Genomic DNA, 217975 nt, shown 5'->3' on the forward strand with positions numbered 1-217975 from the left:
CGCGCGCCTCCGGTCGGGCTACGCCCGCCCTCCGCCGCACGCAGCGCAAGGCCATCTTCAACAAACCAGCATCATATTATCCGAAAAGGGGGTCCCTCTTCGACGCCGATCGGGGGTCCCTTTTGAACGCCGTTTGACACCCCGCGACCTCACCATCACCCCAACCGGCAGCGTTGACGAGATTCGCCGGGATCGACGCATTGACGCTGTCGGTCTCGATCGTACGGATCAGGTTGCCGCTTGCATCATATTCATATTGCAGCACCTGCGACACACCGCCCTTCGTCGCGGGCGGGCTCATCAGCTGCACAAGCTGCTTCTTGTTGTCGTACCAGAGCCGCGTGACCTGATCGTTGGGACCGGTCACGCTCGCGACGTTCACGCCATAGCCGATGCGGGTAACCCGCACGTCGCCTGCGGCCACAATCTGCGTCAGGGTCGTGACGCGGCCCGATGCGTCATAGGCGATGGCAAGGCTGGACCCATCGGTCTGGGTGATCGATGCAACGCGCTTGCTCGACCCGTCATAGGTGTATGTGGTGACATAGGTCCTGCCATCGGCGACGCTGTTGTCCTCGGGACTGAGATCGACCGTCACCTGGACCAACCGGTTCTGCCCGTCATAGGCATAGCGCGTGCGCGTCAGCGTCTTGGGCGTGCCACTCGCAAGATCGGTATAACCGGTAACGATCTGGCTGACATTCTCGCCCGACCAGATATAGTCCTGATACTCACCATTGCTGGTGGTCGCGCGCGACAGCCGCCAGCTGCCATTGTGCATGTGATAGCTGAACGAAAGACTATTCCCGTCGGTATCAGTGGTGTTGATCAGCACACCGCCAATGTCATAGACTTCGCTCGCCTGCGTATCGCCGTCGGTCCAGATCCAGTGACCGACGTTGACGATCTTGTCGTGTGCACCCGCGCCATCGGTCGCGCGATAATAGCCGAGGCCCACATCATAAGTGTAAGTGATGACCGATCCGTCCTCGCCGACCCGATCCACCGTCGCACCCGCGGTGTTCGCCACCCCGGTCCAGTTCGCAAGCCGCCGCTGCGATCCGAAGCGCCACTGGTCGCCATTGTCGTCGCTGACCTGTGCCAGGCTATTGTAGGTCCGTGATACCGCCGAATCCGGCCCGCGTCCGACCAGAAAGTCATCCTGCTGCGTAATCAGCAGATTGCCCGTCGCCGCATTGACCGACACGCCCTCGCCGCTGCGCCCCTGCACCGCAGAACCCAGCACGCCCGAGCCGCCCAGCGTCGCACCCGAACCCCGCGCAAAACCCGCTCCCGAACCCACGAATATCGATACCATCGAAACACCCCGAACATGCTTGCAGCAGGGCGGATCAATCAAAAGCCAACTCCACTCGCCGGCTCCATCCGCCCCTCAAAGTGTCATTCCGACGAAAAAGAATATTGTTTAGCTCAATCCAAAAACTCGGCTCAGAAAATGAACGCAACTCCCGCGCATCGGCTAGGATGGCGTCAATGACTTCCGAAAAGAAAATCGCCAACTTATGAAGGCTCGGGAGGAACTTGCCGCGGCCCATCTGAACGAACGCGGAGAAGCGAGCGCCGACCCTTTCGGCTGTCCTCATAACAAGTTTCGTGCCAACTCTGGCACGGCACACCCCAACTAAATCACGCTTTTCTGCGGAAGTGTTGGCGCGCCCGGCAGGATTCGAACCTGCGACCACCCGCTTAGAAGGCGGGTGCTCTATCCAGCTGAGCTACGGGCGCATGCACAAGGCTGTGGGCAGCGCGAATAGCGCGGTTTGCGAATGCTGCAAAGCGCGTTAAGCAGCGATCGCAATGTCCGACATCCCACCCCCGTCCGATCGGCCGACGCATGTCAGCGCGTCCGCCGTCCGCCACTTTCGCTACTACGACCTGATCATGGCCGCCTTCGTCGCGATCCTGTTGCTCAGCAACATCATCGGCGCGTCGAAGCCCAGCTATATTGTCCTGCCTAGCGGTGAGCATTGGGCCTTCGGTGCGGGCGTACTGTTCTTTCCGATCAGCTATATCATCGGCGACGTCCTGACCGAGGTCTATGGCTATGCGCGCGCGCGGCGCGTCATCTGGACCGGCTTCGCGGCTCTCGCCTTCATGGCGTTCATGGCGTGGGTGGTCGTGTTGCTGCCACCCGCGGAAGGGTGGCCGGGGCAGGAAAGCTATGAATTTGTGTTCGGCAACAGTTGGCGGATCGTCATCGCGTCGATGACCGCCTTCTGCGTCGGTGAGTTCGCCAACTCATATGTCCTGGCGCGGATGAAACTGTGGACCGGCGGACGGATGCTGTGGATGCGCACGATCGGATCGACGGTGGTCGGCCAGGGTCTCGACAGCCTGATCTTCTATCCGCTCGCCTTCTATGGATTGGCCGGATGGCCGCCCGAACAGTTGATGCAGGTCGTTCTGTCGCAATGGGCGATCAAGACCGGGTGGGAAGCCGCGCTGACCCCTGCAACCTATGTGGTGGTGGGCGCGTTGAAACGGCGCGAAGGTGTCGACGTGTTCGACGAAGATACCGATTTCAACCCGTTCGGCGCCAAGGTTTGACCCTTCATGACTTTGATCGAATTGGCTTCGTTGTTCGAGGCCCGAAAAGTCTCGGTCATCGACGCCACCGGCCTCGATAAGGACGCCCTGCATATCTATTTCGGACTGGCGCTCTTTCTGTCGGTCCGCATGATCTGGCGCTGGCGCGGCGGTTGGTTTGCGGCCTGGCTCGCGGTGCTGGCGATGGCCTGCGGCGGCGAGTGGCTCGACATGGCGGCCGAATTCAGCAACGCCGCGATCCAGCCCGACGCGGCGCACTGGCACGATATCTGGAATACGATGTTCTGGCCGACGGTTCTGCTGTTGGTCGGACGATGGCTCCAACCGGGAAGGACGATCGCCGACGAGGCGATCGAAAAGATTTCAGGCAAGAACGCCGAGTGCCGCCTCGAACAGGCGTAGTCCGTCGGTGCCGCCGTGCGCGCGGTCGATCGCCCGCTCGGGATGCGGCATCATGCCCAGAACGTTTCCGGCGCCGTTGAGTACGCCGGCGATGGCGCGCGCCGATCCATTCACGCTGTCGGCATAACGGAACGCGACACGCCCTTCCCCCTCGATCCGGTCGAGCGTGTCGGCGTCGGCGAAATAATTGCCGTCATGATGCGCGACCGGGATGCTGATCCTCTCGTCGGCCGCATAGCCCGCGGTGAAGAGCGACTGGCTGTTCTCCACGGTCAGCGGCACGCTGCGGCAGACGAAATTGAGCCCCGCATTGCGCATCAGCGCGCCGGGCAGAAGCTGGGCCTCGGTCAACACCTGAAAGCCGTTGCACACCCCAAGGACCGGTACCCCGCGACCCGCCGCATCGGCTACCGCGCGCAGGATCGGTGAGCGCGCCGCCATCGCGCCCGAACGAAGATAATCGCCATAGGAAAAGCCGCCGGGCAGCGCGATGAAGTCGACGCCGTCGGGCAGCACGGTCTCGCGGTGCCAGACCATCGCGGGCGCCCTGCCCGTGACCTGTTCGAGCGCGACAGCCATGTCGCGGTCGCAGTTGGAGCCGGGAAAGACGATGACGGCGGTCTTCATGGCTCTGTCTCCCTGGGTTACGCGCGTTCGATGCGGTAGTTTTCGATCACGGTATTCGCGAGCAGCTTTGCGCACATCGCGTCGAGATCGGCATCGCTCGTGCCATCGGCAACGTCGAGTTCGATGAAGCGCCCGGCGCGAACGTCGGCGACGCCGTCGAACCCCAACCCTTCGAGCGCATGGTGGATAGCCTTGCCCTGCGGGTCGAGAACGCCCGGCTTGAGCGTCACATAGACATTCACTTTCATCGGGGCGGACCTTTTGCGCTGGGCGCCGGAAAACCGGCGAAGAGGATGGGCGCGCCTATGCCCGCGAATCACTTTTCGGGCAAGGCCCGGCGCGCCGAAAATGCCGCTCTTCAGATTGCGAACCAGTCGCATCTTTCCAGTTGCGAATCCCTCGCACTATCCCTAAATCAACCTTGTTGAGAGGGATTCGCACATGGTCGTCTGTGTCTGCAACGCAATAAGAGAACGCGATCTTCGCGATGTCGCGAAGGGCGGCCAATTGCGGTGTGCCAAGGCCGCCTATGCGCAATTGGGTCGCAAACCCAAGTGCGGCCAGTGCCTGTCATTCGCTCGCAATATCATCAGCGACGTCGCCGCGACCGCCTGATTTTTCTCGGATTTCCGCCATTTTTGACCTTGGCCTGAGGGGCCTGGGGCCTGTATAATGCGCGCGACATATTTCCAGAGAAAACGACAGGACAGACCATCATGAAGGGCGACGAAAAAGTCATCGACTATCTGAACGAGGCTCTCAAGAACGAGCTGACCGCGATCAACCAATATTGGCTGCACTACCGCATGCTCGACAATTGGGGCGTTGCACGCCTCGCGCATTTCGAGCGCGAAGAGTCGATCGACGAGATGAAGCACGCCGACAAGCTCGCGGATCGCATTCTCTTCCTTGGGGGCCTGCCGAACTTCCAGTTGCTGGGTCGCCTGCGCGTCGGTGAAACCGTCGAGGAAATCCTGAAAGCCGATCTCGCGATCGAGGAAGAGGCAATTCCGCTGCTCCGCGACGCCATCGCGCATAGCGAAAGCGTGCGTGACTATGTCAGCCGCGACCTGTTCTCCGACATCCTCGAAAGCGAGGAGCACCATGTCGACGAACTCGAAAAGCAGTTCGAGATGATCGAGCGCATGGGAATCGAGAATTACATCCAGCTCCAGTCGAAGCCGGTCAGCGAAGATTGACGATGGAGTCGAAGGCGGAGGGGGGCTTCGTCCACGGCCTAAACCGCTGAATTCAGGGGCACCTTCGGGTGCCTCTTTTTTTGCTTGTATTTGCGAATAATTCGCAATAGCACAGTCAGGCAGTCCCCTCCTGCCGGCCGCTGCACCTTCTAGCTGCACCAAAGCGGCCGGCATCTTTTTCAGGCCCCGGAGCGGGATATGCGCGAGAAGGCTGGCACGGGCGAGCCGATGTGGGAGGCTTCATGCAGAGCAGCGAACTCGTCCGCCGATTCACCGAGCAGCCGCTGGTTCGCGACTTGCCGGTCGACGCGGCGCAGGCGATCCTCGCGCTCAGATACTGCATTCTTTGCCGCCGCAGCGAACGCGACCCGATGCCCGAACTCGAACGGCGATGGGGCAATATCCTCGCGGCGCGGCGTTATCGCCTGGTGGTCGAGGCGATCGGCCATGTCTGGCCGGACCCTTTTGCGGTCGCACCGCCCTGCTGCCCGCGGGTCAGCTTCGACGAGGCGCTGCTCGCCGCCATGGTCCGCGCCGCAAGCGCCGGCGACCGCGTCCATTTCGATTGCCTGACCGCCGAGATGCTGGGAAGCGACGCACGCGCCATGCTGTTCACCGCGATCGAGAATTTCGTGCGGGCGCGGGCGCCGGGGCGCGTCGGCGGGCTCTGAACGCGCTTATCCGGTCACGCCGGACGTGATCCGGAATACGCCATGCGGTCGCTGCGCGACGAAAACGCCGGCTACTTCCCCGCCTTGTCGCTGACCGCCTTGATCACCAGCGCCTTGTCGTCGACAAGGTAACGCTTGGCCAGCGTCTGCAACTGGGCGGCGGTCACGCCTTCGACGATGGCCAGGCTCTTGCGGCTGCGGTCGAGCCGATCGGCCCGGCTCGTCGCTTCGGCGACATAGGGCAACCAATAGCTGTTCTCGCGGCGCGCCTTGGTCATCGCCTCGATCAGCGGCTTGCGGGCGCGATCGATCAGGTCGGCATCGACGGGCGCATCGCGCAGTTCCTTCGCGATGGCGAAGATCGCGCTGCGCGTCGTCGCAATATCCTTGAAATCGACATTGCTCGCCGCGAACAGGTGGCCATAGCCCGGAAATTCGTCAGACAGGCTGGCGCCCGCGCCGGGGCTGTAACTTTCGCCCAGCTTCTCGCGCAATTCCTCGGTCAGCTTGAGCTGCATCACCCGGGACAACAGGTTGAGCTGCATCGCCTCGGTCAGGTCGCTGTCATCGCGCGCCGGCCAATAGACGCGCACCTCGGCCTGCTCGGCCGGACCCTTGTGGATCAGCGTCCGCTCGCTGCGGTTGGTGGCGTAGGCGCGGATACGCGCCGCATCGCGCGGGTCGAACGCCGCACGGCGCTCGGGCAGCGCCCCGAAGGTCGCGGCAATCGCGTCGATCGCGGCCTGCTCGTCGATATCGCCGACGACGCCGATCTCGATGGCGCCATGTTCGAAACTGTCGGTGATCGCGGGTTTGAGCTGGGCCCAGTCGAGCGCCATCATCTTTTCGAGCGGCGGCGTCTGCGTGCGCGGGTCGTCGTTCGCAAGGATACCGCCGGCATCGCGGCCCAGCACGGCGGCCGGCGTCGCGTCGTTGGCGGCATATTGCTGCGGCAGTGCACGGCGCAGCAGCGCCAGACCGTCGGCGCGATACCCCGGATGGGTCAGATAGGCCGCCATCAGCTTTGCCTGCAGCGCAAAATCCTCGGGCGAGGTCAACGCGCTACCGCCGAACGCATCGGTTCCCGACCCCAAGACCGGACTGACCGTCTTGCCCGCGAGGATGGTTCGCAAATCGTCGAAGCTGTGCGCCTCGAGCCCACCCACCAGAAGCGATCCGGCAAGCGCGACGCGCGTCGGATCCTCCCGCGTCGCGAGGAGATTGCCGCCATCGACGCGCAGCGACAGATAGACGCGATCCTTCTGGAAATCGGTGGTCTTGATATTCAGCATTACATTGTTTGCGAAACGGATGCGGCGGATGCCGAGATCGTCGATCCGGGTATCGCTGACGATCTTTCCGGGCGTCCCGAAATTGTCATAAGCGAAGGCCGCGCTTTGCGCTTGCGTCGGTGCGGCGACGGCAACCTGCTGCGACGCCTTGAGTGCCGCCAGGATTGCATCGGTGCCACCCTCGATCGGCGCCTTCGCGGTAACGCGCGCGGTCGGCGCGCCAAAGCCCTCCATCCGTTTACGGAAGGCGGCCGTGACCGCCGCCGCATCGAGACCGGGCGCTGCCGCCTCGAACAGGGCTTGCCCGGTTTCGGGGCGGGTAAACACGTAATCGCCGTCGGCAGCATCGACCAACGCATCGGCCAGGCTGTCGCTTCGCCGCGTTGTCACACCCGAAACGGCGTTCTTGAACGCCGTCCGGCGGTTCGCGATCTGCTCGTCGACCTCCGCCTGCGTGAAGCCATGTTCGACGGCGCGGCGCGTTTCCTGTTCGACCAGCGCGAGCGCAGCCTTCCAGGCCCCCTCTTTTGCGACAGCGCCGACGGTGATCTGGTCGAAGACCTTCCAGCCCTCGGCGTCGCTGAAATAGCCTGCAAGGATCGGCGAATCCTCCTGAAGCGCGACCTTCGCCAGGCGGCGACCGACGATCGCCTCGCCGACCTCCTCGGCAAGATTTCGCGCGCGCTTCGCTTTCGTATCGGGCTCGATCACCCACGGCTTGAAGGCGGCAATGGTCACCGAATCCTGAATCGCCGGATCGATGAAATCGTCGGCCGCCGCGGAACGCTTGTAATCGAGATTGCCGATATCGGGATCGGCGCCGGCGGGGCCGCGACCTTTCCAGTCGCCGAACCGTGCCTTGATCTTCGCCTCGATGGCCGCCGGGTCAAAATCTCCCACCATCACCAGCGTCGCGCGCTCGGGCCGATAATAACGATCGTAAAGATCGCGGAGGCGCGATGCCGGTGCGGTCTTGATCACCTCTTCCGTACCGACGGGAATGCGGCTCGCGACCTTCATTCCCTGCATCTGGAAGTCGAGCTGATCGATCAGGCTGCGGAGCTGGTAGGTATCGCGCGCCCGGCGCTCGGACAGGATGATGCCGCGTTCGCGATCGACCGCCGCGGGGTCGATCGTCAACTCGCCGGCGGTTTCGCGCATCAGCATCAGCCCGGTGTCGATCAGGTCGTCCGATGCGTTCGGCAGATCGAGCTTGTACACGGTCTGGTCGAATCCGGTCGACGCATTGGTATCGGCGCCAAAGGCCAACCCCTTGCGTTCCAGCAGCTTGACCATCTCTCCCTCAGGCACGTGGGTCGAACCGTTGAACGCCATATGCTCCAGGAAATGCGCGAGGCCGCGCTGGTCGTCGGCTTCGGCGAAGCTTCCGACATCGAACCGCATCCTCAGGATCACGCTGTCCTTCGGCGTGCTGTTCTTCAGCAGCGCATATTTCATCCCGTTGGGCAGGATACCGAAGACGATGTTCGGATCGACCGCCACGTCGCTGGCGGCGAAGTTCCAGGCTTTGGCCGCGTCGGATTGCGGATTCACCGGCGCGGTGGCGGCGGGCTTCGCGACTTCCCTGGCAAGGGCCGGCACCGAGCAGACGGCAAGGAGAGCAAGGGACGACAGCACGATCGAAGCGCGCCGGAACAGCTTGGTTTTCATGGGAAAGGGTTTGGCGACCGCCCTGCGGACCGTCAAGCCGCAGGCAATCTATCCCGCAAGGCTTTCGACAGACGACATGCCGGCGCGATCAACGGCCTTCGCCGCATAAAGCGCGCGGTCGGCCGTTTCGAACAATTTTCGGCTCGTGGTGCCGGACTTGGGCCATGTCGCAACGCCGATGCTGGCGCCAACCCGGATCAGCCGCCCTTCGATGCGATGGGGTGCGGCGAGCGCCGCAAGAATGTGGTCGGCAAGCGAGGTCGACAAAAGCGGCGACCCCGGCGGCGCGAGGATCGCGAATTCGTCACCCCCCTGCCGCGCGACCATCGCGTTAGGGCCGCACGCACGCACCAGCCGGCCGGCAATCGCGCAAAGCAGCGCGTCGCCCGCGGCATGGCCGTGACGGTCGTTGACCGGCTTGAAGCCGTCGAGGTCGAGCAGCGCGATGACAAAGACCGTGTCGCCGTCGGCCTTCGCGATCTCCTCGTCGAGCCTCAGATCGAAGGCGCGGCGGTTCGGCAGGCCCGTCAGCGCATCGCTGTGCGCCAGCTCGCGCATCTGGCGCTGGAGCTGGAGCAGGTCGACCAACTGGCCATGCTGTTGAATCACCATGCGCAGCAGGAACAGCGTGGCCAGAACCAGGCTTGCGCCAGCGGCAAATTCGGCCGCGATGCCCGACGTCAGCATCAGCAACGAAATCGGGACCAGCCCGATCCCCAGATTGACGAACGTCGCAAAGCGGATCGACGACAGGCAATAGGCGGTCGCAAGCGATCCCATGGCCATGATCATTGCATAATAGCTGTGCGAAGCGGGCGGAGCGGCGATCCAGTTGACGACGGTCCACAGGCTGCACATCGCGCCCATCACGCCCGATAACAGGGTCGCTTCGACGATCATGCGCCGCGCGCGCCGCGGGCTCATCCGGCGGCCGCGATTGTGCAGCAGGAACAGGAAACCGCCTATGCCGACGACCGCCAGGATGACGGGAAAGCCGATGCGCACGACCGGATGAACGCCAGCGGCGCCCGCATAGATGGCGGTCGGCGTAGTCGCCGCCAGCAGCAGAAAAAGCGCAGGCGTCAGCGTCTCGATACGTTGCGCGCGGATCATCGCGACATCGTCGCGAATGTCTTTCGGCACCGGCGGGAACACCCGCGTGCGCAACCAGTGATAGACCCCCGTCATGACGTGGGGCTAGCAAAGTACCGTAAATCAAGGCTTAAGGATATGCCGGGCGCGGACGCCCCGATCCGTCAGCTCTTTTTCTTGCGATGGCTTTCGAGGTCCAGAACGGCATTGTCGCCGCCTTCGGGAAGCAGGCCGAGCCGGCGCGCGACTTCCTGATAGGCTTCGACCTCGCCGCCAAGGTCGCGGCGGAAGCGATCCTTGTCGAGCTTTTCCCCCGACACCATGTCCCACAGACGACAGCCATCGGGGCTGATCTCGTCGGCCAGGATGATCCGGCTGAAATCGCCTTCGTAAAGCCGGCCGAACTCCAGCTTGAAGTCGACCAGGCGGATACCGACGGCGGCGAACATGCCCGACATGAAGTCGTTGATGCGGATCGCCATGTCCTGAATATCGTGAAGCTCGTCCTGGCTGCACCAGTTGAAACAGGCGATATGCTCTTCGGCGACCAGCGGATCGCCCAGCGCGTCATCCTTGTAGCAATATTCGATCAGCGTGCGGGGAAGCTGCGTCCCCTCTTCGATCCCGAGGCGCTTCGACAACGTACCCGCAGCGACATTGCGCACGATCACTTCGATCGGCACGATCTCCACCTGCCGGATCAGCTGCTCGCGCATGTTCAGCCGGCGGATGAAGTGCGTCGGAACGCCGATATTGCCGAGCAGCGTGAAGACATGCTCCGAAATCCGGTTGTTGAGCACGCCCTTGCCATTGATCGTGCCGCGCTTCTGCGCATTGAACGCCGTCGCGTCGTCCTTGAAATATTGGATCAGCGTGCCGGGTTCAGGACCCTCGTAAAGAATCTTCGCTTTGCCTTCGTAGATCTGGCGGCGACGGGCCATGGGCGCTTACTTTCTGTCGGGACCAAATGAATGACCCCGGCAACTAGCGACTCAGAATGAGGCGCGGCGCCGGGGCGATGCGGCGGCCTATAGCGGCAAAGCGAGGGCGCGTCATCCCCGGCATCGCAAGCAATCCTTCCGGCCGCGAAGCGGCCGCGACGCGGGGACGCGACGCGCGGGCGGCAAGGTGGATGACGCAACGCCGCCCCTCCGTCGCCGCCTCGATCCCCACGCCCGCGCACGGAGGCTATCTTTACGCTTACGTAAACTAGAGCTTGCCTTCGCACCCGTCGCTTGCGACCATGGCCGTAACGGCAAGGAGAGTTAAGATGAGCTTCGACCAGATTCGCCTCGACAAGCATGAGGGTATCGCGCTGCTGACATTGCACCGGCCCGATCGGATGAACGCCTTTACCGCCGAAATGATGGCCGAGATCATCGCCGCGCTCGACGACTGCGACGCCGACGACAGCGTTCGGGCGGTGATCTTCACCGGATCGGGCGAGAAGGCCTATTGCGCGGGCGCGGACCTGGGATCGGGCGCATCGACGTTCGACTATGACAAACGCAGCGACAAGCTCGCCCAGTTGCCCGACGGCCTCTCGAAAAGCCCCGTCGCCGACGACGGCACGATCAACTGGTCGCACCCGCTGGTGCAGGACGGCGGCGGGCGCGTCTCGATGCGCATCTTCGCTTCGAAAAAGCCGGTGCTCGGCGCCATCAACGGCGCGGCGGTCGGGATCGGCGCGACGATGACCCTGCCGATGGACGCCCGCCTCGCCAGCGAGACGGCACGCTATGGCTTCGTCTTCGCGCGTCGCGGCATCGTGCCCGAAGCGGCGTCGAGCTGGTTCCTCCCCCGCCTCGTCGGCATCGCGAACGCGGTCGATCTTTGTTATTCGGGGCGGTTGATCTCCGCCGCCGAAGCGCATGAAAAAGGCCTCGTTCAGTCGGTTCACGCACCGGGCGCACTGATCGACGCGGCGATCGCGAAGGCGCACGAGATGACCGCCGACAGCGCCCCCGTCTCGGTCGCGCTGACGCGCCACATGCTCTGGCGGATGATGGGCGCACCGCATCCGATCCACGCGCACCGCTGGGACAGCCGCGTGATCTTCTCGCGCGGACGGAGCCCCGATGCCGCCGAGGGAGTGACAAGCTTTCTGGAGAAGCGCCCGCCCAATTTCACCGCGAGCGTCGCGAACGACTATCCCTGGTTCGAGGAATTCGAAGACACCCCACCCTATAGCTGAGCGGCCGGAGCCCGGGCGCTGACCCTAGACCGCGTCATATCTCCGCCGCCCGCGCGCCGCGGTCATGCGGTGCGAATTCGTCAGCTTGAGGTCGTGGGTGCGTACCGATGCGACGCTGTGCCAATCCGCCGTCACCTTTTCAGGTGTCAGCGCGACGGTCGCGTAGCCACGATCCCGCGTGTTCGCCCAGCGCAGTTGCGGTGACGAGGCGCGGAGCGCAGAAACCCGCGTGTCGTCGGAAATGCCCGGCGTATAGGCCTCGAAACCCGGCGAGGTGATGCTCTGCCCCGCGACCTCGATCCCCGCGGGCCGGCCGTCGTGCGTGAGGTCGAACGCCCAGGCGTTGTGGCTGTCGCCCGACAAGGTGACCAGATCGGCGTCGGCACGCTGGGCGGCAGCGAGCAACCGGTCGCGCGCCGCCGGATAGCCGTCCCAGCTATCCATGTTGAGCGGCAGCCCCGCCTTGGCGGCCAACTGCGCGACCTCGACACGGCGCTTTACATAATCGGGCTGATCGGCGCCGAACCAGGTCCGCGATTCGGGCGGGGTGAACAGCGACCCCATCACGATCTGCTGCGCGCAGACCTGCCAGCGCGTTCCCGCCTTCACCGAATCGGCAAAGCCGCCGAACAGCCATTGTTCCTGGTCGGCACCCATCAACTGGCGTGCGGGGTCGCGATAGTCGGTTTCGGCGAACTGCCGGAGCGTCGCCGCGACGTCGCTTTTCCCCTTCAATATGTCGCCAAGCTCGAAGGGCTTGTCGCGCGCGGTAACGCGGGTTTCGGGGAGGAAGATCGTCGCCAGATCGCCAACCTCATATTGCCGCCAGCGCGTGTCGGCGACCGGCATCCACTCGCCGTGCGCTCGTTCCGCCGCCGCTGCGCGGTCGATCCAGCGACCCTCGCCCTCCTCCTCATTATGATTCTCGGCACCGCCCTTCCAGACGTCGTTCGCAAACTCATGATCGTCCCACTGCGCGATCATCGGAAAAAGCTGATGCAGCCGCTGCAAATCGGGGTCGGCGCGGTACGAGGCGTAGCGCAGCCGATAGTCGGCAAGGGCGATGATCTCGGTCGTTGGCTGAACCAGCCGCCCGGGGACGGCATCCTTGACCGTGGGATAATCGCCGGCCTTATATTCATACAGGTAATCGCCGACGTGGACGCACAGGTCGATGTCGCCGCGCGCCGCCGCATGGCCATATGCGTTGAACCAGCCGAAAGGCATGTTGGCGCACGAAAAAAGCGCAAGATTGAACGCGCCGGTCGGACCCTGCGGCAAAGTGCGCGTGCGCCCGACCGGCGACCGCGTGCCGTCGGGCGCGACAAAGCGATAGTAATACCAGCGCCCGGGCTGCAGGCCCTCGACCGCGAACTTCGCCGTATGGTCCTTGTCGCCCGTTGCCGTCACATTGCCTCCGCCAACAACGCGCGCGAAATCGGATGTTTCGGATAATTCGACGGTCAGCCGCGTGTCCGAGGGGGCGGCATAGCGCGTCCAGAGCAGGATGCTGTTCGGCCCCGGCTCGCCGCTTGCGACGCCGTGGGTAAAGCCCTGCGCCGCCATCGCCTTTGCCGCCCCCGGCAGCGCGAGCGCCGCCAGCCCCGCGGTGCCGAGCTTGATAAGCACGCGGCGATCAAGTTCGCCCCAGAGCTGGTGCATGGCATTCCTCCCTTTCGCCGGATCTTTGCCCGGCCGTTGTTACCGCCCGGCGTCTACCCGCTGACGCCCAGCGCAAGCAGCAGCAGCATGAACATGATCACCGAAAACAGGCTGAAAAGCAGGAGCACGCTCGCGCGGACAAGCGACCCGAACCGCGACGAGCGATAGGCGCCGCGCAGCTGCCGGTACATGTGAAAGGGCACATAGAATATCGCAAAAAGGGTCGCGAGTTCGCCGAAGATGGTCAAATTCAGTAACCGCACCACCACGAACAGAAGCAGCATGAAACTGATCGAATAGGTAACGAAGACGAAATGGTCATAGGTGTGGAAACGCCGGCTGAACGGATAGAGCAGCCACATGAAGGGCAGCGATAACGGGATCAGCGCCCATGCGAATTTATAGGCGTTCGCCTGCAATTTATAGAGGATCAGGGCAGGATTCGCGAACGCCTTCGCAAGCCCGTGGTCGATGAAGGGAACACCCGTGTTGATCCTGTTCTGCGAAATGAAATCGGCGCTGGTGGACAATTGATCCTTGGGGTTGTCGAGTACGGGCGGTCCGGCCGCCCGGTCGGCCGCGCGCTCGTCCTTGCTGCGCGCGCGCGAGACGCCCAGATATTCGGCGCTTTTCTGAAGCGTGTCGCGCTCGTCCAGCAACAGCCGGCGGCTGGCCGCGGGCAAATCCTTCTTCGCAAGCGCGGCATCGACCCTGTCGACTTCCGCCTGCATGCTGTCCTTGATCGCCGCTGTGCGCGTCTGTTCGGCGGCAGCCTTGTTCAACTCCTCGCCGAATCCACCGCCGCTGCCGACCATGGCCAGAACGGCATAGGTCAAAAATACCGCGAACAGGAACAGCGCCAGCGGCGAGATAAAGCTGGCGCGTTCGCCATGGATATAACGGCGCGTCAGGTCGCCGGGCCGCCAGGCCAGCATCGGCAGCGTGTTCCAGAGCTTGCCCTCGAAATGGAAGATCGCGTGGACAAGATCATGTCCGATCGCGCCGAAGCTGCGGTGAACATCGACTCGCTGTCCGCAACGGTGACAATGCGACCCGACCAGACTTGTGCCGCAATTGAGACAGCGCGTTCCGCCATGGCCGCCCGCGCCGCCGTGTTTCGGCTCGACCGCCGCGCCCGCAAGCCCCGCCGTGACCGCCGCCCCGATGCTTTCGATGTCCCCGCTCATCCGCCCTGACTAATGGGCCGCGCCGCGCCGCGCAACGGGGCTTTCACGCGCAAAGCAAAGCGTGATAGGGGCAGGCCATGAAAGCCGAAACTCTCGCCGCGCCGCGCCTTATCGACGCCGATGCGCTGATCGCCGACATGGGCGCGCGCGCGCGCGCCGCGGCGAAACGGCTCGCGGTTGCGACGACGGCCGAAAAGGCTGCGGCACTCAAGGCAGCGGCGGCGCGACTGCGGGCTCGGGCAACGGACATACTGGACGCCAATGCACGCGACATGGAGGCCGGGCAGGAAAGCGGGCTGACCTCGGCGATGCTCGATCGGCTGCGGCTCGACGAAGACCGGCTGAGCGCGATCGCGGACGCCGTCGATGCCGTTGCAGGACTCCCCGATCCCGTGGGTGCCGTCATCGACCACGCGGCGCGCCCGAACGGTATCGAACTCAGCCGCGTGCGCGTGCCGCTCGGCGTCATCGGCATCATTTATGAAAGCCGGCCGAACGTCACCGCCGACGCGGCGGCGCTGGGGGTGATGTCGGGGAATGCCGTCATTCTGCGCGGCGGCAGCGAAGCCGTCCGCTCGAACCATGCGATCCATGCCGCCTTCGCCGAGGGCCTTGCCGATGCGGGACTGCCCGCCGATGCGGCGCAGCTCGTCCCGTCGCAGGACCGGGCCGCCGTCGGCGCGCTGCTCCGCGCGCAGGGCTTGGTCGACATCATCATCCCGCGTGGCGGCAAGGGGCTCGTCGCGCGCGTGCAGGACGAGGCGCGCGTGCCCGTCCTCGCGCATCTCGACGGGATCAACCATCTCTATATCGACGGCGCCGCCGATCCCGCAAAGGCGCTGGCCCTCGCGGTCAACGCGAAGATGCGCCGCACGGGCGTCTGCGGCGCCACGGAAACGATCCTGATCGACCGCGCCTATGCGGCGCCGCTCGCGATCGTCGACGCGCTGATCAAGGCGGGCTGCGAAGTGCGCGGTGACAAGGGCGTCGCGTCGCTGAGCCCGCATGTCGAACCGGCAAGCGCGAACGACTGGGATTGCGAATATCTCGATGCGATCGTCTCGATCGCGCTGGTGGACGGCTTGACCGGTGCGCTCGCGCACATCGACGCGCATTCCAGCCGACATACCGACGCGATCGTCACCGAGGATGCCGCCGCCGCCGAACGCTTCCTCGCCGAGGTCGACAGCGCAATCGTGATGCACAACGCCTCGACGCAGTTTGCCGACGGCGGCGAATTCGGCCTCGGCGCGGAGATCGGCATCGCAACCGGCCGCCTCCACGCGCGCGGCCCGGTCGCGCTCGAAGGGCTCACCACTTACAAGTGGCTCGTGCGCGGCTCGGGGCAGGTCCGACCCTGACCCGGAAAATCCCTACCGGCCTCCTCGGCGGCAGCTTCAATCCCGCGCATGGCGGACATCGCGCGATCAGTCTCAACGCGATCGAGGCGCTGGGCCTCGACGAGCTATGGTGGCTGGTGTCGCCCGGCAATCCGCTGAAGCCCAAGGCAGGCATGGCTTCGCTCCCGGCACGGCTTGGGTCGGCGCAGCGTATGGCGCGCCGCTCGCCGATCCGCGCGACCGCGATCGAGGCCGAACTGGGCACGCGCTACACCGTCGACACGCTCAAAAAGCTCGTCCGACGCTACCCCAACCGCCGCTTCATCTGGATCATGGGCGCCGACAATCTGGTCCAGTTGCCCGAATGGCGCGACTGGCGGGGAATCGCGCGGTTGATGCCGATTGCGGTTATCGCGCGTCCGGGTTATAATGGTAGGACCCACGCCGCCCAGGCGATGGGTTGGCTTCGGCGCTACGTCCGGCCCGCGGACCAGAAACTTCACTGGACGGACTGGAGACCGCCTGCCCTCGTGTTCCTGCGTTTTTCGCCCGATGTGCGATCCGCAACTGCAATACGGCAGGCCAACCCCCGCTGGTTCGAACGCTATGCAGGCCGCGCGCAGCGCGACCCGCTGACGCATTCGCGGCTGGCGACGGATGAAAGGAATGAAACCACTTGATAGCCGCCAGTAAGGGGACCGCGCCCGGCGCCGCACCCGCACATGACAGCGTGGAGGCCCTCCACGCGCTGATCCTCCACCAGCTTGACGAGGATCAGGCCCAGGAAACCATCTCCATCCCGCTTGCCGGCAAGAGCAGCATCGCCGATCACATGGTGATCGCGAGCGGCCGGTCGACGCGCCATGTCTCGGCGATCGCCGACAAGCTGGCGCAGCGGATCAAGCAGGAAGCGGGCCGCAGCGTTCGCGTCGAAGGCCTGCCCAACGCCGACTGGGTCCTCCTCGATGCGGGCGACGTCATCGTTCACCTGTTCCGTCCGGAGGTTCGCAGCTTCTACAACCTCGAACGCATGTGGTCGTTCGGAGACGCTCCGCCGGTCGCAGCGGCAAATTGACGGCGTCGTCCGGTTCGGACTAACGTCCGGACAGACGCGGCGTCAGACCGCTTCTGCCAGGAACGAACGGGGCGTCATGTTGCTGCACATCATCGCACGCGGGCGCATCGGACGCGGGCCCGAGGCTGAACTGGTCGAACGCTATATGAAGCGCGTGACCTGGGCACAGAAGATTTCCGAACTTCCCGACACCGGCGGACGCGCGCCTGTCGCCGCGGAGCATAGCCGGACCGTCCTGCTCGACGAAGGCGGCGAGCAGCTTTCCTCTCTCGAATTTGCAAAACTGCTTGAAAAATGGCGCGATGGCGGGGTGCGCGAGGCCCGTTTCTGTCTCGGCGCCGCCGACGGCTTCACGCCGGGAGAACGCGAAGGCGCCGACCGGATCATCGCCTTCGGACGTGCCACCTGGCCGCACCTGATGGCACGCGCGATGCTCGCCGAACAGTTGTGGCGCGCAACGAGCATCATCGCGAACCATCCCTATCATCGCGAGGGGCGTCAGTGAGACGCTGGGCCGCCGCTTTGATCCTCGGCCTCGCCGTCGCCGGGGGCGCCTATGCCGCCGCGCAAAGCGACGTCTTCGACGCAGACGCGATTGCCAGTCGCGAACGCCAGCAGCTTCTCGCCGCCAAGCAGCAATCCGCCGACGCGCTGGCGCGCAGCACCGCGCTCGAGGCGCAGGCAACCGCGGCGCGCGACGAAGCCGACCGGCTCAAGAAGCGGAGCGCGGCGCTCGCAGCGCGCATTCAGTCGGCCGAAGCCGACATCAACGCCGGCGAGGCGCGCGTCGCACTCGTCACCCGGCGCCTCAAGGAACAGGAAGCGCGGCTGGCCGAACAGCAGCAGCCGCTGCTCGAACTCACAGCGGCGCTCCAACAGCTCAGCCGCCAGCCGCCAGTCAGCGTCCTTGCGCAGCCAGGATCGCTGACCGACATGGTCCACGCCCGCGCCGTGATCGACGCGGCGATGCCCGTGATTGCGAAGCGCACCGAGGGGGTGCGGCGCGAACTGGCCCAGTTGCGCGCCACGCGCCGACAACAGGCGATCGCGCTGAAGGCCCTCGCGTCGAGCAAGGCGCAACTCGCGCAGCGCCGCGATGCGCTGACCCGCCTCGAAAACGAGGGGCGCCTGCGGTCGCGCGAACTTCTGAGCAGCGCGCAGCTCGAATCGGACCGCGCGCTGGGCCTCGGCGAAAAGGCTCGCGACATCGTCGAACTGATGGACACGCTGGAGACTGACAGCGCAACGCGCGGCGAACTCGCGCAGCTTGCCGGACCCGTCCAGCGCCCGCGCGATCCGTCCAGCGCGGCGATGCAGGCGCCGCCGCCGCCGGCCCCCGAAGCCGAACTCGCGCGCGGCGCCTATCGCCTCCCCGTCGTCGGGCGCATCGTCGCGGGGCTGGGCGAGGTCAATGACAGCGGGGTCCGGTCGCGCGGCATCACGATCGCGGCACGGCCGGGCGGCCAGGTTGTGGCTCCCGCACCAGGCCGTGTCAGCTTCGCCGGCGACTATCGCGGCTATGGCAAGATATTGATCATCGACCACGGCGGCGGCTGGACCTCACTCGTCACGGGATTGATCGGTCTCTCGGTCAGCGTCGGCGACACGCTAGACGCCGGAACGCCGATCGGGCGCGCCGGGTCCGACGACAGCCGGATCACCGTGGAGTTGCGCCGCGCGGGACGACCCGTCGATATCGCCCGAATGCTGGGTTAATCGCCACTTCACGCGATGTTCCGTATCGGGATGGATGCTTGACGCCCTTCGAAATCCGTAGGACGATGGCGCGCCGGGGATTATAAGGCAGGTTCATCCTGCGCGAGTGAAAGACGACCATGACCGAATCGACCAAGAGCCTTCCCTCCCCGAAGCGCCGCTTCGCCCTGTGGCAGGGTGCCGCCGCGCTTTCGACGCTGGCGCTCGTCCCGCTGGCGACCGGCGCGATGGCGACCGTCGATGCATCGACGCAGGAAGAAATCTCGCGCTTCATGGACGTCTTTCTCGAAGTCAAATCCAACTATGTCGAACCCGTCAGCGACGACAAGCTGATCGAGGGCGCGATCAACGGGATGCTCGCCAGCCTCGACCCGCATTCGGGCTATCTCGACGCGCGCGACTATTCGAACCTCCGTACCCAGACCGACGGCGAATATGGCGGCCTCGGCTTGTCGGTGACGATGGAGGACGGCGTGGTCAAGGTGATCGCGCCGACCGCCGACACGCCCGCCGACCGCGCGGGCATCAAGGCGGGCGACTATATCACGCACATCAACAAGGAACTGATCTTCGGCCTGTCGCTCGATGAAGCGGTCGAACAGATGCGCGGCCGTCCGGGCACCCAGATCGAGGTAACGGTCGTGCGCGAAGGGCAGGACAAGCCCATCGAAATGACGCTGACCCGCGAAATCATCGACGTGAAGCCGGTGAAGTGGGAAGTGAAGGACGACGTCGGCGTTCTGACGATCACCAGCTTCTCCGCCGACGCGACGCGCGACCTCAAATCGGCGATGGTCTCGGTCGAAAAGTCGCTGGGCCATCGTCCGCGCGGCTGGGTGCTCGACCTGCGATCGAACCCCGGCGGCCTGCTCGACGAAGCGGTCGGCGTCAGCGACCTGTTCCTCGATCGCGGCGAAATCGTCTCGCAGCGCGGCCGCAAGAAGGGCGACATCGAACGCTATTTCGCCGAATCGGGCGACCTGGCCAGCGGCGCTCCGGTAATCGTACTGATCGACGCGGGATCGGCCTCGGCCTCCGAAATCGTCGCGGGCGCGCTGCAGGATCAGCACCGGGCCGTCATCATGGGCGAACGCAGCTTCGGCAAGGGGTCGGTCCAGACCGTCCTGCCATTGACCGACACCACCGCGCTTCGCCTCACGACGGCGCGATACTATACGCCGTCGGGCCGCAGCGTGCAGGAAGGCGGCATCGAACCCGACATCCGCGTGCCGCAGCTATCCGACCCCGACTACAAGAATCGCCCGCGTTTCCGCGAAAGCGATCTGCGCCGTCACCTCGTCAACGAAAAGAAGGTCGACAACAGCCTGCTCGAAAAGGACGAAAAGGATGATCCGCGCTTTACCGCGAGTGCCGCCGACCTCAAGGCGAAGGGTATCGACGACTATCAGCTCTATTACGCTCTGCAGACGATCGGACGGATCGGCCCGACGGGAGCAAGGATGGCGCAGGGCGGCAAGCCGCCGGTGAAACCGGCCGCAAAGCCGACCGGGCGCAATTGACGTTTCCCTTCGATCGGACGTCCCGGCGAAAATAGAGATTTGCCGCGACGTCGCGATGAAAGGGCGGGAGCCCGTCCCTCGCCCGGATGACAATGTTTCAAGGTAGATCCAGATGCTTCGATCCCGTCTCGCCGCGCCGCTCGTCGCGCTTGCCGCTCCGCTTCTTCTTTATGGCGGTGCGCTGGTGTCTCAGTTCGGCTTTGGACTGCATCCGTGCGAAATGTGTTACTGGCAGCGCTGGCCGCATCAGGCGGCGATCGTTCTGGCGGCCCTCGCATTGCTGCTGCGTGCCAACGACAAGGCGATGCGCGGACTGACCGTGCTTGCCGCCATCGCCATTGCGATCAGCGGCGGTATCGGCATCTTTCACGCCGGGGTCGAATATGGCTTTTGGGAAGGCCTGACGACGTGCAGCACGACGCAGTCCGGCCCGATCTCGCTCGAACAGATCATGGCGACCCCGATTATCCGCTGCGACGTGCCGCAGTGGCAGTTTTTGGGTATTTCGCTCGCAGGATTCAACGCGATCTTCTCGCTTGCCGCCGCCGCGCTCGTCTTGACCTTGCTGCGCCGCCGGCCCACATCGACAATATGAGCAAGGGCGACAAAAACGCTTCGATGATCCGCGTCGATCAGGCTGGCGAATATGGCGCGACGCGCATCTATGCCGGCCAGCTTGCGGTGATGGGCGACCGGCATCCGATGGCGCGCGAGATCGCCCATATGGCCGAACAGGAAGAACGACACCGCAAGTTCTTCGACAAGATGGTCGCCCGCCGCAGCGTCCGCCCCACCGCGCTGCAACCGGTCTGGAATGTCGCGGGCTTCGCGCTCGGCGCGGTAACCGCCGCGATGGGGCCGCGCGCCGCCATGGCCTGCACCGCCGCGGTCGAGACCGAGATCGACCGCCATTACCGGCATCAGCTCGACCAGCTTGGCGACAGCGACCCCGAACTAAGCGCGGCGGTCGAAGATTTCCGCGCCGAAGAGCTGGAGCATAAGGAAGCGGCGCTGGCCGCGGGTGCCGAAAGCGCGCCGGGCTATCCGCTGCTCAGCTTCGCCATCCGCGCTGGCTGCCGTGCAGCCATCGCGCTGTCGAAGCGTCTCTGATAAGGGTACGCTTCTCGGGCCGTTCGACATGGACGGACATGCTTTCGTTCATCGATCATGCAGAGAGCGGATGCCATCTGGCAGCCATAGGACAAAGGATAGAATGATGACCCGCCTGCCGCTTGCCGCGCTTTTCCTCGCCAGCAGCTTTGCCGCGCTCCCCGCCACTGCGCAGGACGCGGACACGTCCAACGCCGAGAGGATCAACCAGGTCATCGTGTACGGGAGCGACAAGTGCGAACAATCGAGCCCCGACGAGATCGTCGTCTGTAATCGACTGCCCGAACAGGACCGTTATCGCGTGCCGCAGATGTTCCGCGGCGGCGACCCGCTCGACCCGCGCAACCAGGCATGGCTCAACCGCGTGACCGCGATGGAGCGCGTCGGGCGCTTCGGCACCGACAGCTGTTCGCCGGTCGGGCTTGGCGGCTTCACCGGCTGCACGCAGCAACTGGTTGCCGGCGCCAAGGCCGAACAGAAGGCCGCCGACAAGACCGACTGGCAGGCCATGATCGCCGATGAACGCGCCAAGCGCCTCGCGGGAATCGACGCCGCCTCCGACGAGGTGGAAGCGGCTGTGGTTGCCGAGGAGAAGGCGCTCGCGGAGCGGCAGAAGGCAGCCGAAGAACTTGAACGCCAGGCGAGCGGTCAGGCACCGGCCCGCGCGACGCCGGACGTCGATGCAGGCGAGCTCCCGGTTCCACCGAAGAGCTGACGCTCCCGATCATACTGAAGAACGAAGCGCAGCGATCCGGAGCATCGCTGCGCTCGCATAACCATCAGTTCAGCAGATACTGCTTCCAGAAAAGCAGCGACGCCCAGAAATTATAGTCGGCGTTTTCCTTCTTGGCGAAGCCATGCCCCTCGTTCGTTCCGACGAGGTGCCAGGCCGTGCCGCCGTTCCCCCGCACCGCGGCGACGATCTGGTCGGCTTCCGATTTCGGAACACGCGGGTCGTTCGCGCCGGTGACGACGAACAATGGTTTTCTGATATCGGCGACACGAGTGAGCGGCGATATTTCCATGAGCTTCTTGCGCTGTTCGGGCACGCGCTCGTCGCCATATTCGACGCGGCGCAGGTCGCGGCGATATTCCTGGGTATTCTCAAGGAACGTGACGAAGTTCGAGATCGCGACCACGCACAGGTTCGCGCGCAACTTGTCCGCATAATGTGTCGCGGCGGCATAGCACATATACCCGCCGTAGCTGCCGCCCGTCAGCCCGAAACGCGATGAATCGAGACTTTTGTCCTTGCCCAGAAGGTCGAGGAAGGCGCCCATATCCTTGACGCTGTCCTCGCGTTTGAACGGGCCGTTGTCGAGGCTGACGAACGTCTTGCCATAACCGGTCGAGCCGCGGACGTTCGGATAAAAGAGCGCGACCCCCATTTCGTTGAGCAGATAATTGCTGCGGCCGAGGAAGCCAGGCCGCGACTGGCCTTCAGGGCCGCCATGGATGTTCATGATCAGCGGGCGCTTGCCGGGAAACTTCGTGGCGTCGGGGCGATAGAGAAAGCCGGATACTTCAAGCCCGTCGAAACTCTTCACCTTGACCAGCTCCGGCTCGATATTCTTCAGCGGGTCGAGCCCGCCGGTCTCGCTTTGCGTCCAGCGGGTCACCTTCAGCGTCGCCGGATCGACGCTGTAGACGTCCGCCGCGCTGCGCGCCGAGGTAAAACTGAACCCGACTTCGCCCCATGGCGCGATCTGGACACCGCCGATGATGCCCGCCGGCAGATCGACCGTGCGGGCAGTTCCGCTTTTCGGGTCGAGCAGCCGCAGTTTCGACATGCCCGCTTCGTTGACCACATAGGCAATGAAGCTTCCGTCGTCGGCGATATCGAAATTGTCGACGTCCCACTTCTCCGCCGGTCCCTTCGGCGTGAACTTTCCGTTGGCAGGATCGAGGGTGCCGAGCCGCTGGAAGTCCGATCCTTCGTCGCTGGTCATCCAGATCGTCCCGTCGGGGGCGAACTCGGCGCCGCCCTGCGCCGCGACCTTCCTGTGATCGCCGATCGGCGTCAGCGCGCCGGTTGCCATGTCGAGCCGGAAGAGGTCGGCCTTTTGTACCGAGACATATTGCGAGACGATCGCCCAGCTCTTGTCCGGCGCGAAGTCGTTGACCGCCCAGCCGCCCCCTTGAACCTGCGCTATCATGCGGCTCGAGCCCGGGTCGCGCGGATCCATGACATAGATATCGCTATCGCGACCGTTGCGGCGGGTGGAGGTATAGGCGACGAGCGCGCCGTCCTTGCTCCACGCATTGAAGCCATTGCGGCTCTTCCCGTCGGTGAGCAGGTCGAGGCGGCCGTCCTTCAGCGCATAGATCTGGTAAAACTCATTGCCCCCGACATCCTTCTGAACAAGCATGACGTCGGCCGTCTTCGGCGACCAGGCGCCCGATCCGACCGGCTCCGCCTCGAAGGTCATCTGGCGCCGGTCGCCCATCGGCATCGCCACACGATGGATCTGGGTGGTGTTGCCAAAGCGTGTCGCGATCAGCATCGAATGATCGACAGGATTCCAGCCGACGAAGCCGGCCCCGCGATTTTCCATATACGGCCGTGTAGCCGCCGTCAGTTCGGCGGGCACCTCGGGCACGCCATCGGCGATGAGCGCCGCCGGCTTGGGCTCGACCAGGGGCTTCGCGCCCTCCTGGGACAGAGCCGGCGCGATCGGCAGGGCAAGGGCGGCCAGAAAGGCAAGATGACGCATCGATGATTTCCCCGGTTGCTTGGTATCTGTTCGGCGCAGGCTAGACGTCATGAACCTGCGCCTTGGATACAAGTCGACCAACGACAGCCTCTGCTCGACCACTGACCGCCATATTGAACCAATTTGACAGCGAATGTCGCCGGTTTCGTAACTATTTCGGCACCCCGACCCGGTTTCGTTGCGAATCCGCGATGAATCGAATGCAAAAATTAACGAATCGCTGGCAGAGTGTCTTGACTTGGGAATTTTTGAGGCAAATCGTGCGGTTTCTGGGAATCGCCGGCCGGGGAGGCTGAAAACATGGCATCGACGTTCGGACCGCGCCTCTGGCGCCGATCGACTGCAAGCGTCCCCGCAGCCCGCAGCCTGGGTCGCCGGATGACATGGCACGCTGCCGCCGCGCTCCTCGCTTTCGCTGTCCTGCAGGTCTGGCTTGTCACAAGCGCCGTTGCGGCTGGCGCTCCGTCGGCGTTGATCGTTGTCGCACTGGTCATGCTGCTCGCGCTGGGGCTTCCCGCCGCGCGGATGACCGAACGCCGCTGGTATCATCTCAGCCGCCAGGCGCTCGCAAGCCGAGGACTGCACGCACGTTTCCGCCGCGACCTTCGCCGCCTCTGGGTCGCTGCGCTGACCCTGCCCTTTCTGTGGGTCAGCGGCGCGATGGCGGCCACCGACGCGATCGCGGCCATCGCCAACTGATCCGACTTAGATTTTGACGCTGGCGCGCTCGCCGTATAGGGCGCGCCCATGCTGACCGTTGCCGAAGCCCTCGATCGCGCACAGATGCTGTGCGACGCCGCGACCAAAGCCGGCGCCGACGCCGCCGACGCGCTCTATTATTGCAATGCCGCCACGTCGGTCTCGATGCGCCTCGGCGCGCTCGAGGATGTCGAGCGTTCGGAGGGGCAGGATATTTCGCTGCGCGTCTTCGTCGGACAGCGCAGCGCCAGCGTCTCGACCGCCGATATGGACGCGGGCGAACTGGCGAAACTGGTCAGCCGCTGCGTCGCGATGGCGCGCGAAGCGCCCGAGGATCCCTACGCGGGTCTTGCGCCCGAAGACCGGCTGTTCAGGGGCGTCGCCCCCGATTTCGATCTCGATGACGGCAGCGAAGCCGATCCGCAGGCCCTGCGCGCGGCCGCGCTCGCCGTTGAAGAAGCCGCGCGCGCAGTCGATGGCGTCACCAACAGCGAAGGCGGCAGCGCGAGCCACAGCCGGACACGCTTCGCTCTCGCGACCAGCCACGGTTTTCTCGGCGGCTACGGGTCCAGCGGGCACAGCCTGTCGGCAAGTGTGATCGCGGGCGAAGGAGCGGGGATGCAGCGCGACTATGGCTGGCACAGCGCGCATCATCTGTCGGATCTCGAAAGCGTCGCGGCGATCGGTACGCGCGCGGGCACTCGCGCCGTCGCACGCCTGAATCCCGGCAAGGCCCCCGTCGGCAAGGTTCCGGTGCTGTTCGATCCGCGCGTCAGCGGCGGCATCGTCGGCCACCTGCTGGCCGCAATCGCCGGCCCCGCGATCGCCCGCGGCACCAGCTTCCTGCTCGGCAAGGAAGAGCAGGCGCTGTTCGACAGCAGCATCCTGATCCACGACGATCCGCACCGTCCGCGCGGCTTGCGCAGCCGAGCGTTCGATGGCGAGGGGTTGCCGACGGCGCCGCGCGACATCGTCACGGGCGGCAAGATCACCGGCTGGCTGCTCGACACGGCCTCGGCGAAACAGCTCGGTCTCCAGCCCACCGGCCATGCGAGCCGCGGCGGCGGCGCGGCGGGCGTGACCGCGAGCAATCTGCATCTCGCAGCCGGGGCGCAAAGCCCCGAAGCGCTGATGGCCGACATCGGGGAAGGCGTCTATCTCACCGAACTGATCGGTCATGGGGTCAATCCGGTCACCGGCGATTACAGCCGCGGCGCGTCGGGTTTCCTGATCCGCGATGGTCGGATCGCGGGACCGATCGCCGAGTTCACCGTCGCGGGCAACCTGATCGACATGTTCGCGGCACTCATTCCCGCGGATGACCTCGTTTTCCGTCACGCGGTCAACGCACCCACGATCCGCATCGACGGCATGACCGTCGCCAGCGGATAGACAAAGATGCCGGGTCGCAACCTCGAAGCCGTGATCGCCGCCACCCGCGAGGTTGGGGACATGGCGATGGCGCGCTGGCGCGGCGAAGGGCGACCCGTCGACGTCTGGAACAAATCGCACGACAATCCGGTCAGCGACGTCGATCTCGCGGTCGATGCGCGGCTGAAGGCGATACTCGGCGCGATGGTGCCCGAGGCCGGCTGGCTTTCCGAAGAGACCGCGGACAATGCGGATCGCCTGTCGTGTCGCGCCATGTGGTGCGTCGATCCGATCGACGGCACGCGCGACTTCATTCGCGGCCGGCCCGGCTGGTGCGTGTCGGTTGCGCTGGTCGTCGACGGCCAGCCCGACCTTGGCGTCCTCTATGCGCCCGCGCTCGACGAACTGTGGGTGGCGCAACGCGGCAAGGGCGCTCTGCTCAATGGCGAGGTGCTGCAGGCCAGCCAGCGCATGACGTTCGACGGTTCCCGCGTTCCGGCCGACAGCCTGCCCAAGATCGACCGTGACCTCATCTGCGTCACCAAACCGAACAGCATCGCGCTGCGCATGGCGCTGGTCGCGGACGATCGTGCCGATCTGGTGGCGACGCTGCGCTGGGGATTCGAATGGGATGTCGCCGCGGCGGCGCTTATCGCGGCGGAGGCCGGCGCGATCGTGACCGACGCCTTCGGCCAGCCGCTGGCATTCAACACCCCGCGCGCGCAGGCATTCGGGGTCATCGCCTGCGCACCGGGAATCCACCAGGCGGTCGTCGATCGCCTGCGCGATCGCGCGGTCGCACTCACCTCGCAGTCATAACGATCTTCGCTGCCGCGCAGCGATGGCAACGGCACGATCGCAATCACGCCAGAGGCCTCTTCGTCGGCGCACGGCACCCGCCCCTTCCCCCGGCTTCGCCACCGGGCGAACCGGGCGCGACCAGCCGCACTTCCCTTGACTTTATACGCGACTCACCTTAGTTGCGCATCCATTCCGACAGCCTGACCGGACGGCGAAGCGCATCCGCGCATTCGTGGTCCGTTTTTTGCGTTGGAAATCAGACGCTTTGAGATGGGGTCGATTGCCAGCGACCCTGTGGAGCAGGAGAAAGAATAAATGGCACGTATCGCGGGCGTCAATCTGCCCACCAACAAGCGCGTTATCATTGCGCTCACCTACATCCACGGTATCGGCCGCAAGACCGCCGTCGACATCGCCGACAAGCTGGGCATCGACCACAGCCGCCGCATTCAGGACCTGTCGGACGCCGAAGTCCTGCAGATCCGCGAAACGCTCGACGCCGATCACACGGTCGAGGGCGATCTTCGCCGCAACACGGCGATGAACATCAAGCGCCTGATGGACCTCGCCTGCTATCGCGGCCTGCGTCATCGCAAGGGCCTTCCCGTCCGCGGCCAGCGCACGCACACCAACGCGCGCACCCGCAAGGGCAAGGCGAAGCCGATCGCCGGCAAGAAGAAGTAAGCCGGTTTTTCGCGCCGGCGGCCGCCTTCTGGCTGCGCCCCGGCCCGCTTTACGGATTTAGGTAGGATACAGCACAATGGCTCGTGAACCGCAGCGCCTTCGTCGGCGCGAACGCAAGAACATCTCGTCGGGTGTGGCTCATGTCAACGCGACCTTCAACAACACCATGATCACCATCACCGACGCGCAGGGCAACGCCATTGCCTGGTCGAGCGCCGGCATGATGGGCTTCAAGGGCAGCCGCAAATCGACTCCCTATGCAGCGCAGGTCTGCGCGGAAGACGCCGGCAAGAAGGCCGCCGAACATGGCGTCCGCACGCTCGAGGTCGAGGTCAAGGGCCCCGGCGCCGGTCGTGAATCGGCGCTGCGCGCGCTGCAGGCCGTCGGGTTCCACATCACGTCGATCCGCGATGTGACGCCGATCCCGCATAATGGTGTCCGCCCGGCCAAGCGCCGCCGCGTCTGACGCCTTTTCGGGCGCACCCCGCCGGGGCCCGCCCGTACCAAATCTCTCGCTGGACCGGCAGTCGACCCCTGCCTGTCCCGCCCAAAGCAAAGGGAAGTCCATGACTGTCAATATCCGGAACTGGCAGGAATTGAAGAAGCCCAGCAACCTGGAAATCAAGGCTGGCGGCGACGGCAAGCGCAAGGCGACCTTCGTCGCCGAACCGCTTGAGCGCGGCTTCGGCCTGACGCTCGGCAACGCGCTGCGCCGCGTTCTGCTGTCGTCGCTCCAGGGTGCGGCGATCACGTCGATCAAGATCGAGAACGTCCTGCACGAGTTCTCGAGCCTGGCCGGCGTGCGGGAAGATGTCACCGACATCGTCCTCAACGTAAAGCAGGTCGCTCTCAAGATGGAAGGCGAAGGCCCGAAGCGGCTCCAGCTTTCGGCCACCGGTCCCGCGACCGTCAAGGCCGGAGACATCATGGTGTCGGGCGACATCAAGGTGATGAACCCGAACCACGTCATCTGCCATCTCGACGACGGCGCGACGCTGAACATGGAACTCGTTGCCGACACCGGCAAGGGTTATGTTCCCGCGACCGCGAACCGTCCCGCCGACGCGCCGATCGGCCTGATCCCGGTCGACTCGCTCTTCTCGCCCGTTCGCCAGGTCGCCTACAAGGTCGACAATGCGCGCATCGGCCAGGAACTGGACTTCGACAAGCTGAGCCTGACCGTCGAGACCGACGGTACGGTCACCCCGGAAGACGCCGTCGCTTACGCCGCGCGCATCCTCCAGGACCAGCTTCAGGTCTTCGTCCACTTCGAAGAGGCGATGAACGACAGCGGCCTCATCGGCATGGCGGCACCGTCGACCACCGCCGATGAATCGGACGTCAACCAGCTCAACCGCTTCCTCCTCAAGAAGGTCGACGAGCTGGAACTGTCGGTCCGCAGCGCGAACTGCCTCAAGAACGACAATATCATCTACATCGGCGACCTGGTCCAGAAGACCGAGGCCGAAATGCTCCGCACGCCGAATTTCGGCCGCAAGTCCTTGAACGAAATCAAGGAAGTGCTGTCGTCGATGGGCCTGCGCCTGGGCATGGACATCCCCGGCTGGCCGCCGGAGAATATCGAGGAAATGGCCAAGAAGCTCGAACAGGAACTTCTCGGTTAATTCCAGACTGTGCCCCGGCGAAAGCCGGGGTCCGGTTGCAACGGGAATGGGTTGCCCCGCAAGCGACCTGGTCTGGGCTACCTCACACGGGCCCTTAACGAACGAAGGAATGGATTATGCGTCATAAATCGGGTGGCCGGAAGCTTCAGCGCACCAGCGCGCATCGCATCGCGATGTTCCGCAACATGTCGGCCTCGCTCATCAAGCATGAGCAGATCACGACGACCGTCGCCAAGGCGAAGGAACTGCGTCCCTACATCGAAAAGCTGATCACGCTCGCCAAGCGTGGCGGCCTTGCCAATCGCCGTCTCGCGCAGAGCCGCCTGATGGACGATACCCAGCTCAAGAAGCTGTTCGATGTTCTCGCCGAACGCTACAAGGACCGCAACGGCGGCTACACGCGCATCATCAAGGCGGGCATCCGCGCTTCGGACGCCGCTCCGATCGCCATCATCGAATTCGTCGACCGCGACGTTGACGCCAAGGGCCAGGATTCGGGTCCGGTGCTCAGCGACGAGGAACTGGAAGCCGCGTAAGCCGCGTTTTCAGCGACACGAAAAGGGGCGGCCTCCGAAAGGATGGCCGCCCTTTTTCGTTCGACGGGACGGAAACTGGCGCTCAGGCGCAGGAAACGGCGACCCTGGCCTTGCGGCGATTGGCGCGCATGGCGCCACCAACGAACCCAAAGCCCGCCAGCATCAGGGCCCAGGTCTGCGGCTCAGGAACCGCCGAGGTGACGGTGGCGCGGATGATCATGTCATCATAATCCTTGTCCGCATTCTTTGCTTCGTCGTCGTAGGCGAAATAGAAGGTCGAGACCCCCGTGCCGCTCAGTTGGTCGCGCGTCAGGAAAATCCCGAAGCCGTTTTGCCCCACGGTTGCCGACTTGCCCCCGATGCTCGAAAAATTCAGCAATCCGGCAAGGCTTCCGGCGTTGAAGCTTCTGCTGCCGAGCAGGATAGGCGCTGCGAAATTATTCTGGAAGCTGCCGCTCTCGGTCGTCGTCAATATCGGTGAAGACACGGTCGAGAATGTATCGTTGAGGCTGCTTTCCGAACCCATGAGATGGAAAGTGATAATCGAATTCGCGTCGAGAACGATCGACGCGCCCGTCGTATCATATTTCGTCAGTCCCAGCGCGGCGATCTGCGTCTTGAAATTGTTATTGTCCGCAATCGAGGTCGTGTTGTCAAAACTGATGACCGCTGCAGCTTGCGCGGATGCGGGTATTACCAGACCTGTCAGGACCAGTGCGGCAAAAAGCGGCTTCATTTCTTCAATCCCCCAAGTCCGGTAACAGAATCGGGCTATCCGACTCCATCTTCAGACTCTTGTGGTTAGCATTGGGGAAACCACAAAAGTAGACCGCGACCGGAACTGTCCCGACTTGATACATAGATAGTTGGGGACGAATATTCGGTGGATTCTATTTCGTCTTTACGGAGGCATCGCCCCTTCACGATCACTGGCGATGAGCATCGCGTGCGGCCCGCCCCGAAAACTGGCAGCAGCGTCCCGCGCCAGCAATGCTGCGTCCGACGCAACCCGATCGACCGCTCCCGACCATCGACACCGGTCGCGCTTGACAGATCATCGGTTTAGTCGGATATTTCTGTTATGACAGAAATTATCGAAATTGAGTCGAAACTGTCCCCGGCGGCGACCGAGTTCATTCTGCACTGGGGCAATCTCGGCAGTCAGTGGGGCGTCAACCGGTCGGTGGCGCAGATTCACGCCCTGCTCTTCATATCTGACCGCGCGCGACATGCCGAGGAGATCGCCGATTTGCTCGGGCTCGCGCGTTCGAACGTGTCCAATTCGATCAAGGAGTTGCTGGCCTGGCGGCTGATCGATCGCGTCCCGCTGCTTGGCGACCGACGCGACCATTTCACGGCCGAGAAGGATATCTGGGAAATGGTCACGCGCATCGCCGCGGGCCGCAAGGCCCGCGAAGTCGATCCCGCCGAATCGGCCCTGAAAGCATGCGTCGCGCGCGCCGCGGGCGACCCCGACCTCAGCGCCGGCGCGAAAGCGCGCCTGTCCGACATGCTCGATTTCGTCACGACGATGAGCCGCTGGCACGACGAGATGCTGAACGTGCCCAAGCCGGCATTGATGCGGCTGATCAAACTCGGCGCCGGGGTGACAAAGCTGATCAACTGGCGCCCCGGCAAGGGCAAGAACGCCGGATAGGGGACGGGTGATGCAGGGAGGGTTACAGCGGCAGGTCCAGAAGCGCCGCCCCGCACCGGACGGCGGCGGCGAGGCCGTCTATGACTATCGTTTCCGTCACCTTGTACCCGCGGGCGATTGGGATGCGCTTCCCGGTGACGTCCGTCGCCGCTTCTCCAAACGCCTCTCCGGTCAGCGTGTCACGTCCTATCGGGGCGAGATCGTCTGGACTCGCCTGTCGCGGGCGGGGTGGCTGCTCGCGCAGATATGCCGCGCGATCGGTGCGCCGCTTCCGACGAAGGCGAGCGGCGCCGCACCCGCCGCCGTCGTCGTATCGGAAGATCGGGGGAGTGGCGGCCAGATATGGACGCGCCTCTACGGACGTCCGCACGGCCACCCGCAGGTGATCCACAGCGCGAAACGCTTCGCCGGACCGACGGGGCTTGAGGAGCATATCGGCGGCGGTTTCGGCATGGCATTGATCGTCCGGGCGGAGGCCGATGCGCTGATCTTCACATCGGACCATTATTTCTGGCGGATTGCAGGCGTCCGGCTTCGCATTCCCCGCTGGCTCGCGCCGGGCGAAACCTTGGTGGCGCACCGGTATCTCGGTAGCGGCCGCTTCGCCTTCGACCTCAAGGTCAGCCATCCGCTGCTGGGCGAACTCCTCGACCAGCATGCGCTATTCCGCGATGACTGACGGCCCGATCATCCTGTTCGACGCCGAATGCATCCTCTGCTCGGCGAACGCCCACTTCGTTCTGAAACACGACCGGGCGGCGTCGTTTAGGCTTGCCTCGATCCAAAGCGCAGCGGGAGCCGATATCTGCCGTCGCAACGGCATCGACCCGCACGACCCAGCCAGCCTGCTGGTTGTCGATGGCACGCGGATCCACCGTGACAGCGATGGCGTGCTTTTTATCTATGAAAGGCTCGGCTGGCCATGGCGGCTCGTGACCGTCTGCCGCCTTGCGCCCGTCGCCCTCCGCGATCCGGTCTATCGATGGATCGCGCGCCACCGTTACCGCCTCTTCGGAAAGCGATCGACCTGCTGGGTCGCGCCGCCCGAATATCGCGGCCGTATCCTTTGATCCCAAACGAGCGAAGAAACCCATGCGCATCCTGATACTCGGCGGCTACGGCGTTTTCGGCGGCCGCCTCGTGGAACTCCTGGCCGATTGCGGCGATCTCGAACTGGTGATTTGCGGCCGCGACCTTCGGCGCGCCGAAGCATTTTGCGCCGCTTATGCCGGGCGAGCCCGCGTCCGGCCCGCCGCGCTGGATCGCCGCGCGATCGGCGAGGGGCTCGCTGCCCACCAACCCGACCTCCTGGTCGATGCGTCGGGCCCCTTTCAGGATTATGGAGCGGATCGCTATGGCGTCGTCGAAGCGTGCCTCGCGGCGAAGGTCGATTATCTCGATTTCGCCGATGCCGCGGACTTTGTTTTCGGTATCGATCGTTTCGATGCACGGGCAAAAGCCGTCGGCACATTCGTCCTGTCGGGGGTCAGCAGCTTTCCCGCGCTGACGGGGGCAGTCCTGGACAGGATGACCCAATCGATGGACATCCGGGTTGTCGAAGGCGGCATCGCCCCGTCTCCCTTCGCGGGGATAGGTCTGAATGTCATGCGCGCCGTGGTCGGCTATGCCGGTGCACCGGTAAAACTGCGCCGCAACGGTATGGAAGGCCATGGCACCGGCCTCGCCGAGAGCATGCGTTTCACCGTCGCGGTGCCGGGCCGCCTGCCTCTGCGGAACATCCACTTCTCGCTCGTCGACGTGCCCGACCTGCAAGTGCTGCCGCCCGAATACCCCGGTTTGACCGATATCTGGATGGGTGCCGGCCCCGTTCCGGAAATCCTGCACCGCATCCTCAATCTGCTCGCGATGGCGCGCGCGACGTTTCGCCTCCCCTCGCTCGAACCCTTCTCACGTCTTTTCTATATCGTCCTGAACTGGATGCGCTTCGGCGAGCATCGCGGCGGAATGTTCATTCGTGCGCGCGGACTCGCCGAGGGGGTAGAGGTCGAGCGGAGCTGGCACCTCCTGGCCGAGGGGGACGATGGCCCGTATATTCCGTCGATGGCGGTCGAGGGCATCGTCCGCAAGCTCCTTGCCGGCACGCGCCCGGAACCCGGGGCGCGGTCGGCGACCCGGGCGCTGAGCCTGGCTGATTACGACGCACTGTTCGCCAATCGGTCGATCCATACCGGCTTTCGGGAAGCCTGTCCGGGGGCGCCGCTCTATCGGCGCATCCTGGGTTCCGCTTTCGACCAGCTTCCGCCGCGCGTCGCAGAACTGCATTCCAGCGCCGAGGAAAGAAGCTGGAGCGGAGAGGCTGCGGTAGAGCGTGGCCGGGGATTGCTCGCGCGCCTCGCCGCCGCGATCGTCGGCTTTCCCAGGGCGGGCGCGTCGATACCGGTCACTGTCACTTTTGCCGCCGAGCAGGGCGGAGAACGCTGGACCCGCGATTTCGGTGGCAGGAGATTCTCGTCGCTGCAATCGGCCGGGACGGGCCGCAACGATTATCTGCTTGTCGAACGCTTCGGGCCCGCCGCGTTCGCCATGGCGCTCGTCGTCACGAACGGGCGGCTCAATCTCGTGCCTCGGCGATGGACGCTGTTCGGCCTTCCCATGCCCCGGTTTCTGATGCCGAACGGTCCAGGCTTCGAAGCGGACCAAGAAGGAAAATTCCATTTCAACGTCCGCATTTCGGCTCCGGTCGTCGGCTTGATCGTCGCCTATCGCGGGACGCTTGCGCCGGTGGATTCCGCCTGATCGATGCCAAAAGCCGCTTGCCCCGGCCTGTGCCATCCTTACATTGGGGCGCACGAATATTTCTTCCCCGGACGATGAGGATCGCCTTGCCATGCCCCCCAAGACTCTTCGCGCGCCGCTTGCGCTGGCCCTGCTGATGATCGCGCCCGCAACGGCCCACGCGGCCGACGCCGCCGCTTCGGCGCCCGCCCCGGCGCTGGTCTATCCCGCGACCGAGCGTGGCAACACCATCGATCCGCAATTCGGTGTCGACGTCGCGGATCCCTATCGCTGGCTCGAGGACGACGTCCGCGTCAATCCCAAGGTCGCCGCCTGGGTTGCCGACCAGAACAAGGTCACCGACGCCTATCTGGCGACACTGCCGGGGCGCGAAGCCTTTCGCAAGCGGATGACCGAACTTTACAATTACGAACGCTTCGGTCTGCCGCGCAAGGCGGGGACCCGCTATTTCTACACACGCAACGATGGATTGCAGCCACAGGCGGTGCTGTACGTCCGCGAGGGGCTGTACGGCGAAGGCCGCGTGCTGATCGACCCGAACGGCTGGGCCAGGGATGGTGCAACCGCACTGGGCGAATGGAACCCGTCCGAAGACGGCAAATATCTTCTCTATTCGGTGCAGGACGGCGGCACCGACTGGCGCATTGTCCGCGTCAAGGACGTCGCCAGCGGTCAGGACATCAGCGACGAAATCCGCTGGGTCAAATTCTCCTCGCTCGACTGGGCCAAGGACGGCAGCGGCTTTTATTACTCGCGCTTTCCCGAACCGAAGGAGGGGCAGGCCTTCCAGTCGCTCAACGAAAATCACGCGGTCTATTTCCACAAGCTCGGTACGCCCCAGACCGCCGACGTGCTGATCCACGCGACCCCGGACAAGCCAAAGCTCAACCATGCGGCGGTCGTCACCGACGACGGCAAATATCTTCTCGTCGTGTCGTCCGAGGGGACCGACGAACGCTTCGGCCTGACGCTTCATCCCTTGAAGGGAGGCAAGGCGATCCCGCTGGTCGACGATTATGCGAACAACTGGGAATATGTGACCAACGAGGGGACGCGCTTCACCTTCGTCACCAACAAGGGCGCGCCGCGCCAGCGGATCGTCTCGTTCGATATCAAAAAGCCTTCGGCGTTGACCGAGGTCGTCGGTGAGAATGAGGCAACGCTGGTCGGCGCCTCGCGCGTCGGCAACCGCCTCATCCTGTCCTACCTCGGCGATGCGAAGTCGGAAGCGCGGATGGTCGCCCTCGACGGCAAGCCGATCGCCAACATCAAGCTGGCCGACATCGGCTCGGCGACGGGCTTCGGCGGCAAATCGGCCGATCCCGAAACCTTCTACAGCTTTGCGAGCTATGCCACGCCGACGACGATCTACCGCCTCGACACGGTGACCGGGAAAAGCGAAATCTTCGCACAGCCGAAGCTGACGTTCGATCCCAGGCAGTTTTCGGTCGAACAGCGCTTCTTCAAGTCGAAGGACGGCACCGAGGTGCCGATGTTCGTGGTGATGAAAAAGGGGCTCGACCGCAGCAAGGGCTCGCCCACACTGCTCTATGGCTATGGCGGCTTCAACCTGTCGCAGGTTCCCGGATTCTCGCCGACCAAGCTCGCCTGGGTCGACAAGGGCGGCATCTTCGTGGTCGCGAACATCCGCGGCGGCGGCGAATATGGCAAGGCGTGGCACGACGCCGGACGGCTCGACAAGAAACAGAATGTCTTCGACGATTTCATCGCGGCCGGGGAATATCTGATGGCCGAGGGCATCACCGGGAAGGGCCAGCTCGCAATCGAGGGCGGCTCGAACGGCGGCCTGCTTGTCGGCGCCGTCGTCAACCAGCGGCCCGACCTGTTCGCCGCCGCCCTGCCGGCGGTCGGGGTGATGGACATGCTGCGCTTCGACCGCTTCACCGCGGGCCGCTATTGGGTCGACGATTATGGCTATCCGTCGAAGGAGGCCGACTTCAGGTCGCTTCTCGCTTACTCGCCCTATCATAATATCCGGGGCGGGAAGGCTTACCCGGCCGTGCTGGTGACGACTGCCGACACCGACGACCGTGTGGTTCCGGGGCATAGCTTCAAATACACCGCCGAACTGCAGCACGCCGATGTCGGTTCGAAACCGCATCTGATCCGCATCGAAACGCGCGCCGGCCATGGCTCGGGCAAGCCGACCGACAAGATCATCGCCGAAGCCGCCGACAAATATGCCTTTGCGGCCAAATGGACCGGCCTCAGCGTCGAATAGGCCGCCGGATCGCCATCGCCGCCATCGCCCTTCTTGGGCTGGCGGTGGTGGTCTGGTCGGTCCTGCCGAACGGCAAATTGGCGCGGATCGAACGACGCGCTGCCTGTTACGATCCCGCCGCGCTGCCCAAGGTCGAGACGCTGGCTGACGGACGCAAGGCGATCCGCCTTCGCGTCCTGCTGTGGAATGTCGAAGGACTGCCATGGCCGGTCCGAACTGGACGCGAGGCCCGTCTCGCGCGGATCGCCGACTGGATCGCCGCACGCCGGGCCGAGGGGAATGGTCCCGACATATTGATCCTGCACAAGGCCTTCATTCCCGAAGCTTCGCGCACTTCGCTCGCCGGCAACTATCGATCGATCATGCCCGGTCCCGACCGCGACATGGCCCGGGTGACGCCCGCTGCCACAGCGCCGGAGGGCTTCCTTGGCAGCGCCCATTGGTGGAAGGGCGAAGCGGTCGGCAAGTGGCTCGACAGCGGCCTGTATATCGCAACCGACCTTCCCGTCGTGGCTGCGCGCGTGGAAGCGTTCGGCCACGACAGTTGCGGCGGTTACGATTGTCTGGCGAACAAGGGCGGGCTGGCATTGCGCATTGCGCTCCCCGGCGCGCCCGAGCCGCTGATTCTGTTCAACACGCATCGCAACTCGCGCGAACCGGCGGGCGTCCCGATCGCGCGGGCGGAGACCGCCCACCTGTTGCAGACCCGCGAGAACGACCGGATGCTGGCCGATTTCGATATCGGCAATCGGCCGGCGATGATCGCGGCAGGCGATTTCAACAACTATCGCGCGGGCGACCGCAGTGGCCGCTTCGCAAGCGATCCCGCCTTTCGGCTCGCCGGCAAGGCCGCCGGCTTTGCCGCACGCGCCGCGCCGATGACCGACCCCGCAGCCTGGCGACAGGCCTATGATCTCCTCGGCTATCGCAGCGGCGATCGGCTTGACGTCGCGCCCGTGTCGGTCGCAACCCTGTTCGACGGCAAAAATGGCCCTCGCCTTTCGGATCATGACGCCCAATATGTGGTCTTCCGGATCAGTTGGCCGAACGGCGCGCAGCCGATGCCCAACCCGGTCCCGCCTTGCCATATTTGAGGAAGATGATGTCCTACGCCTTCGCCTTTTCCGCTACCGACGCCGCCACGCTTTGGGCCGAAGCCGCCGACGCCGCTGCCGCCCTCGTCGCGGGCGAGCCCGATGGCATCGCCAACATGGCCAATCTTTCGGCCCTGATCTGGCAGGCGATCCCCGACCTCAACTGGGCCGGCTTCTATCGCTTCGACGGCACCGAACTCGTTCTCGGCCCCTTTCAGGGCAAGGCTGCGTGCATCCGCATTCCGCTCGACAAGGGGGTGTGCGGCGCGGCGGCCCGCCTCCGCGAAACCCAGCGGGTCGAGGACGTCTTCGCCTTCCCCGGGCATATCGCCTGCGATGCGGCAAGCCGCAGCGAACTTGTGGTCCCGATCGTCGTGGACGGCCGGTTGATCGGGGTGCTCGACCTCGACAGCCCCTCGCCGGGACGATTCTCCGCCGAGGATCAGCGCGGCGCCGAAGCGCTTGTCGCGCGCACGGCCACTGCGCTGGTCGGCTGACCCAAATTGGGACGTGAATCTCAGGGTTAACGGATTCGCGGGAATCGGTTCGATTTGCTAACACGCTGTTAACCAATCGCCAGTCGCCGTAACTGGGGCGACCGGCCGGATAACAGGGAGTTAAGCCATGCGCACCATCTTGCTTCTCGGCGTGGCCGCGGGAACGCTGCTGCTGGCAGGTCGCGCGTCGAGCGCCGAAATGCCCATCATCGCCGCGCCGACCGACCTGGCCGGCAACGCGGCCTTCGGTCATGACCCGGAACCGAAACTCGAATATGGCGCGCCGACGGCGCCCGACGTCCGCGTCTATACCGGGTCGCCCGACCGCGTGCCGAGCGAAGTCGAATATCGCCAGGTCAATGGCACCTATGATGCCGAAGGCCGCTGGAGCGGCACCTGGAACGGCACATATGAGGGCCCCGACGGTCGCCGCTACGACGGCACGTACGAAGGCACGGTCGAACGGACCGGTGCGGGATATCCGCCGCCACCCGAATATGATCCGCGTCACGGCGGCCCCGACCCGCGCGATGCCGATATGGCACGGCGCTGCGGCAACGGCGGCAAGATCGGCGGCGCCGTCATCGGCGGTATCGTGGGCGGAGTCGTCGGCAACCGCGTCGCCGGGCACGGCGATCGCACCGCCGGCACCTTGATCGGCGGCGGCGTCGGCGCACTTGCCGGCTCGGCGATCGGCAACGAAGCCGACAGGAAGAAATGCGAAGACTGGTGGGCAAGCCGCGGCGGCTACTACCAGGGTTATGGCTATCCGGGCACGACCGTCTATCAACAGGGCGGCACAAGCTATTCGGGTTACGGATATGGCTATTATACGCCGGGCGTTGTCGTCGTCACGACGATCACCAACGGCGCGCCGGTCGTGACCGAGACGGTCGAGACCAGCACCCGGACCTATTATGAAAACGCGCCGGTGCGGAAACGCTATGTCGCGAAGAAGAAGTGGAAGCCCCGGCCCAAGCCGCGCTGCGCCTGCTGATTTACCCGGTAAGGTCTGGTCACCTGTATCCGGTCCCAAAGGCCCGTCGTCCTTAACGGATGGCGGGCCTTTCGTTTCATCGTGCGCCGATACCGGTTCAGCGGCGCGAAAGCATGACACGCCTAACAAAGGTCTATTGCGGGCCGGACCGTCCTTTGCCCGCCTCGGGGAGTGTCCCTTCGATGCGCAGATTCACAAGCTTCGCGACCGCGACCGCAATCGTCCTGACGTCGGTCGCCGCCGTCCCTGCGGAAGCGCGCGGCCGGTACGGCGGCTGGGGTTACCGCGACCGTGACCATATCAGCACCGGCGAAGTTATCGGCGGGCTTCTCATTCTCGGCACGATCGCCGCGATCGCCAGTTCGGCGAGCAAGGACTCCGCCAACCGACGGGCAGAGCGTCGCAACGACCGCTATGACCCGCCTTATCGCGAACCGCGTCAGGACACGCCAAACTACGACCCGCGCGGCGACGAAGGCGAACCCTATGGCGCTGGAGCAACCGAGGTACGCCCCTATGGCGCGGGCGAAGCCGAAGCCCGCGCAGCCGATGCATGCAGTTGGGCCGTCGAGGGCGAGATGGGCGACGACGCCCGTGTCGACAGCATCACCGAAACGCGCCCCAACAACGGCGGCTGGTACGTCACGGGAACCGCCTCGCGGACGGGCAGCGACGTGCGCAGCTTCGGTTGCAGCTACAAGAGCGGCCGCGTGATCGACGTGCGCTTCGATTGACCCGATTCTCCCTGTCGCACAGCGGCAGGAACGACGCCTTTGGCGCCACGCGACGGAGGGGCCCTTGCACAGCGCAAGCGGCCCCTTCCCCCTTTGTCGTCCGGCCCGCAGAGGGGCGATTTCATTTATGAACCCCAGCAAAACCGAGGCTGAACCTCAGATAAGCGGGGGGTTCAGGGCCGCGTCACAGCCGAATCGGTAAAAGGGTCTCAACAGGCAGCAAAGGGTGCCGCCTGCGCGAATTGGAGACCGAACCATGGCTATGAAAGCTTCCTTGACCAAGGCCGCGATTGGTGCGGCCACCGCTGGCGCGATGCTCGTGAGCGCCGCCCCCGCCGCCGCGCGCGATCGGAACGACCGCGATGGCATCAGCGCGGGCGAAATCATCGCCGGCGCTGTCGTGATCGGCGGCCTCGCCGCAATCCTGTCGGCCGACAACGACCGTGATCGCTATGACCGCTACGACAACCGCTATCGCGACGATTATCGCGGCGACTATCGTGGTGGCGGTCGATATGACGACGCCCGCTACGGTTACGGCTATGACTATAACCGCTACGGCAACAGCCGCAGCGCCGTCAGCCAGTGCGTTAACGCGGTGGAGCGCGGCACGACCCGCTATGGTCGCACCGACGTCACGCAGGTCACCAGCATCGACCGCAAGCGCGACGGCTATCGCGTCAAGGGCCGCGTTGTCGTCCGCGACGGCTACGGCGGTCGCTGGGGGCGCGGCGGTTCGTACGACCAGGGCAAGTTCAGCTGCGACGTCCGCTACGGCCGGGTGCAGGATATCGACTACTCGGGCCTGCGCTGAATCCCGACCGGCTGATCCGGAACCCATGGCCCGCCGCGTGGCACCCCACGCGGCGGGCCTCTTGCGCGCGGCCCCTTGCACCGACGCGAGGGGCGTCGCATGAAGCCGCATGATCAAACATTGCCTGCTCGCCGCGCTGCTGATCGCCGCGCCCGCCGCCGCTCATGCCAAGGACGAAACGCCCGCCGCCGACCCGGCCCGACTCAAGGCGCTCGTCGAAAAGCTCGTCTCTTTCGGAACCCGGCACACGCTCTCATCGACGACCGATCCGAAGCGCGGCATCGGCGCCGCGCGCAACTGGGGCGCCGGTGAATTCGAACGGTTGTCAAAGGCTTGCGGCGGCTGTCTGACGGTCGAACGGATCAGCGACCGGTTCGAGGGCCCCCGCGCGCCTGACGGCGTGATCGTTGAAAATATTCTGGGCATTCAGAAAGGCAGCGACCCCGATCGCGTGATCATCATCGCCGGCCATATCGACAGCCGCGTGACCGACCCGATGAATACCACCGCCGATGCACCGGGCGCCAACGATGACGGATCGGGTACCGCGCTGGTCCTCGAAGCCGCCCGCCTGCTGTCGAAGGACAGGCATCGCGCGACGATCGTCTATGCCCTGCTCTCGGGCGAGGAACAGGGCCTCTGGGGCGGCAAGCTGATCGCGCGCCACGCAAAGGACAAGGGTTGGCAGGTCGTCGCCATGCTCAACAACGACATCGTCGGCGGCACCCACGGCACCGACGGGACCATCGTCGACAACCGCGTCCGTGTGTTCAGCGAGGGCATCAGGGCATCCGAAGATCTGGCCGGCCAGCTCGCACGACGGGGGATCGGGGGCGAAGATGATGGCCCGTCGCGCGCGCTTGCCAAGGCCGCTATCCGCGCCGGAATGCTGCATCCCGCGATCGGTCTCGAAGTGCTTGCCGTGCGCCGGCCCGACCGTTTCCGCCGCGGCGGCGATCATCTTCCCTCGCTGGAACTCGGCTATCCCGCAATCCGCTTCACCGTCGGGATCGAGGATTATGATCATCAGCATCAGGATCTGCGCATCGAAAACGGCCGCAAATACGGCGACACGGTCGACGAGATGGACTTTCCCTACCTCTCGCGCGTGACCGCGCTCAATGTCGCCCTGGTTCGCGAACTCGCCGATGCCCCCCCGGCGCCCGCCCATGTCAGCATCGACGGCGCGGTCAGCTCGAACACGACGGTCCGCTGGACGCCGGTCGAGGGTGCCGCCGCCTATCGCATCTACTGGCGCCGTGCCGACCGCAACGATTGGACCGACAGCCAGCTCGTCTCATCTGACTCCAGATCGGAGAGAATGTTGCCCGGCGTGATCGTGGATGACAATTTCTTTGGCGTTTCAGCGGTTTCCGCGACCGGTGAGGAAAGCATCGTCGCATTTGGCGGCCTTCCCGCCGCTCGATAACTATCAAAGACGGCAAACGAAAATTTACCTTCGCGCGGTATGGCATCGATGGGACCAAAATGACCGCCTGGCGTGGGTGACCGGGCGGAGAGAATGTTGGTCGCCCATGCCGAATCCCGAGGCTGCAGCCTCACCATTGCCGGACGAAAAGCGCCAGCCGCGACAGTCGCGACTGGTCAAGGCTTCGCTCGGCTGTCAACGACTTGGCCGGTTTGACGTGACGATCCGCAACGTGTCTGAAACTGGCATCGGCGGCCAGTGCCCACATATCCTGAACATTGGCGAACGCATGACGGTCTTCCTGCCCGGGCATGAACCGATGCTCGGCACCGTACGCTGGGTGGTCGACAAGCGATTCGGTGTCGAAACCGACAAGCCGGTCGAAACCATGCGGCTCCGCGCATCGCACGGCGACGATCTGCGCACCGTCGATAGTGTCGCCGATTTCCAGATCGTCCCCGCACCGAAAGTCGATACATGGCGCCCGGGATTGACGCGCGCGACCACCGTCCCCGACCATTTCGGGCGAAAACGTTAGGCAGGAAACAAGAGCGAACGCATGTCGCCATTGCCATTTCCGAGTTGGCGGTTCAGCGTCGCGACATGGGTGTTCAAAAGGGCGAAAGCGGACCGCACAGCGCAATCCTGAGCGCGTCGGCTGCGGCAATTGTCGACTGGCTGGCGGAGGTCGGAACACGATGGGGCTTCCCCGCCGATGCCTGTCGCGTTCACGGCCTCCTGTACCTCGTCGCGAAACCGCTCTTCGCCGATGTCCTGAGCCGCGAGTTGTCGTTGACGCCGGAGGCGACGAGAGGCGCGCTCGTCTGGCTGGCCGGTGAAGATCTGGTGACGGAGGGCCGCGAAGGCTGGACGACCCAGGCGGACCCATGGATCCTGATGATGCAAACGCTCGAGAAACGGCGCCAGCGGGAACTGCCGTCGGCGCTGGCCGTTCTCGGTCCCTGGCGCCATCCAACGGACGTGGATGACCCGGCAGTCGGGCGCCAGGCGAAGCGCCTGCTCGATCTGGTCGAGGACCTGGCGGCGATCGACGCCGGAACCCGACGTCTTTCGAACCACACGCTGCGGCGTATGGTCGGTATCGGCGGACGCGCGGCGCGCCTTCTCGGCGCCACCGGACGCAGCAGGGGAAAGTCATGAGCGAAGCGGGCGGTGCCGCAGCCGGCGCCTTCAAGGTAAATTCGCTGTCGGGGCTCGATCGGGCCGATGCGGTCGAAGGCCGCGTATTATGGGACGGAAACCGCTCGATCTGGAACATGGCCATGCTGGTCACCGCGCTGGTGCTCGGTCCCATGACTTTCGGCTGGAGTGCGCTTGCCGTGTTTCTCCTGACCTCGGCCGTGACCCTGTGTGCCGGCCATTCGGTCGGCTTTCACCGGCGGCTGATCCACCGCAGCTTTGATTGTCCGAAGTGGCTTGAACGGATCCTGGTCTTCCTTGGTACGGCGGTCGGCATGGGCGGGCCGATCTGGACGATCCGCTTGCACGACAGTCGCGACTGGGCCCAGCGCCAACCCGACTGCCACTGGTTCCTCCGCCATGCCAGGCCGCTCTTGATCGATGGGTTCTATTATCTCAATTTCCGGCTTCAACTCGCGCAGCCGCCGGGCTTCGACTCCGGCCCCGGTATCGCGGACGATCGCTTTTACCGCTTTCTCGACCGCTACTGGATGCTGCCCCAGGTTCCGATCGCGCTGATCCTGTACTGGGCGGGGGGCTGGCCCTGGGTCATCTGGGGCGTGCCGGTGCGCGTTGCCGCCTGCACGACCATGCACTGGTTCATTTCCTATTTCGCTCATACGCGCGGCTCGCAGGACTGGGCCGTCGATGGCGCGGTCATCCAGGCATATAATGTGCCGATCATGGCCATCCCGACGATGGGCGAAAGCTGGCACAGCAACCATCACGCCTTCCCGAGTTCGGCGCGCCATGGCCTCTATCCGGGACAGATCGACCTCGGCTACCGTTTCATCCAGCTTCTGGCCCTGATGAGACTGGCGTCGAACATCAAGCTGCCGGCCAATCTGCCGGCGAGGCCGGGCATCACCCCGCTGACCGCCAGAGCGCTCAGCGTCGCATCCGATCGTCAGGCGAATATCCGGGCGCATGATGACCGCCGAGCCTGATCCGCTCGACGTTCTGCGCGAGGCGAATGGCCTCGAACGCGCCGATGCGTCGCACTGGACGTTTCGCCTCGGGCCGCTGCGGCCCCGTCTGCCCAATTTCGCATGGCGGAAGGCGGCAATCGACGCCCACGACCGCCACCATCTCATCACCGGCTACCCGCTCACGCTTGCCGGCGAAATACAACTCGCCGCCTGGGAATGGGGGGCGGGTCGCTATCCCGACTGGCGCGCCACCCTGTTTTGCTCGCCGCTGATCCTTGCCGGGATCATCGCCATGCCCCGCCGCACCCGGCGGGCCTATGAAGCGGGAAAGCGCAGCGAAAGCCTGTATCCGAAACGCCAGCCGTCCTGAACGCCAAAAGAAAACCGGCGCGGATCGCTCCGCGCCGGTATCCCCCGTCAAAACTCTTGGCGTGCAGCGGCTCAGGCGACCCGGCGCACTTCATTGCCTTCTTCGTCGATGTCCCGCAGGACATAACCGCGGCCCCAGACCGTCTCGATATAGTTTTCGCCGCCACAGGCGAGCGCCAGCTTCTTGCGCAGCTTGCAGATGAAGACGTCGATGATCTTGAGCTCGGGCTCGTCCATGCCGCCGTACAGGTGGTTGAGGAACATTTCCTTGGTCAGCGTGGTGCCCTTGCGGAGCGAAAGCAGTTCGAGCATCTGATATTCCTTGCCGGTCAGATGCACGCGGACGCTGTCGACTTCGACCGTCTTGGTATCCAGATTGACCGCCAGCTTGCCCGTCTTGATGACGCTTTGGCTGTGGCCCTTCGAACGGCGGACGACCGCATGGATGCGGGCGACCAGTTCGTCGCGATGGAAAGGCTTGGTGACATAATCGTCGGCACCGAAGCCGAACGAACGCACCTTCGAATCCATTTCGGAAACGCCCGACAGAATCAGCACCGGCGTCTGCACCTTCGCGGTGCGCAGCTTTTTCAGCACGTCATAGCCATGCATGTCAGGCAGGTTCAGGTCGAGCAGAATGATATCGTAATCATACAGCTTGCCGAGGTCCAAGCCTTCCTCACCCAGGTCGGTGGTATAGACGTTGAAGCCTTCGGTCGTGAGCATCGTATCGATCGCCTTGGCGGTCGTCGGCTCGTCCTCGATCAGCAGTACGCGCATTGGGCACCCCTTACTCCATCCCTTTCGGGACTGTTTCCCACGATGATCCCGCAACCCGTCTGCTGGCCATCATGCTGCCACCGACGTCCCCCGTTGCAGGACTGCCGGAACATTAACCATGAAAGCAATGAAGGGAAAAGGTTAATTTTGATTTAACCCGCGGGAATCCACGAGTCGCGGCCAATATGTCACAGCCGATTTACAGGCCTTGGGCGTTTCACATCGCCAGGAACTGCTCGTGCGCAAGCGTGCAGGACGGCTTCAGCGTTTCGACCAGATGGTCCGACAGCGCGCGCACGCGCGCGGGACGCAGGCGCGAAGGCGGCGACAGCAGGTGCAGATAGGCCTGCGGCCGCGACCAGTCGGTCAGGATGCGGACGAGCGCCCCCGACTTCAGTTCCTCGGCGGCAATGAAGTCGGGAAGCAAGGCGATCCCTCCCCCCGCGACGAGCAGCGGAACGACGATGTCGCCATTGTTCGCGAACAACGGTCCGGTCGGCAGCACCGTGGCCTCTTCACCCTCGCGCTGGAAGTGGAGCGGGGTTGCGCGCTGCCGGTGCCCATAGCCGATCAGCCGATGGCCGGAGAGGTCGAGCGGATGCCTCGGGGTTCCATGTTTCGCCAGATAGGCGGGGCTGGCAAGCATCGACGCGGCGACGGGCGCGATCGTCCGCGCGAGCAGGCTGGAATCGGCCAGCGGCGAGATCCGGAGCGTCAGGTCGATCCCCTCGGCGACCGGGTCGTTGCGCGCGTCGCTCAGCAGGACGTCGATCTCGACCGCCGGATGCTGGTCGAGGAAAGCGGCGAGCGGCGGGCCGAGCACCTTGATCCCAAAGCTCATCGGCGCCGCGAGACGGATCGGCCCCGCAAGGTCAAGCCGGTCGCCGCGCGCGGCTTCGGTCGCCGCGGTCGCCGCCGCGACCATTGCCCGCGCCTCGTCGATCAGCCCGGTCCCCGCGGTCGATACCGCTACCACGCGCGAGCTGCGATGGAGCAAGGTGATGCCAAGCGACGCCTCGAGCCGGGTTACCGCCTTCGACACACTCGCCTTCGACAGGCCGAGGGCGGCCGCAGCGGCGGTAAAGCTGCCGCCGTCGGCGACGGCCACGAAACAGGCCCAGCCTTCATAATCGGGAAGCGCCACAAATACCCTCCAAACGGAAACAATGGTTTTCCATCTACGCTATTTCAGAAACGATCCCAATGCCTATCTTGCCCTCAACAGACGCGCCGCCCGGCACCGATGCCCAAAGAGGGTGGCGCCAGATGAAAGGACAAGCCCGATGATCGATATTCGCAAGTTCGACACGCTGGGCCACGCCAACCACGGCTGGCTCGACGCCCGTCATCACTTTTCGTTCGCCAACTATTACGACGAAGGCCGAATGGGCTGGGGCGCGCTGCGCGTCTGGAACGACGACGCCATCGCGGCGCAGTCGGGCTTCCCGCCGCACCCGCATCGCGACATGGAAATCATCACCTACGTCCGCTCCGGCGCGATCACGCACCGCGATTCGATGGGCAACACCGGCCGCACGGCAGCGGGCGATGTGCAGGTGATGAGCGCCGGAACCGGCGTGACGCACAGCGAATTCAATCTGGAGGGCGAGGAAACCACGCTCTTCCAGATCTGGATCATGCCCGACCGCGATGGCGGCAACCCCGGCTGGGGCGCCCGCCAGTTCCCGAAGGCGGATCGTTCTGGCCAGTTCGTCACGCTGGCCAGCGGTATCGAGGGCGATGAAGCCCTGCCGATCCGCGCCAACGCCCGTGTGGCGGCGGCAACGGTCAACGCCGGCGAGAGCGTCTCCTACGACCTCGAGGGCGGTCGCCACGCCTACCTCGTCGCCGCCAAGGGCAGAATCCGCGTCAACGGACAGGATGCCGACCCCCGCGACGGCATCGCGCTCCGCGATGTCGGCACGATCGAGGTCGAAGCGCTCGACGACGCCGAACTGGTGCTGGTCGACAGCCTCTGACGAAGCCCCCCGGGCCGCCGCCTGTCCCCTCCCTTTGGCGGCGGCCCACCCCCATTTTTACCCAAGACTGGAAGGATGAAGTTGATGGCTAAGGTTCTGGTGCTCTATTATTCGAGCTATGGTCATATCGAGCAGATGGCCGATGCCGTTGCCGATGGCGCGCGCGCCGCGGGCGCGGAGGTCGATATCCGCCGGGTCGCCGAAACCGCGCCTGCAGCGGTCGTCCAGGCTGCCGGGTTCAAGACCGACACCGCGCATCCCGTGCTTGCCGATCCCAACGAACTCGCGAACTACGACGCGATCGTCGTCGGCACGCCGACGCGCTTTGGTCGAATGTCCAGCCAGATGGCCAGTTTCTGGGACACCGCCGGCGGCGTCTGGGCGCAAGGCAAGCTGAACGGCAAGGTCGGCGCAGCCTTCGCCTCGACCGCTTCGCAGCACGGCGGACAGGAAACCACCCTGTTCTCGGTCCTGACCAATCTCCTGCACTTCGGCATGACGATTGTCGGACTCGACTATGGCTACGCCGGCCAGATGGGCGTCGATGAGGTCAAGGGCGGAGCGCCTTATGGCGCAACGACGCTTGCCGACGGCAACGGCTCGCGCCAGCCGAGCGAAGCCGATCTCGGCGGCGCTCGCTATCTGGGCGAGCGCGTCGCCCGGACCGCGGCGAAACTGATCGCCTGATGTCGGCGCGCCGCCTCCCGAGCCTGTTCCTCTCGCACGGCTCACCGATGATGGCGCTAGAACCCAGCCCGGCGCGGGATTTCCTTGCCGGGCTGGGCGCCCAACTCCCGCGTCCGCGCGCGATCCTGATCGTGTCCGCGCATCATGATGCGGCGTTCGAAGGCGGCCGCGCGACCGTAACCGCGTCGGCCGCGCCGCCCACGATCCACGACTTTGGCGGCTTTCCCGACGAACTGTTCGCGATGCGCTACCCCGCGCCGGGCGATCCGGCGCTCGCCCGCCGCATCGCCGATCGGCTCGCCGACCACGGCCTGACGGTGGCGATCGACCCCGACCGGGGCCTCGACCATGGCGCTTGGGTGCCGCTCTCGGTCATCTACCCCGATGCCGACCTTCCGGTTGTCCAGCTTTCGATCGCGTCCAACGCATCGCCGGAATGGCACTACGCGCTTGGGCAAGCGCTCGCCCCGCTGCGCGACGAAGGCGTGTTGATCATCGGATCGGGCAGCATCACCCACAATCTGCGCGCTTTCTTCACGACCTGCCCGCCCATCGCGGCGCCGGCCCCCGCCTGGGTCAGCGATTTCACCGCATGGATCGCGGACCGCATGGAGGTTAACGCGATCGACGATGTGCTCCACGCCGTCGATCGCGCCCCTCATGGACGCGACAATCATCCGACCCCCGATCATATCCTGCCCCTGTTCGTCGCAATGGGCGCGGGGGCGGACGGCGAAAGCCTGCGCGCCCGGCGACTTCACGCCAGCACCACCTATGCCGTGCTCGCGATGGACGTTTACGCTTTCGGCGAAGAGGCCCCCGCCCTATAGCGCGGCGATGCTCCTTTCAGACCGCATCCTTTTTCTCGACGGCGAGGCCATCGTCCTCGACAAGCCCGAAGGCCTTCCCGTCGATCCGCCGCGCGACGGCAGCCTCAGCCTCGAGAATCATCTCGATTCGCTGAAGTTCGGTTTCAAGCGCTGGCCGCTGGCTGTCCACCGGCTCGACCGCGACACATCGGGTTGCCTGCTGCTCGCCCGCAACCCCAAGGCGCACGGACGCTTCACCCGCGCCTTCGAGGATCGCGAGGTCGAAAAGCAATATCTCGCGATCCTCGATGGCGTGCCGGGAACCGCCAGCGGCACGGTCGATCTGCCGCTTTCGAAGGTTTCGACTGCCGAACAGGGCTGGCGCATGGTCGGCGACCCGAAAGGCAAACCATCGATCTCGCATTGGGAAACCTTGGCGGTCGTCGATGGCCGCGCGCTCCTTCGCTTCCGCCCCGAAACCGGCCGAACGCACCAGTTGCGCGTCCACGCGCTCGAAGGCCTCGGTTTTCCGATCGTCGGCGACCCCGTTTACGGCACGGGGCGCGCGAAAGATCGCACGATGCTTCACGCTGAACGGCTCGTCGTAAAACGTGACGTCAAGCCGTCAATAATTGCCGAGGCGCCCTTCCCCGATCGCTTCGCCGCGCTCGGCTTTTCCGCTCCGGAAGGCGCGTCGCCAACCCGTGGCTGACATCCCCGAAAGTGCGATCACGGAGAAATTTCTCGCCGGATCGGGACCGGGCGGCCAGAATGTCAACAAGGTCGCAACCGCGTGCCAGCTCCGCGTCGATGTCTTCGCGCTGGGCCTCGCGCCCGACGCCTATCGACGGCTCAAGACGCTGGCGGGCAGCAGGATGACCGCCGCCGGCGAACTCGTCATCCTCGCGCGCAGCTTCCGCACACAGGAAGCCAATCGCGCCGACGCGCGGGCGCGGCTGAACGAGCTTGTCGATGCCGCCCTCATCCGGCCCGAGAAGCGCATCAAGACCAAACCGAGCAAGGCCGCGAAAGCGAAGCGCGTCGATACCAAGAAAGCGCGCAGTTCGGTCAAGGCCGGCCGCGGCCGCGTGCGCCTCGACTAGGGTCAGGACCCCAGGCATGCAGCTCTACCGGCTCGACGCCAGCGCAGCGCAGATCTCCGTCGCTTTCGGCGTCGACACGGGTGACGACCCCTGGACGGGCGGCTATGTCGTTCCCGCCCGGCCAGCGCCCGTCATCGCCCCCGACAGCCGCGGCGGGCCGCGCCGCTACCTGCGCCCGAAACTGTGGGGCGTGCCCCCGCCGCCGCAGGGAACGCAGCCCGTCGCGACGGTGCGCAACCTCGCCAGTCCGTTCTGGATCGGGACACTTCGCCATCCCGAGCTTCGCTGCCTGATCCCCGCGACAAGCTTTGCCTTATGGTCGGGAGCGGCCGGCACGAAGCGCCAGCACTGGGCCTCGGTGACCGGCCGCCCGATCTTCGCGTTCGCCGGAATCCAACGCCAGAACGAAGACTGGCCGGGCTTTGCGATACTCACCACCGACCCCAACAATATCCTCGATCGCCACGGGGTGACGGCGATGCCCGTGATCCTGCAACCGGAGGATCATGAGCACTGGCTGACCGCCGAATGGCGCGACGCCTCCCGATTGGCGGCCGCCTATCCGGGACATCTGATGACCGTCGGCGACACGCCACCCCTGATCTGAAATTTCACCATATTTCTTCACTTTGCGATAACCAGCACCGCGCTAAATCCAGCGAATCGATGGACGGGGCGGGATTTGCGAACAGTGCAGATGAGGACGAAACCCACGACGCAAGGACGGCGCTCCGAACGCGCCGCCGTGCAGGCCCGCGCGCGTTTCCGCGAGCCGGGACTCAATCCGTTCGATGTCGATCTGTTCGACCTGTCGTCGACCGGCTTCCGCATGGTGACGTCTTTCCGGCCCGACATCGGCAAGCATATCTGGGTAAACCTGCCCGGGTTGCAACCGCTCGAAGCCGTCGTCCGCCGCGCCGAAGGCAACAACTATGGCTGCGAGTTCGTCTATCCGCTCCACCCCTCGGTGGCCGCGCACTTGCAGGTCAAGCTGCGGCAGGAAGCCCTGACACGCTGACCTTCGCTGCCCCCGCGCATGGCGGTGGCCCGATCAAACCTGCGGCGATTCCGACTTCTTCAGGATATGCTTCCATTCGTCGGGGGTGACGCGCCCGACCGACAGGCGCGACTGACGGATCAGATCCATGTCGGACAGCACCGGATCGGCCTTGATCGCCGCCAGCGTCACGGGATGCTTCAGGACCCGCACCGGCGCAACGCGCACCACGACCCATGGCGACCCCTCATCGGCGGTCGGGTCGGGAAAGCTCGCCTCGGTGATCCGCATGATCCCCACGCATTCCTTGCCGATATTGCTGTGATAGAACAGCGCCTCGTCGCCGACCTTCATCGCCATCATGTTGAGCTTGGCGGTATGATTGCGCACGCCGTCCCAGATACCGCTGCCGTCCTTGACGAGTTGCTCCCACGCATAAGCGTCGGGTTCGGATTTCATCAGCCAATATTGCTTGCTCATGGCGCGAGGCTTAGCCGAGCGCGCTGCGCGACGGAACCGCCTTTTTCCCTTTAAAGGCTCCGCGGCAACGCCTAAATCGTGACTCATCCGCGCCAGCCGGGCGCCGCCCCTGAACATATGGACAATATTCGCATGACTGCTGCCGTTCCCGTTATTTCGATGTCGCTTCCCGCCGACCAATTCGCGCATGATTTCGGCGCTTCGTTCGAACGCTTCGGCTTTGCGATGATCACCGACCATGGCATCGACCCCGCGCTGATCGACGACGCCTGGGCGAAAGCGAAGGCCTTCTTCGCGCTGCCCGAGGCAACAAAGCGGGCCTATCACATCACGGGCGGCGGCGGCGCGCGCGGCTATACCCCCTTCGGGACCGAGATTGCGAAGGGCGCCAAGGAAGTCGACCTCAAGGAATTCTGGCACGTCGGCCGCGACCTGCCCGCCGGCCACCATCTTGCCGCGCAGCAGCCGAACAATGTCTGGCCCGCCGAAGTCGCCGGCTTCCGCGCCGTCTACGACCGGCTCTTCGCCGAATTCGACCGCGTCGGAGGCCGCCTGCTGTCGGGCATCGCCCGCTACCTCGGCCTTGCGCCCGATTTCTTCGACGACACCGTCGCGGACGGCAACAGCGTGATGCGTCTGCTCCACTATCCGCCCGTCGCCGCCCCCGCAAAGGGCATCCGGGCCGAAGCGCATGAGGATATCAACACGATCACCCTGCTGCTCGGTGCCGAAGAGGCCGGGCTCGAAATCCTCGACAAGGACGGAAGCTGGCTTCCGGTCTCGCCCCCGCCGGGCGCGATGGCGGTCAACGTCGGCGACATGCTGCAGCGGCTGACCAACAACCGCCTGCCCTCGACCACCCACCGCGTCCGCAACCCCGACGAAGGCCGCGCCAGCGTCGCGCGCTATTCGATGCCCTTCTTCCTGCATTTCCGTTCGGACTATCCGATCGAAACGCTGGAAAATTGCGTCGATGCGTCGCACCCGAATCTCTACCCGACACCGATCACCGCCGACGACTATCTGCAGGAGCGGCTACGCGAGATCGGGCTCAAGAAGTAGGGCAGACAACATAGATGCCGCAGCGATGCCACCACGTGGCGATCAACACTTGATGGATAACACAATCTTAGTAATGGGCGCCCATTGATACGTGATCGGAAGGACGCAAGAATGCTGGCTACCATTGGTTACGAGCGCTCATCGCTAGCCGATTTCGTCGCGACACTGGTCCATAGCGAGATCGAAATCCTTATCGACATCCGTGACCGAGCCCAGTCACGGATGCGCGGTTTTTCTAAATCTGCCCTTTCGGAAGCGCTAAAAGAAGCAGGAATTGGCTATGTCCATTTTCGACAGCTCGGCGACCCAAAGGAAGGGCGCGATGCTGCCAGGCAGGGAAGATACGACCTGTTCCGTGAGATTTTCCGTGAAGTTATGTCAACTGCTAGTGCAAAAAATGCCCTTTCAGAGGTACAAGATTTAGCTGCTAACAAAAAAATCTGCTTGATGTGCTATGAGCGCGACTACAATCAGTGTCATCGAAAAATTGTTTCTGAACATATCGAACGCATGTTATCCTGTAAGGCAACACACTTAGGGGTGCAGAGCGGGATTGCCAATGAACGGACAGCCGGACGAGTGCTTTATACTGATAAAAGCGCAACCTCATCGGTCTAGCAAATACTTTGAAACTGTCTGTTGTGCAGGCGTAGGCCGAGACAACAAGTGGCGCCGTCAATATCCTGTGCCGTTTCGGATATTACAGGATTCTCAGAAATTCGGACGCTGGAGTTGGATAACGTACCGGTTCGTAAAATCTGATGGTGATCCACGAATTGAAAGTCAAAAGGTAATACCTGAGAGCCTCGTCGTCGGGGACAAGATTCGTTCATCAGAACGCTCTAATTTTCTTCAGCCGTTGATCCGCGCGTCATTTGCTGACGCCGATTCGAGACGAGAATCTCTCTGCTTGATCCGCCCCTTGGATCTGGAATTGACGGCCATAGAAAAATCAGACGAAGAAATTCGATCCGAGGAACAAAAGCATCAAATTCTCGCTGATCAGCTTTCTATGTTCGACAAGACAGCCGAACCAATGAAAACATGCGCGATGCGCTTTGTCGTCAACTGGAAAGACCAAGACGGGAAACCCCGGTCTCATGAGTGCGACGATTGGGAAACTTCAGCGGCCTACAATCGCTTCGAGCGAGATTATGGCCGAACACAGGCCATTGAAATTCTGAAGAGAAAATATGAAGAAGAGTATTTCAAAGCTGGGCTAGCTCTCGGATTTAGCACCCACAGCCGCAGGAATGCTGAGTTTGGTTCTCAGAACCAATGGTTGCTAGTCGGCCTTATCCGGCTCGATCAAAGCAATCAGACCTCCTTCCTACTGTAGCAAATCGCTTTAACGCTCCGCCCAGAAATCGAACACCGCCTGCTGCTGTTCGCGGATGAAGCGCGCGGCCGCCGCGCCTTCCCACGGGCCATCATAGCCGAGCAACAACGCCGTTCCGCCGACCCACCAGCCCTGCCCGGGCAGGCGGTCGCTCTCGCGCACCAGCAGCACCGCAAGATCGGGCTGGCCATCCAGCGCGCATAGCCGATCGACCTCCGCCAGCGTCTTGCACACCGCGCGCATCTTCGGGCGCGTGAAACGAAACCCCAGGTCGCCGAGCAGTTCGGAATAACTGACGCTACGCCCTTCGCGCGCCGCTGCCGTCAGGATGGCCCGGATACGCGGCGCATCGCCAAGCGCCGATGCGTCGGCCGGGCGCGCCTCGCTCCCTAAACCCTGATCTTTGGCGGCCATGGAATGAAACCCGAGGTGCGCTGGACATAGGCGGCATAATCGGGCCGCGTCTTGTGCAGCCCCTTTTCGAGCAGCGCCTTGCCCGACCATTTCGTCAGCGTGAAGGTCAGAAAGAGCGGCCCGATCACGCTCGCGAGCGCGATCCACGGCCCGATGTCGGCGGCGATCAGCCACAGGCCCCACCAGGTCAGCGCGTCGCCGAAATAATTGGGATGCCGCGTGTAACGCCACAATCCCGTGTCGAGCACCTTGCCCTTGTTCGCCGGATCCTTGCGGAAACGATCGAGCTGCGCATCACCGATCGTCTCGAAACCGATCCCAACCAACCCCGCAACCATCCCGATCCAGCCGATAACGCCGACAGTGGGCGGCGGAAACGCCCCCGCCATGCGGATCAGCGAGGTCGCGCCGGCCCAATTCGCCGCGCTTGCCCCTATGCCGATCTGCGCCGGCAGGCTGGTGATGAACAGCAGCGGAGCCTGCGTCAGGAAGACGGTGAGCAGCGCCACCTTCGCCCAGCTCCATTTCTTCGTCTCCATCTGCCGCGCAATGATCTTTGCGTAGCGCGGATCTTCGCCGTGCGATCGCCAGCGGATGAACAGATGGATCGCGAGACGCAATCCCCATAGGGTCGTCAGCCCCAGCAGCAAGCGGCCGTGAGGGCCCTCGACCCCGACCTGCCATGCGCTCCCCCATGCGAGCAGGACCATGCCAAAGGCCCAGAAAGCGTCGATGAACGACACGCCGCGCATCGCGACGGCGATCCACCACAGGATCAGGATCACCGCGAGCAGGCCGGCAAAATTGATGCCCAGCAGCGTCAGCGCTTCGCTCATCCGCGTGCTCCTTCATCTTCCGTGCCGACGATGTCGTCGATCGAGCTTACCGCACGCTCGGGGAATTTGGGAATGCAGCTTTTATAGGTCTCCAGCACCTTCATCATGTCGGCTCGGAAATCGCCGGTCGGCCAGATCAGCGGGCCAAGACCGCCCGTTTTTCGGCCATAATCCATGAAACCGACGACCATCGGAACCTTCGCCGCAATCGCGATCTGGTAAAAGCCCGTCCGCCATTTCTTCGCCTTGCCGCGCGTCCCTTCGGGTGCGACGGTCAGCATGAACTCGGCGCGGCGCGCAAACTCGTCCACCATCTGCTGCACGACATTGCTGGCATTGCGGCGATCGACGGGGATGCCGCCCATCTGCTTCATGAAGCCACCGATCGGCCACCGGAACAGCGACAGCTTGCCCATGAAATGCGCGCGAACCTTCAGGTCGGCAGTCAGCCCGAGGAAATTGACGAAGTCCCAATTGCTGGTGTGCGGCGCCGCAATCAGGATGAAGCGCCGCGGTTCGGGCACATCCCCCACCGCTTTCCAGCCGCGCATCCGGTACATTAGCAGCAGCAGCCACTTCACCGCTCGCGCTATAGGCCCCGGCGGATCGTCTTCGATACCCGTCACGCATTCTCCCCTTCCACCGCATCGATTGCGCGAAAGCGCCGCCGCGCGCAAGCAGCTTGCAGGCGGCAACGGTTTCTGCTCCGATCGCGACGTTGAAAGGGAGACGCGCATGAAGAACTGGACCACGTTGCTGGGCTCGGCACTGCTCGCTACGACCCCGGCAGCTGCGCAGGATGCGCCGCGCGCCGACCAGCTCGCCTTTCGCGATCTTTACAAGGAGCTGGTCGAAACCAACACGACGCTTTCGTCGGGAAGTTGCACGCTGGCGGCAGAACGTATGGCGGCGCGGATGAAAGCCGCAGGTTTCCCCGACGGCCGGTTGACGCTGTTTGCGACGCCCGACCATCCGAAAGAAGGCGGGCTCGTCGCCATTTATCCGGGAACATCCAAAACCGCGAAGCCGATCCTGCTGATCGCGCATATCGACGTCGTCGAGGCTAAGCGCGAGGATTGGGAGCGCGACCCGTTCAGGATGGTCGAGGAAAACGGCTATTTCTATGGTCGCGGCACGCTCGACGACAAGGCGCAGGCGGCGGTCTGGGTCGATGCACTGATCCGCTTCCAGAAGGAAGGCTACAAGCCCAAACGCACGATCAAGCTCGCGCTTACCTGCGGCGAAGAGACCAACGGCGCGTTCAACGGCGCCGAATGGCTCGCCGCGAACAAGCGTGACCTGATCGACGCCGAATTCGCGCTCAACGAAGGCGGCGGCGGCGACAGTGACGGCAAGGGCACGGTGATCGGCCAGTCCGTGCAGGTAGGCGAAAAGACTTTCGCGAATTTCCGCCTCGAAACCCGCAACCCCGGCGGACACAGTTCGGTGCCGGTGCGCGACAATGCAATCTACCAGCTTGCCCGCGCGCTCACGAAAATCGACGAACATGAATTTCCGGTCGAAATGACCGACACGACGCGGCGTTTCTTCGCCGAAGCCGGCGCGGCACGCAACGACGATATCGGAAAGGCGATGGTCGCTTTGGCAAAGGACAATGGCGACAAGGCGGCCGAGGCGATCGTCAATGGCGACCGCTTCCTCCACGGTAACCTCCGCACGACCTGCGTTGCCACGTTGCTCGATGGCGGTCATGCACCCAACGCGCTGCCCCAGCGCGCCGGGGCGAACGTCAATTGCCGCATCTTCCCCGGCCACAGCATCGAGAGCATTCGCGACGAGCTGGCAAAGGTGATCGGGGACCCCGGCGTCACCGTGACCCAGCTCCCGCCAAAGCGTCCCGCTCCACCCGCGCCGCCGCTCGACCCCCGGATCATCGGCCCGATGGAAAGGCTCGTCGCCAAATATTGGCCGGGCCTGAAAGTCATCCCGTCGATGGCGAACGGCTATACCGACGCAACCTTCCTCGGCGCGGCGGGCATCCCGACCTATGGTATTCCCGGCATCTGGGGCGATCCCGACGGCAACGGCGTCCACGGGCTCAATGAGCGCGCCGAAGTGAAGGCGGTCTATGTCGGGCGCGACTTCATGTTCGACCTGGTCAAGGCCTACGCCGACAAACCCTAGCGCAAGAGCTGGTGGCCCGGGGGCAGGGCCCTAGCCCCTGCGCGCCAGTCGATGCACCGGCCCGAACTGCGCGACCGCCGCGCCGATAAACGGTAGTACGACAAGCCACAGCCGCACGCCGGTCACGCCGGCAGGGCTGGCGATGCTGATCGCCGCCGTTGCGGCAAGTCCGATACTGATCAGAATCAACCCCACGACAAGCCGCCAGTGCGGCGTTTCCATATCGGTCTTGCCGTCGGCGCGCTCATATCGCGCGAACAACAGGATAAGCGGCACGAGCGCCGCGATGTACAGCGCGAACCAGATCGGACGCGCGAGCCACCAGGCCGGCGCGCCGGGCGCGACGTCAAGCCCGACTCCGCCGAACAGCCACGCCGCGACCATCACCAGCACGAATGCGGTAAGGTGCCAGAGATAGATCGTCATGATCATTCCGTTGACCAGTACCACTGCCGTCCAGCGTGCGAGATTGCCCAGCACCCGCCGCCCCGCCGGTTCGAGCGCAAGGGCGAAACCGCTCTGCGCCACGCCGAGCGCCAGCAGCGCCAGCGTCGGCGGCATCGAGTTGCTCAGATCAGAACCGGGAACGCCGATCATCGCCACCGGATAGGGACCGAACCCGACGAGCAAAGCCAGCACGGCCAGTCCGCCAACGCCCCATGACAACGCCTTCCCGGGCGCCAGCCGCCCCTCGCTCCAGGCAAAGCCAAGCTGGTGGATCGCCAGCCAGACGAAGGCGAAATTGAGGAAATTGACATAAGGGACATCGAAACGCAGCGACGCGACGTCGATGGCGACCGCCCCCGCGACGAACGCCCAGAACGAACCGAATCCCCACCGTTTCCACGCGCGCCACGTCCATGGCACCAGCGCGGCGACCATCAGATATACCGACAGGAACCACACCGGAATCAACGCGAGCTGTGCCGCCATGGCGACGATGCCGCGCTCGATCCCCATCATGGTTCCAAACATCGCGACAAGGGTCCAGATCAGGAACAGAGGCAAAACCGGGTTGATCAGCCGCTGCAACCGTCCGCTGTACCAGCCCGCATAGCTCCCTCCCTTTCGCAAGGTCGCCGCCCACGACATGCCGTTCGAAAAGCCGCCGACAAGGAAGAAGATGGGCATCACCTGAAACCCCCAGGTCAGCCATTGCGTCCATGGCAGGATGCCGAGCAGGTGCCCGCCCTCGACCGCGCCATCCTTCATATAGGGGGCGGCGACCAGCCAGTGACCGACGACGACCGCGAGAATTGACAGCGCGCGAAGGAAATCGACGTAGCGATTGCGCTCCGGCGGCGCCGCCTCGGCTATCGCCCGCGCGCGCGACCAGAGAGTTTTGCGAACCGCGCCGGTCGTTTCCGTCAAGATATTGCCCCTCTCCAATCAGGCTTTCCAAGCTAGGGCCAGGACCCTAGGGCGACATCTCCGCAACGCAAGCCTTTGCCTTGGCGCGCGAGCCTTGCTATCGGCGCGGAGCAATGGCGAGTACCACCGAAGACACCCCCCCTTCCGTTCCCGGCATGATCGACGCCCCGTTCGACAGCGCGCTGTCCGAACGCTACCTCGTCTATGCCCTGTCGACGATTACCGCACGCTCGCTGCCGGACCTGCGCGACGGGCTGAAACCCGTGCACCGCCGCCTGCTCTGGGCGATGCGTGCGATGCGGCTCGACCCGTCGCAGGGGTACAAGAAATCGGCGCGCGTTGTCGGCGACGTGATCGGCAAATTCCATCCGCACGGCGACACCGCGGTCTATGACGCGATGGTCCGCCTCGCGCAGGATTTCTCGCTGCGCTATCCGCTGGTCGACGGACAGGGCAATTTCGGCAATATCGACGGCGATAACGCCGCGGCCTATCGCTACACCGAAGCGCGGCTGACGCGGGTCGCGATCGACCTGATGCAGGGGCTCGACGAAGGCACGGTCGATTTCAAGCCGACTTATAACGGCGAAGACGAAGAGCCCGAGATCATGCCCGGCCTCTTTCCGAACTTGCTCGCCAACGGCGCAAGCGGGATCGCGGTCGGGATGGCGACGAACATTCCGCCGCACAATGCCGCCGAAGTGATCGACGCCGCGCTGTTGCTGATCGAAAATCCGAAGGCGGAACTTCACGAACTTCTCGCACGTGTCAAAGGTCCGGACTTTCCTACCGGCGGCATCATCGTCGATAGCCCCGAAACGATCGCCCACGCCTATGAAACCGGGCGCGGCGGCTTTCGCGTCCGGGCGCGTTTTTCGACGGGCCGGAATGCCGATGGCGGCTGGGAAGAGACGGGGATCGAAAAGCAGGCGGGCGGCACCTGGCAACTCGTCATCAGCGAAATTCCGTACGGAGTCGCGAAGGGCAAGCTGATCGAACAGATCGCGCAGCTGATCGCCGACAAGAAACTGCCGATCCTCGAGGATATCCGCGACGAAAGCGCCGAAGACTTGCGCATCGTCATCGTTCCCAAGAGCCGGAACGTCGATCCCGATATCCTGAAGGAAAGCCTCTATCGGCTGACGGAGCTCGAGAATCGGTTCGCGCTCAACCTCAACGTCCTCGACGCGACGCGCACGCCAAAGGTGATGGGGCTGCACCAGTTGCTCACCGAATGGCTGGACCATCAGATCGTCGTGCTGATCCGCCGTTCGAAACACCGCATCGCAAAGATCGACGACCGGCTCGAACTCGTTGCCGGCTACCTCATCGCCTTCCTCAATCTGGACCGGATCATCGAGATCATCCGGACCGAGGACGAACCCAAGGCCGTCATGATGGCCGAATTCTCCCTCACCGACCGGCAGGCGGAAGCGATCCTCAACATGCGATTGCGATCCTTGCGCAAGCTGGAAGAGATGGAGCTCAAGCGCGAGCAGGCCGACCTCAGCGCCGAACGCGAAGACCTGGTCAAGCTGGTCGAGAGTCCGGCACGCCAGCGGACCCGGCTGAAGCGCGACCTCGGCGCGCTGCGCGCCGTCTATGGTCCCGAGACCGCGCTCGGCGCCCGCCGGACGACGCTTGCCGAGGCCGCTCCGGCGCGCGATATTCCGCTCGATGCGATGATCGAGAAGGAGCCGGTCACCGTCATCCTGTCGAAACGCGGCTGGATCCGGGCACAGCGCGGGCATGTCGCTGCCGACCAATGGGGCGAGTTCAAGTTCAAGGAAGGCGACGAGCTGCTGTTCGCCGCGCACGCGCAAACGACGGACAAATTGCTGATCGCCGCAAGCGACGGGCGTTTCTATACGGTTGGCGCCGACAAACTGCCCGGCGGGCGCGGCTTCGGCGAACCGCTTCGGCTGGTCGTCGATATCGATCCCGACGCCCGCATCGTCGCCATGCTGCCGGCGAGCGCCGAAGGTCGCCTGTTGCTCGCCTCGACCAGCGGCCATGGCTTTATCGTCCAGATGGGCGACGTGATCGCCGAAACGCGCAAGGGGCGCAATGTCGTCAACCTCAAGCCCAAGGCGCAGCTAAGCGTCGTGCATCCGATTACCGCCGACGACGACAGTATCGCGGTGGTCGGCGAGAACCGAAAACTGGTCGTCTTCCCGATCGCAGAGGTGCCGGTCATGGGACGCGGACAGGGCGTGATGCTCCAACGGTACCGCGACGGCGGCCTGTCCGACGCGGTCAGCTTTGTTTTTGCCGAGGGGCTCAGCTGGGCGATGGGTGGCGACACCGGCCGCACGCGCACCGAAACCGACGTCGGTCCGTGGCGCGTCGCGCGCGGTGCATCGGGCCGGATGCCGCCGACGGGCTTTCCCCGGAACAATCGCTTCAACTGATCGCATTCGGATGTTGCCGTAAATAGCTTATTTACCCCCCGCCTCTAGGTCAGGGGCAATGGGGAAAGGTCGCACAAAACCCTCTATTATGCCTATCGATCGAACCGGCGAAGACCGGCCATCTCTGTTTGTCGGCTGGATCGACGCGCTTCCGGTTCCGGCGGCGCTGATCCGACCCCTTTCGCGTGGCAATTTCAGCCTCCATGCCAGCAACGCCGCATTCGACCGCCTGGGCCTTTCGCCTGCCGGCGTCGATGCACCGTTCGAACTTCGCCGCGCGATCGAACGCGCCACCCAGAATGACGGGGGCATCCAGGAATTTTCGTGCCGGCTGGGCATCGGGGTCGCGGCCCGCGACCTGCGCGGGTCGATCGGCCCGCTGTCCGAAGAAAGCGGCGACACGTCGCTGTTTCTCCTCACCCTGATCGATCGCACACAGGAAATGATGACCGAGCGCAACCTGCGCCGCGAACTTGTGTCCGACAGCCTGACCGGTCTCCCCAACCGCGCCGGCTTCGAAGAGCTGGTCGAAAAGCGGAGCGACACGGAGGGTGCGGGCGACCATGCGATCCTGCTGCTCGACCTGGCGCGCTTTTCGCGGATCAACCAGCATATCGGCCCGATGGCAGGCGACGAGTTGATCATCACCGTCGCGCGCCGCCTCAAATCAAGCCTGCGCAGCGGCGACATTCTCGCACGCACCGGCGGCGACGAATTCGCGATCTCGTCGCGTGTCGCAGGCGGCAAGGCCGACGTCCGCGAAATGGCGCGGCGCATCCGCGGCTGCTTCGACCATCCATTCCGGATCGGCGAGTTGAAGGTCAGCGTCGATTGCGCGCTGGGCTGTGCGATCCAGCCCACGACTGACACCGATATCGCCGATCAGATCCGCCATGCGCAGATCGCCCTGAAGCGGGCCAAACGCACCGATCGGATCGAAATCTACGAACCCGAAGCGGCGCTGCTTTCGGACAACCGTTTCGGCCTCGAAACCGAACTGCGCAACGCGATCGAACATGACGGCCTGCACCTCGACTTTCAGCCGCTGATCGAACTCGCCACCGGCACCGTTGCCGGTTTCGAGGCGCTTGCCCGCTGGAACACCGGGGCGGGACATTCGGTCTCGCCGACCGAATTCATCCCCGTCGCCGAGGATTCGGGGCTGATCGTTCCGCTCGGCCAGTGGGCGATCACCAAAGCCGCGGAGACGCTGGCCGATTGGGACCGCAAGAATGCGGGACAATCGGTCGATTGCTATATCTCGGTCAACGTCTCCGCGATCCAGCTTGTCCGCGACGATGTCGCCGCGGTCGTCCGCGACGCCCTCGCGGCCAGTGACGTCGGCGGTGAACGCCTGATGATCGAGCTGACCGAAAGCGCGATCATCGGCGACCCCGACCTGGCGCTTTCGGTGCTGAGCGAACTCAAGGCGTTGAACGCGCGGGTCGCGATGGACGATTTCGGAACCGGCTATTCCAATCTTGCCTATCTGCAGCGGCTGCCGCTCGATGTGCTCAAGATCGACCGCAGCTTCGTCGACCATATGGTCGAGGACCGCGACAAGGCGGCGATCGTTCGGACGATCCAGAGCCTGGCCGAGGTACTGGGAATGCGGACGACGGCAGAGGGGGTCGAGACCGCCGACCAGGCTCGGTTGCTGTCGGCGCTCGGCTGCGATTTCGGGCAGGGTTTCCTGTTCGCCCGGCCGATGGATAGCGCCGCCGCGCTTGCGTACTGGCGTCAGTCGCTGCTCCGCCCGATCATCTGATCGACGAGTTCCAGCGCACGCGGCCTGTCGGGGAAATCCTCCTCGACCCAGGCCTTCTCTACCGATTTCAGAATGCGCGCGACATCGGGTCCGGCGCTGACTCCGTGCATGATCACGTCGCGCCCCTTGACGGGAAGGACGGGAACCGCCCAGTTTTCCAACGTCCGAATCGCCGTGCTGGCCGACGCCGTGTCGCCGACGAGCAGGCGGACATCGCGCGCGGTTTCCAGCCCGACGGCATAGGCGAATTGCCGCACCGGCATCTCGGTCGTGCCGCGATGGGCGGCCAGCGCCGCCAGATGCTTGCGCTGTCGGGTCGAAAAGCGCAGCCGGCTCGCGACCTGATCGGCCATGGCGGCATCGGCCGGCAAAAGCGCCGAAAGCCGACGCAGCGGCGCCGGCGCGACCCCCGAAGCCGCTTCATTGGCAAGCAGCCGGTCGAGGGCGGCGGCGAAATCGGGCGCCAGTTCGGGCAGGATTACCTCGAAGATTCCATCACTTGCCATCTGCGCAACGATCGGCCGCGGATCGGCGAGCGACAGGATCTTGAGCAATTCATCGGCCACGCGCTCCCGCGACAGGCTTTTCAGCGACTGGCGCGCGGCAATGACTGCGGCATGGCTGACGGGTTCCAGATCGCCCCGGCCAAAGCGCGCCGCGAAGCGATAGAAGCGCAGGATGCGCAGATGATCCTCTGCGATGCGGGTCACGGCATCGCCGATGAAACGTATGCAACCCGCCTCCAGATCGGCGATGCCGCCGAACCAGTCGTCGACCCGGCCGCTGTCGGGGTCGCAATACAGCGCATTGATCGTGAAGTCGCGGCGGGCCGCATCCTCGCGCCAGTCCCCGGCAAAAGCGATCGTTGCGCGGCGGCCGTCGGTCTCGACGTCCCGGCGAAGCGTCGTGATTTCGTAGTGCTCGCCGCTCGCGATCGCGGTCACCGTTCCGTGCGCGATACCCGTGGGGATGACCTTGATATCGGCGGCCTCGAGCCGCTGCGTCACTTCCTGCGGCAGCAGCGGCGTCGCAAGGTCGATGTCGGTGACCGGCAGGCCGAGCAGCGTATCGCGCACCGCTCCTCCGACGACCCTGACGTCGCCCCCGTCGGCGCGCAGCGACGCGACGATGCGGCGCAGGCCGGCCGCCGTTCGCCATCCGGTGCCGGGAAGCGTGATCACCGGTGCCAGCCCGCGGGAAGTCGCCGCGCCAGGTTGATGATGATGTCCGCCGTCACGCCCCATATCCGCCGTCCCCGCCACGTCATGTCATAATAGCGGCGGTCCTGCCCCTGCCAATGCGCGTGATGTCGCTCATAATTCAGGGGATCGAACAAGGTGTCGAGCGGCACTTCGAACCACGCCTCGACTTCGTCCGGATTCGGATCGAGCGGAAGGTCGGGCGGGATCACGGCAAGCACCGGGGTGATGTGATAGCCGCTGCCCGATCGATAGGGTGTTGTCGTGCCGGCCACGGTGACGTCGCGGCGATGCAGCCCGATCTCTTCCTCGGCCTCGCGAAGCGCCGCATCGATCGCGTCGCGGTCCCCCGGGTCGATCTTGCCGCCGGGAAAGGCAACCTGTCCGGCGTGGCTGCGCAGCCATTGCGGACGCTGCGTCAGGATTACCCCGGGTTCGGGACGATCGGTAAGGGCGATCAGCACGGCGGCGTCGCGGAGCGGCTCACCATGCAGAAGATAGGATTCGTCCGATCCGGCGTCGGGGAGCAAATTGTCGAGCGCCGCGCGCAACTTCTCCGACAGCATCAGCCACCCACCAGCGGGAAGCGTATGCCGTTCGACCAGATGGCGGGGGCCTCGCCGTCCGCCGCGCCTGCCGAGGCGGACTCCGCCAGCGCCATCTCGGCGATCTCGTAATAGAGCGCGCGGTCGATCCGCGCCTCGAGACCGTTGCCGATCGCGCCGCGAACGTGAAGGCGCGGGTCGGGGTTGTCGATATCCCTGCCAAAGCGCAACGGATGGTCGGCGCCTGCCATCACCAGATCGTCGGTGTCGAGACGAAAGACGAGCCGACGCGCCTGCCCCACGCCCTCGCTCTTCATCTCGACCGCGCGAAAGGGAGTGTCCTCGACGGCGATCGTCAGCTTCTCGGCCGGGGTGACCAGAACATGGCGGCCATCCGCCTCGCGCCGCAGGATCGTCGAGAATAGCTTTACCATCGCGGGGCGGTTTATGCGGCCGCCTTCATGATACCAGCTTCCGTCGGCGCGAATCTCCATCGCGCTGTCGCCTTCGCGCTCAGGATGCCAGCTATCGACCGGCGGCAGCTTGCGCGCCGCAAGAAGCTCCGCGGCCTCGGCCAGCGAAAGCCGCGCGAAGTCTTTGGGAAGCGAAGGCGCCGGCGTGACCATCCCCCCGACATAGGATCGTAAGCGGTGGGCGCAAGCAAAGACGTCGCCTCCGCTCCGGGAGGAAGGGAGCGACCGATATCAGCGCGGTCCGATCATCCCCGCACCGCGCGGCAGCGCGTGCCCGTTCACCGCCCGCGCAAGCAGGCGGCGCTTCTCATAGGGACCGGGCAGATCCCATTCGCCCGTCGCGTCGGCGGTGAAATCGAAGAAGCGGCCATAATATTCGGGATCGCCGATCATCATCAGCGAGCTGTCGGCAGCGGTTTCGGCCGCATCGAGCATCCGCTGCATCAGGACGCGGCCATGCCCGCCGCGCTGGACGTCCGGCCGCACGGCGACGGGCCCGACCATGACGAGCGGCGTCGCCACGCCGTCCTCATTCCGATGAGCGACCGGCCAGCATTGGATCGTCCCGGTCAGGATGCCGCCGTCGACCAGCGCAAAACTCAGCGCCGCGACGACTTCCATCCCGTCGCGGATGCGATAGGCGGTTCGTCCAAAGCGATCCGTCCCGAACGCCGCGTCGAGCAGAGCCTCGACCGCCTGTGGTTCGATATCGGACAATGGAAGTAACTCGACCAACGCGCACCCTTTCGCTAATGCGGCGGCGCTTTAGGGACCGGGGCCTTGCTTGCAAAGCCCCGACGGACAGGATTTTCGCGTGACCGACACATTGTGGCTCGAAGTCGATGGCCTGACCGTCGACATATTGACCGGCATCTATTCCGAAGAAACGCACCTGCCGCAGCCGCTGCGCATCTCGGTACGCGCCAAGCTGACGATGGCTGATCATTATGATCCGACCACCCCGCTCAGCCGCTCGAAAAACTATATGCACCTCAAATTCGCGGCGACCGAAGGCATCCCCAAGGACGTTCATTTCGTGCTGATCGAAAGCGTCGCCGACCATATCATCGACACGCTCTTCCTTCAGGACGAGAAGGTCGAGGAGGTCGAGGTGAAGATCGTCAAGCTTGCGATCGCCGAGGAGGGCGAGGAGATCGGGATCACCATGCGGCGGGTGAGGAAGTGACGCAGAAGCTCGCTCTCGTCACGGGCGGGCTGCACCGCGTCGGCGCCGCGATTTCGGCGCGGCTCGCGCGCGAGGGCTATGCGCTGGCGCTGCACAAGCGAAGCGCCGCGGAAGCCGATCCGGTGCTGGCAGAAGCGATTGCGGAGACGGGCGTTCGGGCGCACCGCTTCGCCGCCGACCTTGCCGACCCGGCCGCCGTCGAAGCGCTGATTCCCGCGGTCGCGGAAAAATTCGGCCGCGTCCCGGATCTTCTGGTGAACAACGCGGCGCTGTTCGCCGAGGGCGAATGGCCGGACCTGTCGGCCGCCGCGCTCGCGACGATGATGCAGGTCAATCACCACGCGCCGGTGATGCTCGCCAAAGCACTTGTTGCGGCAAGCGAGGGCCGACGACCCGCGATCGTCAACATCGTCGATCAGCGCGTCGTTCATCCGGTTCCCGACCAGATCGCCTATAGCCTGTCGAAGTCGGCGCTGTGGCAAGCGACGGCGACGCTGGCCGTCGCTTTCGGCGGTCGCGCGCGCGTCAATGCCGTGGCGCCGGGCCTGACGATGGCGACCGACGATTATTCGGCGGCGCAGGTCGACCGGCTGGCGAAACGCATGCCGCTCGGCGCGCTGCCGACGCCGGCACAGATAGCCGACGCGGTCGCCTGGCTCGCTCGCGCCGAGGCCGTGACGGGGCAAACGATCTTCGTCGATGGCGGCGCCCATCTGGCGCCGCTGGGTCGCGATTTCGTCGCGCTCGACCGGGACTAGCTGGTCGAAAGCCCGATACCGACCCTTCCCGGCGGAGAGGGTCAATCATCGACATCAGTGAATGTGCACAGCCTTGGTCACAAGGTATCCGTCGAGCCCTTCGGGCCCGCTCTCGCTGCCGAAACCCGATTCCTTGATCCCGCCGAACGGCGCATCGAGGGCGGAAACGACGAAGCTGTTGACCCCGACCATCCCGCTTTCGATCGTGTCCACGATCCGGTTGATGCGGCGACCGTTCTCGGTGAAAGCGAAGGCCGCGAGGCCATAAGGTAGCCGGTTCGCCTGCTGGAGCGCCTCGTCCTCGCTGCCGAACGGGCGGATCAGCGCCATCGGGCCGAAAGGTTCATTGTTCATCGCATCGGCCTCGATCGGAACGTCAGCGATCGCGGTCGGCTGGAAGAAATAGCCGTTGCCCGTCGCCTCGCCGCCCGCGATCACGCGCGCACCCTTTGCCTTGGCGTCGGCGACCAGCGCCTCCAGCGCCGGAACGCGGCGTGCGTTGGCAAGCGGGCCCATCTGCGTGTCGGCGTCGAGGCCGCTGCCGATCTTCACCTTCGCCGTGCGCTCCGCAAAGCCCTTCACAAAGGCATCATAGATACCCTGCTGCACATAGAAGCGCGTAGGCGAGATGCACACCTGCCCGGCATTGCGGAACTTCTGCCACACCACCTTGTCGAGCGTCGCTTCGAGGTCGCAATCGTCGAAGATCAGCACCGGAGCATGGCCGCCCAGCTCCATCGTGATCCGCTTTACGCCATCGGCGGCGAGCTTCATCAGATGCTTGCCGACTGCCGTCGATCCCGTGAAGCTGACCTTTCGGATGACCGGGCTTGCCAGCAGGTGCCGGCTGATCTTGTCGGGGTCGCCATAGACGAGCTGAACGACGTCGCCGGGAATGCCGGCGTCGGCGATGCAACGCATGACCGCACTGGTGCAGCCCGGCGTTTCCTCGGGGGCTTTTGCGATCACGACGCAGCCCGCGGCAAGCGCCGGGGCGATCTTCTTGACCATCAGATTGACCGGGAAATTCCACGGGCTGAAGCCCGCAACCGGGCCCACCGGATGTTTGGTGACCATCGCGCGCTGGCCGACCGGGCGCTGAAGGACCCGGCCCTCGATCCGCTTTCCCTGCTCGGCGAAATAGGCGAACAATCCCGCCGCCGACAACACTTCGCCGCGCGCCTCGGCAATCGGCTTGCCCTGTTCGAGCGTCATCAGTGTCGCGATGTGGTCGGCGCGCTCGCGGATCAGCCCCGCGGCCTTGTGCATCAGCGCCGCGCGCTCGTCGGGCGTCTTCGCCCGCCACACCGGCCATCCGCGCTCCGCCGCCGCGAGCGCTTCGTCAAGGTCGGCCGTGGTGGCGACGGGCAGTCCCGCGATCGTGCCCGCCGTCGCCGGATTGAACACCGGCCGTTCGTCGCGCCCCTCCCCGCTCCGCCAGGCACCGTCGATGAAGAGCTGGAGGTCGGCGTCGTAGGTCGCGGTCATGTGGGGCTCCGTTCTGAGTAATCATCGTTGCGAGGAGCGAAGCGACGAAGCGATCGCCAGCTATCGGGATCGCATGAGGCCGGTGGCTGGTGATTGCTTCGCTTCGCTCGCAATGGCGAGCGCGATATAGGAACGCTTCAGCGATAGTTAAAGCTGATACTAATCCGTTCGCCCTTCCCCGCGTTGGGCATGACTTCATGCCGCAGCCAGCTCTCCCACAGGAAGACGCGACCGGCGGCAGGCTCGGCATAAATGAAGGGCAGCAGGTGCTCGGGCGCGTCCTCGCTGCGTCCCGGTGCCGCCATCAGCATCGGCAGCCGCGGATCCTCCAGCTTCAGCGCACCCGATCCCGGCGGGACGACGACATAGAAGGTCCCCGATACGATGCTGTGCGGGTGAATATGTCCGCTGTGCGTCCCGCCGGGTTTCAGGATGTTGACCCACAGGCTGTCGAGCTTCAGCGGTTTCGCAAGGTCGAAATGACAGGCCCTGGCAAAGGCCTTCACTTCCTTGTCGAGCAGGCGTTTCAGGTCATGGAACGCGGGATCGCGCTCGGGCAGGTCGCCGAGGCTGGCATAACTGGTATAGCCTTTGTAGCCATGATCGCGGCTCCACGCCCTTCCCGCGCGATCTTCTTCGGCGAACAGGCGGCAACTGGCCTCCAGCTCTTCAAGCAGATCGGGAGTGCCAACGTCGGCTTCGTAAAAATGGGTGGCGAAGAGCGTACGAACGGGCATGATGGGCGCAAAGCATAGGACAGGCGGAAGAGCAAGGGAGAGGATATGGCCGAGTTTGAACTGATCGCCGACGGGTTGCGGTTTCCCGAGGCGCCGGTCGTGATGGAGGACGGCAGCGTCATCGTCGTCGAGATCGAGCAGGGCCGGATAACCCGCTGCTGGCCCGGCGGCCGCAAAGAGGTTGTCGCGACACCCGGCGGTGGCCCCAACGGCCTGGCGATCGGCCCCGACGGCAAGCTTTACTGCTGCAACAACGGCGGGTTCCACTATGTCGAATCGAACGGCTATCTCGCCCCGCATGGCATCGCGGCGGATTATTCGGGCGGACGGATCGAACGCATCGATCTGGCCACCGGCGAGATCGAAACGCTGTACAAATCGGGCGACCATGGGGTGATCCTGCGCGGCCCGAACGACATCATGTTCGACGCGCACGGCGGCTTCTGGTTCACCGATCACGGCAAGGTCGATTATGCGAAGCGCGCGCACGACATCGTCGGCATCTTCTATGCCAAGGCCGATGGCAGCTTCATCGAGGAGGTGATCTTCCCGTCGAACAATCCGAACGGGGTTGGCCTGTCGCCCGACGGCAACACGCTTTATGCCGCCGAAACTTACACCTGCCGTCTGATGAAGTTCAACATCGTGGCCCCCGGCAAGGTCGCGCCCGATGCGGGCCCCGGTGGTCCCGGCATCCCGCTCTATCGCCCGGCGGGCTATAAATTCTTCGACAGCCTCGCGATGGAAGCCAACGGCAACATCTGCGTCGCGACGATCGGCGAATGCGGGATCAGCGTCATCTCGCCCACGGGCGACCTTGTCGAATTCGTCGCGACCGACGATATCTTCACGACCAACATCGCGTTCGGCGGCCCGGACATGCAGGACGCCTATCTGACGCTGTCGGGCACCGGCCGGCTGGTCAAGACGCGCTGGAACCGACCGGGGTTGAAACTGCAATATTAGGGTCAGGATCCCAGGGGAACTATGCACGAAGAAACGCACGCCGTTACGCGGATCGGCTGGCTGCGCGCCGCGATCCTGGGCGCCAACGATGGAATCGTCTCGACCGCCAGCCTGATCGCGGGCGTCGCGGCCGCCGGGGCGACGCAATCGTCGATCCTCGTCACCGGCACCGCGGGCCTCGTCGCCGGGGCGATGTCGATGGCGGCGGGCGAATATGTCTCGGTGAGTTCGCAGGGCGACGCCGAAAAGGCCGACGTCGAGCTGGAAAAACGGCACCTCGCCGCCGACCCGGAGTTCGAGCTGGAGGAGCTCACCCAAATCTACCAGCAGCGCGGCCTCGACCGCAGCCTTGCCGAGCGGGTCGCGGTAGAATTGACGGCACATAATGCACTCGACACCCATTTGCGAGACGAACTGGGCATGACGGACGAAATGGCGGCGCGACCGGTACAGGCGGCGGTGGCCTCTGCCGCCAGCTTCTCGGTCGGTGCCGCCCTTCCCCTCGCAACGGTCTTCATCGATCAGGGTGCATCGCTACCCTGGACGGTATCCGGCGCATCGCTGATTTTCCTCGCGCTGCTTGGGGCCCTCGGCGCGCGCGCGGGGAAGGCGCCGATGCTGCGGCCGGTGGCTCGTGTAACCTTCTGGGGTGCGATGGCCATGGCCGCGACGATCGCCATCGGTTCGCTGTTCGGCGCTGCCGCCTAGCGCCGTTCCAGCCATTCACGGAGCGCGACCGCATTGTTCCGTGCCATATTCTTCGCGGCATAGAGCAACGTCACCGGCCCGGCCTGTATCGCCGCTTCGAGCACGAAAAGCGCCGCCGCCCTATCCTCGCTCTCTGCGTCGAGTTCCGCGAAATAGTCCAGCCGGAACGCATCCCAGGCTTCGTCCGAATCCGCTGTTTCGCCGTGGAAGCGCTTGCGCAGCGCATCACTGGGCGCGAGCGGCTTCAGCCATGCGGCCAGTTCCGCCTTGTCCTTCGCAATGCCGCGCGGCCACAACCGATCGACCAGGAAGCGCGCACCGTCACCTGCCTCCGGCGCGTCATAGATCCGCTTTACCGCGATTGTCAGTGCCCTCGTCATCTGCAAGACTATCGGCCATCCCGTATCGACGGGCAAGACTATCGGAGGGGTCCGGATATGAATTGGGCGATTAACATCGACCGCGACGACGTCACGCAAGCCGAGCTGGTCGCCGATCCGCCCGCGTCGCTGGCGTCCGGGCAGGTCCGCGTGACCCTCGACAGCTATGCGATGACCGCGAACAACATCACCTATGCGGTGTTCGGCAAGCCCGCCGGCCTGTTCGGCAACGATCAGGGCTATTGGGACTTCTTTGCCGAGCCGTGCACGCCCGGCCGCCTGCCCGTCTGGGGCTTTGCCACCGTCGCCGAAAGCGCCGCCGACGGCATCGCGCCCGGCGATCGCTTCTATGGTTATTTCCCGATGGCGAGCGAGGCGATCCTGACTGCGGGACACGTCGGCGCCGGGGGCTTCACCGACGTCACGCCGCGCCGCACTACGTTGCCGCCGATCTATAACCAGTATCAGCGGATCGAAGCGCTGCCCGATTACCGTGCCGCCGACCATGATTACTGGCCGGTCTTCCGCCCGCTCTTCCTCACCGGCTGGCTGATCGCGGACCAGTTCGAGGACGAGGGAGATTATGGCGTCCAGCAGATCCTGATCGCCAGTGCATCGAGCAAGACCGCGATAGGGCTCGGCTTTTCGCTCGCACAACGCGCCAGCCGCCCCGAAACCATCGGGCTGACCAGCGCCGCCAATGTCGACGCACTGGCCGCGCAGGGGATTTACGATCGCGTGATCGCCTATGACCAGATCATGACGCTCAACGCCGCGACGCCTGCCGCGCTGGTCGACATGGCGGGCAACGGAGCGGTCACGCGCGTCGTCCACAGCCATTTCGGCAACCAGCTCAAGGCGTCGATCATCGTCGGGAAGTCTCACTGGGACGCTCAGGGAGATGCCGGGGCGCTGCCCGGCCCCGAACGGCAGGGTTTCTTTGCCCCCGGCCGCAGCCAGAAACGCATCGCCGACTGGGGCGGTGCAGCTTTCGGCAAAAAGATCGCCGAAGCATGGCTCGCCTTCATGGACGTCGTCCCCCGCCTCGCCCATATCGACAAACGCAGCGGCGGAGAGGCCGCCATCGATGCCTATAAGGAAATGCTGTCGGGTCGCGCCGATCCCAGAGCGGGGATCATCGTCGAACCCTGACCAACCCCGAAAGAATATCCGATGCTTCGTTCGCTTTCCCTTGCCGTCGCGGCCGCGCTGCTTCTGCCCGTCGCGAGCCATGCCGAACCCACGCCTGCAAAGGCGCCGCGCAAGCTTGATCTCGCCGATCGGGTAGCGGGCACCTATAAGGGCGCGGTTGCGTCCGACGCGCGCGGATCGTCGAGGGATAACGTCACGATCACCGTCACCCGCGTCGGGGCGAACAAGGTCGAGATCCGGTCCGACTATGCCCGCATCCCGACGGTCACCATCGCGCTTGAAAAGGCAATGGATGCGATCCTCGCGGCGAACGGCCCCTACACCTTCCTGCTCGATACGGTGCGCTCGCCGGACCGGCTCGACCTCAGCATCGACGACGCCAGCTGGTATGGCACGCGCGTGAAATAACGCGGCCCGCGCCTTCGCGTTTGACGTTAACGTCAATCTGCGCTCTAGCCGCGCCATGTCTCGCTACACCCACGTCATATTCGACTTTGGCGGCGTCATCACCGCCTCCCCCTTTGAAGCCTTCAACCGGCTGGAGGACGAACGTGGCCTGCCGCGCGATTTCGTACGGCGCGTGAACGCGGCCAACCCCGACGACAACGCCTGGGCCAAGTTCGAGCGAGCCGAAATCGACGCCGCGACCTTCGATACTCTGTTCGCGGCCGAAGCGCGCGCGCTGGGGCATGATCTGGCAGGCGAGGCTGTCCTCGCCGTCATCGCGGGCGCCGTCCGGCCGGCCATGGTCGCGGCGCTCGACACGCTGAAGGCCAAAGGGTTCGGCATCGCCTGCATCACCAACAACGTGCCGGGAGGCAAGATGGGCATCCAGGGCGCGGGCATGACCCGCAGCGCCGAGGCCGCAGTCGAGGTTGCAAGTATCATGGCACGGTTCGACCATGTCATTGAATCGAGCAAGGCTGGCGTGCGCAAGCCCGACCCGCGCATCTATCTGATGATGTGCGAAGCGCTGGGCGTCGAACCCGCCGCCTGCATCTATCTCGACGACCTCGGCATCAACTGCAAACCCGCAAGCCAGCTTGGGATGCACGCGATCAAGGTGACAAGCGGCGAGCAGGCGCTCGCCGACCTGTCCGACGCACTGGGTATTTCGTTGCCCTAATGCGCCAGCAACAGCGGTATCCGGCCGCTGGTCAAAAGATATTGGGTCACCCCGCCAAAGATCGTCTCGCGGAGGCGGCTGCGGCCAAAGGCGCCCATCACGATCAGCCCGGCGCCCATCGCGAGCGCTTCCTTTTCCAGGCGTTCCTCGACCGTATCGCCGCCGCGATCGACCGTCTTCAGCTCGGCGTGGATTTCATGGCGCGACAGATAGCGCAGCGCATCGGTGGCCGGAAAATCGCCGTCATCGCCGCCGACGGACACCAGCACGACTTGCCGGCCGCCCAGCAGCGGAAGGGCTGCGCGCAAAGCGTGCGCCGCCTGGGAACTACCGTTCCAGGCGACCATCGCCGGCGTCTCGCAATCGAGCGACCCGGTGCCGCGCGGCAGCGCCAGAACGGGCGCGGCGGCCGTGACCGCAAGGTCGCCGGCCAGCATCGGTAACGCATTGCCCCGCGGCCCGTCCTTCGCGGCGGGCAGGCTGACCACTGCCAGATCGGCGAAGGTCGCCGCTCCCGCGAGCGCGCCGACGATGTCGCCGTCGGCCATCGCGATGTCCCACGGCGCATCCTCGTTCGCGAGTCGTTTGGCCAGCCGGCTTTCGAGCGCGATATCGTCGGCCTGCGCCGCAGCCAGCGCTTCGGCGGCAAAATAGGTGCCGCCGAACGGATCGAAGCTGACGAACTGTTGCAACGGCGTCGCGATCAGCAGCGTCATATGCCCCTGAAAGCGGCGCGCCAGGTCGAGCGCGACCTGCAATCTGTCCTCACAGGCGGAATCATTGTCGGCATGAACCAGTATCGTGCGCATGGAGAGCCTCCTTTTGTTGTCCAATAAGGAAGACCATGCGCCGCGCCGCGCGGCGATTCATTGACCGGCGTCAATAGCCGGCGCGATGCGCAGGCGCGCCGCCTGCTCGAAAATCCGGACCAGCACCGGCTCGGTATCGGCGACCCGCATCGCGACGTGGAATTCAACGGGTGCCGGCGGCGGCATCCCGGCAAGCGCGACCAGCGCCCCGCGCGCGACCTCGCCGCGCACCATCGGTTCCGGGAAAATCCCGACCCCGCCGTCCGCGAGCGCGATGTCGATCATCATCCGGGCATTGTTGCAAAGGTTCAGCGATCGCGGCGCGATTCGCGAAGCGTCGATCGCGTCGCGCATCCGGCCGTGGATCGGCGAATGGCTGGCAAGCGACCAGACCGGCACCGGCGGTGCCTCGCCGTCCGCGCCGAACGCCGCGGCGACCGCCGGGCTGGCGAGCCAGACGAGTGCGACCTTGCCGATCGGGCGCGACGTCAGCGCCGGGTGCGCGACCGGCCCCGCGGCGAACGCCATGTCGGTGCGGCCGGTGAGCAACTGCTGGATCAGGTTCGCGGTCAGGTCGATCTCGATCTCCAGCCCGACCCCCGGCATTTCCTCCTTCAGCGCGGCGACGAACGGCGGCAGGCAGCTCGCCGCCGCAATCTCGCCGGCGCCGATGCGCACCACGCCGCTCGCCTCGGCAAAGCCGCCGCTCCCCAGCAGCGCCCGCTCCATGTCGCGAAGCAGCGGCGCGCAGTCGCGCACCAGCTTGCGACCCGCCGGGGTCAGCGACATCGCCCGTCCGTCGCGGCGGAAAAGCGCCGACCCCAGCCGCTGCTCCAGCTCGCGCATCCGGGCCGAAACCGCCGGCTGGGTAGTATTGAGCCGCTCCGCCGCCGCCGAGAAAGTACCGAGCCGATCAATCCAGAGCAGCGTTTCGAGATGATAAAAGGCGATGCGATTGATCGACATTGTTTATCAATACCCTAAAAACACTATGATTAGAATTGATATGTCAGATGCGCCAATGTCGCGCTCGATCACCCAACAAGGAGGCTGTTTCATGGGGAACAAGCGCTATTCCGACGCCGCTGCCGCACTCGAAGGACTGCTGTTCGACGGCATGCAGATCTGCGCCGGAGGTTTTGGCCTGTGTGGCATTCCGGAGCGGCTGATCGACGCGATCCGCGATGCAGGGACATGCAATCTGACGATCGCCAGCAACAATGCAGGCATCGACGGCGAAGGGCTCGGCAAGCTGCTCCGCACGCAGCAGGTCAAGAAGATGATCTCCTCCTATGTTGGCGAGAACAAGGAATTCGAACGTCAGTATCTGGCGGGCGAACTCGAGGTCGAATTCTGCCCGCAGGGCACGCTCGCCGAACGCTGCCGTGCCGGCGGCGCGGGCATTCCCGGCTTCTACACCAAGACCGGCGTCGGCACGCTGGTCGCCGAAGGCAAGGAAGTGAAGAATTTCGACGGACAGAATTATATCCTGGAACGCGGCATCTTTGCCGACCTTGCGATCATCAAGGGCTGGAAGGCCGACGAAAGCGGCAATTTGATCTTCCGCAAGACCGCGCGCAACTTCAACCAGCCGATGGCGACCGCGGCGAAGATCTGCGTCGCCGAGGTCGAGGAAATCGTACCGACCGGCAGCCTCGACCCCGACAGCATCCACCTGCCCGGCATCTATGTGAAGCGGATGATCGTCGGCGCGCCGTATGAAAAGAAGATCGAGTTCCGTACTGTGCGCCCGCGGGAGGCCGCGTGATGCGTAGCCTTGCCCTGACCAGCGCGCTGCTCCTCGCGGGCTGCGCCAGCGCACCCGCTCAAGTCGCGACTGCGCCCACGCCTCCGCCGCCCGCCACCGGGCCGGCAACGCCGGCGGAATCCGCCAAGCCGCCGACGCCGTTGCAATATCTCTATGGATCGCCCGAAGCCGCGGTCGCGGTGCGCGCGACCAATGCGCGGATCGCCGACTATGGCGTGTGGCGGATCAAGCAGCGTCCGAAGGACAGCGTCGTCCTCGCGGCCGGTGCAACGATGGACGCACCGCAGTTCGAACCCTGCGGCAACAAGCCCTTCGCCGCGGTGTTCGATGCCGACGAAACGCTCATCTGGAATCTCGGTCCGATGCGCTACTTCGCGCAGCAGGGTACGGCGTTCGACGTCGCGGTCTGGGATCAGTGGGAAAAAACCGGCGCGGGCAAGGCGATCGCGATGCCCGGCACGGTCGAGATGGTGAACGCCCTGCGGGCCGCCGGTATCACCGTCATCGCCAACACCAACCGCAGCGCCGCCAATGCCACCGGCAGCGAAGATACGCTGCGCGCCGCCGGGCTGGGCGAATTCAAGCATGGCGAGACGCTCTTCCTGATGGGCGACGATGCCGGCGGGTCTAGCAAGGATCCGCGCCGTTCGGCGATTGCGTCGAAATATTGCGTGATCATCCTCGGCGGCGACCAGCTCGGCGATTTCAGCCAGCAGTTCAACGAAAAGGGGCTACCCCCCGCGACCCGCATGGCGCTGGCGACCGGCCCCGGCGCGGCCGCACTCTGGGACAAGGGCTGGTTCCTTTTCCCCAATCCCGTCTACGGCCCGTGGGACAAGCTGGGCTGGAACGACGCCTTCCCCTCCGACAAGCAATGGGAGCCGAAATAATGGCCGAGGATAGCAAGGGCTGGACCCGCGACGACATGGCGGCGCGCGCCGCGAAGGAATTGCAGGACGGCTATTACGTCAATCTGGGAATCGGTATTCCGACGCTGGTCGCGAACCATATTCCCGCCGGGATGACGGTCACGCTCCAGTCGGAAAACGGCATGCTCGGCATCGGCCCCTTCCCCTATGAGGGCGACGAGGACGCCGACCTGATCAACGCGGGCAAGCAGACGATCAGCGAGCTGCCGCAGTCGGCCTATTTCAGTTCATCGGACAGTTTTGCGATGATCCGCGGCGGCCATATCGACCTCACCGTCCTTGGCGCGATGGAGATCGCCGAGAATGGCGACATCGCCAACTGGATGATCCCGGGCAAGATGATCAAGGGCATGGGCGGCGCGATGGACCTTGTCGCCGGGGTCAAGAAGATCATCGTGGTGATGGAACATAACGCCAAGGACGGCAGCCCCAAGTTCATCCCGGCGTGCACGCTTCCCCTCACCGGCAAGAATGTCGTCGACATGATCGTCACCGACCTCGCCGTGTTCAAGCGCGAGAACCATGACAGCCCATTCCGGCTGATCGAACTCGCTCCGGGCGTGACGGCGGACGAAGTCGCCGCTAAGACAACCGCCAAATATGAGGTCGCCATCTAGTCACGGGTTCATGAAGCGGTTTTTTGTTGTTCTTCTCGCGGTCGCTGCGCTCGTTGCGGCTGGTTGGTTCGGTGTTCGCGCGCTTGGCGGCGACCATCCGCTCGCGAGCGTCGCGATTCCGTTCAAGGCGGCCGAAAACCTGCCCGACACGCCCGGCGAATGGCACGGGCGGATCGACTATCGCGCGCTCGACGGGCAACTCGCCGCGTTGACGCAGCGGCCCGAGATGGCGGGTCTGGCGGTTGCGGTCGTCGAAGACGGCAAGCTGACCTTCGTGCGCACCTATGGCGTCGCCGATGCCGCGACCGGCGCACCGGTCACGCTGCAGACACTGTTCCGCTGGGCTTCGGTTTCGAAGACCGCGACCGGCGCGCTCGCGGGGGCGCTGGCGAACGACGGCGCGATCGATCTCGACCGCCCGGTCGCCGACTGGCGTACCTCGCTGCGTCTCCCCGGCGGTGCCGAGACGCGGATCAGCGTGGCCGACCTGCTGTCGCAGCGCACCGGCCTCACCAAAAACGCCTATGACGAGAAGCTGGAGGAGGGGCAGAGTCCCGCACTGCTGCGTTCGATGCTCTTCGCTGCGCCGCTGCAATGCGAACCCGGCACCTGCCACACCTATCAGAATGTGGCCTTCGACGCCGCGAGCGAAATATTGGGCGAAGCCGCCAACGAAGGCTTCGCCAATGCGGTCGAGAGTCGCTTCTTCCGTCCACTCGGCATGGTCAGCGCCGGCTATGGCATGGAAAGGCTGACAGGCGCGAAGGACTGGGCGCGGCCGCACCGCAGCGGCACGCAGGTCCGCCCGGTCAAAGAAGCTTATTGGCGCGTTCCCGCCGCTGCCGGGGTTGAAAGCGATATCGTCGATTTCGCCAAATGGATGCAGGCAATGATGGGGAAACGATCCGACGTGCTGCCCGACAAGGTGCTGCAGATCGCCCATCGTCCGCGTGTCGGCACCGGCCGCATCTATGGCGGCACGCTGCGGCAGGCGAACAGCGATGCGGCTTACGGCCTCGGCTGGCGCAGCTTCATCTATGACGGCCGCCGGCTCGAAGGCCATTCGGGAGCGGTCTCGGGCTACCGCGCGACGATGATCTTCGAGCCCGCGACGCGGACGGGCGTCGTCGCGATGTGGAACAGCGACTGGGGCTTCCCTTTCCGCATCCCGTTCGCGGCGATCGATAGCTATCACAAGCGCGCCGATGCGAACTGGCTGGACCTCAGCGAACTGCCGCCCGCGACCGGCGGGGCGGCGAGAGCGGCTCCCTCGACAGTGAGTTTGAAAGAGTAACGCCCCTTGCCGCACAATCCGCGGCCTGTGTATCAGGCCTGCGCCGGGTCAGAGGAGAATCGGACATGCGTGTGCTGCTGACCGGATCGTCGGGCTGGCTTGGACGCTATCTCGCGCCGCTGCTTGCTGAAAACGGCCATCACGTAACCGGTCTCGACGTCGTGCCGGGCGTGCATACGCGGGTGATCGGTACCGTCGCCGACCGCGCGCTGGTCGATCGGACGATGGGCGAGCACGGAATCGAGGCGGTCATTCATGGCGGTGCGCTGCACAAGCCCGACATCGTCCGCTATCAACGGCAGGCCTTTGTCGATGTCAATGTGTCCGGCACCCTGAACCTGATCGAGGCGGCGGTCGCGGCAGGGAACGACCGCTTTCTTTTTACCTCGACCACCTCGCTGATGGTGCGCGCCGATGTTCGTGCGGGCGCGGGCGAGGCCGGCGCGTGGTGGATGGACGAGGATTTCGGTCCGATCGAACCGCGCAACATCTATGGCATTACCAAGCTCGCGGCCGAGCAAGCCTGCAAGCTGGTCCACCGCGAGCATGGGATCAATATCGCGATCCTGCGTACCGGGCGTTTCTTTCCCGAAGATGACGACACACATGCCGTGCCGAGTGGGCCGAATCTCAAGGCCAACGAACTGCTCAACCGGCGCCTGACGGTCGAGGATGCCGCAGCCGCGCATCTTGCCGCGCTCGAAGCCGCGCCGGAGATCGGCTGCGACACCTTCATCCTCTCCGCCCCGCCGCCGTTCGCGCGCGAGGAGTCCGAAGAGCTGGCCCGCGATGCGCGCGCGGTGATCGCGCGCCATCATCCCGATGCGGCCGAGCTTTATGCCGCCGAGGGTTGGGTGCTGCCGGAGATCATCGACCGCGTCTATGATCCCTCGCGCGCCGAGCGGCGGCTTGGCTGGCGCGCACAGACCGACTTCGGCAGCGTGCTCGCCGCACTCCGCGAGGGCCGCACGCTGCCCTTTGCGCATGACCCCGATTACACCTCCCCCATCGCCCGTCAGGAGCGCGAAGCATGTATGTGCTGATCACCGCCAACCGCAATTATTCGAGCTGGTCGCTGCGCCCATGGGTGCTGATGCAGGGCTTGGGCATCGCGTTCGAAGACCGGCTGGAGCCCTTCACCGGACCCGTGAACTATGGCGCTTTCCGAAGCTTCTCCCCGACCGGGCAAGTGCCGGCGCTGCTCCACGACGGGCGCACGATCCATGACTCGCTCGGCATCGCACTCTATCTCGCCGATCGGCACGACGGCGTATGGCCCGCCGATCCCGACGCGCGGGCATGGGCGCAATACGCCGTTGCCGAGATGCACAGCGGCTTTTCGGCGCTGCGTAACGATTGCACGATGAACGTCGGGGTGCGCGTGACGCCGAAGCCGATGTCCGACGCGCTGCGCTCGAACGTCGCGCGCATCCGCGAGCTGTTCGAGGAAGGTCTGGCGAAGTTCGGCGGGCCATGGCTCGCGGGCGCCGACTTCTCTGCTGCCGACGCCTTCTTCGCGCCGGTCGCCTTCCGCATCCGCACCTATGGCCTCGACGTGGGCGCCGGCCAGGCATGGGTCGATCATATGCTGGCGCATCCCGCGATGCTCGAATGGGAACGGCAGGCGCTGCTCGAGGAATGGCGCGAGGAAAGCCATGAGGCCGAACTGGCAGCCACCGGCGTGATCACCGCCGACTATCGGACGGCCTAATCGGCGAGCGCCTCGCGCACCACGGCGATCCCCGCCTCGCGCTGCGCCTTCAGTTCGGCTTTCAACGTCGCGGGATCGCGCGCGAACACGAAGCCGAAGCTCACCCCGCCCTCCTTGCCGATCGTCGCGTGGTGGAGCTTATGCGCCTGTACCAGCCGCTTCGCATAGCCGCGCCGCGGCACCCAGCGGAAATAGCGCTGGTGAACCAGCCCGTCATGGACCAGCGTATAGATAATCCCGTAAATGAGGATACCGAACCCGATCCAGGTTCCCGGTTCCCACACCGCGCTCCCCAGGATCATCGGGCTGCCCAGCGCAAACATCGAAATGCTCATCGCGGCGCCGACGATGGCGAAGAGATCATTCTTCTCCAGCAGCTTGTCGTGCGGTTCATGGTGGTCGCGATGCCAGGCCCAGCCAAAGCCGTGCATGATATATCTGTGGCTCGCCCAGGCGACGCCCTCCATCGCCACGATGGTGCCAAGCACGAGAACGATGATGGCGGGCATCGACATCGGGCAATCATAGGCTTGTCGACGACATGATGCTACATCGCCGACATCCCGGCGAAAAATCGCCGGAAAGGCGCGCGACCAAAAATTGCGTTTTTGATCGCCACTCGCTTGCAAAGTTATGCGGGCGGCGTAAGTGAACCGCATGACTCGCCCCCGCACCCTCTATGAGAAAATCTGGGACGCGCATGTCGTCGAACAGCGCCCCGATGGTACCTGCCTGATCTTCATCGACCGTCATCTTGTCCATGAAGTCACCAGCCCGCAGGCGTTCGCCGGACTACGGGCCAACGGCCGCACGGTACGCCGCCCCGACCTGACGCTCGCGGTGCCCGACCACAACCTGCCGACCACGGCGCGCAAGGATGCACGTGGGAACATCCTGCCGATCGCCGATGCCGAAAGCGCCGCCCAGCTCGCAACGCTGGAAACGAACGCCAGCGAGTTCGGCGTCCGCTATATCGACGCCGTCGCGCCCGAACAGGGGATCGTCCATGTCGTGGGTCCCGAGCAGGGCTTTTCGCTGCCCGGCACGACGATCGTCTGCGGCGACAGCCACACCGCCTGCCATGGCGGCATCGGCGCGCTGGCCTTCGGCATCGGGACGAGCGAGGTCGAACATGTGCTGGCGACGCAGACGCTGCTGCTGCAACCCGCCAAGACGATGGAAGTGCGCGTCGAGGGCGCCGTGGGTCCGGGCGTCACCGCAAAGGACATCATCCTCCACATCACCGGCACGATCGGTGCCGCTGGCGGCACCGGCCATGTCATCGAATATACGGGCAGCGCCATTCGTGCGCTGTCGGTCGAAGGCCGCCTGACCGTCAGCAACATGGCGATCGAGGGCGGCGCGCGCGCCGGGCTGATCGCGCCCGATGAGGTGACGTTCGCTTACCTCAAGGACCGCCCCTACGCGCCCAAGGGTGCCTACTGGGATGCGGCGGTCGAATATTGGAAGAGCCTCGCGACGGATCCGGGCGCGACCTATGACAAGGTCGTGATTATCGACGCCGCCGACATCGCGCCGAGCGTGACCTGGGGCACCAGCCCCGAGGACGTCGTGCCGATCACCGGCGTGGTCCCCGACCCGGCGAGCTTCGCCGATCCGTCGAAGCAGGCCGCCGCCGCCAAGAGCCTTGCCTATATGGGTCTGGAGCCGGGCACGCGGATGCAGGACGTGCCGGTCGAGAATATCTTCATCGGTAGCTGCACCAACAGCCGGATCGAAGACATGCGCGCCGCCGCCGCGATCGTCAAAGGACGCAAGAAGGCCGCCAACGTCAAATGGGCGATCGTCGTCCCCGGATCGGGCCTCGTGAAAGCACAGGCCGAAGCCGAAGGGCTCGACCGCATTTTCACCGATGCAGGGCTGGAGTGGCGCGAGCCGGGCTGTTCGGCGTGCCTCGCGATGAATCCCGACAAGGTGCCGGCGGGCGAGCGATGTGCTTCGACCAGCAATCGCAATTTCGTCGGTCGTCAGGGACCGGGCAGCCGCACGCACCTCGTCAGCCCCGCTATGGCGGCGGCGGCCGCTGTGACGGGCAAGCTCACCGACGTGCGGGAGCTGATGGCATGACACCGATCGAAAAGGTCGAAGGCCGCGCCATTCCGTTCGGGCTCAAGAATGTCGATACCGACGTCATCATCCCCGCCCACTGGTTGAAGACCACGACACGCGACGGAATGGGCAAGGGGGCGTTCGAAACGCTGCGCGCCGATCCCGACAATCTGTTCGACAGCCCGCAGTTCAAGGGAGCGCCCATCCTGATCGCCGGTGACAATTTCGGCTGCGGGTCAAGCCGCGAGCATGCGGCCTGGGCGCTGGGCGACCTCGGCATTCGGGTCGTTATCGCGCCCAGCTATTCCGATATTTTTTCGGGCAATGCGGTCAAGAACGGCATCCTGCCCGTCGTCCTGCCGCAAGCGGCGATCGACCGGCTGATGGAAGTCGCTCAAACCGATCCGGTGCATGTCGATCTCGACACCCAGACGGTCACGACGCCTTTTCAGGATCGCTTTGCCTTCGAGATCGATCCGTTCCGCAAGATGTGCCTGCTTGGCGGACTCGACGAAATCTCGCTCACCGAAAAGAGTGCCGCCGCGATCGGCGCCTATGAGCAGACGCTCGATGCCGATCGCCCCTGGCTGCGTCCGACTGCGACCCGGACCTGATCGAACACCCCATAAGGAGAAGATGATGAAGGCTCTCTTGTCGACCGCAACCGGCGGCCCCGAAACGCTGACCCTTGGCGAACTGCCGCGCCCGAGCGCCGGCAAGGGGCAGATCGTGATCGATGTGAAGGCCTGCGCGGTCAACTTCCCCGACGTGCTGATCATCGAGGACAAATACCAGTTCCGCCCCGAACGCCCCTTCGCGCCCGGCGGCGAGGTTGCAGGCCTGGTCGCCGAGGTCGGCGAGGGCGTCACCGAATTCAAGGTCGGCGACCGTGTCATCGCCGGCTGCGGCAATGGCGGCATGTCGGAGGCGGTCGCGGTGAGCGTCCACAACGTCTATCATCTGCCCGAAGGATATGATTTCGCAGCGGGCGCGTCGCTGCTGATGACTTATGGCACGAGCATCCACGCGCTGCTCGATCGCGGCCACATCAAGGAAGGCGACACGCTGCTCGTCCTCGGCGCCTCGGGCGGCGTCGGCATTGCGGCGGTTGAGCTCGGCAAGGCCTTCGGCGCGCGTGTCGTCGCCGGGGTATCGGGCGAAGCCAAGGCCGATATCGCCCGCCAGGCCGGGGCCGACGAGGTCGTCGTCTATGGCTATCAGCCGTTCGACAAGGATGCGTCGAAGGCCCTTGCCGAAAAGTTCAAGGCGGCCGTCGGCCCCAACGGGGCCAACGTCATCTATGACGCCGTCGGCGGAGACTATGCCGAACCCGCGCTGCGTTCGATCGCGTGGGAAGGCCGCTACCTCGTCGTCGGTTTCCCCGCCGGCATTCCGCGGCTGCCGCTCAACCTGACGCTGCTCAAGAGCTGCGACGTCGCGGGCGTGTTCTGGGGGGCTTTCGTCATGCGCGAACCGGCGCGCAACCGCGCCAATATCGCGCGCCTGTTCCAGCTTTGGGAACAGGGCAAGATCAAGCCGCGCGTCACCGAGAGTTTCGCACTCGCCGACGGCGGCAAGGCGATCGCCAAGCTCGCCGATCGAAGCGCGGTCGGCAAACTGGTGGTCACGATCTGAAATATCGCCCCGATCCCGCGCTGACTGCGGCGCTGCGCGGACGGGCAGCGTCCGGACGGCTGGAGGTCCGCGTCGTACCCGGCGCGAGCCGTGACGAAATCCGCATCGTCGATGACATTGTCCAGCTTCGCGTCACTGCGCCGCCCGCCGACGGTGCCGCGAATGCGGCGGTGATCGCGCTGCTCGCCGCGGCTCTGGACCGGCCCCGGCGCGAGTTGACGCTGCTCCGCGGCGCAACGGCCCGAGTCAAGCTGATCGCGATCGCGCCCGGCTGAAACCGATGTCCGATTATTCGGTTAACCCTTTATCAGTTCATCACCATTATGGTGGGAACAGGACTATTGGGACCATAAGGTATCAGCGATGGCAAATCGCCGCTCGACCGACGATGCGCAACAAGCCGCGAGTCTCGCGAACATTTCGCGTACCCGCCGTGCGCAGCTCGTCGCCGAGTTCGAAGGCGAGCTGGGCATCGACCACAAGGCCCGCGCCCTTGCCGCCTATGAAGCCAAACGCTGGGAAGTGATCAAGACGATCATCGTGTGGACGATCGCGTTCATGTTCTTCGCCATCGCCTGCCACCGCCTGTGGATCATGGGCCAGGACGTCGATGAACCCTTCACCGATCTCAATCCGATCCAGAGCATCTTCGGCAGCGAATAGAAGCCGGCGCGCAGCCGGCCCGCCGGCGATCCGAAGAAGCCCTAGTAAACGCGAGCCTTCGGCTTGATATACTCCGCATCGTCCGACAGCGTGTATTCGTGGACCGGGCGGTAGTCGAGACGAACCCCGCCGCCTTTGCCACCCCAGCCGTCGAACCAGCTGATGGTGTGCTTCATCCACTTCTTGTCGTCGCGGTTCGGGAAATCCTCGTGCGCGTGTGCGCCGCGGCTTTCCTTGCGGTTGAACGCCGAATGCATCGTCACCGTCGCCTGACTGATCAGATTGTCGAGCTCGAGCGTTTCGATGAGGTCGGTGTTCCAGATCAGGCTGCGGTCGGTGACGTGGACGTCGTTCATCCGCTGATAGGTCTTGGCCAGCTTTTCCTTGCCTTCCGCCATCAGTTCGTCGGTGCGGAACACCGCGGCATGGGCGGACATCGCGCGCTGCATCTCGGTGCGGATTTCCGCCGTCGGCGACCCGCCGTTCGCATTGCGGAAATGGTCGAGCCGTTCGAGCGCCAGGTCGGCGCTGTCTTTCGGTAGCGGCTGCTGCGCCGCGCCGGGGGTCAGGATTTCCTTCAGGCGATGCCCCGTCGCACGGCCGAACACCACGAGATCGATCAGGCTGTTCGAACCGAGCCGGTTCGCACCATGGACCGAAACGCACGCCGCTTCGCCAACCGCAAACAGGCCGGGGACGACTGTATCGGGGTTGCCGTCCTTCAGCGTGACAACTTCGCCATGATAGTTACAGGGAATGCCGCCCATGTTGTAGTGGACCGTCGGCACAACCGGCAACGGCTGGCGCGTCAGGTCGACGCCCGCGAAAATCTTGCCGCTTTCGGTGATGCCGGGCAGGCGCTCCGCCAGCACCGCCGGATCGATATGATCGAGGTGCAGGTAGATATGGTCATTGTGCGGCCCGACGCCGCGGCCTTCACGGATTTCGAGCGCCATCGAACGCGACACGACGTCGCGCGACGCCAGATCCTTCGCCGACGGGGCATAGCGTTCCATGAAACGCTCGCCTTCGCTGTTGGTGAGATAGCCACCCTCGCCGCGCGCACCCTCGGTGATGAGCACGCCCGCGCCATAGATGCCCGTGGGGTGGAACTGGACGAATTCCATGTCCTGCAGCGGCAGGCCGGCGCGCAGCACCATGCCGCCACCGTCGCCGGTGCAGGTGTGTGCCGACGTCGCGGTGAAATAGCAGCGACCATAGCCGCCCGTCGCCAGCACGACGGCCTGGCTGCGGAAGCGATGGATGCTGCCATCCTCCATGCACAGCGCGATCACGCCGCGACACGCGCCGTTTTCCATGATCAGGTCGAGCGCGAAATATTCGATGAAGAAGTCCGCGTCATATTTCAGCGATTGCTGATAGAGCGCGTGCAGCATTGCGTGACCGGTACGGTCCGCGGCGGCGCAGGTGCGCTGCACCGGGGGGCCTTCGCCCATATTCTGCATATGGCCGCCGAATGGGCGCTGATAGATGGTGCCGTCCTGATTGCGGCTGAACGGCACGCCCGCATGTTCAAGCTCGTAAACCGCGTTCGGTGCTTCGCGCACCATATATTCGATCGCATCCTGGTCGCCGAGCCAGTCCGACCCCTTGACGGTGTCGTACATGTGCCAGGTCCAGTGATCGGGCGAATTGTTGCCGAGCGAGGCGGCGATGCCACCCTGTGCCGCGACGGTGTGGCTGCGCGTCGGAAACACCTTGGTGATGCAGGCGGTCTTGAGACCGGCCTCGGCGCTGCCCATGGTGGCGCGCAGGCCCGACCCGCCCGCACCGACAACGACGGTGTCATAGATATGGTCGATGATCTTGTAGGCTTCAGTCATCTTACATGCCCCCCGGAGCAAGCCCAGCGGGCGCCAGCGCGATGCGGACGATGGCAAAGATGCCAAAGGCGGCGCCGCCGATCGCGTAGAAATTCAGGATCACGAGCGCGAGAAGCCGCGTCGCTTCGCCATGGACATAATCCTCGATCATCACCTGAAGGCCGAGGCGGAAATGCCAGAAGACGCTGATCACGAGCAGGATCAGCGCCAGCGCGACCGTGGGGTTCGAGGCCCAGCGCTGAACCGCGCCATGGTCGCCAAGCGGCAGGCGGATCAGCGACACGAAGAACCAGGTGACGAGCAGGATGTTGCCGAGCGCGGTCAGGCGCTGCTGCAACCAATGCTGCGATCCGTGATGCGAGGAACCGAGCCCGCGAACCCGGCCAAGGCGCGTACCATTACCCATGAAGCGCCTCCTTCGCGATGTAGAGCCAGACCGCCGCGGTCGCGAAGATCGCGCCGGCAAAAACGAGGATCGACCACAATTTGTTGATCTTCAGCTCATAACCCGCACCGGCATCGAGCACGAAGTGGCGGAGGCCCGAAAAGAGGTGCTGGAAAAAGGCCCAGGTCAGACCGACCAGAACGACCTTGCCCAGAATATTGGTGACCTGATGGACGACGCTCACCTCCGGGCTGGGATCGTGCCAGACACAGGCGAGGAACGCCGCATAGGCATCCGGACCCGCCGCGATCGCGCCCAGCCACCAAAGGAACATCAGCGCGCCGACGATGGCAAGGCCGTCGCCGGTGATGCGATGGAAGATCGAGACCGCCATCGAAGGCGCCCATTTATACACCTGAAGGTGCGGCGAGAGCGGCCGTGCGCTCGGTTGCTTGCCAGCCATATCAGCCCCGTTTCCTGACTCTGTCGGTCGATGCGCGCGGGTTAAGCGTTCCCGCCGCGATATGCAATTGCTTAGGGTGCGGGTGCGAAGAATTTAATGCCCGATCCGCTTCGCGCTCATTCGCCCGCGCGCTCCAGCCGCCTTTCCAGTGCCGGCAGCCCGCGCCGCAAACCGGCACGGCCGATGGCCCCGCCCAGCGAAACCCGGAGCGCCGACGTACGCCGGCCCGCATCGACCGCGAAGATGCTGGCGGGAATCGCGGTCACACCCTCGCCGCGAAGATCGGCCGCGACGCGCGCCTCGTCCATTCCATCGGGAAGCGGCACCCAGAGATGATAACCGCAGGGGTGCGCCGAGAAGCTGTGCGCGGGCAGGCTCTCCGCCGCAATCGCTTGCCGCTCCACCGCCTCGGCGCGCGTCTCGCAGATCAGCCGGTCATAGCTGCCGTCCTCCAGCCAGCGCGTTACCAGCGCGACGTTCAGCGGCGGCGCCATGACATTCACCTCGTGCACCTCTGCGGCAAGCGCCAGCGCGTCGCGCGTCGTCGGCGCGCGGACATGCGCGACGCGCAGCGCGGGCGAGATCGTCTTCGACGCGCTCGCAATATACCAACCGAGTTCGGGCACGAAGCTCGACAAGGAAGGAAGCGGCTGCGCGGCGAGTTGCCCATAGGCGTCGTCCTCGATCACGCGCACGCCGTGGCGCCGCGCAACGTCCGCCAGCGCGGCGCGCTCGGCAATCCCGATCGTGCCGGTCGTGGGATTGTCGTTCGTCGGCACGACATAGAGCGCCGCGATGGCGCGGGTCCGGCACAGCGCCTCCAGCGCCGCCGCCTCGACCCGCTCCAGCGGCGCCAGCTTCAACCCCATCCTGCGCGCCAGTGCGAGGAAACCCGGATAGATATGCGCCCCGCACGCGACGACATCGCCGTGCGTCAGCACTGCACCCGCGACCGCGTGCAATGCATTTTGCGCGCCCGCCGTGACGACGATCTGTTCGGGCGCACTCGCCAGCCCCATCCGCGCGCAAATCTCCGCCCCAGCCGCGCGGTCGACCTCCCGCCCGCCCGCCGGCGTATAATGCAACCGCCCGCCCGCGCCGGGCGCGCGGAGCAGCGCGCTGGCCGTCCGCTCCCAGCTTGCGAGCAATGTCCCGCCCTCGACCTCGGGCGGCATGTTCATGCCGGTGTCGCGCGGCGGCGGACCGGCGGCGATCGCATCCTGCGGCAGCACAAAGCTTCCGGCGCGGCCGCGCGCCCCGACAAGGCCGCGCGCCCGCGCCTGGTCATAGGCCTTGGTAACGGTCGTGAGGTCGATCCCCAGCCGCATCGCCAGGTCACGCTGTGGCGGCAACCGATCGCCGCTGCGCAGTTCGCCCGTTTCGACCGCCGCCGCGATCGCGTCGGCGATCGCGACATATTTGGCGCCGCGCACGCGGGTCAGGTCGGGAACCCAGACGTCAGGCATCGCTGTCCAGAATCTCTCCCTTCGCCCGTGCGTTGAGCTGTTTCCACAGCGCGTCGGTGCCCGCTTCCTGCGCCTTGTTCACATATTGCGACGCGACGAGCCACCCCTTGATCGGTTGCAGGGCAAAAAGGCACGGCAGCAACATCAGCGGGGCCGACACGATCAGGTGCATCCACCAAGGCGGATTCAGCGCGACCTCGAACCAGACGACCAGGAACAGCAGCGGAAAGGCGATGAAACAGAGCGAGAAAAAGGCGGGGCCATCGTCGGGCGAGGCGAAATCATAGTCGAGCCCGCACCGCGAACAGCGGTCGGTGACTTTCAACCAGCGCCGGAACATCTTGCCCTCGCCGCACTGCGGGCAAAGGCCATGAAGCCCGGTCCGGTAAATCCAGCGCCATTTTTCACGCCCTTCGCGTTCGCCCGTCATTGCCGCATGCCTTTGTCATTACCATACACAATACCATACATAATAGCAGGCATGACAAATGTCGAGGGCGGGATTACCTCCGCTCCATGAGCGACGACAAAATCTATATCAGCGCGAACGAATTGCTTGCCGATTCCCTGCGGCTTGGCATGCAGGTGATCGACAGCGGGTTCAAACCGACGCATCTCGTCGGCATATGGCGCGGCGGCGCGCCGGTCGGCATCGCGGTGCAGGAACTGCTCGACTATCACGGCCACCACTGCGACCACATCGCGATCCGCACATCGTCGTACAAGGGCATCGACAATCAGGACCCGCAAGTGCGCGTCTTCGCGCTGGGATATCTGATCGACACGCTCGACCCCGAAGACCGGCTGCTCATCATCGACGACGTTTTCGACAGCGGCCGCAGCATCCGCGCCTTCATCGCCGAACTGAAGGCGCGCTGTCGCCACAATATGCCGCGCGACATCCGCATCGCGACGGTATGGTTCAAACCGCGCCGCAATGTCACCGACCTGCATCCCGACTATTTCGTCCGCGAAACCGACCAGTGGCTGATCTTCCCGCACGAGATCGACGGGCTGACCATCGACGAGATCCGCCGACACAAGCCCGAAGCGGGCATCATCCTGCGCGAAGAGGACAGGCCTCATGACTGACGGTTTCGCTTCAGCGCGGGAACGCGCAGCCTTCATCGCGGGGCTGCCCAAGGCCGAACTTCACCTGCATATCGAAGGGTCGTTGGAACCCGAACTGATGTTCGAGCTGGCCCGGCGCAACGGCATCGCGATCCCGTTTGCCAGCGTCGCCGAAGTCCGCGCCGCCTACGCCTTCTCGAATCTCCAGGATTTCCTCGACATCTATTATCAGGGAATGGGTGTTCTCCAGACCGAACAGGATTTCCACGACCTCACCGCCGCCTATCTCGCGCGCGCGAACGCCGACGCCGTACGCCACGTCGAAATCTTCTTCGATCCACAGGGCCACACCGAACGCGGAGTCGCCTTCGCGACCGCGATCGGCGGCATCACCCGCGCGCTCGACGACGCGCGGACGCGCGACGGCATCTCGTCGAGGCTCATCATGTGCTTCCTCCGTCACCTCAGCGAAGCCGCCGCCGACGCGACGCTCGACGAGGCGTTGCCCTTTCTGGACCGCATCGACGGCGTCGGTCTCGATTCCTCGGAAGTCGGGCATCCGCCTTCAAAATTCGAGCGCGTCTTCGCCCGCGCCCGCGCGCTGGGGCTAAAGGTCGTCGCGCACGCCGGCGAGGAAGGCCCGCCCGCCTACGTCCACGAAGCGCTCGACCTGCTCAAGGTCGACCGTATCGATCACGGGAACCGCAGCCTCGAAGACGCGGCACTCGTCGCGCGACTGGTGAGCGAAGGCATGACCCTGACCGTCTGCCCGCTATCGAACCTGAAACTCTGCGTCGTCGATGACGCCGCCGCACATCCGCTGAAGGCGATGCTCGATGCCGGGCTGCGCGCCACGGTGAACAGCGACGATCCCAGCTATTTCGGCGGATATGTGAATGCCAATTACCTGGCCGTCGCCGACGCGCTCGACCTGTCGAAAGCCGATCTGGTCACGCTCGCGCGCAACAGCTTCACCGGTTCGTTCCTGAGCGACGGCGACAAGGCGAAACACCTCGCCGCGATCGACGCCTATCTCTGAAAACGCCGCCTGGGGTCGGGACCCTAGCGGGGATGCAGTCTGGCGAGCGCGATCCCGGCCAGATTCTGCGACCGGCCGACATGCCGGATCCGCGGCGCGCACCCCCCGTCCGCGATATCGCGAAACATCGCGAGATACTGCGCCGCGGTGCCGCTGACGCGAACCGCCCCGGTCGCCTGCGCCACCACGGCCGCCGCATCGCCCAGCAGGATGAACTCCTCGATCCCCCCCGCGCGCGCCAGCCGGAGCGCGGCGATCAGCGCGAGCCATTCGGCATCGAGGCTGCTGCCGTGCCCCAGATCGCGCTCGATCGTCGCAATCCCGCCGATCACGACGGCGATCTCCATCGGTCCGGGGTTCGGCCGACACCCGCCGTCGAAATAGATTTTGGTGCGGCGCGCGATCACACCGTCGGCTTAGCTCAAATCGCCGCGAGCCGGAACCGGGCGCAACCGGCCGGCGAAGCGGAAGCGGTTCGGCGATCAAAACTTCCCGCGGACCGAGAAGGCGAAGATCGGGCCGATCAGCCGGTCGCGCTTTTCAACGAATGCGATCGGGCTTGCACCGCGTATATCGGTGTAGACCGTGCGGTCGCGCTTCGACCGCGCGTTCGCGATGTTCGAGATCTGGGCGCGGACCGTCATCCCGAACACATCCTTATGCTCGACGAAGACGTCGGCGAAGACCGGCCCCTCCCAGACCTTGTCCGACTGGCTGCGACGGTAGTTGGGCTGGTAGTGGCCGTAATTGCCCGAAATACCCCACGCCCAGTTGCTCGCGGGAATATCATGGCGCACGCCGAGTTCTATGACCGTGTCGGTAAAGCCGCTCCACTGCCGCTTTTCGCCGGTGAAGGGATCGCGCAGCGAGCTTTTCTGCAACAGCACGCGCGTTTCGACCTTCATCCCCTTGATTCCCGCCGGGTCGAGGTTGATCGTCGATGTCCAGTCGATCGCGCCAGCTTTTGCTTTCGCGATATTGCCGACCGCCTCGCCGTCGGCGCCCACAGGGATCACGTCGACGCGGTCTTCCACGTCGCGATAGATCAGCATGATCTTCGTCGAACCCCACGCACCGAATTTCTTGTTGATCTCGGCCTCATAGGTCCAGTCCTGCTGCGGCCGCAGGTCGTTGTTGCTTTCGTTCTGGTTGCCGTCGTTGAGGAAAGCGCGGGCAAGGAAATCATAGAAGCTGAGCTGAAGCACGCGGCGGCGCAGTTTCACCGACACATCGAAATCGGCCGACGGCGTCCAGGCGAACGAGATCGATCCCTTGGGGCGGAAGAAGCTGCGCGTCAGCCCGTTCGGGCCGGTCTGGGTGATCGTCGAATGCTCGGCACCGGCAATGATCTGGAAATTGAGCGTGTCGGTCAGCCTGCGCCCGAAACTCAGCAGCCCTTCGTAACGATCCTCGCTCACGCCGCCGGTGCCGCCGTCAAAAGGCAGGTCGACGAACACGCCCGACGGATCAAGCGCCGCGATCGACGCGACATTGTCCAGCGTGTTGAACGCCGCTTCGCCCGAAAGCTGCCAGTCGCCGCCGAACATCTTCCACTGATATTCGCCGCGCGCGATCGTCTCGCCGAGATCGCCGACCTGTTGGAAGCGGTCGCCGGTCGCTACGCCGGTTGCCGGGGTCGTGATGATTTCCTGCGAATAGGGTTCATGGCTGAAACGGCGAAGGCCGATCAGCTTGAGCTTTCCGGGGCCGAATCCAAACTGGTAATCGCCCGAGATTTCATAATTCCAGCTATCGCTATTTTCGCGCACGGTGCGCAGGCGGTCGGGCAGGCCGGGGCCGGTGCGGACGCCATCTTCGTAATAGCGGTCGTACTTGCGCTGATACTGACCGCCCAGATTGGCGATGGTGTCGCCCGGCGGGTCCCAGGTGATTCTGCCCGACAGCTTGGGCGTGTCATAATGCGTATTCCAGATGTCCTTGCGCCGCTCGATGATCTGGCCCGCACCGTCGTAAATCAGCGTCGGGCCGCCGGCGCCGCTGCGCGAAGATTCGTCGTTGCTGAGCGCGGCTTCATATTCGACCTGTCCGGCGCGGCCGCGAACCGACACGTCGCCGCGCGTAAAGAGCGGATCGGTGTAATGCGCCCGAAACTGGGGTTTCCACGAAAACTGGCCCGAAAAGCTGTCGGCGCGATAGACGATATTGGCGACCTGCCCCGAAAGCCCCGGGATATCGAGCGTCGCGCCATCGACGATTTCGATCCGTTCGACGTTGGCCGCCGGGATGCGCGACAGCTGGGTGTACATGTCGTCGCCCTTGTTCGACGGCCTTTCGCCGTTGAACAGGACATTGCCCGTCGCCTGCCCCAACCCGCGCAGATTCTCGTTGTCGCGGATCGCGAAGCCTGGAACCTGTGCCAGCATGTCATAGGCGTTCTTCGGCGCATAGCGCGCGAAATCGGCCTGCGTGAACACCTGCCTCGCCGTGCTTGTAGCGGTCGCGGGCGTAGCGGCGGCCGCGGGCGGAGGTGTATCACCGGTCGGCGGCGCCACCTCCTGCGCATGCGCAGGGATGGACGACAGCACCGCCGCGACGGCCGCAAGGCTGATGACGGCTTTCACTGGCCGCTCCCCCGCGCGCGATTGATCGCCTGCGCATATTCGCCCGAAACCCCCATCGCTTTCATGCCGACGACATCGTCGGCGCTCAGCCCGCGATACCCCGCATCGGCGAGCGAGCGCACATAGGCGCCGTCGACGCCCAGCGCCTTGCACGCGATCGCGTCCTCGACGTCCGACAGCGCCAGCGCTTCGGACTTCAGGTCGCGCACATAGGACGGCGTCACCTCCAGCGCCGCGGCGGCGATCAGGTCGCCGTTGTCCTTCGGCTTGACGCCTTCAGCCGACAGCCCGTCGGCAAGCTCGATCGTCGCATCGACCAGCAGCATCGCCAGCAGCTCGTCGCGGTCGTCGGGAGCCAGCCCGCGCGACGCAAGCGCGCGCTCGAACCCCGGATCGGCGTTGAAGCGGCAGCGGCCGGCACCGTCGAACGCGCTCTTGAGCGTTCCCGAACAGGCGAGTGTCCCCGATGCATGGACGATCGTGAAGGAAACCGGCCCAGCCGCGCCTTGCAGCACGGCCTCGGTACCCGCGAGTTCGCGACGCGAACCATCGATCGCGACGTCGCTGCTCGATGTCTTGCGGCTGACGCGCAGGTGCGACTTGCCCTTGCCGTCCGCCGGGACGACTTTCCACGCGATGTCGTCGAGGACAAGCTGGTCGGCGGCGGTGCTGGGCGCGGCGCAGGCGATCACCGACAGCAAGGCGGTGCCGGCGACGAGATACAGGTTTTTCATGGGCGTGCTCCTCCCTCCGTGCGCCGCGCAAGCGTCATCGCTCGCCGCCGCAGCGGGAATTCAAAACTGGGGTTCGATCAACGGGTGGCGAGGTTGGACGAACGTCCGAACGTCAGCTCCGTGGCGGGACCGGCGGGGTTACCGGTTCCAGAGGTTGGGGCGGCTCGGGCGCCTCGATCCGCGCAAGCCGGCCATCGGCGCTGCGCGCCTCGATCACCGGGCCGGGACCGATGCGGACCGTCGCCCCGCTTTTCGACACGGCGACCTTTGCCGCCTTCTTTCCGGGTGGATAGGCGCCGGTCGCGCGGAGTTCGATCGCGTCATCGACATCGCGGAGCTTGACACCGGCGCGGCGCATTTCGGTAACGAAGTCGCAGTCCACGCCCATCGCCTTCAGCGCGATCAGGTCATCGATCCCGATACCGGGGAAATGCTCCTTCATGTCGCGGGCGAAAGCAACGTCGATCCCGATCTTCCTGGCGCCGATCAGCTCATCCAGATCGGCATCGGGGATGATCGAACGCATCCGCCCGATATAGGCCGGATCGACGCCGGTCGCCTTGGCCGCGATGATATCGTCGGGATCCATCGAACCGCCATGTTCGCGCATCTGCGCAACATATTCGGGGGTCACACCGACCGCGCGCATGCCGACCAGCTCGTCGGCGCTGAGCGGCCGCGAGGCGGCAGCCTCTTTCGCATTCTTCTCCGCAACGTCGCGCGCCGCCACCGCGGCCTGCGCCGAAGCAATTGCGGTTTCGCGCGATGTGAGCGCAACGGCGCGGGCGTCCATGGCCGCCTCCTTGTCCGCGGTGGCGGAGAAGGCCGCCAACGGAGCCGTGATGCCCGCCAGCAGGATCAGGCTCATCAACATCCAGCTCGCGCTCGCCGGCCCGCGCTTCAGGCTGCCATCCAGAACGCGGGTGATCCGCCGCTTGAGGCTGTCCTTGCCCGGTGCGACGCCATGCGCGGCCAGCAGCGCGGCCTGATTATCGTGCCGAGCCGCGCCAACCAGCAGCGTCGCATAGTCGGGGCCATCGATGTCGGCGAGCAGCACCGCATCATCGGCGGCCTCTTCGCGCAGTTGATGACTTTCGCGCGCGAGCATCCACACCAGCGGATTGAACCAGAATACCGCGCAGGCAACGCGCGCGCCGAGCAGCTTGGCCCAGTCGAGACGCGCGACGTGCGCCAGTTCGTGCGCGATGATCGCCTCGGCCTCACCGACGGCGCCGACCGCCTTCGGGCTCAGCACGATCGTCGGGCGCAGCACGCCCCAGCTGATCGGCGAGCGCAGTTCCTCGCTGACCAGCAGCGCAGTGCCATGCTTGAAGCCCATGCGGCGCTGCGCTTCGGCGAGCGCCGACAACCACGAACGCTCGACAAGAATCTCGGCGCGCGAGCGCATCGCGAACAGCCGCACCACGGCGAGCAGCATCATTCCGCACAGCAAGGCCAGCGGAACGAGATAGAGAAAGGGGGCAAGATCGGTCGCCGATGGCAACATCGACGGAGTCGACCCGGCCAGGTCCGCCACGGCAGGGACTGACGCCGTGGCGGAGGCCGGATCGACCGCCGATCCCCCTGTTGTCGCAATCTTTTGGGCGGTCGCAGGCGCTGCATCGGCGAACCAGTGGCCGGGCAGCGGTGCCCATTTCGGGAGCAGCAGGATCGCTGCGGGCAGCGCGAGCAGCGCCGTCAAACCCGCATGGGCGATCATCGACCGCTCACCCGCCGACCGCTGTCGCGCAAGGCGCAGCAGCCCCAGCGTCAGGCCGGCGATGACCAGCGATTTCCAGGCAAGGCCCAGCAGCATGGCGGTCGTCATCATTGCATCCTCCCGTCGCGGGCTTTCGCGATCATTTTTTCGAGTTCGTCGAGCTCGGCGCCCGTCATCTCGTCCTGCATGCCGAGCAGCGCCGCCGCGGCGCTCGTGGCCGATCCGTTGAAGAAAACGCGCACCACCTGGCTCAGTGCCGATTTGCGCGCCGTCTTGTCCGACACGCTCGGCGCATAGACGAAGCCACGATCCGACGCCTCGCGTGCGACAAAGCCTTTCGCCTCCAGCCGCTTCAGCATCGCGCGGATCGCCGAACCCGACAATTCGTCGGACAACGCCTCGCCGATCTCGGTCACCGTAGAGGCGCCGCGTTCATAAAGGACGTCGACAATCTCGCGTTCTCGTGGGGGCAGGCTCGACAACATTCGAATCACCTCATGCGCTACATTTGTAGCGTGCTACATTTGTAGCGCTGCTTTGGCAAGGGGTTTTATTCGGATAATACACATCGGCCCAAAGCGCGGGTTCCCGGCACGGGATTCGCAAATCGCGCGGGTTGCCTTTCCCTTGGCGCCACACCGGCTTATGCAGGCGCGAAATCAACAGAAAGCGCCGCATGCCGATCATTGCCGCCCGCCATTATCACCAAGGCAAACTCGTCCGCGACCTCGGCCCGAACGATGTCATTCCCGAAGATTGCCAGGACGACGATTTCTTCTGGCTCGGCCTCTTCGCACCGACCAAGGAAGAACTTGCGGGCATCGCGAAGCGTTTTGGCCTGCACCCGCTTGCGGTCGAGGACGCCCTGAAGGCGAAGCAGCTTCCCAAGGTCGAGGTTTATGGCGACCAGTTGTTCGTCATCGCCGCCACCGGAAATCTCGACGGCGACACGATCCAGTCCGGCGAGACCGCGATCTTCCTCGGCCGCCACTTTGTCGTCACCGTTCGCCACGGATCGGCCCGCGCGCATACCGACGTGCGGGCGCGGCTGGAATCCCTGCCCGCAAAGCTGGCGCACGGTCCCGACTATGTCCTCTATGCGATCCTCGATTTCATCGTCGATGGCTATTTCCCGGTGATCGACGCGATCGAGGACCGGCTGCTGCTGGTCGAGGAAAGCGTGATGGACACGCCGCTCGATGCCGAGGAAATCCGCCATCTCTATGGCCAGCGGCACGAGATCATCCGCTTTCAGCGCATCGTCGGGCTGATGAAGGATGTCGCGAACCGGCTGGTCGGGACCGACGACCTGCCGTGGATCGACGATGCGGTGCGCCCTTACTTCCGCGACATTTGGGATCATGTCCAACGGGCCGAATTCCGCCTGCAGGGCCTGCGCGAAATCGCCGCTTCGGTCGTCGACACCAACTCGCTGCTGGAACAGCAGCGACAGGGCGTGATCACCCGCCAGCTCGCCGCATGGGCCGCGATCCTGGCGGTTCCGACGGCGATCGCCGGCATCTATGGCATGAACTTCGAACATATGCCCGAACTGGGATGGACCTTCGGCTATCCTTTTGCGATTGCCCTGATGGCCAGCATCTGCGGCCTGCTCTATCGGCGCTTCAGGCGGATCGGCTGGTTATGACGGCGGGGGATCACCACCGGAAAGGACGCGCCGCGACGCATCCCCGGATGGATGGTTCAACGCCCGCTAACCGAGTTTTAACCGAATATGGTCGACATAGGGCTATGATGTCCAACCCAGCACTTTACGATCAACCCGCGCCGGGCAGCCGACGCAGCCCGCGCCGCAACCTCCCGCTTCGCGTCGGCGGTCGCCAAAGCAACGGCAGCCCAGTCGATTTCCAGATTTTCAACATCTCCGAAACCGGGGTCCTGGCGGAATGCGAGGTGGATATTGTCGCCAATGACGCGATTCAGATCGACCTGCCGCACGCCGGGACCGTCCGCGCCCGTGTCGTCTGGACCAACGGCGCGTTGATCGGTTGCCAGTTCGATACGCGCATTTCGCCCGCGACGCTAAGCGCCGCGCAACTGCAGAGCGCGGTGGGTTCGCACCTCAATCTTGGGGCCACGGAAGAAGCGCCGACCGATCATTTCGGCGCCCGATTGCAGCGGCTGCGGATTCGCAAGGGCCTGAGCCAAAGCGACATCGCCGCCCATCTGGGCGTCAGCGCGCCTTCGATTTCTGGATGGGAAAAAGGCCGCACGCGCCCCAAGCATGCGCGGCTCGATGCGCTCGCCGACCTGCTCGGCGTTACGTTGGCCGATCTGCTGGAAGAACCCGAACCCGAGGGCGTCGAGGATCTGATCGACCGCAGCCGCAACCAGATTGCCCGCGCGATGGGCACGACCGCCGACAAGGTGCGCATTCTCGTCGAGCTCTAACGCGCCTTTCGCAATCCGCGATAGTCCGCTATAGAAGGCGCTCACCGCTCAAGGAGTCACAGGATCATGGACCGCAACTGATCGCATCGCCCCAAGCCTTGCTTTCAGGAAAGCCTTTTCATGTCCTCGATCTCTCTCTCCCGCGTCGGCTGGTCCACACCCGACGGCCGCCCGATCCTTTCAGGCCTTGATTTCCAGTTCCGCCGCGAGCGGACCGGCCTTGTCGGACGCAACGGCATCGGCAAGTCGACCCTGCTGCGTCTCGTCGCAGGCGCGCTGACACCGGCCACCGGTTCAATCTCGATCGACGGCAGCATCGCCGTGCTGGGCCAGACCGTCCAGCCGGGCCCGGACGAGCGGATCGCGGACCTGTTCGGCGCGCGCGCCGGCCTCGCCCTGCTCGACAAGGCCGACGCCGGCGAAGCGACCATCGACGAAATCGGCAACGCCGACTGGACACTTCGCGAACGGATCGACGAAGCGCTGGCGGACGTCGGGCTGCGCCTCGCCGCCGAGACGCCGCTGGCCGCGCTGTCGGGCGGCCAGCGTACGCGCGCCGCACTGGCCGGTGCGATCTTCGCCGCCCCCGACATCCTGTTGCTCGACGAACCCACAAACAACCTCGATCGCGAAGGGCGCGACGCGGTGCGCGGCCTGCTGCGAAACTGGCGCGGCGGCGCCGTCGTCGTCAGCCACGATCGCGAGTTGTTGGAGGAAATGGATGCGATCGTCGAACTGACCGCGCGGGGCGCGGCGCGATATGGTGGAGGGTGGAGCGCCTATCGCGCGCGCAAGGATATCGAGCAGGCGGCGGCCGAAGCCGATCTTGCGGGCGCGGAGAGGCGAATGGACGACGCGCGGCGCCAGGCGCAGGCGGCGACCGAGAAGCAGGACCGACGCGACGCCGGCGGGCGTCGCAAGGCGGGTCGCGGCGACATGCCCAAAATCGTCATCGGGGGACTGAAGCGCCGCGCGGAGGAAACGCGCGCGGCGGCGGCCCGGCTCGCCGATCGTCAACGCAGCGAGGCCGAAACGGCAGCCCGGCTGGCGCGGGATCGGATCGAGGTGATCGATCCCCTGTCGGCCGGGCTGCCTTCGACCGGACTGCCCGCATCGCGCACCGTCCTCGAGCTCGACCGCGTCACGGCGGGTTATGCCGAAGGCGCTCCCGTCATCCGCGATTTTTCGCTGACGATTACAGGACCCGAACGCATCGCCATCGTCGGCCCCAATGGCTCGGGCAAGTCGACGCTGATCGCGCTGATCGCCGGCACGCTGGACCCCTGGTCGGGGACGGTGCGCGCGCCGGTTCCGCCGGCAATCTTCGACCAGAGCGTCTCGCTGCTCGACCCCGCGCGCTCGATCGCCGACAATTTCCTCATCCGCAATGGCGGGACAACGAACAACCAGTGCCGGGCCGCGCTCGCACGTTTTCGGTTCAGGGCCGAAGCTGCCGACCGCATTGTCGGAACACTCAGCGGTGGCCAGATGCTGCGCGCCGGCCTTGCCTGCGTCCTCGGCGCTCCGCAGCCGCCGTCGTTGCTGATCCTCGACGAACCCGGCAACCACCTTGATCTCGACTCGCTGACGGCCATCGAAACGGGCCTTGCCACCTATGACGGCGCCCTGCTTGTCGTCAGCCATGACCCGACGTTTCTGGAAGCGATCGGGATCGAGCGCACGATCACACTGGGACCATGACAATAAAAAACAAGCCCACCGGTCAGAACCGGCGGGCTTGAAGGAAACAGACTGGCCCAGTGAACCATCCTGCTTGGGTCGCACCCGATACATGCCCGATTCGCCGCGCGGTTTCGCTACCCACCTGGGTAGGGCCCCCGACTTTTTCGCTTTTCCGCCGAGGGTTTTGCTGCTCTATTCCAACTTGCTGCCGACCTTCCGACCGGGGGATGGATGCCGATCGACAATGCGCCAAGCTTTCCGCTGGATCACAATGCGCCCGCCGAGTGGGAGACTCTGAACGCATTGATCAGCCGTATCTATGACTCGGTCCTCCATCCCGAAAGCTGGAACGAGACGTTGGCGCGGATCACGGGCGCCCTCTGCCCACTCAGCTGGGAAGCCGCGTTCATCCTGTGGGAGGGGAATAATCCGCCTCGCGCACGCTTCGTCGCCGCAACCGGTCTCGCCGCAGGCATTCAGGAAATCTACACGGCGGTCTATGCCGGCAGCCACCCCTGGTCGCAGCGATTCATGCGCTATGGCAACGGCAGCGTCGTCGACAGCTATGACATATTGACGCGCGAGGAATTCTATCAGTCCGACTTTTTCCGCAATTTCCTTCAGCCCTATGGCATCGACCGGCTCGTCGGGGTGCTTCTCGATCGCCGCGAAAACGAACGGCTGGGGTTGATGCTTCCCGGACCCGGCGATCGCGACGTCAGCGCATTGAAACGCGGGCTGCGCGTCCTTGCCCCGCACATCCAGCGCGCCATGCGGATCAGCGATCGCATCGCGACGCTGGAACTGGCCGCGGGCGCCGCACGCGCCGCCGCCGACGCCGCACCCTTCGCCATCTTCAGCCTCGACGATCAGTTCAACATTCTCGCCGCGAACAGCCGCGCAGCGCAATATGAGCGGGCGGGGTTCATCCGGCTGGTCGACGGCCGCTTCGCCTTCACCCATCCGGCCAGCCAGCGGCGGTTGCTCGACCTCGTCAAAAGCCCCGACCCCACCGGCCTCGCGATGCAGGCGGTCGGCAAATCGGGCGCCGAATGCCCTGTCCTCGTCGCCCGGATCACGCGCCAGTCGGCGCAGCAGATCGGCGGCTTCAGCCTCGGTGCGTCGCTGATCATCACGATGGGAAGCGCACCCGGCGAAACCCCGGTGGTCGAGATCGACCGCGTCGCGCAATGGTTCGGCCTGACCCCCGCCGAGGCCCGGCTCGCGGTCGCGCTCGCGGCGGGTCAGACACTGCAGGATTATGCCGCCGAGCGCGCCGTCAGCCTGAACGCCATCCGTTTCCTGCTGAAAGGGATCTTCCGCAAGACCGGCGCCGCGAGCCAGGCACAGCTCGTCGCGACGCTCGCGCGCCTGCCCGCGGCGGCCGAAACCTAGGGTCCTGACCCTAGGCCGCGAGGACCTTGGCCATCATCCGTTCCTCCTTGTCGACCCACGGCGCCAGGCTGGGTCGGGAGAGGATCGCCTCGCTCCATGCGGCAACCTTCGGATGCTTCGCGGCATCGACGCGCAAGCCGCAATGGCGGAGGTTCATGAACGGCGACGCGACCGCCAGATCGGCGAGCGTAAAGCGATCTTCGACAAGATAGCCCGACGCGGGGATCGCGCCTTCCAGATAGTCGAGCAATTTGGGGAGTTCTTCGGCCTCCGCCTGTGCGGCGGCCGCGAGGTCGCCCTCACGCCCGAGAAATTTCGGCGAGACGATGCGGTTGAAGAACATCTTGCCGCCGCACGCCGCGAACACCGTATCGCCGAACTCGTCCCACCAGATGACGCGCCCGCGCGCCTGCGGGTCGGCGGGAATCAGCACCGGCTCCGGATATTTGGCTTCGAGATAATGGATGATCGCGCTGGAATCGGCGAGGAGGAAGCCGTCGTCGTCGATCGCGGGCATCTTGGCCAGCGGCGAGGCGGCGCGAAACCCCGGATCGGGATCGCCGATACCGACACCCTTCAGTTCGAAATCCAGCCCCTTCTCACCCAGAAAACCAAGTAATTTCCGAACGAAAGGCGACACCAGCGAACCATAGACGATCATTCTTCCTTCTCCTCTTTCCGGGATCGCAGCATAGGCGAAAGGTTGCGCGCTGCAACCCGTCCGGCGGCGGCGGACCCCCGACGAAATAATCTTGCTATCGGTCGCCCGGCGTGAAACATCTGGATGCGGAGGGGCGCGCTGCCATGGCAGCCATCAGCGGGATTTCTGACAATGCGCCCTTCGACATGGGCAGATCGGCTGATGGGCCTGCTCGTCCGGTTTGTCGGGCTGGTCATCCTGCTCGCGACACTCGTCGCGGCGGCGGCGAGCTTTTTCTATAACGAGGCCGAAGAGGCCGATCAGGCGGCGCGGGTCGCGATGCAGGTCAACATGCGCCTGCGCGATCATGTCGCGGTGCTCGAGGGCGTCCGCGCGCTCTATCAGTCCGATCCGAGTTCCAGCGGACCCGGCATCCGCGCCTATCTCTCGTCGTTGCAGCCGCAGGTACGCACGCCGGGAATGGAAGGCATCGGCATCGCCGCCGCGATTCCCGCCGGCGTGCCGCAGCGAGCCGAGGAGCAGCTGCGCGAGAATTATGGCGAAGAGATCAAGGTCTGGCCCGCAACCGACCAGAAGATCGGCTTTCCCGTCGTGCTGGTCGAGCCCTATACGCCGCGCCGCCATGTTGCGCTGGGGTTCGACATGTACAGCAACCCGACGCGCCGCGCCGCGATGCGCCGGGCCTGGCAAACCGGCCAGCCCGCCGTCAGCGGCGTGGTCGAACTCACGCAGGAACGCCTCGCGCGGCAAAAGCAGCCCGGGTTCCTGATCTATGTCCCCGTCTATGCCCGCCAGCCCGCGTCACCGCTCAGCAACATTGCGACGCGGCCGGGTGCGCGGCCGATCGAAGCCTTTGTCTATGCGCCGTTCCGCAGCCGCGACCTGATGAAGGCCGTGCTGGGCGAGCAGGCGGACGGAATGCGCGGCATCGAAATCCATGCCGGCGCCGGTCCGGCGGCGCCATTGCTCTATCGGCGGGGAACGATCGGGTGGGACGCGCACGAACAGAAAATCCGCGTTGCCGACCGCGAGTGGACAATGCGGATATCCTATGGCCGTTTCCTCGAACGGCTCGGACGCCCGCTGGCCATCCTGCTGTTCGGCCTCGCTCTCGCCGCTCTCGCGACACAGCTCCACCGCGTGCAGCAGCGCCGCGTCGGAGCCGCCCAGGCGCTCGCCGAAGAACAGGCGCGCCATGCCGAGGATCGCGACCTGATGATCGGCGAGATGGCGCACCGCATGAAAAACGCCTTCGCGCGGATCGGCGCGCTCGCGCGGATCACGCTGCGAGAATCGGACAGCCTGCAGGACTTCGAAACCAAGTTCGACGGCCGGATGCGCGCGCTGTCCGACGCCAAGCAGATGCTCGTCACCGGCGCGGTCGACAGCGTCGACCTTGGCCGGATCATTCGCCGCGAGCTGGAGATCGCGGGCTGGTCCGCCGAACGGTTCGGGACGGTCGGCGGGCCGGCCGTGCTGCTCAACGACGAAAGCGCGCAGGCCATCTCGCTCGCTGTCCACGAGTTCGTGACCAACAGCATCAAATATGGCGCGCTGTCGGGCACCGGCGACCTGTCCGTTCAATGGCGGCACGACGCCGGCGATGTGGAGCTTCGCTGGACCGAGACCGGTCTGGCCGAAACACCGCATATCGAGATCGAAAGCTTTGGCACCCAGTTCATCCGCTCGCTGATCGAAAGGCAGCTCAAGGGCAGCTGGCAGCGCACGGGCGTTGACAACGGCCTCACCATCGTCATTCGCTGGCCGGACGATGGCCTCAAGACCTGACGACGGCTGGCAGATCTGGATCGACCGCGGCGGCACCTTCACCGATGTCGTCGCACGGCGACCCGACGGCACGGTCGTCACGACCAAATATCTGAGCGAGGACCCGGCGCGCCCGGGCGACGCGGCGGTCAATGCGATCCGCGACCTGACCGGCGCCGGCGCAGGACCGCTGCCGCCGCTCGCGATTCGCATGGGATCAACGGTCGCGACCAACGCGCTGCTCGAACGCAAGGGCGCGCCGACCCTGCTCGCGATCACCCGCGGCTTTGGCGATGCACTGACCATCGGCTATCAGGATCGCCCCGACCTTTTCGCGCGGGCGCATCATCGCATCGCGCCTCCGCACGCGGCAGTCGCGGAAATCGACGAGCGGCTTGGCCCCGACGGCGAAATTCTCCGTCCGCTCGACGAAGCGGCCGCGCGGACGGCGCTGGAAGCTGCACGCGCACGCGGCCTTGCCAGCATCGCGATCGTGCTGATGCATGGCTATCGCTACCCCGCGCACGAACGGCGGCTGGCCGACATCGCGCGCGACGTCGGCTTTACCCAGATCTCGACGAGCCACGACGTCAGCGCGCTCATCAAGCTTGTCGGGCGCGGCGACACGACGCTGGCCGACGCCTACCTCTCCCCTGTTCTCCACCATTATGTACGCCAGTTCGTCGCGCAGCTCGACGGCGGGATCGATCCGCAGTTCATGAAAAGCTCCGGCGGCCTCGCGTCCGCCGGCGCCTTCCACGGTCGCGACGCGATCCTGTCGGGCCCGGCGGGCGGTATCGTCGGGATGGTCGGCAGCGCCGCACCGCTCGGCAAGGATCGTCTCATCGGCTTCGACATGGGCGGCACATCGACCGACGTCAGCCACTATGCGGGGCGACTCGAACGCGACAATGAAACCATCGTGGCGGGCACCCGCATCCGCGCCCCAATGCTGCGTATCCACACCGTTGCCGCGGGGGGAGGATCGATCTGCCGCTGGGACGGCGCGCGGCTCTCGGTCGGCCCCGAAAGCGCAGGCGCAAACCCCGGCCCCGCAGCCTATGGCCGCGGCGGGCCGCTGACCGTCACCGACTGCAACGTCCTGCTGGGCAAGGTCCAGCCCGGCCACTTCCCCAAACTCTTCGGCCCGAACGGCGACCAGCCGCTCGATCGCGACATCGTCGTGCAAAAATTCGCGGCCATGGCCGAACAGGTCGGCGGGATCAGCGCCGAAGCGCTGGCCGAGGGACTGCTGGAAATTGCGGTTCAGCAGATGGCGAACGCGATCAAGCGGATCACGATCGCGCGCGGACACGACGTGACGCGGGGGTACAGCCTCGTCGGGTTCGGCGGGGCGGCGGGCCAGCATGTCTGCCTCGTCGCCGACGCGCTGGGTATCGACGAGATTCTGCTCCATCCGCTGGCGGGCGTACTCTCGGCCTATGGTATGGGCCTCGCCAGACCCTCGGCTATCCGCGAGCGAACTCTGGCGCTGCCGCTCGATCCCGGCTGCGCCCGCTCCCTTGCCGCGGCCGAGGCCGACCTGACCGACGCGGCCCGCGCGGACCTTGCCAACGGCGCACCGACGTCGCGCGAAACGCTGCTGTTTGTGCGCCTCGCCGACAGCGACAACGCCATCGAACTTCCCCTCACACCGCCTGCCGAGATCGCCAGTGCCTTCGCCGCCGCCTTTCGTCAGCGTTTTGGCTACGCCCCGCACGCCAACCTGGTCGTTGATCGCATCCGCGTCGAACTGACCGAAGCGGGCGGCACCCCCGCGACCCTGCCCCCTCCCGCACCGGACGCGGAGGCGGCGCCCGAAACCGTCACGGCGTGGCTGGCGGGGGCCGCGCACGCGGTCCCGCTGCACCAGCGTAGCACGCTTGCTCCCGGCCGGGCCATCGGGGGGCCCGCCATCATCATCGACGCGCTCTCGACCACCGTCGTCGAGCCCGGCTGGCAGGCCGAGGTCGAACACGAAGGGACGCTGCGCCTCGTCCGCACCCGCACCGCCGGATCGCAAACAACCGCCCGCGACGATCTTACCCGCCCCGATCCCGTCCGGCTCGAGATATTCAACAGCCTGTTCATGGCGATTGCCGAGGAAATGGGCGGCGCGCTTCAGCATAGCGCGTCGTCGATCAATATCCGCGAGCGGCTCGATTTTTCCTGCGCGATCTTCGATGGCGACGGCCGCCTCGTCGCCAACGCCCCGCATATGCCGGTGCATCTCGGCTCGATGGGAGAAAGCGTCCGCACGATCCTGCGACAGCGAACCGGCGACGGACGCGGTATCCGGCGCGGCGACGCCTACGCCCTCAACGCGCCCTATGACGGCGGCACGCACCTTCCCGACATCACCGTCATCATGCCGGTGTTCGTTGCGGGGGAGATGCCCGCCTTCTTCGTCGCGGCGCGCGGCCACCACGCGGACCTCGGCGGCATCGCGCCGGGATCGATGCCGCCCGGCAGCCGCAGCATAGACGAGGAGGGTATTCTCTTCGACAATATGCTGATCGTCGACGACGGCGCATTTCGGGACGAGGCGGTACTCGCACATCTCGTCGCCGGCGCCTTTCCGGCGCGCAATCCCGCGCTCAACATCGCGGACCTCAAGGCGCAGGTCGCCGCATGCCAGCGCGGCGCCACCGCGCTGGCGGAGCTTTCGGCAGCACACGGCGTCCGAACCGTCGCGGCCTATATGGCGCATGGCCAGCGCCAGGCCGAAACCGCGGTGCGCCAACTCGTCGCGCGCCTCGACGACGGCGCTTTTCGCTATGCGATGGACAATGGCGCCGAGGTGGTGGTCGCGGTCAGGGTCGATCGCGAAGCCCGCCACGTCACCATCGACTTTACCGGCTCGTCGCCCACGCTCCCCGACAATTTCAACGCCCCGATGCCGGTCGTTCGCGCCGCCGTCCTCTACGTCCTGCGGACCATGCTCGACGACCCGATTCCGATGAACGAGGGCTGCCTTGCTCCGGTCACCCTGATCGTTCCCGCCGATTCCATGCTGTCGCCGCGCTATCCCGCGGCGGTGGTCGCCGGCAATGTCGAAACCAGCCAGGTGATCACCGACGCGCTGTTCGCGGCCTTCGGTGCGATGGCGGGCGCGCAGGGGACGATGAACAACTTCACCTTCGGAAACGATACCTACCAATATTATGAAACGATCGCAGGCGGGTCGGGCGCCGGCCCCGGTTTCGCCGGCACCGACGTGATCCAGACGCATATGACCAACAGCCGCATGACCGATCCAGAGGTGATGGAGACGCGCTTCCCGGTGATCGTCGAAGACTTCGCGATCCGCCATGGTTCGGGCGGGCGGGGTCGCTGGCATGGCGGCGACGGCGCAACCCGCCGGATCCGCTTCCGCGAGCCGATGGCCGCGAACATCCTTGCGAACCGTCGCAAGATCGCGCCTGCGGGCCTCGCGGGCGGCGAAGACGCCGCGCCCGGCCGCAACTGGATCGAGCGGGCCGACGGGTCGATCGAAAATCTCGCCGCGACGGGCAGCGCCAACCTCGAGGCGGGCGACGCCTTCGTGATCGAAACGCCGGGCGGCGGGGGCTATGGGGAGGCGGGGGACTGACGCGATGCGGGATCAGAAAGAAAATCGGTTCGCCTTGTCGTGCGATCCCTTGTCGCCACTCCCCGCTCTGGCGCGCTGCTGATGCTCGTCCTGATCGGCATCGCCATCATCATTGCGGGCTTCCTGCTCCGTTTCAATCCATTGCTCGTGATCATGGCCTCGGCCCTCGCGACCGGACTTGCCGCCGGGCTCGACGTGCAGGCGATCGTCGCCGCCTTCGGCAAGGCGTTCAATGACACCCGTTATGTGTCGATCATCTGGATCGTCCTCCCCGTCATCGGCCTGCTCGAAGCTTATGGGCTGCAACAGCACGCGCGCAGGCTGATCGACCGCATGAAGGGCGCGACGCTCGGCCGGCTGCTCACCTCGTATCTCCTGCTTCGCCAGGTGATGTCGGCGGTCGGCCTCACGTCGGTCGCTGGCCATGCCCAGACCGTCCGGCCGCTCGTCGCCCCGATGGCCGAAGCCGCCGCCGAGGCGAAAAACGATGCGCTCACCGACGACCAGCGCGAAGAGGTCAAGGCCTTCGCCGCTGCCACCGACAATGTGGGCCTTTTCTTTGGCGAGGATATTTTCCTCGCGATCGGGTCGATCCTGCTGATGAAGGGTCTTCTCGAAGGCTATGGCTATGTGATCGAACCCCTTCACTTCTCGATGTGGGCGATCCCGACAGCCATCGCTGCCTTCCTGATCCACGGCTTTCGCCTGCGCCGGCTTGAGAGGCGGATGACCGGGAAGGAGGCCAGCGCATGATCACGCTGACCTTTGTCTATATCCTGGCGGGGCTGACCTTCGCATTGTTCGCGGGGCTGGGCTTCATGGACCGGAGCAATCCCAAACGCTTCGGCAACGCCGCCTTCTGGGGCCTGCTCGCGCTGTCGATGCTCGCGGGCGATTATCTGGGCGACTTCGGCAACGGCCTGCTCGTCCTCGCGCTGGTCGCCATCGCCGGCGCCGGCCAGATCGGCCGGGCGCCGGGGGGTGAAGTCCCGGCCGAGGTGCAGGCCGAACGCGCCGTACGGTATGGCAATTTCCTGCTGCTCGTCGCGCTGATCATCCCGGCAGTCGCGCTTGCGGGCACCTTTCTGTTCAAATGGGTTCCCGGTCTCGCCGATCCGAACCAGGCGACGCTCATCTCGCTCGCACTCGGCGTTCTGGCCGCGCTTGCGGTGGGGATGGCCCGGCTTCGATCGCCGCTCATGCTTCCGGCGCAACAGGGGCGCCGGCTGCTTGACGCCGTCGGGTGGGCCGCAGTCTTGCCGCAGATGCTCGCAAGTCTCGGTGCGGTCTTCGCACTTGCGGGGGTTGGAGAGGTGGTCGGCGGGCTCATCGGCACGGCGATTCCGCAGGGCAGCCTGTTCGGCGCGGTGCTGGCATTCGGGCTTGGCATGGCGCTTTTTACCATGGTGATGGGCAATGCGTTCGCGGCCTTTCCGGTAATGATGGCGGCGGTCGGACTGCCGTTGCTCATCAAGCACTATCACGGCGATCCGGCGGTGGTCGCCGCGATCGGGATGCTCGCAGGCTTTTGCGGGACGCTGATGACCCCGATGGCGGCGAACTTCAATCTTGTCCCCGCCGCGCTGCTCGAACTCAAGAGTCCTTACGGCGTGATCAGGGCGCAGATCGGCACGGCGGTGCCGTTGCTGGCCGTGAACATCGTCTTCATCTGGCTGTTCGCTTTCTAAATTCTTCCCGTCGCCAGGCGATGGGAAGGGCTCAACTGCAACAAGAGACGCTCGTCATGCTCCACCTCACGCCAGACCACGCAACGCGCTTCGCGGCCGCGACCCTGTCGCATCTCGGGCGCGAATATCCCTACAAGATGGATCTCGTCCTGAACGGCCCGGAAGACGCCAAACCGCCGCGCGCGCATCACCCGATCTTTCATGGCAGCTTCGACTGGCATAGCTGCGTCCATGGCTGGTGGCAGATCCTGCGCATCGCTCGCCGTTTCCCCGACCTTCCCGTCGTCGCCGACATTCACGCGCGCGCCGACGAAATGCTGGTGCCCGAAAAGGTCGCGGGCGAACTCGCCTATCTCGAACGCCCTTATGCGGCGGGCTTCGAGCGCCCCTATGGCTGGGCGTGGCTCCTCGCGCTCCACGCCGAGGCGGCGCGCCACGATGCCCGCTGGGCGACCGCGCTCGAACCGCTTGCGGCCGCCTTTGCCGCGCGCTTTCATGCCTTCCTGCCAAAGCTGACCTACCCGCTGCGTGTCGGCACCCATTTCAACATCAGCTTCGCGCTGATCCTCGCGCGCCGCTGGGCCGAAGCGCGCGATCCCGATCTCGCCGCGCTGATCGATGCCCGCGCCCGCGACTGGTTCGGGCAGGACCGCGACTGCCAGGCATGGGAACCCGGCGGCGACGAATTCCTGTCCTCGGCGCTCACCGAAGCCCATCTGATGGCAATCGTGCTGGGCGGCGATTTCGCGGGCTGGTTCGATGCCTTCCTGCCGCTCGCCGCGCGGCAGGCGCCCGCGACGCTGTTTACGCCCGCCACCGTCTCCGATCGCAGCGACGGCAAGATCGCACATCTCGACGGCCTCAATCTCAGCCGCGCCTGGTGCTGGCGCGCGATCGCATCGGCGCTCGGCTCCGAACATCCGGTCAGCCCGGTCGCCACGGCCACCGCGCAGGACCATCTGGACGCCGCGCTCCCGCATGTCACCGGGGACTATATGGGCGAGCACTGGCTCGCGAGCTTCGCCCTGCTGGCGCTCGACGGCCTTTAGGCCGTCGTTTCGAACCGCGACCGGCCTCGCCGATTGACAAGCTCCGCCTGCGCGGCGACAGACGGCGCAAGGGGAGAGAGGCCGGAATGAAGACGTTGCGCCCGACATCGTTCGACGTCGCCGAGCGCGCCGGCGTATCGCAATCGACCGTGTCGCGGGCCTTGCGCGGCAGTCCCGGCGTCAACGCCGAAACGCGGGCCCGCGTTTCGGCCGCCGCGCGCGAAATGGGTTATGTCGTCGACCGCCATGCCTCGTCGCTCCGCCTCAAGAGCAGCGAGACGATCGCGCTCGTTACCGTCTGCCGTCCCGGCGAGGATCGCAGCGCGATCAACCCTTTCTATTTCGCGTTGCTTGGCAGCATCGCGGCTGCGACCTCGGCGCGCGGCTTCAACCTGCTGGTGTCCTTTCAGGAGAGCTCCGACAATTTCCGCGCCGATTTCGTGGCGTCGGGCCTCGCCGACGCGATGATCGTTATCGGGACGACCAGCAACCGCGCCGCGTGGGAATATTTCGCGCAGGCACAGCGTTCGGGCCTCGACTTCGTCTGCTGGGGCAGCCCCGGCGACCCTTTTCACTGGATGCGCAGCGACAATGGCACTGGCGGCGCTCTCGCCGCGGATCATTTCGTCGCGTCGGGACGCCGCCGCATCGCCTTCATCGGCCCGCAGCGTTCGCCCCAGCGCCAGTTTGACGAACGGCGTGAAGGCTTCACCGACGCGCTCGCAAAGCACGGCATGGCGCCGATCATCGTCGAACCGCCCGCCGCGACCGACCGCCATGCCCAGGGGGTCGCCGCGGTGGCCGAACTGCTGGCTGCGCATCCCGATACCGACGCGATCTTCGCGGCGAGCGACATGCTCGCGCTGGGTGTGCTGCAGGGGCTGAAGGATGCGGGGCGCCGCGTGCCGGAGGATGTCGCGCTGATCGGCTTCGACGGCATCCGCGCGGGAACGCTCGCCGACCCGGCGCTCACCTCGGTCGAACCCGATCTCGACGCGGCGGGCGAAGCGCTGGTCGCGATGGCGCTCGAAGACGATGCCTTCACGCGCAGCGGAACCCGCATCCCGGTCTATCTCGCGACACGCGGCACCGCCTGAACTCCACCCTGCCCGCCGCTTGCTGCAGGATAATCGCGTCCGGCCGACTTCGCCTTGTCGCATTCGTCACCGTGACTTAACTTACCCCCAAGTAACAACTCGTTATCCATGGCAGGCTACCCAAGGGGTTGGGGGAGAGAGGTAGGGAGTCTTTGTCGGGACAGCTTTTCATCTCGCTGCTCAATCCGGGCATCGGCCTGCTTTTTGCCACCGCCTTCTTTCTGATGTGGCTCCAGCGCCGCGAGCGCTACATCGCCTTCGCCGCCGGCGCTTATCTCGCCACGGCTGCGGCGTTCCTGATCCTCGACGTCGCGCCCGTTCTGCCGATGGAACTGCAACGCCTGCCCGCGAACATGGGGTTCCTTGCGACCGGCATGCTGTTCGCCGCCGCGATCATCGATCGTTACGGCTTGCCTGTCCCCTGGCGCGCGATGAGCGTGGTCGCCGCAATATCGCTCGCCATATTCGCCTGGTTCCTGCTGGTCGATCCCAGCATCCCGGCGCGCATCTATGCGATCAGCATCGGCGCGGGAGCCATCGCGCTGATGATCGTCCAGGCGCTCGGGCCTGTTGCCAAGCCCTATCTGATCGACAAGGTCCTGTTCGGCGTCGCCGCGCTGTCGGCCGCGAACCTGATAATCCGTCCCATCGTTATCCTGACCTTCAGCGGCGGGTTCGACGACTATGTCGGTTTCCAGCAGTCGATCTACTGGACCACGGTGCAGTTCAGCCAGGCGATGGTGTCGATCATCGCGGCGATCAGCCTGATGGTCGCGGTGGCGATCGACATGATCGGCGAACTGCGGCGCGAGGCCGATGACGACCAGCTTTCGGGTCTTCTCAACCGTCGCGGGTTCGAAGCGACGGCGGGCTCGGCGCTACGCCGGTGCCTCGATGGCGGCCGTCCTGCCGCGCTGCTGATCGCCGATCTCGACCATTTCAAACGGATCAACGACACGCACGGCCACGCGGTGGGGGACATGATCATCGCCAGCTTTGGCGCGCATGTCCGCAGCATCGCACCGGCGGAAGTCGTCGCGGGTCGTATCGGCGGCGAAGAATTCGCCATCCTGTTCCCCGGCGCGGGTATCGAGGCCGGGCGACAGCTTGCCGAGGCGGTGCGCATGGGATTCCAAGCCGCCTGTGCCGGCCGGATACCGGCTGGACTCCACCCGACGGTCAGCATCGGCCTGGCCGCCGGAATCCCCGGCGAGGGCCTTTCGCGCCTGATGCACGATGCCGACCAGGCCCTGTATGAAGCGAAACGCGCGGGCCGCGACCGCGTGCGAACCTTCACCCCGAAAGTCGTGTCCCCGGCAGCAGCAGCAAGCTAGAGCCGGCGCTTCAGGCCGTCCGGCACCAGTCCGCGAGGACGCGCTCGGTCAGCGCGTTGCAATCGGCACCGGCAAACGGAAAGCTGCCGGTCAGCGCCGATTTCAGTTCGGGCGCCAGCAGTTCCTGCAACCGCCGCCGCGCACGCAGGCAGCGCGTCTTCACCGTCGCCGGCGAGATATCCAGCAAAGCGGCCGTTTCCTCGACCGACATCCCTTCGATCTCGCGCAGGACGAAGGTCGTGCGGAACTCCGTCGGGAGCTGCTCGATCGCGGCCTCCATCGTCTCGCGTATCTGGGTTCTGGCCATTTCGGCGTCGGGCTTCCCGCCCTGCATCGATCCGCGCATCAAACGATCCCGATATTCGTTAAGGTCGATAACCGACGTCGCGTCGAGCCGCTTTCGCCGCCGCTCCGCCGACCGCGCGCGCCCCAGCGCCTCGTTGATCGCGATGCGGGTCAGCCAGGTCGACAGCGACGACCGCCCCGCGAAGCTGTCGATCGCCTCGAAGCCGCGCATATAGGTCGTCTGCACGACATCCTCGGCCTCTTCGCGTTCCTTGAGCACGCTCCACGCGACGCGGAACAATCGCTGGTTGTTGCGTTCGGTCACGATCCGCACCGCGTCGCGATCGCGCACCGCGATCAGTTCCGCGAGTTCGACGTCGGAAAGTCCCGACAGGTCGCGCCAAGTTTGTGCCGTCATCCTTCTCCCCCCCCATCGCTGCCGCGACGCGGCAAGGAACTCAGCAATTCGCGGCGCAGAGCTTCGTTCTCGCCGAATTCGCCGAGCCAGCATTTGGTGACGAGCGACACGCCATGCTGCCGGACGCCGCGCGTCGACATGCACCCGTGCGCCGCCTCGATGACGACGGCGACGCCGCGCGGCTGCAACGCATCGTCGAGCGCCTGGGCGATCTGGCGCGTCAGCCGTTCCTGCAACTGCAGGCGGCGCGCATAGACATCGACCAGCCGCGACAGTTTCGAAATGCCGACCACCCGGTCGCGGGGGCGATAGGCAACATGCGCCACGCCGGTGATCGGCGCAAGATGATGCTCGCACGTCGACACCAGCGGGATCGATCGCAGCAGGATGGTTTCGTCATACCCTTCGGCCTCGCCGAAGGTTCGGCTGAGCAGATGCCCGGGGTCGATCGCATAGCCGGCGAACCATTCGCGATACGCCCGCGCGACCCGTGCCGGCGTGTCGAGAAGCCCCTCGCGCGCCGGATCGTCGCCGGCCGCCGCGATCAGCGTGCGGACCGCCGCCTCGACCTCAGCCTGGCCGGGACGCGACAAGGCGCGCGCGGGAACATCGTCCACCTCGATCGCGGCCGGTTCGGAGTCCAGGTCATACATATCCATTCGCATCTCCAGCGTTGTGATGCCCATTGGATGCCAGAGCGCGCCGCAGGTTCCCGGGAACCTTTTTCACGCCGTGTCATCCAATGGCCGCATTCGCAAAAAAGGAGACACAAGATGCTGAAGACCTTCCTCTGGATCGGCGCTGCGGCGTCGCTGACCATCAGCGGCGCGGCGATGTCGCAGGACGCGGCGAAGCCGAACGACGCCCAGATCGCACACATCGCCTACACCGCCGGCCAGATCGACGTCGATGCCGGCAAGCAGGCGCTCGCCAAGTCGCACAACCCGGCCGTTCGCGCGTTCGCCGAAGAAATGGTGCGCGACCACGCCGCCGTGAACGACAAGGCGCTGGCCCTCGTCACCAAGCTTGGCGTCACGCCGGAAGCGAATGCCACCAGCACCGCCCTGTCGGCGCAGGCCGCCCAGAAGCATGCCGAACTCGACAAGCTCGACGGCGCCGCCTTCGACCGCGCCTATGTCGCGAACGAAGTCGCCTATCACAACACCGTCAACGGTGCGCTGCGCGGTCTGCTGATCCCGTCGGCAAACAATGGCGAACTGAAGTCGCTGCTGGAAACCGGACTCGTCCTGTTCAGCGAGCATCAGAAGCACGCTGAGCATCTGGCCGCGAGCGTCAAGTGACGCGCGCGCTTCTTTGCGCGCTCGTGATGGTTGCCGCGCCGCTGATCGGCGGCGCGGCTCCCGCTCCAAAAGCCTATACGGTCGTCGTCGACAAGATGAAGTTCGGCGCGGTGCCGGCCGGCGCGCGCGTTGGTGACACGATCGTGTGGGTCAACAAGGACATGTTCCGTCACACGGCGACCGCCCGCGACGGCAGCTTCAATGTCGATTTGCCAGTCGGGAAAAGCGCGAAAACCGTACTGAAGAAACCCGGCAGCATCGCCTTTTACTGCATCTTTCATCCGGGAATGACAGGAACGCTGGTCGTCCGGCGCTGAATTCCGGGATTCACAGTTTGTCCGGTGGGCACGGGACGTCCACCCCCCTCGGCCGAGTGACCCTTGGTCCTCCGTGCCCACCGGGCAATCCTGCGCCCCCGCCTCCACGGCTCACTCGCTCCGCCCCCTGCCGCGGCGGGCGGGCGAAATTTCCTGCACCACGACGGCGCGAGCCCGGCCGCACGACGGCGCTGGGCGCGAAGCCATGCGCGCGCCCGCGCGTCATTCGCGCGAGCAAGCCAAGGACTGTCCGCGCCTGCTCAGTCCTCGCCAACGGCATGAAAATGGCTCAATTCAGGACAGTTCGGCCTCGATCGGGAGTCATTCCGGGTAACATTCTCCCTAATTTTTGTTAAGAGGGCGCGACCGCATTCGATTCGCGGACAGCATTTTGAGGGGGTACGATATGCGTCTGATTTCCGCTTTGGCGGCTTGCGCCGCGATCGCAGTCGCCGCTCCGGCGTCTGCCGCAGAAGTTTTCTTCGACGGTTTCGAAGCCGACACGCCGGGCATCGGTTTGTCGAGCCTGACCAATTGGTTGATCACCTCGGGCGGCAATCCGACAGGCGGCACGGTCGACATCGTCGCCGCGTCCAATCCGTATGGCATCAATGTCACCAACCCGGCATCGGGCAACGTCCTGGACCTCGACGGTACCCCCGGACCGGCGGCGATCTATTCGAAGCAGCTGTTCAATTTCAACGCCGGCGATCTGGTAACTTTTTCTTACGACGTGAGCGGAAGCCAGCGGTCGCAGGACTCAGATCCCTTCTACGCCGGACTGTTCGTCGATCCGGCGCTGGTCGGTCTCTTCTCCGGCACCGGCCTGACCGCGTCGCCGTTGCTCTATTCCAACCAGCTTACCAGCGTTACGTCGCTCAGCGGCCTTGGTACGCCGTTCACCTCGTCTTCGATCAGCTTCCGGGCGCTTGGATCGGGCAGCCTGCAGCTCGCATTCTACACGACCAGCGGCGACAATGTCGGCCCGCTTCTCGACAACGTCCGGCTTGATGTCGCGCCCGTGCCCGAACCCGGCACCTGGGCCCTGATGCTGCTGGGCTTTGCGGTCGTGGGCGGTGCGATGCGGTCGCGGCGCAAGCCGCACCTTAGCGTTCGCTACACCTGATCTGGCGACCAGAATTCAAAAAAGCCGCCGGCCGCAAGGCTGGCGGCTTTTTTTGTTGGGGAAACCGCGTGACGCAGCGGGCCGGACCCGCGTCTCCTCACCGCCATCGGTGAATGGAAAGGGGCGAAGCTTCACACCTTTGCGAAGGTTGCGCCCCCTCCCCCTTGCATTTCCTCGCCCTCGGCGTAAGGCGGCGCCAACATAAACCTGCGCGTGCGACTCCGCTTGTCCCGCTCTCCCGAACGGGCATCGGGCCGTCTTTCCCCGCCGCGCCAACATGGGGACTGCAATCCTATGACGACCACGGGCAACGACACGCTGGGTACCCGTTCGACGCTGAGCGTCGGCGGCAAGAATTACGCTTATTATTCGCTCGACAAGGCCGCGACGAAGCTCGGCGACGTGTCGCGCCTGCCCTTCTCCATGAAAGTGCTGCTCGAAAACCTGCTGCGCTTCGAGGATGGCGGCTTCACCGTCTCGACCGACGATGTGCAAGCGCTGGTCGACTGGCAGAAGGATCCGCATTCGAACCGCGAGATCCAGTATCGCCCCGCGCGCGTGCTGCTCCAGGATTTCACCGGCGTCCCCTGCGTGGTCGACCTCGCCGCGATGCGCGACGCGATCGCCAAGCTCGGCGGCGACACGACCAAGATCAACCCGCTCGTCCCCGTCCACCTCGTCATTGACCACTCGGTGATGGTCGACGAATTCGGCACCCCCAAGGCGTTCGAACAGAATGTCGAGATCGAATATTATCGCAACGGCGAGCGCTACGACTTCCTGAAATGGGGATCGAAAAGCCTGTCGAACTTCAAGGCCGTACCTCCGGGGACCGGCATCTGCCATCAGGTCAACCTCGAACATATCGCGCAAGCGGTGTGGTCGAGCGATGATGCGCACGGCACGACCGTCGCCTATCCCGACACCTGTGTCGGCACCGACAGCCACACGACGATGATCAACGGCCTCGGCGTGCTGGGCTGGGGCGTCGGCGGGATCGAGGCCGAGGCCGCGATGCTCGGTCAGCCCGTGTCGATGCTGATCCCCGAAGTCGTCGGCTTCAAATTCACCGGCAAGCTGAAGGAAGGCGTCACCGCGACCGACCTGGTGCTGACTGCGACGCAGATGCTGCGTGCCAAGGGCGTCGTCGGTCGCTTCGTCGAATATTTCGGCCCCGGCCTTGCCTCGCTCAGCCTCGCCGACCGTGCGACGCTCGCCAATATGGCGCCCGAATATGGCGCGACCTGCGGCTTCTTCGGCATCGACGACAAGACGCTCGATTATATGCGCCTGACCGGCCGTTCGGAAGAGAATATCGCGCTGGTCGAGGCCTATGCGAAGGCACAGGGACTGTGGATCGTCGAAGGCGCGGCGGACCCCGTCTTCACCGACACGCTCGAACTCGACCTGTCGACCGTCGTCCCGTCGCTCGCGGGGCCGAAGCGTCCGCAGGACCGCGTCTCGCTCCCCGAAGTCGACGATGTGTTCAACGCCGACATGGCGAATACTTATAAGAAGGCGCAGACGCGCGTTCCGGTCGAGGGCAAGGACTTCGACATCGGCGACGGCGACGTCACCATCGCCGCGATCACGAGCTGCACCAACACCTCGAACCCCGGCGTCCTGGTCGCGGCGGGCCTCGTCGCGAAAAAGGCCGACGCCTACGGCCTGAAGCCGAAGCCGTGGGTCAAGACTTCGCTCGCGCCGGGCAGCCAGGTCGTAACCGACTATCTGGAAAAGGCAGGGCTTCAGAAGCATCTCGACAATATCGGCTTCAACCTCGTCGGCTATGGTTGCACCACCTGTATCGGCAACTCCGGCCCGCTCGCCGAACCGATCAGCAAGGCGATCAACGAGAATGGCCTCGTCGCCGCGGCGGTGATCTCGGGCAACCGCAATTTCGAAGGCCGTGTGTCGCCCGACGTGCGCGCGAACTTCCTCGCCTCGCCGCCGCTGGTCGTCGCCTATGCGCTGAAGGGCACCGTGATCGAGGATTTCACCACCACGCCGATCGGACAGGCCGAGGACGGCAGCGACGTGTTCCTGAAGGACATCTGGCCGACCAACCAGGAAGTCGCCGAGACAATGGCAGGCGCGGTCGACCGCGACATGTTCGAGGCACGCTACGCCCATGTCTACAAGGGCGACGAACATTGGCAGAAGATCAAGGTCGAAGGCTCGGATACCTATCAATGGCGTGCGGGCTCCACTTACGTGGCCAACCCGCCGTACTTCGAAGGCATGACGATGACCCCGGCTCCCGTCAGCGACATCATCGACGCCAAACCGCTCGCGATCCTCGGCGACAGCATCACCACCGACCATATCTCGCCCGCGGGCTCGATCAAGGCGGACTCGCCGGCCGGCAAATGGCTGATGGAGCATCAGGTCAGCAAGGCCGACTTCAACAGCTATGGCGCCCGTCGCGGCCACCACGACGTCATGATGCGCGGCACCTTCGCGAACATCCGCATCAAGAACGAGATGGTTCCCGGCATCGAGGGCGGCATGTCGCGCTATGGCAGCGAAGTCATGCCGATCTATGACGCCGCGATGCGCCACAAGGCCGACGGCACGCCGCTGGTTGTCGTTGCCGGCAAGGAATATGGCACCGGCTCGTCGCGCGACTGGGCGGCAAAGGGCACCAACCTGCTCGGTGTGCGCGCGGTGATCGTCGAAAGCTTCGAACGCATCCACCGGTCGAACCTCGTCGGCATGGGCGTGCTGCCGCTCCAGTTCCTCGAAGGCCAGACCCGCGAGACGCTGGGCCTGACCGGCGATGACCAGTTCACCATTACCGGCGTCGCGGACCTGAAACCGCGCCAGACGGTCACGGTGAACGTCACCCGCCCCGACGGCTCGACCTTCAGCTTCGACACGCTCTGCCGCATCGATACGGCGAACGAGGTCGAATATTACATGAACGGCGGCATCCTGCACTATGTGCTGCGCAAGCTCGCGGCCTGACGCCGCGCACTGCTGACGTTACGAGCGCCCGCCCCCTCGCCGGGGCGGGCGTTTTCATTCGGAAGGAAAAGCCATGAGCGCCGAAGTCATCGCGATCGAAACCATCGGCTGGGCCGCGGCGGTGCTGATCCTCGTCGCTTATGTCCTGCTCTCGCTCGGCAAGCTCGAAGCGCGCGGCTACGTCTACCAGTGGATGAACGTGATCGGCGCCGCCGGCTTCGTCATCAACTCGGGATATAATGGCGCCATCCCCTCGGCCGTCCTCAACGTCGTCTGGGCCGGGATCGGTCTCTTCACGCTCACGGTTGTGTGGCGCGCGCGCAAGGCGCCGCTCGCTCACTGAGCGCGGGCGGCCTCGGCATTCCACGCGGCCACCTTCGCGCGCGTGTCGGCCAGCATCCTGTCCAGCGCCGCGCGATCCTGAACCTCGCCGCGCAACACCACCGCATCGATCGCGCGGGTCGCGGCAATATCCGTCAACGGATTACGCGTCAGGAGGACCAGATCGGCGGCCATGCCCGGCCTGATCGCGCCATAGCGGTCGAGCCAGCCGAACCAGGCCGGCCCCGCGCGCGTCGCGGAGGCGAGCGCCTGCGCCGGAGTCAGGCCCTTTTGTACAAAGAGTTCGATCTCGTCGTGGAGCCCGAATCCCGGATAGTTGAAGCTGTTGAGAAAGCCCGCATCGGTTCCCGCCATGATCGGCACGCCCGCCTCGACCAGCATCGGCAGGATCGTCGCGATATCCTCGATCTGCTTGTGCCGCGCGGCGATTCCGGCCGCATCGGCCTTCGCCGCACGCTCGATGCGCCAATCATAGGTCTTGCGCAGCTTCGGCCCGATATAGGCCAGCCCCTCGTCCTTCGAATGATCGCCCTGATCGAGGTAGGCGAGGATGCGGCTGCCGTTCAGCGTCGGGGTCACCGACACACCCTTCGCGACAAAGCGGCGATAGGCCGCCATCGCCGTGTCGCGGTCGAACCCCGCATCGAGCCGGCGGTTCGCCTCGGCACGGTCGATACGCCCCGCCGCGAAATCGGCGGCGATCGCGGCCTCGTCCTTCGCGCCCGCATTATAGGCATAATCGAGATGCTCGATCGAACTGATCCCCGCATCGACCGCCTGATCGACCGTCAGCGCCATCGGGATATGCCCCGACGTCCGGATGCCGAGCGCCCTTGCTCGCCGCAGGGCATACAGGAACAGCTCGGGCTTCAGCGTATTGTCGGTGATCTTCACGAAATCGACCTTGTCGCGCTGTTGCAATCGCGCGAGCGCGGCATCGACATCGGCCTCGCTGCCGACCTCGATCGTCCCCTTCCACACCGGCGCGATCCCTTCGATCTTCGCGCCGGACGTCAGCAGGCGCGGCCCGAACAGGCTGCCCTTTGCGATCGCGCTGCGCCACGCCAGCACCTGATCGGCAAGGTCGCCCGAACAGTCGCGGATCGTCGTGATGCCATTCGCGACATAGAGTGGAAGCAGCGCCTTATTCTCGTCGATCAACTCGGGCCCGCCGCCGAAATGGACATGCATATCCCACAGACCGGGGATCAGATATCGCCCCCTCGCCTCGACCGTTCGCCGCGCGCGCCAGTCTTTCGCGATGGCTGCGTCGGCGCCGACGGCGACGATATCGGCGCCGCGCAGAACGACCGCCTGCCCGGCAACGGTCCTGGCCGCTTCGACATCGACGATCGTGACATGGCGAATGATGACATCGCCCTGCGCCGGCGCCGCATATGCAGGCACCGCGAAAAGCGAGAAAGCGACAGCAAGTGCTGCAAACAGGTGTTTCATGGGCGACCCTTTTTCCAAACCGGCGAATTCTTAGCCCCGGTCTGGCAGGTACAACAAGAGCGGTGACGGGGCGGCGGACCGGCGGCCCGCGCCCCGACCCATAGTCGCCCTGCCACGCCTACCGCGGCATGGATGCGATCCGGTCCCGGAACTGACGGCGGCCGTAGGCGATCAGCGCCGCGGTGATCGGCGCGACGACGAGCGCGGTGATGGCGATCGAGACATTGAGCTTGCTCTCATCCTGGATCAGATAGTCGCTCATGAACGCCGGCACGATCGGTCCGAGCGCGGTCCCCAGGATCCCCGTGGTTAACAGGAACACCGCGCCAAGCTGCGCGCGCAGATTGTGCGGCGCGACCATCTGGATCGCGGCGGGAATCAGCACCGGGTTGAACCCGCCCATGAATTTGATCGGCCAGATCAGGACCGCCATCATCGTCGCATTAGGCATGATCGGCATCAACGCGCCGAAGATTCCCAATCCGATCGCCCCAAACATCGCCAGCGAAAGACAGGCATCGGACCGCCCGCGCTTGATCAGGCGGCTGGTGTACCAGCCCGCGAAGACCATCCCCGCCGGCCCGGCCGTCAACGAAGCCAGACCGTTGACCCGCCCCGCCTCATCGGCGTGCCAGCCGTACATGCGGATGAACAGTTCGGGATACCAGGCATCGAGGTAACTCAGGATCGACAGCATCCCCGCGCCCAGAAACAGGGCGACCGACATGCGTGGCCATGCCGAAAGAAAGCGGGCGATTTCGGCGAACGACAGCGATTTCTTCTCTTCGGCGTTCAGCGGCTTCTTGCGTTCCGGCTCGCGGAGCGTCGCGACCCACAGCGCTACGACGATGCCCGGAGGCCCCACGACGAGGAACACGGCGTGCCACGACCGAAAGGTGCCAAGCAGCGGAATATCGACATAGGGCGTCACCTCGAGCGCGCTGACGACCATGCCGCCGATGATAAGCGCCAACCCGGCACCGATGAAGATGCCGAGCGAATAGATGCTCATCGCGCGCGGCAGGCGCGAATCGTCGAAACGGTCGCGCAGCATCGAATAGGCCGACGGCGACAGCGTCGCCTCGCCCACGCCGACCATGATCCGCGCGGCCATCAGGCCCGGAAAGGTCCGGGCAAAAGCACAGGCGCCGGTCGCCATCGTCCACACCGCGATTCCCGAAGCGATCACCCATTTGCGGGGATAGCGGTCCGCCAGCCATCCCATGGGGAGCGCCATGACGGTATAGAACAGCGCAAACGCGCCGCCGGTCAGCATCGCAAACTGGGTATCGGTGATCTGAAGGTCGGCCTTGATCGGCCCGACCATCAGCGTCAGGATCTGGCGATCCAGAAAAGACAGCGTGTAGGCGACCATCAGGACGATGGCGGTATACCAGCCGTAACGGTAATCGCCCGCAGCCGGCGTTTGTTCCTCGGTTTTCATCGTTCCACTCCCGATCCAAGCCTTGCGGCTATGGCGACTCCAGGTCGAGACACACATATTTAATTTCGAGATAATCCTCGGTCCCGTGCCGCGACCCTTCGCGGCCAAGGCCCGACGCCTTCACTCCGCCAAACGGGGCGAGTTCGGTGGAAACGAGGCCGGTGTTTACCCCGACGATTCCCGATTCGATGCGCTCCGCGATCCGCCACACGCGGCTGACATTCCGCGTGAAGACATAGGCAGCAAGACCGAATTCGGAGCGATTGACCGCCTCGATCACCTCCTCCTCGGTCGCAAACCGGACAACCGGGGCCAGCGGGCCGAACGCCTCTTCTTCAAGGGCCAGCATGCCCTCGCGCATCCCCGTCAGGACCGTCGGTTCGAAAAAGCAGCCGCCGCGCGCATCGCGCTGTCCGCCGGTCGCGACATGCGCGCCCTTGCCGACCGCATCGGCGATCAACCGTTCGACCTTTTCGACCGCCTTCTCCTCGATCAGGGGTCCGATCTCGACGCCTTCTTCGCTCCCCGACCCGACGCGCAGACGCGATGCCGCCGCGACGAATCGCGCGACGAAGTCGTCGTGGACGGCATCCTGCACATAGATGCGATTGGCGCATACGCAGGTCTGTCCGGCGTTGCGGAACTTGCTGTCGATCGCGCCTTTCACGGCGGCGTCGATGTCCGCGTCGTCCATGACGATGAACGGGGCGTTCCCACCGAGTTCGAGGCTGAGCTTCTTGATGCTCGGCGCCGACTGGGCATAGAGCATCGCACCAATCCGGGTCGAACCAGTAAAGCTGAGCTTGCGGACGACGGGATTGGCGCAAAGTTCGCCGCCGATGGCGGCGGCATCACTGCCGGTGACGACGTTCAGAACACCGGCCGGAACGCCCGCCTGTTCGGCGAGCGCCGCGAGCGCCAGTGCGGTAAGCGGCGTCTGCTGCGCGGGTTTGACGACGACGGTACAGCCGACCGCCAGCGCCGGGCCGATCTTGCGGGTGATCATCGCGGCGGGAAAATTCCACGGCGTGATTGCCGCGACCACGCCGATCGGCTGCCGCATCACCAGGATCCGGTTGTCGGACTTGGGTCCCGGAACAAGGTCGCCATAGACGCGCTTCGCCTCTTCGCCGAACCATTCGATGAACGAGGCGGCATAGGCGATTTCGCCGCGCGCTTCGGCCAGCGGCTTGCCCTGTTCGGCGGTCAGCAGCTCGGCAAGCGCGTCCTGCTGATCCATGATCGCTTCATAATAGCGGCGCAGGATCGCCGCGCGTTCCTTGCCAGTCAGCGCCGACCAGGACGGCAGCGCGGCGTTCGCGGCATCGATCGCGCGTCGGGTCTCTGCGACCCCGAAATCGGGAACCCGGCCGATCACCGCACCGCTCGCGGGATCGGTGATCGGAAGCCATTGCTCTCCCGCCAGCCACTCCCCGCCAATCAGGCAAGCCTCGCGTTGCAGCGTGGCCATTATTCGGCGGCGCCAAGCCGCATGATCTTGTGGTCGCCCGTCGCCAGCGCGATATTCTTGGTCTCCATATAGAAGTCGAAGCTCCAGTCCCCCCCGTCGCGACCGATGCCGCTGGCCTTCACGCCGCCAAAGGGGGTCGGAAGATGGCGGACATTCTCGCTGTTGACCCAGATCATCCCGGCTTCGAGCCGGTTCGACACGCGCAGCGCGCGGCCGAGATCGCGCGTCCAGACATAGCCGGCGAGGCCGTAGTCGACGGCGTTGGCCTTTGCGATGGCGTCCTCTTCATCGTCGAAGGCGATCGCGGTCAGCACCGGACCGAAAATTTCCTCCTGCGCGATCCGCATCGACATGTCCGCGCCGGTATAAAGCGTCGGCTCGAAGAAAAATCCCGGTCCATCGACTGGCGCGCCGCCGGCCGCGATCGTCGCACCGCCCGCCGTCGCAATGGCCGCATAGCTGGACACCTTGTCCAGATGCCGCTGGTGAATCAGCGGGCCGACTTCGGTGGCCGGATCGAACGGATCCCCGACCTTCAGCTTGCGAACCCGCTCGACCAGTTTTTCGATGAAGCGGTCGTGGATCGACCGCTGGACCAAGACACGCGACGACGAGGTACAGCGCTGGCCGTTGAGCGAATAGATCATGAACACGACGGCATCGAGCGCGCGATCGAGATCGGCATCCTCGAACACGATCACCGGGTTCTTGCCCCCCAGTTCGAAATGCACGCGCTTCAGCGTTTCGGACCCCTGCCGCATGATCGCACTGCCGGTCTTGCTTTCGCCGACAAAGGCCACCGCCTTGATGCCCGGATGTTCGGTCAGGCGGCGCCCGGTGGTTTCGCCCAGACCGTTGATCGAGTTGAAGACGCCGGCGGGAAGCCCCGCCTCGGTCGCGATCTCGACCAGCAGGCGCGCAGAATAGGGCGACCATTCGGCCGGCTTGTGGACCACACTGCACCCAGCGGCCAGCGCGGGCGCGATCTTCCAGGTCGACAGCATGAAGGGCGTGTTCCACGGCGTGATCACCGCGACGGGGCCAATGGGATAGCGCGTCGTCAGGTTCATATGCCCTGCGGTGGGCAGCGACTGTCCGTCGTTCGCACCGGGCGCGCGGTCGGCGAAAAACCGAAAATTCTCTGCGCCGCGCAGCGCCGCCTTCGACATGAAACGCCAGGCCTGCCCGGCGTCGAGACACTCGACCGCGGCGATTTCATCGGCGCGCGCCACAATGAGGTCGGCGATCTTGTGGAGCACCGCCTTGCGCTCATCACCGGGCGTCCGCGACCAGCGCGCGAAGCCTTCCTCGGCCGCTGCGACCGCCGCATTCAGTTCGGCCTCGGTCGCGTCGCGAACCTCGCCCAGCGTCTCGCCGGTCGCGGGGTCGGATACCGGAAACAGGCTTCCCGAACCATCGACCGGGCACCCGGCAATGTGATGACCAAGCGGGCGATCCCGAAAGCCGGAGGTTGATTTCAGGGCCAATTCACGGCGATTCGAGGGCATGCGGGACTCCCGTTAATTTGTTATCGTGTTAAGTATATAGCTGGATCGGGCCGCGCGTCAAACGTCTTTCTGACCCCTTGCCCATCGGCAGCTCGGGTTGACATTTATCGTGTTAAGTATCATGCCGCGACGACAGTTCCACCGCGAGAGGGCATCATGTTTGCAGGCACCGCCTATTGCACCGCGCTGAACGATCGCCGGCAACTGGAGGCGCTCGACCCGGCGCTCCACCAGCCGCCCTATGCGAATCCGCCGCAGGCGCCCGTGCTCTATATCAAGTCCGGCCATTGTGTCGTCGCCAGCGGTTCGACCGTGTCGCTCCCTGATCCGACAGATATTCTGGCGGTGGGCGCAACCATCGCACTGCAATGGACGGCGAGCGGCCCGACGACGGCCCGGCTGGCGCTCGATCTCGCGGTCCCGCACGAGAGTTTCTATCGCCCGGCCATCGGCGAACTCACTCGCGACGGTCTTCTTCCCGTCGGCGCAGCCGCCCCGCGGCCTGACGCGCTCGACACGCTGGAGATCGTCACCGAAATCAACGGCACGGCGGTTCATCACTGGAATCTGTCGTATCTGGTGCGCGGTATCGATCGGCTGATCGCCGATGTGACCACTTTCATGAGCTTACTGCCCGGCGACATGCTGCTTGTCGGTACCGCCGGCGACCGGCCGACCGCAAAGCGGGGAGATCACGTCAGGGTATCCGCCGCCGGCTTCGCGCCGGTCGAGGCCGTGATTTCGGGCAGCAACATGCAGGCAGGTCACGCATGAAACACGTCCGTCTGGTCCATGCCGGCCGCGAACAATGGGGTGTTGTCGCCGATGATGGCGCCACCGTCCGCCTCGCGTCCGGGAAAGCCGTCGCGTGGGACGAGGCAACCCTGCTGCCACCGGTAACGCCGGGTGCGCGGATTTTCGCCCTCGGCCTCAACTATGCCGATCATTCGGCCGAACTCGGGTTCAAGGCGCCCGACAAGCCGCTGGTGTTCCTGAAGGGCGTCAATACCCTCGTCGCCCATGGCGGCACGTCGTATCGCCCGCGCGACGCGCACCAGATGCACCCCGAATGCGAACTCGTCGCTATCATCGGCCAGACGGCGCGCAACGTGGCCGAAGCGGACGCGCTGTCCTGTGTCGGCGGCTATACGATTGCCTGCGATTATGCCGTGCGCGAATATCTGGAAAACTATTATCGCCCCAACCTGCGCGTCAAGAATCGCGACGCCCTGACGCCGCTCGGCCCCTGGGTGGTCGATGCCGCCGACATCGCGGATCCGCAAGCGCTCAAGCTGTCGACCACGATCAACGGCGTCGAAGTGCAGACGGGCTCGACGGCCGCGATGGTGTTTCCGATCGCGCGCCTGATCGCCTATCTGTCGGAGATGCTGACGCTCGAACCCGGTGACATGATTCTGACCGGCACGCCGCACGGCGTCGCCTTCGTCGATGAGGACGACGAAGTCATCTGCGACGTCGAATCGATCGGCCGGCTGGTCAATCGCGTGGAACTGTTGCCATGAGCCTGTACCAGCTTTCGAAACTGTTGTTCGAACTGAACCGCGACACGGCGATCCAGGCCGAATTCACCGCCGACGCGGGGTCGGTCGTCGCGCGATACGACCTCGACGACGAAGAGCGGCGGGCCATCCTCGACGCCGATATCGGGCTGCTCTACGTCCTCGGGGTGAACGGCCAGATATTGATGCATTTCGCCGCGTTCAAACAGATCGCGTGGGCCGACTATCTGCAACTTATGCGCGACGGCGTGCGCGACCACGGCCCGGTCCGGGCGGGCGTCTATGCGATGACCACGGGTCTCGACGAAAAGGTAGCGGGCGTATGACCTTGGTATTCACAGGAATCTGCAGCCACGGCCCCGGCATTACCGGTCGCGCCGACCTGGCCCCGCCCGACCTGCGCGATCCCTTTTTCGCCGCCTATGGCGCGATGCGCGACGCCTTGCACGCGGCCCGTCCCGACGCGGTGATCATCGTCGCGGCCGAACATTTCGCCAATTTCTTCATGAACAACATGCCCAGCTTCGCGATCGGCATGGCCGACGGCTATGAAGGACCGATCGAAGACCCGGACTGGCTGAAGATTCCGCGGCGGCGCGTCCGCGGCGATGCCGCGCTGTCGCAGCGAATCGTGGCCGAAGTCCAGCAGAGCGTCGATGTCGCCTATGCCGAGGAGTGGAAGTTCGACCATGGCATCATGGTGCCGCTGAGTTTCCTCGATCCCGACAACCGGCTCACGATCATTCCCGCGAACATCAATTGCCAGGGTCCGCCGCTGGCTCCGCTGGCGCGCGCCTATGCCTTTGGCGAGGCGCTGCGCCGCGCCGCGGACAAGGTGCCGGAACGCATCGCGCTGATCGGCACCGGCGGTATTTCGCACTGGCCGGCCACCCCCGACAGCGGGCGGATCAACGAGGAATGGGATCGCGAATTCCTGCGCCGCTGGTCGCTCAACGACAAGGCGCAATTGCTCGACTACACCGACGCGCAAACCTATGCCGACGCCGGACAGGGCGGGTTTGAAATCCGCACGCTGATCGCGGCCGCCGCTGCGGCGCGCGGGCCCGGCACCGTCCATTTCTTTGCGCCGATCCCGATCTTCAGCACCGGCTGCTTCGTCGCGACGGCGGAGATCGCCTGATGGCCCACGCAACCGTGGAATGGACCGATAATCTGGAGGGACGGTTCGACCTGCCCGGCCTGCTGTCGCTGATCGCGGCGGAGATGCGCGAAAGGTCGGGCGGGGTTTTTCCCGTCGGCGGCATTCGCGTCCGCGCCATCCGCCTCCATGACTATGTGATTGCCGACGGTGCGGGCGCCGACGACGCCTTCATCAACATCGACATCAAGATGGGGGTTGGCCGCGACGCCGCGTTCAAACAGGCCTTCTTCACCCAGATGTTCGACGCGGTGAAGGCGCATCTTGGCGACCTGTTCGACCGGCAGCCGCTCGCGCTGTCGCTCTATGTCGAGGAAAGCGAAGGCTGGAAGCATAATTCGATCCACAAGCGCCTCGGCGCCAAGGCCTGAAGGCAGTATATGACATTGCAACCCGAACAGATCGACGCGCTGGCGGCCGAACTCGACGCGGCCGAGCGCGCCCGCACCCAGATCTCGCAATTCTCGCTTCGCCATCCCGACATGACGATCGAGGATGCCTATGCCGTCCAGCGCGCATGGACGCGCCGCAAGCTGGCGGACGGGCGCCAGGCCATCGGCCACAAGATCGGCCTGACCAGCCGTGCGATGCAGCGGTCGTCGAACATCGACGAACCCGATTACGGCCTGCTGCTCGACGATATGCTGTTTCCCGACGGGCGGGATATTCCCATCGGCCGCTTCATCGTGCCGCGCGTCGAGGTTGAGCTGGCGTTCCGGCTCAAGCACCGGCTGTCGGGTCCCGACTGCACGATTTTCGACGTGCTCGACGCCACCGACTATATCGTCCCGGCGATCGAGATCATCGACGCCCGGATCGAACAGATCGACAAGGCGAGCGGCGTCACGCGCAAGGTTTTCGACACCATATCTGACAATGCCGCGAACGCCGGGCTTGTCCTCGGCGGCCGACCGGTGCGGCCGATGGACGTCGACCTGCGCTGGGTGTCGGCCCTGATATTCCGCAACGGCGTGATCGAGGATTCGGGGGTAGCAGCGGCGGTGCTGGGTCATCCCGCCCACGGCCCTGCGTGGCTCGCCAACAAGCTGCATCCCTATGGCGAGACACTGGAACCCGGCGAGATCATCCTCGGCGGCAGCTTTACCGCGCCGGTCCCGGCCAAGGCGGGTGACAGCTTCCACGTCGATTTCGGGCCGCTAGGCACCATTTCGGTGCGCTTCGCATGAGCGACTTTCTGCAGTGGATCGATGCAGGGCGACCGCGCGCGATGCTGGGCCTGTGGCAAGCACTCGCCACGCCCTATACCGCCGAAATCTGCGCTCGCGCCGGGTTCGACTGGCTGTTGTTCGACGGCGAACATGCCCCCAACACGGCGCAGACGCTGCTCGCGCAGCTACAGGCCGTCACGCCCTTTCCGCTGCACCCGATCGCGCGCGTTCCGATCGGCGATCCGGTACATATCAAACAATATCTCGACATCGGCTTTTCCACGCTGCTCGTGCCCATGGTCGACAGCGCGAATCAGGCCAGGGCGATCGTCGCAGCCTCGCGCTTCCCGCCCCGCGGCACCCGCGGCGTCGCCAGCGCCACCAGCCGCGCCTCGGGATTCGGCAGCGACGCCAACTATCTGAAGGACGCGCACGACCGCGTCGGCATCATCGCGCAGATCGAAAGCGGCGCCGCGCTGGAGCAGGTCGAGGCCATAGCTGCGGTCGAGGGCATCGACGGATTGTTCGTCGGCCCCGCCGACCTTGCAGCCTCGCTCGGCCACCTCGGCAATCCGCGCCATCCCGACGTGCAGGCGGCGATCGAAAGCGCCCGGCTTGCCATTGCCGCCGCTGGCAAACCGGCAGGCATTTTCGCCCTCGACGCCGACGACGCAAGGCATCGCGCGGAGCAGGGGTTCACCTTCATTTCGATCGGCACCGACATCGGTTTGCTCGCAAAAGGCGCGGCCGCACTGCTCGATAGCTGTTCAGCGTAACGCGGCGCCCCGCCGCCTCAAGGAAACAGAATCATGTCAGACCAGGAATTTCCGCTCTTCATCGGCGGCAAGGCCGTGCCCGGCACCGGCAGCTTTGCCGTCATCGATCCCGCGACGGGCGAGGCCTTTGCCGAATGCGCGCTTGCATCGACCGACCAGCTTGACGAGGCCGTCGACGCCGCACGCGCCGCGTTCCCCGCATGGGCGGCGATGCCGATAGAAGACCGCGCCGCGCGCCTGCTTGCGATCGCCGACGCGATCGAAAGTCGGCAAGGCGAACTCGCAGCGCTGCTCTCGCGCGAACAGGGCAAGCCGCGGAAATCGGCGATGGGCGAAATCGGCGGCACGCTTTACTGGATCCGCGCGACCGCCGCGCTCCGTCCCGCCATCGAGCGGGTCGGCGGATCCGAAGGCCCGATCGTCGAACTCCATCGTCGTCCGCTCGGCGTCGTCGGGTCGATCACCCCGTGGAATTTCCCGGTCATGATCGCGATCTGGCACGTCATCCCGGCACTGCTCGCGGGGAACAGCGTCGTCATCAAGCCGTCGCCCAATACGCCGCTCACCACATTGCGCGTCGTCGCGATCGCCAACGAGCATCTGTCCGCCGGGGTCTTCAACGCCGTGACCGGCGATGTCGAAATCGGCGGCGCCATGTCGCGGCACCCGGGGATAGACAAGATCGTCTTCACCGGGTCGACCCCCACCGGCCGCGCGATCATGCGCGAAGGCGCCGCGAACCTGAAACGCCTGACGCTCGAACTCGGGGGGAACGATGCGGCCATCGTGCTTCCCGACGCCGACGTGGACGCGATCGCGCCGCGGATTTTCGCTGCGGCATTCGGCAACAGCGGACAGGTCTGCGCCGCGATCAAGCGACTATATGTCCACGAGTCAGTCCATGATGCCCTCGCCGCCCGACTGGCGGAGATGGCTGCCGCCGCCACGGTCGGGGCCGGCGACGATCCGGACAGCCAGTTCGGGCCGCTGCAGAACCGCAAACAGTTCGACTATGTCGCCGCGCTCGCCGACGATGCGCGCGCCGCCGGAGGTCGCTTCCTCACCGGCGGCACAGCCACTACAGGGCCCGGCTATTTCTTTCCGCTGTCGGTCCTTGTCGATGTTACCGACGGCGTGCGCGCGGTCGACGAGGAACAATTCGGGCCGATCCTGCCGATCGTCCGCTATCACGATCCCGAAGACGCGCTCGCACGCGCCAATGCCAACGACAATGGCCTGGGCGGTTCGGTGTGGTCATCGGATGTCGAACGCGCCGCCGCCTTGGCGCAGCGGCTGCAATGCGGCAGCGTCTGGGTGAACGATCATTCGACGATTTCGCCGACGATCCCCTTTGGCGGTGCCAAGCAGTCGGGAATCGGCGTCGAATTCGGCCAGCACGGCCTTGACGAATATACCCAGTTGCAGACGGTACGCATTCCCCGCTGACCGATGTAGACTGGCAACCATCCGTCGCATTGTTGCAGGAGGCTCGGCTTCGCGCGCCACAAGGTCGCCTTGCCCAAATCGCATTTGTATCGTATAGCAATATTCAGTCTCATAATACGAGACAAGAGGAGAGATCATGTTTGCCGACCTGAGCGATGCACCGCCCGATCCGATCCTGGGAATGGCCCAGTTGTTCGCCGCCGACCCCGACCCCCGCAAGGTCGATCTGGGCATCGGCGTGTACAAGGATGACAAGGGCGATGTGATCGTCCTCGACACGGTCAAGAAGGCCGAGCAGTGGCTGGTCGAGACGCAGGCGAGCAAGCGCTACCTCTCCTCCGCCGGCAACCCCGAGTATAACGACCGCATTCGCGCGCTGCTGCTTCCCGAAGGATCCGATGCCCATGCGCGCGCCCGGACGATCCAGACGCCGGGCGGCACCGGCGCGCTGCGCGTCGCGGGCGATTTCATCCATCGCCTGCGCCCCGGTGGCCGCATATTCCTCCCCGATCCGACCTGGGCGAACCACCCGGCGCTGTTCAAGGCGGCCGGCGTCGAGATCGTGACTTATCCCTATTACGACGTCGAAACCGGACGCCTGCGCTTCGATGACATGATCGCGGCGCTCGGCGCGCTGACGGCCAACGACACGCTTCTCGTCCATGGCTGCTGCCACAATCCGTCGGGCACCGATCCCGACACGGACCAGTGGAACGCGATTGCCGACGTCCTTGCCAAAACCGGCGCGATGCCGCTCGTCGACCTCGCCTATCTGGGTTTCGGCGACGGGCTGGAGGAAGATCGCGCTGGCATCAACATCCTCGCGGCCAAATTGCCGCAGATGATCGTCGCGAGCTCTTGTTCCAAGAATTTCGCGCTCTATCGCGAACGCACGGGTGCGCTGACGCTGGTCGGCGGTACGCCCAAGCAGGGCGAGGCGGCCGTCGGGCACCTGCTTCCCGTCGTGCGCGCCAACTATTCGATGCCGCCCGATCATGGCGCGGCGATCGTTGCGCATATCCTTGGCGACGCGGCGCTGCGCGGCGAATGGGAGATCGAGCTGACCGGAATGCGCACCCGCATTCAGGATGTCCGCCGCAAGCTGGTCGAAGCACTCGACGGGCGCGGCGGCCGCGATTTTTCCTATCTGGCTGGTCAGAATGGCATGTTCGCGCTGCTCGGCCTTCCGGTCAGCGCCGTGCACAGGCTGCGCGACACCTGGCATATCTACGCCACCGATTCGGGTCGTGCGAACCTGGCTGGCCTGACGATGGACAATGTCGAACATGTCGCCGAGGCGTTCGCAAGCGTCAGCCAGGGCGGTTGAAGGCTTGCCTTTTGCCGCCCGATGATCCCATGCTGCGCCATGTCGGACGGGCGGGTTAGGCACGCATGAACGCAAAAGGCGACGAGCAGTCGGGATCGGTAAAAAGCGTCGAGGTGGCCGTCCAGATTCTCGACGCGCTGACCGAGGCGACCGGCCCCGTCCGCGTCACCGACCTCGCCCGCGACCTCGGCATGACCAAGGCGCGCGTCTCGCGCCATCTGCAAACCCTGTCGATGCTGAAGCTCGTCGAGCGCGCGCCCGCGGGCAGCGGCTACGTGTTCGGCCGCAAGCTGATGAAATACGGCCGCGCGGCAGTGTACCGCAGCAACATCGTCGAGTTGGCGCAGCCCTATCTTCGCCGGATGCGCGACGAAACGGGGCATACGGCGGTACAGACGCTGCCGACGCGCGACGGATCGCTTGTCGTTGCGGCGATGCCGAACGAGTTCGAACCCGGCGTCGCGATCCGGCTCGGCACCCTGCTCGCGTTTCCTCAATCTCCATCGGCCCGCCTCGGCCGCTTTTTCGAGGGGAGCCGCTTTGCATCGGCGGTGCTCGAGGCGAATCTCGTTCGCTTCGGCCTCGATTTCGAGGTTGATGTCCACGGCAATGGCCTCGGCGGAATCGCCGCCCCGATTTTCGAGGCCGATGGCAGCCTTGCGACAACCGTCGGCCTCGTGCTGTCGTCGGCGCTCGTCGATCCCGAACCGGCGGCCGCGCTGATCGCGCAGGTATCGAGTGCGGCCGCCGCGATCCAGGCCCGCTACGCCGAAGGCGCCACGTCGCCGCTGATGCCGGTCGCCTGACCGGCGCGCATCACGCTTCGGCGGAGATCGTGAAATTGCCCGATCGGGACCGGATCCATTCCTCGCCCGGCGTCTGGGTCCAGCCCACCGGGTCGCTTCCCTCCGCCACCAGCTTGACCTGACGCGCCAGCAACCGGCGCAGCATCGCGATGCCGGCATCGCTGCTGGCAAGATGCTCCTCCGAATGGAACGCGATCTCGCCCTGGCTGGTCTGCGCCTCCCAGTCGCCGGGAAAGCGCTGCCGCTCGTCCTCGGTCATCTCGCGCCAGTCCTTGCCGCCCGGCTTGGACCGGATCGCTCCCAGATCGGTTCCGGGGGCTGCGCGCGCGACATTATAGACCAGATAATGGGTCGAATCGATCGGTACGACAAAGCCGATACCTTCCGTCGGCCCCATCGCCAGCCGCGGGCTTGGGACCACGCGAACATTGGGTAGCAACGCCTCGGTCACGCGCCGCAGCTTGCTGCCGTCGCCGAGGTCGCGCACCTGTTCGGACCGCACGCCCTGTTCGAACGCCTCGAACTGCACGTCAGGTTTTACACCCATTTCGGCGACAAATTGAATTCCGCTGAAAGACTGGTGCAAGACGGGGACATGAAACGGATCGACGACATTGTCGAAATGCTGCAACCAGTTACACGGAGCAATACCATAGCCGCCCGACCCGAGATTGCTGTCGTCGGCAACGATGACTTCGCCGTCTTGCAAATTTTCCAGCAATTCGTATCGCGGCAGCAACGGCTTCTTGTCTGGCGGCCCCATATAGGCAAAGATCAGACCATAACGCTCTTCGACCGGATACCAGGGCTGACGAATGCGATCGCGAACCTTGCACCCGTTATCCGGCTCCATCGGCATATCGACGCACCGGCCTTCGACGTCGAACATCCAGCCATGATAGCAGCACCGGATGCCCTGTTCTTCGCCGCGACCATAAAAAAGGTCGGCGCCGCGATGCATGCAGCGCGCATGAACAAGGCCGGGCCGCCCTGCCCCGTCGCGAAACAGGACCAGGTCCTCCGACAAGATACGGACGCGCCGCGGCGTCGCCGTCGCATCGGCGATCAACCCCACCGGATGCCAGAAGCGCCGCAGATATTCGCCCATCGGCGTGCCCCGCTCGACCAGCGTCAATTCTTCCCGAAAATGCGGCTTGCGCCCGCTATAACTATACCCGTCCACGCATCCCACTCCCACATTTCCTCGCGACTCTGCGCCCGTCGACGGGCCGTCGCAATCACTAATAACATATCATGTTAAATTATTTCGCTCTGTCAATCGATCTTTCCCCGGCGCGGCGCATATTCGCGCTTGAACCGCGGCGAGCATCGTCATATAGATAACTTGTTAAATGATTTGGGAGTCTCCGCGCCATCTCGTGACGGTGATTGCCCGCGAAAATGGAGAAGATGCACGTGAGCCAATATGCCCCCCAGGAACGGACCGGCGGCGCGGCGCTGGTCGCCCAGTTGATGGAAGAAGGCGTTCGCGACATCTTCGGCATCCCCGGCATCCAGCTCGACTGGGCGGTCGAGGCGATCCGCCAGCAGGGCGAAAAGCTGCGGCTCATCGTTCCCCGCCACGAACAGGCGACCTCCTACATGGCCGACGGCTATGCGCGGACCACCGGGCGCGAGGGGGTCTGCATGGTGGTTCCGGGGCCGGGCATGCTGAATGCCCTGTCGGGAATCTCGACCGCCTATGCCTGCAATTCGCCGGTTCTGTTCATCGTCGGCCATATTCCCTCCGACACGATCGGCAAGGGCTATGGCATGCTCCACGAACTGCCCGACCAGTCGGGCATCCTCAAGAGCCTGACCAAATGGCACGGCATCGCACGCTCCGCCGAGGAGATTCCGGCCCTGGTGAACGAGGCGTTCAAACAGCTTCGTTCGGGCCGGCCGCGTCCGGTCGCGATTGAACTGCCGACCGACCTGCTGGAGGCCAGGGGAGTGTGCGCCTTGTTGCCGGCGGCGCCCGCCGCGCCGACCGCGCCCAATGACGCCCTGATCCGACAGGCGGCCGACCTGCTGGTGAATGCTCGTTTTCCCGTCCTGTACGTCGGCGGCGGCGTCGTCGCGGCGCAGGCGGGCGATGCGGCAAAGGCGCTGGCCGAGAAGATCCAGGCCCCCCTCGTCACCAGCGAAAACGGTCGCGGCGCGGTCGATGACCGCCACCCGCTCGCTCTGACCGCGCTGGGACGGCGCGCCGTCCTGCCCCACGCCGACGTCATCCTCGTCGCGGGCAGCCGCTTTCTCGATGGCCATGGCACGCCGATTCAGGCGTCCGAAAACGCGCGTTACATCTATCTCAACGTCGAATCCAACGATGTCGGCGCCCCGCGCCGGGAAGGTCTGGCCGTGGCGGGCGATGCCCGGGTCGGTCTCGAAGCCCTTCTCGCCGCACTGCCCGCGGACCTCCAGCGTGAACCGATCGCCGATCGCGTCGCGCTCGTCAAAGCCTGGTCATCCGCGCAGACGGACGCCATCCAGCCGCAAACAGACTATGTCGCCGCGATGCGTTCGACGATGGCCGACGACGATATTCTCGTCAGCGAACTGACGCAGGTGGGCTATTTCTCGAACATCGGTTTCCCCGTTTATGGCCCCCACAGCTTCATCACCCCCGGCTATCAGGGCACGCTGGGCTATGGGTTCAACACTGCGCTGGGCGCCGCGCACGGCAACCCCGACCGTCGTGTCGTCTCGATCAACGGCGACGGCGGTTTCGGCTGGGGATTGCAGGAACTGGCGACGGTGGCTCGCGATCAGGTCAATCTGTCGATCGTGGTTTTCGTCGACGGCTTCTTCGGCAACGTCCGCCGTATCCAGAAGCGCGTCTTCGGGCACGAGATCGGGGTCCAGCTCGTCAATCCGGACTTCGAACATCTCGGCCGCGCTTACGGCCTGCCGACGCATTCGGTCGACTCGCCCGCCGGGCTTCGGGATGCGCTCGAAACGGCAAAACAGCGCGGCGGACCAGCCCTGATTCAGGTCTCGGTCGGCGAGATGCCTAGCCCGTGGGCCTTGATCCATCCGTTCGTGCCGTCGCCCACGCCGGTGCCGCCCAACCCGCTCGGCGAACCCTGAGCGGATCGGGTCTCGCGGCGCGGTCAGCTTTCGTCGGGAGCGAACGGCGCCAGGGCTTCGCGAAAGGCCACAAGTTCGGAAAGCAGGTTCGTCAGCCGCTCGCGACCGAACGCCTGCGCATAATGATTGATCAGGACCAGCGTATGCGCCGCCGTCTCGTCGATCGCGGCGCGGCCCGTCGCCGTGATCTCGATGATCGAACGCCGGCGATCCTTCGCGTCGAGCTGACGATGGGTCAGCCCGCGGTCGCCCAATTCCTTGAGAATGCGGGTCAGGCTGGGCCCGTGGAGCATCGCCCGGGTTGCCAGAGTCGCGATGTCGAGCGGCCCCTCATCCGACAGCACGCGCAATACGCGCCATTGCTGCTCAGTGAAATTCGCCGCACGCAGCAGCGGCCGGATCGGCGCCATCGTTGCTTCGCGGGCGGCCAGTAAAGATCCCGCGATGGAATCGCGATACGGTGATAGCTTCCGTGGTTTCCTCATCATGATAAGTATATGGCCGAATCCGGGCAAAGGGCAATGTATTAAGCCCCGATTCGGACATTAAAACGCGACGAAAACGCCCGGCCTGGCCACTCAGGACGGCGCGACGACGCGATTGCGCAGCACGCCTATTCCCCCGACTTCCAGTTCGACGACATCGCCGTCGGAAAGGAAGGTCAGGCTTTCATATCCGCAGCCGTCGCCGACTGTTCCCATGGCGATCAGGTCGCCGGGATGCAGTGTTTCGTCACGCGAAATATAGGCGATGGTCCCCGCGATCGAATGCTGGCCACCGCCCGATATCGTGCGGACCTTTTCCTCGCCATTGACCCGCGCGATCATCACCATGTCTTCGGGGTCGACGATTTCGTCTGCGGTCACGATGCACGGACCAATCGCGTTGCCGGTGTCGAAATCCTTGCCTTTCGCAGGGCCGAAACGAAACTGGGTTTCGCGCGACTGGATATCGCGCGCGCTGAAGTCGTTGAATATCGTGTAACCGAAGACCGCGCCCAGCGCATTGTCCGGCGTCAGGTCCTTCGCCGGGCCGCCGATGACCACGGCCAGTTCCAGCTCATAGTCCATCAGCCGCGCCGAGCGTGGCCGAACGACGTCGGCGTCGGGGCCGACCACCGTCATCGGGTTGCCCTTGTAATAGAGCGGCTGCTCGAACCAGACCGGCGGGATTTCGAACAGTCCCGCGGCGCGAAACGTCTCGAGCGTCGCGGCCGGATCGGCGGTCGCGTTGGCGCGCAACTGCATCGCGGCGGCAATCGCCTGACGCACATGCTTTTCATAATTGCCGCAATCGCGGATCTGCGTCGGCCGCGGCAGCGGCGCCAGCAGCCGGACGTCCGCCAGCGCATGAACGTCCTCGTCGCGGGCGGCCTCCATCAACCGGGCGATCCGGGCCAGCCCCGCCTTACCCGCCGTGATGACGGCCAACATGTCGCCGAGCGCTTCGCCGTCGCGCGCCGTCGCGGCCATGATATCGAACACGCGATCTTCCGCAATCAGTGCGCCCGGCCGTGGAGCGCCCTGTCCGTGGGCGAATGTCACCAGCTTCATTGCATCCCTCCCGCTCCGCGCATCTGGTCCAGCAGAATCGCCGGATCGGCCGGCAATGCATCGCCGCGCCACGCCACGTGCAGGTCGGGCCGCGACAGCAACAGCGCGTGGCGAAAGACCTGCGTTCGCTCGTCGGGCGCGATATCGACGACCGTCAGCGGCACGCCGGCCTGCCGCGCCGCCGCGACCAGTGGCTCGACATCGATCGCGGGGTCGAACCGCAGCAAGCTATAGTCCGGCCCGAAATCGTCATAGGCCGACCGGCCGCCGCGCCGCCAGAAATGGGGCGTGCGGCATCCCGGAACGGTCGACGGTTCGAACCCCGCCATCGAATAGCCCGGATGCGCTTCGCCATCATATTCGATGATCGGCGATTCCGGATAGAAATAGCCGAAGTTCAGGCCGCCGCAGCAATATTGCTGGACGTTGAGCGCATAGACCTGTTCGCCCAACGCCGCGCGCGCAGCCGCGCCTTCGGCACCGTCATCCTCGATCGCGCTGGGCACTTCCCGCCGATGCGCCATGGCGCTGAGGGCGTGATTCATCGCGAAATGCGATACCTGCTCGGTAATCGGCAACCGTTCAGCTTCATAGGCATCGAGCAGGTGATCCCCGCCCCAGCCGTTCAGCGTCGCCGCCAGCAACCACGACAGGTTCATCGCATCGGCGATCCCGGCATTCATCCCATAGCCGGCATAGGGCACCCACAGATGGGCACTGTCGCCACAGATGAACATGCGTCGGTCGCGAAACTTGTCGGCAACCAGCCGGCGTCCGATCCAGTCCTCGTTGCTGATCACCTCATAGTCGAAATCGCCGCCGACCCCCAGGATGGTCCGGATCGCGGCGTCGCGGTCGATCGCGTCGAAATCCTCCTCATGCTCATAGAGATAGCAGTGGATCAGCCAATGCTCCTTGCCGTCGATCGCGACCGTATTGCCCGACCGACGGGGGTTGAGCGACAAGTTCATCCAGCCGGGGCGACCCTGCAACAGACCAAGCAGCTTCGGCGCGCGGATATAGGTCGACTGCACACGCTGCACGACCGGATCGCCCGACAGCTTCGCGCCGATCAGGTTGCGCACCAGCGACCGCCCGCCATCGCAGCCGAGCAGATAGTCGGCCGTTGTCGTCCGCGTCTCGCCGGTATCGATGTTGCGATAGACGGCCGATACGCCGGTCTCGTCCTGCGTCGCCTCGACCAGTTCGGTACGGTTGTGGATCGTGATCAGCGGATGCGCGGCAGCATGGGCGAACAGGATCGGCTCGAGGAATATCTGGTTGATCCGGTGCGGTGGCTCCGGCGTCGGCCAGGCCGTATCCGGACCTTCGAAATCCGTACCGCGTTCGGCGCGCGCGGGGATCGGGATGCGCGTGATTTCATGTCCCTGCGTCACCGAGGTGCGATAGACGCAGTCGTTCGGATAGTCGGCGGGAAGCCCGGCGTTGCGTACATCGTCGGCGATGCCCAGCCGGCGGAACGCCTCCATGGTGCGCGCGGCGACATGGTTGCACTTGACACTCGGCGGCTCGCCAGCGCTCCGGCGCTCGACAATCGTCGACCGAATACCGCGACGGGCGAGGTCGAGCGCCAGCGTCATGCCGACCGGCCCGGCGCCAGAGATGAAGACGGAAGGCGCGCTCATTGCCACGCCACGAATGCGCAGGAGGATCCGGTCCCGCCTTCGGTGCGGTAGAGCGGCTGATAGCCGACGACCGACATTTTCAGCCCGGCTTCGCGCATCGCGGCCGAGGTCGCGATCCAGCTCTTGCATTCGGACGTTCCGGCCATCAGCTCGGCCTGCGGGATGGCGCAAAGCGCCTCCTGGTCGTCGCGTTCGAGCGCGTCCAGGAACCAGCGATCCCATTGCTCATCGACGACAAAGTGCGTGAGCCCGCCGGTGGTCAGCACCGCGACGCGCGCGTCGCTGTCCCACGCCGCGATCGCCCTCGCGACCGCTCCGCCGAAATCATAACAGCGCGCCGCAGTCGGGCTGTTGTCGTAATACCAGCAATTCACATCGACCGGGACGTTCGGCTTGATCCGGTCACGCAACAGGTTCTTGTACAAGAACCCATAAGCATGCGGCAGGCCGTACAGCAGCGACTTGTCGTTCCGTACGGTCGGCTTTTCGTGGCACAAGGTGACGTCGAACCCTTCCTGACCGACGACATGGCGCGCGATATGCTGGCCCAGCGCCCGGTGGCCGGGGAAGTTGACCTGCGCGTCAGGCAGATGCCCATGGTCGGAAATTTCGATGCCGACCGGCAACCGTCCATTCTGCTCGGCGGTCCGCGGCAGATTGGGCAGTTCGTCGGCGGCGACGACGGCAAAGGCCGGAACGATTTCCGAAAAAAATTCATTCTGGTCGTTGCCGATCATCACCACGATGTCGGGATCGACCTCGGCAAAGCGAGCGTGGAGGCGGTCGATCGCATCGAAGCTCGCCTCCAGCGCCGCGCGGCGGGTGCCGAGGTCGAGCTTGTCGGCGAGCCGTTCATCCGCCCGTTCCGCCTCCAGCTCGGCATATTTCAGCTTGCGCCCATGAAACCAGAGCGGGATTCCGTCCGTCCGGTCCCGCGCCGCGCGGATGTCCCAATCCTCCGCCAGCGTGTGCAGTTGCGGCGTGTGCGCGCAACCGATCCCAAGCACGATCTCGGCCAATCCGTCCTCCCGTTCCGTTCGCTATCGACTGTCGTCAGGGCATCATCGTGATGCGGTTCGACAGACGGCCAAGGCCCTCGACCTCCACATCGGTCAGCTTGCCGTCGTAAAGGTTCAGATAGGTGCCGATGTTGCCGCGCGGATGTTTTTCGGTGCCCTTCGACGCCGTGCCCGTGTGAATGCAGTCGCCCACTTCCATCGTGAACCACTTGCTGGCTTCGGAAATCACGCGCTCGACCGGGAAGAAGTAATTGGCCGTGCTGTCGTCGGCATAGCATTCGCCGTCGATATAGCCGCGGACACGCAGCGCGTTGGGATCGGGAATCTCGTCCTTGGTCGTCAGCCAGGGCCCCATCGCGGCAAAGGTATCGGCACCCTTCGACTTGCTGTGATAGATGAACAGCAGATAGGTATCCTCGCCCTCGAACTTCGGCCGCCAGGCAAGATGATGCGGCTTGATGACCTCGGGCCGCTGCTTGAGCGCAATCGAGTCCTGCGAAAATTTAACCCCGCTCGCGGTGACGTCGTTGGTCAGGGTGTAACCGAAAACATAGTCGAGCGCCTTTTCGGGCGGCACATTCTTCGCCGTCTTGCCAAAGACGACGACCGGCTCGGGCTCGGGGATCGACTGGCCGTGATCCTTCAGCAATTCGATATTCTTGTTGTGCCCGGTCAGCGCCGAACGCCCTTTGGTAAAGAACATCGGCGCCGTCATCGGTTTGACCGCATATTGATTGAGGTTGTTGTTGTTGACCGCACAGCCCAGGATCTTCGAGGGGCGCGGGTTCGGCGCCATCCAGTCGGCGTTGGTCAGATCGATCAGCGGCCGCGCGCCTGCACGCGCCGCGTCGATCGCCGCGGCGGCGGCATCAAGCCCCGCATTGCCCGCCTCGATCAGGTCTTCCATCCACGCATAATCCAGCGCGACGGCATGATCGTCATCGACGCGGGCAATGACCGTTGGCCGGCCTTCGATCCGGATGGTTCCCAATTTCATTGTGCAATCCTCTCTTCGTTACGTTCGGTCGGATGTGTCAGATGGTCTGTTCGGCATCCTCGGCGATCATGCCCATCGCGACCTGATATTCGCGCTTCACGGCCTCGGGCTGCCCGATCTGGTGTTGATAGTCGGGCCGGTTCAGCCGGTAGGCGAGCGAATCGCCCAGGGCCCGGCTCTCCTCCAGCGTCATCGAACTGGTGAACAATTCACGATGCTTGATCGGCAACTCGACACAGCGATTGACTTCGGCATCGCGGATGAGCCCCTTGGGGTCGCGGCCTTCCTCGACGTCCTTCATCGCCTTTTCGAAGGCACGCCGCATCATGACGATACCAAAATCGCTCTGACCCAGATGCTCCTGCGTGCGGTCGGCGATTACCCCCTGCCCTGCCCAGGCGACGATGTCCTGGTTCAGCACATGGCTGATGATCCAGTTTCCGTCGGCATCCTTCACCGGCCCCTTCCACCAGGGCACGCGCGCCTGGACATAGGGTTCGCGCTCGCGCGGAACGCGGTGAAACATCCAGGTGATGCTCAGCGTGTTTTCGTCGTCGACGGGCACCCGCCATTCGATATGATCGCCCAGGAAAAAGGCGTTGGGCCACAGTGCCGTCGCGCCTACCGTCCAATGCTGATTGCTCTTGTCGGTATCCTCGCGCACCCGCTTGTAGATGTGGCCGAACTCGAACTCCTCGAACTTCAGCTCCAGATGGGTGGGCCCATAGTCGCCAGATCCGAACAGCACCGACGACCAGTTGCGATGCATCCATTCGAAATGAACGGGATCACAGCTATTTTCCTGGCACTGGAACCAGTTGCACGGCACGTCCGCGAACACGACCTGGGTAAAGCCATTGTCCCAGGTAAAAGGCTCCCAATTCGGCACGAGGGGCGCGGGGGCGGGACCCATATAGGCCCACAGCATCCCTGCCTTTTCCTCGACTGGATAGGCTTTGGTGCGGATCTTGTCGCGGAAGCGCGCGCGCGGATTGGCGATGTCCTCGAACGGCTGCTCAAGGCACTTTCCCGACGCCGCGAAGCACCATCCATGATAGCTGCAGCGCAGCCCGTCGTCCTCGACAATGCCGTTCAACATATCGGCGCGCCGGTGCGGGCATTGGCGATCGACCAGACCGAAGCTGCCGTCCTTTGCGCAGAAGGCGACCAGGTCTTCGCCGAGCAGGCGCACCGCCATCAAACCGGCCTCGCGCACCTGTGCCGCCGCCGCGAAAGGGTGCCAGTAACGGCGCAGCAGCTCACCCATCGGCGTGCCGGGGCCTACGCGGGTCAACCTTTCGTTCTGCGCCGGACTGGCCATCTTCGTCCCCGATTTTCGTTGATTTGCTGGGGCCGCGCTATCCTTTCGTCTCGACACTCGCAACATAACATGTTAAGAGTTGCGCATGTCGCAACAAACTCCGCTTCCGCCCTACGACCGCGATCTTCGCCGCCAGTCGCCGACCGAGGGGTTGGGCAAGATCGAAGCCGTCGCGACCGCGACCGCGATCATCGACCTGCTCGCCGAACGCGGGGGCAAGGTCGGTGTCCAGGATGTGGCGACGGTGCTGGGGCTCACCAAGTCGCGAGCCTCGCGGCATCTGTCGAACCTCGAACAGCTCGGGCTGGTTCAACGACAGGGCAGCCGCGGCTACGAACTTGGATGGCGACTGGTCCGATGGGGTCATATCGCGGCAAGCCGGTTCGATCTGGGCGCGATGCTCGACGATCTTCTGGTGACGCTTGGACGCGAACTTCAACTCACCGTGCTGCTCTGCACCGCCGCCGATGGCGACGCGGTGGTCCAGCGATCGATCCCCGCGCCACAGGCCATCCATATCGACGTGAAGCCGGGACTGGTGCTCAGCCTGCCGCATTCGCCCACCGCGCGAATCGTCTTCGCCTTTCAGTCGCGCGAACGGCGCGAGGAGCTGCTCGACCATCTGTGCGCCCGCGAAACCGACTTCCGGGTCGAGGACCGCGCCGATTTCATGACGCAGATCGCCGATATCCAGCGCCACTATGTCTGCTGGACTCGGGACAAGTTCAATCTGGGGCATGGCGCGGTCGCTGCGCCGATCTTCGATCGACACCATCATCTGTGCGCGGTCGTGACCGTCATGATCCCGAGCTCGTCGCTCGGCGAGCAGGGGCCGCCGCGGCGGATCATCCAGGCGCTGCTCGATTGCTGCCGGCAATCGTCGCGGCGGCTGAATTCGCGGTTTCGATATCCCGACTATCAGGCGGCCGACTGAAACCCCGAAGGCCGGTCGATCGCGTTTGAAAAGGCAACGGCCCCGCAACATCGCTGTCCGGAGCCGAAACCGTCTCACCAGTGGGCGAGCCTCAATATTTGACGCTAAGCTCCAGCCCGATCGTCCGCGGCGTCGCATAGAGCGCGCTGAACGGCGTCACGCTGTCGGCCGTGACATTGTAGAGCGCGCGCTTGTCGAACAGATTGTCGACGAAGAGCTTGGTCGACCAGCGATCGCCCTTCGACAGGGTCGCCGCGACATCGACCATCGTATAGGCGCCCGGCGTGTGCAGATTATACTGCGGGCGATAGTCCGAAAAGGCGATCCGGCCGGAGTTCTGGACGTTCGCGGTCAGCGCCATCTGGAAATCGTCGCTGATATCCCATTCGTAATTGGCATAGGCGCTGAACGTGTGACGCGGGGTGTCGGCAAACTGCGTGCCGGCGGCCGGGCTACCGTTCATGGCCGGCTGCGCCTTCAGCCACTTCGCCTTGAAGACCGTCCCGCTGAAGCCGAGATCGAGGCCGCGCACCGGGCGGGCGTTGATGTCGATTTCGATACCCTGCGACCGGGCGCACAGGCCTTCGCAGTTCAGGATGCCTTCGAAGGCTCCGTTATAGAACTCGCCCGAAATCTGCGTGTCGTACCAATTGATGTGATAGAGCGCGATGTTGGCGGTCAGGCGGCGGTTGAACCATTCGGTCTTCGCACCGGCTTCGAAGTTCCACGTATAGTCGGGGCCATAGGCGTCGGGCAGTTCGGGAACCACCTTCAACACCGTACCGCCAACGCGATAGCCCTGCGACGCAGAGGCATAGAGCATCAGATGTTCGGTCGGCTTGAAATCGGCTTCGAACTTGAAGATCGCCTTGTTCTCGTTCGACGAGAGCTGGTCGGGGGTCCCCGCCACGCCGAGGCGGAGGAAGGGCACGATCGGCGTCAGCACATCGTCGCGCTTGGCGTTGAAATAGCGGATACCGGCCAATACGGAGAATTTGTCCGAGAACTTGAAGTTCGCCTCGCCGAACGCAGCGAACTGCTTCAGCTTGAAGGTCGCCGACCGCTGGAACCAGATCGGGTTCGCGGCGCTCGCCGGGATCGTCAGGCCCGAAACGCGATCGACGTCCTGCAGGATGTTCTCAATCTCGGTATCGCGCGTCTGGTACATGACGCCCGCCACCAGGTTGAACGGTCCGTCGAACTTCGTCGCGACGCGCGCTTCGGTATTCCACAGCTCGAGGCTCTGGTTCTGGATGAAGGCCAGATCGTTCGGCGTCGGCACGTTCGGAAAGGCATTGATGCTCTGCAGGAAGCGGAAGAAGTGCCCCATGCCCGAATTGTCCTTCACCGCCAGATTCTTGCGATGCTGATAGGATTGCGACAACGTCAGGACGGCGGGGCCGAAATCATGCTCCAGCGTCGCGCCGGCAAGGACCGTGGTATCGTTGAAGACCCCCTTGGTCGCTGCATCGGTCTGCAACTCTCCAACGGCGGGGAAGGTGACCAGGCCGATCGGCGAAGCCCAGGGTCGCGAGAAGCCGGCGCCGGCCGACTCCAGTCGCTGGACATACAGCTGGCTGGTCAGCGTCGTCGCTTCACCCAGTTCGAACTTGGTGTTCACGCGCAGGCCCGTCTGGTCGGCCTTGTTGAAATTCTTGTCACCGTGCTGGACATCGTCGACGAAGCCGCCGGTGTGCACCTGATAGCCGACGACCCGGATCGCGGCCTTTTCGCTCAGCGGCAGGTTGACCATGCCCTTGACCGACCAGCTCGGCGAACCTTCCTTGATCGTCGCGGCGCTGAAGTCGGCCTGTCCGGCAAAGCCCGACGGATCGGCTTCGTTCGAGATGATGCGGACGACGCCAGCGAGGGCCGACGAGCCATAGAGCGTGCTCTGCGGCCCGCGCAGCACTTCGACGCGCGCCGCGTCCCAGACGACAAGGTCGGTCTGGCGACCCGAGGTCAGTGCCGCGCTTTCGCCCGAACCCGAGGTGGGAAGGTTATCGTAATAGAGGCCGACCGTCGATTCGCCGGCGCCAACCAGGCCGCGGATCATGATCGTGTTGAGGCCCGGGCCTTCGTTGATGACGTTGAGGCCGGCGACGTTGCGCGTGATATCGTCGAAATTGACAATATTCTTGGACGCAAGCTGCTCGGCGGTGATGACGCCGATGCTCGACGGAGTGTTCTGGACGGTCTCGTTGCCGCGCTTGTTCGCCGTCACGATGATCGGGGCCGGACCGTCGTCTTCAGCGGTCGCGGCGGCCGGACCGGCACCCTGGGCGGCGGCGGGACTCGCCGCGAGCAGGCCCGCAACGACGGCGATCGACGCACAGCTGAGATTGATTTCTCTAGAAAACAGGAATTTAGACATCGAACCCTCCCATGGATAGCTTTTCTCGCCCGCCGCTAAGCGCGCCGTTATTGCTTCACATGTTATCCAATTTTACGGAGGCTGCAATCCTTTTTCTGCAGGTTTGTTTCGCTAGGTGTAACATTAGCACATATTTTGTGACTTCGCCGGTCGGCGCTCGGATGCTGCGGGACGTCATATTCATAAATATATCAGATGGTTGTGTTCACCCGTCCATGAACAGGCGGATGCCGTCCATCGGAAATCGGGACAATCAGGCCCATTTTGCAAAGGTCGGCAACCGGGCAGCCGCCAGCGTCGGAATCGACGATCGCTTTACGGCCCCTCGCGCTGCCGCAGGGTAACGGGACATCCGTGTCCCGGATCAAGAAAGTCCGCGCTATCGTCGGGTATCTGCCGCCCCCTGGTGGGCGCTGACGGGCTCGAACCGCCGACCCTCTCGGTGTAAACGAGATGCTCTACCAACTGAGCTAAGCGCCCCTCGCCATCGGCGGGAAGCGCGCCCCTGCCACAAGCGTCATGCGCTGGCAAGCGCGACCCTAGTCGTCCAGCGCTTCGAAATACCGGGTCATCGCCTCACATGCGCTGTCAACCAGCCCGATAAATATCCGTCGGCCATCGCGAGGATCCGCCTCGCGGAGGAAGAGACCGGCATCGGTCATCGTCTTGATCCAGCGAAGCGCGGTCGTCGCGGGCACCGCCGCTGCAATGCACAGACTGGACACTGACACCGGCTGACGTTCGAGCCGCGCAGCATATAGATCGAGCAGCATGTCCCATGCCGGATCGGCGAACAGGTCGGCGGGAAAATATTGCTCGCGCATCCGCCGTTGCCGCAGCATCCGCCGTACGGCTTTGGCGCGCTGGCGTTCGACCGTTCGCTCTTCGGGAACGAAGCTACGCGGCATGGTGGCAAAGTCGTGCACGGGCGCGCGCACCTGCCCGGCATAATCCGCATAGCCTTCGCCGGGCGACGGATAAGCCGCCGGCGTGCCCGCAATCCCTGGGCGCTGCGCCGCAAGGTCGCCAAGCAGGCGCGAGATGCGTGCCACCTCCTCCTGCAACCGGTCGATGCGGTCCAGCGCCGGATCGCGCGTGACGTCGTGAACGACTTGCTGGAACTCGCGCCGCGCAGCCGCGAGCGCCATGCTCCGGTCGGTCGCGTCGGCATCGACAAGCCATTCGACGCGGACGGTGGCGGGGATTGTCGTCGCGATATGTTCGAGCGCCCCCAGCGAGGTTTCGCAGATCAGGGGACACCCTTTTTCCGCCACTGCTTCGCCGATACCGGCAAGCGTGTCGGGCGCGATGGCCTCGGCCCCGACCAGCCAAACGATGTCCAGCGCCAGCATCGCCGCGATATGCTCGGCAGCCGCGGTCGCCGGCACCGCCGCCGCGAGGCGCACACCTTCGATCAGGTCCAGATCGGGCGCGCCGGGTCGCGATCCGACAAACAGCAGCGTCGATGTCGCGCCCGGCGTCCAGCCTTCCTGCGCATCCGCTCCAAAGGCGGCGTCCGGGAACACTCCCGCCGCCGATCGGGTCTGACTTGCCTGTTCCATATCGTGTCACAACTCCTGCCGTTCCGGGCCGGCGCCCTTATGTCGTCATTCTGGCTCGATTCACCTTTTGTTCGTTCCCCTTTGCCGCCAAACCGGACCTTGCTGTCCGCGAAACAGCGTCCGGCATCGGCCGAACGGCTGAAACAGATCCAATCTGGACCCTGTTTGTTCTCTCGGTCAACTCGTTCTTGCCCCAAAACGGTGCAGCATGGTGATACGTCGCGTCCCCTTTTCGCTGACCATCGGCGACACCCCTCGCGCGCCGCGAACCCCGCTCTTGTCAGTCCTCCATCGACCCGGCTTTGCCTGACGGCGTTTTACGGCTAGGGCGACGGCTATGAACGGGCTTTTTCCAGTGATGATCGGCGGCGCGCTCGGTGCGGGCGCACGACACCTCGTCGGGCAGGCGATGCTCGCGCGCCTTGGTCCGGGTTTTCCCTGGTGGACTCTCTCGATCAATATCGCCGGCAGCCTGATGATGGGCCTGCTGATCGGCGGGCTGGCGCGCGGCAGCGACGGCGGCGACACCGCGCGCCTTTTCTTCGGAGTCGGCGTGCTGGGCGGCTTTACCACCTTTTCCTCGTTCAGCATGGAGTTCTGGCTATTGTTCGAACGGGGCGAGACCGCGCAGGCGGCGAGCTATGTGTTCGCGTCGGTGGTCGGCGCAATTCTGGCTTGCGGGCTCGGCCTTCTCATCGTTCGTCAGGTGCCGGCATGAACGCCGACACCCGCGCGCAGGATGGCGCGACGATCGCCGAGGACGACGACGGCATACGGCTTGATCGCTGGTTCAAGCGCCACCGGCCGGGCACGCCGCACGCGCTGCTCGCGCGCTGGGCGCGGTCGGGGCAGCTTACGCTCGACGGCAGGAAGGCCGACGTATCGGACCGGATCGAGGCGGGACAAAAGCTTGTCATGCCGACGCCGCCGGTCGAAACCGCGGCGCGGCCCGCGCGCAAGGGGCGCCCGCTCACCGACGCCGATGTAGAGCTTGCCGAATCGATGGTGATCCACCGCGATGCGAGCGCGCTGGTCCTCAACAAGCAGCCCGGGCTGGCGACGCAGGGCGGGACCAAGACCGAGCAGCATGTGGATGGCCTGCTCGACGCATTGAAATTCGACGGACCGGTCAGGCCCAAGCTTGTCCATCGGCTCGACAAGGACACATCGGGCGCGCTGCTGATCGCGCGGACGCCGCGCGCAGCGGCTTATTTCGCCAAGAGCTTTTCGAACCGCAGCGCGAAGAAGACCTATTGGGCGATCGTCGTTGGCGTCCCCGACATCCAGCAGGGCGAAATCGATCTGCCCCTCGCCAAGCAACCCGGATCTGGCGGCGAAAAGATGCATGTCGATGACAAGGGACTGGCGTCGAAAACCCGTTACCGGGTCATCGAACGTGCGGGCAACAGCGCCGCGTGGGTCGAACTGCAACCGCTCACCGGCCGCACACACCAGCTTCGCGTCCATATGGCAGCGATCGGGCATCCGATCGTCGGCGACGGTAAATATGGCGGCAAGGGCGCCTTCCTGACCGGCACGATCAGCCGCAAATTGCACCTGCACAGCCGCCGCCTGCGTATCGATCATCCCGATGGCGGCAGCATCGACGTCAGTGCCGAGGTGCCTGAGCATTTCGACGCCAGTCTCGACGCGCTGGGTTTCGACCTTCTGCTCGGTGATGTCGGCATCGATACCGGCGAGAGGGGCCCGCCGCCGAAAACCGCGATCAAGGCAGCGGCAAAGGCCCACAGCAAACAGATCCGCAAGGCCCGCCGCGGCGAACGACGCGGGCGCACAGCGACCAGCAAGCCTACCGACCAGGTCGGCAAGCCGAAAGACAAGGTCAAGGCGCGGACCAAACCGGGAGCGACGCGGCCTGGAACGAGCAAACCCGACGCAAAGCGTCCTGCGACAAAAGGTCCCGGCCCCAGGAAGCCGCGCCCACCGAAAGCCCCCTGATGCATCCCAATCCCGTGTTCCGACCCAGGCAGGACGATCTGGCCGCGCTGTTCGTGCGCGAAATCGGCTTCGCCGCCCTGTTCGCCACCACCCCCGACGGGCCGCGCGTCGCCCATGCTCCCATCGTGCTGAGCGAGGACGGAGCCAGCCTGCGATTCCATCTGGCCCGTGGCAACAGCCTTGCGAAACATCTCGACGGTGCCGCGGCGCTCGCGGTGGTCCAGGGGCCCGATGCCTATGTCAGCGCCAGCTGGTACGCGGCGCCCGATCAGGTCCCGACATGGAATTATGTCGCGATCGAGATGGAAGGGACGGTCCACAAACTCGACGACGCCGGACTGGTGGCGCAACTCGACACCTTGTCGGCGCAACAGGAAGCGCGTGTCGGGGCGACCCCGCCATGGACGCGCGACAAGATGAACCCCGCCATTTTCAGCAAGATGACCGGCGCGATCACCGGCTTTGAAATGCGGATCATGGCGTGGCGCCCGACCTTCAAGCTGTCGCAGGACAAGGCGCCGGACGAACGCGAGCGCGTCGCCGCGGGGATCGAGGCGTCCGGTCACGGCGCGCTGGCCCATTTGATACGCCACCTCGGAGGCGATAGGGACAAGACATGAGCCAGTCCGACGATAGCCTCGCAAAAAAGCGATTCTTCGCGCTATCCGCGATGCGCCTCATGGGCGCCTTGTTCATCCTTGCCGGGTTCGTGCTGATCCGCGGCGCCTGGACGCTCGCGGGGCAGCCGACCGACCGATGGATCGGCGTTGCCATCGTGATCGTCGGCGTCTTCGATTTCGCGATCATGCCGCGCCTTCTGGCGCGCCGCTGGCGTTCGCCCCGAAACCCATGAAGCGCTTCTGGAGCAAGGCCGAAGTCGTCAACCATCCCGGCGGCCGGGGCATCGCGCTCGATGGACGTGCCGTGCGGACCCCGGCCCGCGCCGAGCTGATCGTCGAAACCCATGCGCTCGCCGAGGCCATCGCGGCCGAGTGGAACGCGCAGGGCGAAACCCTCGCCCCCGCGTCGATGCCGCTGACCGGTATCGCCAACGCGGCGATCGACCTGGCGAGCCCCGATCCCGCCGCCTTTGCCGAGCCGATTGCCGCTTATGCGGGAAGCGACCTTTTCTGCTATCGCGACGACCGCGACCCGGCGCTGCAGGCCGAACAGGCGGCCGCATGGAATCCGGTGCTGGACTGGGCCGAAGCGCGGCACGGCGTCGAGTTCGCGCTGACGCAGGGCGTGATCCCGATCGATCAGCCCGCGGCGACCATTGCGACGCTCCGCGACGCGCTGCTCGCGCACGGTCCCTTCCGGCTTGCGGCGCTGACGCCGCTCGTCACCATCGGCGGATCGCTGGTCGCGGGGCTTGCGCTGGCCGAAGGCGCCTTTACCGCCGACACGCTGTGGGATGCCGTCAGCCTCGACGAATTATATCAGGAACGCCGCTGGGGCGCCGATAGCGAAGCACAGCAAGCCCGCGCCCGGCGTGAGGTCGATTGGCACAACGCCGCCCGCTTTCTCAGCCTGCTGTAACGCGCCGGCTCCTTCTTGCCGGAGCCTCCTTGAAGGTGCGATGCAGAAGTTCAATCGACGAAGTTCGGCTTGCGTTTCTGCATATGCGCCATCACCGCCTCCATCTGGTTCGGGGTGCGGATGACCTTGACCTGCTCATCGCTTTCGGCCTGCAATATGTCGGCACCGCTGGCGTCGGCGAGCATGTTGCACAGCCGCTTCGCCCCGCGAATCGCGTGCGGATTCCTGTTCGCGATCACCCGTGCCAACTCCATCGCCCGCACGAGCGGGTCGTCCGAGACATGCGTCGCAAAGCCGAGGATTTTCGCCTCGGACCCGGTGAATTCGCGATTGGTATAGATCATCTCGCGCAGCACGTCGTCGGCGACCTGCGTTCGCCACAACGCCATTCCGGCCACGTCCGGGACAAGACCCCAGCGCATTTCCATGATCGCCAACCGCGTGTCGGGGTGGACGATGCGGATGTCGGCGGCCGCCATGATCTGACTGCCCGCGCCGAACGCCACGCCGTGCACGGCCGCGATGACCGGGACCGGCAACTCGCGCCAACCCCAGGCGGCATATTGGGCATTGTTCGAAAGGCCCCGCGTGCGGTCGGAGAGCGTCCCGCCGGCGCTGCTCGCACCGGGATCCCGGTCGGCGCTGAGGCTCGAAAGGTCGAGCCCGGCGCAGAAGGCACGCCCCTCCCCCGACAGCACGACAACGCGCAATCCCGGCTTGGCCTTCAATTCGTCGATCGCCTCGGCCAAAGCCGCCCACATCGCGGCGTCGAGCGCATTCATCTTGTCGGCCCGGATCAGCCGGACGTCCGCGATACCGTCCTCCAGCATGGTGATCGAGATGCGGTCTTTCATCGGGGAGTCCTCACTTGCCATTGAGCGCCGCTTCGACGAGCGGCAGTTGATCGTTGCCGAAATACATGTCGGTGCCATCGACGAAAATCGTCGGCGAGCCATATCCGCCCCGCGCGACGACCTCGTCGGTATTGGTGCGCAGTCGCGCCTTTACCGCGTCGCTCCCGGCCGCCGCCCGGATCGCGGCGCCATCGAGGCCGACCGTGGCAGCCACAGCTTCGAGGACAGCGGGATCGTCGAGATTCTCCTGCCTGTCGAAATAGCTCGCGAAGGCGGCACCGGCAAAGCGCACGAGCGCAGCCTGATCATCCTCGATCGCGCAGCAGAAGCGCATGGCCTGGATGCTTTTCGCCGGATGCCACTGCGAGGGAAAGTTCATCGGCACGCCCGCCAGTCGCGCCCAGTCCTTCAGCACTTTCCAGCTATGCTGCATCCGCCGATTGTCGGCCTGCTCGCGCGCCGCATAGACGGCCGGGTTCACCGCGTTGAAAACGCCTCCGACCAGAATTGGACGAAAGACCGCCGTCGCCCCCGTCCGTTCCAGCAGGCCGGGCAAGTTGTGGAACGCAAGGCAGGTCCACGGACTCGACAGGTCAAAGAAGAATTCGACGCGAGCCGTCATGCTCAGCCCCCCGCCTTTGCCTTTTCCCAATATTGATCGCGCAACAGCCGTTTATAGAGCTTGCCGGTATCGTGACGCGGAAGCGCTTCGAGGAAATCGATGCGCCGCGGAATCTTGACGCCCGACAGCTTTTCGCGCGCAAAGGCAATCAGCTCGTCACGGAAGGCGTCGGTCGCGTCCGCCATGTCGGCGGGCTGGATCACCGCGATCACTTCTTCGCCCATTTCCTCATGCGGCCCGCCCACCACCGCGACATCGGCGACCTTGGGATGGGTGACGAGGTGATTTTCGATCTCCTGCGGATAGATATTCACCCCGCCCGAAATGATCATGAAACTCTTGCGATCGGTCAGATAGAGAAATCCGTCCTCATCGACCCAGCCCACATCGCCGAGCGTCGACCAGCCCTTCGCATTGCGGCTCGATGCGGTCTTTTCCGGGTCGTCATGATATTCGAAAACATGCTCGCTCTCGAAGAAGACCGCCCCCTCCTGCCGGGTGCCAACTTCGGTCTCATTGTCGTCGCCAACGATATGAAGGATGCCGTGGATCGGGCGTCCGACGGTGCCCTTGTGCGCCAGCCAGTCGTGACTGGTCGCGAAGGTCATGCCGTTGCCTTCGGACCCGGCATAATATTCGAGCAGCACCGGCCCCCACCAGTCGATCATCGCCTGCTTGACCGGCACCGGACAGGGCGCCGCCGCATGGATGGCGCTTTTCATCGAGGTCACGTCATATTGCGCGCGGATCGCATCGGAAAGCTTCAGCATCCTCACGAAATGGGTGGGGACGAATTGCGCCGAATTGCATCGATAATGCTGGATTGCCGCGAGCGCGCCTTCGGGATCGAATTTCTTCATCAGCACCACGGTGCCGCCAAGCCGATGGATCGTCATCGACCAGCGCAGCGGCGCGGCATGATAAAGTGGCGCCGGGGAGAGGTAGATGCTGTCGGCGTTGATCCCGAACGCCATCGACGCAAGCACCACCAGATTGTTCGTGGCGTCGATCGCCTCCTCGACCGGCAACGGAACCTTCACGCCCTTGGGCCGCCCCGTCGTGCCTGACGAATAGAGCATGTCGACCCCCGCGCGCTCGTCGGCGATACGCTCGGCGGGCATCGTCGCCAGCTCGTCCTCGATCGTCGCCCACCCCGGGATGTCGCCGCCCATCGAATAGCGCTCGATCTGCGTGGTGAGCTCTTGTGCGGCAGCTGCGAGACTGGCCGATACGACAAGCATTTTCGCGCCCGAATTTTCGAGAATATAGTCGGTCTCGTCCTGCGTCAGCCGCGACGAAATGCAGACATAACGCAGCCCGGCGCGCTGCGCCCCCCAAGTCAGCCCGTAATAATGCGGCGTGTTTTCCAGCATGAAGGCGACGACATCCTCGTGCTGCAGCCCATGCGCGCGAAAAAGCTGCGCCGCGCGGTTCGACGCGGCGTCGAGTTCGGCATAGCTGATCGTCTCGCCCGTTTCGGCGACGATGACGGCGGGCTTGTCGGGATGGGTGGCAGCGTAAGTCGAGGGGTGCATCGGGCGATCTCTCCAAAGAGGCTTATTGCTTTGTTTATGTCGAAGACCCGTAGCAAACTGAAACTTTCGGTCAAGCAAGCTGGAACGCCCGCCCCAATCTCGATCAAGAAGCGCCAAATAGCGGAGCAAAATCGGGCAGTGCGTGCGGGTATGCGGCCTCGTCGGGACGCGAGCATAGTGTATAGCCCTGCCCCTTGACCGTCCGCAGCATCGGCCAGGCGAAACCTCGGTCGATCTTCGCGCGGAGCCGCGACATATGCACTTCGACGCGGTTGGTCCCGGGATCGAAGTCGATCCGCCACACCGCCTTCAGGAGAGCGGCGCGCGAAATCGGCCGGTCAGGGACGCGCGCAAGATTGGCGAGCAGGTCGAACTCGCGCAGCGGCAGCCGAATCGGACGCCCCGCCCGTTCCACGCGCCGGTCGATCAGGTCGATGCGAAGATCGCCCGCGCCAAGCTGCCCCGCCGCGATCCGGCTGCGCCGGAGCAGACCGGCCATCCGCGCGAGCAGTTCGGGAAGATTGCGCGTCCAGCCGATCGCGTCGTCAGCGCCGCCATTCAGCGCAATCATCCGTTCGTCGAACGATTCGCGATCCGAAAGGACCAACAGCGGTCGCCGCGCCGCGACGGTGCGCACCAGTCGGACGAACTCGACGGGATCCTGCCATTCCAGAAAGGGGTTGATGACGACCAGATCGAAGCAGCAATCCAGCCACGGCCGCAATCCGCCGATGGGCGGGGATAACAGATGGACGCCATATCCCGCCGCGGCGACGGCGCGGCCCAGTTGCTCCGCCCGGTCGCGGACGCCGTGATAGATGGCGACGAGCGGCGGATTTTCGTCGATCGTACCGCCCTCCCCTGCCGCGATTGCATTCCACACCCGTCTCCCGGACCGCATCGTTGGCGGCATTGCGCGGCGCGGCGCCTGTGCTAACCCTCTGGTCATGACCAGTACCGAGATGCTCGAAAGCGCCTTCGCCACCCTTCCCGATCTTGTCCGGGCCCATGCCGCCGAACGCCCGGAGGACATAGCCGCGGCCGACCCGGCGCGGCGGCTGAGCTGGTCCGAACTGGACGCAACAATCGATCGCATCACCGTCCGGCTCCAGGCGGACGGGCTGGTCAAGGGCGACCGGACGGCTATCGCCGGGCTGAACAGCGTCGAACAGATGGCGGCGATCCTCGGCACCCTGCGCGCCGGCGGCGTGGCGGGGCTGATCACCAACAGCGCGACCGGCGAACAGATGGCCGCGATGATCGCCGACACCGGCGCACGGCACCTGTTCCTCGACGCGGCCGCGGCGGCGAGCCTCGACGGGCAGGCGGTCACCGCGACCGACCGGATCGCGATGGACGGCGGCGACGCCGGCACCCCCCTCGCCGCCTGGATGGCCCCCGAAGGCGCAAGGCCTGCGCCGGTCGATATCCGGCCCGAAGACGGCTTCAACATCATCTATTCGTCGGGCACCACCGGTACGCCCAAGGGAATCGTCCACAGCCACGCGATGCGCTGGCAACATATCCAGCGCGGCGTTCCCGCCTATGGCCCGCAGGCCGTGACGATCCTCTCGACCCCGCTCTATTCGAACACGACGATGGCCAGTTTCCTGCCAACCATCGGATCGGGCGGCCGCGTCGTGCTGATGAAGAAATTCGACGCGCACGGGTTCCTGGAACTCGCGGCGCGCGAACGTGCGACCAACACGATGCTAGTGCCGGTCCAATATCGCCGCATCATGGCGCTGGAGGATTTCGGCCGCTTCGACCTTTCAAGTTTCGTGATGAAATATTGCACCTCGGCGCCGTTCCCCGCGTCGCTCAAGGCCGACGTCCTGCAACGCTGGCCCGGCGGTCTCGTCGAAATCTATGGAATGACCGAGGGTGGCGCGGCCTTCATCCTCGAGGCGCATCAATTCCCGGACAAACTCCACACCGTCGGCAAACCCGCGCCAGGCCATGTCGCCAAGGTGATCGATGAAGACGGCAACGAGCTGCCGCAAGGATCGGTCGGCGAAGTTGTCGGCCGAAGCCCCGCGATGATGACCGGCTACAACAACCGCCCCGACGCGACCAAGGCGATGCACTGGCACGATGCCGAGGGGAACCTCTTCTATCGCCACGGCGACATCGGCCGCATCGACGAGGACGGGTTCCTCACGCTGATGGACCGCGCCAAGGACATGATCATCTCGGGCGGCTTCAACATCTTTCCGAGCGACCTTGAAGCGATCCTCAACGCCGATGAGCGCGTTGTCGAAGCGACCGTCGTCGGCATGCCGAGCGAGGAGTGGGGCGAAACCCCCGTCGCCTTCGTGGTGCTGAACAATGCGGCGGACGCCGAAGCGGTGCGCGCCGACTGCAACGCCAAGGTCGGCAAGACACAGCGGCTGGGCGGCATCACCGTCGTCGAAGAGCTGCCGCGCAGCGCGATCGGCAAGGTGCTGAAGCGCGAACTGCGGGATGCTTACGCGCGCTAAAGAGAGGGTCGATTACGACCATTGTCAGCCGTTCGCCAGAGCCGCTGACTCGCTCATAAAAAGTCATTCGTCCAATTGAAGGCGTCCATCAGAAGTTCCCATGTCGCTGCTCGAAGAGAATGCAGAAATCCTCGGAAGGATGGAGAAAGATGGGAGCGATCTTGGACGTTCGCGATCGGTCGATTTTTCGCATGTTTTTGCTACTCGCGTATCAGCGGAAAAGTTTGCAGCCGAGTGCGAAGCGGATGGTTTCAAGATCGACGTTATAGAGACGGACGGAGTTGCAGACCCATGGGACGTCACTGTTACAGTAAAGATGCAGCCTTCGGCCGCTAACGTCACGTCATGGGAGGAACGCTTCGATATTCTTGCTCGGAGACATGGTGGACGAACGGACGGCTGGGGATTCTTCACGGTCTAAAGGCAACTTTCGTTCCGTCGCCACTCCGAACCAGACAGTCCCCTAACGACCCCAAGCAGACTATCCACCGCCGCCGCGCTTACGAAAGTCCCGCCGCCTGAATGGCTGCGAACGCGCTTTCCAGCCGCGCGTCGCCGTCGCCTTCGACCCACGCCCAACGGAGCTTGCGGCGTTCGAGTTCGCCGATCGCGACGTCCATGAATTGCCGCCGCGCCAAGTCGCTCCCGAACAGGCGCGTGCCGTCCTCCTGCCACGGCAGGTCCATTGCGGGGACGAGATAGAGGTCGGCGGGTTTGTCCCACAGGTCGATCTCGGGCAGGCGGCGCCCAAGCAGCATGATCGCCCATGCCTGCGTCATCAGCGGGTCGGTGTCCGAAACCAGCCATTCGGGCTTTTGCGCCAGCGCGGCCTCGGTCGCCGCCAGATGCCCGTCCAGAATCGCAAGCAGGTCGACCTCGTCGAGATCGGTTCCATTCGCTTCGCAATAGGTCCGGCCATATTCGGGAACGATGAGCGCGCCGAGCTTGAAGGCAAGCCGCGGCGCCAGCGTCGACTTGCCGGTGCTTTCGGCGCCGTGAAGGCAGATGTGCCGGGTCATGCCGCGACCGTCCCGGCATGGGCCGCCCGCCGCCATTGGATCAGCCCGTCGATCGACAGGCCGAGCAGGACGACATAGACCGCGCTCGTCGCATAGAGGCCACGCCATGCGAAGAGCGGCACCGCGATCAGGTCGACGAGAATCCACAACCACCAGCTTTCGACTCGGCGGCGCGCAAGAAGCCACTGTGCGGTGACGCTGATCATCGCGATCGCGCCGTCGATCCAGGGCGCAGCGGCATCGGTGAAACGGTGCATCGCCGCACTCCACACGACCCACGCCGCGGCCGTGACGCCCCCCCAGATCCAGCGTGCGCGGGCGGTCATCCAGCCGACGGGAATATCGCTCCCCTCGCGCGCGCGCATCCACGCGGCCCAGCCGTACAGGTTCAGCGCAAAGAAAAAGCCCTGAAGCAACATGTCGCTGTACAGCTTCGCCTCAAAGAAAACGAAGGCGTAGAGCGTCACCGCCGCAAGCGCGAAGGGGTAGTTCCAGACGCTGCGGAGCGCGACCAGCGCGACATTGGTCAGGACCAGCGCGGCGGCCAGCCATTCGAGCTGGCTCATGCATCATCCTCCGCCGACGGGCGCGTCCACAGACCGTCGCGGCTGATCCGCCGCTGCGGCGGACGGCGCAGCACCGACCAGCCCGCCCGCGCGACCCAGCCGAGTTTGGCGAGCAGGCTGGACGCCGCCCGATGGTCCCATGCGTGATCGCCGCGGGCGCGGACCTCGCGTGCGATGTCGCCATAGATGCCCGCGGCCGCCAGCACGGCCCAGCGGCTGCGCGGCGGCAGCTTGCGCGCGCCCCAGCGTGCCGACGCTTCATATTCATCGGCCATTTCGGCAAGCCATTTCGCCATCACCGCCAGCCGGGACCGATAGGCGGGGTGCATGTGTTGACCCGGTGGGATGTCCAGTTCGACCATCCACTCGTCGGGCAGGTAGCAGCGATCGGCGGCGGCATCCTCCGCCACATCGCGCGCGATGTTCGATAGCTGAAAGGCGATGCCAAGGTCCGAGGCGCGATCAAGGGTCGTGGTGTCGCGCGGGTCGATGCCCATGACCAGCGCCATCGCAACCCCCACCGCCCCCGCAACATGATAGCTATAGCGCAGGAGGTCGGCTTCGCTGCGCGGCCGCCAGTCCTTCGCGTCGAGGTCGAAGCCCGCGACGATGTGGTCGATGACGCTGCGCGGGATGTCGATTTCGGTCAAAAGCAGGCCAAGCGCGTCGAAAGCAGGCTCCCCGGTCGGTTCGCCGGCAAGCGCCCTGCCCGTCTGCACCCGGATATGCGCGACGGCCGCGACGGGGTCATGGTTCGGAACCATCGCCCCGCCATGATCCTGCCCGTCGGTCAGATCGTCGGCGGCGCGGCACCAGGCATAGAGCAGCCAGACGCGCTCGCGCGTAACGCGGTCGAAGAGCCGGCTGGCGAGCGCGAAGCTTTTCGATCCGCGCGCGATGCTGTCATGCGCGAATCCGTGGAGGGCATGCGCATCATAGGCCCCCGCCACGATCATTACAGATCGTCGGCCTTCATGGCGAAGATCGGCGCGTGCGGTTCGTATGTCTCCATTTTGTCGAGCAGTTCGTCGATCCCGGCATCGACGATCATGATCCCTGCATGCGCGGGGCGGATGAAGCCGACGTCGATCATGTGCCGGTTGAAGGCGACAAGGTCGTTGTAGAAGCCCGCCGCGTTGAGCAGTCCGACGGGCTTGGCATGATAGCCGAGTTGCGCCCAGCTGATCGCTTCCCAAAGCTCGTCCATCGTGCCGACCCCGCCGGGGATCGTGAGGAAGCCGTCGGAAAGGTCGGTGAACATCTTCTTGCGCTCGTGCATGCCCGACACGACGTGCAGTTCGGTGCAACCGCGGTGCGCGACTTCGGTTCCGACAAGCGCATCGGGGATGACGCCGATCACCTCGCCGCCGGCTTCCAGCGCGCTGTCGGCGACGGCACCCATCAGCCCGAGCCGGCCGCCGCCATAGACGACGCCGATCCCGCGCTGCGCGAGCGTCCGCCCGACGTGGCGCGCGGTTTCGATGTAGATCGGGTCGGCGGGGGTCGCGGACCCGCAATAGACGGCAAGGCGTTTCATTCGTTCACTCTATCGCTTTCATCACCCCTGCAAGGGTCGGGGTCCAGATGGAATCCCGCCTTCGCGGGAATGGCGGGAAAGTAAAGAGCCTATCGGGATTCGAGCATCAGCGCGGCGGTCGCGCGGGCGCTGCCGACGACGCCGGGAATTCCCGCTCCCGGATGCGTGCCCGCCCCGACGAAATAGAGATTTTCGATCGCATCGTCGCGGTTGTGCGCCCGAAACCAGGCGCTTTGCCAGAGCAGCGGCTCAAGGCTGAACGCGCTGCCGAGATGCGCCGACAGATCGCGGCCGAAATCAGCCGGTGTATAGTAGAAGCGGGTCACGACCCTGTCCTTGAGACCCGGCAGGACGCGACGTTCGACCTCGTCCAGTATCGCATCGGCGAAGCGTTTGCCGAACGCGCCATCCCAGTCGGCCTTGGCCTTTCCCAGATGTGCGACGGGCGCCAGCGCATAGAAAGTCGAATGGCCGGGCGGCGCCAGGCCGGGGTCGGTGATGCTGGGGTGATGAAGGTAGAGCGAGAAATCTCCCGCGACGACGCCATTGGAGTAGATATCGTCGAGCAGCCCCCTGTAGCGCGGACCAAACAGGATACTGTGGTGCGCGACGTCGGGATATTCACCCTGCACGCCGAAATGAACGACAAAGAGCGACGGCGACCAGCGTTTGCGTGCCAGCCCCTTCGCGACCTTCGCGCCGCGCGCATGGCACAGCAGGTCGCGGTAGCTGTGCATCAGGTCGCCGTTGCAGGCGACCATGTCGGCCGCGCCGTGCCATCCGCCCTGCGTCGTGACGCCCGTCGCACGGTTGCCCGTCGTTTCGATCCGCGCCACCGGATCGCCGAGCCTCAGCGACCCGCCGAGCCGCTCGAACAGGCGCACCATGCCGCCCACCAGCGCGTTCGTGCCGCCGCGCGCGAACCAGACCCCGCCGTCCTTTTCGATCGTGTGGATCAGCGCATAGATCGCGCTCGTCGTCATCGGATTGCCGCCGACCAGCAAGGTATGGAAGGACAACGCCTGCCGCAGCCGTTCGTCCTCCACATAGGACGACACGATCGAATAGACGCTGCGCCAGGCCCGATATTTCATCAGCGCTGGCGCGGCCCGGATCATCGACGCGAAGTCGAGAAAGGCCACCGCGCCAAGCTTGACATAGCCCTGTTCGTAAACGCCCCGCGAATAGGCGAGGAAGCGGTCGTATCCCGCGACGTCGGCGGGATGCAGCCGCTCGATTTCGGCACGCAGCGCGGCCTCGTCGTTCGAATAGTCGAAGCGTGATCCGTCGGGCCAGTCGAGCCGATAGAAGGGCATCACCGGAACAAGATCGACATCGGCCGCCATGTCCCGGCCGGAAAGCGCCCACAAGTCCTGAAGGCACGGGGGATCGGTAATCACCGTTGGCCCCGCATCGAAGGTGAAACCGTCCTTCTCCCAATGATAGGCCCGCCCGCCGGGCTTGTCGCGCGCCTCGACGATCGTCGTTTCGACACCGGCCGACTGTAACCGGATCGCCAGCGCCAGCCCACCGAACCCCGCACCGACGACGATGGCCCGCCGCGTCATCGCCAGTCGAACCGGGCAAGCGCGGACACGGCGCGTCCGACGGGCACCGGCGGTTTGCCGGCAAGGATGCGCAACTTGTCTCGCGCGCTGGGCGCGCCGGCATAAAAGCGCGCGATCAGCCCCGGCGACAGGCGGTAGAAACGCTGGAAGATGCGATAGCGTTCGCCGGGTTCGGCGGCGCGAAACAGCATCGCGCCGAGCATGCGATAGAAACGCTGGCGTCGCCATGACGTGGCGGCCTGTGCCCGGAGCAGCGCGGACAGATCGGCCCGATCGACAAGCGCCGGCAGCGTCGCCGCGGTCCGCACCGCATCGGGCAGCGAATAGCCCGTCGTCGCGTGAAAGCGCCCCGCGCGAACCCCGATCCGCGCGACGCCATCAAGCACCGGCCAGATCGCCGCGAAATCGCCCGCCATCACAACGGGCAGCGCCCCCGTCTCCTCGCGCTCGACCCCCGCGACGCCCCAGCCGCGCGACGCGGCATAGGCGGCGATCCGGCCGCGTACCGCCGCAACGTCGAGCGCCGCCTCGTTGCTGTAATAGGTATCCTCGACGAACACCGTCTCGGCGTCGAACGGCAGGCAATAGACGAAGCGATAGCCGCCGAGTTGTTCGACGGTGGCGTCCATCACGACCGGCTGCGCGAGGCCATGTCCGCCCTCGACGCGCAGCGCCTGTCCGACGAATGTCTGCCACCCGCACTTGATCCCCGCGAGATCGCCGATCCCGCGCGCGTCGAGGACGTGCCGTGCCTCGATCCGGCTGCCGTCATCGAAAGTGACCGATTGCGGCGCAAGCAGGATCGCCGCCCGCACAATTCGCCGGTCGGTGGGCAGGACAGCGCTCACCGCCTCGGCAAGCGCCTCGCCGGTAATGCTGTTGTACGCCATCGGCAGCCGACGGTCGAAAGCGGGAAACGCGACGTCATAGCCGTCCCAGCGATGCCGGATCAGCGGTTCGACAAGCCAGCGATCGCTCGCCGCGATGTCGGCGTCGAAAAAGGACCAGATGTGATTGCCGCCGATCGGGCCCGGCTCGATCAGCCGCACGTCAAGATCGGGCCGCCGCCGCGCGAGCGCCAGCGCCGCGAGCCCGCCGGCAAGCCCGCCACCGACGATGGCTATGTCGCAACTATCCTTGTCCGGCGCCGCCATGTTCCCCGTCCTAGGGTAGGAACCCTAGCGAGCGGTGCGGCGCGCCGCTATGGCTTCCTTCATGGCCGCGATCATTTTCTCTGCGCTGGCGATGACGCTGATCGTCGGTGTCCGCTACCTGCTGAGCAGCGGGGTCTTCGCATTTGTGACGAAGCTCCGGCATCCGGGCCTCTATCGGGGCCTCGAAGCCCGGATATGGCGCGAGATCGGCTGGAGCCTCGCGAGCGCCGCGATCTATGGCATCCCGGCTGGCATCGTCGCGTGGGGATGGCAGGCGCGTGGCTGGACGCGCCTTTATACCGACGTCGACGCCTTTCCGCTCTGGTACCTGCCGGTCAGCCTGCTTGCCTATCTGATCCTCCACGACACCTGGTTCTATTGGACCCACCGCTGGATGCACCGGCCACGCTGGTTCCGGATCGTTCATGCCGTCCACCACCAAAGCCGACCGCCAACCGCCTGGGCTGCGATGAGCTTTCATCCGATCGAGGCGATCACCGGCGCCGTCGTAATCCCCGCGCTGCTGTTCGTCGTGCCGATCCACGTCGCCGTACTGGGGCTCGTCCTCGCGATCATGACCCTGATGGGAGTGGCGAATCATATGGGATGGGAAATGTTCCCGCGCGCGCTCGTTCATGGACCCGCAGGCGATTGGCTGATAACCGCAACCCATCACGACCAGCATCACACGGCCTATCGGGGGAATTATGGCCTGTATTTCCGTTTCTGGGACAAGGCGTGGGGCACGGATATCGGGCTTGGCCGCTTTGCCCCTGCTGCTGGCGGCGGCGAGCGCGCCGCCGACCGTTGAGGTCAGCATCACCGGCCTGCGCAATGCCAAGGGACAGATTCTCGTCTGCCTGACGACGAACCCCAAGGCTTTTCCCGATTGCAGCAAGGACGAGGCGTCGGTCCATATCGCGGTGAAGGCCGCCGATGCCGCCGATTTCACGATCCGCGCCCCGGGCCCCGGCACCTATGCGATTGCCGTGGTCCACGACGAGAACGCCAACAACAAGATGGACATGGCCCTCTTCCTGCCCCGGGAAGGCTTCGGCTTTTCGCGCAACCCGGCGCTGGGCATGGGGCCACCCAAGTTCAAGTCGGCGAGTTTCGTCGTCGCGGGTGACACGCGCCAGTCGATCAGGATGAAATATATGCTCTGATCATTCGGCAGCGAGGGCGAAGCACCGTGCGATTTGCGGCTCGGCCTTCTCCTCGGGCAGCGCGTCGAACTCCTCCGGCGAAAAGGCGCCTTCGGCCGCACGCAATGCGGCTTCGACCGCATCGTCCCCGACGCTTTCGGCCAGTCGCGCCATCAGACGCGCCTTCATCGCAGCGAGCTCCTTCGCTTCATCCTTGAAGACCGGAATACCGATCGCAACATGGCTGAGAATGACGTGACACCGCGCGGCATCGGGCATTGCGATGCCGCTCACGCGGACAACCGGCGTCAGGCCGCTGACAACGCCGTCGCCACCCCCCGATACGTCTATGCTGTCATAGAGCGGCGCGCAGCCCTTCATGGCGACATCAAGCGTCTTTTGCGCGGTCTTCCGGTTTTGGCCGCCACCCAATGTCGCAAAGGTATAGGCTTCGAAATCCTGCTTATAGACGGCCTTTACCTCCGCCGCGCCCATGCCCGTTTCCTGCATGATGGCTTCGGCAAGGCGCCCGGCCAGTACCTCGGCCTTTGCATCGCTCAGGCCATAGTCGTTTTTGGACACGCCGCGGCCGACATCGTACATCACGGCACTGGCCAGCATCGCGCATCGCACCTCGCGTCGCCGTGGTTCGGAAAGCGCCGCCAGTTGCGCGGCCGCCATCGCCGGATCGGCAAGCTGTTCGACCGTTTCCTCCGTCGTCGGTTCATCGGCCGACACTGCCGCTTGCGATACCCCCATCAACGCGAAAAGCACCCACCACATGTTTCACCCCCGATAGCGCGCCCAGTCGCATGCTGTGGAAATGCAGGAGCCTTGGCAAGCGGCATTGTGGGGCGACGGACGCGCGGCTAAAGCAGCGCGCGTGACCGCGCTTTCTTCCCGCATCATCGCTTTTGCCAACCGCTGGCCAAAGCTCGTGGCCCTGGCTCTCGGCGCCGTGTCGGCGACGGGGTTCGCGCCGCTGAACCTCTGGCCGCTGACCCTGCTTGCCTTCGCGGGCTGGATGGCGCTTGTCGCACGAAGCGGCAAGGGCTGGGGCGCGTTCGGAATCGGCTGGGCATTCGGAGTCGGCCATTTCACGATCGGCCTCAATTGGATCGCGACGGCCTTCACCTATCAGGCGGCGATGCCGGCGTGGCTCGGCTGGATCGCGGTGCTGCTGCTGTCGCTCTATCTCGCGGTTTATCCGGCGCTTGCGGCGTGGGGGGCGTGGGTAGTGCGGCACTGGGGCGTGCCGGCGACGCGGCTGACGTCGCCCTCCTATATTCTAGCCTTTGCCGGCCTTTGGATCTTGACCGAATGGCTGCGAAGCTGGGTCTTCACAGGTTTCGCATGGAACCCGTTAGGCGTGATCGCGATCGGATTGGCCCAGCCCGCCGAGCTGATCGGATCCTATGGGCTGTCCGGCCTCATGATCATCGCCTCCGCGATCTACGTGCTGCCCCATTTCGAGCGCGGCCGAGCGCACACGCCGCCCGACCTGTCGGAACGCCAACAACTGCAGATGCAACTCGGGTTCGGCACGTTGATCGCCGTCACGGTGGCGCTCATGTATTTCCAGCCGCTTCCTGCCGCCGAAAAAAAGCCAGCGCAAGGTACGATCCCCGTCACCGTCGTCCAGCCCAATGTCGGACAGCAGGACAAGTGGGAAGGCGGCAAGGCCGATGCCAATTTTGCAAAGCTCGCGCGGCTGACCAAACCGAAGGACGGACGGCCACGCCTGATCCTGTGGCCCGAGGCCGCCGTGCCGGACTATCTCGAAACCGGGTATCCATCTGTCTATTACGACCGTTCGCCTGCTGAAGCCCGCGCGCGGCTGGTCGATCTGATGAACCCGTCAGACGTGATGCTGCTCGGCGCTCTAAAGCTCGAATTCGACAAACAAGGGGAAGCGGTCGGTGCACGTAACGCTGTGATGACGGTGCACGCGGACGGCTCGCTAGGGCCGCGCTACGACAAGGCGCATCTCGTTCCCTACGGCGAGTATCTACCGATGCGGCCTGTGCTGTCCGCGATCGGGCTGTCGCGCCTTGCTCCAGGCGACATCGATTTCTGGCCAGGGCCGGGACCACGGACGCTTGCGGTTCCCGAGGTTCCCGAACCGCCCCTCGCACCCGACGCGAACGAGATCGAGAAAATTGTGCGCAGGGAAATGCCGTTCGGGCGCCGCGCGCTGAATGTCGGGCTGCAAATCTGTTACGAGATCATCTTTTCGGGGCAGGTCGTCGATCGCGCGCATCGGCCCGATTTCATCTTCAATCCGTCGAACGATGCCTGGTTCGGCGGCTGGGGGCCCCCGCAGCATCTGGCACAGGCGCGGCTCCGCGCGATCGAAGAAGGATTGCCCGTGGTCCGCGCGACGCCGACCGGGATCAGCGCGGTGATCGACGCCGACGGGCGCATCCTCGAATCGCTGCCGATGCACGAGGCGGGGCGTATCGACACGGACCTGCCGCCCGCGCACGCCCCGACGCTGTTCGCGCGATATGGCAACAAGCTGCCGGTCGGATTTGCGCTGCTGCTGCTCGCGCTCGCCATTGCCTTTCGGCGGCGCGGGCGCTAACAGCACCGCGACATAAAGCTTCCTTTATATCCGATTCCCAAAGAAGGCACCGATGCGCAACAGCTTCCTTTTCACGTCCGAGAGCGTTTCCGAAGGTCATCCCGACAAGGTCGCCGACCAGATTTCCGATTCGATCGTCGACCTGTTCCTGTCGAAGGACCCCGAAGCGCGCGTGGCCTGCGAAACGCTGACCACGACCCAGCTTGTCGTGCTGGCCGGTGAAATCCGGTGCAAGGGCGTGTTCGAAAACGGCGAATGGGCACCGGGCGCCCTCGAGGAAATCGAGGCCGTCGTCCGCAACACCGTTCGCGAAATCGGCTATGAGCAGGACGGTTTCCACTGGGAAACCTTCCGCTTCGAAAACAACCTCCACGGCCAGTCGGCGCATATCGCGCAGGGCGTCGACGAGAGCGGCGACAAGGACGAAGGCGCCGGCGACCAGGGCATCATGTTCGGCTATGCGTCGGATGAGACGCCCGACCTGATGCCCGCGACGCTCGACTACAGCCACAAGATTCTGGAGCGCATGGCCGCCGACCGCAAGGCGGGCACCGCGCCGTTCCTCGAACCCGACACCAAGAGCCAGGTCACGTTGCGTTATGCCAATGAGCGCCCGGTCGAAGCGACCGCGATCGTCGTGTCGACCCAGCACGCACCGGGGTATTTCTTTCACAACGGCGAAGGCGACGAAGCGAAATATACGGAACTGCGCAAATACGTCCTCGGCGTGATCGCCGACGTGCTGCCTGCCGAACTGCTGACCGCTAACACCGTCTATCACATCAATCCGACCGGCCGTTTCGAGATCGGCGGCCCCGACGGCGACGCCGGGCTGACCGGCCGCAAGATCATCGTCGACACCTATGGCGGCGCCAGCCCGCACGGCGGCGGCGCCTTCAGCGGCAAGGACCCGACCAAGGTCGACCGCTCGGCCGCCTATGTGACGCGCTACCTCGCCAAGAATATCGTCGCGGCAGGCCTCGCGCGCCGCTGCACGATCCAGCTCTCCTATGCGATCGGCGTTGCCGAACCGCTGTCGATCTATGTCGACCTGCACGGCACCGGCGCCGAAGGCGTGAGCGAAGCCGCGCTCGAACAGGCGTTGCCGCAGCTTGTCCGACTGACGCCCAAGGGCATCCGCACCCATCTCGGCCTCAACAAGCCGATCTACAAACAGACCGCCGCCTACGGCCATTTCGGTCGCACCGCCCACGGCGACGCCTTCCCGTGGGAGCGCACCGACCTTGCCGACAAGCTGAAGGCCCTTGTGAAGGCCTGAATCGACAGCAGCGTCCATGCTGCTATCCTCCCCCACTCGGACCGGGTGAGGGAGGTATCGCATGAGGGGTTGGATCGGGATTGTCGTGCTGGCCGGTGCAGGGCTGGCGGGCGGACTGGCGTTTGCCCAGAAGGCCGCGCCGATGACCCGCGCAGAGGCGATCAAGCTTTACGCCGCCGGTGGCTTCCCGATCAGCGCGGACGGCAAGAGTCCGACCAATCGTTGCGGCAAGCCTGCGAATCCGCGCATCACCTTCGTCGACCTCAACGGCGACAAGGTGAAGGACGCGCTCTTTACCGACAGCGACAGCGACACCGGCACCTGTTATGGGTCGGACAAACGCTTCTTCGCCATGGCGGTGAAGGAGAGGGACGGAAGCTGGCGCGGACTTGGGGGCTGGACGGGCACCGCGCAGGCGACAGGCAGCGACCGCAACGGCTGGCTCACCATCACCTGGACAAGCAACGGCGCGAGCCGCCCGCTCGCCTATAACGGGGTCAGCTATACGACGGAAATCGCTCCCTCCCCCGCTGCCCCGCCGCCCGCCGCCAAGCCGCCCGCATCCGCTCCGCCGACGGCGAGCGCAGCCCGCGACGCCGCGATTTTCCGGGCCGCCGGTTTCCAGCAGACCCGACGCGGCTGGGAAAGCGGCTGCGACGATCCGTCAAGTGGCTCGGTCTACGAACCCGGCGCGATCGATCAGGTGAAAGACCTGAATGGCGACGGCCGTCCCGAGGCCGTCGTCACCGAGGGCGGCAGCCTGTGCTATGGCAATACGGGTACGGCCTTCAGCCTGGTCAGCCAGCAAGCAGACGGCAGTTGGAAGCTGGTTTACGAAAGCATCGGCATTCCGGAATTCCTCGCCACGAAGGGCGTCGGCGGCTGGCCCGACATCTCGGTCGGCGGGCCGGGTTTCTGTTTCCCGGTGCTGCGCTGGAACGGCCGTGCCTATGTCCGCCACCGCATGGAGTATGAAGGCAAGCCCTGCAAAGGATAGGCAAGGCTTGCCGGGCCCCCCGCGACTCCCTAAGCGCGCCGCATGACTGCGTATAAATCCGGCGATCCGACGACCCTCAACCGGCTCTATGGCCGCGCGCAAGGAAGGCCCCTGCGTGCGGGTCAGCAGGAACTGGTCGACACTCTGCTCCCCCAGATCGCGGTCCCGGCCGAAGGCGAGGTCACAGCGACGCGCCTGTTCGGCTATGACCGGCCGCTGCATTTCGAGATCGGGTTTGGCGGCGGCGAACATATGGCAGGGCGCGCCGACATGTTGCCCGACCATGGCTTCATCGGCGCCGAACCCTTCGTCAACGGCGTCGCGCAGGCGCTCGTCCACGTCTCGGGCGACCCCCATCTCGAAGGCCAGGGGCGCGCCCACGCCCCGCTCGGCAATGTCCGTATCCATCATGGCGACGCGCTCGAGGTGTTGCGGCGCGTTCCCGACGCCGCGCTTTCCTTCGCTTATCTGCTTCACCCCGACCCCTGGCCCAAGGCGCGCCACGCCAAGCGCCGGATGATGAACGACGGTCCGGTCGACCTGATCGCGGCAAAGCTGAAACCCGGCGGCGAATTCCGGTTCGGGACCGACCATCCGGTCTATCTTGCGCATGCGCTGATGATCATGCGCCGTCACCGCCACCAGTTCGAGTGGCTGGCAAGGGACGCGCAGGATTTCCTCGTTCGCCCCGGCGGCTGGCCCGAGACGCGCTACGAAGCCAAGGCGCGCGCGCAGGGTCACGAAGTCTGGTATTTCCGCTATCGCCGACGCTGAACGCCCCATCGCTTGCGAGCGATTTGCCTAAACTGTATTGCTTGTATAATACGGGATGACGAGCATGTTTCCATTCCGCAAGAAGCCCGCGCCCGTTCCGCCACCCCCCGCCGATCCGCGCGGGGCGACCCTTGCCGATGACGGCGCGGCTTTGCCTCCGGCGACGCTTGTTCCCGAGACGCGGCGGCGCAAATGGACGCGGCGCCTTTCGCGCGGCTTCGCGATCGTCTCGGTGGCCTTCATCCTGCTCGTCGGCTGGCTCGCGCTGACCGCTCCGCTTTCCAAATCGCTCGAACCGATCGCCCCGCCAGAGGTCACGCTGCTGGCGTCCGACGGCACGCCGATCGCGCGGATGGGCGCGATCGTCGACAAGCCGGTGCAGGTGAAAACGCTTCCAAAGCATGTGACCGGCGCTTTCCTGGCGATCGAGGATCGACGCTTCTACACCCATTGGGGCGTCGATCCGCGCAGCATCGCACGCGCGGTGTGGGCCAATGTGTCGGGCGGCCGGCCGCAGGGTGGCAGCACGATCACCCAGCAGCTCGCCAAATTCACGTTCCTGACGCCCAAGCGCACACTGGGACGCAAGGCGCGCGAAGCGATGATCGCCTTCTGGCTGGAGGCCTGGCTGACGAAGGACGAGATTCTCGAACGCTATCTGTCGAATGCCTATTTTGGTGACAACACCTATGGGCTCAGGGCCGCGTCGCTCCATTATTTCTCGCGCCAGCCCGAAAAGCTGACGCCGTCGCAGGCGGCGATGCTCGCGGGGTTGGTGCAGGCACCCTCGCGCCTGGCGCCGACCAAAAACCCCGGTCTTGCGGCCAAGCGGATGCGGCTGGTCGTCGATGCGATGATCGACACCGGCTATCTGACCGAAGCCGAAGCGAAGAAGATCCGTCCACCGCGCATCGACGTCCGGTCGCGCAACGACCTGCCCACGGGGACCTACTTCGCCGACTGGGCGCTTCCCGAGGCGCGAAAGCTCAGCGATGTCGGCTATTCGCGGCAAACGATCCGCACGACCCTCGACGCCCGGCTACAGGGGATCGCGCGCCGCATTACCGCGCGCTCCGGCGTCGGCACGGCGCAGGTTGCGCTGGTCGCGATGCGCCCGAACGGCGAGGTGGTCGCGATGGTCGGCGGCCGCGACTATGCCGCCTCCCCCTTCAACCGCGTCACGCAGGCGCGCCGCCAGCCGGGTTCGACGTTCAAGCTGTTCGTCTATCTTGCCGCACTGAAAGACGGGTGGAAGCCGGCCGACACGATCGCCAACACCCCGATCGCGACAGGATCGTACCAGCCAAAGAACGCCGGCGGCGCCTATTCGGACACGATCAGCCTCGAAGACGCCTTCGCCTCGTCCAGCAATGTCGCCGCGGTACGGCTGCTGCGCGAAGTCGGTGACGACAAGGTGATCCGCATGGCGCGCGATCTCGGCGTGAAGTCGCCGCTGGCGCGCGGCGACCCCAGCCTCGCGCTCGGCACATCGAGCATGACCCTGCTCGAACTCACCGCCGCCTACGCCGCGGTCGCGGCAAACGCCTACCCGGTCGTTCCGCACGCCTTCAAGGAAGAGGAAGATGGCTGGCTTGCAAATCTCTTCTTCGGTCCCGACCATTTCGGATCGCGTGTGCATGGCGATATCGAACAATTGCTGCGCGCGGCGGTGAATCGCGGCACCGGGCGGGCCGCACGGTTGCCGCAGGCCAATTTCGGCAAGACGGGTACCAGCCAGGACAGTCGCGATGCGCTGTTCATCGGCTACGCCAACGGCCTCGTCGTCGGAATCTGGGTCGGTAACGACGATAATTCGCCGCTGCGCGGCATCGTCGGGGGCGGGCTTCCGGCGCGTATATGGCGCGACTTCATGGTCCAGGCGAGCGGCAAGCCGATCCCCGCCAAGGCACCTCCACCGCGCGCGACCGATCCCGGCGGTCCGGTCCAGCCGCTCGACATTCCCGACGTTCCGGCAATCCCGGTCGCCGACAAGACGAGTATCGAGGTGAAGGACGGCAATGCCGTGATCAGCACCGAAATCGGCGGCACGCGCGTCGACCTGCGCCTGCCGGTCGGGGATCGGCCGGCCGAGACGACACCACCTTAGGGTAAAAGCGGTATTAGGGGTTGTGCGTTGCCGTTCGAGAAATGCGCTATTCCCCCCCTCCCGCAGACGGGAGGGAAGAAGAATGGCCGCTTCCAGTTCAAAACCGGAAATTCGTCGCTCGGGACGCCCACCGCCCCGCGGCACCAAACAAAATGGGGCAGCCTCGTTAGGAGTGCCGCCCCAGTTGGTGGGGTCCGTCGGGAGAGGGAGAGGACGGACCGGAGATTGGTGTCTAATCTGACTTAGCGCAATGCCATCTTGCTGTCGGTTGCGACTTCGTCGACACCGGCAAGCTTCAGGGCAGCACGGAACTGCTTGGCGGCGGCGCGTTCGTTGCCCGCTTCGCACAGCTTCTTGCCGGTCGAGACGAAGCGCTTTGCATTGACCTGCTTGGCACCGTCGACGCCGTTGGCGGCGACATAGGCCTGTTCGGCGAGCGTCGAACAGCGATAGTCGCTGCTGTCCTGCGCATAAGCCGGCGAGGTCGTCGCGGTGAGGCCGGTGAAGGCGAGAGCCGAAGCCGCGACGATCGCGAAGGCTGCGGGGAAGCGGCGGAAAGAGGAGAGCTGAGTGGCCATGGGAGAGGTTCCTTTCGTTTCGTTGTGCAACCTTTTTAGTCGCGCTTGCGCCCTTATATAATCCTCTATAATCTGCAAGTGCTTTGAAGCAGGATTTAACAATCCCCCATGGGGCGCTCGACGGGATCGAAGCTTTCCTCCGTGTCGCGGAAAGGCGCAGCTTTTCCGCCGCTGCGGCCGACCTCGGCGTCTCGCCCTCGGCGATCAGCCAGACCGTGAAAGCGCTCGAGGCGCGCATCGGTGCGCCACTGTTCATGCGCACGACGCGCAGCGTGGGCCTGACGCAGGCCGGCGAAATGTTCCTCGAACGCGCCGCGCCCGCCTATTCGGGGCTCGCCGATGCCTATGAGGCGGCGCGCAACCTTGGCAACCGGCCGGCCGGGCGTCTGCGCATCAATTTGATGCGCGGCGCCGTCCAGCCGCTGTTCGAACCGATCATTGCGGGCTTTTGCGAAGCCTACCCCGAAATCGAGCTGGAGATTTATGCCGACGACGCTTTGTCGGACCTCAGCGCCGGCGGCTTCGACGCCGGGGTGCGGATGGGCGAATCGCTCGACGCCGACGTTATCGCGGTTCGCCTGACCGGGCCTTTCCGCTTCGTCGTTGCCGCAACGCCGGCCTATTTCGAAAAATATGGTCGCCCCGAAACGCCCGAGGACCTGCGGCACCATCGCTGTGTGCGCTTTCGCCTGGCGTCGGGCGGGCTGATGCCCTGGACGTTCGAAAAGGGGAACCGCGAATTCGACGTCGCGGTGAGCGGCCCGGTGATCGTCAACGACTGGATCGCCGCGACGGTCGCGATGCGCAGCGGCATCGCGATGATCATGACTGCCGAACCCGTCGCGAAGGCGATGGTCGAATCCGGCGACGTCGAACTGGTTCTGACCGATTATGCGGGTTCGACCTCGGGCCTCTTCCTCTATTACCCCAGCCGCAAGCAGGTGATGCCCAAATTGCGTGCGTTCATCGACTATGTCCGCGAATTTCTGCCCGATAATGTAACGGGATAAGGGAACCCTTTGAGCGCAGAAACAATTCCCTTTCCAGCCAGCAGAAAAATTGCGGTGGCACTTTCGGCAAAAAGGCGGCAGCCCGTTCTCAATTAAAACGCTTGGGATGTAGATATGTTCGATCTGGCGGCTTTGGACCCCTCTTCGCTTTTACCCTTCATCCTGATCGGCTTTGCGGCCCAGCTCGTCGACGGCGCGCTTGGAATGGCGTTCGGTGTGATTTGCAACACGCTCCTCGTCGCGGTGATGGGAGTGCCGCCTGCCCAGGCCTCGGCGCGCATCCATGTGGTCGAGGTGTTCACGACCGCGGTGTCGGGGATCAGTCACCTGATCCATCGCAACATCGAATGGCCGCTGTTCTGGAAGCTACTCATTCCCGGCATGGTCGGCGGCGTCCTCGGCGCCTATGTGCTGACGTCGCTCCATTCGGAAGTCGTGAAGCCCTTCGTCCTGGCTTATCTGGTGGCCATCGGCATCTGGCTGCTCCTGCGCGGCCTGCTGTATCCGCCCAAGGTGCAGAAACCGACCGTCATCGCCCCGCTCGGACTCATCGGCGGCTTCCTCGACGCCGCGGGCGGCGGCGGCTGGGGGCCTGTGGTAACGTCGAACCTGCTCGTTCAGGGGGCAGAGCCGCGCAAGGTCGTCGGCACGGTGAACAGCGTCGAATTCTTCCTGACCCTGACGGTTTCGGCGACCTTCATCTATCATCTGGGACTGGCCCAGATCGCGGGCGCCACATTGGGCCTGCTGATCGGCGGCGTCCTCGCCGCACCGCTCGGCGCGATCATGGCAAAGCGTTTCTCGGTCAAACTGATGCTGACGCTGGTCGGCGTCGTCCTGACGGCAACCAGCGCCTTCGGCCTGTATCGCGCCTTGTTTGCCTGACCGGCTCAGTTCGCGGGCTTGGTCTCGTCGATCTTGTCGATCCATTCGGGATAGAAACTCGGTTCCCGTGCCGACCATCCCGGTGCCGTCGCCGCGGCTTCGCTGATCGACTGCAACAACACCTTGCGCTTGTCGGGGTGGAGGTGCGGCAGCGAGGCAGCGGCGCAGAAGGCGCCGGGCAGCCAGGGCCGGGCGTGCGCCCCGAGCAGCCGTTCGTACAGAAAGCGATAGGGTGCAAAACCCTGCAACCGGTCCTGCCCGAGGTCGAACGCCGAAACCGTTACGAGCGGCGCCATGAACGCTTCGAGCGAGTCGAGCCCGCTGTCATCGGGAATATGTGCGCGAATGTCGCCCAGCCGCTGATAGATACGGGCCTGTACGCGAATGGCCGTCTCTTCGACCATATCGCGCGACCAGCGAGAGATCGCGTCGTCGCGTTCCAGCCCGATATCCAGCGACCGGCGGATGTAGCGCTGCGTCGCGGCGGGGAAACCCGCAAATTCCTTGATCTCCGCAATCGACAGATCGCCTGCTGCCGGTCCCGAACGAGTCACCATGGTCGTGCTCCCGCACGGCGCCCGGGGAGCCATCCCCCCGGAGGCCTGCATCATTCAGTCTGCCACCAAAAGGGTTAGCAGCGGGTTAACCATGATGTCGGCGACCGTTCAGGCCGATCGCGGGCGTTGCGCGCTGCGGTGAGCCGTCCTAATCAGCGTGCATTCGAAAACAAAACACGCAGGACCGTCATGTCGCAAGCATCGCAACCGGTCATTTCATCGACCGGCCTTTTCACCCCCGCCGAACGCATCACCAACGAAGAACTTGTCGCCAGTTTTAACGCCTATGTTGCACTGCACAATAGGGAAAATGCCGCCGCGATTGCGGCTGGCGATATTGTCGAACTTGCGGAATCGAGTGTCGAATTCATTGAAAAGGCCAGCGGCATCGGATCGCGGTTCGTGGTCGACAAGGCGGGCATCCTCGATCCCGCCCACATGGCACCGCGGATCGCCGAACGCCGCAACGACGAATTGTCGATCCTCGCCGAAATCGGCGTGGCGGCCGCGAAGGACGCGCTCGCGCGTGCCGGCCGCGCGGCGGCGGACGTCGATGCCGTGCTTTGCGCCGCGTCGAACATGCAGCGCCCCTATCCTGCGATGGCGGTCGAAATTCAGGACGCGCTTGGCATCGACGGTTTTGGTTTCGACATGAATGTCGCCTGCTCGTCGGCGACCTTCGGTATTCAGACCGCCGCCGACTATATCCGCGCCGGCCATGCGAAGAGCGTCCTCGTGGTGAATCCCGAAATCTGTTCGGGTCACCTCAACTGGCGCGACCGCGACAGCCATTTCATCTTCGGCGACGTCGCGACCGCGATCCTTGTCGAACAAAAGGATATCGCTCCGGACGGCCACTGGGGCATCCTCGGTACCAAGCTCAAGACCGTCTTTTCGAACAACATCCGGAACAATTTCGGTTTTTTGAACCGCGGCCACGGTGGGATCGACCAGTCGGGTCCCAAGACCGACAAACTCTTCGTCCAGGAAGGCCGCAAGGTGTTCAAGGAAGTCGTGCCTATGGTCGCCAACATGATCGTCGAGCAGATGGAAACGCTCGGCCTTGAGGGTCGCGACATGCGCCGGCTATGGCTGCATCAGGCGAACACCAACATGAACCGGCTGATCGCCCATCGTGTGCTGGGCCACGAAGCGAGCGAGGACGAAAGTCCGACGGTCCTCGACACCTATGGCAATACGTCGAGCGCCGGTTCGATCATCGCCTTTCACCTGAACCATGAGGACATGGTCGCAGGCGACACGGGGCTGATCTGCTCCTTCGGGGCGGGTTACAGCGCAGGAACGGTGTTCGTCCGCAAGACCTGACGGTTCAGCAGGTCGCGGCGCCGGCCCGTTTCAGCAAAGCTCAAACAAAAATTAGGGCACAAAGGTCGTGAACAGGTAGATCGCGAACAGCATCAGGTGGATCACCCCCTGCAACACGGTGGTCCGACCGTTGGCGAGCGTCTGCACCGATACGATCAGCGACAGGAACAGCAGCACCGTCGACTTCGCGTCGAGACCGAGGCTGATCGGCAGATCGGTCACGATCGACAGGATCGCAACCGCGGGAATGGTGAGGCCGATCGTCGCGAGCGCCGAGCCCAATGCGAGGTTGAGGCTGGTCTGCAACCGGTCGGCCTTCGCCGCGCGCACGGCCGCCAACCCTTCAGGCGCGAGGATCAGCGCCGCGATCAGCACGCCGAGCACCGCAGGCGGAGCCCCCCAGTCGGCGAGCAGCGCGCCGATGACCGGCGACAGATTCTTCGCGAGCAGAACAACTGCAACAAGGCTGGCAAGCAGCAATGCGCCCGAAATGGCGGTGCGCTGGAGGCTAGGCGGCGCGGCGTGGGCGTCAAGCTCGCCGTCGCCGTCGGCATCCCCGTCGGGAAGGAAATAGTCGCGGTGGCGCACCGTCTGGACCAGCGCGAAAGTCGCATAGAGGATCAGCGATACCGCGGCGACGAAACCCAGCTGTTTCGCCGAATAGAAGGGACCGGGGACGCTGGACGTGAAATTGGGGAGAACCAGCGTAACGACCGTGAGCACGGTGAGCGTCGCGAGGGCGGCGCCGATCCCGGTGCGCGGAAACCGCTGTTCATGATGACGGATCGCGCCGCTCAGCAGACAGAGGCCCATGAGCAGGTTGAGGATGACCATCACCGCCGCGAACACCGTGTCGCGCGCCAGCGTCTGCGCCTTTTCGGGTTCGGCCTGCATCAACGTCAGGATCAGCCCGACCTCGATAACCGTCACGGCGAGCGCGAGGATCAATGTGCCGAACGGCTCCCCCACGCGGTGCGCGATGACTTCCGCATGGTGGACCGCCGCGATCACGGCACCCATCAGGATGATCGCGACGAGCCAGGCATTCAGCGGCATCGCGAGGCTCGCCATCGCGGCGACGAAGCCGAGGATCGGAAAAATGTCGTTGGTGCGGTCGGCGAGGCGAAGTTTTGCGGTCATGGGACTTCTATTGCAGCCGCATCCGCGCATGGCCACCCCCAACCGCGTCACCCCGGCGACGATCAGGTCGAGAGCAGCCTCAGTGGCTGCGCACCGGGAGTCCGGCGGCTGCGAGCCGCGCATGGACTTCGGCGATCGTCGCTTCGCCGAAGTGGAAGATACTGGCGGCCAGAACCGCGCTCGCACCGCCTTCGACGACGCCGGCAACCAGATGGTCGAGCGTGCCGACGCCGCCCGATGCGATCACCGGCACGTTGACCGCATCGGCGATCGCGCGGGTGAGCGTCAGGTCATAACCGTCGCGCGTTCCGTCGCGGTCCATGCTGGTCACGAGCAGTTCACCGGCGCCGAGCGCCGCCAGTCGTGTTGCATGGTCCACCGCGTCGATCCCGGTCGGCTTGCGCCCGCCGTGCGTGAAGATTTCCCATCGACCGCCCTCGACGCGGCGCGCGTCGATGCTGCCAACGGCGCATTGACTGCCAAAGCGATCGGCGATGTCGGCGACAAGCTCGGGCCGTGCCACCGCGGCGCTGTTCACGGCAACCTTGTCGGCCCCGGCGAGGAGCAGTGCGCGCGCATCGTCTGTACTCCGCACCCCGCCGCCGACGGTGAGCGGCATGAAACAGACCTCGGCGGTGCGGGCGACCATGTCGAGCAAAGTGCCGCGCCCCTGATGGCTGGCGCTGATATCGAGAAAGCAGAGCTCGTCGGCGCCGGCCGCGTCATAGGCGCGGGCCGCCTCGACCGGATCGCCGGCGTCGCGCAGATCGACGAAATTGACGCCCTTCACGACGCGGCCATCGGCAACGTCGAGACAGGGGATAACGCGGACACGGACGGTCATACGAACCATCCCCCGGATCCCTTCGTGTCGGGCGCGGTCGAGGCACTCCACAGCGCAGCGCAACACCGACAGGCATCTCGACTTCGCCCGATGCGATCGGAAAATGGGATGTGCGTCACGCGACGCCCGCCGCAATCGCTTCGGCGAGATCGAGCCGGCCGTCGTAGAGCGCGCGGCCGGTGATCACGCCTTCGATGCCGTTCGCGACATGTGGGCGGAGGGCATGGATGTCGCCGATGTCGGCAACCCCGCCGCTTGCGATAACCGGAATATCGACCGTCTGCGCCAGCGCCACGGTCGCCTCGACATTGCAGCCCTTGAGCAGGCCGTCGCGCCCGACGTCGGTGAACAGCAGCGCGGCGACCCCGGCATCCTCAAATCGCCGTGCAAGATCCTCGACGCGGACGTCGGAGACATCGGCCCAGCCTTCGGTCGCGACCATCCCGTCGCGCGCATCGACCCCGACGACGATCCGGCCGGGCAGGTCGCGCGCCGCCAATTTGACGAATGCGGGATCCTTGAGCGCTGCAGTGCCGATGATCACGCGCTCGACGCCCAGCGCGAGCCAGCGGTCGACGCCGGCGCGGTCCCGGATGCCGCCGCCAACTTGCACCTTGCCCGGAAAGGCGGCGATGATGGCTTCGACCGCGCTGCCGTTGACGCTGGCGCCCGCGAATGCTCCGTCGAGATCGACGACATGTAGGTGCGACGCGCCCGCATCGGCGAAAAGCTGCGCCTGCGCCGCTGGATCATCGCCATAGACGGTCGCGCGCGCCATATCGCCCTCGGCAAGCCGCACCACATGCCCGCCCTTGAGGTCGATCGCTGGAAAAATGGTCAGGGGCGCCACATCAAAAACCTTGTCAATGTCGCGAGACCATAGGCCTGGCTCTTTTCGGGGTGATATTGGACGCCGACGATATTCTCTTTCGCCACGGCCGCGGTGAAAGTCGCGCCATGGCTGCTCGTCGCGGCGACGGCGGCGGCATCGGCAAAATGATAGCCGTGAAGATAATAGGCTTCGCCCGCCGCGATCACCGGATGCGCAACGGTCGGAACGACGTCGTTCCAGCCCATATGCGGGATGCGCAGCCCCAGCTGCGGATCGAACGCGCGCACCGTGCCGCCGATCCAGCCGAGTCCTTCATGCCGGCCATGCTCCTCGCCCGCGTCGGCGAGCAATTGCATACCGACGCAGATGCCGAGGAACGGCGCGCCCTCGCGGCGCACGCGGCGTTCCATGGCTTCGACCAACCCATCGATCGAAGTCAGGCCGTTCATGCACGCGGCGAACGCCCCGACGCCCGGCAACACGATCCGGTCGGCGCGGGCGACGACGTCGGGGTCGGCGGTTACAGCGACATTCTCCGCACCCGCCGCGACGAGCGCATTATGCACCGAGCGAAGATTGCCCGCGCCATAGTCGATCAGGGCAACGGCGCTCATCGACGACCCTAGAGCACGCCCTTGGTCGAAGGGATGGCATCGCCCTTGCGCGGGTCGATCTCGACCGCCTGTCGCAGCGCGCGCGCCAGCGCCTTGTACATGCTTTCGGCGATGTGGTGGTTGTTCTCGCCGTAGAGCGTCTCGATGTGCAGCGTGATCCCCGCAGTCTGCGCAAAACTGTGAAACCAATGCGGGAACATCTCGGTGTCCATCTCGCCGAGCCGTGGCTGCGAGAAACCCGACTTGTAGACACAATGCGGGCGCCCCGAAATGTCGAGGACGCAGCGCGTCAGCGTCTCGTCCATCGGCGCGTGGGCTTCGCCGTAGCGGGCGATGCCGCGCTTGTCGCCGAGCGCTTGCCCGACCGCTTCGCCGAGCGCCAGGGCGCTGTCCTCAACGGTGTGATGCTGGTCGATGTGCAGGTCGCCCTTCACGGTCATCGCGATGTCGATCAGCGAATGGCGCGACAATTGCTCGACCATATGGTCGAGAAAGCCGATACCGGTGGACACCGAATATGCGCCTGTGCCGTCAAGATCGACGGTGATCGCGATATCCGTTTCCTTGGTCGTGCGCTGGACGGTGGCGGTTCGCATGGCCGACGCCTTAGAGCCTGTATTTCACGTTGCAAGGCGATTCTCCCCCTTCGAGCCCTCTTGACCGCCGCCCGCGCCGCGTTCATCCCCCGCGCATGAGTAACGATGTCCGCGACAGCCTGATTCCCTATGACGAAATCGTGCAGGACGCGCTGCGCGCCGTTGTCGGCCGCGTGCTGAGCCAGATCGAGGGGCACGACAGCCTGCCCGGCGACCATCATTTCTATATCACCTTCAAGACTCAGGCGCAGGGCGTCGATATCCCGGCGCACCTGATCGCCAAGTTCCCCGACGAAATGACGATTGTCCTCCAGAACCGCTTCTGGGATCTGACGGTCGAGGACGATCATTTTGCGGTGGGCCTGTCGTTCAACCAGACGCCTTCGATGCTGACGATTCCTTACGCCGCGATCACCGCTTTCGTCGATCCATCGGTCGATTTCGGCCTGCAATTCCAGGTCAGCGATGAGGATGTCGACCAGCCCGAGCCGCATGACGAGGCCGACAACGACCGCCCGGACGTCACCAACGAGGACGGCTCGAACGTCGTGACGGTGGATTTCGGCAAGAAGCGCTGACGCCGTGGGCGCGGGCTGGCCCCCGAGCCGTTTCTGGCAATATTGGGCCCTCGCGGGCATGCTGGTCCTGACCGCTGCCTTCTGGTGGGGGGTCGAAGGCTATGCCTATTTCGAGGGTGGCTATGCCCGCGGGCCGATTGCCGACGGGCTGCTGCGTTTCAGCCTGCTGGTCCTGACTCCCACGCTCGTCCTCATCTGGCTGGCTGCCGCCTGGCTGCGCCGCCGTATCGGCGAGACGGGTTTCTGGCAGTTGCTCGGGCTGGTCGCGATGATCTGGGCTGGCGCGATATTGGTGGCAAGGATGCTGATGGCATGAACGGGACGCGGACAGAAAGCGACAGTATCGGCAATATCGAGGTCGCGGCCGACGCTTATTGGGGCGCACAGACCGAGCGCAGCCGACACAATTTCGCTTTTCCGGCGCACGAGCGGATGCCGATGCCGATCGTCCACGCGCTCGCGCGGATCAAGGGCGCCGCCGCGCGGGTCAACCGGAACCATGGCCTCGATGCGGGGCTTGCCGACGCGATCGTCGCGGCCGCCGATGCCGTCGTCGCGGGCGAATTTGACGACCAGTTCCCGCTCGCCATCTGGCAGACCGGCAGCGGCACCCAGTCGAACATGAACGCTAACGAAGTCATTGCCGGCATCGCCAACGAAAGGCTGGCGGGTACACGCGGCGGCAAATCGCCGGTGCATCCGAATGACCATGTCAACATGGGCCAGTCGTCGAACGACAGCTTTCCGACAGCGCTGCACGTCGCGGTCGCGGTCGAGACGACGGCGCGACTGATCCCGTCGCTCATCGAATTGACCGACGCACTCGAAGCCAAGGCACGGGCATGGGGCGACATCGTCAAGATCGGCCGCACCCATTTGCAGGATGCAACGCCGCTGACGCTGGGGCAGGAATTCTCGGGCTATGTCGCGCAGTTGATCGCCTGCCGCGCGCGGATCGAAGGCGCACTGGCCCATAATGTCTGCAAGCTGGCGCAGGGCGGCACCGCGGTCGGCACCGGGCTCAACGCACCCGCCGGCTTCGACAAGGCCATGGCAGAGGAACTGTCGAAGAACACCGGCATCGCGTTCGAACCGGCGCGCAACAAGTTCGAGGCGCTGGCATCGAATGACGCGCTGGTCTTCTTCTCCGGCGCCCTGAACACGCTCGCGGTCGCGCTGACCAAGATCGCGAACGATATCCGCCTGCTCGGTTCGGGGCCGCGCGCGGGGCTCGGCGAGCTCGACCTGCCCGCGAACGAGCCCGGGAGCTCGATCATGCCGGGCAAGGTCAATCCGACCCAGTGCGAAATGCTGACGATGGTCGCCGCGCAGGTGATCGGCAATCATCAGGCGGTGACGGTCGGCGGGTTGCAGGGGCATCTGGAACTCAACGTGTTCAAGCCGCTGATCGGTTCGAACGTGCTCCGGTCGATCGAACTGCTCGCGATCGGCATGGCCGGTTTCACCGAACATTGCGTCGTCGGGATCGAGCCCAACCACGCGCGCATCGACGACCTCATGAACCGCTCGCTGATGCTCGTCACGGCGCTGGCGCCCGAAATCGGATACGACAAGGCCGCCAAGATCGCCAAGCACGCGCACGAGATGGGAACGACGCTGCGCGACGCCGCGCTCGATCTCGGCTATGTCGATGGCGCGACCTTCGATCGTGTGGTCGACCCGCGAGGGATGCTGGGCCCCGAAGACTGACGGGGAACCGGTGAGCCTTTCCGCGAATTGATAGGGGAGAAGGAGAGATGAAGATGATCGGTCGGATCGTTGGCGGCGTCCTCGGCAGCGCTATCGGACGCCAGAAGGGCAATCATCCCGTCGCAGGCGCCGTGATCGGCGCGGGCACTCTGTTTGCCGCGCGGCGCCTCTTTCCCCAACGCTATGCGGTCTTCGCTGCGACCGCCGCGGCCGCCTATCTCACGAAGAAGTGGGCCGACCGCGCCGAAGCTCGCAAGGCGGCCGAAGAGGCGCATGCAATCGACCCGAAGCTGGCCACACCCAGCGTCGTCGATCCCGATGCGGGAACCGCGGATATCGAAACCGACGGCCAGTCGATCGCCGATGCGCTCCCACCGTCGATCCCTGTCGGCGCGAACGGTCAAGGCGCGGCAATCCACTGATCCGCGCTGCGCGCAACATTCTGAAACATTGCCGACATTCGCCGGCAAGATTGCGGCCCTACTCCCTCGTCACGCGCTGACGGTGAGGAGTTCCGATGTTTCGCAAGCCCTTCGCGATAACTCTTGCCGCAACGCTCCTGTGCGCGTCGGCGCTAGCCGGAAATCCGGATTCGCGAGGTGAAACGTCCGCTCCCTTCATGCTGGCGGACGTCAATGGCGATGGCCGGGTGACGGCAGACGAACTCGACACACTTCTGAATGCGCGCTTCTCGGTTCTCGATACGGATAGCGACGGCCGCATTTCCACTGCCGCCCTTCACCATCCGACCGGCAACCACAGGCGCGGGCCACCCCCTGGGGGTGCCTTTCGCGGCCCTCCCCCCGGCGGAGTTCCGCCCGGACCGCCGCCCGGACCGCCGCCGGAGGGGTTCGCCGGCCCCGGCAGCCCCCGCGACAGCGACGAAGGCTTTCCGTTCCCACAACCCGAAGATGTCGATGATGACGGCTTCATTTCGCGCGCCGAGTTCCTGCAACCCGCGGCCGCGATGTTCGATTATTGGGACCGCGACCACGACGGCGCCGTGACCGCCGAGGAAGCGCATCCCGCAACGGACCGCTGACCCACTTCGTGCCATCCCCGTTGGCCACCGGGTCGCCCGAAGCCCCGCCGGATCATCCGGCGGGGTGGAGGCGTCGCAGGACACGCTTCGGCAACACCGCGTCATCCTGTCAGGCGTTGAACTTCTCCGATCCATGACTTAGGTCCGGGCGGGAGAAAGCACGGGACATTTCGACGCGCGACGCATCAGCAAGACCGGACAAGACGCGCCGAAAGCGCCGAATTGTCGCATGGTTATCGGGGATCTCGCTAATCTTCGTGGCGGTCGGCTTCCTGTTCACGGACGCCCGCCCGCTGGTCGAACAACCCGCGCCGCCCGACGCCGAACAGGCAAGCGCGGTGAAGATGGCCGTCGGCCAGCTACGGGGCAGCGACCTGCCGGGAAAGGCCGCGCCGCAGAATATCCACCTGACATCCCAGCAGCTGGAAGCCGCAGGCGCGCTGGCAAGCGATGCTTTCAAACCCGACCGCCTGCTGGTCGAACTCGACGGCGACCGAATCAATATCACGGGCAGCCACAAACTCCCGTTCGGCCGGTGGCTTAACGCCGGCCTTGTCGGTCACCGCAGCGGAAGCGGCTTCCCCAAAGTCTATCTCACCGTTGGATCCGTGTCGTTTCCGGCAGGAATCAGCCGCACCATACTCGAAGCCGTCCGCCGGGCGATCAATTGGCGTGGCGCGGCGATTCCGCCCTTGGACAGGTTGGTCCAGCGCTTCGAAATCAAGGGAACCGACGCGATCGCCGTGGTGCAACTGCCGCCAAGGAGCGGCATCGTCGATCAGTTGGCGGGCGGCCGAGGCAGCATCGACGCCCGCACGGTCCTGGCCGCCTATTGCAAGCTGACCGCGTTGCAATCGTCGAAGCCGACCGACGATCTCGCCGAAGTGGTGCGCCGGGCCTTTCCCGCCGGAACCGCCGGAACCGCGACTGTCGCATCGAACCGGGCGGCCTATGTCGCGATCGCGATGTTCGTCGTCTCGCCCCGCGTGGGGGACCTCATCGGCCTGTCGGACAAGGACATCGAGGATTGCGGAAGTCAGCCCGTCGCGGTCAAGCTCCACGGCCGCTTCGACCTGCCGCAACATTGGTCCCTGTCAGCGGCGCTCGCGGTGACAAGCGGGACCCAGATCAGCCAGGCTATGGGCGAATGGAAGGAACTGGCCGACAGCGTGTCAAGGCAGTCGCAATTTGCCGTCGGCGATCCGACAGGATTCTCCTTCCTCGACATTGCGGCGGATCGTTCGGGCTTCCTGATCGCGCAGGACGCGAGCGATCCGGATCACGCGCGATCGGCGGCGATCAGAATGTCGCGGATCGGTCAGGACGATATCTTGCCGCCCTCGCTCATGACCCTCGAAGACGGCTTGCCCGAAAGCGTTTTCGTTCGAAAATATGGCTCGATCCGCGACCCCCGTTTTCTCGCCAGGATCCGGCAGATCGACGACGAATTGAACCCATCCGCCCCCAGGTGAGGCCGAGCGTCGCCGGGCAAGGACAATGGCCCGCGCGCCCGGCACCCTATGATCCGGACTGCCACTCCTTGATCGCTTCGACCGGCGCGACCAACATCAACACGTTGAGCGTCAGATTGTCGCGGATCGTCCAGAGCGTGAACAACTCGAACGCGATCGCAAGCAGCACGGTCGCCCACCAGCGCATCCGGCTCGCGGCCAGAAAGCCCAGGATCATGAAAACCGCGTCGCTCACCGAATTGAGGATCGAATCGCCCGAATAGCCAAAGGCCATCGTCACTTCGCGATAGCGGTCGATGATGACCGGCGAGTTTTCCAGGATCTCCCACGCGCCCTCGATGCCGATCGCGATCGCAAGCGCGACCCACAGCGGCCGCGACGGCAACAGCCATCGCGACAGGCCGTAAAAGATGAAGCCGTGGATCGCATGGCTGAAACTGTACCAGTCCGAAATCTGTTGGCTGTTCTGGTCGGATTCGACGACTCCGTGCCACAGGCTGACCGTTCCGCAAGGGCAGATCGGCGGGCGCCCCATCGCGAAAAGGATCGCGGTGAGCGCGGCCAGCAGCGCCGCCACGACCAACCAGCCCTGTCGTGAAATCCCCGCCACCGACATTCCCCCTTCACCCTTGACCGCCGCGCCTCATCGCGCGAATAGCGCGCATGACCGAAAGCGTCCATCTGAACCGCCGCGGCGTGCTGTTCGTCCTCTCCTCCCCCTCGGGTGCAGGCAAAACCACCATCTCCAGAAAGATGCTCGAAGCCGACGGCGATATCGCCCTCTCGATTTCCGCGACGACACGCCCGCCCCGCCCCGGCGAACGCGACGGGGTCGACTATCATTTCGTCGACGTCGACACCTTCAAGCAGATGGCGGCCGACGGCGAATTCCTCGAATGGGCGCATGTGTTCGGCCACCGTTACGGCACGCCCCGCGCGCGGGTCGAGGAACTGCTCGCGGCGGGAAAGGACGTGCTGTTCGACATCGACTGGCAGGGCGCGCAGCAGCTCTATCAGGAAGCCGGGCCCGACGTCGTGCGCGTCTTCGTGCTGCCGCCGACGATGGAGGAGCTCGAACGCCGCCTGCGTTCGCGCGGCACCGACAGCGACGAGGTCATTACGGCCCGGATGGCGCGCGCTGCCAACGAGATCAGCCACTGGGACGGCTACGACTATGTGCTGATCAACGACGCGGTCGACGAATGCTATGGTGAGGTGAAAGCGATCCTGCGCGCCGAGCGGCTGAAACGCCGCCGCCAGATCGGCCTGATCGGCTTCGCGCGCGACCTGATCCGGTCGGTGCCCGATGCGGATACGAAGCTTTAGCAACCGTCATTGCGAGCGAAGCGAAGCAATCTCAGGCTGTCGGTCGTCCGCAACGCCGATAGCAGGAGATTGCCGCGTCGCCTTCGGCTCCTAGGGTCAGGACCCTGGCGATGACGACAATCTAAACCGGATTGGCGCGCTTCGCTTCCAGTTCCGCGACCATGTCGGCACGCAGCGGCTTCGCCTCACCGTCGGTGCGGCAAACGACGACCGTATCGCAGGTCGCGATGCAGCGATCATTCTGGAACATCGCCTGGACGATCGTCCAGCTCGACGTTCCCAACCTGCCGATGCCGGTGGCAATCTGGACCGGATCGGGGAAATTGCCCTCGGCGAGATAATTGATCTCGACCGCCGCGACCATCGTCCGCTCGTTCGCCGGGCGCTCGCCGAGCGGGCGAACCTCGCGGTTCAGCAGCACCCGACCGCTTTCGAACAGCGCCGCAAAGGCCACGTTGTTGAGGTGACCGTTGATGTCCATATCCTGAAAGCGTGTCTGCAATTCGATGCAGACGGGGTAGCTGGCGGCATCGAGCCGCCAGCCATCCGGTTTCGGCATATCAGCGGGGCCCCATGCGGATGCCGCCGTCGAGGCGCACGTCCTCGCCGTTGAAATAGCCGTTCTCGATCATCGCGAGCGCGAGCGCGGCATATTCGGGGGGATTGCCAAGCCGCTTCGGGTTGAGCACCGACGCACCCAGCGCGTCACGGACATTCTGCGGCGCGCCCGCAAGCAGCGGCGTGTCGAAGATACCGGGCAGGATCGTGTTGACGCGGATATTCTCACCGGCAAGGTCGCGTGCGATCGGCAGGGTCATACCGACGACGCCGCCCTTCGACGCCGAATAGGCGGCCTGACCGATCTGACCGTCCTCGGCCGCAACCGACGCGGTGTTGACGATCGCGCCGCGATCGCCGTCTTCCTGCGGGTCGAGCGTCATCATGCCCGCCGCCGACTTGGCGATGCAGCGGAATGTGCCCACAAGGTTGATCTGAATGATCCAGTTGAAGGCATCGAGCGGGAAATGCTTGATGCTGCCGTCTTCCTTGGAACGGCTGGCGGTCTTGATCGCGTTGCCGGTACCGGCACAATTGACGAGGATGCGTTCCTGCCCGATCGCCTCGCGCGACTTGGCGAAGGCGGCATCGACCGATGCGTCGTCGGTGACGTTGCATTCGCAGAACACGCCGCCAAGTTCGGCGGCCAGCGCTTTGCCTTTTTCTTCCTGCAGGTCGAAGATCGCGACCTTGACGCCCTTCGCTGCCAGCGCGCGCGCGGTCGCGGCGCCGAGGCCGGAGGCGCCGCCGGTGACGACAGCGGATACAGTGGAATCGAGTTTCATTTTTCTCTCCGTTTAAGCCCTCCCCTTTAGGGGAGGGTTTGGGTGGGGCATGTTGGGGAGCACCAGCGAACAGGCCCTCCCCCAATCCCTCCCGCAAGCGGGAGGGGGAGAAGGATTTACAATCGCTCGATGATCGTGACGTTGGCCTGGCCGCCGCCTTCGCACATCGTCTGCAAACCATATTTGCCGCCCGTCGCGTCGAGCACGCCGAGCAGGGTCGCCATCAGCTTCGTACCCGAAGCGCCGAGCGGATGGCCAAGCGCGATCGCGCCGCCATGCTGGTTGATCCGTGCCGGATCGGCGCCCAGATATTTGAGCCATGCGAGCGGGACCGGCGCGAACGCCTCGTTCACTTCATAAGCGTCGATATCCTCGATCTTCATGCCCGCCTTCTTCAGCGCCCGTTCGGTGGCGAACAGCGGTTCTTCGAGCATGATCACCGGATCGCCTGCGGTCACCGAGATATGGTGGATGCGCGCACGCGGGGTGAGGCCATGATCCTTCAGTGCCTGTTCCGAAACAACAAGTGCTGCGGACGCGCCATCGCAAATCTGGCTCGACGACGCGGCGGTGATCGAACCACCCTCCTGCAGCAGCTTGACGCCGGCAATGCCTTCAAGCGTCGCGTCGAAACGGATCCCCTCGTCGACCAGATGAATCTGGCGTCCTTCGGGCGTGTCGATTTCGACCCCGACAACCTCGCGCTTGAAATGACCAGCTTCGGTCGCGGCGGCACCGCGACGGTGGCTTTCGAGCGCGAAGGCGTCGAGATCGCCCTTCGTGAAGCCATGCTTCTTGACGATCATTTCGGCGCCGGCGAACTGGCTGAACATGATGCCGGGGAATTTCTCCTCGAGCCGCTCCGACTTATAGTGGCCAAGCCCTTCCTTCATGAACAGCGTCGCGACGCTGCCCATCGGCACGCGGGTCATGCTTTCGATGCCGCTGGCCAGGACGATGTCCTGCGTTCCCGACATCACCGCCTGCGCGGCAAACTGAACCGCCTGCTGCGACGATCCGCACTGGCGATCGATCGTCACCGCGGGGATCGAATCGGGCAGCTTAGAGGCGAGGACCGCGTTGCGGCCGACGTCCATCGTCTGCTGACCGCCTTGGCTGACGCAGCCGGTGATGACGTCATCGATCGCCTTCGTGTCGAAATCATTGCGGTCGGCGATCGCGTCGAACACCGCGGCGCCGAGATCGACGGGGTGGACGCCGGCGAGCCGGCCGCCGCGCTTGCCGCCGGCGGTGCGAACGGCGTCGACGATATATGCTGTAGCCATGGGGAGTTCCTTTCACCTTCTTCCCTCTCCCCTTGCGGGAGAGGAATTTTTCATCAGAGCTTGCGCCCGATCAGTTCCTTCATGATCTCGTTGGTGCCGCCAAAGATGCGGGTCACGCGCGCGGCGCGCCAGGCGCGGGCGATGGGATATTCGTTCATATAGCCCGCGCCGCCGAATAACTGGAGGCATTTGTCCATGACCTCCCATTGCAATTCGGTGTGCCACAGCTTCGCCGCGGCGCCCTCTTCGGGGGTCAGTTCCTTCTTCAGATGCCGCGCCAGCGCCCAGTCGAGATGGGCCCAGCCGACCTGCAATTTCGCCTTCAGATCGGCGAGCACGAAGCGGCTGTTCTGGAAATCGAGGATCGGCTTGCCGAACGCCTTGCGGTCGCGCGTGTATTCGACCGTGTCGTCGAACGCGCGCTGCGCCGATGCCTGCGCGCTGACCGCGATCGACAGGCGCTCCTGCGGCAGCTCGCTCATCAGATAGATGAAGCCCTGCCCTTCCTCGCCAAGGCAGTTGGTGATCGGCACGCGGACGTCGTTGAAGAACAGCTCCGACGTATCGGCTTCGTCCTGTCCGATCTTGTCGAGGTTGCGGCCACGCTGGAACCCTTCGCGGTCGGCCTCGACCAGCACGATCGACACACCCTTCCACGCCGGCTGCACCTCGGTGTCGGTCTTGACGCAGACGAGGATCAGGTCGGCATTCTGGCCGTTGGTGATATAGGTTTTCGACCCGTTGATGACATAGTGATTGCCATCCTTCTTCGCGGTCGTGCGCATCCCCTGCAGGTCGCTTCCGGTTCCCGGTTCGGTCATCGCGATCGCGGTGATCACTTCGCCCGCGACCATCTTGGGCAGCCAGTGCTTCTTCTGCTCTTCGCTGCCGTAACGGGTGATATAGTTGGTCACGATGTCCGACTGGAGCGAAAAGCCCGTGGTCACGCGGCCGTAATAGGCGCTTTCCTCGTCGACGATCGCATTATAGCCGAAGTCGAGGCCCAGCCCGCCATATTCCTCGGGCACCGTCGGACACAGCAGGCCAAGCTCGCCCGCCTTGGGCCAGATGCTCTTCGGAACGATGCCGTCCTCGGCCCATTTCGCCTGGTTTGGCGCGACTTCCTTTTCCAGGAACTGGCGCACCGTCGCGCGAAACGCTTCATGATCCTCGCTATAGGCGGAGCGCGAGAGGTTATCGAGCGACATCGTCATCCTTTCCCTTGGGGCAGCCGCACGCAAGCGGGGAGTCGGCCGCAATATTCGACGACCACCTGACCTTACGTTTACGTGCACGTCAAGTAGAAATGCCGCTACGGCAGGAAGTTCGTTCGCCGTTGCCTTTCTTTCCTCGTCATCCCGGACTTGATCCGGGATCCATTCTTGCAAGCGCAGGGGGCGTGGTCTCCGCAGCAAGTCCGGGCTGGCGATGACGAAGGGTCGCGCCGGGCGCGTCGTACTCCATCGGCGGCGGCCGAATAGGTTTGCGGCGGCTGGGCAGTCGGGGCTCGCCGCGCTAAGGCCCGCTCATGGTGGACCTGTTTCTCGATGCCGGCGCCCAGCTCGGCGAATCGCCCCGCTGGCACGCCGCCGAGGCGCGTCTATACTGGGTCGATATCGACGCGCATTGCATCCATCGCACCGATCCGGCGACCGGGACGACCGAGACGATGCAGATGACCGGCGCCGTCGGTTGCGTCGCGCCGCGCGCGCAGGGCGGGTTGGTCGTGGGACTGAAAGACGGCTGCGCACTGATCGACGCATGGGGCGACGTCCCGCACGCCTTCGGACCGCAGGTCCTCGCAGGCATCCCGGAACAGCGCTTCAACGATGGCTGCGTCGACGCCGCCGGGCGCCTGTGGATCGGCAGCGTGACGAGCGACAAGTCGAATCCGGGCGCCATGCTCTTTCGCCTCGACCCCGACGGCGACCTCACACCGATGATCGGCGGGCTGCTGACCAGCAACGGCGCGGCGTTCAGCCCCGACGGGCGAACCTTCTACCATGCCGATACGCCGACCCATGCCCTGCGCGCCTATGACGTCGATCCCGCGACCGGCGAGCTTGGCGACGACCGCCTTTTCCATCAGTTCGAGACTGGCACCGGCCGCCCCGACGGCGGCACCGTCGATGCCGATGGCTGTTACTGGTCAGCGCTGTGGGATGGCTGGCGCGTTGTCCGCCTCTCGCCCGCTGGCGAGCTTCTCCAGACGGTCGAGATGCCCGTCCAGCGTCCGTCGATGATCGCCCTCGGCGGCGCCGACTTGCGGACTGCTTTCGTGACCAGCGCAGGCAAGAACCTGACCGAAGCGGAGCGTAAGGCCCAGCCCCATGCAGGCGGACTCTTCACCTTCCGCGTCGATGTGCCGGGCGTGGCGCAACCGGGCTTTGCGGGTTAAACTGCCGCGCTTGCACCTCTTCGCCATCTCGGGTTAAGGCTCGGAGCAACATGGTTTCGGCCGAAACCGTTTCCCCGGGGAGATTTGACGATGTCGCGCAAGGCGCAGCCGCTTTTCCGTTCGTCGATGCTGCTTGCATCGACTGCCTTTCTGATGGGTTATAGCCCGATGACCATCGCCGCCGAAACCGCAGCCAAACCAGCGCCCGCCGCCACGACGGACGCCAACCCGATGCTCCAGCCCTGGACGGGCCCCTACGAAGGGGTGCCGCCGTGGGACAAGATGGACCCCGAGCTGTTCCCCGATGCCTTCACCAAGGGCATGGCGGCCGTGAAGGCCGAAGTGCAGGCAGTGATCGACAATCCGGCCGAGCCTACCTTCGAGAATACCCATGTCCCGATGCAACTCGCGGGCGAAGCGATGGAGCGCGTCTTCGCCCTGTGGGGCGTGCAGACCTCGAACAAATCGAACGACCGGGTCGAGGATATCGACGCCGAGTGGAGCCCGAAGCTCACCACCTTCTACACCGAGCTGTTCCTCGAGCCAAAGCTCTTCGCACGCTACAAGGCGGTGTACGACAAGCGCCTGACCAGCGGCCTCAACGCCCAGCAAATCCGCATCGTCGAACGCAGCTATGACGAGATGGTACGCGACGGCGCCAATCTGTCGCCGCCCGACAAGGCGAAACTCGTCAACCTGAACGCCAAGCTCGAAGGCTTGTTCTCGACCTTTTCGTCAAAGCTGCTCGGCGACGAAAAGCTCTATACCTTCGTCATCAACCAGGCCGAACTCGACGGACTCCCTACCGGTTTCGTCGCCTCGCTCGCCGACGCGGCCGAGGCGCAGGGCAAGACGGGCCAGTGGGCGATCAAGAACACGCGCTCGTCAGCCCAGCCGGTGCTGCAGAACGCCACCAACCGCGCGCTGCGCGAAAAGGTCTGGCGCGCCTTCGTCAATCGCGGCGACAATGGCGATGCGAACGACACCAATGCGACTATCGCCGAAATCCTGAAGCTGCGGCAGGAACGCGCAGCGCTGCTTGGTTTCCCGACGCACGCCGATTACCGCATGGCCGATACGATGGCCAAGACCCCGGCACATGCGATGGACCTGATGATGAAGGTCTGGCCCGCCGCAGTCGCGCGCGCGAAGGAAGAAGTCGCCGACATGCAGGCGATCGCCGACGCAGAAGCAAAAGCCGGCAAGGGACCGAAGATCACGATCGCGCCGTGGGACTATCGCTATTACGCCGAAAAGGTCCGCAAGGCGAAGTACGACCTCGATGAAAGCGAGGTGAAGCCCTATCTCCAGCTCGACAAGCTTCGCGACGCGATGTTCTGGTCGGCGGGGCAGCTCTATGACCTCGGCTTCCGCGAAAACACGGGCACGATTCCGGTCTTCGACCCCAAGGTAAAGACGTTCGAGGTCTATAACCTCAAGACGAACGCGAATGTCGGCGTTCTCTACCTCGACAATTTCGCGCGTGACGGCAAACGTTCGGGCGCATGGATGACCACCTATCGCAGCGAGCAGGGTCTTGGCGGCGAGCGCAACGTCCTCGCGTCGAACAACAATAATTTCACCGAGGGCGCGAAGGGCGAACCGACGCTCGTCAGCCTCGACGACGCAACGACACTGTTCCACGAATTCGGCCACGGCATCCATTATCTGTTGCAGCACGTCTATTATCCGGCGCTTGCCGGGGTACCGCGCGACTTCGTCGAATTTCCGAGCCAGGTGAACGAGAATTGGCTGATGACGCCAGAAGTGCTGTCGAAGTTCGCGACGCACTACAAGACCGGGGAACCGATGCCGCAGGCGCTGGTCGACAAGATCCTTGCGTCGAACAAGTTCAACCAGGGCTTCGACACGGTCGAATATCTGTCGAGCGCGATCGTCGACATGAAACTGCACGATCGCAAGACGCCCGTGACCGACGTCGACAAGTTCGAACGCGACACGCTGGCCGAAATGGGCATGCCGAAGGAAATCGTCATGCGCCACCGCCTGCCGCAGTTCGGCCACCTGTTTTCGAGCGACGCTTATTCAGCCGGCTATTACAGCTATCTCTGGTCGGAGACGATGGACGCCGACACCTGGGCGGCGTTCACCGAAGCCGGCGGACCGTGGGATCGCAGCGTCGCCGACAAGTTCCGCACCATATTGCTGATGACCGGCAACGAAACCGATCGCGCCGAAGCGTACCGCGCCTTCCGCGGCCGTGACCCCGACGTGAAAGCCCTGCTCCGCAAGCGCGGTTTTCCGACCGAATAGATCTGGGAATTCAACCGGGGAGGAAAGGGGGCCACCGTGCCCCCTTTGTTTTGCACGATTGGCGGCGGCTGACGATCGGTCTCCGTCATCCAGGAAAAGGCCCCTCCCCCCCGACGCGGGACGTTCGCCGGTCCGAATCGAGCTCGTGCGAGCCGCCGATGTATTCACGCTGCTGCGGCGCGGCGCAATGTGATCGGGACCGATTTGTACGAAGGCGTGCCGCTGCGGCGGTCGTAGTCGTCGAGTGCGATAAGGCCGTTCGCTTCTGGATAATAGGCCGCAACCGAACCGCGTGCGATGGCGTGTGCGAGCACGGTCTGCCTCGCCAGCATGCGCCCCGATCCGGCAATCACATCGACGATATCGCCATGCGCGAGGCCCATCGCCGTCAGGTCGTCGGCATTGGCGAAGATGACATCGCGCCGCCCGGAGACGCCGCGATAGCGGTCGTTCAGACCATAGATGGTCGTGTTGTACTGGTCGTGGCTACGCACCGTCGTCAGCGTCAGCGGCGTGTCGTCGCGGCCGTCATCCTCATCGATCCCGGGATGGACGAGGAAATGCGCCTTGCCGTCGGGCGTGTCCCATTCGCGGTTCGACGCCCCGACGCGGAGGCGAAAGCCCCCCGGCGCACGGACGCGGGTGTTGAAGTCGCGAAAGTCGGGAAACACTTCCTCGATCTTGTCGCGGATCCTGTCGTAATCGGCGACCAGCGCATCCCAGTCGACCGGAGTGTCCGGCACGGCGGCCTTTGCAATTCCGGCGACGATGGCGGGTTCGGACAATAGTCCCGGCGATGCCGGTTTCAGCTTGCCGCGCGAGGCGTGGACCATCGACATCGAATCCTCGACTGTCACCGATTGCGGTCCGCTTTCCTGCATGTCGAGCTCGGTCCGGCCGAGGCAGGGCAGGATGATGCTTTCGCGGGCGATCAGAAGGCAGGTCCGGTTGAGCTTGGTACAGATCTGGACGTTGAGGTCGATCTTGCGGAAAGCGGCGAAGCAGGCTGCGGGATCGGACATTGCGACCGCAAGATTGCCGCCAAGCCCGATGAACCCCTTCGCATAACCGTCGCGCATCGCAGCGATCGTTTCGACCGAATTATGTCCATGTTTGCGCGGGCTCGTGATTCCGAAGGCCGCATCGAGGCGGGCGAGAAACGGTTCGGTCGGCAATTCGGTGATACCGACGGTCCGGTCGCCCTGGACATTGCTGTGTCCGCGCAAGGGGCAGATGCCGGCGCCGGCTTTACCGATGTTGCCGCGCAGCAGCAGCAGATTGGCGAGCTGCTGGACATTTTCGGTACCGTGGCGATGCTGCGTCAACCCCATGCCATAGCAGACGATGACGCGATCGGCCTGCCAGTAGGTGCGCGCCGCACCCTCGATGGCGGCGCGGGTAAGGCCCGACTTTCGTTCGATCGCGGGCCAGTCGGTCGCTGCGATGTCGGCCTTCAGATCCTCGATCCCTACCGTATGTTCGGCGATGAACGCGCGGTCGAGCATTCCTGGTCCACCGGCCGCGATGTCGGTCGCGTCGGCTTCAATCAACGCCTTCATCATCCCCTTGAACAGCGCGGCGTCGCCGCCGATGCGAACCTGGTGATAGGCCGACGCCAACGGTGTCGAGCTCAGGGTCATCATCTCGACCGGCGCCTGCGGGTCCTGGAAGCGTTCGAGGCCGCGTTCGCGCATCGGATTGACGACGATGATCGGCACGCCCCGCCGCGACACCTCGCGCAACGTGCCGAGCATCCGCGGATGGTTCGTGCCGGGGTTGTGCCCGATGCAGAAGACCGCGTCTGTAAGTTCGAAATCCTCGAGCGTCACGGTGCCCTTCCCGACCCCAATGGATTGCGGCAGGCCGGTGCTCGTCGCTTCGTGGCACATATTCGAACAATCGGGGAAATTGTTCGTGCCATAGATGCGGGCGAGGAGCTGATAGAGAAAGGCCGCCTCGTTCGACGTGCGGCCCGAGGTGTAGAATTCCATCCGGTCGGGATCGTCGATCGCCCGCATTGCGGCGCCGATGCGGGCAAAGGCTTCGTCCCACGCGATCGGTACGAAGCGGTCGCTGGCGGGATCATAGGCGAGCGGATCGGTGAGCCGGCCGGCGTCCTCCAGATCATAGTCCGACCATTGCCAGAGCGTTTCGACACTGTGCTTCGCGAAGAAATCGGGATCGACGCGCTTGGGTGTCGCTTCCCAGGTCACCGCCTTCGCGCCATTTTCGCAGAATTCGAATGACGAGCTGTGCTTGGGGTCGGGCCAGGCACAACCCGGACAGTCGAAGCCATCGGGCTGGTTGACCTGTAACAGCGCACGGGTGTCGGGGCTTGCGCCCATCTGTTCGCGCACGGCACGGGCGACCGCGCGCAGCGCGCCCCATCCGCCGGCCGGGCCGGTATAGGGCTTTACGCCCACGGGTTCGTCATCTGCCATTTCGATCGCCTGCATCGTTCCGTGTCGGGCAGCATAGCGCACCCGGGGCGGCCGCGTCGATCACCCGATACAGCGGAAGGGATCGTTCAGGATCAGCGCGGCGTCCGGTCGGGCGAGAGTGACGAGGGTGAGTTGCGCCGCGACCGCCCGCTCGACAGCCAGACTGGTCGGCGCCGAAATCGTGACGAGCATCGGACAGCCGGCGCGCACCGTCTTTTCGACCAGCTCATAGCTGCAGCGTGCCGACAGCAGGACGAATCCCGATGCCGGATCGACAGCGTCCATCGCCAGCGCTCCCACCAGCTTGTCGAGCGCATTGTGACGACCGACATCCTCCCTCGCTGCGACCACCCCTCCTGTGGGGTCGCAGAAGGCGGCGGCATGAACGGCGCCGGTCGCGCGCCCGAGCGGTTGATGATCCCCCAACGAGGCCAGTGCCCGCGCAATCGCGGCGCGATCGGTCGGACGGGGGCGCGCGGCAGCGGGCAGCGGGCGAAGCACCTGTTCGATCGTCTCGATACCGCAGAGCCCGCAACTGCTTTCCGACGCCCGCGTTCGCGCCCGTTCGATCACCCTGTCCATGCGGGCGGGTGCCAACCGGACGCGCACGACCCATCCCCCGCCGGCCCTGTTGACCTGCACTGCCCCGATATCGCCTGCGGATGAGGCCAGTCCTTCGCCGATCGTGAACCCCACCGCATAGGCTTCGAGATCGGCGGGGGTCGCCATCATCACAGCGTAACCGATGCCATTATACTCGATCGCGACCGGGGCCTCCACGGGAACCGCACGGTCGATCGCCGCGTCGTCCTGCCCCTGAAGGTCGAGGCGGCGCGCGGGAAATCGAAGATCGGTGTTCATCCCCGATGCCTAATACGCCGCCGACAGCGTGGCAACGCGCCGCGTCCACGGCCGACTTGGCATCACGGGGGCTTTCTGCGACGAGGAGGCATGGATTTCGATGACCAGCTCCGCCGCTATTTCGGTACCGCCGACCTGTCGGCCGTGCATCCCGAGGCCTTTGCCGCGGGGAGCGAACGGATGCGGGTCGATTTCGGGCTTGAGGCCAACGGTGGACGGCGCTTTGCGTTGTGGACGCTGATGCATATCCTGGGTGTCGCGCCCGATCTCGACGTGGCGTTCAAGGACGCCGCCGAAAGGGACGCGGCGCGCGATTTCATGGATATGTTCGACCGCGCGAACGAACGACCTGACTAGGTCGTACGGGCGCTGACGCCCTGAGCCTCAGTCGCCCGGCTTCCACGCCCGATAGAATGTATCGACCGCATCGTCGACGTCAGCCCGAAGCCGCGCGAGGTCGCGCGCTTCGGGCAGGCCGAGCAGCGCGAACTGATAGATGCCCGATTGGCAAAGGCCGGTGAACTGTTGCACGGCGCGCATCGGGTCGCCCATTCGCAGCTCGCCGCGCACCATCTTTTCGGCGACCCATTCGGCGGTGCGCGCCTTGCCGCGGCGGGGCCCGCGATCATAGAAGGTCTCGGCGAGATGGGGAAAGCGCTCGGCTTCGCCGACGACCAGCCGATAGAGCGACAGGATCGGCGTCGCGGTCAATTTGGTCACGAGAAGGTTGCCGAAGCGGTGAAGTACGTCCTGAACCGGCTCGTCGAGTGGAAGCTCGATCGACAGAAGCTGCCCATATTGCTCGACGATGTCATCGACCACCGCTTCGAACAGATCCTCCTTGGACGGGAAATAGCTCCACAAGGTGGTCTTTGACCCGCCCACCTTGCTTGCGATCGAGCTCATCGTCGTGCCGGCATACCCGTGCGCGAAGAAGGCGGAGCGGGCGGCGTCGACGAATGCCTTGCGTCGTTGCGCAGCGGGGTCGTCGAGCGCGACCGTACTATCTGGTATCATTTCGATTGACAATGGAGTCTCCGGCGTCCAATGGCGCATGATACCAGCTAGTATCGTTGGACGCCATGCCTTATCGATTTTTCCTTTCCGCCGCTATTTTGGGCCTGGTTTCGGGCTGTGCGACCGTGCCCGATCTCGGCCCGAAGCCCGTTCCGGCCGCGGCGGCAGCGTTCGAGTCGTCGACCAGCTTCGGCGACGCGGACGGTGCCTGGCCCACCGAAGGCTGGTGGCAGGGCTTTGCCGATCGGCAGCTTGATGCGCTGATTGCCGAAGGACTCAACAGTTCGCCTGATCTCGCTACGGCCGCCGCCCGGGTGCGCGCCGCCGAAGGGATGGCGCAGCAGGCCGGGGCGGCATTGCTGCCGCGCGTTGGGGCGGAAGGCAGTGCCGGCGGTGTCCAGCAAAGCAAGAACATGGGGATTCCGCCGCAGTTCGTTCCCGAAGGCGTGCAGGATACGGGCCATGTTGCTGCGACCTTCAGCTTCGATCTCGACTTGTGGGGCAAGAACCGTGCCGCGCTCGCCGCCGCGACCTCGGACGCCGAGGCGGCGCGGGTCGATGCGGCGCAGGCGCGGTTGATGCTGACCACGGGCATCGCGTCGGCCTATGCCGATCTTGCCGCCTATTATCAGGCACTCGACGTCGCGAAGGATGCCGTGCGCGTGCGTTCGGCGAGCGCCAACGTGTCGGCAAGACGCGCCGCCGCCGGAATCGAAAACCAGTCGGCCGAGCGGCAGGCCGAAAGCCGCGCCGCGGCCGCTCGCGCCGACGTGGTCGCGCTCGAAGAGGCCATCGCCACGACGCGAAACCGCCTTGCCGCGCTCATCGGCGCCGGTCCCGACCGCGGGCTTGCGATCACGCGGCCGACGCTGGCATCGCCGGGCATGGCCTTGCCGCCGCAGGCGGGCATCGACCTTGTCGGCCGGCGTCCCGACATCGTGGCCGCCCGACTGCGGGCCGACGCCGCCGCGAAACGAATCGACGTCGCGCGCGCCGATTTCTATCCGAACATCAACCTGTCGGCGCTTGTCGGGTTTCAGTCGCTGGGTCTTTCCAACCTGTTCAAGTCGGGATCCGAATATGGCAACGGCGGCGTCGCGATCAGCCTGCCGGTGTTCGATGGCGGTCGGCTGCAAGGGCGCTATCGTGGCGCGCGCGCCGAGTTCGACAGCGCGGTGGCCAATTATGATCGCACGCTGATCGCGGCGTTGCGCGACGTCGCCGACATCGTTGCCAGCCGCGCCGCAACGGAACGCCAACTCGCCGATCGCCAGGAAGCGTTGAAGGCCGCGACGGACGCCGCCGGGATTGCGGGCCTGCGGTATCGCGCGGGCCTGTCGAACCAGCTTCCGCAGCTGACAGCCGAAGACAGCATGACGCAACTCGCGCGGCAGGTGGCCGACCTCGAGGCGCGCCGACTTTCGCTCGATATCGCTCTGATCCGCGCGCTCGGCGGCGGCTATCAGGGCAGAACAGGAGAATGACGATGGCCGAAGATACGGCTGCGGCGCCCGCACAGCCTCCCCACGAATCTCCCGAAACCGCGTCCGAGAACAATGGCGCGGCGCAGGCGACGCGCAAGAAGTTCCTCCGCATCCTTGCGATTGCCGTCGTGTCGATCGCGCTGATCTGGGGCGCCTGGTACTTCCTGACGCAGGCGGGCCGCGTATCGACCGACAATGCCTATGTCGGGGCAGACTCGGCGACGGTGACGGCACTGATCTCGGCACCGGTCAAGGAGGTCCGCGTCAGTGGCACCCAGACGGTGAAGAAAGGCGATGTCCTTGTGGTGCTCGACGATGCCGATGCCCGGCTTGCCGTCGCCGATGCCGAGGCGGCGTTGCGTCAGGCGCGCCAGCGTTACGGGCAAGCGAGCGCGAGTGCCGACGCCGCCCGGTCGCGCGTGGCGGCGCGGGGCGCCGATATCTCGCAGGCCCGCGCGCGGATGCGCGATGCCGACGCCGCGGTCGCGAAGGCGCGCGCGGAGCTTGCGCGTCGCGAAAGCCTGTCGGGCACCGGGGCCGTGTCGGCCGAAGAACTGACTGCCGCGCGGACCGCGCTGGCGTCAGCGTCGGCGGCGCGCGATCTGGCCGCAGCCTCGATCGCCTCCGCCGAAGCCACCCGTGGTTCGGCAAGCGGCGATCTCGGCGCCGCGGAAGCACTCGTCCGCGGTACGACGATCAATTCCGCTCCCGATGTCGCGGCGGCGCAGGCGCGGCTGGACAAGGCCCAGCTTGACCTCGAACGTACGGTCGTGCGCGCGCCCGTCGACGGCATTGTCACCAACAAGCAGGTTCAGGTGGGCCAGCGGATCGCAGCGGGCGCCCCGATCATGGTCGTGGTTCCGGTGGCGACGGCGTATGTCGATGCCAATTTCAAGGAAAGCCAGTTCAAGCGCATTCGTATTGGCCAGCCGGTCGAGCTGACGTCCGACTATTATGGCGGCGATGTCGTATTTCGCGGCAAGGTGGTCGGGATCGCCGGAGGCACCGGCGCGGCCTTCTCGCTGATCCCCGCACAAAATGCGACGGGCAACTGGGTGAAGGTCGTCCAGCGCCTGCCGGTTCGCATCGCGCTCGATCCCCGGGACCTCAAGGACCACCCGCTCCGCGTCGGCCTGTCGATGGAAGCGACGATCGACACGCGCGAAAAGTGATCTGAGCCATGGCCAGCGCTGCCGCCCAGCCCCTGCCCACCGAACCGCAACCGCTGACCGGCGTGCGGCTGCTTGTCGCGGCCTTCGCGCTTGCGCTCGCCAACTTCGTCGTGGTGCTCGACACCACGATCGCCAACGTGTCGGTGCCGCACATCGCGGGCGGACTGGCGGTGTCGCCGACGCAGGGCACTTGGGTGATCACCAGCTATGCGGTCGCCGATGCGATCAGCGTTCCGCTGACCGGATGGCTGGCCTCGCGGTTCGGCACGGTACGCTGGTTCATCTTCTCGATCATCGGATTCGGATTCTTCTCGTTCCTGTGCGGTGTGTCGCGCACGCTCGATGCGCTGATCCTGTTCCGCGTGTTGCAGGGGCTTTCTGGCGGGCCGTTGATGCCGCTGTCGCAGATCTTGCTGCTGCGCATCTTTCCCAAGGAAAAGGCCGGGGTCGGCCTGGCGATCTGGGCGATGACGACAACGACGGCGCCGATCCTCGGGCCGATTCTGGGCGGGCTGATCAGCGACAACTGGTCTTGGCCGTGGATCTTTTTCATCAACCTGCCGGTCGTCGCCATATGCGCCTTTGGGGTGTTCAGCCTGCTGTCGCCGTTCGAGACCAAGCGGGAAAAGGCACGGATCGACGTCGTCGGGCTGATCCTGCTCGTCGTCTCGGTCGGCGCTTTCCAGATCATGCTCGACACGGGGCGCGAGCATGACTGGTTCGGATCGGCGTGGATCGTCGGGCTTGCGGTCGTCGCGGCGATCAGCTTTGCCGCGTTCGTCATCTGGGAATTGACCGATGCCAATCCCGTCGTGGACCTCCGCGTGTTCCGGTTCCGCGGTTTCAGCTTCGCGACGCTGGCAATATCGCTTGGCTTTGGGGCCTTCTTTGCACAGGTCGTCCTTACGCCCCTCTGGTTGCAGCAGGTTGCCGGATATACGGCGACGGAAACCGGCTTCGTCGTCGCCTGGCTCGGGGTGTTCGCGGTGCTGCTCTCGCCCGTCGCGGCTGGCCTGATCGGCAAGATCGACGTCCGGCTGACCGTCTTTGCGGGAATCATCTGGATGGCGGTGATTTCGGTCATGCGCGCAAGCTGGAACGCCGATGTCGACTATTGGACGCTCGCCTTGCCGCACGTCCTGCAGGGTCTTGGCATGCCCTTCTTCTTTGTCGGGCTGACCGCGCTTGCGCTGAGTTCGGTGCCGGCCCAGCATCAGACGTCGGCGGCGGGGCTCATGAGCTTTCTGCGAACGCTATGCGGCGCGATCGGGACCGCGATCGCGACGACGGCCTGGGACGATGCCAGTCGGACGTCCCGATCCGAACTGGTGTCATCGCTCAACAATCCCGAGGCGACCCTGACCTCGCTGCAGAGCGCCGGGTTGACGATCGAACAGGCGCGAGCGGTCCTCGACCGATTGGTCGAAGGACAGGCGGCGACGCTTGGCGTGCTGCATCTCTTCCTGGCGTCGGGCGTCGTCTTCGTGATCGCGGGCGCTGCTGTCTGGCTGGCGCCGCGACCGAAACAGATATCGATGGGTGCCTCGCACTAGTCCCCTTTGGCAAAGAGCAACCCAAGGTCGGCGAACGCCTTGAACTCCAGCGCATTGCCGGCGGGGTCGAGAAAGAACATCGTCGACTGTTCACCGGGCTGGCCGGGAAAGCGCGTATGGGGTTCGATGACGAAGCCGACATCGTGCGCCTTCAGGCGGTCGGCGAGTGCTTGCCATTCCGTGGGCGGCAATACGACGCCGAAGTGCGGTACCGGAACCGCGTGACCGTCGACAGCATTATGCCCCGTGATGCGTTCGCGCCGGTCGACGCGGTGCGCGACGATCTGATGGCCATAGAGGTTGAAGTCGATCCAGTCGGTGTCGCTTCGCCCTTCGGGACAGTCAAGGATGGTGCCGTAGAAATGGCGCGCGGCGTCCAGGTCATCGACGGGAAAGGCGATATGGAAGGGCGCAAGACTGGTCATCGGGCCCGTTTGCCGCAACCGCGTCCGGATTGCCACCCCGGGGTTGGGCTGGCGCGCGGAACATGCTAGGCGCGCGCGCATGCTGACAATCAACGGAATCACCGTACGCCTTGGTGGGCGCGCCATCCTCGAACGCGCCACCGCGAGCCTGCCTGCCAGAAGCCGGGTCGGGCTGATCGGCAGGAACGGGGCGGGCAAGTCGACGCTGATGAAGGTCATGATCGGCCAGTTGGAGGCTGACGAGGGCAGCATCGACATGCCGCGCAAGACGCGCGTCGGCTATATCGCGCAGGAAGCGCCAAGCGGCACCGCGACGCCGTTCGAAACCGTGCTCGCCGCCGATACCGAGCGCGCCACACTGCTGGCGGCGTCCGAGAGCGAGCAGGATCCGCACAAGCTGGGAGACATCCACGAGCGGTTGATCGCGATCGACGCCTATACCGCGCCCGCGCGGGCGGCGCGCATCCTGATCGGGCTGGGCTTCGACGAGGCCATGCAGGCGCAGCCGCTCGACAACTTTTCAGGCGGCTGGAAGATGCGCGTCGCGCTCGCGGCGCTGCTGTTTTCGAACCCCGACCTGCTGCTGCTCGACGAACCGTCGAATCATCTCGACCTCGAAGCGACCTTGTGGCTCGAGAATTTCCTGCGCGCCTATCCGGGCCAGCTTGTCGTCATCAGCCACGAGCGCGACCTGCTCAACAATGTCGTCGACAATATCCTGCACCTCGAAGGCGGCAAGGTGACGCTCTATGCCGGCGGCTACGATGCGTTCGAGCGCCAGCGTGCCGAACGCGCGGCACAACTCGCGGCGGCGAAGGCGTCGCAGGATGCGCAGCGCGCCAAGTTGCAGGACTATATCGCTCGGAACAGCGCGCGCGCCTCGACCGCGAAACAGGCGCAATCCCGTGCGAAGCTGCTCGCCAGGATGCAGCCGATCGCCGCGCTGGCCGAGGACCAGACGCTGGCGTTCGATTTCCCGAGCCCGGACGAGTTGAAACCGCCGCTGATCACGCTCGATCTCGCAAGTGTCGGCTATGCCGATCGTCCGGTGCTTCAGCGGCTCAACCTGCGGATCGACCCCGACGACCGGATCGCGCTGCTTGGTCGCAACGGCAACGGCAAGACGACATTGGCGCGCCTGCTCGCGGCGCAACTGGCGCCGATGGCCGGTTCGATGGCGGCGTCGGGCAAGATGCGCGTGGGCTATTTCACGCAGTATCAGGTCGAAGAACTCGACGGCAGCGACACGCCGCTCGCGCATATGACGCGCATCATGGAGGGCAAGACGCAGGCTGCGGTCCGCGCTCAGCTCGGCCGGTTCGGGTTTTCGGGCAACAAGGCGACGACGCAGGTGGCGAAGCTTTCGGGCGGCGAACGGGCGCGGCTCGCGCTTGCGCTCATCACGCGCGACGCGCCGCATCTGCTCATCCTCGACGAACCGACCAACCATCTCGACGTCGATGCGCGCGAGGCACTGGTGCAGGCGCTCAACGGCTTCGACGGCGCCGTGGTCCTGGTCAGCCATGACCGCCACATGCTCGAACTCACCGCCGACCGGCTGGTGCTGGTCGATGACGGCACCGCACGCGAATATGCCGGCAGCATGGACGATTATGTCGCGATGATCCTCGGCAAGTCGACCGCGAGCGACGCCGCCGGGGCGGCGCAGGCGAAGCCGAAGGATGCCAGGCTCGCGCGACAGGAGGCCGCCAGGGCCCGCGAGGCGCAAGCGACGCTACGCCAGTCGGCCAAGGACCATGAAACGCGCGCAGCGAAGCTCGCGCAACAGGTCAGCGCGATCGACCGGGCGATGTTCGACCCCGCGAGCGCCGAACCCGCGCTCGCCAAGCTGACGATGGGCGACCTCGCGCAGCGCCGCGGTAAATTCGCCGCCGAGCTTGAGGCGGTGGAAGCCGCGTGGATGGAAGCGCTGGAGGCGATCGAGACGGCTGCCGCCTGATCGGACTCGATAGGGATTGCCCGACCGGGGCGAACGGGTGAGGTTGTCCTGTCCGAATCGCCGTCCGAATCGTCAGGGAAAACAGTCCGATGTCTTTGCTTCTGTCCTTGCTGCTTGCGGCCGATCCCGCGGTCATCGTCCCCGCCCGGCAAAGTCCGCCGCGACGTGTCTATTGCAGCGACGACTGCATCTCGCCCGTCGAAGCGGTGACCTATGCTTCCTATCTGGCGCCGAAGGCCGGGATCGCCGGAACATTCCGCATGGACGTGAAGGCGGTCGGTGAGCGGGAGGGCATGTATTATCTGGATTCCGAAACCGACTATCGCGATCGCAACTGCCTGACGATCGCGGTACCCGCGGCGGTGATGGCCAAGCTGGCACAGGGAGAGGGGCTCGCTGCCGTCGAAAGGCGCTTCAAGGGACGCACGATCATGGTCCGCGGCGTCGCGCAGCGCGTCCGGATCGGCTTTTTCGACGCCGCCGGAAAGCCAACCGACAAATATTATTATCAGGTGCAGGTGCGGATCGGCCGGAGCGAACAGATTGCGACGCGCAGCGGCTTGATCAATGACAAGGAGCTGTCGAGAACCCCGTGACCCCGCGGAGACTCCGGTTTGCGTGGCAACCGGCCGCTCTGTCTGATCATTGACTCCCCCTGCCCCTTCCCTCATAATAGTTTCAATTGAAACCATATGAAGGACTGACCATGGCCGATCTGTTCGAAAACCCGCTGGGCCTCGACGGCTTCGAGTTCGTCGAATTTTCGGCGCCCGAGAAAGGCATGCTCGAACCGGTGTTTCAGGCGATGGGCTTTACCGAGGTCGCGCGTCATCGGTCGAAGGATGTCCAGCTTTGGCGGCAGGGCGGCATCAACCTGATCGCCAATTACGAGCCCCGATCGCCGGCCGCATACTTCGCCGCCGAACATGGTCCGTCGGCGTGCGGGATGGGCTGGCGGGTGCGCGATGCTGCAAAGGCCTATGCCGAAGCAATTGCGCGCGGCGCCGAGCCGGTCGAGGTCAACCCCGGCCCGATGGAACTGCGCCTGCCGGCAATCCGCGGCATCGGCGGCTCGATCATCTATCTGATCGACCGTTACGGCGACGACCTGTCGATCTATGACATCGACTTCCTTTACAAAGAGGGCGTCGATCGCCACCCCGTCGGTGCGGGGATGCAGTTGATCGATCACCTGACACACAATGTCTATGGTGGCCGCATGGCGCATTGGGCGGCGTTTTATGAGCGCATCGCGGGTTTCCGCGAGATCCGTTATTTCGACATCAAGGGTGAATATACCGGCCTCACGTCAAAGGCGATGACGGCGCCCGACGGCAAGATCCGCATTCCGCTCAATGAAGAGGGCGCCGGCGGCAAAGGTCAGATCGAGGAATATCTGCGCGCTTATAATGGCGAGGGTATTCAGCATATCGCCTTCAGCTGCGACGATCTCTACGCCGCGTGGGACAAGTTGAAGGCGCTCGGCAACCCCTTCGCCCCGTCGCCGCCGGCGACCTACTACGAGATGCTCGACGAGCGCTTGCCGGGCCATGGCGAACCGGTCGAAGGCCTGCAATCGCGCGGCATCCTGCTCGACGGCTCGACGACCGAAGGCGATCCGCGCCTGTTGCTCCAGATTTTCGGCCAGACCGTGATCGGTCCGGTCTTCTTCGAATTCATCCAGCGCAAGAAGGACGAAGGCTTCGGCGAAGGCAATTTCACCGCGCTGTTCAAGTCGATGGAGATGGACCAGATTCGCCGCGGTGCGCTGAATGTCGAGGAGCCCGCCGAATGACGAGCCCGATCAAACTCGGCGGCGTCCACCACGCCGCCTATCGCTGCAAGGATGCGAAAGAGACGGTCGATTGGTACGAGCGGATGCTTGGCATGACCTATACGACGGCCTTTGCCGAGGATCATGTGCCGTCGACCGGCGAATATGACCCCTATATGCATGTCTTTCTCGATGCGGGGAATGGCAACATCCTGGCGTTCTTCGAGCTGCCCAACCAGCCGGTCATGGGACGCGACGAAAATACGCCGGCGTGGGTCCAGCATCTGGCGTTCAAGGTCGGCAGCTATGACGAACTGACGCAGGCGAAGGCGCATCTGGTGGCGAACGGCGTCGACGTGCTCGGCCCGACGCATCATGGCATCTTCAAGTCGATCTATTTCTTCGACCCCAATGGCCATCGTGTCGAACTGGCGTGCGACATCGGCACCGCCGAACAATATGCCGAACTGCGCCGTGTCGCGCCGCTGATGCTCGACGAATGGAGCCAGACCAAGAAGGCGCCGCGCCACGCCGACTGGCTGCACCAGGCGGCGAACGAGTAGGACTTACTTCCGGTCGAGCCCGATGCTCTCAAGCGTCGCGCCGCTGCATTTGTCGGCTTCCTTCGTCTTGCCGTCGCCCGACAGCGCGCCGATCGCGAGGAAACCCGCGACCACCGCAACGAGGAACGCGCCGGTGACCCAGATCAGATATTTGTCGATGAACGCCTTGATCGGCGCCCCGAACAGCCGGAACAGGATGCCAACGAGCATGAAGGAAAAGGCCCGGCTGGCGAGGCTTGCCCACAGGAAGGTCCAGAAATTCATGTGGATGAAGCCGGCGGTGATCGTCAGCAGCTTGAACGGGATCGGCGTCGCGCCCTTGATGAGGATGATCTCGGCGCCGAATTCGCGCAGGTAACAGGCGGCCGGCGGAAAGGCGTCGGTCAACCCCAGCACGCCGAGCAGCCACAGCCCGACGCTCTCATACAGGAAATAGCCGATCGAATAGCCGAGCATCCCGCCCGCAACCGAGGCGAGTGTGCAGATGATCGCATAGCGCACCGCCTTCTTCGGGTTCGCGAGGCACATCAGCCCGAGCAACGGGTGCGGCGGGATCGGGAAGAAGCTCGCTTCGACGAATGATACCAGCGCCAGCCAGAACTCGGCATGCGGATGCGCCGATTTCTCCATCGTCCAGTTGTAGAGCCGCTGGACGATCGACGGCTTGCGAACGATTTCGGTCATGCTGGTCCTTGGTTTGGGGTCAGGATGACCACAGCTTTCCTATGCCGTTCGCTGCGAGCGAAGTCGAGACTGGAGCATCCTTCTTTCCTTTCTCGTCATCCCGGCGAAGGCCAGGATCTCATCGTCTCGGCCTGACGCACCGCCGAGATCCCGGCCTTCGCCGGGATGACGGTTCGACGACGTCCTCAATGCCGGAAGTGGCGCATGCCCGTGAACACCATCGCCAGCCCCGCTTCGTTGGCCGCCGCAATCACCTCGTCGTCGCGGATCGAACCGCCCGGCTGGATGACGCAGGTCGCGCCCGCCTCGACCGCCGCCAGCAGGCCATCGGCGAAGGGGAAGAAAGCGTCGCTCGCGACTGCGCTGCCGACGGTGCGGGGGCTCGCCCAACCATGCGATTCGGCGGCTTCGCGCGCCTTGACGGCGGCGATGCGTGCGCTGTCGCGGCGATTCATCTGTCCGGCGCCGATGCCCGCGGTCGAGCCACCCTTGGCATAGACGATCGCGTTCGATTTCACATGCTTGGCGATGGTCCAGGCGAACAGCGCATCGGTCAGTTCCTCCTCGGTCGGTGCGCGCTCGGTGACGACTTTCAGCTCGGCGCGCGAGATGCGGCCGTTATCGCGGCTCTGCGCGAGCCAGCCGCCGGCGATCGTCTTCATCATCAGCCCGCCGCGTGCGGGATCGGGCAGTTCGCCGGTGAGGAGAAGGCGGAGATTCTTTTTCTTCGCGAACACCGCGCGCGCGTCGGCGTCGGCATCGGGAGCACAGACGACTTCGGTGAAGATGCCGCTGATGAGTTCCGCTGTCGCGCCGTCGAGCGGCCGATTGACCGCGATGATGCCGCCGAACGCCGACACATCGTCGCACTTCAGCGCAGCGTCATAGGCTTCGGCGATCGTCGACGCGCTCGCGACGCCGCACGGGTTGGCATGCTTGACGATGACGCAGGTCGGATCGGCGTCGCGGAATTCGGCGACGAGTTCGAGCGCGGCATCGGCATCGTTGATATTGTTGTAGCTGAGCTCCTTGCCCTGAACCTGCTTGGCCTGCGCGATGCCGCGCGCGGCGGGGCCGGCGGGCAGGTAGAGCGCCGCCTTCTGATGCGGGTTCTCGCCATAACGCAGTTCGTTCGCGAGCTTGGCGGTCAGCGGCAGCGTGTCGGGGAACAGCTTGCCCTGATCGGCGAAGGCGAACCAGCTTGCGATCATCCCGTCATAGGTCGCGGTGTGCGCAAAGGCGGTCGCGGCAAGGCGCTTGCGTAGCGCCAACGTCGTGGCGCCGCCGTTGGCGTCCATCTCGGCGATGACGGCGGCATAATCCTCGGGCTCGGTGACGATGCCGACGAAAGCGTGATTCTTGGCGGCCGAGCGCACCATCGCGGGTCCGCCGATGTCGATATTCTCGATGATGTCGTCACGCGGTGCGCCCTTCGCGACGGTCGCCGCGAAAGGATAGAGGTTAACGACGACAAGATCGATCGCCCCGATCCCGTGCGCGTCCATCGCCGCGACATGGCGCTCATCGTCGCGCACCGCGAGGATGCCGCCATGAACCGTCGGGTGCAGCGTCTTGACGCGGCCGTCCATCATCTCGGGAAAGCCGGTGAGGTCGGCGACGTCGAGCACGTCATGCCCCGCCTCGCGCAGCGCCTTCGCGGTGCCCCCGGTCGACACCAGCTCGACGCCGTGACGAACGAGCGCGGCGGCAAGGTCGGCGAGCCCCGCCTTGTCGCTGACGGACAGCAGGGCGCGGCGGACGGGAACGAGATCGGTCATGGAAAGGGCGGCCTTTGCAAGAGGGGAAAGACGCGGTCGCCCTAGGCGCGAAGGCGGGCAAGGGCAAGTATGCGAGGGCCCGGCCTGCCGCGCGCGCTGCCTCAAGGGCGTGATCGACTGGCTCGGGTCGCGGACCGTCCGTCATATTTCCGTAATTTGATCGTCATTCCGGCGCCATGTGCGTCGCCGCAAACTGTCACATGGTCTCCCTAGAGGCGCGGCAACGCAAACAGGGGGTTCCATTCATGATTCGTCGATTCAACCTGCATTCTGCCGTTCTCGCCATGGCCGCCGCGCTCGCGGCCGCCCCCGCATCGGCGCAGGATAGCGCACCGGTCGCCACCGACGACGGCACGATCACGAGCGCGCAGGACATCGTCGTCCTCGGCAGCATCGGCTATCGCAACCGCAGCGAGACCGAAGCCGAGCCGGTCATCAGCTATGACAGCGAATATTTCCAGCGGTTCGAGCCGCTGACCGCAGGCGATGCGCTGAAACGCGTCCCGTCGGTGACCTTTCTGTCGGACGTCATCGAAAGCGACGGTGCGCGGCTTCGCGGCTTGCCGCCAGGCTATACCCAGATCCTGATCAACGGCGAAAAGGTGCCGGGGTCGAACGCCGACCGCAGCTTCTTTCTTGACCGCATTCCGGCTGAACTGATCGATCGCGTCGAGATCGTCCGCTCGTCGTCGGCGCGCCGCACCGGCGATGCCGTCGCGGGCACGCTCAACATCAAGCTGCGCGACGGATATGAACTGGACGGAGGCTATATCCGCGCCGGTGGGCTTTATTTCGACGACAAGGAGTTCGAACCCAGCGTTGGCGGCGTGTTCGGCGCCCCGCTCGGTCCCGGGCGTATCCTGCTGGGCGGCAATTTCCAAGGCCGCCACAACCCGAAGAAAAAGCTGTCGCTGCGCTATGCCAACGAAGAGGATGCGAACGGCGATCCGACCAACGTGCCGGTGTTCGACAATCGCGAAGACCAAAGCGACGTGCGCGACGGCAAGGATTATTCGTTCAACGCGACCTATGACATCAAGGGCGACACCACCGACCTGTCGATCAACGGCTTTTACGTCCATACCGACCGGACCGAGGACGAGCGTAGCTTTGAATATAACGACCGGACTGCCGTCAACGGGCCGGTCCGCGCAACACCTCCTGGAAATCTGACCGTCGACAATGCCAACGTCGCGCGGATCAATCAGGACAATTACAGCGTGAACGGCAAGCTTGCCCACCGCTGGTCGGCCGGCGAGACGAGCCTGAAAGTCGGTTACGCCTATTTCGACGAAGATCGGTTCGAAACCGAATATGAGGTCGAGTTCGACCGCGCGCTGCCGCGCTTTACCGGCGACCAGACGCGCAGCGGCATTACCGACAAGGAATTTTCGGTGCGACTGGAGCATGAAGTGGCGCTGGGCGAGACCGCCAAGCTGATATTCGGCGGGCTGTGGCAGGACAAGGATCGCGACACGGCAATCACCGAGGCCCCGCGCGACCGCTACAACCTGACCGCGGCCAATCGTCAGGGTTATGACCAGTTCGCCCGCAATCCGACCGAATTCGCCCGCACCTTCGGCGCGTTCGGTCCGGCGATCGGCGGCCTCAACACGATCGAGGAAAAACGCCTCGACGGCTTTGTACTCGTCGAAGGCGACATGCCCGGCGTGAAGTGGGAAGCCGGGGTGCGATATGAAACCACCGACCTCACCATCGACGATCTCACGGTTCCGGTGGCGATCCAGCGCACGACGAACGACTATGCGAAACTGCTTCCCTCGGCATCGGTGAAGATCGACGTCGGCGCGCGGGGTCGGATTACCGCATCGGCGGCGCGCACCAGCCGCCGTCCCGAATTCAACTATCTGTCGCCGGCGACACTGGAGGCAGAGCTTGGCGACAACGACCTCGTCGGCAACCCGCTGCTCGATCCCGAAACCGCCTGGGGCTTCGACCTCGGCTACGAACAGCGCCTCGGCCGTTCGGGCATCGCCGGGGTCAATTTCTTCTACCGCAAGGTGAACGACCTCATCGAACTCACCAATACCGGAGCCGTCGGTTCGGAAGGCGCGGGCACGTTTGTCTACAAGCCACTGAACGTCGGCGATGGCAAGGTGTGGGGCGTCGAGTTCGACATGTCGACCGATCTCGGTTTCATCGGATTGCCCGACACCGGCGTGTTTGGAAACGTCTCGTGGCTCGACAGCCGGATCGTCGACCAGTTCGGCAAGCGCCGCTTCAACGGTCAGAGCGAATATGTCTATAACTTCGGGCTGATTCAGGACATTCCGTCGCTCGGCGCAGCGTTCGGCGCCACCTATCGCAAGCAGGGCGGCGCTTTCGACCGCACCGTCGGCGAAGAGGTGCGCACCACTTACGGTGCCGACCTCGAAATCTTTGTCGAAAAGCGCTTCGGAAAAAGCTTCACGATCCGCGCGGTTGGATCGAACCTGCTGAACGGCGCAAAGCGCGAAGCGTTCAACAAGTTCGACACGGTGGACCAGCAGAACGACCGGACCTTCATCGAATATGAGTTGGAGAAGGAAACCGCCGGTCCGGTGTTCCAGTTGATGGCGCGTTACGCCTTCTGACGATGCGCGGCGGCGGGTCGTCCCTGACCCGCCGCCGTCATCCGATGTGCTTGAATATCCAGCCGATGCTGGCGCCGCCGGCCGGCGCGGAACCGGTGACGACAAGCTGTTCGGTCGGGTGCGGCCGGCCGTCACCGTCCACCCAAAGGCTTTCCTCGATCTCCAGTGTGCCTTCGGATGTGCGGAACTGCCACAGCGTGCCGCCCGAGATGCGCAGTAACGCGCCGAGTTTGTCGGCGGTCAGGCTGGCCGACATGTTGCGGCCGAGGTGAAAGCGCAGCGTGAATTTCTTGTCGCCCTTGCGCCGGCTGCGCGGGGCGGGGAGCAGCATGTCCTCGCCGCGCAATTCGCGGCCGTTAGGTGCAAGGATCAACAGGCGCCGATGGATCAGGCCGTGCCGCCGCGCATAACCGTCGTGGCTCATCTCGACGCGGCTGCCCTGCGGGGTTTCCCGCCGGTCGAGCTCGACTTCGGTCACGCCGCGGCCAAGCAGGCCGCTGGGCAGGATCGCGGTCGAATTGGTGTCGGCAATAGTCAGCGTCGAATGCGCCGCGGTGGTGCGCAGGCCGCGCGCCAGGTCGGCTGGAATCGTCGCGCCGGTCAGCGCCGCACCGCCGCAATTCACCACGATGCGATCCTCGCCATCGGATAGTTCGAAAGCGAGGGTCGATGCGCAACCGGCCTCGGTCACGCGCGCGATCGGCGGCGGTGCCGCGTCGGCGAGGACGACGACCTTGTTCGCGACGAGCCGTTGATACCCCCAGTCGCGCGCCTGTTTCAGCGGGCGCGTGCGCACGCCGCTTGCCGCAACAACGGCCTGGATCTGATCGGCCGCAGTCGCGCCGCTGCCCTGCCAGCTTCCCATGCCGCCGTCGCTGTGGACAAGACCGAGCAGCGCGGGGACGGTCCGTGCGAGCGCCTCCTGCAGGAACGGCGGCACCTCGATACGGCGCATGTCATAGACCCGCGCCAGCATCGACAGCGCCATGATCGCGTCGAGCTGGGCCTGCGGCGATCGCGCGATGTTGCCGCCGTCGGCGTAGAAGCTCGTCTCGATGACCTTGCGGAGTCCGGCCTCGCCGAAAACCTGCCGCGGTTCGCCGCCAGGCATCAGCAAGGACGCGGCGACGATGCCGATCCACGCCACGAGTTGTCCGGTGCCAGGGCGCGTCTTGTCGGCAACGCGGTCAAGGTGGCGCGCAGCACGGGCGAGGTGGTTGAGCACCGCCGAGCGATAGACGAGGTCGCTCGACGAGAGGATCAGCGGGGCGTGCGCCGCCCAGAAGAGGATGCGCCAACCGGTGTTGTCGGCGCGCCAGGCGGGTTCGCTGACGGCCTCTCCATGGGAGCCGAGCCAGTGACGTACCATCGCCTCGGCAATCGGCGCCCCGTCGGCGCGCGTGCCGGTGGCGGCAAGATCGCGCAGCCAGGCGAAGCTGTGGAGATAGTCGGCAAAGGTCGGGGCGACATCGAGCGCCGCGAAATCCAGCACCCCGAGCGAGAGGCGAAGGCCGCGATGGAGAAAATGGCCGGTGCGGATCGCGGTGCCCGCGCGCATGTCGCCCGGCACCGGATCGGCCGGCACGCCCAATAGCTTGAGCGGAAAGCGGCCTTTCAGATGCAGGGCGTGCAGAGGCGTGCGCCAGGTCAACCGGGTGATGTAATTGGCGACCCGGTCGCCCAGCGACAAACCCTTGTCGGCCGGCAGGCGGATCAGCCGCTTGCCGGGTTCGATGCTGTCGTCGATGGGCGGGGCGTCGTCGCCCGGATCGGGAATCGGACTGGACGGGGCAGAGGTCAACGGTCTCCCCTCCACCGGTTACGCGCCGCCGCGCAGGCGCCGGATGTTGTCGGCGTAGGCGTCCGGGCCGCCCTTGAAGGTCGCGGTCCCGGCGACGAGAACGTCGGCACCCGCCGAAATTGCGAGCGGGGCGGTCGTCGCGTCGATCCCGCCGTCCACTTCAAGCCGGATGTCGCGGCCCGACTTGTCGATCGTCTTGCGCACCGCCTCGATCTTGCGAAGCTGGCTGGAAATGAAGCTCTGGCCGCCGAAGCCCGGATTGACGCTCATGATCAGCACAAGGTCGATCTCGTCGATCAGATAGTCGAGCATCTTCGCCGGGGTCGCGGGATTGAGCGAGACGCCGGCCTGCTTGCCGAGCGACTTGATGTGCTGGACGCTGCGGTGGATGTGCGGGCCTGCTTCGGGATGGACGGTGATGATATCGGCGCCCGCCGCGGCGAAAGCGTCGAGAAAATGATCGACCGGGCTGATCATCAGATGGACGTCGAAGGGCAAGGTCGAATGCGGGCGCAGCGCCTTCACGACCATCGGGCCGATCGTCAGGTTGGGCACGAAATGACCATCCATCACATCGATATGAACCCAATCCGCCTCGGCAGCCTCGATCGCGCGCACTTCCTCGCCCAGGCGCGCGAAATCGGCGCTGAGGATCGAAGGGGCGATGCGGACGGCGGGATTGGCGGCGGTCATGGACATCGGCCTTAACCATCAACCCCTTGTGGGGCAAGCGGGGGCGGGCCGCGATCGGGGCGATATCCGAAAAATGCTGGCGTAGGGCGGTCCCGTCTGGCTCCGCACCGTCCGATGCCTGCACGCCACTATTGCCAGCGCCAACCGCCTTCGGTCTTGGCACGATAGAGCGGCATGGGCGCGAGTCCGGCGAGCACAACAGCTAGCACCATCGCCATGGGATGGTTCCGCAGCAGCACCGAGACTCCGGCAATGAGCGTGATATGCGTCACCAGCATCACCCAACCTTGCCAGCGGATCGGCAAGCCGGTGCCATAGCCACGACGCTTGGGTGCGAACCAGGGATGGCCGTCGAAAATCAGATGCATCATGGGCGGGGTTCTCCGCGTGGCGGCGCGCCCACGAATGCCGCAATGGCATCGACCAGCGTGACGTCGATGGGCAGGGTGGGGTCGGAATAGGTCGCGATATTGGCGACCCGCCCTTCGCCGGCAATCTGCTTCAGCGTGTGGGTCATGCCCGCGATCAGCAGCAGTCGGGCGTCGGGCCGCGCGGCGCCGAGCGCTTCGGCGTCGACGCGGCTCACCTGCATGTCGGCCAGGCCGGAGACGATCAGCACCGGCTTCGCGGTTTGCGCGATCAGCTTCACGGGGTCGCGGTGAAACAGGTCGATCAGATAATCCTGGATCGCGGGATTGAAGAGACCTTGCGCCAGCGCCGGATGCATCGTGGTGACATCGACATGCTGCCCGGCTGCAAGCGCGTCGATCGCACGATTGGCGTCGGCCATCAGGGGCGCATTGGCGGGATTGGCCGCAAGCTGTTCGCGCATCACCACGTCGAGCGTCCGTCCCGCCGTGGCGATGAGGATGATACCGCAAACGTCGGGACTTGCTGCCGCTGTCAACGCGACGAGCCCGCCTTCACTGTGTCCCGCCAACCAGATGCAGCGGGCGCCCGTCTTGTCGCGCAGCGCCTTCGTCCAGGCGAGGGCGTCGGCGGCGTAATCGTCGATCGTGACCTGATTGGGATTGGTTGTGGCAGCCCTGCTGCCCGCGATGCCGCGCTTGTCAGCGCGCGCGCTCGATATGCCTTTTGCGGCCAGCGCCTCGGCAAGCAATCGATAGCTGGCGGCGGACACCCCGGCCGGGCTGTTGCCGTCGCGGTCGGTTGGGCCCGATCCGGGAAGGATCAGCACGACCGGCGCATCGAGCGGATCGGCGATCAGCAGCGTCCCGGCGATGGGGCCATCGGGACCGCGCACCGCTATCTCGACCGGGCGGGGCGCGGCGCTTGCGGGTGAGGCGGCCAGGCCGGCGATCGCGATCAGCACAGCCAGAATGGGCGTCGTCTTCATGCGATATCCTTTCCGGGTGGCCGCCCGCGCCGGGCAGGCGTGGGCGGCTTGACGGTCACGCCGCGCCGGGCCAGCGCTTCGCGCAGCAAAATCTCGATCTCGGCATTGGCGCTGCGCAGCTCGGCGCCTGCCATCCGCTCGATCGCGGCATAGAGCGCCGGATCGAGACGGAGGGCAAAGGCTTTCTTGGGCTGCGCAGCCATCGTCGGGCCTCAGTACAGCGATCCGGTGTTGACCACCGGCTGCGTGTCGCGTTCGCCGCAAAGCACGACCATCAGGTTCGACACCATCGCCGCCTTGCGCTCGTCATCGAGATCGACGACATTCTTTTCCGACAGGTGCTGGAGCGCCATCTCGACCATCGTCACGGCGCCTTCGACCAGCTTCTTGCGCGCCGCGATCACGGCTTCGGCCTGCTGGCGGCGAAGCATGGCACCCGCGATTTCCTGCGCATAGGCAAGGTGGGTAAGACCGCATTCGTCAACGGTAATTCCGGCGACCGTCAAACGTTCGATCAACGCCTTGCGCAGTTCGACCCCGACCTCGTCGTGGTTGCCGCGCAGCGTGATTTCCTGATGCTCGATATCGTCATAGGGATAGCGCGAGCCGATCGAGCGCACGGCGGCCTCGATCTGCGCCATCACGAACTCCTTGTAATCCTCGACGTCGAACAGCGCCTGCGCCGTGTCGGTGACGCGCCACACGACCTGCGCCGCCATTTCGATCGGATTGCCGCGCAGGTCGTTGACCTTGATCTTGTCCGAAATCACGTTGTTGGCGCGCACAGCGATCTTCTTGCGCGTCAGCCAGGGGAGAACCCAGCGCAGCCCCTCCTCGCGGTCGGTGCCCTTGTAGGCCCCGAAAAGCTGGATTGCCGCCGCTTCGTTCGGGTTGATGAGGTAAAAGCCGCACAGGATGATCGTGCCCGCGATCGCACTCGCGATGACGAGACCCCATTTCCAGGCAACTTCGGCGCCATGGACGTTGGAGATCACCGCCCATGCGGCAATGCCAAGCAGCCCCACCCAGATGAGCAGCATAAGATAACCGCTTTGCGTGTTGGCGCGCGTCTCGCGACTGCGGTTCAGCGCCGGCGTTCCGTCAACCATCTTTCCCTCCGAATCATTCGATATAATGATGATATCATATTTATATCGTTTCCGGTGGAGGTCAATCGGAATTCGGGCTATGTCGTGGGCAGAAAAATCCAGATCCAATTTTATACCCACACCGCCACCCAAGCGTTAGCCCGCTCCCCGCCGTTTCGGAGGTTCCACAGCGCGATCGGCAGATCGGTGTCAGACACGAAAAAGCCCGCTAACTCATCGAGTTAGCGGGCCAATTCTTGGTTGCGGGAGTAGGATTTGAACCTACGACCTTCAGGTTATGAGCCTGACGAGCTACCGGGCTGCTCCATCCCGCGTCAACCAGATTGCGGCCCCGAAAGGTGCCGCAAAAACAGCAAAAGGCCGGCATCGCTGCCGGCCTCTAACTTTGTGAATGGGTTTCTTTTCGACCTTACGTCGGCTGCAATGCCTGGCGACGTCCTACTCTTCCAGGGCTTGAGCCATAGTACCATCGGCGCTGTCAGGTTTCACGGCCGAGTTCGAGATGGGATCGGGTGGGTCACTGACGCCATGGTCACCAAGCAATGAAGCCGGCGTAGGCCAAAAGGGTTTCAATCGATATCCGTGCAATACTGTCTGATCAATCATCCGACATTCGCGGACAGCTGAAAGGCTCTTGGCCCATCAGGCTTGTCGTTGATGGCGGGACTCTTAAGTGCGAAAAGAGCAATTAGTATCGGTTAGCTCCATGCGTTACCGCACTTCTACATCCGATCTATCAACGTGGTGGTCTTCCACGGCTCTATGAAATCTTATCTTGAGGGAGGCTTCCCGCTTAGATGCTTTCAGCGGTTATCCCGTCCATACATAGCTACCCTGCTGCGCGGCTGGCGCCACGACAGGTACACCAGAGGTATGTTCAACCCGGTCCTCTCGTACTAGGGTCAACTCCTCTCAAATTTCGACGCCCACGGCAGATAGGGACCAAACTGTCTCACGACGTTCTGAACCCAGCTCACGTACCACTTTAATTGGC

At 64.9% G+C, this 217975-nt stretch carries 221 protein-coding genes, 3 tRNA genes and 2 rRNA genes; 133 read left to right on the forward strand and 93 right to left on the reverse strand.

What is annotated here, in order from left to right; translation table 11 throughout:
* Positions 1 to 76: 76 nt before the first annotated feature.
* Positions 77 to 1318 carry a DUF6531 domain-containing protein gene (locus JNM03_RS00020; RefSeq protein WP_294033405.1) on the reverse strand — a complete coding sequence of 414 codons (1242 nt, stop codon included), beginning with the start codon at positions 1316 to 1318 and terminating at the stop codon, positions 77 to 79.
* A 351-nt stretch (positions 1319 to 1669) separates the two neighbouring features.
* A tRNA-Arg gene (locus tag JNM03_RS00025) sits at positions 1670 to 1746 on the reverse strand.
* Positions 1747 to 1818: 72 nt separating this feature from the next.
* On the opposite strand from JNM03_RS00025, the gene JNM03_RS00030 reads away from it, so the two are divergent.
* Both JNM03_RS00030 and JNM03_RS00035 read left to right on the forward strand, forming a co-directional pair.
* Entirely contained in the window at positions 1819 to 2568 is a 750-nt protein-coding gene (locus JNM03_RS00030) for a queuosine precursor transporter (protein ID WP_294033406.1), read from the forward strand.
* Positions 2569 to 2574: 6 nt separating this feature from the next.
* Entirely contained in the window at positions 2575 to 2970 is a 396-nt protein-coding gene (locus tag JNM03_RS00035; protein WP_294033408.1) for a hypothetical protein, read from the forward strand.
* On the opposite strand, the gene purQ is transcribed toward JNM03_RS00035, so the two are convergent.
* Both purQ and purS read right to left on the reverse strand, forming a co-directional pair.
* Positions 2932 to 3597, reverse strand: a complete 666-nt coding sequence (gene purQ, locus JNM03_RS00040; RefSeq protein ID WP_294033410.1) for a phosphoribosylformylglycinamidine synthase subunit PurQ — start codon at positions 3595 to 3597, stop codon at positions 2932 to 2934. The two genes, JNM03_RS00035 and purQ, sit on opposite strands and share 39 nt — an antisense overlap.
* 17 nt (positions 3598 to 3614) lie before the next feature.
* Complete coding sequence (gene purS / locus JNM03_RS00045) at positions 3615 to 3845, reverse strand: phosphoribosylformylglycinamidine synthase subunit PurS (RefSeq protein ID WP_294033411.1); 231 nt, start codon at positions 3843 to 3845, stop codon at positions 3615 to 3617.
* A 193-nt stretch (positions 3846 to 4038) separates the two neighbouring features.
* Between purS and JNM03_RS00050 the strand changes: the two genes are divergently transcribed.
* From JNM03_RS00050 to JNM03_RS00060, 3 genes are all read left to right on the forward strand, one after another.
* Complete coding sequence (locus JNM03_RS00050; RefSeq protein WP_294033413.1) at positions 4039 to 4212, forward strand: (2Fe-2S)-binding protein; 174 nt, start codon at positions 4039 to 4041, stop codon at positions 4210 to 4212.
* 101 nt (positions 4213 to 4313) lie between these two features.
* Positions 4314 to 4796, forward strand: coding sequence for a bacterioferritin (gene bfr / locus JNM03_RS00055; protein ID WP_294033415.1), 483 nt, complete (start codon positions 4314 to 4316; stop codon positions 4794 to 4796).
* A gap of 242 nt (positions 4797 to 5038) precedes the next feature.
* Entirely contained in the window at positions 5039 to 5467 is a 429-nt protein-coding gene (locus JNM03_RS00060; protein ID WP_294033417.1) for an addiction module antidote protein, read from the forward strand.
* Positions 5468 to 5538: 71 nt separating this feature from the next.
* Here JNM03_RS00060 and JNM03_RS00065 read toward each other — a convergent pair whose 3' ends face one another.
* From JNM03_RS00065 to purC, 3 genes are all read right to left on the reverse strand, one after another.
* Positions 5539 to 8430 carry a pitrilysin family protein gene (locus tag JNM03_RS00065; RefSeq protein ID WP_294033419.1) on the reverse strand — a complete coding sequence of 964 codons (2892 nt, stop codon included), beginning with the start codon at positions 8428 to 8430 and terminating at the stop codon, positions 5539 to 5541.
* A gap of 48 nt (positions 8431 to 8478) precedes the next feature.
* Positions 8479 to 9618 (reverse strand): diguanylate cyclase, encoded by a 1140-nt coding sequence (locus JNM03_RS00070; RefSeq protein WP_294033421.1) that lies wholly within the window; start codon positions 9616 to 9618, stop codon positions 8479 to 8481.
* Positions 9619 to 9686: 68 nt separating this feature from the next.
* On the reverse strand, positions 9687 to 10463 hold the full coding sequence (gene purC, locus JNM03_RS00075; RefSeq protein WP_294033422.1) for a phosphoribosylaminoimidazolesuccinocarboxamide synthase: 777 nt from the start codon (positions 10461 to 10463) through the stop codon (positions 9687 to 9689).
* A 329-nt stretch (positions 10464 to 10792) separates the two neighbouring features.
* Here purC and JNM03_RS00080 point away from each other — a divergent pair, with 329 nt between their 5' ends.
* A complete protein-coding gene (locus tag JNM03_RS00080; protein WP_294033424.1) occupies positions 10793 to 11716 on the forward strand; it encodes a crotonase/enoyl-CoA hydratase family protein in 924 nt (307 codons plus the stop codon).
* A gap of 24 nt (positions 11717 to 11740) precedes the next feature.
* On the opposite strand, the gene JNM03_RS00085 is transcribed toward JNM03_RS00080, so the two are convergent.
* Together JNM03_RS00085 and JNM03_RS00090 are read right to left on the reverse strand one after the other, a co-directional pair.
* On the reverse strand, positions 11741 to 13378 hold the full coding sequence (locus JNM03_RS00085) for an alkaline phosphatase (protein WP_294033425.1): 1638 nt from the start codon (positions 13376 to 13378) through the stop codon (positions 11741 to 11743).
* A gap of 53 nt (positions 13379 to 13431) precedes the next feature.
* Positions 13432 to 14565, reverse strand: coding sequence for a DUF3667 domain-containing protein (locus JNM03_RS00090; protein WP_294033426.1), 1134 nt, complete (start codon positions 14563 to 14565; stop codon positions 13432 to 13434).
* A 77-nt stretch (positions 14566 to 14642) separates the two neighbouring features.
* Between JNM03_RS00090 and JNM03_RS00095 the strand changes: the two genes are divergently transcribed.
* From JNM03_RS00095 to JNM03_RS00135, 9 genes are all read left to right on the forward strand, one after another.
* Positions 14643 to 15926 carry a glutamate-5-semialdehyde dehydrogenase gene (locus JNM03_RS00095; RefSeq protein ID WP_294033428.1) on the forward strand — a complete coding sequence of 428 codons (1284 nt, stop codon included), beginning with the start codon at positions 14643 to 14645 and terminating at the stop codon, positions 15924 to 15926.
* The gene (locus JNM03_RS00100) at positions 15890 to 16585 is read left to right on the forward strand and encodes a nicotinate-nucleotide adenylyltransferase (protein WP_294033430.1); all 696 of its coding nucleotides are present in this window, start codon (positions 15890 to 15892) and stop codon (positions 16583 to 16585) included. Before JNM03_RS00095 ends, JNM03_RS00100 begins: the two co-directional genes overlap by 37 nt.
* Positions 16582 to 16980, forward strand: coding sequence for a ribosome silencing factor (rsfS, locus tag JNM03_RS00105; protein ID WP_294033432.1), 399 nt, complete (start codon positions 16582 to 16584; stop codon positions 16978 to 16980). Before JNM03_RS00100 ends, rsfS begins: the two co-directional genes overlap by 4 nt.
* Before the next feature lie 76 nt (positions 16981 to 17056).
* Positions 17057 to 17485, forward strand: a complete 429-nt coding sequence (locus JNM03_RS00110; protein WP_294033434.1) for a 23S rRNA (pseudouridine(1915)-N(3))-methyltransferase RlmH — start codon at positions 17057 to 17059, stop codon at positions 17483 to 17485.
* Positions 17482 to 18696 carry a peptidoglycan DD-metalloendopeptidase family protein gene (locus JNM03_RS00115; RefSeq protein WP_294033436.1) on the forward strand — a complete coding sequence of 405 codons (1215 nt, stop codon included), beginning with the start codon at positions 17482 to 17484 and terminating at the stop codon, positions 18694 to 18696. Before JNM03_RS00110 ends, JNM03_RS00115 begins: the two co-directional genes overlap by 4 nt.
* A gap of 119 nt (positions 18697 to 18815) precedes the next feature.
* On the forward strand, positions 18816 to 20216 hold the full coding sequence (locus JNM03_RS00120) for a S41 family peptidase (RefSeq protein WP_294033438.1): 1401 nt from the start codon (positions 18816 to 18818) through the stop codon (positions 20214 to 20216).
* A gap of 112 nt (positions 20217 to 20328) precedes the next feature.
* Positions 20329 to 20811, forward strand: a complete 483-nt coding sequence (locus JNM03_RS00125; RefSeq protein WP_294033440.1) for a disulfide bond formation protein B — start codon at positions 20329 to 20331, stop codon at positions 20809 to 20811.
* Positions 20808 to 21326, forward strand: a complete 519-nt coding sequence (locus tag JNM03_RS00130; RefSeq protein WP_294033442.1) for a demethoxyubiquinone hydroxylase family protein — start codon at positions 20808 to 20810, stop codon at positions 21324 to 21326. Before JNM03_RS00125 ends, JNM03_RS00130 begins: the two co-directional genes overlap by 4 nt.
* Before the next feature lie 103 nt (positions 21327 to 21429).
* Positions 21430 to 22041 carry a hypothetical protein gene (locus JNM03_RS00135; RefSeq protein WP_294033443.1) on the forward strand — a complete coding sequence of 204 codons (612 nt, stop codon included), beginning with the start codon at positions 21430 to 21432 and terminating at the stop codon, positions 22039 to 22041.
* Between the two features lie 64 nt (positions 22042 to 22105).
* Here the strand turns inward: JNM03_RS00135 and JNM03_RS00140 are convergent, their stop codons facing one another.
* Positions 22106 to 24040 carry a prolyl oligopeptidase family serine peptidase gene (locus JNM03_RS00140; RefSeq protein ID WP_294033445.1) on the reverse strand — a complete coding sequence of 645 codons (1935 nt, stop codon included), beginning with the start codon at positions 24038 to 24040 and terminating at the stop codon, positions 22106 to 22108.
* A gap of 300 nt (positions 24041 to 24340) precedes the next feature.
* Here JNM03_RS00140 and JNM03_RS00145 point away from each other — a divergent pair, with 300 nt between their 5' ends.
* The 7 genes from JNM03_RS00145 (at position 24341) to rplQ (ending at position 29756) form a co-directional block, all read left to right on the forward strand.
* The gene (locus tag JNM03_RS00145; protein WP_294033447.1) at positions 24341 to 24739 is read left to right on the forward strand and encodes a hypothetical protein; all 399 of its coding nucleotides are present in this window, start codon (positions 24341 to 24343) and stop codon (positions 24737 to 24739) included.
* Positions 24740 to 24787: 48 nt separating this feature from the next.
* Complete coding sequence (locus tag JNM03_RS00150) at positions 24788 to 26131, forward strand: metallopeptidase TldD-related protein (RefSeq protein WP_294033448.1); 1344 nt, start codon at positions 24788 to 24790, stop codon at positions 26129 to 26131.
* 6 nt (positions 26132 to 26137) lie between these two features.
* The gene (locus JNM03_RS00155) at positions 26138 to 26929 is read left to right on the forward strand and encodes a 3'(2'),5'-bisphosphate nucleotidase CysQ (RefSeq protein WP_294033450.1); all 792 of its coding nucleotides are present in this window, start codon (positions 26138 to 26140) and stop codon (positions 26927 to 26929) included.
* A 297-nt stretch (positions 26930 to 27226) separates the two neighbouring features.
* A complete protein-coding gene (rpsM, locus tag JNM03_RS00160) occupies positions 27227 to 27595 on the forward strand; it encodes a 30S ribosomal protein S13 (RefSeq protein WP_033073810.1) in 369 nt (122 codons plus the stop codon).
* A gap of 76 nt (positions 27596 to 27671) precedes the next feature.
* Positions 27672 to 28061, forward strand: a complete 390-nt coding sequence (rpsK, locus tag JNM03_RS00165; protein ID WP_003040416.1) for a 30S ribosomal protein S11 — start codon at positions 27672 to 27674, stop codon at positions 28059 to 28061.
* 100 nt (positions 28062 to 28161) lie between these two features.
* Positions 28162 to 29220, forward strand: coding sequence for a DNA-directed RNA polymerase subunit alpha (locus JNM03_RS00170; protein WP_294033452.1), 1059 nt, complete (start codon positions 28162 to 28164; stop codon positions 29218 to 29220).
* 116 nt (positions 29221 to 29336) lie between these two features.
* Positions 29337 to 29756: a 50S ribosomal protein L17 gene (gene rplQ / locus JNM03_RS00175; RefSeq protein WP_294033454.1), complete on the forward strand. Its 420-nt coding sequence runs from the start codon at positions 29337 to 29339 to the stop codon at positions 29754 to 29756.
* Between the two features lie 82 nt (positions 29757 to 29838).
* Here the strand turns inward: rplQ and JNM03_RS00180 are convergent, their stop codons facing one another.
* Positions 29839 to 30492, reverse strand: coding sequence for a PEPxxWA-CTERM sorting domain-containing protein (locus JNM03_RS00180; protein ID WP_294033456.1), 654 nt, complete (start codon positions 30490 to 30492; stop codon positions 29839 to 29841).
* A gap of 345 nt (positions 30493 to 30837) precedes the next feature.
* On the opposite strand from JNM03_RS00180, the gene JNM03_RS00185 reads away from it, so the two are divergent.
* The 15 genes from JNM03_RS00185 to JNM03_RS00255 all read left to right on the forward strand — a co-directional run bounded on the left by JNM03_RS00185 (position 30838) and on the right by JNM03_RS00255 (position 44476).
* Complete coding sequence (locus JNM03_RS00185) at positions 30838 to 31413, forward strand: MarR family transcriptional regulator (RefSeq protein WP_294033458.1); 576 nt, start codon at positions 30838 to 30840, stop codon at positions 31411 to 31413.
* A gap of 10 nt (positions 31414 to 31423) precedes the next feature.
* Positions 31424 to 32092 (forward strand): DUF4166 domain-containing protein, encoded by a 669-nt coding sequence (locus JNM03_RS00190; protein WP_294033460.1) that lies wholly within the window; start codon positions 31424 to 31426, stop codon positions 32090 to 32092.
* Positions 32085 to 32483: a thiol-disulfide oxidoreductase DCC family protein gene (locus JNM03_RS00195; protein WP_294033462.1), complete on the forward strand. Its 399-nt coding sequence runs from the start codon at positions 32085 to 32087 to the stop codon at positions 32481 to 32483. The genes JNM03_RS00190 and JNM03_RS00195 overlap by 8 nt, the downstream gene beginning before the upstream one ends.
* Before the next feature lie 22 nt (positions 32484 to 32505).
* Positions 32506 to 34170, forward strand: coding sequence for an SDR family oxidoreductase (locus tag JNM03_RS00200; protein ID WP_294033464.1), 1665 nt, complete (start codon positions 32506 to 32508; stop codon positions 34168 to 34170).
* Between the two features lie 91 nt (positions 34171 to 34261).
* Positions 34262 to 36412: a prolyl oligopeptidase family serine peptidase gene (locus JNM03_RS00205; RefSeq protein ID WP_294033466.1), complete on the forward strand. Its 2151-nt coding sequence runs from the start codon at positions 34262 to 34264 to the stop codon at positions 36410 to 36412.
* Positions 36388 to 37506 (forward strand): hypothetical protein, encoded by a 1119-nt coding sequence (locus JNM03_RS00210; RefSeq protein WP_294033468.1) that lies wholly within the window; start codon positions 36388 to 36390, stop codon positions 37504 to 37506. Before JNM03_RS00205 ends, JNM03_RS00210 begins: the two co-directional genes overlap by 25 nt.
* An 8-nt stretch (positions 37507 to 37514) precedes the next feature.
* On the forward strand, positions 37515 to 38003 hold the full coding sequence (locus tag JNM03_RS00215) for a GAF domain-containing protein (RefSeq protein ID WP_294033777.1): 489 nt from the start codon (positions 37515 to 37517) through the stop codon (positions 38001 to 38003).
* A 127-nt stretch (positions 38004 to 38130) separates the two neighbouring features.
* Positions 38131 to 39000 (forward strand): glycine zipper 2TM domain-containing protein, encoded by an 870-nt coding sequence (locus tag JNM03_RS00220; protein WP_294033470.1) that lies wholly within the window; start codon positions 38131 to 38133, stop codon positions 38998 to 39000.
* 182 nt (positions 39001 to 39182) lie between these two features.
* Positions 39183 to 39734, forward strand: a complete 552-nt coding sequence (locus JNM03_RS00225) for a hypothetical protein (protein ID WP_294033472.1) — start codon at positions 39183 to 39185, stop codon at positions 39732 to 39734.
* Positions 39735 to 39990: 256 nt separating this feature from the next.
* The gene (locus JNM03_RS00230; protein WP_294033474.1) at positions 39991 to 40548 is read left to right on the forward strand and encodes a hypothetical protein; all 558 of its coding nucleotides are present in this window, start codon (positions 39991 to 39993) and stop codon (positions 40546 to 40548) included.
* 109 nt (positions 40549 to 40657) lie between these two features.
* Positions 40658 to 41977 (forward strand): M28 family metallopeptidase, encoded by a 1320-nt coding sequence (locus JNM03_RS00235; protein WP_294033476.1) that lies wholly within the window; start codon positions 40658 to 40660, stop codon positions 41975 to 41977.
* A gap of 106 nt (positions 41978 to 42083) precedes the next feature.
* The gene (locus JNM03_RS00240) at positions 42084 to 42515 is read left to right on the forward strand and encodes a PilZ domain-containing protein (RefSeq protein ID WP_294033477.1); all 432 of its coding nucleotides are present in this window, start codon (positions 42084 to 42086) and stop codon (positions 42513 to 42515) included.
* A 65-nt stretch (positions 42516 to 42580) separates the two neighbouring features.
* Entirely contained in the window at positions 42581 to 43138 is a 558-nt protein-coding gene (locus JNM03_RS00245) for a hypothetical protein (protein ID WP_294033479.1), read from the forward strand.
* Complete coding sequence (locus JNM03_RS00250; protein ID WP_294033481.1) at positions 43135 to 44124, forward strand: acyl-CoA desaturase; 990 nt, start codon at positions 43135 to 43137, stop codon at positions 44122 to 44124. Before JNM03_RS00245 ends, JNM03_RS00250 begins: the two co-directional genes overlap by 4 nt.
* Positions 44105 to 44476 carry a hypothetical protein gene (locus tag JNM03_RS00255; RefSeq protein WP_294033482.1) on the forward strand — a complete coding sequence of 124 codons (372 nt, stop codon included), beginning with the start codon at positions 44105 to 44107 and terminating at the stop codon, positions 44474 to 44476. Before JNM03_RS00250 ends, JNM03_RS00255 begins: the two co-directional genes overlap by 20 nt.
* A 71-nt stretch (positions 44477 to 44547) precedes the next feature.
* On the opposite strand, the gene ctrA is transcribed toward JNM03_RS00255, so the two are convergent.
* Both ctrA and JNM03_RS00265 read right to left on the reverse strand, forming a co-directional pair.
* A complete protein-coding gene (ctrA, locus tag JNM03_RS00260) occupies positions 44548 to 45255 on the reverse strand; it encodes a response regulator transcription factor CtrA (RefSeq protein WP_237836541.1) in 708 nt (235 codons plus the stop codon).
* A gap of 217 nt (positions 45256 to 45472) precedes the next feature.
* Positions 45473 to 46399 (reverse strand): LysR family transcriptional regulator, encoded by a 927-nt coding sequence (locus tag JNM03_RS00265; RefSeq protein WP_294033486.1) that lies wholly within the window; start codon positions 46397 to 46399, stop codon positions 45473 to 45475.
* Between the two features lie 139 nt (positions 46400 to 46538).
* Between JNM03_RS00265 and JNM03_RS00270 the strand changes: the two genes are divergently transcribed.
* The 7 genes from JNM03_RS00270 (at position 46539) to JNM03_RS00300 (ending at position 50851) form a co-directional block, all read left to right on the forward strand.
* Positions 46539 to 47234 carry a pirin family protein gene (locus JNM03_RS00270; protein ID WP_294033488.1) on the forward strand — a complete coding sequence of 232 codons (696 nt, stop codon included), beginning with the start codon at positions 46539 to 46541 and terminating at the stop codon, positions 47232 to 47234.
* Positions 47235 to 47318: 84 nt separating this feature from the next.
* Positions 47319 to 47921: an NAD(P)H:quinone oxidoreductase gene (gene wrbA, locus JNM03_RS00275; protein ID WP_294033490.1), complete on the forward strand. Its 603-nt coding sequence runs from the start codon at positions 47319 to 47321 to the stop codon at positions 47919 to 47921.
* Entirely contained in the window at positions 47921 to 48751 is an 831-nt protein-coding gene (locus JNM03_RS00280; RefSeq protein ID WP_294033492.1) for a class III extradiol ring-cleavage dioxygenase, read from the forward strand. Before wrbA ends, JNM03_RS00280 begins: the two co-directional genes overlap by 1 nt.
* 7 nt (positions 48752 to 48758) lie before the next feature.
* Entirely contained in the window at positions 48759 to 49442 is a 684-nt protein-coding gene (locus tag JNM03_RS00285; RefSeq protein ID WP_294033494.1) for an RluA family pseudouridine synthase, read from the forward strand.
* Positions 49435 to 49833, forward strand: coding sequence for an alternative ribosome rescue aminoacyl-tRNA hydrolase ArfB (gene arfB, locus JNM03_RS00290; RefSeq protein ID WP_294033496.1), 399 nt, complete (start codon positions 49435 to 49437; stop codon positions 49831 to 49833). The genes JNM03_RS00285 and arfB overlap by 8 nt, the downstream gene beginning before the upstream one ends.
* Before the next feature lie 16 nt (positions 49834 to 49849).
* A complete protein-coding gene (locus JNM03_RS00295; RefSeq protein ID WP_294033497.1) occupies positions 49850 to 50440 on the forward strand; it encodes an SOS response-associated peptidase family protein in 591 nt (196 codons plus the stop codon).
* Between the two features lie 90 nt (positions 50441 to 50530).
* Positions 50531 to 50851 carry a PilZ domain-containing protein gene (locus tag JNM03_RS00300; protein ID WP_294033499.1) on the forward strand — a complete coding sequence of 107 codons (321 nt, stop codon included), beginning with the start codon at positions 50531 to 50533 and terminating at the stop codon, positions 50849 to 50851.
* 33 nt (positions 50852 to 50884) lie between these two features.
* On the opposite strand, the gene JNM03_RS00305 is transcribed toward JNM03_RS00300, so the two are convergent.
* Entirely contained in the window at positions 50885 to 51310 is a 426-nt protein-coding gene (locus tag JNM03_RS00305) for an EVE domain-containing protein (protein WP_294033501.1), read from the reverse strand.
* Positions 51311 to 51442: 132 nt separating this feature from the next.
* Here JNM03_RS00305 and JNM03_RS00310 point away from each other — a divergent pair, with 132 nt between their 5' ends.
* The 3 genes from JNM03_RS00310 (at position 51443) to JNM03_RS00320 (ending at position 53711) form a co-directional block, all read left to right on the forward strand.
* On the forward strand, positions 51443 to 52372 hold the full coding sequence (locus JNM03_RS00310) for a 2-oxoglutarate and iron-dependent oxygenase domain-containing protein (RefSeq protein ID WP_294033778.1): 930 nt from the start codon (positions 51443 to 51445) through the stop codon (positions 52370 to 52372).
* Between the two features lie 111 nt (positions 52373 to 52483).
* Positions 52484 to 52990 carry a DUF488 family protein gene (locus JNM03_RS00315; RefSeq protein WP_294033503.1) on the forward strand — a complete coding sequence of 169 codons (507 nt, stop codon included), beginning with the start codon at positions 52484 to 52486 and terminating at the stop codon, positions 52988 to 52990.
* Entirely contained in the window at positions 52932 to 53711 is a 780-nt protein-coding gene (locus tag JNM03_RS00320; protein ID WP_294033505.1) for a hypothetical protein, read from the forward strand. The genes JNM03_RS00315 and JNM03_RS00320 overlap by 59 nt, the downstream gene beginning before the upstream one ends.
* 9 nt (positions 53712 to 53720) lie before the next feature.
* Here the strand turns inward: JNM03_RS00320 and JNM03_RS00325 are convergent, their stop codons facing one another.
* The 3 genes from JNM03_RS00325 to JNM03_RS00335 are packed head-to-tail and all read right to left on the reverse strand — an operon-like array spanning position 53721 to position 55587.
* Positions 53721 to 54125, reverse strand: a complete 405-nt coding sequence (locus JNM03_RS00325) for a ribose-phosphate pyrophosphokinase (protein WP_294033507.1) — start codon at positions 54123 to 54125, stop codon at positions 53721 to 53723.
* Positions 54101 to 54961: a DUF1295 domain-containing protein gene (locus JNM03_RS00330; RefSeq protein WP_294033509.1), complete on the reverse strand. Its 861-nt coding sequence runs from the start codon at positions 54959 to 54961 to the stop codon at positions 54101 to 54103. Before JNM03_RS00330 ends, JNM03_RS00325 begins: the two co-directional genes overlap by 25 nt.
* The gene (locus JNM03_RS00335; protein ID WP_294033511.1) at positions 54958 to 55587 is read right to left on the reverse strand and encodes a lysophospholipid acyltransferase family protein; all 630 of its coding nucleotides are present in this window, start codon (positions 55585 to 55587) and stop codon (positions 54958 to 54960) included. Before JNM03_RS00335 ends, JNM03_RS00330 begins: the two co-directional genes overlap by 4 nt.
* Positions 55588 to 55696: 109 nt before the next feature.
* Here JNM03_RS00335 and JNM03_RS00340 point away from each other — a divergent pair, with 109 nt between their 5' ends.
* Positions 55697 to 57106, forward strand: coding sequence for a M20/M25/M40 family metallo-hydrolase (locus tag JNM03_RS00340; RefSeq protein ID WP_294033513.1), 1410 nt, complete (start codon positions 55697 to 55699; stop codon positions 57104 to 57106).
* 30 nt (positions 57107 to 57136) lie between these two features.
* Here the strand turns inward: JNM03_RS00340 and JNM03_RS00345 are convergent, their stop codons facing one another.
* Positions 57137 to 58477, reverse strand: a complete 1341-nt coding sequence (locus JNM03_RS00345; RefSeq protein ID WP_294033515.1) for an acyltransferase — start codon at positions 58475 to 58477, stop codon at positions 57137 to 57139.
* Between the two features lie 113 nt (positions 58478 to 58590).
* On the opposite strand from JNM03_RS00345, the gene parC reads away from it, so the two are divergent.
* Together parC and JNM03_RS00355 are read left to right on the forward strand one after the other, a co-directional pair.
* Positions 58591 to 60888, forward strand: a complete 2298-nt coding sequence (gene parC, locus JNM03_RS00350) for a DNA topoisomerase IV subunit A (protein WP_294033517.1) — start codon at positions 58591 to 58593, stop codon at positions 60886 to 60888.
* Between the two features lie 88 nt (positions 60889 to 60976).
* Positions 60977 to 62656, forward strand: a complete 1680-nt coding sequence (locus JNM03_RS00355) for an EAL domain-containing protein (RefSeq protein ID WP_294033519.1) — start codon at positions 60977 to 60979, stop codon at positions 62654 to 62656.
* Here JNM03_RS00355 and JNM03_RS00360 read toward each other — a convergent pair.
* The 4 genes from JNM03_RS00360 to JNM03_RS00375 form a co-directional block, all read right to left on the reverse strand.
* On the reverse strand, positions 62629 to 63837 hold the full coding sequence (locus JNM03_RS00360; protein ID WP_294033521.1) for a CCA tRNA nucleotidyltransferase: 1209 nt from the start codon (positions 63835 to 63837) through the stop codon (positions 62629 to 62631). The genes JNM03_RS00355 and JNM03_RS00360 overlap by 28 nt on opposite strands.
* Positions 63834 to 64421, reverse strand: a complete 588-nt coding sequence (locus JNM03_RS00365; protein WP_294033523.1) for a CoA pyrophosphatase — start codon at positions 64419 to 64421, stop codon at positions 63834 to 63836. The genes JNM03_RS00360 and JNM03_RS00365 overlap by 4 nt, the downstream gene beginning before the upstream one ends.
* On the reverse strand, positions 64421 to 65026 hold the full coding sequence (locus JNM03_RS00370) for a DUF1285 domain-containing protein (RefSeq protein WP_294033525.1): 606 nt from the start codon (positions 65024 to 65026) through the stop codon (positions 64421 to 64423). Before JNM03_RS00370 ends, JNM03_RS00365 begins: the two co-directional genes overlap by 1 nt.
* 78 nt (positions 65027 to 65104) lie before the next feature.
* Positions 65105 to 65590 carry a GNAT family N-acetyltransferase gene (locus tag JNM03_RS00375; protein ID WP_294033527.1) on the reverse strand — a complete coding sequence of 162 codons (486 nt, stop codon included), beginning with the start codon at positions 65588 to 65590 and terminating at the stop codon, positions 65105 to 65107.
* 97 nt (positions 65591 to 65687) lie between these two features.
* Here JNM03_RS00375 and JNM03_RS00380 point away from each other — a divergent pair, with 97 nt between their 5' ends.
* Positions 65688 to 66059 (forward strand): dihydroneopterin aldolase, encoded by a 372-nt coding sequence (locus JNM03_RS00380; protein ID WP_294033528.1) that lies wholly within the window; start codon positions 65688 to 65690, stop codon positions 66057 to 66059.
* Positions 66056 to 66817, forward strand: a complete 762-nt coding sequence (locus JNM03_RS00385; RefSeq protein ID WP_294033529.1) for an SDR family oxidoreductase — start codon at positions 66056 to 66058, stop codon at positions 66815 to 66817. The genes JNM03_RS00380 and JNM03_RS00385 overlap by 4 nt, the downstream gene beginning before the upstream one ends.
* A 54-nt stretch (positions 66818 to 66871) precedes the next feature.
* Here JNM03_RS00385 and JNM03_RS00390 read toward each other — a convergent pair whose 3' ends face one another.
* A complete protein-coding gene (locus JNM03_RS00390; protein ID WP_294033530.1) occupies positions 66872 to 68305 on the reverse strand; it encodes an NAD-dependent succinate-semialdehyde dehydrogenase in 1434 nt (477 codons plus the stop codon).
* 137 nt (positions 68306 to 68442) lie between these two features.
* Positions 68443 to 69042 carry a TIGR02466 family protein gene (locus JNM03_RS00395; protein WP_294033531.1) on the reverse strand — a complete coding sequence of 200 codons (600 nt, stop codon included), beginning with the start codon at positions 69040 to 69042 and terminating at the stop codon, positions 68443 to 68445.
* Positions 69043 to 69087: 45 nt separating this feature from the next.
* On the opposite strand from JNM03_RS00395, the gene JNM03_RS00400 reads away from it, so the two are divergent.
* Both JNM03_RS00400 and JNM03_RS00405 read left to right on the forward strand, forming a co-directional pair.
* The gene (locus JNM03_RS00400) at positions 69088 to 70008 is read left to right on the forward strand and encodes an SMP-30/gluconolactonase/LRE family protein (protein ID WP_294033532.1); all 921 of its coding nucleotides are present in this window, start codon (positions 69088 to 69090) and stop codon (positions 70006 to 70008) included.
* A 21-nt stretch (positions 70009 to 70029) separates the two neighbouring features.
* A complete protein-coding gene (locus JNM03_RS00405) occupies positions 70030 to 70716 on the forward strand; it encodes a VIT family protein (protein WP_294033533.1) in 687 nt (228 codons plus the stop codon).
* On the opposite strand, the gene JNM03_RS00410 is transcribed toward JNM03_RS00405, so the two are convergent.
* Positions 70713 to 71096, reverse strand: a complete 384-nt coding sequence (locus tag JNM03_RS00410; RefSeq protein WP_294033534.1) for a DUF488 domain-containing protein — start codon at positions 71094 to 71096, stop codon at positions 70713 to 70715. The two genes, JNM03_RS00405 and JNM03_RS00410, sit on opposite strands and share 4 nt — an antisense overlap.
* A 57-nt stretch (positions 71097 to 71153) precedes the next feature.
* On the opposite strand from JNM03_RS00410, the gene JNM03_RS00415 reads away from it, so the two are divergent.
* The 3 genes from JNM03_RS00415 to JNM03_RS00425 are packed head-to-tail and all read left to right on the forward strand — an operon-like array spanning position 71154 to position 73374.
* Positions 71154 to 72248 carry a DUF2855 family protein gene (locus JNM03_RS00415; protein WP_294033536.1) on the forward strand — a complete coding sequence of 365 codons (1095 nt, stop codon included), beginning with the start codon at positions 71154 to 71156 and terminating at the stop codon, positions 72246 to 72248.
* Positions 72249 to 72269: 21 nt separating this feature from the next.
* A complete protein-coding gene (locus JNM03_RS00420; RefSeq protein ID WP_294033538.1) occupies positions 72270 to 72656 on the forward strand; it encodes a hypothetical protein in 387 nt (128 codons plus the stop codon).
* Between the two features lie 55 nt (positions 72657 to 72711).
* The gene (locus tag JNM03_RS00425; protein WP_294033540.1) at positions 72712 to 73374 is read left to right on the forward strand and encodes an HAD-IA family hydrolase; all 663 of its coding nucleotides are present in this window, start codon (positions 72712 to 72714) and stop codon (positions 73372 to 73374) included.
* On the opposite strand, the gene JNM03_RS00430 is transcribed toward JNM03_RS00425, so the two are convergent.
* A complete protein-coding gene (locus JNM03_RS00430; protein WP_294033542.1) occupies positions 73371 to 74183 on the reverse strand; it encodes a universal stress protein in 813 nt (270 codons plus the stop codon). The two genes, JNM03_RS00425 and JNM03_RS00430, sit on opposite strands and share 4 nt — an antisense overlap.
* A gap of 57 nt (positions 74184 to 74240) precedes the next feature.
* Positions 74241 to 75149, reverse strand: coding sequence for a LysR family transcriptional regulator (locus JNM03_RS00435; RefSeq protein ID WP_294033543.1), 909 nt, complete (start codon positions 75147 to 75149; stop codon positions 74241 to 74243).
* A gap of 91 nt (positions 75150 to 75240) precedes the next feature.
* Here JNM03_RS00435 and JNM03_RS00440 point away from each other — a divergent pair, with 91 nt between their 5' ends.
* From JNM03_RS00440 to JNM03_RS00465, 6 genes are all read left to right on the forward strand, one after another.
* Positions 75241 to 75951: a CoA transferase subunit A gene (locus JNM03_RS00440; protein WP_294033545.1), complete on the forward strand. Its 711-nt coding sequence runs from the start codon at positions 75241 to 75243 to the stop codon at positions 75949 to 75951.
* Positions 75951 to 76841 carry an HAD family acid phosphatase gene (locus tag JNM03_RS00445; protein ID WP_294033547.1) on the forward strand — a complete coding sequence of 297 codons (891 nt, stop codon included), beginning with the start codon at positions 75951 to 75953 and terminating at the stop codon, positions 76839 to 76841. Before JNM03_RS00440 ends, JNM03_RS00445 begins: the two co-directional genes overlap by 1 nt.
* On the forward strand, positions 76841 to 77497 hold the full coding sequence (locus tag JNM03_RS00450) for a CoA transferase subunit B (RefSeq protein WP_294033549.1): 657 nt from the start codon (positions 76841 to 76843) through the stop codon (positions 77495 to 77497). The genes JNM03_RS00445 and JNM03_RS00450 overlap by 1 nt, the downstream gene beginning before the upstream one ends.
* Positions 77498 to 77507: 10 nt before the next feature.
* Entirely contained in the window at positions 77508 to 78791 is a 1284-nt protein-coding gene (locus tag JNM03_RS00455) for a serine hydrolase (RefSeq protein WP_294033551.1), read from the forward strand.
* A 65-nt stretch (positions 78792 to 78856) separates the two neighbouring features.
* Positions 78857 to 79834, forward strand: a complete 978-nt coding sequence (locus JNM03_RS00460; protein WP_294033553.1) for an NAD(P)-dependent oxidoreductase — start codon at positions 78857 to 78859, stop codon at positions 79832 to 79834.
* A complete protein-coding gene (locus JNM03_RS00465; protein WP_294033555.1) occupies positions 79822 to 80502 on the forward strand; it encodes a glutathione S-transferase family protein in 681 nt (226 codons plus the stop codon). Before JNM03_RS00460 ends, JNM03_RS00465 begins: the two co-directional genes overlap by 13 nt.
* On the opposite strand, the gene JNM03_RS00470 is transcribed toward JNM03_RS00465, so the two are convergent.
* On the reverse strand, positions 80499 to 81017 hold the full coding sequence (locus JNM03_RS00470; protein WP_294033557.1) for a sterol desaturase family protein: 519 nt from the start codon (positions 81015 to 81017) through the stop codon (positions 80499 to 80501). The genes JNM03_RS00465 and JNM03_RS00470 overlap by 4 nt on opposite strands.
* Positions 81018 to 81159: 142 nt before the next feature.
* On the opposite strand from JNM03_RS00470, the gene leuC reads away from it, so the two are divergent.
* The 5 genes from leuC to JNM03_RS00495 all read left to right on the forward strand — a co-directional run bounded on the left by leuC (position 81160) and on the right by JNM03_RS00495 (position 84870).
* Positions 81160 to 82590 carry a 3-isopropylmalate dehydratase large subunit gene (gene leuC, locus JNM03_RS00475; protein ID WP_294033559.1) on the forward strand — a complete coding sequence of 477 codons (1431 nt, stop codon included), beginning with the start codon at positions 81160 to 81162 and terminating at the stop codon, positions 82588 to 82590.
* Positions 82587 to 83186 carry a 3-isopropylmalate dehydratase small subunit gene (leuD, locus tag JNM03_RS00480; RefSeq protein WP_294033560.1) on the forward strand — a complete coding sequence of 200 codons (600 nt, stop codon included), beginning with the start codon at positions 82587 to 82589 and terminating at the stop codon, positions 83184 to 83186. The genes leuC and leuD overlap by 4 nt, the downstream gene beginning before the upstream one ends.
* Positions 83187 to 83211: 25 nt before the next feature.
* Positions 83212 to 84207, forward strand: a complete 996-nt coding sequence (locus JNM03_RS00485; RefSeq protein ID WP_294033780.1) for an NADPH:quinone oxidoreductase family protein — start codon at positions 83212 to 83214, stop codon at positions 84205 to 84207.
* 59 nt (positions 84208 to 84266) lie between these two features.
* On the forward strand, positions 84267 to 84482 hold the full coding sequence (locus tag JNM03_RS00490; RefSeq protein ID WP_294033782.1) for a DUF167 family protein: 216 nt from the start codon (positions 84267 to 84269) through the stop codon (positions 84480 to 84482).
* Between the two features lie 88 nt (positions 84483 to 84570).
* Positions 84571 to 84870 carry a hypothetical protein gene (locus JNM03_RS00495; protein ID WP_294033561.1) on the forward strand — a complete coding sequence of 100 codons (300 nt, stop codon included), beginning with the start codon at positions 84571 to 84573 and terminating at the stop codon, positions 84868 to 84870.
* A gap of 41 nt (positions 84871 to 84911) precedes the next feature.
* Here JNM03_RS00495 and sdhA read toward each other — a convergent pair whose 3' ends face one another.
* The 5 genes from sdhA to JNM03_RS00520 all read right to left on the reverse strand — a co-directional run bounded on the left by sdhA (position 84912) and on the right by JNM03_RS00520 (position 89458).
* Complete coding sequence (sdhA, locus tag JNM03_RS00500) at positions 84912 to 86714, reverse strand: succinate dehydrogenase flavoprotein subunit (RefSeq protein ID WP_294033562.1); 1803 nt, start codon at positions 86712 to 86714, stop codon at positions 84912 to 84914.
* A 1-nt stretch (position 86715) separates the two neighbouring features.
* On the reverse strand, positions 86716 to 87120 hold the full coding sequence (gene sdhD / locus JNM03_RS00505) for a succinate dehydrogenase, hydrophobic membrane anchor protein (protein WP_294033564.1): 405 nt from the start codon (positions 87118 to 87120) through the stop codon (positions 86716 to 86718).
* Positions 87113 to 87562, reverse strand: a complete 450-nt coding sequence (gene sdhC, locus JNM03_RS00510) for a succinate dehydrogenase, cytochrome b556 subunit (protein WP_294033566.1) — start codon at positions 87560 to 87562, stop codon at positions 87113 to 87115. The genes sdhD and sdhC overlap by 8 nt, the downstream gene beginning before the upstream one ends.
* Positions 87563 to 87678: 116 nt before the next feature.
* Complete coding sequence (locus JNM03_RS00515; protein ID WP_294033569.1) at positions 87679 to 89028, reverse strand: PLP-dependent aminotransferase family protein; 1350 nt, start codon at positions 89026 to 89028, stop codon at positions 87679 to 87681.
* Positions 89021 to 89458 carry a DUF983 domain-containing protein gene (locus JNM03_RS00520; RefSeq protein WP_294033571.1) on the reverse strand — a complete coding sequence of 146 codons (438 nt, stop codon included), beginning with the start codon at positions 89456 to 89458 and terminating at the stop codon, positions 89021 to 89023. Before JNM03_RS00520 ends, JNM03_RS00515 begins: the two co-directional genes overlap by 8 nt.
* Positions 89459 to 89544: 86 nt before the next feature.
* Between JNM03_RS00520 and JNM03_RS00525 the strand changes: the two genes are divergently transcribed.
* Positions 89545 to 90120 (forward strand): phosphoribosyltransferase, encoded by a 576-nt coding sequence (locus tag JNM03_RS00525; protein ID WP_294033573.1) that lies wholly within the window; start codon positions 89545 to 89547, stop codon positions 90118 to 90120.
* Positions 90113 to 91138, forward strand: coding sequence for an adenosine deaminase (locus JNM03_RS00530; protein ID WP_294033575.1), 1026 nt, complete (start codon positions 90113 to 90115; stop codon positions 91136 to 91138). The genes JNM03_RS00525 and JNM03_RS00530 overlap by 8 nt, the downstream gene beginning before the upstream one ends.
* Positions 91139 to 91161: 23 nt before the next feature.
* On the opposite strand, the gene JNM03_RS00535 is transcribed toward JNM03_RS00530, so the two are convergent.
* The 5 genes from JNM03_RS00535 to JNM03_RS00555 all read right to left on the reverse strand — a co-directional run bounded on the left by JNM03_RS00535 (position 91162) and on the right by JNM03_RS00555 (position 96659).
* A complete protein-coding gene (locus JNM03_RS00535) occupies positions 91162 to 91545 on the reverse strand; it encodes a reverse transcriptase-like protein (protein WP_367235627.1) in 384 nt (127 codons plus the stop codon).
* A 75-nt stretch (positions 91546 to 91620) separates the two neighbouring features.
* Positions 91621 to 93720 (reverse strand): TonB-dependent siderophore receptor, encoded by a 2100-nt coding sequence (locus tag JNM03_RS00540; protein WP_294033577.1) that lies wholly within the window; start codon positions 93718 to 93720, stop codon positions 91621 to 91623.
* Positions 93717 to 94454, reverse strand: a complete 738-nt coding sequence (locus JNM03_RS00545) for a hypothetical protein (protein WP_294033579.1) — start codon at positions 94452 to 94454, stop codon at positions 93717 to 93719. Before JNM03_RS00545 ends, JNM03_RS00540 begins: the two co-directional genes overlap by 4 nt.
* A gap of 112 nt (positions 94455 to 94566) precedes the next feature.
* Positions 94567 to 96285, reverse strand: coding sequence for a M56 family metallopeptidase (locus JNM03_RS00550; protein WP_294033581.1), 1719 nt, complete (start codon positions 96283 to 96285; stop codon positions 94567 to 94569).
* Positions 96282 to 96659 carry a BlaI/MecI/CopY family transcriptional regulator gene (locus JNM03_RS00555; RefSeq protein ID WP_294033583.1) on the reverse strand — a complete coding sequence of 126 codons (378 nt, stop codon included), beginning with the start codon at positions 96657 to 96659 and terminating at the stop codon, positions 96282 to 96284. The genes JNM03_RS00550 and JNM03_RS00555 overlap by 4 nt, the downstream gene beginning before the upstream one ends.
* 191 nt (positions 96660 to 96850) lie before the next feature.
* Here JNM03_RS00555 and corA point away from each other — a divergent pair, with 191 nt between their 5' ends.
* From corA to JNM03_RS00575, 4 genes are all read left to right on the forward strand, one after another.
* A complete protein-coding gene (gene corA / locus JNM03_RS00560) occupies positions 96851 to 97822 on the forward strand; it encodes a magnesium/cobalt transporter CorA (protein ID WP_294033585.1) in 972 nt (323 codons plus the stop codon).
* Positions 97823 to 97926: 104 nt separating this feature from the next.
* A complete protein-coding gene (locus JNM03_RS00565; protein ID WP_294033587.1) occupies positions 97927 to 98586 on the forward strand; it encodes a helix-turn-helix domain-containing protein in 660 nt (219 codons plus the stop codon).
* A gap of 120 nt (positions 98587 to 98706) precedes the next feature.
* Positions 98707 to 100287: an ABC-F family ATP-binding cassette domain-containing protein gene (locus JNM03_RS00570; protein ID WP_294033589.1), complete on the forward strand. Its 1581-nt coding sequence runs from the start codon at positions 98707 to 98709 to the stop codon at positions 100285 to 100287.
* Positions 100288 to 100500: 213 nt separating this feature from the next.
* Entirely contained in the window at positions 100501 to 101664 is a 1164-nt protein-coding gene (locus JNM03_RS00575) for a hypothetical protein (RefSeq protein ID WP_294033591.1), read from the forward strand.
* Between the two features lie 10 nt (positions 101665 to 101674).
* Here JNM03_RS00575 and JNM03_RS00580 read toward each other — a convergent pair whose 3' ends face one another.
* Positions 101675 to 102325, reverse strand: coding sequence for a glutathione S-transferase family protein (locus tag JNM03_RS00580; protein ID WP_294033593.1), 651 nt, complete (start codon positions 102323 to 102325; stop codon positions 101675 to 101677).
* Positions 102326 to 102496: 171 nt separating this feature from the next.
* Here JNM03_RS00580 and JNM03_RS00585 point away from each other — a divergent pair, with 171 nt between their 5' ends.
* The 7 genes from JNM03_RS00585 (at position 102497) to JNM03_RS00615 (ending at position 112852) form a co-directional block, all read left to right on the forward strand.
* Positions 102497 to 104113 carry a CHASE domain-containing protein gene (locus tag JNM03_RS00585; RefSeq protein WP_294033595.1) on the forward strand — a complete coding sequence of 539 codons (1617 nt, stop codon included), beginning with the start codon at positions 102497 to 102499 and terminating at the stop codon, positions 104111 to 104113.
* Positions 104097 to 107684 (forward strand): hydantoinase B/oxoprolinase family protein, encoded by a 3588-nt coding sequence (locus JNM03_RS00590; RefSeq protein ID WP_294033597.1) that lies wholly within the window; start codon positions 104097 to 104099, stop codon positions 107682 to 107684. The genes JNM03_RS00585 and JNM03_RS00590 overlap by 17 nt, the downstream gene beginning before the upstream one ends.
* 81 nt (positions 107685 to 107765) lie before the next feature.
* A complete protein-coding gene (locus tag JNM03_RS00595; RefSeq protein ID WP_294033786.1) occupies positions 107766 to 108437 on the forward strand; it encodes a DUF969 domain-containing protein in 672 nt (223 codons plus the stop codon).
* Positions 108434 to 109372: a DUF979 domain-containing protein gene (locus JNM03_RS00600; RefSeq protein ID WP_294033598.1), complete on the forward strand. Its 939-nt coding sequence runs from the start codon at positions 108434 to 108436 to the stop codon at positions 109370 to 109372. Before JNM03_RS00595 ends, JNM03_RS00600 begins: the two co-directional genes overlap by 4 nt.
* Positions 109373 to 109428: 56 nt before the next feature.
* Entirely contained in the window at positions 109429 to 110421 is a 993-nt protein-coding gene (locus JNM03_RS00605) for a DUF2891 domain-containing protein (RefSeq protein ID WP_294033788.1), read from the forward strand.
* Between the two features lie 86 nt (positions 110422 to 110507).
* Entirely contained in the window at positions 110508 to 111518 is a 1011-nt protein-coding gene (locus JNM03_RS00610; RefSeq protein ID WP_294033600.1) for a LacI family DNA-binding transcriptional regulator, read from the forward strand.
* A gap of 152 nt (positions 111519 to 111670) precedes the next feature.
* Positions 111671 to 112852, forward strand: coding sequence for a GGDEF domain-containing protein (locus JNM03_RS00615; protein WP_294033602.1), 1182 nt, complete (start codon positions 111671 to 111673; stop codon positions 112850 to 112852).
* Positions 112853 to 112862: 10 nt separating this feature from the next.
* On the opposite strand, the gene JNM03_RS00620 is transcribed toward JNM03_RS00615, so the two are convergent.
* Positions 112863 to 113555, reverse strand: a complete 693-nt coding sequence (locus tag JNM03_RS00620) for an RNA polymerase sigma factor (RefSeq protein ID WP_294033603.1) — start codon at positions 113553 to 113555, stop codon at positions 112863 to 112865.
* Positions 113552 to 114214, reverse strand: coding sequence for a GTP cyclohydrolase I FolE (gene folE, locus JNM03_RS00625; protein ID WP_294033604.1), 663 nt, complete (start codon positions 114212 to 114214; stop codon positions 113552 to 113554). The genes JNM03_RS00620 and folE overlap by 4 nt, the downstream gene beginning before the upstream one ends.
* 114 nt (positions 114215 to 114328) lie before the next feature.
* On the opposite strand from folE, the gene JNM03_RS00630 reads away from it, so the two are divergent.
* The 5 genes from JNM03_RS00630 to JNM03_RS00650 all read left to right on the forward strand — a co-directional run bounded on the left by JNM03_RS00630 (position 114329) and on the right by JNM03_RS00650 (position 119609).
* On the forward strand, positions 114329 to 114856 hold the full coding sequence (locus JNM03_RS00630; protein WP_294033605.1) for a DUF4142 domain-containing protein: 528 nt from the start codon (positions 114329 to 114331) through the stop codon (positions 114854 to 114856).
* On the forward strand, positions 114853 to 115173 hold the full coding sequence (locus JNM03_RS00635) for a cupredoxin domain-containing protein (protein ID WP_294033607.1): 321 nt from the start codon (positions 114853 to 114855) through the stop codon (positions 115171 to 115173). The genes JNM03_RS00630 and JNM03_RS00635 overlap by 4 nt, the downstream gene beginning before the upstream one ends.
* A gap of 406 nt (positions 115174 to 115579) precedes the next feature.
* Positions 115580 to 116299 (forward strand): PEPxxWA-CTERM sorting domain-containing protein, encoded by a 720-nt coding sequence (locus JNM03_RS00640; protein WP_294033609.1) that lies wholly within the window; start codon positions 115580 to 115582, stop codon positions 116297 to 116299.
* A 294-nt stretch (positions 116300 to 116593) separates the two neighbouring features.
* Positions 116594 to 119266 carry an aconitate hydratase AcnA gene (acnA, locus tag JNM03_RS00645; RefSeq protein WP_294033610.1) on the forward strand — a complete coding sequence of 891 codons (2673 nt, stop codon included), beginning with the start codon at positions 116594 to 116596 and terminating at the stop codon, positions 119264 to 119266.
* Between the two features lie 73 nt (positions 119267 to 119339).
* Positions 119340 to 119609, forward strand: a complete 270-nt coding sequence (locus JNM03_RS00650; RefSeq protein ID WP_294033611.1) for a hypothetical protein — start codon at positions 119340 to 119342, stop codon at positions 119607 to 119609.
* Here JNM03_RS00650 and JNM03_RS00655 read toward each other — a convergent pair.
* From JNM03_RS00655 to hpaE, 4 genes are all read right to left on the reverse strand, one after another.
* Positions 119603 to 121063, reverse strand: a complete 1461-nt coding sequence (locus tag JNM03_RS00655) for an amidohydrolase family protein (protein ID WP_294033612.1) — start codon at positions 121061 to 121063, stop codon at positions 119603 to 119605. The two genes, JNM03_RS00650 and JNM03_RS00655, sit on opposite strands and share 7 nt — an antisense overlap.
* Positions 121064 to 121181: 118 nt before the next feature.
* On the reverse strand, positions 121182 to 122507 hold the full coding sequence (locus JNM03_RS00660) for an MFS transporter (RefSeq protein WP_294033613.1): 1326 nt from the start codon (positions 122505 to 122507) through the stop codon (positions 121182 to 121184).
* Positions 122508 to 122535: 28 nt separating this feature from the next.
* Complete coding sequence (locus JNM03_RS00665) at positions 122536 to 123978, reverse strand: NAD-dependent succinate-semialdehyde dehydrogenase (protein ID WP_294033614.1); 1443 nt, start codon at positions 123976 to 123978, stop codon at positions 122536 to 122538.
* The gene (gene hpaE, locus JNM03_RS00670; RefSeq protein ID WP_294033615.1) at positions 123978 to 125486 is read right to left on the reverse strand and encodes a 5-carboxymethyl-2-hydroxymuconate semialdehyde dehydrogenase; all 1509 of its coding nucleotides are present in this window, start codon (positions 125484 to 125486) and stop codon (positions 123978 to 123980) included. Before hpaE ends, JNM03_RS00665 begins: the two co-directional genes overlap by 1 nt.
* Positions 125487 to 125642: 156 nt before the next feature.
* Here hpaE and JNM03_RS00675 point away from each other — a divergent pair, with 156 nt between their 5' ends.
* The 10 genes from JNM03_RS00675 to JNM03_RS00720 all read left to right on the forward strand — a co-directional run bounded on the left by JNM03_RS00675 (position 125643) and on the right by JNM03_RS00720 (position 133689).
* Positions 125643 to 126260 carry a fumarylacetoacetate hydrolase family protein gene (locus JNM03_RS00675; RefSeq protein WP_294033616.1) on the forward strand — a complete coding sequence of 206 codons (618 nt, stop codon included), beginning with the start codon at positions 125643 to 125645 and terminating at the stop codon, positions 126258 to 126260.
* Positions 126257 to 127009, forward strand: coding sequence for a fumarylacetoacetate hydrolase family protein (locus JNM03_RS00680; RefSeq protein ID WP_294033617.1), 753 nt, complete (start codon positions 126257 to 126259; stop codon positions 127007 to 127009). Before JNM03_RS00675 ends, JNM03_RS00680 begins: the two co-directional genes overlap by 4 nt.
* Positions 127006 to 127332: an aromatic ring-opening dioxygenase subunit LigA gene (locus JNM03_RS00685; protein ID WP_294033619.1), complete on the forward strand. Its 327-nt coding sequence runs from the start codon at positions 127006 to 127008 to the stop codon at positions 127330 to 127332. The genes JNM03_RS00680 and JNM03_RS00685 overlap by 4 nt, the downstream gene beginning before the upstream one ends.
* Positions 127329 to 128147, forward strand: coding sequence for an extradiol ring-cleavage dioxygenase (locus JNM03_RS00690; protein ID WP_294033621.1), 819 nt, complete (start codon positions 127329 to 127331; stop codon positions 128145 to 128147). The genes JNM03_RS00685 and JNM03_RS00690 overlap by 4 nt, the downstream gene beginning before the upstream one ends.
* Positions 128147 to 128536 carry a 5-carboxymethyl-2-hydroxymuconate isomerase gene (locus tag JNM03_RS00695; protein ID WP_294033622.1) on the forward strand — a complete coding sequence of 130 codons (390 nt, stop codon included), beginning with the start codon at positions 128147 to 128149 and terminating at the stop codon, positions 128534 to 128536. Before JNM03_RS00690 ends, JNM03_RS00695 begins: the two co-directional genes overlap by 1 nt.
* Positions 128537 to 128545: 9 nt before the next feature.
* The gene (gene hpaH, locus JNM03_RS00700; protein WP_294033624.1) at positions 128546 to 129352 is read left to right on the forward strand and encodes a 2-oxo-hept-4-ene-1,7-dioate hydratase; all 807 of its coding nucleotides are present in this window, start codon (positions 128546 to 128548) and stop codon (positions 129350 to 129352) included.
* On the forward strand, positions 129349 to 130110 hold the full coding sequence (locus tag JNM03_RS00705) for an HpcH/HpaI aldolase/citrate lyase family protein (RefSeq protein ID WP_294033626.1): 762 nt from the start codon (positions 129349 to 129351) through the stop codon (positions 130108 to 130110). Before hpaH ends, JNM03_RS00705 begins: the two co-directional genes overlap by 4 nt.
* A gap of 33 nt (positions 130111 to 130143) precedes the next feature.
* Entirely contained in the window at positions 130144 to 131556 is a 1413-nt protein-coding gene (locus JNM03_RS00710; protein WP_294033627.1) for an aldehyde dehydrogenase family protein, read from the forward strand.
* A gap of 136 nt (positions 131557 to 131692) precedes the next feature.
* A complete protein-coding gene (locus tag JNM03_RS00715) occupies positions 131693 to 132883 on the forward strand; it encodes an amino acid aminotransferase (protein ID WP_294033628.1) in 1191 nt (396 codons plus the stop codon).
* A 65-nt stretch (positions 132884 to 132948) separates the two neighbouring features.
* Entirely contained in the window at positions 132949 to 133689 is a 741-nt protein-coding gene (locus tag JNM03_RS00720) for a helix-turn-helix domain-containing protein (protein WP_294033629.1), read from the forward strand.
* Positions 133690 to 133699: 10 nt separating this feature from the next.
* Here the strand turns inward: JNM03_RS00720 and JNM03_RS00725 are convergent, their stop codons facing one another.
* Positions 133700 to 134872, reverse strand: a complete 1173-nt coding sequence (locus JNM03_RS00725; RefSeq protein ID WP_294033631.1) for an aromatic ring-hydroxylating dioxygenase subunit alpha — start codon at positions 134870 to 134872, stop codon at positions 133700 to 133702.
* Between the two features lie 218 nt (positions 134873 to 135090).
* Here JNM03_RS00725 and JNM03_RS00730 point away from each other — a divergent pair, with 218 nt between their 5' ends.
* Positions 135091 to 136779 (forward strand): thiamine pyrophosphate-binding protein, encoded by a 1689-nt coding sequence (locus JNM03_RS00730; RefSeq protein ID WP_294033633.1) that lies wholly within the window; start codon positions 135091 to 135093, stop codon positions 136777 to 136779.
* 23 nt (positions 136780 to 136802) lie between these two features.
* On the opposite strand, the gene JNM03_RS00735 is transcribed toward JNM03_RS00730, so the two are convergent.
* From JNM03_RS00735 to JNM03_RS00760, 6 genes are all read right to left on the reverse strand, one after another.
* Positions 136803 to 137189 (reverse strand): MarR family transcriptional regulator, encoded by a 387-nt coding sequence (locus tag JNM03_RS00735; RefSeq protein ID WP_294033635.1) that lies wholly within the window; start codon positions 137187 to 137189, stop codon positions 136803 to 136805.
* 168 nt (positions 137190 to 137357) lie between these two features.
* Entirely contained in the window at positions 137358 to 138332 is a 975-nt protein-coding gene (locus JNM03_RS00740; protein WP_294033637.1) for a fumarylacetoacetate hydrolase family protein, read from the reverse strand.
* Positions 138329 to 139978, reverse strand: coding sequence for an FAD-dependent oxidoreductase (locus JNM03_RS00745; RefSeq protein ID WP_294033639.1), 1650 nt, complete (start codon positions 139976 to 139978; stop codon positions 138329 to 138331). The genes JNM03_RS00740 and JNM03_RS00745 overlap by 4 nt, the downstream gene beginning before the upstream one ends.
* Complete coding sequence (locus JNM03_RS00750) at positions 139975 to 140997, reverse strand: protocatechuate 3,4-dioxygenase (protein ID WP_294033641.1); 1023 nt, start codon at positions 140995 to 140997, stop codon at positions 139975 to 139977. Before JNM03_RS00750 ends, JNM03_RS00745 begins: the two co-directional genes overlap by 4 nt.
* A gap of 34 nt (positions 140998 to 141031) precedes the next feature.
* Positions 141032 to 141994 carry a fumarylacetoacetate hydrolase family protein gene (locus JNM03_RS00755; RefSeq protein WP_294033643.1) on the reverse strand — a complete coding sequence of 321 codons (963 nt, stop codon included), beginning with the start codon at positions 141992 to 141994 and terminating at the stop codon, positions 141032 to 141034.
* A 37-nt stretch (positions 141995 to 142031) separates the two neighbouring features.
* A complete protein-coding gene (locus JNM03_RS00760) occupies positions 142032 to 143261 on the reverse strand; it encodes an aromatic ring-hydroxylating dioxygenase subunit alpha (RefSeq protein ID WP_294033645.1) in 1230 nt (409 codons plus the stop codon).
* 139 nt (positions 143262 to 143400) lie between these two features.
* Between JNM03_RS00760 and JNM03_RS00765 the strand changes: the two genes are divergently transcribed.
* Complete coding sequence (locus tag JNM03_RS00765; RefSeq protein WP_294033647.1) at positions 143401 to 144249, forward strand: IclR family transcriptional regulator; 849 nt, start codon at positions 143401 to 143403, stop codon at positions 144247 to 144249.
* A gap of 91 nt (positions 144250 to 144340) precedes the next feature.
* Here the strand turns inward: JNM03_RS00765 and JNM03_RS00770 are convergent, their stop codons facing one another.
* The 3 genes from JNM03_RS00770 to JNM03_RS00780 all read right to left on the reverse strand — a co-directional run bounded on the left by JNM03_RS00770 (position 144341) and on the right by JNM03_RS00780 (position 148185).
* Positions 144341 to 146623, reverse strand: a complete 2283-nt coding sequence (locus JNM03_RS00770; protein ID WP_294033649.1) for a TonB-dependent receptor — start codon at positions 146621 to 146623, stop codon at positions 144341 to 144343.
* 404 nt (positions 146624 to 147027) lie between these two features.
* Positions 147028 to 147103 (reverse strand) — tRNA-Val (locus tag JNM03_RS00775).
* Positions 147104 to 147162: 59 nt separating this feature from the next.
* Positions 147163 to 148185 carry a MarR family transcriptional regulator gene (locus JNM03_RS00780; RefSeq protein ID WP_294033650.1) on the reverse strand — a complete coding sequence of 341 codons (1023 nt, stop codon included), beginning with the start codon at positions 148183 to 148185 and terminating at the stop codon, positions 147163 to 147165.
* Positions 148186 to 148522: 337 nt separating this feature from the next.
* Here JNM03_RS00780 and crcB point away from each other — a divergent pair, with 337 nt between their 5' ends.
* The 5 genes from crcB to JNM03_RS00805 are packed head-to-tail and all read left to right on the forward strand — an operon-like array spanning position 148523 to position 151683.
* On the forward strand, positions 148523 to 148903 hold the full coding sequence (crcB, locus tag JNM03_RS00785; protein WP_294033652.1) for a fluoride efflux transporter CrcB: 381 nt from the start codon (positions 148523 to 148525) through the stop codon (positions 148901 to 148903).
* Positions 148900 to 150144, forward strand: coding sequence for an RluA family pseudouridine synthase (locus tag JNM03_RS00790; protein ID WP_294033654.1), 1245 nt, complete (start codon positions 148900 to 148902; stop codon positions 150142 to 150144). Before crcB ends, JNM03_RS00790 begins: the two co-directional genes overlap by 4 nt.
* Entirely contained in the window at positions 150144 to 150764 is a 621-nt protein-coding gene (locus tag JNM03_RS00795; protein ID WP_294033656.1) for an FMN-binding negative transcriptional regulator, read from the forward strand. Before JNM03_RS00790 ends, JNM03_RS00795 begins: the two co-directional genes overlap by 1 nt.
* Positions 150761 to 150997, forward strand: a complete 237-nt coding sequence (locus tag JNM03_RS00800) for a hypothetical protein (protein WP_294033658.1) — start codon at positions 150761 to 150763, stop codon at positions 150995 to 150997. The genes JNM03_RS00795 and JNM03_RS00800 overlap by 4 nt, the downstream gene beginning before the upstream one ends.
* The gene (locus tag JNM03_RS00805) at positions 150994 to 151683 is read left to right on the forward strand and encodes an ATP12 family chaperone protein (RefSeq protein WP_294033660.1); all 690 of its coding nucleotides are present in this window, start codon (positions 150994 to 150996) and stop codon (positions 151681 to 151683) included. Before JNM03_RS00800 ends, JNM03_RS00805 begins: the two co-directional genes overlap by 4 nt.
* 50 nt (positions 151684 to 151733) lie before the next feature.
* Here JNM03_RS00805 and JNM03_RS00810 read toward each other — a convergent pair whose 3' ends face one another.
* The 4 genes from JNM03_RS00810 to JNM03_RS00825 all read right to left on the reverse strand — a co-directional run bounded on the left by JNM03_RS00810 (position 151734) and on the right by JNM03_RS00825 (position 155595).
* Positions 151734 to 152537: a crotonase/enoyl-CoA hydratase family protein gene (locus JNM03_RS00810; protein ID WP_294033662.1), complete on the reverse strand. Its 804-nt coding sequence runs from the start codon at positions 152535 to 152537 to the stop codon at positions 151734 to 151736.
* Between the two features lie 10 nt (positions 152538 to 152547).
* A complete protein-coding gene (locus JNM03_RS00815) occupies positions 152548 to 153159 on the reverse strand; it encodes a 2-hydroxychromene-2-carboxylate isomerase (protein ID WP_294033663.1) in 612 nt (203 codons plus the stop codon).
* Positions 153160 to 153161: 2 nt separating this feature from the next.
* On the reverse strand, positions 153162 to 154694 hold the full coding sequence (locus JNM03_RS00820; RefSeq protein WP_294033665.1) for an acyl-CoA synthetase: 1533 nt from the start codon (positions 154692 to 154694) through the stop codon (positions 153162 to 153164).
* A gap of 103 nt (positions 154695 to 154797) precedes the next feature.
* Positions 154798 to 155595 (reverse strand): response regulator transcription factor, encoded by a 798-nt coding sequence (locus tag JNM03_RS00825; RefSeq protein ID WP_294033667.1) that lies wholly within the window; start codon positions 155593 to 155595, stop codon positions 154798 to 154800.
* 46 nt (positions 155596 to 155641) lie between these two features.
* On the opposite strand from JNM03_RS00825, the gene JNM03_RS00830 reads away from it, so the two are divergent.
* On the forward strand, positions 155642 to 157174 hold the full coding sequence (locus JNM03_RS00830; protein ID WP_294033669.1) for a class I adenylate-forming enzyme family protein: 1533 nt from the start codon (positions 155642 to 155644) through the stop codon (positions 157172 to 157174).
* Positions 157175 to 157274: 100 nt separating this feature from the next.
* Entirely contained in the window at positions 157275 to 157595 is a 321-nt protein-coding gene (locus JNM03_RS00835) for a ribonuclease E inhibitor RraB (protein ID WP_294033671.1), read from the forward strand.
* A gap of 79 nt (positions 157596 to 157674) precedes the next feature.
* On the opposite strand, the gene JNM03_RS00840 is transcribed toward JNM03_RS00835, so the two are convergent.
* The 6 genes from JNM03_RS00840 to crtY all read right to left on the reverse strand — a co-directional run bounded on the left by JNM03_RS00840 (position 157675) and on the right by crtY (position 163018).
* Positions 157675 to 158193: an AAA family ATPase gene (locus tag JNM03_RS00840; protein WP_294033673.1), complete on the reverse strand. Its 519-nt coding sequence runs from the start codon at positions 158191 to 158193 to the stop codon at positions 157675 to 157677.
* Entirely contained in the window at positions 158190 to 158759 is a 570-nt protein-coding gene (pnuC, locus tag JNM03_RS00845; RefSeq protein ID WP_294033675.1) for a nicotinamide riboside transporter PnuC, read from the reverse strand. The genes JNM03_RS00840 and pnuC overlap by 4 nt, the downstream gene beginning before the upstream one ends.
* Entirely contained in the window at positions 158756 to 159715 is a 960-nt protein-coding gene (locus tag JNM03_RS00850) for a phytoene/squalene synthase family protein (RefSeq protein ID WP_294033677.1), read from the reverse strand. The genes pnuC and JNM03_RS00850 overlap by 4 nt, the downstream gene beginning before the upstream one ends.
* On the reverse strand, positions 159715 to 160296 hold the full coding sequence (locus JNM03_RS00855) for a TIGR00730 family Rossman fold protein (protein ID WP_294033679.1): 582 nt from the start codon (positions 160294 to 160296) through the stop codon (positions 159715 to 159717). The genes JNM03_RS00850 and JNM03_RS00855 overlap by 1 nt, the downstream gene beginning before the upstream one ends.
* A gap of 89 nt (positions 160297 to 160385) precedes the next feature.
* Positions 160386 to 161864 (reverse strand): phytoene desaturase, encoded by a 1479-nt coding sequence (locus tag JNM03_RS00860; protein ID WP_294033681.1) that lies wholly within the window; start codon positions 161862 to 161864, stop codon positions 160386 to 160388.
* Positions 161861 to 163018: a lycopene beta-cyclase CrtY gene (gene crtY / locus JNM03_RS00865; protein ID WP_294033683.1), complete on the reverse strand. Its 1158-nt coding sequence runs from the start codon at positions 163016 to 163018 to the stop codon at positions 161861 to 161863. Before crtY ends, JNM03_RS00860 begins: the two co-directional genes overlap by 4 nt.
* Before the next feature lie 61 nt (positions 163019 to 163079).
* Here crtY and JNM03_RS00870 point away from each other — a divergent pair, with 61 nt between their 5' ends.
* On the forward strand, positions 163080 to 163829 hold the full coding sequence (locus tag JNM03_RS00870; RefSeq protein ID WP_294033685.1) for a sterol desaturase family protein: 750 nt from the start codon (positions 163080 to 163082) through the stop codon (positions 163827 to 163829).
* Positions 163777 to 164184, forward strand: a complete 408-nt coding sequence (locus JNM03_RS00875; protein ID WP_294033687.1) for a DUF2141 domain-containing protein — start codon at positions 163777 to 163779, stop codon at positions 164182 to 164184. The genes JNM03_RS00870 and JNM03_RS00875 overlap by 53 nt, the downstream gene beginning before the upstream one ends.
* Here JNM03_RS00875 and JNM03_RS00880 read toward each other — a convergent pair whose 3' ends face one another.
* Positions 164185 to 164946 (reverse strand): hypothetical protein, encoded by a 762-nt coding sequence (locus JNM03_RS00880; protein WP_294033689.1) that lies wholly within the window; start codon positions 164944 to 164946, stop codon positions 164185 to 164187.
* Between the two features lie 100 nt (positions 164947 to 165046).
* Here JNM03_RS00880 and lnt point away from each other — a divergent pair, with 100 nt between their 5' ends.
* From lnt to JNM03_RS00905, 5 genes are all read left to right on the forward strand, one after another.
* The gene (lnt, locus tag JNM03_RS00885; protein ID WP_294033691.1) at positions 165047 to 166747 is read left to right on the forward strand and encodes an apolipoprotein N-acyltransferase; all 1701 of its coding nucleotides are present in this window, start codon (positions 165047 to 165049) and stop codon (positions 166745 to 166747) included.
* Between the two features lie 52 nt (positions 166748 to 166799).
* On the forward strand, positions 166800 to 168026 hold the full coding sequence (metK, locus tag JNM03_RS00890; RefSeq protein ID WP_294033693.1) for a methionine adenosyltransferase: 1227 nt from the start codon (positions 166800 to 166802) through the stop codon (positions 168024 to 168026).
* Positions 168027 to 168087: 61 nt separating this feature from the next.
* Positions 168088 to 169023, forward strand: coding sequence for a hypothetical protein (locus JNM03_RS00895; protein WP_294033694.1), 936 nt, complete (start codon positions 168088 to 168090; stop codon positions 169021 to 169023).
* Between the two features lie 42 nt (positions 169024 to 169065).
* Entirely contained in the window at positions 169066 to 169797 is a 732-nt protein-coding gene (locus tag JNM03_RS00900; protein ID WP_294033696.1) for a tRNA (guanosine(46)-N(7))-methyltransferase TrmB, read from the forward strand.
* Between the two features lie 55 nt (positions 169798 to 169852).
* The gene (locus tag JNM03_RS00905; protein WP_294033698.1) at positions 169853 to 171904 is read left to right on the forward strand and encodes a transglycosylase domain-containing protein; all 2052 of its coding nucleotides are present in this window, start codon (positions 169853 to 169855) and stop codon (positions 171902 to 171904) included.
* A 242-nt stretch (positions 171905 to 172146) separates the two neighbouring features.
* Here the strand turns inward: JNM03_RS00905 and JNM03_RS00910 are convergent, their stop codons facing one another.
* Positions 172147 to 172482, reverse strand: a complete 336-nt coding sequence (locus tag JNM03_RS00910) for a hypothetical protein (RefSeq protein ID WP_294033700.1) — start codon at positions 172480 to 172482, stop codon at positions 172147 to 172149.
* Between the two features lie 83 nt (positions 172483 to 172565).
* Between JNM03_RS00910 and JNM03_RS00915 the strand changes: the two genes are divergently transcribed.
* Both JNM03_RS00915 and JNM03_RS00920 read left to right on the forward strand, forming a co-directional pair.
* Positions 172566 to 173492 (forward strand): LysR family transcriptional regulator, encoded by a 927-nt coding sequence (locus tag JNM03_RS00915; protein WP_294033703.1) that lies wholly within the window; start codon positions 172566 to 172568, stop codon positions 173490 to 173492.
* Between the two features lie 114 nt (positions 173493 to 173606).
* Positions 173607 to 174377, forward strand: a complete 771-nt coding sequence (locus tag JNM03_RS00920; RefSeq protein WP_294033705.1) for a sulfite exporter TauE/SafE family protein — start codon at positions 173607 to 173609, stop codon at positions 174375 to 174377.
* Positions 174378 to 174382: 5 nt separating this feature from the next.
* On the opposite strand, the gene JNM03_RS00925 is transcribed toward JNM03_RS00920, so the two are convergent.
* On the reverse strand, positions 174383 to 174934 hold the full coding sequence (locus tag JNM03_RS00925) for a hypothetical protein (RefSeq protein WP_294033707.1): 552 nt from the start codon (positions 174932 to 174934) through the stop codon (positions 174383 to 174385).
* 189 nt (positions 174935 to 175123) lie between these two features.
* Between JNM03_RS00925 and JNM03_RS00930 the strand changes: the two genes are divergently transcribed.
* Positions 175124 to 176260, forward strand: coding sequence for a beta-ketoacyl-ACP synthase III (locus JNM03_RS00930; RefSeq protein WP_294033709.1), 1137 nt, complete (start codon positions 175124 to 175126; stop codon positions 176258 to 176260).
* Between the two features lie 51 nt (positions 176261 to 176311).
* On the opposite strand, the gene JNM03_RS00935 is transcribed toward JNM03_RS00930, so the two are convergent.
* From JNM03_RS00935 to hisB, 5 genes are all read right to left on the reverse strand, one after another.
* On the reverse strand, positions 176312 to 177400 hold the full coding sequence (locus JNM03_RS00935) for an ionic transporter y4hA (protein WP_294033711.1): 1089 nt from the start codon (positions 177398 to 177400) through the stop codon (positions 176312 to 176314).
* A gap of 79 nt (positions 177401 to 177479) precedes the next feature.
* The gene (hisF, locus tag JNM03_RS00940) at positions 177480 to 178244 is read right to left on the reverse strand and encodes an imidazole glycerol phosphate synthase subunit HisF (protein WP_294033789.1); all 765 of its coding nucleotides are present in this window, start codon (positions 178242 to 178244) and stop codon (positions 177480 to 177482) included.
* Positions 178245 to 178359: 115 nt separating this feature from the next.
* The gene (gene hisA / locus JNM03_RS00945) at positions 178360 to 179094 is read right to left on the reverse strand and encodes a 1-(5-phosphoribosyl)-5-[(5-phosphoribosylamino)methylideneamino]imidazole-4-carboxamide isomerase (RefSeq protein WP_294033713.1); all 735 of its coding nucleotides are present in this window, start codon (positions 179092 to 179094) and stop codon (positions 178360 to 178362) included.
* Positions 179082 to 179690: an imidazole glycerol phosphate synthase subunit HisH gene (gene hisH / locus JNM03_RS00950; protein WP_294033714.1), complete on the reverse strand. Its 609-nt coding sequence runs from the start codon at positions 179688 to 179690 to the stop codon at positions 179082 to 179084. The genes hisA and hisH overlap by 13 nt, the downstream gene beginning before the upstream one ends.
* Positions 179691 to 179698: 8 nt before the next feature.
* Positions 179699 to 180286 (reverse strand): imidazoleglycerol-phosphate dehydratase HisB, encoded by a 588-nt coding sequence (gene hisB / locus JNM03_RS00955; RefSeq protein WP_294033715.1) that lies wholly within the window; start codon positions 180284 to 180286, stop codon positions 179699 to 179701.
* Positions 180287 to 180381: 95 nt separating this feature from the next.
* Between hisB and JNM03_RS00960 the strand changes: the two genes are divergently transcribed.
* The 6 genes from JNM03_RS00960 (at position 180382) to JNM03_RS00985 (ending at position 185088) form a co-directional block, all read left to right on the forward strand.
* A complete protein-coding gene (locus JNM03_RS00960; protein WP_294033716.1) occupies positions 180382 to 180864 on the forward strand; it encodes an SspB family protein in 483 nt (160 codons plus the stop codon).
* A 4-nt stretch (positions 180865 to 180868) separates the two neighbouring features.
* On the forward strand, positions 180869 to 181180 hold the full coding sequence (locus JNM03_RS00965; protein WP_294033718.1) for a hypothetical protein: 312 nt from the start codon (positions 180869 to 180871) through the stop codon (positions 181178 to 181180).
* The gene (gene fumC, locus JNM03_RS00970; protein ID WP_294033719.1) at positions 181177 to 182574 is read left to right on the forward strand and encodes a class II fumarate hydratase; all 1398 of its coding nucleotides are present in this window, start codon (positions 181177 to 181179) and stop codon (positions 182572 to 182574) included. The genes JNM03_RS00965 and fumC overlap by 4 nt, the downstream gene beginning before the upstream one ends.
* 47 nt (positions 182575 to 182621) lie before the next feature.
* Entirely contained in the window at positions 182622 to 182996 is a 375-nt protein-coding gene (locus tag JNM03_RS00975) for a hypothetical protein (protein ID WP_294033721.1), read from the forward strand.
* A gap of 95 nt (positions 182997 to 183091) precedes the next feature.
* The gene (locus JNM03_RS00980) at positions 183092 to 183616 is read left to right on the forward strand and encodes a hypothetical protein (protein ID WP_294033722.1); all 525 of its coding nucleotides are present in this window, start codon (positions 183092 to 183094) and stop codon (positions 183614 to 183616) included.
* Positions 183617 to 183873: 257 nt separating this feature from the next.
* The gene (locus JNM03_RS00985; protein WP_294033724.1) at positions 183874 to 185088 is read left to right on the forward strand and encodes a hypothetical protein; all 1215 of its coding nucleotides are present in this window, start codon (positions 183874 to 183876) and stop codon (positions 185086 to 185088) included.
* Positions 185089 to 185134: 46 nt separating this feature from the next.
* Here the strand turns inward: JNM03_RS00985 and JNM03_RS00990 are convergent, their stop codons facing one another.
* Positions 185135 to 185704, reverse strand: a complete 570-nt coding sequence (locus JNM03_RS00990) for a DUF2585 domain-containing protein (protein WP_294033725.1) — start codon at positions 185702 to 185704, stop codon at positions 185135 to 185137.
* A 47-nt stretch (positions 185705 to 185751) separates the two neighbouring features.
* Here JNM03_RS00990 and gmk point away from each other — a divergent pair, with 47 nt between their 5' ends.
* Positions 185752 to 186414 carry a guanylate kinase gene (gmk, locus tag JNM03_RS00995; protein ID WP_294033727.1) on the forward strand — a complete coding sequence of 221 codons (663 nt, stop codon included), beginning with the start codon at positions 185752 to 185754 and terminating at the stop codon, positions 186412 to 186414.
* A gap of 121 nt (positions 186415 to 186535) precedes the next feature.
* On the opposite strand, the gene JNM03_RS01000 is transcribed toward gmk, so the two are convergent.
* The 4 genes from JNM03_RS01000 to JNM03_RS01015 all read right to left on the reverse strand — a co-directional run bounded on the left by JNM03_RS01000 (position 186536) and on the right by JNM03_RS01015 (position 190251).
* Positions 186536 to 186973: a thioesterase family protein gene (locus JNM03_RS01000; protein ID WP_294033729.1), complete on the reverse strand. Its 438-nt coding sequence runs from the start codon at positions 186971 to 186973 to the stop codon at positions 186536 to 186538.
* Position 186974: 1 nt separating this feature from the next.
* The gene (locus tag JNM03_RS01005) at positions 186975 to 187757 is read right to left on the reverse strand and encodes an SDR family NAD(P)-dependent oxidoreductase (RefSeq protein ID WP_294033731.1); all 783 of its coding nucleotides are present in this window, start codon (positions 187755 to 187757) and stop codon (positions 186975 to 186977) included.
* 116 nt (positions 187758 to 187873) lie between these two features.
* Entirely contained in the window at positions 187874 to 189043 is a 1170-nt protein-coding gene (locus JNM03_RS01010; protein ID WP_294033733.1) for an acetyl-CoA C-acetyltransferase, read from the reverse strand.
* Positions 189044 to 189096: 53 nt separating this feature from the next.
* On the reverse strand, positions 189097 to 190251 hold the full coding sequence (locus tag JNM03_RS01015; protein WP_294033735.1) for an acyl-CoA dehydrogenase family protein: 1155 nt from the start codon (positions 190249 to 190251) through the stop codon (positions 189097 to 189099).
* 320 nt (positions 190252 to 190571) lie between these two features.
* Between JNM03_RS01015 and JNM03_RS01020 the strand changes: the two genes are divergently transcribed.
* Complete coding sequence (locus JNM03_RS01020) at positions 190572 to 191441, forward strand: SMP-30/gluconolactonase/LRE family protein (protein ID WP_294033737.1); 870 nt, start codon at positions 190572 to 190574, stop codon at positions 191439 to 191441.
* Between the two features lie 90 nt (positions 191442 to 191531).
* Complete coding sequence (locus tag JNM03_RS01025; RefSeq protein WP_294033739.1) at positions 191532 to 193715, forward strand: M3 family metallopeptidase; 2184 nt, start codon at positions 191532 to 191534, stop codon at positions 193713 to 193715.
* A 164-nt stretch (positions 193716 to 193879) separates the two neighbouring features.
* Here the strand turns inward: JNM03_RS01025 and JNM03_RS01030 are convergent, their stop codons facing one another.
* Entirely contained in the window at positions 193880 to 196156 is a 2277-nt protein-coding gene (locus JNM03_RS01030) for an FdhF/YdeP family oxidoreductase (protein ID WP_294033741.1), read from the reverse strand.
* Between the two features lie 60 nt (positions 196157 to 196216).
* Entirely contained in the window at positions 196217 to 197017 is an 801-nt protein-coding gene (gene fdhD / locus JNM03_RS01035; protein ID WP_294033743.1) for a formate dehydrogenase accessory sulfurtransferase FdhD, read from the reverse strand.
* Between the two features lie 90 nt (positions 197018 to 197107).
* On the opposite strand from fdhD, the gene JNM03_RS01040 reads away from it, so the two are divergent.
* Positions 197108 to 197374: a hypothetical protein gene (locus JNM03_RS01040; RefSeq protein WP_294033745.1), complete on the forward strand. Its 267-nt coding sequence runs from the start codon at positions 197108 to 197110 to the stop codon at positions 197372 to 197374.
* A gap of 27 nt (positions 197375 to 197401) precedes the next feature.
* On the opposite strand, the gene JNM03_RS01045 is transcribed toward JNM03_RS01040, so the two are convergent.
* The gene (locus JNM03_RS01045) at positions 197402 to 198034 is read right to left on the reverse strand and encodes a TetR/AcrR family transcriptional regulator (protein WP_294033747.1); all 633 of its coding nucleotides are present in this window, start codon (positions 198032 to 198034) and stop codon (positions 197402 to 197404) included.
* Positions 198035 to 198099: 65 nt separating this feature from the next.
* Here JNM03_RS01045 and JNM03_RS01050 point away from each other — a divergent pair, with 65 nt between their 5' ends.
* From JNM03_RS01050 to JNM03_RS01060, 3 genes are read left to right on the forward strand one after another with little or no spacing between them, the layout of a single operon-like run.
* Positions 198100 to 199518 carry an efflux transporter outer membrane subunit gene (locus tag JNM03_RS01050; RefSeq protein ID WP_294033749.1) on the forward strand — a complete coding sequence of 473 codons (1419 nt, stop codon included), beginning with the start codon at positions 198100 to 198102 and terminating at the stop codon, positions 199516 to 199518.
* Between the two features lie 2 nt (positions 199519 to 199520).
* Positions 199521 to 200690: an HlyD family efflux transporter periplasmic adaptor subunit gene (locus JNM03_RS01055; protein ID WP_294033751.1), complete on the forward strand. Its 1170-nt coding sequence runs from the start codon at positions 199521 to 199523 to the stop codon at positions 200688 to 200690.
* Between the two features lie 8 nt (positions 200691 to 200698).
* A complete protein-coding gene (locus tag JNM03_RS01060) occupies positions 200699 to 202243 on the forward strand; it encodes a DHA2 family efflux MFS transporter permease subunit (RefSeq protein WP_294033753.1) in 1545 nt (514 codons plus the stop codon).
* Here JNM03_RS01060 and JNM03_RS01065 read toward each other — a convergent pair.
* Positions 202240 to 202668 carry a VOC family protein gene (locus JNM03_RS01065; RefSeq protein ID WP_294033755.1) on the reverse strand — a complete coding sequence of 143 codons (429 nt, stop codon included), beginning with the start codon at positions 202666 to 202668 and terminating at the stop codon, positions 202240 to 202242. The genes JNM03_RS01060 and JNM03_RS01065 overlap by 4 nt on opposite strands.
* 79 nt (positions 202669 to 202747) lie before the next feature.
* Between JNM03_RS01065 and JNM03_RS01070 the strand changes: the two genes are divergently transcribed.
* From JNM03_RS01070 to JNM03_RS01085, 4 genes are all read left to right on the forward strand, one after another.
* On the forward strand, positions 202748 to 204628 hold the full coding sequence (locus JNM03_RS01070) for an ABC-F family ATP-binding cassette domain-containing protein (protein ID WP_294033756.1): 1881 nt from the start codon (positions 202748 to 202750) through the stop codon (positions 204626 to 204628).
* Positions 204629 to 204717: 89 nt separating this feature from the next.
* Complete coding sequence (locus JNM03_RS01075; protein ID WP_294033758.1) at positions 204718 to 205224, forward strand: hypothetical protein; 507 nt, start codon at positions 204718 to 204720, stop codon at positions 205222 to 205224.
* A gap of 110 nt (positions 205225 to 205334) precedes the next feature.
* Positions 205335 to 206423, forward strand: coding sequence for a 4-hydroxyphenylpyruvate dioxygenase (gene hppD / locus JNM03_RS01080; RefSeq protein ID WP_294033760.1), 1089 nt, complete (start codon positions 205335 to 205337; stop codon positions 206421 to 206423).
* Positions 206420 to 206965, forward strand: a complete 546-nt coding sequence (locus JNM03_RS01085; RefSeq protein ID WP_294033762.1) for a VOC family protein — start codon at positions 206420 to 206422, stop codon at positions 206963 to 206965. Before hppD ends, JNM03_RS01085 begins: the two co-directional genes overlap by 4 nt.
* Before the next feature lie 3 nt (positions 206966 to 206968).
* Here the strand turns inward: JNM03_RS01085 and JNM03_RS01090 are convergent, their stop codons facing one another.
* Together JNM03_RS01090 and purH are read right to left on the reverse strand one after the other, a co-directional pair.
* On the reverse strand, positions 206969 to 207622 hold the full coding sequence (locus tag JNM03_RS01090; protein WP_294033791.1) for a YqaA family protein: 654 nt from the start codon (positions 207620 to 207622) through the stop codon (positions 206969 to 206971).
* A 212-nt stretch (positions 207623 to 207834) separates the two neighbouring features.
* Positions 207835 to 209427, reverse strand: a complete 1593-nt coding sequence (gene purH / locus JNM03_RS01095; RefSeq protein WP_294033764.1) for a bifunctional phosphoribosylaminoimidazolecarboxamide formyltransferase/IMP cyclohydrolase — start codon at positions 209425 to 209427, stop codon at positions 207835 to 207837.
* A gap of 245 nt (positions 209428 to 209672) precedes the next feature.
* On the opposite strand from purH, the gene JNM03_RS01100 reads away from it, so the two are divergent.
* Entirely contained in the window at positions 209673 to 212021 is a 2349-nt protein-coding gene (locus tag JNM03_RS01100) for a TonB-dependent siderophore receptor (RefSeq protein WP_294033765.1), read from the forward strand.
* A 37-nt stretch (positions 212022 to 212058) separates the two neighbouring features.
* On the opposite strand, the gene JNM03_RS01105 is transcribed toward JNM03_RS01100, so the two are convergent.
* The 9 genes from JNM03_RS01105 to JNM03_RS01145 all read right to left on the reverse strand — a co-directional run.
* Positions 212059 to 213822 carry a heparinase II/III family protein gene (locus JNM03_RS01105; RefSeq protein ID WP_294033767.1) on the reverse strand — a complete coding sequence of 588 codons (1764 nt, stop codon included), beginning with the start codon at positions 213820 to 213822 and terminating at the stop codon, positions 212059 to 212061.
* Between the two features lie 18 nt (positions 213823 to 213840).
* On the reverse strand, positions 213841 to 214515 hold the full coding sequence (gene rpe, locus JNM03_RS01110; RefSeq protein WP_294033769.1) for a ribulose-phosphate 3-epimerase: 675 nt from the start codon (positions 214513 to 214515) through the stop codon (positions 213841 to 213843).
* A gap of 128 nt (positions 214516 to 214643) precedes the next feature.
* Positions 214644 to 214886 (reverse strand): hypothetical protein, encoded by a 243-nt coding sequence (locus JNM03_RS01115; RefSeq protein WP_294033771.1) that lies wholly within the window; start codon positions 214884 to 214886, stop codon positions 214644 to 214646.
* Complete coding sequence (locus JNM03_RS01120) at positions 214883 to 215872, reverse strand: alpha/beta fold hydrolase (RefSeq protein WP_294033772.1); 990 nt, start codon at positions 215870 to 215872, stop codon at positions 214883 to 214885. Before JNM03_RS01120 ends, JNM03_RS01115 begins: the two co-directional genes overlap by 4 nt.
* Entirely contained in the window at positions 215869 to 216075 is a 207-nt protein-coding gene (locus JNM03_RS01125) for a toxin-antitoxin system HicB family antitoxin (protein WP_294033773.1), read from the reverse strand. Before JNM03_RS01125 ends, JNM03_RS01120 begins: the two co-directional genes overlap by 4 nt.
* Positions 216076 to 216084: 9 nt before the next feature.
* Positions 216085 to 216981: an SPFH domain-containing protein gene (locus JNM03_RS01130; RefSeq protein WP_294033775.1), complete on the reverse strand. Its 897-nt coding sequence runs from the start codon at positions 216979 to 216981 to the stop codon at positions 216085 to 216087.
* Between the two features lie 237 nt (positions 216982 to 217218).
* Positions 217219 to 217295, reverse strand: a tRNA-Met gene (locus tag JNM03_RS01135).
* A 111-nt stretch (positions 217296 to 217406) separates the two neighbouring features.
* A 5S ribosomal RNA gene (gene rrf / locus JNM03_RS01140) occupies positions 217407 to 217521 on the reverse strand.
* A gap of 129 nt (positions 217522 to 217650) precedes the next feature.
* Positions 217651 to 217975 (reverse strand): 23S ribosomal RNA (locus JNM03_RS01145); the annotation flags it as partial.

The organism is Sphingopyxis sp. (assembly GCF_016793825.1).
Taxonomy (GTDB): Bacteria; Pseudomonadota; Alphaproteobacteria; order Sphingomonadales; family Sphingomonadaceae; genus Sphingopyxis.

What these genes read in the sequence shown, in the direction of transcription:
- bfr (WP_294033415.1), top strand. Translation starts at nt 4,314, where the DNA reads ATGAAGGGCGACGAAAAAGTCATCGACTATCTGAACGAGGCTCTCAAG.
- JNM03_RS00200 (WP_294033464.1), top strand. Translation starts at nt 32,506, where the DNA reads ATGCGCATCCTGATACTCGGCGGCTACGGCGTTTTCGGCGGCCGCCTC.
- JNM03_RS01085 (WP_294033762.1), top strand. Translation starts at nt 206,420, where the DNA reads ATGACGAGCCCGATCAAACTCGGCGGCGTCCACCACGCCGCCTATCGC.
- JNM03_RS00880 (WP_294033689.1), bottom strand. Translation starts at nt 164,946, where the DNA reads ATGTGGTGGGTGCTTTTCGCGTTGATGGGGGTATCGCAAGCGGCAGTG.
- JNM03_RS00410 (WP_294033534.1), bottom strand. Translation starts at nt 71,096, where the DNA reads ATGACGAGGGCACTGACAATCGCGGTAAAGCGGATCTATGACGCGCCG.
- JNM03_RS00020 (WP_294033405.1), bottom strand. Translation starts at nt 1,318, where the DNA reads ATGGTATCGATATTCGTGGGTTCGGGAGCGGGTTTTGCGCGGGGTTCG.
- JNM03_RS00185 (WP_294033458.1), top strand. Translation starts at nt 30,838, where the DNA reads ATGACAGAAATTATCGAAATTGAGTCGAAACTGTCCCCGGCGGCGACC.
- JNM03_RS00470 (WP_294033557.1), bottom strand. Translation starts at nt 81,017, where the DNA reads ATGTCGATGCCCGCCATCATCGTTCTCGTGCTTGGCACCATCGTGGCG.
- JNM03_RS00205 (WP_294033466.1), top strand. Translation starts at nt 34,262, where the DNA reads ATGCCCCCCAAGACTCTTCGCGCGCCGCTTGCGCTGGCCCTGCTGATG.
- JNM03_RS00735 (WP_294033635.1), bottom strand. Translation starts at nt 137,189, where the DNA reads ATGGCGCCGATCCGGCCGCTGCTGCGTGCGGCGAATTTCACTGAGCAG.
- JNM03_RS00060 (WP_294033417.1), top strand. Translation starts at nt 5,039, where the DNA reads ATGCAGAGCAGCGAACTCGTCCGCCGATTCACCGAGCAGCCGCTGGTT.
- JNM03_RS00525 (WP_294033573.1), top strand. Translation starts at nt 89,545, where the DNA reads ATGAGCGACGACAAAATCTATATCAGCGCGAACGAATTGCTTGCCGAT.
- JNM03_RS00650 (WP_294033611.1), top strand. Translation starts at nt 119,340, where the DNA reads ATGAGCGCCGAAGTCATCGCGATCGAAACCATCGGCTGGGCCGCGGCG.
- JNM03_RS00520 (WP_294033571.1), bottom strand. Translation starts at nt 89,458, where the DNA reads ATGACGGGCGAACGCGAAGGGCGTGAAAAATGGCGCTGGATTTACCGG.
- JNM03_RS01025 (WP_294033739.1), top strand. Translation starts at nt 191,532, where the DNA reads ATGTCGCGCAAGGCGCAGCCGCTTTTCCGTTCGTCGATGCTGCTTGCA.
- JNM03_RS00065 (WP_294033419.1), bottom strand. Translation starts at nt 8,430, where the DNA reads ATGAAAACCAAGCTGTTCCGGCGCGCTTCGATCGTGCTGTCGTCCCTT.
- JNM03_RS00220 (WP_294033470.1), top strand. Translation starts at nt 38,131, where the DNA reads ATGCGCACCATCTTGCTTCTCGGCGTGGCCGCGGGAACGCTGCTGCTG.
- JNM03_RS00150 (WP_294033448.1), top strand. Translation starts at nt 24,788, where the DNA reads ATGCTGACCGTTGCCGAAGCCCTCGATCGCGCACAGATGCTGTGCGAC.
- JNM03_RS00600 (WP_294033598.1), top strand. Translation starts at nt 108,434, where the DNA reads ATGATCACGCTGACCTTTGTCTATATCCTGGCGGGGCTGACCTTCGCA.
- corA (WP_294033585.1), top strand. Translation starts at nt 96,851, where the DNA reads ATGCCGATCATTGCCGCCCGCCATTATCACCAAGGCAAACTCGTCCGC.
- JNM03_RS00585 (WP_294033595.1), top strand. Translation starts at nt 102,497, where the DNA reads ATGCGCCCTTCGACATGGGCAGATCGGCTGATGGGCCTGCTCGTCCGG.
- JNM03_RS00590 (WP_294033597.1), top strand. Translation starts at nt 104,097, where the DNA reads ATGGCCTCAAGACCTGACGACGGCTGGCAGATCTGGATCGACCGCGGC.
- JNM03_RS00530 (WP_294033575.1), top strand. Translation starts at nt 90,113, where the DNA reads ATGACTGACGGTTTCGCTTCAGCGCGGGAACGCGCAGCCTTCATCGCG.
- JNM03_RS01065 (WP_294033755.1), bottom strand. Translation starts at nt 202,668, where the DNA reads ATGACCAGTCTTGCGCCCTTCCATATCGCCTTTCCCGTCGATGACCTG.
- hppD (WP_294033760.1), top strand. Translation starts at nt 205,335, where the DNA reads ATGGCCGATCTGTTCGAAAACCCGCTGGGCCTCGACGGCTTCGAGTTC.
- JNM03_RS01060 (WP_294033753.1), top strand. Translation starts at nt 200,699, where the DNA reads ATGGCCAGCGCTGCCGCCCAGCCCCTGCCCACCGAACCGCAACCGCTG.
- JNM03_RS00315 (WP_294033503.1), top strand. Translation starts at nt 52,484, where the DNA reads ATGCTGGCTACCATTGGTTACGAGCGCTCATCGCTAGCCGATTTCGTC.
- JNM03_RS00180 (WP_294033456.1), bottom strand. Translation starts at nt 30,492, where the DNA reads ATGAAGCCGCTTTTTGCCGCACTGGTCCTGACAGGTCTGGTAATACCC.
- JNM03_RS00815 (WP_294033663.1), bottom strand. Translation starts at nt 153,159, where the DNA reads ATGACGGCTCGCGTCGAATTCTTCTTTGACCTGTCGAGTCCGTGGACC.
- JNM03_RS00110 (WP_294033434.1), top strand. Translation starts at nt 17,057, where the DNA reads ATGTTGCTGCACATCATCGCACGCGGGCGCATCGGACGCGGGCCCGAG.
- JNM03_RS01115 (WP_294033771.1), bottom strand. Translation starts at nt 214,886, where the DNA reads ATGATGCATCTGATTTTCGACGGCCATCCCTGGTTCGCACCCAAGCGT.
- JNM03_RS00910 (WP_294033700.1), bottom strand. Translation starts at nt 172,482, where the DNA reads ATGGCCACTCAGCTCTCCTCTTTCCGCCGCTTCCCCGCAGCCTTCGCG.
- JNM03_RS00640 (WP_294033609.1), top strand. Translation starts at nt 115,580, where the DNA reads ATGCGTCTGATTTCCGCTTTGGCGGCTTGCGCCGCGATCGCAGTCGCC.
- JNM03_RS00620 (WP_294033603.1), bottom strand. Translation starts at nt 113,555, where the DNA reads ATGACGGCACAAACTTGGCGCGACCTGTCGGGACTTTCCGACGTCGAA.
- JNM03_RS00840 (WP_294033673.1), bottom strand. Translation starts at nt 158,193, where the DNA reads ATGACCCGGCACATCTGCCTTCACGGCGCCGAAAGCACCGGCAAGTCG.
- JNM03_RS00090 (WP_294033426.1), bottom strand. Translation starts at nt 14,565, where the DNA reads ATGAGCGGGGACATCGAAAGCATCGGGGCGGCGGTCACGGCGGGGCTT.
- JNM03_RS00120 (WP_294033438.1), top strand. Translation starts at nt 18,816, where the DNA reads ATGACCGAATCGACCAAGAGCCTTCCCTCCCCGAAGCGCCGCTTCGCC.
- JNM03_RS01050 (WP_294033749.1), top strand. Translation starts at nt 198,100, where the DNA reads ATGCCTTATCGATTTTTCCTTTCCGCCGCTATTTTGGGCCTGGTTTCG.
- JNM03_RS00740 (WP_294033637.1), bottom strand. Translation starts at nt 138,332, where the DNA reads ATGAAGCTGGTGACATTCGCCCACGGACAGGGCGCTCCACGGCCGGGC.
- rpsK (WP_003040416.1), top strand. Translation starts at nt 27,672, where the DNA reads ATGGCTCGTGAACCGCAGCGCCTTCGTCGGCGCGAACGCAAGAACATC.
- JNM03_RS00330 (WP_294033509.1), bottom strand. Translation starts at nt 54,961, where the DNA reads ATGAGCGAAGCGCTGACGCTGCTGGGCATCAATTTTGCCGGCCTGCTC.
- JNM03_RS00230 (WP_294033474.1), top strand. Translation starts at nt 39,991, where the DNA reads ATGGCTATGAAAGCTTCCTTGACCAAGGCCGCGATTGGTGCGGCCACC.
- JNM03_RS00610 (WP_294033600.1), top strand. Translation starts at nt 110,508, where the DNA reads ATGAAGACGTTGCGCCCGACATCGTTCGACGTCGCCGAGCGCGCCGGC.
- JNM03_RS00095 (WP_294033428.1), top strand. Translation starts at nt 14,643, where the DNA reads ATGAAAGCCGAAACTCTCGCCGCGCCGCGCCTTATCGACGCCGATGCG.
- JNM03_RS00240 (WP_294033477.1), top strand. Translation starts at nt 42,084, where the DNA reads ATGCCGAATCCCGAGGCTGCAGCCTCACCATTGCCGGACGAAAAGCGC.
- JNM03_RS00900 (WP_294033696.1), top strand. Translation starts at nt 169,066, where the DNA reads ATGACTGCGTATAAATCCGGCGATCCGACGACCCTCAACCGGCTCTAT.
- JNM03_RS00370 (WP_294033525.1), bottom strand. Translation starts at nt 65,026, where the DNA reads ATGGTCACGCCGGCGCCTTCGCTTCCCAAAGACTTCGCGCGGCTTTCG.
- JNM03_RS00395 (WP_294033531.1), bottom strand. Translation starts at nt 69,042, where the DNA reads ATGCCCGTTCGTACGCTCTTCGCCACCCATTTTTACGAAGCCGACGTT.
- purQ (WP_294033410.1), bottom strand. Translation starts at nt 3,597, where the DNA reads ATGAAGACCGCCGTCATCGTCTTTCCCGGCTCCAACTGCGACCGCGAC.
- JNM03_RS01070 (WP_294033756.1), top strand. Translation starts at nt 202,748, where the DNA reads ATGCTGACAATCAACGGAATCACCGTACGCCTTGGTGGGCGCGCCATC.
- JNM03_RS00660 (WP_294033613.1), bottom strand. Translation starts at nt 122,507, where the DNA reads ATGAAAACCGAGGAACAAACGCCGGCTGCGGGCGATTACCGTTACGGC.
- JNM03_RS00495 (WP_294033561.1), top strand. Translation starts at nt 84,571, where the DNA reads ATGGCAAATCGCCGCTCGACCGACGATGCGCAACAAGCCGCGAGTCTC.
- JNM03_RS00270 (WP_294033488.1), top strand. Translation starts at nt 46,539, where the DNA reads ATGATCGATATTCGCAAGTTCGACACGCTGGGCCACGCCAACCACGGC.
- JNM03_RS00780 (WP_294033650.1), bottom strand. Translation starts at nt 148,185, where the DNA reads ATGGAACAGGCAAGTCAGACCCGATCGGCGGCGGGAGTGTTCCCGGAC.
- JNM03_RS00305 (WP_294033501.1), bottom strand. Translation starts at nt 51,310, where the DNA reads ATGAGCAAGCAATATTGGCTGATGAAATCCGAACCCGACGCTTATGCG.
- JNM03_RS00420 (WP_294033538.1), top strand. Translation starts at nt 72,270, where the DNA reads ATGCTTCGTTCGCTTTCCCTTGCCGTCGCGGCCGCGCTGCTTCTGCCC.
- JNM03_RS00570 (WP_294033589.1), top strand. Translation starts at nt 98,707, where the DNA reads ATGTCCTCGATCTCTCTCTCCCGCGTCGGCTGGTCCACACCCGACGGC.
- rpe (WP_294033769.1), bottom strand. Translation starts at nt 214,515, where the DNA reads ATGACCGCCGCCAATCCCGCCGTCCGCATCGCCCCTTCGATCCTCAGC.
- JNM03_RS00895 (WP_294033694.1), top strand. Translation starts at nt 168,088, where the DNA reads ATGAGGGGTTGGATCGGGATTGTCGTGCTGGCCGGTGCAGGGCTGGCG.
- purH (WP_294033764.1), bottom strand. Translation starts at nt 209,427, where the DNA reads ATGACCGATCTCGTTCCCGTCCGCCGCGCCCTGCTGTCCGTCAGCGAC.
- JNM03_RS00905 (WP_294033698.1), top strand. Translation starts at nt 169,853, where the DNA reads ATGACGAGCATGTTTCCATTCCGCAAGAAGCCCGCGCCCGTTCCGCCA.
- ctrA (WP_237836541.1), bottom strand. Translation starts at nt 45,255, where the DNA reads ATGCGCGTACTGCTGATCGAGGACGAGCCGACGACCGCCAAGGCGATC.
- JNM03_RS00050 (WP_294033413.1), top strand. Translation starts at nt 4,039, where the DNA reads ATGGTCGTCTGTGTCTGCAACGCAATAAGAGAACGCGATCTTCGCGAT.
- JNM03_RS01055 (WP_294033751.1), top strand. Translation starts at nt 199,521, where the DNA reads ATGGCCGAAGATACGGCTGCGGCGCCCGCACAGCCTCCCCACGAATCT.
- pnuC (WP_294033675.1), bottom strand. Translation starts at nt 158,759, where the DNA reads ATGAGCCAGCTCGAATGGCTGGCCGCCGCGCTGGTCCTGACCAATGTC.
- JNM03_RS00835 (WP_294033671.1), top strand. Translation starts at nt 157,275, where the DNA reads ATGTCGCTGCTCGAAGAGAATGCAGAAATCCTCGGAAGGATGGAGAAA.
- purS (WP_294033411.1), bottom strand. Translation starts at nt 3,845, where the DNA reads ATGAAAGTGAATGTCTATGTGACGCTCAAGCCGGGCGTTCTCGACCCG.
- JNM03_RS00415 (WP_294033536.1), top strand. Translation starts at nt 71,154, where the DNA reads ATGAATTGGGCGATTAACATCGACCGCGACGACGTCACGCAAGCCGAG.
- leuD (WP_294033560.1), top strand. Translation starts at nt 82,587, where the DNA reads ATGACACCGATCGAAAAGGTCGAAGGCCGCGCCATTCCGTTCGGGCTC.
- JNM03_RS00980 (WP_294033722.1), top strand. Translation starts at nt 183,092, where the DNA reads ATGTTTCGCAAGCCCTTCGCGATAACTCTTGCCGCAACGCTCCTGTGC.
- JNM03_RS00715 (WP_294033628.1), top strand. Translation starts at nt 131,693, where the DNA reads ATGTTTGCCGACCTGAGCGATGCACCGCCCGATCCGATCCTGGGAATG.
- JNM03_RS00140 (WP_294033445.1), bottom strand. Translation starts at nt 24,040, where the DNA reads ATGCGTCATCTTGCCTTTCTGGCCGCCCTTGCCCTGCCGATCGCGCCG.
- JNM03_RS01015 (WP_294033735.1), bottom strand. Translation starts at nt 190,251, where the DNA reads ATGTCGCTCGATAACCTCTCGCGCTCCGCCTATAGCGAGGATCATGAA.
- JNM03_RS00070 (WP_294033421.1), bottom strand. Translation starts at nt 9,618, where the DNA reads ATGACGGGGGTCTATCACTGGTTGCGCACGCGGGTGTTCCCGCCGGTG.
- hisF (WP_294033789.1), bottom strand. Translation starts at nt 178,244, where the DNA reads ATGACCGTCCGTGTCCGCGTTATCCCCTGTCTCGACGTTGCCGATGGC.
- JNM03_RS00430 (WP_294033542.1), bottom strand. Translation starts at nt 74,183, where the DNA reads ATGCGCACGATACTGGTTCATGCCGACAATGATTCCGCCTGTGAGGAC.
- JNM03_RS00765 (WP_294033647.1), top strand. Translation starts at nt 143,401, where the DNA reads ATGTCGCAACAAACTCCGCTTCCGCCCTACGACCGCGATCTTCGCCGC.
- JNM03_RS00085 (WP_294033425.1), bottom strand. Translation starts at nt 13,378, where the DNA reads ATGCACCAGCTCTGGGGCGAACTTGATCGCCGCGTGCTTATCAAGCTC.
- acnA (WP_294033610.1), top strand. Translation starts at nt 116,594, where the DNA reads ATGACGACCACGGGCAACGACACGCTGGGTACCCGTTCGACGCTGAGC.
- JNM03_RS00235 (WP_294033476.1), top strand. Translation starts at nt 40,658, where the DNA reads ATGATCAAACATTGCCTGCTCGCCGCGCTGCTGATCGCCGCGCCCGCC.
- JNM03_RS00675 (WP_294033616.1), top strand. Translation starts at nt 125,643, where the DNA reads ATGTTTGCAGGCACCGCCTATTGCACCGCGCTGAACGATCGCCGGCAA.
- JNM03_RS00805 (WP_294033660.1), top strand. Translation starts at nt 150,994, where the DNA reads ATGAAGCGCTTCTGGAGCAAGGCCGAAGTCGTCAACCATCCCGGCGGC.
- JNM03_RS00310 (WP_294033778.1), top strand. Translation starts at nt 51,443, where the DNA reads ATGACTGCTGCCGTTCCCGTTATTTCGATGTCGCTTCCCGCCGACCAA.
- JNM03_RS00975 (WP_294033721.1), top strand. Translation starts at nt 182,622, where the DNA reads ATGAAGATGATCGGTCGGATCGTTGGCGGCGTCCTCGGCAGCGCTATC.
- JNM03_RS00685 (WP_294033619.1), top strand. Translation starts at nt 127,006, where the DNA reads ATGAGCCTGTACCAGCTTTCGAAACTGTTGTTCGAACTGAACCGCGAC.
- JNM03_RS00455 (WP_294033551.1), top strand. Translation starts at nt 77,508, where the DNA reads ATGAAGCGGTTTTTTGTTGTTCTTCTCGCGGTCGCTGCGCTCGTTGCG.
- JNM03_RS01120 (WP_294033772.1), bottom strand. Translation starts at nt 215,872, where the DNA reads ATGAAGACGACGCCCATTCTGGCTGTGCTGATCGCGATCGCCGGCCTG.
- JNM03_RS00080 (WP_294033424.1), top strand. Translation starts at nt 10,793, where the DNA reads ATGAGCTTCGACCAGATTCGCCTCGACAAGCATGAGGGTATCGCGCTG.
- gmk (WP_294033727.1), top strand. Translation starts at nt 185,752, where the DNA reads ATGACCGAAAGCGTCCATCTGAACCGCCGCGGCGTGCTGTTCGTCCTC.
- JNM03_RS00920 (WP_294033705.1), top strand. Translation starts at nt 173,607, where the DNA reads ATGTTCGATCTGGCGGCTTTGGACCCCTCTTCGCTTTTACCCTTCATC.
- JNM03_RS00135 (WP_294033443.1), top strand. Translation starts at nt 21,430, where the DNA reads ATGATGACCCGCCTGCCGCTTGCCGCGCTTTTCCTCGCCAGCAGCTTT.
- JNM03_RS00545 (WP_294033579.1), bottom strand. Translation starts at nt 94,454, where the DNA reads ATGAAAAACCTGTATCTCGTCGCCGGCACCGCCTTGCTGTCGGTGATC.
- fdhD (WP_294033743.1), bottom strand. Translation starts at nt 197,017, where the DNA reads ATGAACACCGATCTTCGATTTCCCGCGCGCCGCCTCGACCTTCAGGGG.
- JNM03_RS00800 (WP_294033658.1), top strand. Translation starts at nt 150,761, where the DNA reads ATGAGCCAGTCCGACGATAGCCTCGCAAAAAAGCGATTCTTCGCGCTA.
- JNM03_RS00130 (WP_294033442.1), top strand. Translation starts at nt 20,808, where the DNA reads ATGAGCAAGGGCGACAAAAACGCTTCGATGATCCGCGTCGATCAGGCT.
- JNM03_RS01030 (WP_294033741.1), bottom strand. Translation starts at nt 196,156, where the DNA reads ATGGCAGATGACGAACCCGTGGGCGTAAAGCCCTATACCGGCCCGGCC.
- JNM03_RS00125 (WP_294033440.1), top strand. Translation starts at nt 20,329, where the DNA reads ATGCTTCGATCCCGTCTCGCCGCGCCGCTCGTCGCGCTTGCCGCTCCG.
- JNM03_RS00170 (WP_294033452.1), top strand. Translation starts at nt 28,162, where the DNA reads ATGACTGTCAATATCCGGAACTGGCAGGAATTGAAGAAGCCCAGCAAC.
- JNM03_RS00215 (WP_294033777.1), top strand. Translation starts at nt 37,515, where the DNA reads ATGTCCTACGCCTTCGCCTTTTCCGCTACCGACGCCGCCACGCTTTGG.
- JNM03_RS00195 (WP_294033462.1), top strand. Translation starts at nt 32,085, where the DNA reads ATGACTGACGGCCCGATCATCCTGTTCGACGCCGAATGCATCCTCTGC.
- JNM03_RS01010 (WP_294033733.1), bottom strand. Translation starts at nt 189,043, where the DNA reads ATGGCTACAGCATATATCGTCGACGCCGTTCGCACCGCCGGCGGCAAG.
- JNM03_RS00695 (WP_294033622.1), top strand. Translation starts at nt 128,147, where the DNA reads ATGGCCCACGCAACCGTGGAATGGACCGATAATCTGGAGGGACGGTTC.
- JNM03_RS00435 (WP_294033543.1), bottom strand. Translation starts at nt 75,149, where the DNA reads ATGTCGATCAATCGCATCGCCTTTTATCATCTCGAAACGCTGCTCTGG.
- JNM03_RS01045 (WP_294033747.1), bottom strand. Translation starts at nt 198,034, where the DNA reads ATGATACCAGATAGTACGGTCGCGCTCGACGACCCCGCTGCGCAACGA.
- JNM03_RS00790 (WP_294033654.1), top strand. Translation starts at nt 148,900, where the DNA reads ATGAACGCCGACACCCGCGCGCAGGATGGCGCGACGATCGCCGAGGAC.
- JNM03_RS00465 (WP_294033555.1), top strand. Translation starts at nt 79,822, where the DNA reads ATGTATGTGCTGATCACCGCCAACCGCAATTATTCGAGCTGGTCGCTG.
- JNM03_RS00155 (WP_294033450.1), top strand. Translation starts at nt 26,138, where the DNA reads ATGCCGGGTCGCAACCTCGAAGCCGTGATCGCCGCCACCCGCGAGGTT.
- hpaH (WP_294033624.1), top strand. Translation starts at nt 128,546, where the DNA reads ATGACATTGCAACCCGAACAGATCGACGCGCTGGCGGCCGAACTCGAC.
- JNM03_RS01125 (WP_294033773.1), bottom strand. Translation starts at nt 216,075, where the DNA reads ATGGCTGCGCAGCCCAAGAAAGCCTTTGCCCTCCGTCTCGATCCGGCG.
- JNM03_RS00365 (WP_294033523.1), bottom strand. Translation starts at nt 64,421, where the DNA reads ATGCTGTCGGAGAAGTTGCGCGCGGCGCTCGACAATTTGCTCCCCGAC.
- JNM03_RS00390 (WP_294033530.1), bottom strand. Translation starts at nt 68,305, where the DNA reads ATGACCGCGACCTACGACGCCGACCTCCAGCTCTTCATCGACGGTGCC.
- JNM03_RS01100 (WP_294033765.1), top strand. Translation starts at nt 209,673, where the DNA reads ATGATTCGTCGATTCAACCTGCATTCTGCCGTTCTCGCCATGGCCGCC.
- sdhA (WP_294033562.1), bottom strand. Translation starts at nt 86,714, where the DNA reads ATGACTGAAGCCTACAAGATCATCGACCATATCTATGACACCGTCGTT.
- JNM03_RS00210 (WP_294033468.1), top strand. Translation starts at nt 36,388, where the DNA reads ATGGACCGGCCTCAGCGTCGAATAGGCCGCCGGATCGCCATCGCCGCC.
- JNM03_RS00300 (WP_294033499.1), top strand. Translation starts at nt 50,531, where the DNA reads ATGAGGACGAAACCCACGACGCAAGGACGGCGCTCCGAACGCGCCGCC.
- JNM03_RS01040 (WP_294033745.1), top strand. Translation starts at nt 197,108, where the DNA reads ATGGATTTCGATGACCAGCTCCGCCGCTATTTCGGTACCGCCGACCTG.
- JNM03_RS00280 (WP_294033492.1), top strand. Translation starts at nt 47,921, where the DNA reads ATGTCGGCGCGCCGCCTCCCGAGCCTGTTCCTCTCGCACGGCTCACCG.
- JNM03_RS00825 (WP_294033667.1), bottom strand. Translation starts at nt 155,595, where the DNA reads ATGCGGTCCGGGAGACGGGTGTGGAATGCAATCGCGGCAGGGGAGGGC.
- JNM03_RS00425 (WP_294033540.1), top strand. Translation starts at nt 72,712, where the DNA reads ATGTCTCGCTACACCCACGTCATATTCGACTTTGGCGGCGTCATCACC.
- JNM03_RS00710 (WP_294033627.1), top strand. Translation starts at nt 130,144, where the DNA reads ATGTCAGACCAGGAATTTCCGCTCTTCATCGGCGGCAAGGCCGTGCCC.
- JNM03_RS00325 (WP_294033507.1), bottom strand. Translation starts at nt 54,125, where the DNA reads ATGGCCGCCAAAGATCAGGGTTTAGGGAGCGAGGCGCGCCCGGCCGAC.
- JNM03_RS01130 (WP_294033775.1), bottom strand. Translation starts at nt 216,981, where the DNA reads ATGGTTGACGGAACGCCGGCGCTGAACCGCAGTCGCGAGACGCGCGCC.
- JNM03_RS00295 (WP_294033497.1), top strand. Translation starts at nt 49,850, where the DNA reads ATGCAGCTCTACCGGCTCGACGCCAGCGCAGCGCAGATCTCCGTCGCT.
- sdhD (WP_294033564.1), bottom strand. Translation starts at nt 87,120, where the DNA reads ATGGGTAATGGTACGCGCCTTGGCCGGGTTCGCGGGCTCGGTTCCTCG.
- hisH (WP_294033714.1), bottom strand. Translation starts at nt 179,690, where the DNA reads ATGAGCGCCGTTGCCCTGATCGACTATGGCGCGGGCAATCTTCGCTCG.
- JNM03_RS00680 (WP_294033617.1), top strand. Translation starts at nt 126,257, where the DNA reads ATGAAACACGTCCGTCTGGTCCATGCCGGCCGCGAACAATGGGGTGTT.
- JNM03_RS00630 (WP_294033605.1), top strand. Translation starts at nt 114,329, where the DNA reads ATGCTGAAGACCTTCCTCTGGATCGGCGCTGCGGCGTCGCTGACCATC.
- JNM03_RS00445 (WP_294033547.1), top strand. Translation starts at nt 75,951, where the DNA reads ATGCGTAGCCTTGCCCTGACCAGCGCGCTGCTCCTCGCGGGCTGCGCC.
- JNM03_RS01020 (WP_294033737.1), top strand. Translation starts at nt 190,572, where the DNA reads ATGGTGGACCTGTTTCTCGATGCCGGCGCCCAGCTCGGCGAATCGCCC.
- JNM03_RS00515 (WP_294033569.1), bottom strand. Translation starts at nt 89,028, where the DNA reads ATGCCTGACGTCTGGGTTCCCGACCTGACCCGCGTGCGCGGCGCCAAA.
- JNM03_RS00860 (WP_294033681.1), bottom strand. Translation starts at nt 161,864, where the DNA reads ATGACGCGGCGGGCCATCGTCGTCGGTGCGGGGTTCGGTGGGCTGGCG.
- JNM03_RS00595 (WP_294033786.1), top strand. Translation starts at nt 107,766, where the DNA reads ATGCTCGTCCTGATCGGCATCGCCATCATCATTGCGGGCTTCCTGCTC.
- JNM03_RS00580 (WP_294033593.1), bottom strand. Translation starts at nt 102,325, where the DNA reads ATGATCGTCTATGGTTCGCTGGTGTCGCCTTTCGTTCGGAAATTACTT.
- JNM03_RS00030 (WP_294033406.1), top strand. Translation starts at nt 1,819, where the DNA reads ATGTCCGACATCCCACCCCCGTCCGATCGGCCGACGCATGTCAGCGCG.
- JNM03_RS00855 (WP_294033679.1), bottom strand. Translation starts at nt 160,296, where the DNA reads ATGAAACGCCTTGCCGTCTATTGCGGGTCCGCGACCCCCGCCGACCCG.
- sdhC (WP_294033566.1), bottom strand. Translation starts at nt 87,562, where the DNA reads ATGGCTGGCAAGCAACCGAGCGCACGGCCGCTCTCGCCGCACCTTCAG.
- JNM03_RS00575 (WP_294033591.1), top strand. Translation starts at nt 100,501, where the DNA reads ATGCCGATCGACAATGCGCCAAGCTTTCCGCTGGATCACAATGCGCCC.
- JNM03_RS00720 (WP_294033629.1), top strand. Translation starts at nt 132,949, where the DNA reads ATGAACGCAAAAGGCGACGAGCAGTCGGGATCGGTAAAAAGCGTCGAG.
- JNM03_RS00990 (WP_294033725.1), bottom strand. Translation starts at nt 185,704, where the DNA reads ATGTCGGTGGCGGGGATTTCACGACAGGGCTGGTTGGTCGTGGCGGCG.
- JNM03_RS01075 (WP_294033758.1), top strand. Translation starts at nt 204,718, where the DNA reads ATGTCTTTGCTTCTGTCCTTGCTGCTTGCGGCCGATCCCGCGGTCATC.
- JNM03_RS00440 (WP_294033545.1), top strand. Translation starts at nt 75,241, where the DNA reads ATGGGGAACAAGCGCTATTCCGACGCCGCTGCCGCACTCGAAGGACTG.
- JNM03_RS00960 (WP_294033716.1), top strand. Translation starts at nt 180,382, where the DNA reads ATGAGTAACGATGTCCGCGACAGCCTGATTCCCTATGACGAAATCGTG.
- purC (WP_294033422.1), bottom strand. Translation starts at nt 10,463, where the DNA reads ATGGCCCGTCGCCGCCAGATCTACGAAGGCAAAGCGAAGATTCTTTAC.
- JNM03_RS00655 (WP_294033612.1), bottom strand. Translation starts at nt 121,063, where the DNA reads ATGAAACACCTGTTTGCAGCACTTGCTGTCGCTTTCTCGCTTTTCGCG.
- JNM03_RS00705 (WP_294033626.1), top strand. Translation starts at nt 129,349, where the DNA reads ATGAGCGACTTTCTGCAGTGGATCGATGCAGGGCGACCGCGCGCGATG.
- JNM03_RS00460 (WP_294033553.1), top strand. Translation starts at nt 78,857, where the DNA reads ATGCGTGTGCTGCTGACCGGATCGTCGGGCTGGCTTGGACGCTATCTC.
- rplQ (WP_294033454.1), top strand. Translation starts at nt 29,337, where the DNA reads ATGCGTCATAAATCGGGTGGCCGGAAGCTTCAGCGCACCAGCGCGCAT.
- JNM03_RS00190 (WP_294033460.1), top strand. Translation starts at nt 31,424, where the DNA reads ATGCAGGGAGGGTTACAGCGGCAGGTCCAGAAGCGCCGCCCCGCACCG.
- hisB (WP_294033715.1), bottom strand. Translation starts at nt 180,286, where the DNA reads ATGCGAACCGCCACCGTCCAGCGCACGACCAAGGAAACGGATATCGCG.
- JNM03_RS00320 (WP_294033505.1), top strand. Translation starts at nt 52,932, where the DNA reads ATGAACGGACAGCCGGACGAGTGCTTTATACTGATAAAAGCGCAACCT.
- JNM03_RS01005 (WP_294033731.1), bottom strand. Translation starts at nt 187,757, where the DNA reads ATGAAACTCGATTCCACTGTATCCGCTGTCGTCACCGGCGGCGCCTCC.
- JNM03_RS00605 (WP_294033788.1), top strand. Translation starts at nt 109,429, where the DNA reads ATGCTCCACCTCACGCCAGACCACGCAACGCGCTTCGCGGCCGCGACC.
- JNM03_RS00485 (WP_294033780.1), top strand. Translation starts at nt 83,212, where the DNA reads ATGAAGGCTCTCTTGTCGACCGCAACCGGCGGCCCCGAAACGCTGACC.
- JNM03_RS00340 (WP_294033513.1), top strand. Translation starts at nt 55,697, where the DNA reads ATGAAGAACTGGACCACGTTGCTGGGCTCGGCACTGCTCGCTACGACC.
- JNM03_RS00250 (WP_294033481.1), top strand. Translation starts at nt 43,135, where the DNA reads ATGAGCGAAGCGGGCGGTGCCGCAGCCGGCGCCTTCAAGGTAAATTCG.
- JNM03_RS00405 (WP_294033533.1), top strand. Translation starts at nt 70,030, where the DNA reads ATGCACGAAGAAACGCACGCCGTTACGCGGATCGGCTGGCTGCGCGCC.
- JNM03_RS00870 (WP_294033685.1), top strand. Translation starts at nt 163,080, where the DNA reads ATGGCCGCGATCATTTTCTCTGCGCTGGCGATGACGCTGATCGTCGGT.
- JNM03_RS00850 (WP_294033677.1), bottom strand. Translation starts at nt 159,715, where the DNA reads ATGATCGTGGCGGGGGCCTATGATGCGCATGCCCTCCACGGATTCGCG.
- JNM03_RS00795 (WP_294033656.1), top strand. Translation starts at nt 150,144, where the DNA reads ATGCATCCCAATCCCGTGTTCCGACCCAGGCAGGACGATCTGGCCGCG.
- JNM03_RS00355 (WP_294033519.1), top strand. Translation starts at nt 60,977, where the DNA reads ATGCCTATCGATCGAACCGGCGAAGACCGGCCATCTCTGTTTGTCGGC.
- JNM03_RS00925 (WP_294033707.1), bottom strand. Translation starts at nt 174,934, where the DNA reads ATGGTGACTCGTTCGGGACCGGCAGCAGGCGATCTGTCGATTGCGGAG.
- JNM03_RS00690 (WP_294033621.1), top strand. Translation starts at nt 127,329, where the DNA reads ATGACCTTGGTATTCACAGGAATCTGCAGCCACGGCCCCGGCATTACC.
- JNM03_RS00745 (WP_294033639.1), bottom strand. Translation starts at nt 139,978, where the DNA reads ATGAGCGCGCCTTCCGTCTTCATCTCTGGCGCCGGGCCGGTCGGCATG.
- JNM03_RS00450 (WP_294033549.1), top strand. Translation starts at nt 76,841, where the DNA reads ATGGCCGAGGATAGCAAGGGCTGGACCCGCGACGACATGGCGGCGCGC.
- wrbA (WP_294033490.1), top strand. Translation starts at nt 47,319, where the DNA reads ATGGCTAAGGTTCTGGTGCTCTATTATTCGAGCTATGGTCATATCGAG.
- JNM03_RS00400 (WP_294033532.1), top strand. Translation starts at nt 69,088, where the DNA reads ATGGCCGAGTTTGAACTGATCGCCGACGGGTTGCGGTTTCCCGAGGCG.
- hpaE (WP_294033615.1), bottom strand. Translation starts at nt 125,486, where the DNA reads ATGCCCTCGAATCGCCGTGAATTGGCCCTGAAATCAACCTCCGGCTTT.
- JNM03_RS01000 (WP_294033729.1), bottom strand. Translation starts at nt 186,973, where the DNA reads ATGCCGAAACCGGATGGCTGGCGGCTCGATGCCGCCAGCTACCCCGTC.
- JNM03_RS00820 (WP_294033665.1), bottom strand. Translation starts at nt 154,694, where the DNA reads ATGCACCCCTCGACTTACGCTGCCACCCATCCCGACAAGCCCGCCGTC.
- parC (WP_294033517.1), top strand. Translation starts at nt 58,591, where the DNA reads ATGGCGAGTACCACCGAAGACACCCCCCCTTCCGTTCCCGGCATGATC.
- JNM03_RS00225 (WP_294033472.1), top strand. Translation starts at nt 39,183, where the DNA reads ATGCGCAGATTCACAAGCTTCGCGACCGCGACCGCAATCGTCCTGACG.
- JNM03_RS00145 (WP_294033447.1), top strand. Translation starts at nt 24,341, where the DNA reads ATGGCATCGACGTTCGGACCGCGCCTCTGGCGCCGATCGACTGCAAGC.
- JNM03_RS00555 (WP_294033583.1), bottom strand. Translation starts at nt 96,659, where the DNA reads ATGTTGTCGAGCCTGCCCCCACGAGAACGCGAGATTGTCGACGTCCTT.
- rpsM (WP_033073810.1), top strand. Translation starts at nt 27,227, where the DNA reads ATGGCACGTATCGCGGGCGTCAATCTGCCCACCAACAAGCGCGTTATC.
- JNM03_RS00550 (WP_294033581.1), bottom strand. Translation starts at nt 96,285, where the DNA reads ATGATGACGACCGCCATGCTGCTGGGCCTTGCCTGGAAATCGCTGGTC.
- JNM03_RS00935 (WP_294033711.1), bottom strand. Translation starts at nt 177,400, where the DNA reads ATGACCGCAAAACTTCGCCTCGCCGACCGCACCAACGACATTTTTCCG.
- JNM03_RS00810 (WP_294033662.1), bottom strand. Translation starts at nt 152,537, where the DNA reads ATGAAAGACCGCATCTCGATCACCATGCTGGAGGACGGTATCGCGGAC.
- JNM03_RS00755 (WP_294033643.1), bottom strand. Translation starts at nt 141,994, where the DNA reads ATGAAATTGGGAACCATCCGGATCGAAGGCCGGCCAACGGTCATTGCC.
- crtY (WP_294033683.1), bottom strand. Translation starts at nt 163,018, where the DNA reads ATGGCGGCGCCGGACAAGGATAGTTGCGACATAGCCATCGTCGGTGGC.
- JNM03_RS00730 (WP_294033633.1), top strand. Translation starts at nt 135,091, where the DNA reads ATGGAGAAGATGCACGTGAGCCAATATGCCCCCCAGGAACGGACCGGC.
- JNM03_RS00285 (WP_294033494.1), top strand. Translation starts at nt 48,759, where the DNA reads ATGCTCCTTTCAGACCGCATCCTTTTTCTCGACGGCGAGGCCATCGTC.
- folE (WP_294033604.1), bottom strand. Translation starts at nt 114,214, where the DNA reads ATGGATATGTATGACCTGGACTCCGAACCGGCCGCGATCGAGGTGGAC.
- JNM03_RS00665 (WP_294033614.1), bottom strand. Translation starts at nt 123,978, where the DNA reads ATGGCCACGCTGCAACGCGAGGCTTGCCTGATTGGCGGGGAGTGGCTG.
- metK (WP_294033693.1), top strand. Translation starts at nt 166,800, where the DNA reads ATGCGCAACAGCTTCCTTTTCACGTCCGAGAGCGTTTCCGAAGGTCAT.
- crcB (WP_294033652.1), top strand. Translation starts at nt 148,523, where the DNA reads ATGAACGGGCTTTTTCCAGTGATGATCGGCGGCGCGCTCGGTGCGGGC.
- JNM03_RS00255 (WP_294033482.1), top strand. Translation starts at nt 44,105, where the DNA reads ATGATGACCGCCGAGCCTGATCCGCTCGACGTTCTGCGCGAGGCGAAT.
- JNM03_RS00830 (WP_294033669.1), top strand. Translation starts at nt 155,642, where the DNA reads ATGACCAGTACCGAGATGCTCGAAAGCGCCTTCGCCACCCTTCCCGAT.
- JNM03_RS00930 (WP_294033709.1), top strand. Translation starts at nt 175,124, where the DNA reads ATGTCGCAAGCATCGCAACCGGTCATTTCATCGACCGGCCTTTTCACC.
- JNM03_RS00035 (WP_294033408.1), top strand. Translation starts at nt 2,575, where the DNA reads ATGACTTTGATCGAATTGGCTTCGTTGTTCGAGGCCCGAAAAGTCTCG.
- leuC (WP_294033559.1), top strand. Translation starts at nt 81,160, where the DNA reads ATGACTCGCCCCCGCACCCTCTATGAGAAAATCTGGGACGCGCATGTC.
- JNM03_RS00565 (WP_294033587.1), top strand. Translation starts at nt 97,927, where the DNA reads ATGATGTCCAACCCAGCACTTTACGATCAACCCGCGCCGGGCAGCCGA.
- JNM03_RS00760 (WP_294033645.1), bottom strand. Translation starts at nt 143,261, where the DNA reads ATGGGTGAGCTGCTGCGCCGTTACTGGCACCCTTTCGCGGCGGCGGCA.
- JNM03_RS00245 (WP_294033479.1), top strand. Translation starts at nt 42,581, where the DNA reads ATGGGTGTTCAAAAGGGCGAAAGCGGACCGCACAGCGCAATCCTGAGC.
- fumC (WP_294033719.1), top strand. Translation starts at nt 181,177, where the DNA reads ATGAACGGGACGCGGACAGAAAGCGACAGTATCGGCAATATCGAGGTC.
- JNM03_RS00770 (WP_294033649.1), bottom strand. Translation starts at nt 146,623, where the DNA reads ATGTCTAAATTCCTGTTTTCTAGAGAAATCAATCTCAGCTGTGCGTCG.